This is a genomic window from Blastococcus xanthinilyticus (assembly GCF_008124835.1).
Lineage (GTDB): Bacteria > Actinomycetota > Actinomycetes > Mycobacteriales > Geodermatophilaceae > Blastococcus > Blastococcus xanthinilyticus.
Map to the genome: position 1 here is coordinate 57,233 of NZ_VNHW01000009.1, position 172,332 is coordinate 229,564.

At 75.1% G+C, this 172,332-nt stretch carries 166 protein-coding genes, 3 tRNA genes, 2 pseudogenes and 2 riboswitches; of the genes and pseudogenes, 88 read left to right on the forward strand and 83 right to left on the reverse strand.

Going from position 1 to position 172,332, the window contains the following annotated elements:
* Window positions 1-699: 699 nt before the first annotated feature.
* The 6 genes from dnaN (at window position 700) to BD833_RS14390 (ending at window position 7,429) form a co-directional block, all read left to right on the forward strand.
* The gene (gene dnaN / locus BD833_RS14365; protein WP_166533829.1) at window positions 700-1,857 is read left to right on the forward strand and encodes a DNA polymerase III subunit beta; all 1,158 of its coding nucleotides are present in this window, start codon (window positions 700-702) and stop codon (window positions 1,855-1,857) included.
* A gap of 92 nt (window positions 1,858-1,949) precedes the next feature.
* Window positions 1,950-2,882 (forward strand): phosphogluconate dehydrogenase (NAD(+)-dependent, decarboxylating), encoded by a 933-nt coding sequence (gene gnd, locus BD833_RS14370; RefSeq protein WP_243737672.1) that lies wholly within the window; start codon window positions 1,950-1,952, stop codon window positions 2,880-2,882.
* Between the two features lie 21 nt (window positions 2,883-2,903).
* Window positions 2,904-4,112 (forward strand): DNA replication/repair protein RecF, encoded by a 1,209-nt coding sequence (gene recF, locus BD833_RS14375; RefSeq protein ID WP_166533831.1) that lies wholly within the window; start codon window positions 2,904-2,906, stop codon window positions 4,110-4,112.
* The gene (locus BD833_RS14380) at window positions 4,109-4,609 is read left to right on the forward strand and encodes a DciA family protein (protein WP_166533832.1); all 501 of its coding nucleotides are present in this window, start codon (window positions 4,109-4,111) and stop codon (window positions 4,607-4,609) included. Before recF ends, BD833_RS14380 begins: the two co-directional genes overlap by 4 nt.
* A gap of 79 nt (window positions 4,610-4,688) precedes the next feature.
* Window positions 4,689-5,669 carry a hypothetical protein gene (locus BD833_RS14385; protein ID WP_166533833.1) on the forward strand — a complete coding sequence of 327 codons (981 nt, stop codon included), beginning with the start codon at window positions 4,689-4,691 and terminating at the stop codon, window positions 5,667-5,669.
* On the forward strand, window positions 5,666-7,429 hold the full coding sequence (locus tag BD833_RS14390) for an ABC transporter ATP-binding protein (protein ID WP_166533834.1): 1,764 nt from the start codon (window positions 5,666-5,668) through the stop codon (window positions 7,427-7,429). The genes BD833_RS14385 and BD833_RS14390 overlap by 4 nt, the downstream gene beginning before the upstream one ends.
* A 99-nt stretch (window positions 7,430-7,528) precedes the next feature.
* On the opposite strand, the gene BD833_RS14395 is transcribed toward BD833_RS14390, so the two are convergent.
* Window positions 7,529-9,016, reverse strand: coding sequence for an SDR family oxidoreductase (locus BD833_RS14395; RefSeq protein WP_166533835.1), 1,488 nt, complete (start codon window positions 9,014-9,016; stop codon window positions 7,529-7,531).
* A 132-nt stretch (window positions 9,017-9,148) separates the two neighbouring features.
* Between BD833_RS14395 and BD833_RS14400 the strand changes: the two genes are divergently transcribed.
* The 7 genes from BD833_RS14400 (at window position 9,149) to BD833_RS14430 (ending at window position 16,906) form a co-directional block, all read left to right on the forward strand.
* A complete protein-coding gene (locus BD833_RS14400) occupies window positions 9,149-10,573 on the forward strand; it encodes an APC family permease (RefSeq protein WP_166533836.1) in 1,425 nt (474 codons plus the stop codon).
* Between the two features lie 286 nt (window positions 10,574-10,859).
* A complete protein-coding gene (gene gyrB / locus BD833_RS14405) occupies window positions 10,860-12,896 on the forward strand; it encodes a DNA topoisomerase (ATP-hydrolyzing) subunit B (RefSeq protein WP_166533837.1) in 2,037 nt (678 codons plus the stop codon).
* Between the two features lie 121 nt (window positions 12,897-13,017).
* Window positions 13,018-15,486, forward strand: a complete 2,469-nt coding sequence (gyrA, locus tag BD833_RS14410; protein WP_166533838.1) for a DNA gyrase subunit A — start codon at window positions 13,018-13,020, stop codon at window positions 15,484-15,486.
* A gap of 110 nt (window positions 15,487-15,596) precedes the next feature.
* Window positions 15,597-16,337, forward strand: a complete 741-nt coding sequence (locus tag BD833_RS14415; RefSeq protein WP_166533839.1) for a DUF3566 domain-containing protein — start codon at window positions 15,597-15,599, stop codon at window positions 16,335-16,337.
* A 179-nt stretch (window positions 16,338-16,516) separates the two neighbouring features.
* Window positions 16,517-16,590: transfer RNA gene (locus tag BD833_RS14420), tRNA-Ile, on the forward strand.
* 80 nt (window positions 16,591-16,670) lie between these two features.
* Window positions 16,671-16,811: a DLW-39 family protein gene (locus BD833_RS14425; protein WP_166533840.1), complete on the forward strand. Its 141-nt coding sequence runs from the start codon at window positions 16,671-16,673 to the stop codon at window positions 16,809-16,811.
* A gap of 22 nt (window positions 16,812-16,833) precedes the next feature.
* Window positions 16,834-16,906, forward strand: a tRNA-Ala gene (locus BD833_RS14430).
* Between the two features lie 62 nt (window positions 16,907-16,968).
* Here BD833_RS14430 and BD833_RS14435 read toward each other — a convergent pair.
* Together BD833_RS14435 and BD833_RS14440 are read right to left on the reverse strand one after the other, a co-directional pair.
* On the reverse strand, window positions 16,969-18,234 hold the full coding sequence (locus BD833_RS14435) for an MFS transporter (protein ID WP_166533841.1): 1,266 nt from the start codon (window positions 18,232-18,234) through the stop codon (window positions 16,969-16,971).
* Complete coding sequence (locus BD833_RS14440; RefSeq protein ID WP_166533842.1) at window positions 18,231-19,289, reverse strand: MerR family transcriptional regulator; 1,059 nt, start codon at window positions 19,287-19,289, stop codon at window positions 18,231-18,233. Before BD833_RS14440 ends, BD833_RS14435 begins: the two co-directional genes overlap by 4 nt.
* A 130-nt stretch (window positions 19,290-19,419) precedes the next feature.
* Here BD833_RS14440 and BD833_RS14445 point away from each other — a divergent pair, with 130 nt between their 5' ends.
* Complete coding sequence (locus BD833_RS14445; RefSeq protein ID WP_166533843.1) at window positions 19,420-19,953, forward strand: peptidylprolyl isomerase; 534 nt, start codon at window positions 19,420-19,422, stop codon at window positions 19,951-19,953.
* A gap of 58 nt (window positions 19,954-20,011) precedes the next feature.
* On the opposite strand, the gene BD833_RS23015 is transcribed toward BD833_RS14445, so the two are convergent.
* A complete protein-coding gene (locus BD833_RS23015) occupies window positions 20,012-20,224 on the reverse strand; it encodes a hypothetical protein (RefSeq protein WP_243737673.1) in 213 nt (70 codons plus the stop codon).
* On the opposite strand from BD833_RS23015, the gene BD833_RS14450 reads away from it, so the two are divergent.
* Window positions 20,199-20,843: a rhomboid family intramembrane serine protease gene (locus BD833_RS14450; RefSeq protein WP_243737674.1), complete on the forward strand. Its 645-nt coding sequence runs from the start codon at window positions 20,199-20,201 to the stop codon at window positions 20,841-20,843. The genes BD833_RS23015 and BD833_RS14450 overlap by 26 nt on opposite strands.
* A gap of 22 nt (window positions 20,844-20,865) precedes the next feature.
* Here BD833_RS14450 and BD833_RS14455 read toward each other — a convergent pair whose 3' ends face one another.
* On the reverse strand, window positions 20,866-21,291 hold the full coding sequence (locus tag BD833_RS14455; protein ID WP_243737675.1) for a PH domain-containing protein: 426 nt from the start codon (window positions 21,289-21,291) through the stop codon (window positions 20,866-20,868).
* 84 nt (window positions 21,292-21,375) lie between these two features.
* Here BD833_RS14455 and BD833_RS14460 point away from each other — a divergent pair, with 84 nt between their 5' ends.
* The gene (locus BD833_RS14460; RefSeq protein WP_166533845.1) at window positions 21,376-22,536 is read left to right on the forward strand and encodes a thiolase family protein; all 1,161 of its coding nucleotides are present in this window, start codon (window positions 21,376-21,378) and stop codon (window positions 22,534-22,536) included.
* 578 nt (window positions 22,537-23,114) lie between these two features.
* On the opposite strand, the gene crgA is transcribed toward BD833_RS14460, so the two are convergent.
* Window positions 23,115-23,387 carry a cell division protein CrgA gene (crgA, locus tag BD833_RS14465; RefSeq protein ID WP_166533846.1) on the reverse strand — a complete coding sequence of 91 codons (273 nt, stop codon included), beginning with the start codon at window positions 23,385-23,387 and terminating at the stop codon, window positions 23,115-23,117.
* A 132-nt stretch (window positions 23,388-23,519) separates the two neighbouring features.
* On the opposite strand from crgA, the gene BD833_RS14470 reads away from it, so the two are divergent.
* Both BD833_RS14470 and BD833_RS14475 read left to right on the forward strand, forming a co-directional pair.
* Window positions 23,520-24,269, forward strand: coding sequence for a DUF881 domain-containing protein (locus BD833_RS14470; RefSeq protein WP_166533847.1), 750 nt, complete (start codon window positions 23,520-23,522; stop codon window positions 24,267-24,269).
* A gap of 61 nt (window positions 24,270-24,330) precedes the next feature.
* Window positions 24,331-24,990 carry an aminodeoxychorismate/anthranilate synthase component II gene (locus BD833_RS14475; protein WP_166533848.1) on the forward strand — a complete coding sequence of 220 codons (660 nt, stop codon included), beginning with the start codon at window positions 24,331-24,333 and terminating at the stop codon, window positions 24,988-24,990.
* Window positions 24,991-25,056: 66 nt separating this feature from the next.
* On the opposite strand, the gene pknB is transcribed toward BD833_RS14475, so the two are convergent.
* From pknB to BD833_RS14510, 7 genes are all read right to left on the reverse strand, one after another.
* Entirely contained in the window at window positions 25,057-26,967 is a 1,911-nt protein-coding gene (pknB, locus tag BD833_RS14480; protein WP_166533849.1) for a Stk1 family PASTA domain-containing Ser/Thr kinase, read from the reverse strand.
* 142 nt (window positions 26,968-27,109) lie between these two features.
* The gene (locus BD833_RS14485) at window positions 27,110-28,909 is read right to left on the reverse strand and encodes a protein kinase domain-containing protein (RefSeq protein WP_166533850.1); all 1,800 of its coding nucleotides are present in this window, start codon (window positions 28,907-28,909) and stop codon (window positions 27,110-27,112) included.
* Window positions 28,909-30,351, reverse strand: coding sequence for a peptidoglycan D,D-transpeptidase FtsI family protein (locus tag BD833_RS14490; protein WP_166533851.1), 1,443 nt, complete (start codon window positions 30,349-30,351; stop codon window positions 28,909-28,911). Before BD833_RS14490 ends, BD833_RS14485 begins: the two co-directional genes overlap by 1 nt.
* Window positions 30,348-31,754: an FtsW/RodA/SpoVE family cell cycle protein gene (locus tag BD833_RS14495; protein WP_166533852.1), complete on the reverse strand. Its 1,407-nt coding sequence runs from the start codon at window positions 31,752-31,754 to the stop codon at window positions 30,348-30,350. Before BD833_RS14495 ends, BD833_RS14490 begins: the two co-directional genes overlap by 4 nt.
* Window positions 31,754-33,157 (reverse strand): PP2C family protein-serine/threonine phosphatase, encoded by a 1,404-nt coding sequence (locus tag BD833_RS14500; protein ID WP_166533853.1) that lies wholly within the window; start codon window positions 33,155-33,157, stop codon window positions 31,754-31,756. The genes BD833_RS14495 and BD833_RS14500 overlap by 1 nt, the downstream gene beginning before the upstream one ends.
* On the reverse strand, window positions 33,154-33,612 hold the full coding sequence (locus BD833_RS14505) for an FHA domain-containing protein FhaB/FipA (RefSeq protein ID WP_166533854.1): 459 nt from the start codon (window positions 33,610-33,612) through the stop codon (window positions 33,154-33,156). The genes BD833_RS14500 and BD833_RS14505 overlap by 4 nt, the downstream gene beginning before the upstream one ends.
* A gap of 85 nt (window positions 33,613-33,697) precedes the next feature.
* Window positions 33,698-34,516: an FhaA domain-containing protein gene (locus BD833_RS14510; RefSeq protein WP_166533855.1), complete on the reverse strand. Its 819-nt coding sequence runs from the start codon at window positions 34,514-34,516 to the stop codon at window positions 33,698-33,700.
* A 174-nt stretch (window positions 34,517-34,690) separates the two neighbouring features.
* On the opposite strand from BD833_RS14510, the gene BD833_RS14515 reads away from it, so the two are divergent.
* Window positions 34,691-34,776, forward strand: a tRNA-Leu gene (locus tag BD833_RS14515).
* A gap of 95 nt (window positions 34,777-34,871) precedes the next feature.
* Here BD833_RS14515 and BD833_RS14520 read toward each other — a convergent pair.
* The 4 genes from BD833_RS14520 to BD833_RS14535 form a co-directional block, all read right to left on the reverse strand.
* Window positions 34,872-35,249 (reverse strand): nuclear transport factor 2 family protein, encoded by a 378-nt coding sequence (locus tag BD833_RS14520; RefSeq protein ID WP_166533856.1) that lies wholly within the window; start codon window positions 35,247-35,249, stop codon window positions 34,872-34,874.
* 153 nt (window positions 35,250-35,402) lie between these two features.
* Complete coding sequence (locus BD833_RS14525) at window positions 35,403-35,855, reverse strand: hypothetical protein (protein WP_166533857.1); 453 nt, start codon at window positions 35,853-35,855, stop codon at window positions 35,403-35,405.
* A 199-nt stretch (window positions 35,856-36,054) separates the two neighbouring features.
* Window positions 36,055-36,498 carry a DUF1707 SHOCT-like domain-containing protein gene (locus BD833_RS14530; protein WP_166533858.1) on the reverse strand — a complete coding sequence of 148 codons (444 nt, stop codon included), beginning with the start codon at window positions 36,496-36,498 and terminating at the stop codon, window positions 36,055-36,057.
* A gap of 88 nt (window positions 36,499-36,586) precedes the next feature.
* Window positions 36,587-37,750: an acyl-CoA dehydrogenase family protein gene (locus BD833_RS14535; RefSeq protein ID WP_166533859.1), complete on the reverse strand. Its 1,164-nt coding sequence runs from the start codon at window positions 37,748-37,750 to the stop codon at window positions 36,587-36,589.
* Between the two features lie 62 nt (window positions 37,751-37,812).
* Here BD833_RS14535 and BD833_RS14540 point away from each other — a divergent pair, with 62 nt between their 5' ends.
* From BD833_RS14540 to BD833_RS14585, 10 genes are all read left to right on the forward strand, one after another.
* Window positions 37,813-38,289 (forward strand): GNAT family N-acetyltransferase, encoded by a 477-nt coding sequence (locus BD833_RS14540; protein ID WP_166533860.1) that lies wholly within the window; start codon window positions 37,813-37,815, stop codon window positions 38,287-38,289.
* A gap of 113 nt (window positions 38,290-38,402) precedes the next feature.
* Window positions 38,403-38,750: a hypothetical protein gene (locus BD833_RS14545; protein ID WP_166533861.1), complete on the forward strand. Its 348-nt coding sequence runs from the start codon at window positions 38,403-38,405 to the stop codon at window positions 38,748-38,750.
* 132 nt (window positions 38,751-38,882) lie between these two features.
* Window positions 38,883-39,533, forward strand: a complete 651-nt coding sequence (locus BD833_RS14550) for an RNA polymerase sigma factor (protein ID WP_243737676.1) — start codon at window positions 38,883-38,885, stop codon at window positions 39,531-39,533.
* Window positions 39,530-40,606 carry a hypothetical protein gene (locus tag BD833_RS23280; protein ID WP_166533862.1) on the forward strand — a complete coding sequence of 359 codons (1,077 nt, stop codon included), beginning with the start codon at window positions 39,530-39,532 and terminating at the stop codon, window positions 40,604-40,606. Before BD833_RS14550 ends, BD833_RS23280 begins: the two co-directional genes overlap by 4 nt.
* A 126-nt stretch (window positions 40,607-40,732) precedes the next feature.
* Window positions 40,733-40,921, forward strand: a complete 189-nt coding sequence (locus BD833_RS14560; protein WP_166533863.1) for a hypothetical protein — start codon at window positions 40,733-40,735, stop codon at window positions 40,919-40,921.
* A 99-nt stretch (window positions 40,922-41,020) separates the two neighbouring features.
* Complete coding sequence (locus BD833_RS14565; protein WP_166533864.1) at window positions 41,021-41,938, forward strand: aldose 1-epimerase family protein; 918 nt, start codon at window positions 41,021-41,023, stop codon at window positions 41,936-41,938.
* 1 nt (window position 41,939) lies between these two features.
* Window positions 41,940-42,671, forward strand: coding sequence for an MOSC domain-containing protein (locus BD833_RS14570; RefSeq protein ID WP_166533865.1), 732 nt, complete (start codon window positions 41,940-41,942; stop codon window positions 42,669-42,671).
* A gap of 3 nt (window positions 42,672-42,674) precedes the next feature.
* Window positions 42,675-42,890 (forward strand): RNA-binding S4 domain-containing protein, encoded by a 216-nt coding sequence (locus BD833_RS14575; protein WP_166533866.1) that lies wholly within the window; start codon window positions 42,675-42,677, stop codon window positions 42,888-42,890.
* Window positions 42,891-42,930: 40 nt separating this feature from the next.
* Window positions 42,931-44,127, forward strand: a complete 1,197-nt coding sequence (locus BD833_RS14580) for a pyridoxal phosphate-dependent aminotransferase (protein WP_166533867.1) — start codon at window positions 42,931-42,933, stop codon at window positions 44,125-44,127.
* Window positions 44,124-44,885: a nitrilase-related carbon-nitrogen hydrolase gene (locus BD833_RS14585; protein WP_166533868.1), complete on the forward strand. Its 762-nt coding sequence runs from the start codon at window positions 44,124-44,126 to the stop codon at window positions 44,883-44,885. The genes BD833_RS14580 and BD833_RS14585 overlap by 4 nt, the downstream gene beginning before the upstream one ends.
* A gap of 11 nt (window positions 44,886-44,896) precedes the next feature.
* Here the strand turns inward: BD833_RS14585 and BD833_RS14590 are convergent, their stop codons facing one another.
* Entirely contained in the window at window positions 44,897-45,832 is a 936-nt protein-coding gene (locus BD833_RS14590) for a PRC and DUF2382 domain-containing protein (protein ID WP_166533869.1), read from the reverse strand.
* Window positions 45,833-45,925: 93 nt separating this feature from the next.
* Window positions 45,926-46,918, reverse strand: coding sequence for an endonuclease/exonuclease/phosphatase family protein (locus BD833_RS14595; RefSeq protein ID WP_166533870.1), 993 nt, complete (start codon window positions 46,916-46,918; stop codon window positions 45,926-45,928).
* Window positions 46,919-46,981: 63 nt separating this feature from the next.
* On the opposite strand from BD833_RS14595, the gene BD833_RS14600 reads away from it, so the two are divergent.
* The 5 genes from BD833_RS14600 (at window position 46,982) to BD833_RS14620 (ending at window position 51,009) form a co-directional block, all read left to right on the forward strand.
* Window positions 46,982-47,608, forward strand: a complete 627-nt coding sequence (locus BD833_RS14600; RefSeq protein WP_166533871.1) for a CYTH domain-containing protein — start codon at window positions 46,982-46,984, stop codon at window positions 47,606-47,608.
* Window positions 47,609-47,749: 141 nt separating this feature from the next.
* Window positions 47,750-49,285, forward strand: a complete 1,536-nt coding sequence (locus BD833_RS23025; protein WP_243737677.1) for a metallophosphoesterase — start codon at window positions 47,750-47,752, stop codon at window positions 49,283-49,285.
* Window positions 49,286-49,383: 98 nt separating this feature from the next.
* Window positions 49,384-50,124, forward strand: a complete 741-nt coding sequence (locus BD833_RS14610) for a GntR family transcriptional regulator (protein ID WP_166533872.1) — start codon at window positions 49,384-49,386, stop codon at window positions 50,122-50,124.
* Between the two features lies 1 nt (window position 50,125).
* Window positions 50,126-50,596 (forward strand): SRPBCC family protein, encoded by a 471-nt coding sequence (locus tag BD833_RS14615; protein ID WP_166533873.1) that lies wholly within the window; start codon window positions 50,126-50,128, stop codon window positions 50,594-50,596.
* A gap of 137 nt (window positions 50,597-50,733) precedes the next feature.
* On the forward strand, window positions 50,734-51,009 hold the full coding sequence (locus BD833_RS14620; protein WP_208092675.1) for a GlsB/YeaQ/YmgE family stress response membrane protein: 276 nt from the start codon (window positions 50,734-50,736) through the stop codon (window positions 51,007-51,009).
* Window positions 51,010-51,030: 21 nt separating this feature from the next.
* Here BD833_RS14620 and BD833_RS14625 read toward each other — a convergent pair whose 3' ends face one another.
* Window positions 51,031-51,669, reverse strand: a complete 639-nt coding sequence (locus BD833_RS14625; protein ID WP_166533875.1) for an MBL fold metallo-hydrolase — start codon at window positions 51,667-51,669, stop codon at window positions 51,031-51,033.
* A 127-nt stretch (window positions 51,670-51,796) separates the two neighbouring features.
* On the opposite strand from BD833_RS14625, the gene BD833_RS14630 reads away from it, so the two are divergent.
* Window positions 51,797-52,015, forward strand: coding sequence for a hypothetical protein (locus BD833_RS14630; RefSeq protein WP_166533876.1), 219 nt, complete (start codon window positions 51,797-51,799; stop codon window positions 52,013-52,015).
* A gap of 77 nt (window positions 52,016-52,092) precedes the next feature.
* Here the strand turns inward: BD833_RS14630 and BD833_RS14635 are convergent, their stop codons facing one another.
* Window positions 52,093-52,878 carry an enoyl-CoA hydratase-related protein gene (locus BD833_RS14635; protein ID WP_166533877.1) on the reverse strand — a complete coding sequence of 262 codons (786 nt, stop codon included), beginning with the start codon at window positions 52,876-52,878 and terminating at the stop codon, window positions 52,093-52,095.
* 223 nt (window positions 52,879-53,101) lie between these two features.
* Between BD833_RS14635 and efeB the strand changes: the two genes are divergently transcribed.
* The 3 genes from efeB to BD833_RS14650 all read left to right on the forward strand — a co-directional run bounded on the left by efeB (window position 53,102) and on the right by BD833_RS14650 (window position 57,806).
* Window positions 53,102-54,415, forward strand: coding sequence for an iron uptake transporter deferrochelatase/peroxidase subunit (efeB, locus tag BD833_RS14640; RefSeq protein ID WP_166533878.1), 1,314 nt, complete (start codon window positions 53,102-53,104; stop codon window positions 54,413-54,415).
* Window positions 54,416-54,636: 221 nt separating this feature from the next.
* Entirely contained in the window at window positions 54,637-56,268 is a 1,632-nt protein-coding gene (locus tag BD833_RS14645; protein ID WP_243737678.1) for a protein kinase domain-containing protein, read from the forward strand.
* A complete protein-coding gene (locus BD833_RS14650; RefSeq protein ID WP_243737679.1) occupies window positions 56,265-57,806 on the forward strand; it encodes a protein kinase domain-containing protein in 1,542 nt (513 codons plus the stop codon). Before BD833_RS14645 ends, BD833_RS14650 begins: the two co-directional genes overlap by 4 nt.
* 30 nt (window positions 57,807-57,836) lie before the next feature.
* Here the strand turns inward: BD833_RS14650 and BD833_RS14655 are convergent, their stop codons facing one another.
* Entirely contained in the window at window positions 57,837-58,574 is a 738-nt protein-coding gene (locus BD833_RS14655) for a hypothetical protein (RefSeq protein WP_166533879.1), read from the reverse strand.
* A gap of 148 nt (window positions 58,575-58,722) precedes the next feature.
* On the opposite strand from BD833_RS14655, the gene BD833_RS14660 reads away from it, so the two are divergent.
* The 8 genes from BD833_RS14660 to BD833_RS14695 all read left to right on the forward strand — a co-directional run bounded on the left by BD833_RS14660 (window position 58,723) and on the right by BD833_RS14695 (window position 69,370).
* Window positions 58,723-60,000, forward strand: a complete 1,278-nt coding sequence (locus BD833_RS14660) for a competence/damage-inducible protein A (RefSeq protein WP_243737690.1) — start codon at window positions 58,723-58,725, stop codon at window positions 59,998-60,000.
* A 45-nt stretch (window positions 60,001-60,045) separates the two neighbouring features.
* Entirely contained in the window at window positions 60,046-60,435 is a 390-nt protein-coding gene (locus BD833_RS14665; RefSeq protein WP_166533881.1) for an SRPBCC family protein, read from the forward strand.
* A gap of 66 nt (window positions 60,436-60,501) precedes the next feature.
* Window positions 60,502-62,121 carry an acyl-CoA dehydrogenase family protein gene (locus BD833_RS14670; protein WP_166533882.1) on the forward strand — a complete coding sequence of 540 codons (1,620 nt, stop codon included), beginning with the start codon at window positions 60,502-60,504 and terminating at the stop codon, window positions 62,119-62,121.
* A gap of 118 nt (window positions 62,122-62,239) precedes the next feature.
* Window positions 62,240-64,354, forward strand: coding sequence for a putative bifunctional diguanylate cyclase/phosphodiesterase (locus tag BD833_RS14675; protein ID WP_243737680.1), 2,115 nt, complete (start codon window positions 62,240-62,242; stop codon window positions 64,352-64,354).
* 152 nt (window positions 64,355-64,506) lie between these two features.
* Window positions 64,507-65,199 (forward strand): NYN domain-containing protein, encoded by a 693-nt coding sequence (locus BD833_RS14680; protein ID WP_243737681.1) that lies wholly within the window; start codon window positions 64,507-64,509, stop codon window positions 65,197-65,199.
* A 174-nt stretch (window positions 65,200-65,373) separates the two neighbouring features.
* A complete protein-coding gene (locus BD833_RS14685) occupies window positions 65,374-66,012 on the forward strand; it encodes a flagellar brake protein (protein WP_166533885.1) in 639 nt (212 codons plus the stop codon).
* A 53-nt stretch (window positions 66,013-66,065) separates the two neighbouring features.
* Window positions 66,066-67,769, forward strand: coding sequence for a P-loop NTPase family protein (locus BD833_RS14690; protein WP_166533886.1), 1,704 nt, complete (start codon window positions 66,066-66,068; stop codon window positions 67,767-67,769).
* Window positions 67,766-69,370: a GTPase gene (locus BD833_RS14695; RefSeq protein WP_166533887.1), complete on the forward strand. Its 1,605-nt coding sequence runs from the start codon at window positions 67,766-67,768 to the stop codon at window positions 69,368-69,370. The genes BD833_RS14690 and BD833_RS14695 overlap by 4 nt, the downstream gene beginning before the upstream one ends.
* Before the next feature lie 11 nt (window positions 69,371-69,381).
* On the opposite strand, the gene BD833_RS14700 is transcribed toward BD833_RS14695, so the two are convergent.
* A complete protein-coding gene (locus BD833_RS14700) occupies window positions 69,382-69,891 on the reverse strand; it encodes an ATP-binding protein (protein WP_166533888.1) in 510 nt (169 codons plus the stop codon).
* Between the two features lie 128 nt (window positions 69,892-70,019).
* Here BD833_RS14700 and BD833_RS14705 point away from each other — a divergent pair, with 128 nt between their 5' ends.
* Window positions 70,020-70,712: a GAF and ANTAR domain-containing protein gene (locus tag BD833_RS14705; RefSeq protein WP_166533889.1), complete on the forward strand. Its 693-nt coding sequence runs from the start codon at window positions 70,020-70,022 to the stop codon at window positions 70,710-70,712.
* Here the strand turns inward: BD833_RS14705 and BD833_RS14710 are convergent.
* Window positions 70,709-71,653 (reverse strand): nucleoside hydrolase, encoded by a 945-nt coding sequence (locus BD833_RS14710; RefSeq protein ID WP_166533890.1) that lies wholly within the window; start codon window positions 71,651-71,653, stop codon window positions 70,709-70,711. The two genes, BD833_RS14705 and BD833_RS14710, sit on opposite strands and share 4 nt — an antisense overlap.
* Before the next feature lie 32 nt (window positions 71,654-71,685).
* Complete coding sequence (locus BD833_RS14715; RefSeq protein WP_208092676.1) at window positions 71,686-73,056, reverse strand: APC family permease; 1,371 nt, start codon at window positions 73,054-73,056, stop codon at window positions 71,686-71,688.
* 327 nt (window positions 73,057-73,383) lie between these two features.
* Here BD833_RS14715 and BD833_RS14720 point away from each other — a divergent pair, with 327 nt between their 5' ends.
* On the forward strand, window positions 73,384-74,379 hold the full coding sequence (locus tag BD833_RS14720) for a hypothetical protein (RefSeq protein ID WP_166533891.1): 996 nt from the start codon (window positions 73,384-73,386) through the stop codon (window positions 74,377-74,379).
* Between the two features lie 824 nt (window positions 74,380-75,203).
* Window positions 75,204-77,720, forward strand: a complete 2,517-nt coding sequence (locus BD833_RS14725; protein WP_166533892.1) for a SpoIIE family protein phosphatase — start codon at window positions 75,204-75,206, stop codon at window positions 77,718-77,720.
* A gap of 33 nt (window positions 77,721-77,753) precedes the next feature.
* Here the strand turns inward: BD833_RS14725 and BD833_RS14730 are convergent, their stop codons facing one another.
* From BD833_RS14730 to BD833_RS14775, 10 genes are all read right to left on the reverse strand, one after another.
* Window positions 77,754-78,176: an ATP-binding protein gene (locus tag BD833_RS14730; RefSeq protein WP_166533893.1), complete on the reverse strand. Its 423-nt coding sequence runs from the start codon at window positions 78,174-78,176 to the stop codon at window positions 77,754-77,756.
* Between the two features lie 110 nt (window positions 78,177-78,286).
* The gene (locus BD833_RS14735) at window positions 78,287-79,048 is read right to left on the reverse strand and encodes an energy-coupling factor transporter transmembrane component T family protein (RefSeq protein WP_166533894.1); all 762 of its coding nucleotides are present in this window, start codon (window positions 79,046-79,048) and stop codon (window positions 78,287-78,289) included.
* A 7-nt stretch (window positions 79,049-79,055) separates the two neighbouring features.
* A complete protein-coding gene (locus BD833_RS14740; RefSeq protein WP_243737682.1) occupies window positions 79,056-80,429 on the reverse strand; it encodes an ABC transporter ATP-binding protein in 1,374 nt (457 codons plus the stop codon).
* A gap of 101 nt (window positions 80,430-80,530) precedes the next feature.
* Window positions 80,531-81,166: an ECF transporter S component gene (locus tag BD833_RS14745; protein ID WP_166533895.1), complete on the reverse strand. Its 636-nt coding sequence runs from the start codon at window positions 81,164-81,166 to the stop codon at window positions 80,531-80,533.
* Window positions 81,165-81,270: riboswitch (TPP riboswitch) on the reverse strand. (Overlaps the previous gene by 2 nt.)
* A gap of 58 nt (window positions 81,271-81,328) precedes the next feature.
* Entirely contained in the window at window positions 81,329-81,934 is a 606-nt protein-coding gene (locus BD833_RS14750) for a thiamine phosphate synthase (protein ID WP_208092677.1), read from the reverse strand.
* On the reverse strand, window positions 81,931-82,764 hold the full coding sequence (locus BD833_RS14755) for a thiazole synthase (protein ID WP_481748698.1): 834 nt from the start codon (window positions 82,762-82,764) through the stop codon (window positions 81,931-81,933). Before BD833_RS14755 ends, BD833_RS14750 begins: the two co-directional genes overlap by 4 nt.
* A gap of 2 nt (window positions 82,765-82,766) precedes the next feature.
* Window positions 82,767-82,973 (reverse strand): sulfur carrier protein ThiS, encoded by a 207-nt coding sequence (gene thiS, locus BD833_RS14760; RefSeq protein WP_243737683.1) that lies wholly within the window; start codon window positions 82,971-82,973, stop codon window positions 82,767-82,769.
* The gene (gene thiO / locus BD833_RS14765) at window positions 82,970-84,112 is read right to left on the reverse strand and encodes a glycine oxidase ThiO (protein WP_166533897.1); all 1,143 of its coding nucleotides are present in this window, start codon (window positions 84,110-84,112) and stop codon (window positions 82,970-82,972) included. Before thiO ends, thiS begins: the two co-directional genes overlap by 4 nt.
* Window positions 84,109-84,765 carry a thiamine phosphate synthase gene (gene thiE, locus BD833_RS14770; RefSeq protein WP_166533898.1) on the reverse strand — a complete coding sequence of 219 codons (657 nt, stop codon included), beginning with the start codon at window positions 84,763-84,765 and terminating at the stop codon, window positions 84,109-84,111. The genes thiO and thiE overlap by 4 nt, the downstream gene beginning before the upstream one ends.
* Window positions 84,762-86,114 (reverse strand): purine-cytosine permease family protein, encoded by a 1,353-nt coding sequence (locus BD833_RS14775; protein WP_166533899.1) that lies wholly within the window; start codon window positions 86,112-86,114, stop codon window positions 84,762-84,764. The genes thiE and BD833_RS14775 overlap by 4 nt, the downstream gene beginning before the upstream one ends.
* Window positions 86,104-86,215: riboswitch (TPP riboswitch) on the reverse strand. Its footprint overlaps the gene before it by 11 nt.
* 46 nt (window positions 86,216-86,261) lie before the next feature.
* Between BD833_RS14775 and BD833_RS14780 the strand changes: the two genes are divergently transcribed.
* Window positions 86,262-86,855 carry a TenA family protein gene (locus BD833_RS14780; RefSeq protein WP_166533900.1) on the forward strand — a complete coding sequence of 198 codons (594 nt, stop codon included), beginning with the start codon at window positions 86,262-86,264 and terminating at the stop codon, window positions 86,853-86,855.
* Window positions 86,852-87,469 carry a TenA family protein gene (locus BD833_RS14785; RefSeq protein ID WP_166533901.1) on the forward strand — a complete coding sequence of 206 codons (618 nt, stop codon included), beginning with the start codon at window positions 86,852-86,854 and terminating at the stop codon, window positions 87,467-87,469. The genes BD833_RS14780 and BD833_RS14785 overlap by 4 nt, the downstream gene beginning before the upstream one ends.
* 24 nt (window positions 87,470-87,493) lie before the next feature.
* On the opposite strand, the gene BD833_RS14790 is transcribed toward BD833_RS14785, so the two are convergent.
* Both BD833_RS14790 and BD833_RS14795 read right to left on the reverse strand, forming a co-directional pair.
* Window positions 87,494-88,789: an Nramp family divalent metal transporter gene (locus BD833_RS14790; RefSeq protein WP_208092678.1), complete on the reverse strand. Its 1,296-nt coding sequence runs from the start codon at window positions 88,787-88,789 to the stop codon at window positions 87,494-87,496.
* A 96-nt stretch (window positions 88,790-88,885) separates the two neighbouring features.
* A complete protein-coding gene (locus tag BD833_RS14795) occupies window positions 88,886-89,641 on the reverse strand; it encodes a Mut7-C RNAse domain-containing protein (protein ID WP_166533902.1) in 756 nt (251 codons plus the stop codon).
* Between the two features lie 111 nt (window positions 89,642-89,752).
* Between BD833_RS14795 and BD833_RS14800 the strand changes: the two genes are divergently transcribed.
* Together BD833_RS14800 and BD833_RS14805 are read left to right on the forward strand one after the other, a co-directional pair.
* Window positions 89,753-90,556 carry an SDR family NAD(P)-dependent oxidoreductase gene (locus tag BD833_RS14800; RefSeq protein WP_166533903.1) on the forward strand — a complete coding sequence of 268 codons (804 nt, stop codon included), beginning with the start codon at window positions 89,753-89,755 and terminating at the stop codon, window positions 90,554-90,556.
* Window positions 90,557-90,577: 21 nt separating this feature from the next.
* Window positions 90,578-91,126, forward strand: coding sequence for a GNAT family N-acetyltransferase (locus tag BD833_RS14805; RefSeq protein WP_166533904.1), 549 nt, complete (start codon window positions 90,578-90,580; stop codon window positions 91,124-91,126).
* Between the two features lie 3 nt (window positions 91,127-91,129).
* On the opposite strand, the gene BD833_RS14810 is transcribed toward BD833_RS14805, so the two are convergent.
* The 5 genes from BD833_RS14810 to BD833_RS14830 all read right to left on the reverse strand — a co-directional run bounded on the left by BD833_RS14810 (window position 91,130) and on the right by BD833_RS14830 (window position 94,241).
* A complete protein-coding gene (locus tag BD833_RS14810) occupies window positions 91,130-91,816 on the reverse strand; it encodes an alpha/beta hydrolase (RefSeq protein WP_166533905.1) in 687 nt (228 codons plus the stop codon).
* Entirely contained in the window at window positions 91,813-92,022 is a 210-nt protein-coding gene (locus BD833_RS14815) for a hypothetical protein (protein WP_166533906.1), read from the reverse strand. The genes BD833_RS14810 and BD833_RS14815 overlap by 4 nt, the downstream gene beginning before the upstream one ends.
* Before the next feature lie 106 nt (window positions 92,023-92,128).
* Window positions 92,129-93,145, reverse strand: coding sequence for an NADP-dependent oxidoreductase (locus BD833_RS14820; protein WP_208092679.1), 1,017 nt, complete (start codon window positions 93,143-93,145; stop codon window positions 92,129-92,131).
* A gap of 65 nt (window positions 93,146-93,210) precedes the next feature.
* Window positions 93,211-93,588, reverse strand: coding sequence for an ArsR/SmtB family transcription factor (locus BD833_RS14825; protein WP_166533907.1), 378 nt, complete (start codon window positions 93,586-93,588; stop codon window positions 93,211-93,213).
* Entirely contained in the window at window positions 93,585-94,241 is a 657-nt protein-coding gene (locus BD833_RS14830; RefSeq protein ID WP_166533908.1) for an SRPBCC family protein, read from the reverse strand. The genes BD833_RS14825 and BD833_RS14830 overlap by 4 nt, the downstream gene beginning before the upstream one ends.
* A 162-nt stretch (window positions 94,242-94,403) precedes the next feature.
* Between BD833_RS14830 and BD833_RS14835 the strand changes: the two genes are divergently transcribed.
* The 5 genes from BD833_RS14835 to BD833_RS14855 all read left to right on the forward strand — a co-directional run bounded on the left by BD833_RS14835 (window position 94,404) and on the right by BD833_RS14855 (window position 99,909).
* A complete protein-coding gene (locus BD833_RS14835) occupies window positions 94,404-95,306 on the forward strand; it encodes a haloalkane dehalogenase (protein WP_166533909.1) in 903 nt (300 codons plus the stop codon).
* Window positions 95,303-96,427 carry a class I SAM-dependent methyltransferase gene (locus BD833_RS14840; RefSeq protein WP_166533910.1) on the forward strand — a complete coding sequence of 375 codons (1,125 nt, stop codon included), beginning with the start codon at window positions 95,303-95,305 and terminating at the stop codon, window positions 96,425-96,427. The genes BD833_RS14835 and BD833_RS14840 overlap by 4 nt, the downstream gene beginning before the upstream one ends.
* 117 nt (window positions 96,428-96,544) lie before the next feature.
* Window positions 96,545-98,128 carry a methyl-accepting chemotaxis protein gene (locus BD833_RS14845; protein ID WP_166533911.1) on the forward strand — a complete coding sequence of 528 codons (1,584 nt, stop codon included), beginning with the start codon at window positions 96,545-96,547 and terminating at the stop codon, window positions 98,126-98,128.
* 235 nt (window positions 98,129-98,363) lie between these two features.
* Window positions 98,364-99,359, forward strand: a complete 996-nt coding sequence (locus BD833_RS14850; RefSeq protein ID WP_166533912.1) for a sensor histidine kinase — start codon at window positions 98,364-98,366, stop codon at window positions 99,357-99,359.
* Window positions 99,360-99,405: 46 nt separating this feature from the next.
* Window positions 99,406-99,909 carry a MarR family winged helix-turn-helix transcriptional regulator gene (locus BD833_RS14855; RefSeq protein ID WP_166533913.1) on the forward strand — a complete coding sequence of 168 codons (504 nt, stop codon included), beginning with the start codon at window positions 99,406-99,408 and terminating at the stop codon, window positions 99,907-99,909.
* Window positions 99,910-99,947: 38 nt separating this feature from the next.
* On the opposite strand, the gene BD833_RS14860 is transcribed toward BD833_RS14855, so the two are convergent.
* The 3 genes from BD833_RS14860 to BD833_RS14870 form a co-directional block, all read right to left on the reverse strand.
* Window positions 99,948-101,798, reverse strand: a complete 1,851-nt coding sequence (locus BD833_RS14860) for a diguanylate cyclase domain-containing protein (RefSeq protein WP_166533914.1) — start codon at window positions 101,796-101,798, stop codon at window positions 99,948-99,950.
* 74 nt (window positions 101,799-101,872) lie between these two features.
* A complete protein-coding gene (locus tag BD833_RS14865; RefSeq protein ID WP_166533915.1) occupies window positions 101,873-102,886 on the reverse strand; it encodes an ATP-dependent DNA ligase in 1,014 nt (337 codons plus the stop codon).
* Window positions 102,887-102,939: 53 nt separating this feature from the next.
* Window positions 102,940-103,545, reverse strand: a complete 606-nt coding sequence (locus BD833_RS14870; protein ID WP_243737684.1) for an NUDIX domain-containing protein — start codon at window positions 103,543-103,545, stop codon at window positions 102,940-102,942.
* Window positions 103,546-103,607: 62 nt separating this feature from the next.
* Here BD833_RS14870 and BD833_RS14875 point away from each other — a divergent pair, with 62 nt between their 5' ends.
* Entirely contained in the window at window positions 103,608-104,108 is a 501-nt protein-coding gene (locus tag BD833_RS14875; RefSeq protein ID WP_166533917.1) for a DnaJ family domain-containing protein, read from the forward strand.
* A 7-nt stretch (window positions 104,109-104,115) separates the two neighbouring features.
* Here BD833_RS14875 and BD833_RS23285 read toward each other — a convergent pair whose 3' ends face one another.
* Window positions 104,116-104,250: a hypothetical protein gene (locus tag BD833_RS23285; RefSeq protein ID WP_279536021.1), complete on the reverse strand. Its 135-nt coding sequence runs from the start codon at window positions 104,248-104,250 to the stop codon at window positions 104,116-104,118.
* Complete coding sequence (locus BD833_RS14880; RefSeq protein ID WP_166533918.1) at window positions 104,243-104,671, reverse strand: hypothetical protein; 429 nt, start codon at window positions 104,669-104,671, stop codon at window positions 104,243-104,245. The genes BD833_RS23285 and BD833_RS14880 overlap by 8 nt, the downstream gene beginning before the upstream one ends.
* A gap of 88 nt (window positions 104,672-104,759) precedes the next feature.
* On the opposite strand from BD833_RS14880, the gene BD833_RS14885 reads away from it, so the two are divergent.
* Both BD833_RS14885 and BD833_RS14890 read left to right on the forward strand, forming a co-directional pair.
* The gene (locus BD833_RS14885) at window positions 104,760-105,587 is read left to right on the forward strand and encodes a helix-turn-helix domain-containing protein (RefSeq protein WP_243737685.1); all 828 of its coding nucleotides are present in this window, start codon (window positions 104,760-104,762) and stop codon (window positions 105,585-105,587) included.
* Between the two features lie 30 nt (window positions 105,588-105,617).
* Window positions 105,618-105,794, forward strand: a complete 177-nt coding sequence (locus tag BD833_RS14890; protein ID WP_166533920.1) for a hypothetical protein — start codon at window positions 105,618-105,620, stop codon at window positions 105,792-105,794.
* A 373-nt stretch (window positions 105,795-106,167) separates the two neighbouring features.
* Here BD833_RS14890 and BD833_RS14895 read toward each other — a convergent pair whose 3' ends face one another.
* The 4 genes from BD833_RS14895 to BD833_RS14910 all read right to left on the reverse strand — a co-directional run bounded on the left by BD833_RS14895 (window position 106,168) and on the right by BD833_RS14910 (window position 110,993).
* On the reverse strand, window positions 106,168-106,632 hold the full coding sequence (locus tag BD833_RS14895) for a hypothetical protein (RefSeq protein WP_166533921.1): 465 nt from the start codon (window positions 106,630-106,632) through the stop codon (window positions 106,168-106,170).
* Between the two features lie 63 nt (window positions 106,633-106,695).
* Complete coding sequence (locus tag BD833_RS14900; protein WP_166533922.1) at window positions 106,696-108,579, reverse strand: hydantoinase B/oxoprolinase family protein; 1,884 nt, start codon at window positions 108,577-108,579, stop codon at window positions 106,696-106,698.
* Window positions 108,576-110,648: a hydantoinase/oxoprolinase family protein gene (locus BD833_RS14905; RefSeq protein ID WP_166533923.1), complete on the reverse strand. Its 2,073-nt coding sequence runs from the start codon at window positions 110,646-110,648 to the stop codon at window positions 108,576-108,578. Before BD833_RS14905 ends, BD833_RS14900 begins: the two co-directional genes overlap by 4 nt.
* Window positions 110,649-110,825: 177 nt before the next feature.
* Window positions 110,826-110,993: a hypothetical protein gene (locus BD833_RS14910; RefSeq protein WP_166533924.1), complete on the reverse strand. Its 168-nt coding sequence runs from the start codon at window positions 110,991-110,993 to the stop codon at window positions 110,826-110,828.
* 464 nt (window positions 110,994-111,457) lie between these two features.
* Here BD833_RS14910 and BD833_RS22775 point away from each other — a divergent pair.
* A pseudogene (locus BD833_RS22775) lies at window positions 111,458-112,024 on the forward strand (peroxiredoxin family protein); the annotation flags it as partial.
* Here BD833_RS22775 and BD833_RS14920 read toward each other — a convergent pair.
* Window positions 112,025-112,594: a DUF421 domain-containing protein gene (locus tag BD833_RS14920; protein WP_166533925.1), complete on the reverse strand. Its 570-nt coding sequence runs from the start codon at window positions 112,592-112,594 to the stop codon at window positions 112,025-112,027.
* Between the two features lie 174 nt (window positions 112,595-112,768).
* Window positions 112,769-113,185, reverse strand: a complete 417-nt coding sequence (locus BD833_RS14925) for a MarR family winged helix-turn-helix transcriptional regulator (RefSeq protein WP_208092681.1) — start codon at window positions 113,183-113,185, stop codon at window positions 112,769-112,771.
* 194 nt (window positions 113,186-113,379) lie between these two features.
* On the opposite strand from BD833_RS14925, the gene BD833_RS14930 reads away from it, so the two are divergent.
* From BD833_RS14930 to BD833_RS14940, 3 genes are all read left to right on the forward strand, one after another.
* Window positions 113,380-115,110, forward strand: a complete 1,731-nt coding sequence (locus BD833_RS14930; protein WP_279536022.1) for an ABC transporter ATP-binding protein — start codon at window positions 113,380-113,382, stop codon at window positions 115,108-115,110.
* A gap of 174 nt (window positions 115,111-115,284) precedes the next feature.
* Window positions 115,285-116,364: an alkene reductase gene (locus tag BD833_RS14935; protein ID WP_166533927.1), complete on the forward strand. Its 1,080-nt coding sequence runs from the start codon at window positions 115,285-115,287 to the stop codon at window positions 116,362-116,364.
* 210 nt (window positions 116,365-116,574) lie between these two features.
* Entirely contained in the window at window positions 116,575-117,477 is a 903-nt protein-coding gene (locus tag BD833_RS14940; protein WP_243737686.1) for a GGDEF domain-containing protein, read from the forward strand.
* Window positions 117,478-117,483: 6 nt separating this feature from the next.
* Here the strand turns inward: BD833_RS14940 and BD833_RS14945 are convergent, their stop codons facing one another.
* Window positions 117,484-118,710, reverse strand: coding sequence for an EAL domain-containing protein (locus BD833_RS14945; protein ID WP_166533928.1), 1,227 nt, complete (start codon window positions 118,708-118,710; stop codon window positions 117,484-117,486).
* Window positions 118,711-118,872: 162 nt separating this feature from the next.
* Between BD833_RS14945 and BD833_RS14950 the strand changes: the two genes are divergently transcribed.
* Window positions 118,873-119,493: a dihydrofolate reductase family protein gene (locus tag BD833_RS14950; RefSeq protein WP_166533929.1), complete on the forward strand. Its 621-nt coding sequence runs from the start codon at window positions 118,873-118,875 to the stop codon at window positions 119,491-119,493.
* A 21-nt stretch (window positions 119,494-119,514) separates the two neighbouring features.
* On the opposite strand, the gene BD833_RS14955 is transcribed toward BD833_RS14950, so the two are convergent.
* Window positions 119,515-120,006 carry a hypothetical protein gene (locus BD833_RS14955; protein ID WP_166533930.1) on the reverse strand — a complete coding sequence of 164 codons (492 nt, stop codon included), beginning with the start codon at window positions 120,004-120,006 and terminating at the stop codon, window positions 119,515-119,517.
* Between the two features lie 48 nt (window positions 120,007-120,054).
* Window positions 120,055-120,696, reverse strand: a complete 642-nt coding sequence (locus BD833_RS14960; RefSeq protein WP_166533931.1) for an NAD(P)-dependent oxidoreductase — start codon at window positions 120,694-120,696, stop codon at window positions 120,055-120,057.
* 257 nt (window positions 120,697-120,953) lie between these two features.
* Here BD833_RS14960 and BD833_RS14965 point away from each other — a divergent pair, with 257 nt between their 5' ends.
* Window positions 120,954-122,087 (forward strand): serine hydrolase domain-containing protein, encoded by a 1,134-nt coding sequence (locus tag BD833_RS14965; protein ID WP_166533932.1) that lies wholly within the window; start codon window positions 120,954-120,956, stop codon window positions 122,085-122,087.
* The gene (locus BD833_RS14970) at window positions 122,087-122,638 is read left to right on the forward strand and encodes a hypothetical protein (RefSeq protein WP_166533933.1); all 552 of its coding nucleotides are present in this window, start codon (window positions 122,087-122,089) and stop codon (window positions 122,636-122,638) included. Before BD833_RS14965 ends, BD833_RS14970 begins: the two co-directional genes overlap by 1 nt.
* A gap of 4 nt (window positions 122,639-122,642) precedes the next feature.
* Here BD833_RS14970 and BD833_RS14975 read toward each other — a convergent pair whose 3' ends face one another.
* The 3 genes from BD833_RS14975 to BD833_RS14985 all read right to left on the reverse strand — a co-directional run bounded on the left by BD833_RS14975 (window position 122,643) and on the right by BD833_RS14985 (window position 124,870).
* A complete protein-coding gene (locus BD833_RS14975) occupies window positions 122,643-123,311 on the reverse strand; it encodes a maleylpyruvate isomerase family mycothiol-dependent enzyme (protein ID WP_208092682.1) in 669 nt (222 codons plus the stop codon).
* Window positions 123,312-123,372: 61 nt separating this feature from the next.
* Window positions 123,373-124,305 (reverse strand): oxidoreductase, encoded by a 933-nt coding sequence (locus tag BD833_RS14980; RefSeq protein WP_166533934.1) that lies wholly within the window; start codon window positions 124,303-124,305, stop codon window positions 123,373-123,375.
* Between the two features lie 97 nt (window positions 124,306-124,402).
* On the reverse strand, window positions 124,403-124,870 hold the full coding sequence (locus tag BD833_RS14985; RefSeq protein ID WP_166533935.1) for a winged helix-turn-helix transcriptional regulator: 468 nt from the start codon (window positions 124,868-124,870) through the stop codon (window positions 124,403-124,405).
* A gap of 117 nt (window positions 124,871-124,987) precedes the next feature.
* On the opposite strand from BD833_RS14985, the gene BD833_RS14990 reads away from it, so the two are divergent.
* Complete coding sequence (locus BD833_RS14990) at window positions 124,988-125,734, forward strand: thioesterase family protein (RefSeq protein WP_166533936.1); 747 nt, start codon at window positions 124,988-124,990, stop codon at window positions 125,732-125,734.
* 16 nt (window positions 125,735-125,750) lie between these two features.
* On the opposite strand, the gene BD833_RS14995 is transcribed toward BD833_RS14990, so the two are convergent.
* Complete coding sequence (locus tag BD833_RS14995; protein WP_166533937.1) at window positions 125,751-127,952, reverse strand: MMPL family transporter; 2,202 nt, start codon at window positions 127,950-127,952, stop codon at window positions 125,751-125,753.
* Between the two features lie 130 nt (window positions 127,953-128,082).
* Between BD833_RS14995 and BD833_RS15000 the strand changes: the two genes are divergently transcribed.
* Window positions 128,083-128,709, forward strand: coding sequence for a TetR/AcrR family transcriptional regulator (locus BD833_RS15000; RefSeq protein WP_243737687.1), 627 nt, complete (start codon window positions 128,083-128,085; stop codon window positions 128,707-128,709).
* Here BD833_RS15000 and BD833_RS15005 read toward each other — a convergent pair.
* The 5 genes from BD833_RS15005 to BD833_RS15025 form a co-directional block, all read right to left on the reverse strand.
* Window positions 128,682-129,329, reverse strand: coding sequence for a response regulator (locus BD833_RS15005; protein ID WP_166533939.1), 648 nt, complete (start codon window positions 129,327-129,329; stop codon window positions 128,682-128,684). The genes BD833_RS15000 and BD833_RS15005 overlap by 28 nt on opposite strands.
* Window positions 129,326-130,564: a sensor histidine kinase gene (locus BD833_RS15010; protein ID WP_166533940.1), complete on the reverse strand. Its 1,239-nt coding sequence runs from the start codon at window positions 130,562-130,564 to the stop codon at window positions 129,326-129,328. Before BD833_RS15010 ends, BD833_RS15005 begins: the two co-directional genes overlap by 4 nt.
* Window positions 130,565-130,590: 26 nt before the next feature.
* Window positions 130,591-131,799: a hypothetical protein gene (locus BD833_RS15015; protein ID WP_166533941.1), complete on the reverse strand. Its 1,209-nt coding sequence runs from the start codon at window positions 131,797-131,799 to the stop codon at window positions 130,591-130,593.
* Window positions 131,800-131,911: 112 nt separating this feature from the next.
* Window positions 131,912-132,574 carry a response regulator transcription factor gene (locus tag BD833_RS15020; RefSeq protein ID WP_166533942.1) on the reverse strand — a complete coding sequence of 221 codons (663 nt, stop codon included), beginning with the start codon at window positions 132,572-132,574 and terminating at the stop codon, window positions 131,912-131,914.
* Entirely contained in the window at window positions 132,571-133,701 is a 1,131-nt protein-coding gene (locus tag BD833_RS15025; RefSeq protein WP_166533943.1) for a sensor histidine kinase, read from the reverse strand. The genes BD833_RS15020 and BD833_RS15025 overlap by 4 nt, the downstream gene beginning before the upstream one ends.
* 183 nt (window positions 133,702-133,884) lie before the next feature.
* Between BD833_RS15025 and BD833_RS15030 the strand changes: the two genes are divergently transcribed.
* Both BD833_RS15030 and BD833_RS15035 read left to right on the forward strand, forming a co-directional pair.
* Window positions 133,885-134,760 (forward strand): ABC transporter ATP-binding protein, encoded by an 876-nt coding sequence (locus BD833_RS15030; RefSeq protein WP_166533944.1) that lies wholly within the window; start codon window positions 133,885-133,887, stop codon window positions 134,758-134,760.
* Window positions 134,761-134,789: 29 nt separating this feature from the next.
* Window positions 134,790-135,551, forward strand: a complete 762-nt coding sequence (locus BD833_RS15035) for a hypothetical protein (RefSeq protein WP_166533945.1) — start codon at window positions 134,790-134,792, stop codon at window positions 135,549-135,551.
* A gap of 70 nt (window positions 135,552-135,621) precedes the next feature.
* Here the strand turns inward: BD833_RS15035 and BD833_RS15040 are convergent, their stop codons facing one another.
* The gene (locus BD833_RS15040) at window positions 135,622-136,260 is read right to left on the reverse strand and encodes a TetR/AcrR family transcriptional regulator (protein ID WP_166533946.1); all 639 of its coding nucleotides are present in this window, start codon (window positions 136,258-136,260) and stop codon (window positions 135,622-135,624) included.
* A gap of 80 nt (window positions 136,261-136,340) precedes the next feature.
* Here BD833_RS15040 and BD833_RS15045 point away from each other — a divergent pair, with 80 nt between their 5' ends.
* On the forward strand, window positions 136,341-136,748 hold the full coding sequence (locus BD833_RS15045; protein WP_166533947.1) for a RidA family protein: 408 nt from the start codon (window positions 136,341-136,343) through the stop codon (window positions 136,746-136,748).
* 92 nt (window positions 136,749-136,840) lie between these two features.
* Here BD833_RS15045 and BD833_RS15050 read toward each other — a convergent pair.
* Window positions 136,841-137,731: pseudogene (locus tag BD833_RS15050) on the reverse strand (DMT family transporter); the annotation flags it as partial.
* A 36-nt stretch (window positions 137,732-137,767) separates the two neighbouring features.
* Between BD833_RS15050 and pdxR the strand changes: the two are divergent.
* Window positions 137,768-139,195, forward strand: a complete 1,428-nt coding sequence (pdxR, locus tag BD833_RS15055) for a MocR-like pyridoxine biosynthesis transcription factor PdxR (RefSeq protein WP_166533948.1) — start codon at window positions 137,768-137,770, stop codon at window positions 139,193-139,195.
* A gap of 19 nt (window positions 139,196-139,214) precedes the next feature.
* Here the strand turns inward: pdxR and BD833_RS15060 are convergent, their stop codons facing one another.
* Together BD833_RS15060 and BD833_RS15065 are read right to left on the reverse strand one after the other, a co-directional pair.
* Window positions 139,215-140,045, reverse strand: a complete 831-nt coding sequence (locus BD833_RS15060) for an SDR family oxidoreductase (protein ID WP_166533949.1) — start codon at window positions 140,043-140,045, stop codon at window positions 139,215-139,217.
* 99 nt (window positions 140,046-140,144) lie between these two features.
* Window positions 140,145-141,173: an aldo/keto reductase gene (locus tag BD833_RS15065; RefSeq protein WP_166533950.1), complete on the reverse strand. Its 1,029-nt coding sequence runs from the start codon at window positions 141,171-141,173 to the stop codon at window positions 140,145-140,147.
* A 111-nt stretch (window positions 141,174-141,284) separates the two neighbouring features.
* Here BD833_RS15065 and BD833_RS15070 point away from each other — a divergent pair, with 111 nt between their 5' ends.
* Both BD833_RS15070 and BD833_RS15075 read left to right on the forward strand, forming a co-directional pair.
* Entirely contained in the window at window positions 141,285-141,836 is a 552-nt protein-coding gene (locus tag BD833_RS15070) for a TetR/AcrR family transcriptional regulator (RefSeq protein ID WP_166533951.1), read from the forward strand.
* A gap of 123 nt (window positions 141,837-141,959) precedes the next feature.
* Window positions 141,960-142,688 (forward strand): SDR family oxidoreductase, encoded by a 729-nt coding sequence (locus tag BD833_RS15075; RefSeq protein WP_208092692.1) that lies wholly within the window; start codon window positions 141,960-141,962, stop codon window positions 142,686-142,688.
* 57 nt (window positions 142,689-142,745) lie between these two features.
* Here BD833_RS15075 and BD833_RS15080 read toward each other — a convergent pair whose 3' ends face one another.
* The 5 genes from BD833_RS15080 to BD833_RS15100 all read right to left on the reverse strand — a co-directional run bounded on the left by BD833_RS15080 (window position 142,746) and on the right by BD833_RS15100 (window position 149,065).
* The gene (locus BD833_RS15080; RefSeq protein WP_166533953.1) at window positions 142,746-143,420 is read right to left on the reverse strand and encodes an SRPBCC family protein; all 675 of its coding nucleotides are present in this window, start codon (window positions 143,418-143,420) and stop codon (window positions 142,746-142,748) included.
* Complete coding sequence (cutA, locus tag BD833_RS15085; protein WP_166533954.1) at window positions 143,417-145,837, reverse strand: aerobic carbon-monoxide dehydrogenase large subunit; 2,421 nt, start codon at window positions 145,835-145,837, stop codon at window positions 143,417-143,419. Before cutA ends, BD833_RS15080 begins: the two co-directional genes overlap by 4 nt.
* Before the next feature lie 121 nt (window positions 145,838-145,958).
* Window positions 145,959-146,465, reverse strand: a complete 507-nt coding sequence (locus tag BD833_RS15090) for a (2Fe-2S)-binding protein (RefSeq protein WP_166533955.1) — start codon at window positions 146,463-146,465, stop codon at window positions 145,959-145,961.
* 73 nt (window positions 146,466-146,538) lie between these two features.
* Entirely contained in the window at window positions 146,539-147,414 is an 876-nt protein-coding gene (locus BD833_RS15095; protein ID WP_166533956.1) for an FAD binding domain-containing protein, read from the reverse strand.
* A 175-nt stretch (window positions 147,415-147,589) separates the two neighbouring features.
* The gene (locus BD833_RS15100) at window positions 147,590-149,065 is read right to left on the reverse strand and encodes a uracil-xanthine permease family protein (RefSeq protein ID WP_166533957.1); all 1,476 of its coding nucleotides are present in this window, start codon (window positions 149,063-149,065) and stop codon (window positions 147,590-147,592) included.
* Window positions 149,066-149,246: 181 nt separating this feature from the next.
* On the opposite strand from BD833_RS15100, the gene BD833_RS15105 reads away from it, so the two are divergent.
* From BD833_RS15105 to BD833_RS15115, 3 genes are all read left to right on the forward strand, one after another.
* Entirely contained in the window at window positions 149,247-150,752 is a 1,506-nt protein-coding gene (locus tag BD833_RS15105; RefSeq protein WP_166533958.1) for an FdrA family protein, read from the forward strand.
* Between the two features lie 73 nt (window positions 150,753-150,825).
* Window positions 150,826-152,244: a YlbE family protein gene (locus BD833_RS15110; protein WP_166533959.1), complete on the forward strand. Its 1,419-nt coding sequence runs from the start codon at window positions 150,826-150,828 to the stop codon at window positions 152,242-152,244.
* A gap of 118 nt (window positions 152,245-152,362) precedes the next feature.
* Complete coding sequence (locus BD833_RS15115) at window positions 152,363-152,629, forward strand: hypothetical protein (RefSeq protein ID WP_166533960.1); 267 nt, start codon at window positions 152,363-152,365, stop codon at window positions 152,627-152,629.
* A 95-nt stretch (window positions 152,630-152,724) separates the two neighbouring features.
* On the opposite strand, the gene BD833_RS15120 is transcribed toward BD833_RS15115, so the two are convergent.
* Window positions 152,725-153,429, reverse strand: a complete 705-nt coding sequence (locus tag BD833_RS15120; protein WP_166533961.1) for a DUF998 domain-containing protein — start codon at window positions 153,427-153,429, stop codon at window positions 152,725-152,727.
* A gap of 84 nt (window positions 153,430-153,513) precedes the next feature.
* Here BD833_RS15120 and BD833_RS15125 point away from each other — a divergent pair, with 84 nt between their 5' ends.
* Entirely contained in the window at window positions 153,514-154,191 is a 678-nt protein-coding gene (locus BD833_RS15125) for a TetR/AcrR family transcriptional regulator (RefSeq protein WP_208092683.1), read from the forward strand.
* Window positions 154,192-154,209: 18 nt separating this feature from the next.
* On the opposite strand, the gene BD833_RS15130 is transcribed toward BD833_RS15125, so the two are convergent.
* Window positions 154,210-154,965 carry a DUF2470 domain-containing protein gene (locus BD833_RS15130; RefSeq protein WP_166533962.1) on the reverse strand — a complete coding sequence of 252 codons (756 nt, stop codon included), beginning with the start codon at window positions 154,963-154,965 and terminating at the stop codon, window positions 154,210-154,212.
* 63 nt (window positions 154,966-155,028) lie between these two features.
* On the opposite strand from BD833_RS15130, the gene rpsD reads away from it, so the two are divergent.
* From rpsD to BD833_RS15145, 3 genes are read left to right on the forward strand one after another with little or no spacing between them, the layout of a single operon-like run.
* Complete coding sequence (gene rpsD / locus BD833_RS15135) at window positions 155,029-155,631, forward strand: 30S ribosomal protein S4 (RefSeq protein ID WP_166533963.1); 603 nt, start codon at window positions 155,029-155,031, stop codon at window positions 155,629-155,631.
* 26 nt (window positions 155,632-155,657) lie between these two features.
* On the forward strand, window positions 155,658-156,212 hold the full coding sequence (locus BD833_RS15140) for an RNA 2'-phosphotransferase (protein WP_243737688.1): 555 nt from the start codon (window positions 155,658-155,660) through the stop codon (window positions 156,210-156,212).
* An 18-nt stretch (window positions 156,213-156,230) separates the two neighbouring features.
* Window positions 156,231-158,033 (forward strand): SpoIIE family protein phosphatase, encoded by a 1,803-nt coding sequence (locus BD833_RS15145; protein ID WP_166533964.1) that lies wholly within the window; start codon window positions 156,231-156,233, stop codon window positions 158,031-158,033.
* A gap of 15 nt (window positions 158,034-158,048) precedes the next feature.
* On the opposite strand, the gene BD833_RS15150 is transcribed toward BD833_RS15145, so the two are convergent.
* The 3 genes from BD833_RS15150 to BD833_RS15160 form a co-directional block, all read right to left on the reverse strand.
* A complete protein-coding gene (locus tag BD833_RS15150; protein WP_166533965.1) occupies window positions 158,049-159,023 on the reverse strand; it encodes a tripartite tricarboxylate transporter substrate binding protein in 975 nt (324 codons plus the stop codon).
* Window positions 159,024-159,121: 98 nt separating this feature from the next.
* On the reverse strand, window positions 159,122-160,180 hold the full coding sequence (locus tag BD833_RS15155; RefSeq protein WP_166533966.1) for a PP2C family protein-serine/threonine phosphatase: 1,059 nt from the start codon (window positions 160,178-160,180) through the stop codon (window positions 159,122-159,124).
* A 122-nt stretch (window positions 160,181-160,302) separates the two neighbouring features.
* Complete coding sequence (locus BD833_RS15160; RefSeq protein ID WP_166533967.1) at window positions 160,303-161,445, reverse strand: Cache 3/Cache 2 fusion domain-containing protein; 1,143 nt, start codon at window positions 161,443-161,445, stop codon at window positions 160,303-160,305.
* 448 nt (window positions 161,446-161,893) lie between these two features.
* Here BD833_RS15160 and BD833_RS15165 point away from each other — a divergent pair, with 448 nt between their 5' ends.
* A complete protein-coding gene (locus BD833_RS15165; protein WP_166533968.1) occupies window positions 161,894-162,280 on the forward strand; it encodes a hypothetical protein in 387 nt (128 codons plus the stop codon).
* Window positions 162,281-162,344: 64 nt separating this feature from the next.
* Window positions 162,345-164,042 carry a signal peptidase I gene (locus BD833_RS15170; protein WP_166533969.1) on the forward strand — a complete coding sequence of 566 codons (1,698 nt, stop codon included), beginning with the start codon at window positions 162,345-162,347 and terminating at the stop codon, window positions 164,040-164,042.
* 76 nt (window positions 164,043-164,118) lie between these two features.
* Here the strand turns inward: BD833_RS15170 and bar are convergent, their stop codons facing one another.
* From bar to BD833_RS15185, 3 genes are read right to left on the reverse strand one after another with little or no spacing between them, the layout of a single operon-like run.
* Window positions 164,119-165,222, reverse strand: a complete 1,104-nt coding sequence (gene bar / locus BD833_RS15175) for a barbiturase (RefSeq protein ID WP_166533970.1) — start codon at window positions 165,220-165,222, stop codon at window positions 164,119-164,121.
* 16 nt (window positions 165,223-165,238) lie between these two features.
* Window positions 165,239-166,189 carry a carbamate kinase gene (locus BD833_RS15180; protein WP_166533971.1) on the reverse strand — a complete coding sequence of 317 codons (951 nt, stop codon included), beginning with the start codon at window positions 166,187-166,189 and terminating at the stop codon, window positions 165,239-165,241.
* 51 nt (window positions 166,190-166,240) lie between these two features.
* Window positions 166,241-166,774, reverse strand: a complete 534-nt coding sequence (locus BD833_RS15185) for a GNAT family N-acetyltransferase (RefSeq protein WP_166533972.1) — start codon at window positions 166,772-166,774, stop codon at window positions 166,241-166,243.
* 105 nt (window positions 166,775-166,879) lie between these two features.
* On the opposite strand from BD833_RS15185, the gene BD833_RS15190 reads away from it, so the two are divergent.
* Complete coding sequence (locus BD833_RS15190; protein ID WP_166533973.1) at window positions 166,880-168,064, forward strand: benzoate/H(+) symporter BenE family transporter; 1,185 nt, start codon at window positions 166,880-166,882, stop codon at window positions 168,062-168,064.
* Between the two features lie 12 nt (window positions 168,065-168,076).
* Here BD833_RS15190 and BD833_RS15195 read toward each other — a convergent pair whose 3' ends face one another.
* Window positions 168,077-168,922, reverse strand: coding sequence for a histidinol-phosphatase HisJ family protein (locus tag BD833_RS15195; protein WP_166533974.1), 846 nt, complete (start codon window positions 168,920-168,922; stop codon window positions 168,077-168,079).
* 79 nt (window positions 168,923-169,001) lie between these two features.
* On the opposite strand from BD833_RS15195, the gene BD833_RS15200 reads away from it, so the two are divergent.
* Both BD833_RS15200 and BD833_RS15205 read left to right on the forward strand, forming a co-directional pair.
* Window positions 169,002-171,218 (forward strand): RecQ family ATP-dependent DNA helicase, encoded by a 2,217-nt coding sequence (locus tag BD833_RS15200; protein ID WP_166533975.1) that lies wholly within the window; start codon window positions 169,002-169,004, stop codon window positions 171,216-171,218.
* 131 nt (window positions 171,219-171,349) lie between these two features.
* Window positions 171,350-171,976, forward strand: coding sequence for an alpha-ketoglutarate-dependent dioxygenase AlkB (locus BD833_RS15205; RefSeq protein ID WP_166533976.1), 627 nt, complete (start codon window positions 171,350-171,352; stop codon window positions 171,974-171,976).
* Window positions 171,977-172,332: the final 356 nt, after the last annotated feature.

Sequence of the window (172,332 nt, forward strand, 5' to 3'; positions counted from 1 at the left end):
ATCGCACCGGACGTCGACAGATCGAGAAGTTGTCCCCAAGGATGTGCACAGGTTGGGGGAAAGTCGGCCGATCGGGGTCCGCGGATCGTGGCCCCGGCCGCTCCACCGCCGCGCCGGCCGGCGGCGCCACGGGCCGTCACCGCCCGCTGACCTGCGGGAATGCCGCCCGGAACGGTTCCGCCGGGCTGCGGGGCTCGAATGCCCTCGGCGACGCCTCCCCAGGGGCTGGGGACGACCCGGGGAGACGCAGGGGACAGGGGGTGGACCACCGGGCGCACCGGTGCACAGCCGTCGATCTGTCCACGTGTCGACAACAGGAAGACGCTGACCACCCACAACGGGCCAACACCCCCGTTCGCGTGCTGACCTGCGAAAAGGGCCTCGATCCCCAGGTTCCACACGTGTGATGACGAGGATGAGGGAGTTCTCTCGAGAAATTCTTGAACCACACTCTGGGTGGGGACGCTCCGCTCCGAGGGCCTCAGGAAGGCCCCGGAAAGGCCATCCGGGACACGAGCGCCCAGCGGGGAAGCGGTAGGCCATCGAGGGACGGGGTTTCCCCAGAAGGCACCGCACCAGGCACGATGAGCACCGCGGCGCAGCCCTCGCGCTCTGCCGCACGACGAACGACGAGCTCCTCGCCCGTGCCGGTCACCCCGGTGCCGATCGGGCGCGGACCGAACATGGGTGGGTCGAGAGATGAAGTTCCGGGTGGCACGTGAGGTGCTCGCCGACGCCGTCGCCTGGACGGCCCGCAGCCTCCCGCCGCGGCCGTCGGTACCGGTCCTGGCCGGCATCCTGCTCGAGGCCGACGGGAGCCAGCTGTCGGTCTCCGGGTTCGACTACGAGGTGTCCGCGCGCGCCGAGGTCGACGTCCAGACCACCGAGAACGGCCGGGTACTGGTGCCGGGTCGGCTGCTGGCCGAGATCACCCGGGCGCTGCCCCCGCACCCGGTGGAGCTCATCGCCGAGGGGCCGCGGCTGGCCATCGCCTGCGGCAACGCGCGGTTCAGCCTCCCCACCCTGCCGGTCGAGGACTACCCGTCCCTGCCCTCGATGCCCTCGGCCGCGGGGATCGTCGACAGCGACGTCTTCGCCGAGGCGGTCGCGCAGGTCGCCGTCGCCGCGGGGCGGGACGACACCCTCCCGATGCTGACCGGGGTCCGGCTGGAGATCGAGGACGACCAGATCACCCTCGCCGCCACCGACCGCTACCGCCTCGCCGTCCGGGAGTTCTCGTGGCGGCCGGAGACCTCCGGGCTGTCGGCGGCCGTGCTCGTGCCGGCCCGCACCCTCGCGGAGGCGGCCAAGACGCTGACCAGCGGGCCGGAGATCACCCTCTCGCTCTCCTCCGGCAGCTCCGGCGAGGGCATCCTGGGGCTCTCCGGCAAGGACCGGCAGACCACGACGCGGCTGCTCGACGCGGAGTTCGTCAAGTACCGCGCGATCATGCCCAACGAGTCGCTCGCCAACGCCACGCTGCCGGTCGGGCTGTTCACCGACGCCGCCAAGCGGGTCGCGCTCGTCGCCGAGCGGGGGACGCCGCTGCGCTGCGAGTTCACCCCCGGCCAGGTCACGCTCCGGGCCGGCGGCAGCGACGACGAGGGCCAGGCGGAGGAGCGCTGCGACGTCGACTTCGACGGCGACCCGCTGACCATCGGCTTCAACCCGACGTTCCTGCTGGACGGGCTGGCCGCGGTGCACACCGACCGGGCCCGGATGGACTTCACCAGCCCGCTGAAGCCGGCCGTCCTCTCCGGGGTGGACGAGCCGTCGACCGACGACGAGAAGCCGGCTCCGGCCACCCGTCCGGGGAGCTACCGGTACCTGATCATGCCGGTGCGGCTGCCGGGCTGACCGAGGACGACGTCCCGGGCGCGAGAGTGCCGGGGGGCGAGCAGGATGAGTACGACACGACGACCACGACACGACGACGGAGAGGCGGGAACGTGCAGCTGGGGCTGATCGGTCTGGGCAAGATGGGTGGCAACATGGCGGAGCGGGTGCGCCGCGCCGGCCACGAGGTCATCGGGTACGACCGCGCCCCGGGCAAGCGCGACGTCGACAGCCTGCCGGCGCTGGTGGAGGCACTCAGCGCCCCCCGCGTCGTGTGGGTCATGGTCCCCGCCGGCGACCCGACCAAGGCGACGGTGAAGGAGCTGGCCGAGCTGCTCAGCCCCGGTGACGTCATCGTCGACGGCGGCAACTCCAAGTACACCGACGACCAGGTGCACGACGTGCTGTGCCGCGAGAAGGGCATCGGCTACGTCGACGCCGGCGTCTCCGGCGGGGTGTGGGGCCTGGAGAACGGCTACGCGCTCATGGTCGGCGGCACCAAGGAGGACGTCGCCAAGGTGCAGCCGGTCTTCGACGCGCTCAAGCCGCCGGCCCCGGTCGACGAGTCCGGCCAGGAGATGCCCGGTGCGGGGTTCGTGCACGCCGGGCCCGTGGGCGCCGGGCACTTCAGCAAGATGGTCCACAACGGCATCGAGTACGCCCTGATGCAGGCCTACGGCGAGGGCTACGAGCTGCTCACCGCCGTCGACCTGGTCGAGGACGTGCCCGGCGTCATCGCCTCCTGGACCCAGGGCACCGTCATCCGCTCCTGGCTGCTCGACCTGCTGGTCCGGGCGCTGGAGGAGGACCCCCAGCTGGAGGCGATCACCGGCTACGCCGAGGACTCCGGCGAGGGCCGGTGGACCGTGGAGCAGGCGATCGAGAACGCCGTCCCCATGCCCACGATCGCCGCCTCCCTCTTCGCCCGGTTCTCCTCGCGGCAGGACGACTCGCCGACCATGAAGGCGGTCGCGGCACTGCGCAACCAGTTCGGCGGGCACTCGGTGCGCGCCGTCCAGGCGCAGGAGGCCGAGCGCCCCGCGTGAACGCGTCGGCGAGGGCGTGAGGTGTACCTGAGGCACCTGCAGGTCGGGGACTTCCGGAGCTGGGAGCGGGCCGACCTGGCGCTGCCCCCGGGGCCGACGGTGTTCGTCGGCCGCAACGGCGAGGGGAAGACCAACCTGGTCGAGGCGGTGGGCTACCTCGCGACCATGAGCAGCCACCGGGTCTCCGGGGACGCCCCGCTGGTGCGGCACGGCGCCGGGCAGGCCGTGGTGCGGGCCGCCCTGCGGCGGGGTGACCGGGAGCTGCTGGTCGAGATCGAGATCAACCCGGGGAAGGCCAACCGGGTACGGGTCAACCGGGCGCCCCTGCCTCGGCCCCGGGAGCTGCTCGGCCTGGTGCGCACCGTGCTGTTCGCGCCGGAGGACCTCTCCCTGGTCCGGGGCGACCCGACCGAGCGGCGGCGTTTCCTCGACGAGCTGCTGGCGACCCGTACGCCCCGGCTGGCCGGGGTGCGCAGCGACTACGACCGGGTCCTCAAGCAGCGCAACGCGCTGCTGAAGACCGCCCGGCTCGCCCGCGGCAAGGCGATGGAGACCCTGGACGTCTGGGACGGGCACCTCACCGACCTCGGTGGGCAGGTGCTGGCCGCGCGGCTGCGGCTGATCGCCGACCTGGCCCCGCACGTCGCGGAGTCCTACGCCGGGGTGGCCGGCGAGGGCGCCGACGTCGCGGGCCTGGGCTACAGCTCGACCGTGCCGCTGGCCGGGGACGGCGCCGCCCTGCCGCCGGACGCGCCGCTCCCGGGCGTCGAGGAGCTCACCGCAGCCATGGCCGGGCGGATCGCCGAGCGCCGGGGCGACGAGCTGGACCGCGGCATGACGCTGGTCGGGCCGCACCGCGACGACCTCGTGCTGCACCTGGGGTCGGCGCCGGCGAAGGGGTTCGCCAGCCACGGCGAGTCCTGGTCGCTCGCGCTGGCCCTGAAGCTGGCCACCTTCGCGCTGCTGCGGGCCGAGGGCGAGGACCCGGTGCTCGTCCTGGACGACGTCTTCGCCACCCTCGACGCCCAGCGCCGCTCGGCACTGGCCGCGGTCGCCCGGTCGGCCGAGCAGACGCTGATCACCGCCGCGGTCATCGACGACGTCCCGGCCGAGCTGCGGCTGACCCGGGTGGAGGTCGGTGAGGGCGTAGCGCTCGTGGTCAAGGAATCGGTGGCCGGGGAGTCGGTGGCCGGGGACGCGGTGCCGGCCGGCACGGGCGGCCAGCCGTGAGCGACGAGCGCCCGCCGCGGCCCAGCGACATCGCCCGCGCCGCGCTGGAGGCGGCCCGTGCCGCCTCGGCCGCCCGGCCGCGGCCCACCCGCCGCCGGATCGCCGGCCCGCGGCGTGCCTGGAGCGGCCCGCGCCCGGGCGCCGACGACCCGCAGCTCCTCGGCCGGCTGGTCGACTCGCTGGTCAGCCAGGAGGACTGGTCGGAGCGCACCAAGGTCGGATCGGTGTTCGGCCGCTGGTCGGTCCTCGTCGGTCCCGACATCGCGGCGCACTGCCGGCCGGAGACGCTCACCGACGGCGAGCTGCTCGTCGTCGCCGAGTCCACGGCGTGGGCCACCCAGCTGCGCCTGCTCGCCCCGACCATTCTCGGCAAGCTGCACGCCCAGGTCGGCGGGGACGTCGTGAAGCGGTTGCGCGTTATCGGACCGACGGCCCCCAGCTGGAAGAAGGGTCCGCGCTCGGTGCGCGGACGGGGGCCCCGCGACACCTACGGATGAGGGCAGACCTACGGATGAGGCCAGACCCACGGATGAGGCGACGTCCCGCGAGGGCACGGCGCCGGGAGGAGGGGCAGCGATGAGCGGCCCACGGGAACCGGACGGCTTCGACGACGGGCGGGAGGACGGCGCCGGCTGGCGCGAACCCCCGCACCTGGGCGGCGACGCCTCCGGCGAGGACGTCGACCGCCCGAACTTCGCCGACCGCAGGAAGCAGCCGCGGGACGACGCCCCGGTGCCGGGGCAACCCTGGCAGCCCCCGGGCTGGGACCTGCCGCCGGCCGAGGGGCAGCGCCCGGTGCCCCCGGCCGCCGGTGGCGCGGTGCCCCCGGCTCCGGACGGCGCGGCACCCGGGAGCCGGTCGCCCGAGGACGCTGCGCCGCCGGCGCAGGACGTCCCGCCGGCCGCTCCGGGCCCGCTCCGGGGCGGTGGGCTCTTCGGCCGGCGCCGCCGGCAGCCGACCGTGGCCGAGCGGGTGTTCGCCTACGAGGGCGACGCCGTGGGCGCGCAGGGCTGGGCACTGCAGCAGGGCTGGACGGTGTCCGACGGCACCGCGCCGGAGGACGCCGCCCTGGCCGACCTGATCGCCGGCTCGCCGGTGCGCGCGACCAAGGACCACCGGGCGGCCAACGTGCTCCGCGGCCGCGCCGGCTCGCTCGAGGTCGTCGCCTTCGACGTCGTCTACGCGTCGGGCCGGTACCTGGTCCCGGAGTACGCCATCACCGCCGTGCCGATGCTCGGCGGCGTCCCCGGCTTCCGGCTGAGCCCGTCGCGGTTCTGGCGGCACGGGACCGGCGGCCTGCTGCCGATGCCCAGCGGCGACGAGGCGTTCGACGCCCGCTGGCTGCTGCTGGCCGCCGAGGACAGCCCCCAGCTGCGCCGGCTGGTCCAGGACCCGACCGTGCACGGCCTCCTGCTCGGCAGCGACGACGGCGACGAGTTCTGGTCCGGTGCCGGCCACGTGGCGGCGGTCCGGCCCGACGGGCACCGGCCGCAGCTGCTCGAGCACCACGGGCGGCTGCTGACCGCCATCGCCGGGGCGTTGATGGCCGGCGCGTGACCGCTCCCGCGATCTCCGGACCGGAGGCGGCCCCGACCGGGGTCGGCGTCCGGCACCTGCTCCCGCTGCTGAGCCCGCACCGGCGTCCCCTGCTGCTCGCCGGAGGGCTGTCGCTGGTGGCCGCGGCCGGCGCGCTGGCCCAGCCGGCACTGGTCGCCCGGGTGATCGACGTCGTCGGCTCCGGGCAGCCGCTGCTGCCCGCGGTCGCGCTCCTCGTGGTGGTGCTCGTGGCCGCCTCGGCGGTGGGCGCCTTCCAGCAGTTCCTGCTGCAGCGCACCGCCGAGGGCGTCGTGCTCACCACCCGGCAGACGCTCACCGACCGGCTGCTCCGCCTGCCGGTGGCCGAGTACGACCGGCGCCGCACCGGTGACCTGATGTCGCGGGTCGGCGCGGACACCACGCTGCTGCGGGCGACGGTCACCTCCGGCGTCGTCGACGTGGTCGGCTCGGTCGTCGTCGGCGTGGGTGCCCTGATCGCGATGGCGCTGGTCGACGTCTGGCTGCTGCTCGTGACCGTGGGCGCCGTCGCCGTGGGCGTGACCACCGCGGTCCTGGCGTCGCGGGGCGTGCGCCGGCTCTCCCAGCGGGCGCAGGAGGAGGTCGGCGCGATGTCGGCCGCCGTCGAGCGGGCGCTCTCGGCGGTGCGCACCATCCGGGCCAGCGGGGCGACGGAGCGGGAGGTCGCGGCGGTGGGCGCCAGTGCCGAGCGCGCGTACGCGGCCGGCGTGCAGGTGGCCCGGCTTGAGGCGCTCGTGTCGCCGGCCGGGTCGATCGCCGTCCAGGGGGCGTTCCTCGCCGTGCTGGGCGTCGGCGGGTACCGGGTGGCCGAGGGCACGATCAGCGTGGCCGAGCTGGTCGCCTTCATCCTCTACCTGTTCCTGCTGGTCATGCCCCTGGGTCAGGCGATCTCCGCCTGGACCCAGCTGCAGACGGGGCTGGGGGCGCTCACCCGCATCCAGGAGGTGCTCGGCCTGGAGCCCGAGCACGAGGACCGTCCCGAGCGCCCCGGCACCGGCGGATCCAGCGCCGGCGCCCCGCTGCTGGAGCTGGACGGGGTCTCGTTCCGGTACCCCGACGGGACGCCGGTGCTGAACGCCGTCTCGCTGCGGGTGGCCGCGGGCAGCCGGGTGGCGCTGGTGGGCCCCTCCGGTGCGGGCAAGTCCACCGTCCTCGCGCTGATCGAGGGCTTCTACCCGGTGGACTCCGGCGTGATCCGCTGGGCGGGCACCGACGTCCGGGAGCTCCCGCGCGCCGGGCTGCGGGCCCGGCTGGGCTACGTGGAGCAGGAGGCCCCGGTGCTGGCGGGCACGGTGCGGGAGAACCTGCTCCTCACCCGGCCCGGCGCGACCGACGACGAGCTGTGGGCCGTGCTGGCCGACGTCGGCCTCACCGAGGTGGTGCGCCGCTCACCGCTCGGGCTGGACGTGCTGGTCGGCGACGAGGGCGTGCTGCTCTCCGGCGGGGAACGCCAGCGGCTGGCCATCGCCCGCTCCCTGCTCGCCCGCCCGGACCTGCTCCTGCTCGACGAGCCGACGGCCAGCCTCGACGCCCGCAACGAGAGCCTGCTGCGCGACACGCTCGCCGCGGCCGGGGCGGACCGGGCGCTGCTGGTCGTCGCGCACCGGCTGTCCACCGTCCTGGACAGCGACGAGATCGTGGTGCTCGACCAAGGCCGGGTCGTGGGCCGGGGCACGCACCACGAGCTGCTGGACAGCAGCCCGCTGTACCGGGAGCTGGCGTCGGCGCAGCTGCTCGTCTGACCGCGGCCCCCGCTGATGATCAGGTGACCTGATCGTTCCGGGTCCTGGCTCACCGTCGGTGCTGAGCCAGGACCACCGGAGGTGAGCCAGGACGGCGGGTCACGCCTTCCGCTCAGCCGCCCGCGCCATGCCCGTCACCATGCCGCCGAACACGATCCCGTGGAACGCGGCCACCGCCCACCAGTAGAGGTGCCCGAACAGGCCCCTCGGCGCGAAGGTCGCCCGCTGGCGGAGCAGGGAGCCGCCGGTCACCCGGTCGTGTTCCACGTGGAACTCCAGCCAGGCCAGCCCGGGCAGCCGCATCTCCGCCCGGAGCCGGAGCAGCCGGCCGCGGTCGAGCTCCTCGACCCGCCAGAAGTCCAGGGCGTCGCCGACGTACAGCCGGTCGGGGTCCCGCCGTCCCCGGCGCAGGCCCACGCCACCGACCGCGCGGTCCAGCCAGCCGCGGATCCGCCAGGCGAGCGGCCAGGAGTACCAGCCGCGCTCGCCGCCGATCCCCTCGACGACCTGCCACATCGCCTCGGGCGGCGCCGCGGTCGGCTGGATGCGGTCGTCGACGTAGAGGCTGCCGCCGGCCCACCCCGGATCGGTGGGCAGCGGGTCCGACGGGGCGCCGGGGACGGACGCCGAGGCCCAGCGGGTGGTGACCGCCGCGTCGCGGACCCGCTGGACGGCCAGCCGCACGGCCTCGTCGAAGCCGAGCAGCCCCTCCGGCGGGTCGGGCACGTAGCGGGCGATGTCGTGCTCCCCGCAGACGACGGTGTTGCGCAGCGACTCCACCAGCGGGCGGGCGATGCCGGCGGGCACCGGCGTGATCAGGCCGACCCAGTGGCTGGACAGCGACGGGGTGAAGATCGGGACGGGCAGGATCCGGCGCCGCGGCAGGTCGGCCACCCGGGCGTACCGCTGCATCATCTCGGCGTAGTCCATGACGTCCGGCCCGCCGATGTCGAAGCAGCGGTGGACGTCGGCCGGCAGCTGGGCGCAGGCCACCAGGTAGCGCAGCACGTCGCGGATCGCGATCGGCTGGATCCGACTGTGCACCCAGCGCGGGGTGACCATCACCGGCAGCCGCTCGGTCAGGTACCGCAGCATCTCGAACGAGGCCGACCCGGAGCCGAGCACCACCGCGGCCCGCAGCACGACCGTCGGGACGCCGGAGCCCAGCAGGATCCGCGCCACCTCGGCCCGGGAGCGCAGGTGCGGGGAGAGCTCCTCGTCGTCGGGTGCCAGTCCGCCGAGGTGGACCAGCCGGCCGACGCCGGCCGCCCGCACGGCCCCGGCCATCACCCGTGCCGTGCGGCGGTCGGTCTCGGCGAACTCGGGGCCGGTGCCGAGGGCGTGGATCAGGTAGTACGCGACGTCGACCCCGGCGCAGGCCCGCTCGACGGCGTGCGCGTCGCCGGCGTCCCCGCGCACCACCTCGACCTCGGCGGCCCACGGGTGGTCGCGCAGCCGCTCCGGCGAGCGGCTCAGGACGCGGACCCGGTGCCCGGCGGCCAGCAGCTCGGGCACCAGCCGCCCGCCGACGTAGCCGGTCGCGCCCGTGACGAGGCAGGTCCGGGGCGCAGCGGGGGAGTCGGCCATGGGCCCAGTGTCCGGCGGGGATGCCCGAGGTGCTCGAGTCGCGGACCGGCGTACCCGGGGCCAGCATCATGCGCAGCCAGGGCAGCGCAGCCGACGGCACCCCGGACAGCCCCGATCCAGTGGAGGCCCGAGATGGCCCGTGCAGCAGCCGCCCCAGGAGAGACCGCCGGTGGCCAGCCGGCCCTCAAGCGGGTCATGGGGCCGGGCCTGCTGCTCCTGTTCATCGTCGGCGACATCCTCGGCACCGGGATCTACGCGCTCACCGGGCAGGTGGCCGCGCAGGTCGGCGGCGTGGTGTGGCTGCCGTTCCTGGTCGCCTTCCTCGTCGCGCTGGTGACCGCGTTCAGCTACCTGGAGCTGGTCACCAAGTACCCGCAGGCCGCCGGCGCCGCGCTCTACACGCACAAGGCCTTCGGCATCCACTTCCTCACGTTCGTCGTCGCCTTCGCCGTGATGAGCTCCGGCATCACGTCGGCGTCCACCGCCGCCCGGGCCTTCAGCGCCAACGCGGCCGAGGTGCTCGGGCTCGGCTTCTCCGACGGCATCGGCATCACGCTCATCGGGCTCGGGTTCATGACCCTCGTGGCCGCGGTCAACCACCGCGGCGTCGGGGAGAGCGTCAAGGCCAACGTGGTGCTCACCTGCGTGGAGCTGACCGGCCTGCTCATCGTCATCGGGGTCGGCGTGTGGGCCCTCGGCGTCGGCGAGGGCGACTTCTCCCGGGTCACCGAGTTCGACACCGGCGAGCGCTCGGTCCTCGGCGGGGTCATCGCGGCGACCGGCCTGGCGTTCTTCGCGATGGTCGGCTTCGAGGACTCGGTGAACATGGCCGAGGAGTGCAAGGAGCCGCGGCGGATCTTCCCCAAGGTGCTGCTCGCCGGGCTCCTCGCCACGGGCGTCATCTACGTGCTGGTGTCGATCTCCGCGATCGCGCTCGTCCCGGCCGATGCGCTGAGCGAGGGCGACACCCCGCTGCTGCAGGTGGTGGAGGCGGGCGCCCCCGGGTTTCCGATCGGCCTCTTCGGCGTCATCACCATGTTCGCCGTCGCGAACTCCGCCCTCATCAACATGCTGATGGCCAGCCGGCTGGTCTACGGCCTGGGCCGCCTGCGCGTCCTCCCGCCGCTCCTTGCCCGGGTGCACCCGCAGCGCCGGACCCCGACGACGGCGATCCTGTTCACCACCGCGCTGGCCTTCGGGCTGATCACGTTCGTCGGCGCGGTGCCGGCGCTCGGCGGGACGACGGCGCTGCTCCTGCTCATCGTGTTCACCGTCGTCAACGTCGCCGTCCTCGTCCTGCGCAAGGACCGGGTGGAGGAGGACCACTTCCGCACCCCGACCGTGCTGCCGGTGGTCGGCGCACTGGCGTGCGGCTTCCTCGCGACCCCGTTCGCCGGCCGGCCGGCCGAGCAGTACCGGATCGCCGGGGTGCTCCTCGTGATCGGGGTCATCCTCTGGGGCGTCACGGTGCTGGTGAACCGGCGCACCGGTGCCGACGTCCCCGACTTCGACCCCGAGGACCTCACCGGGGACGCCCCGAGCGGGCCGCGGAACTGACGCGGCGCCCCTGCGGCCGACCCCCGCGGGCGCCGGCCGGGGCGACGACCGCCCCACGGCGCCGACGACGGCGTGTCGGCCCGGGGGGCAGGAGCGATGGTGGCGGGGCTCCCGGAAGAGGCGCAGACACGACGTCAGGGCGTGGACGGCGCTGTTCCTGTCGGACCTCGCGGTATCGTGGGAGGCGAAAACCGTCAGCAACCGGCTGAGCGCCCTTCTGCGCCCTTCCGCCCCCTCCTCCTTGTCGGGGGCGAGGGTCGCCGGTTGCTCGAGAGGAAGGCCCCACGTGGTCGCAGCACCCCAGACCGAGAACTCCTACTCGGGCAGTTCCATCACCGTCCTCGAAGGGCTCGAGGCGGTCCGGAAGCGGCCCGGTATGTACATCGGGTCGACCGGCGAGCGCGGGCTGCACCACATGGTGTGGGAGGTCGTGGACAACGCCGTCGACGAGGCGCTGGCCGGCTACTGCGACACCGTCCGGGTCACCCTGCTGGCCGACGGCGGGGTCCGGGTCGAGGACAACGGCCGTGGCATCCCGGTCGACATGCACCCGGTGGAGAAGCGGCCCACCGTCGAGGTGATCATGACCGTCCTGCACGCGGGCGGGAAGTTCGACGGGAAGAGCTACGGCGTCTCCGGTGGTCTGCACGGCGTCGGCGTCACCGTCGTCAACGCGCTGTCCACGCGGCTGGACGTCCAGGTCTGGACGCGCGGGACCGAGTGGCAGCAGAGCTACGCGTACGCCAAGCCGGGCCCGCTGCAGGAGATCGGCCCCACCAAGAAGCGCGGCTCCGCGATCACCTTCTGGGCCGACGGCGAGATCTTCGAGACGACGCACTACTCGTTCGACACGATCAACCGCCGCCTGCAGGAGATGGCCTTCCTCAACAAGGGCCTGACGATCGTCCTGCGCGACGAGCGCCCGGGTAAGAGCAAGAGCGAGACCGGCATGGCCGAGGAGCTCTCGGTGGCCGAGGCCGCCCCCGACGCCGGCGCCGAGGACGAGGCGTTCGAGCCCACCGAGGTCACCTACAAGTACGACGCCGGCCTCATCGACTACGTGGCGCACATCAACGCGAAGAAGTCGCCGATCCACAAGTCGGTCGTGAGCTTCTCCGCGGAGGGCACCGGCAAGAACGACATGGCGATGTCGGTCGACGTGGCCATGCAGTGGTCCGAGGCCTACTCGGAGTCGGTCTACACGTTCGCCAACATCATCAACACGCACGAGGGCGGCACCCACGAGGAGGGCTTCCGCGCCGCGCTGACCTCGATCGTGAACCGGTACGCCGAGGAGAAGAAGCTCTTCAAGGGCAAGGACGAGAAGCTCACCGGCGAGGACATCCGCGAGGGCCTGGCCGCGATCGTCTCGGTGAAGCTGGGCGACCCGCAGTTCGAGGGCCAGACGAAGACCAAGCTCGGCAACACCGAGGTCAAGGGCTTCGTCCAGCGGGTCTGCAACGAGCAGATCGGGCACTGGTTCGAGTCGAACCCGACCGAGGCCAAGATGATCATCAACAAGGCCTCGTCGGCCGCGCGGGCCCGCCGCGCTGCCCAGGACGCGCGCAAGCTGGCCCGCAAGAGCCTGCTCAGCAACAACTCGCTGCCGGGCAAGCTGGCCGACTGCCGCTCCACCGACCCGCGCTCCTCGGAGATCTACATCGTCGAGGGTGACTCCGCCGGCGGATCGGCCAAGTCCGGCCGCGACTCGATGTTCCAGGCGATCCTGCCGATCCGCGGCAAGATCATCAACGTCGAGAAGGCGCGCATCGACCGGGTCCTCAAGAACAACGAGGTCCAGTCGATGATCACCGCCTTCGGCACCGGCATCCACGACGAGTTCGACCTGAGCAAGCTGCGGTACCACAAGATCGTGCTGATGGCCGACGCCGACGTCGACGGCCAGCACATCCGCACCCTGTTGCTGACCCTGCTGTTCCGCTTCATGCGGCCGCTGGTCGAGGCCGGCCACGTCTACCTGGCCCAGCCGCCGCTGTACAAGATCAAGTGGGGCGGCAAGAACGCCGACGACTACGTCTACACCGACCGGGAGCTCCAGGCCCTCCTCAAGGCTCGTGCCGAGGAAGGCCGCAAGCTGCCCAAGGACGACGCGATCCAGCGCTTCAAGGGCCTCGGCGAGATGAACGCCAAGGAGCTGTGGGAGACCACCATGGACCCGGAGACCCGGGTCCTGCTCCAGGTCACCCTCGAGGACGCCGCCACCGCCGACGAGCTGTTCAGCGTGCTCATGGGCGAGGACGTCGAGGCACGCCGCAGCTTCATCACCCGCAACGCCAAGGACGTCCGCTTCCTCGACGTGTAGCCGGTCCCCCGTCCCGGGGCCCACCCGCTCCCGTACCCGGGGGTGGGCCCCGGACGGGGCCAGTACTCGTCGACTTGGCCTTTTGTCCACCCCTGTGCACCGACCTGTGGAGACCTGAACCGTGACGGAGACCCCACCCCGCGACCGCGTCGAACCGGTCGACCTCCAGCAGGAGATGCAGCGCAGCTACATCGACTACGCGATGAGCGTCATCGTGGGCCGTGCGCTGCCGGAGGTCCGCGACGGCCTCAAGCCGGTGCACCGCCGCGTGCTCTACGCGATGTACGACCAGGGCTTCCGCCCCGACCGCGGCTACGTGAAGTGCGCCCGCGTCGTCGGTGAGGTGATGGGTAACTACCACCCGCACGGCGACAGCTCGATCTACGACGCCCTCGTCCGGCTCGCCCAGCCGTGGTCGATGCGCTACCCGCTGGTCGACGGCCAGGGCAACTTCGGCTCGCCGGGCAACGACCCGGCCGCGGCCATGCGGTACACCGAGGCCCGGCTGACCCCGCTGGCCATGGAGATGCTGGCGAACATCGACGAGGAGACCGTCGACTTCCAGCCGAACTACGACGGCAAGAACCAGGAGCCCCTGGTCCTGCCCGGGCGCATCCCGAACCTGCTGATCAACGGCTCGGCCGGCATCGCCGTCGGCATGGCCACGAACATGCCGCCGCACAACCTGCGCGAGGTCGCGGCCGCCGTCTTCTGGATGCTCGACCACCCCGACGCGGAGGCCGAGGAGGCCCTCACCGCGTGCATGGAGCGGATCAAGGGCCCGGACTTCCCCACCTACGGCCTGATCGTCGGCCGCGACGGCATCGAGGACGCCTACCGCACCGGTCGCGGGTCGGTGCGCATGCGCGCCGTCGTCACCGTCGAGGAGGACGCCCGCGGCCGGGTCCAGCTGGTCTGCACCGAGCTGCCCTACCAGGTCAACCCGGACAACCTCGCCGAGTCGATCGCCGAGGCGGTGAAGGAGGGCCGGCTGCAGGGCATCAGCGAGATCGCCGACGAGTCCAGCGACCGCGTCGGCCGCCGGCTGGTCTTCACGCTCCGCCGTGACGCCGTCGCAAAGGTCGTGCTGAACAACCTCTACAAGCACACCCAGCTGCAGACCACCTTCGGCTGCAACATGCTCTCCATCGTCGACGGCGTCCCCCGGACGCTGCGGCTGGACGAGCTCGTGCGCGAGTACGTGAACCACCAGATCGAGGTCATCCAGCGGCGCACCCGGTACCGGCTGCGCAAGGCCGAGGAGCGCGCGCACATCCTGCGCGGCTACGCCAAGGCGCTCGACCAGCTGGACGCGGTCATCACGCTCATCCGCAACAGCGAGTCCGCCGACGCCGCGCGCACCGGGCTCATGGAGCTGCTGGACGTCGACGAGATCCAGGCGACGGCGATCCTGGACATGCAGCTGCGCCGGCTGGCCGCCCTGGAGCGGCAGCGGATCATCGACCAGCTGGCCGAGATCGAGCGGGAGATCGCCGAGCTGGAGGCGATCCTCGCCTCGCCCGAGCGGCAGCGGCAGATCATCCACGACGAGCTCGCCGAGATCGTGGAGAAGTACGGCGACGACCGGCGGACCCAGTTCGTCGCGCACGACGGCGACGTCTCCATGGAGGACCTCATCGCCGAGGAGGAGGTCGTCGTCACCATCACCCGCACCGGGTACGCCAAGCGGACGAAGAGCGACCTCTACCGGTCGCAGCGCCGCGGCGGCAAGGGCGTGATGGGTGCGGCCCTGAAGCAGGACGACATCGTCGACCACTTCTTCGTGGGCTCCACGCACGACTGGATCCTGTTCTTCACGAACAAGGGCCGGGTGTACCGGGCCAAGGCCTACGAGCTCCCGGAGGCCAACCGCACCGCCCGCGGGGCGCACGTGGCCAACATCCTGGCGTTCCAGCCGGACGAGAAGATCGCCCAGGTCATGCAGATCAAGGACTACGGGGTCGCCCCGTTCCTGGTCCTGGCGACGGCGAAGGGCCAGGTGAAGAAGACCCGGCTGACCGACTTCGACTCGCCCCGCCAGGGCGGCGTCATCGCGATCAACCTTCGCGAGGGCGACGAGCTGGTCGGCGCGGCGCTGATCGACAGCACGTCGGACCTGCTCCTGGTGACCCGCAAGGCGATGTCGATCCGGTTCACCGCCGACGACGGCGCGCTGCGGCCGATGGGCCGGGCCACCGAGGGCGTGCGGGGCATCTCGCTGTCCGAGGACGACCGGTTGCTGTCGATGATGGTCGTCCAGGAGGGCGTCGACGTCCTCGTCGCCACCGAGCGCGGCTTCGCCAAGCGCACCGGCATCGAGAACTACCCGAACCAGGGCCGGGGCGGCAAGGGCGTGCTCACGGCCGACCCGAAGGCGCGCAAGGGGGCCCTCGTCGGCGCCCTGGCGGTGGAGCTCGGCGACGAGCTCTACGCGATCACCTCCGGCGGCGGCGTCATCCGGACGCCGGTCAACGGGGTGCGCCACAACAAGGACCGCGCCACCATGGGTGTCAAGCTCATGAACTTGCCGGAAGACGTCAGCATCGTGGCGATCGCCCGTACGACGGACAACGACGAGCCTGCGGCCTAGGGTGAGTAGTTAGTCACGCACGCGACCGCGGTCCCGTGCCGCCCCGATCGGGGTGGCACGGGGCCGGGCACCGAGACAGCGGCACCGCCGCCGGGGAACGGGAGACAGGCATGAGCGACCGGACGCACGGTTCGGTGCGCACCGACTCCCGGGCCGGCGACGGCGCCCCGGGGGACGGCGCCGGCACCGGGAACGGCGTCTCCGCGACGCAGTCGATCCCCACGACGGGCAGCCAGCGGGCCCAGGGTCCGGCGTCCGGCGCGGTGCCCGTCGTCCCGCAGCCGCTGTCGGACAGCGGTGCCTCCCCGGCCGGGGGAGCCCCGGCGGCCCAGCCCGCCGGCGGTACGGCCGCCGGCCAGGCGGGTGCCCCGGAGACCGGCGAGTCCGCGCCGGTGGTGGGTCCCACGAACGGCCCCATCGGCACCGGTGACGGTGCCGCCGGACCGGCCGCGCCCAAGGCCGGCCGTGGCCGGCAGTCCGGCCGCGGACCCCGGCGGGCCCGGCTGCAGCTGCGGCACATCGACACCTGGTCGGCGCTGAAGATCTCGCTGGTCCTGTCGATCGCCCTGTTCTTCATCTGGATGGTGGCCGTCGGGCTGCTGTACATGGTGCTGGGCGGGCTGGGCGTCTTCGATGCCATCAACGACCTCGTCGGCCAGATCGGCAGCGCCTCCGGGTCCGATGAGGGCGGCGACGTGCTCACCGCCGGCGTGGTGTTCGGCGGGGCCGCCGTCATCGGCGCGATCAACGTCGTCCTGCTCACCGCGCTGTGCACGGTGGGGACGTTCATCTACAACCTCTGCTCCGACCTGGTCGGCGGCCTCGAGGTCACCCTCTCCGAGCGCGACTGAGGCTGTGTGATCTGTCGTCCTCCGGACGACACCGCGGCCACGTGCCGTCCCCCTGGGGCGGCGAGCGCGTCCGTCGCGCCTGCGCGGGACCCTCCGGGCTCCACTCGGCGCGACCCTGCAGAGGACGGGACCCCCTCGCCGGCCCGGAGTCGGGGGCACGTATGCTGTTCGAGGTTCACGGGCCTGTAGCTCAGGCGGTTAGAGCGCATCCCTGATAAGGATGAGGCCGGAGGTTCAAGTCCTCCCAGGCCCACCCGTGTACCGGAACCCCGGTTCCGCGTTCCTCCGGTCGTCGCCTCCGCGGCGGGCGAAGCGCTCGAGGAGGTTCTCCACGTGCTGAAGAAGCTGGCGCTCGCCGCCGTCGCGGCCGGTGCCCTGGCCGCGGTCCGCAAGCGGTCCTCCGGCCGCACCGAGGCCGACCTGTGGCACGAGGCCACCAGCGGGCCCGGGGCGGTCAGCACGCCGACCCGCTGAACTCCCGGCCTCCGGGCCACCCGGGGACGTAGCTCAATTGGCAGAGCACCGCCTTTGCAAGGCGGGGGTTAGGGGTTCGATTCCCCTCGTCTCCACCCACGGTCGCTGACCGAAGGTCCCGCCCGGGCCGACCGGTGGCCGCTGCGCAGCGCACGGGTCACCGCCGCTGCGGCCGTGCCCGGACCCGTTCCCGCTCCGGGGGCTGCGGACCTCCCCCCGATGACCACGCCTCAGACGTCGCCTCAGACGTCGCCTCAGACGTCGCCTCAGACGTCGCCGGCGCGGCGGGAAGCGGCAGCGCGGCGGCCGCGGCGAGCAGCGCGGCCAGCACCAGCAGGGACGTCCGGAGCCCTGCGGCCGCCGCGAGCAGGCCGAGCGCCGGCAGCGCCACGAGCACCGCCAGGTTCTGGGCGAAGCCGAGCAGGGCCTGGAAGCGCGCGAGCATGCCCTCCGGTGTGGCCCGGACCAGCAGGGGCATCGCCGTCGTCGTCCACACGGCCGTGCCAACCCCGAGCAGGACGAGGGCGAGCGCGCCCAGGGCGGCCGACCGGGTGACGGCGAGCAGCGCGATCCCGAGGGCCCCGACGCCCGGCCCGACCGTGCGGGCCCGGGCGCCGACAGCGCCGTACCGCGCGACGAGGGCGGTGACGACGAACGTCCCCACCGTCCAGCACCCCACGACGGCACCCGCCGCCGGCGCCGACCAGCCCCGGTCCCGCCCGGCCAGGGGCACCGCCAGCGTCACCACCGGCAGGACAGCGGCGCCGAGCAGGGTGACGGCGACCAGCAGTGGTGCCACGCCCGTCCGCCGGGCGGCCCGCAGCGCGCTGACCGTGCCCCGGAGCAGCGTCTCGGAGGAGCGCAGCACCTCCGCCCGTGGTGGTCGCACGCGCAGCAGGACGACGAGCACGAGGACGTACGTCAGGAGGTCCACCGCGGTCGTCAGCGGCAGTCCACCCCAGCCCAGGAGGAGCCCGCCGAGCGCCGGGCCGCCGGTGCGGGCCGCCTGCAGCAGCAGGCTCACCGAGGCCAGCGCCCGGGCGAGCTCGGCATCGGTCGCGAACAGGCGCGGGAACGCGCCGTCGGCCGGACGGCGCAGCGCGGCAGCCGTGCCCGACGCGGCCGCGAGCACGCCCAGTCCCAGCAGCGACGGGCCGTGCAGGGCGTGCGCGAGGAACGCCAGCAGCACCAGGACCATCGCGGCGTCGCAGGCCATCATCGTGCGGCGGATGCCCCAGCGGTCCGCGACGGCTCCGCCCAGCAGGACGAGGACGCACAGCGGTACCGACTGCACGGTCAGCACCAGGCTCGCCGCCCCGGGGCTGTACGCCGCCGCGCTCCAGCCGACGGCGAAGTACGTGATCGAGTCGCCGAGCGTCGAGGCGGCAGCGGCCAGGGACCACACCCGGAAGCCGCGCCTCATGGCCGCTCGAGCGTCGGCATGACGAGCGCCTCGAAACCGGGCTGGTCCGGCGACGTGAGCACCGCCGGGCGGTCGGCGGCGGAGATGTCCACCTGCACCTTCCGGCCGACGCAGGACCCGAGTGCCCGGAGCAGCAGCGAGCTCCGGAACCCCACCTCGAGCCCGGCGCCGGCGACGACCGCGGGCACCTCCACGTCGCCCACCCGGAACCGCTCCCCGTACCGCAGGAGCACCACCGCCCGGTGCGCCCGCGTCACGGCCCGCACGAGGGACTCCGCCGGGACGAGCACCGTCGAACCCGGCGGGTCCAGCGCGTCCAGGACGAGGCGGTACGACGGGTAGGGGCGCGGGTCGCCGGCGATCTCCAGCGCGTCGGCTCCCGTGGCCACGGTGAGGCCCTCGCCGGCCCGGAGGACCAGGTCGACCTCGCGGGACCGCTCGAGGCGGTCCACCAGGTCGTCGACCGTCGGGAGGCCCAGCACGACCCGCGCCTCGCCGTCCCCCTCCGCCCGTACGCCCAGGACGCGGCGCGCCAGCCAGTGCCGGTTCGTCGCCACGACGTCGAGCAGGCCGTCCCGGGCGTCCAGCAGCACGGCGGCCAGCGGCGAGGCGGCCGCCGTGTCCGCGGCGGTGCGTACCTGCTGCAGCGCGGCGGCGAGGACCGGTCCGCTCGCGCGCAGGCGCACGGCCGGCTGGGGCCGCTGTCGTTCGAGCCGGGTCAGCACCTCGCCCAGCGCCTCCCGGGTGCGCAGCGCCTCCTGCTCACGACCGGCGGCGAGCCCGGCCAGCACGTCGCGGGCCTGCTCCGCGTCGCCGTCGAGCACCAGGCGCATCTGCTCGATCGGGACGCCGACGCCGCGCATCATCGCGATCAGCCGACCCCGCTGCTCGAGGGCCGGGGTGTAGTAGCGGTACCCGGTCGACGCGTCGGTCCGGGCCGGCACCAGCAGCCCGCACTCGTCGTAGTGGCGCAGCGCGCTCGTCGGCAGCCCGACCGCCCGCGCGAAGCTCCCGATCGTCAGCAGATCGAGATCCAGATGCCCCTCCGCGTCCACGCGTGCAGCCTGATCCTTCAGGCCGCTGGAAGGTCAAGCACACCCGGCTCCCTGCGCCGCTGCCCCACGGGAGCGCCGGCTCCCGCGGCCCCGCGCCCGCACCGCCGCGCGGGGTGGGAGAGTGGAGGCCGTGACTGAATCGACTCCCGCCCGCCGCGCGGTCCTGCACACCAACCACGGCGACATCACCGTGGACCTGTTCCCCGACCACGCGCCGAAGACGGTGGCCAACTTCGCCGACCTGGCCGAGGGCCGCCGCGAGTGGACCCACCCCGCCACCCGCGAGAAGACCACCGACAAGCTCTACGACGGCACGGTCTTCCACCGCATCATCGACGGCTTCATGATCCAGGGCGGCGACCCGCTCGGTCAGGGCATCGGTGGCCCGGGCTACCAGTTCGGCGACGAGATCCACCCCGACCTGGCCTTCACCAAGCCGTACCTGCTGGCCATGGCCAACGCCGGGCCGGGCACCAACGGCTCGCAGTTCTTCATCACCGTGGCCCCCACCAGCTGGCTGACCGGCAAGCACACCATCTTCGGTGAGGTCGCCGACCAGCCCAGCCGCGACGTGGTCGACCGGATCGGCAAGGTCTCCACCGGCCGCAACGACCGCCCGGTCGAGGACGTGGTGATCGAGTCCGTCGAGGTGCAGCGCAGCTGACCACCGGACCTGACGGCGGGGGTGCCGGCGCGCAGCCGGCCCCCCCGCCCGCGACCTGCTACCGGCACCCCGACCGGCCCACGGGGATCTCCTGCACCCGGTGCGGGCGGCCGATCTGCGCGGAGTGCATGATCCCGGCCTCCGTCGGGTTCCAGTGCCCCGAGTGCGTCCAGCAGGGCGCCGCCTCGGTGCGCGCGCCCAGGCGTCCCTCAGGGGTGCGGTCCGCGGCGTCCCGCTGGGGTGCGGTGACGCTGACCCTGATCTCGGTCAACGTGGTCATGTTCCTGGTGACCGCGGTGTCGGCGGGGCTGGTCGGCAACGACCCGTTGGACAACTACCGGTCCCCGGTGTTCGTCGACCTCGCGCAGTACCCGCTCGCGGTGGAGATCGGCGAGCCGTGGCGGCTGCTCACCGCCGCCTTCCTCCACATCGGGCTGCTGCACCTGGTGCTCAACATGCTGGCGCTGCTGGTCTTCGGCTCCGAGCTGGAACGCCAGCTGGGGCGGGTGCGCTACCTGAGCCTCTACCTGGTGTCCGCGCTCGGTGGGTCCACGGCGATCCAGCTGTTCGGCGATCCGCTCCGCCCCGTCGCCGGTGCGTCCACGGCGATCTACGGGCTCCTCGGCGGCCTCGGCGTGCTGATGCTGGTCCGCCGCCAGGACATCCGGGGCATCCTCGTGCTGCTGGCCATCAACGTGTTCATCAGCTTCCTCCCCGGGGTCTCGCTGCTGGGGCACCTCGGCGGCCTGGTGACCGGCGCCGCCGTCGCGGGGGTCCTGGTCGCCACCCGTCGCCGGAAGGCGGTGCAGCTCGCCGGGATCGGCGCGCTGGCCGCGGTGCTCCTCGTCCTCGCGCTGGGCGTCTCCACGCTCGCGGTGGCCGGCGTCTAGACCGCCCGGCGGCAACGGAGCTCTAGACCGCTCCGCGGCCGTGGGCCTCCAGCGCCCGCGCGACCGCCTCCGGATCGGCCCCGAGGTCCCACCGGCCGAGGACGACGAGCACGCCGTCGTCGTCCTCGGCGCGGGGCCACGTCTCCAGCTCCAGCGTGCGGATGGTGGTGCCCCACCGCCGGGCGGTGCGGACGCGCACCCGGAGCACACCCCAGGGGAGCAGCCGCCGGCCGGTGAGCGTGCGCACCTCGACGCCGTCGGCCCCGGCGGCCAGCCGCGGCCGCAGCACCGCCTCGCGGGCGGCCATGGCCAGCATCAGCAGGGCGGCCCCGCCGACCAGCACGCGGCCCGCCGGGTCGAGCAGCACCGCCACCGCGGCGAGCGCCAGGCCGGCCAGCGCGAGGGCGGCCGGGACGAGCACGGGCGGCGACCACTGCACGGTGCCCACCCTGCCAGCTGTGGCGCGGAACATACGATCGCGGAGGGGTGGCCGGTGTGGTGTGCCCCACCGTCGTCGACGAGGAGTGGGTCCATGCGTGATGCCGTCATCTGTGCCGCCGTCCGTACACCGGTGGGCAAGCGAGGGGGAGGGCTCTCCGGCGTGCACGCCGTCGACCTCTCCGCGCACGTGCTGGGGGCGCTCGCCGAGCGTTCGGGCATCGACCCGGCCGTCGTCGAGGACGTCTTCTGGGGCTGCGTGAGCCAGGTGGGCGAGCAGACCTTCAACATCGGCCGCAACGCCCCGCTGGCGGCGGGCTGGCCGGAGTCGGTGCCCGGCACCACGATCGACCGGCAGTGCGGCTCCTCGCAGCAGGCCGTCGCCTTCGCGGCCGCCACGGTGATCAGCGGCCAGGCCGACGTCGTGGTCGCCGGCGGGGTGGAGTCGATGAGCCGGGTGCCGATGGGATCGGCCCGTGGCGACGGCTCGGCGGGCAGGCCGCTCGGCCCGCGCTTCATGGCGCGTTACGACGGGGTCTTCCCCAACCAGGGCGTCGGCGCCGAGATGATCGCCGAGCGCTGGGGCCTCTCCCGCACCCAGCTCGACGAGTTCGCGCTCAGCTCCCACGAGCGGGCCGCCAAGGCGCAGGCCGACGGCGCCTTCGACGAGGAGATCGCCCCGGTCACCCTCGACGACGGCACGGTGATCAGCGCGGACGAGGGGATCCGTCCCGGCGGCACGCTGGAGAAGCTGGCCTCGCTGAAGACCCCCTTCAAGGAGGACGGCGTCATCAGCGCCGGCAACGCCAGCCAGATCTCCGACGGCTCCGCCGCGCTGCTGGTGACCACCAGCGAGAAGGCCCGGGAGCTCGGGCTGCGGCCGATCGTCCGCATCCACACGACGGTGATGGCCGGCGACGACCCGGTCATCATGCTGACCGCGCCGATCCCGGCGACGCAGAAGGTGCTCGCCCGCTCCGGGCTGTCGGTCGACGACATCGGCGTCTTCGAGGTCAACGAGGCGTTCGCGCCGGTTCCCCTGGCGTGGATGGCCGACCTCGGTGCCGACGCCGCGCGGGTGAACCCGCTGGGCGGGGCCATCGCGCTGGGCCACCCGCTGGGCGGGTCCGGCGCCCGCATCATGACCACGCTGGTCCACCACATGCAGGCCACCGGCACCCGCTACGGGCTGCAGACGATGTGCGAGGGCGGCGGCACCGCGAACGCGACCATCCTCGAGCTCGTCGACGCCTGACCGTCCGACTCGACAGCCCCCGGCCGCCCGACGGCCGGGGGCTGTCGTCGTCCCAGGGGTTGTCGTCGTCGAGGTCGTCGTCGTCCCGGGTTGGGGACGGCGTCGGCGTTCAGTGCCGGGCTGCTCGCCCAGGGTGAGCGGACAGGTCCGTCCACATCGCCGTCGCGGGAGGTGTATCCGCAGGTCAGGCGGGGTAAGGCGGGGGTCGGTCACCGGCTCCGGGGCACGGACATGTCGACTCGTCCACAGCTGGGTACACAGCTGGGGACAGACTCACACAGCTGTAGTTACGGCGATGGACGCCCTGTCACACGAGTCCCATCCGCGGGAAAACCGCAGGTCAGCCGCGCACCGGCCACCGCGGCCCCTCCACATCCGGTGGACAACCCTGGGGGTCCGCCGCCATGTCGACCTGTGGACGCCGGTCAGCGGCTGTGCACAGTCGCGGGGTTCCCGTCCCCGCCGGCTGCCGGCCGCGGCGGGTGCGCACCGGTTCCCGGGCGGGGGACGACGGAGGCCCCCGTCCCCTGAGGGGACGAGGGCCTCGCGCGGAACCGTGCGGACGCGGTGCTGCCGGGCTACCGCCAGCGCATCGACATGATCAGCCCGGCCACCATGGCGCCGAAGCCGATCGCGAAGTTCCCGGCCCCCAGCGACACCATGAACGGGATCTGCTCGCCGGCGACGTAGTAGACGACGATCCACAGCAGACCGAAGAGCATCAGCGCCACCATCACCGGCGCGTACCACCGGGGGCTGGGCTGCAGCGCCTTGGCCTGCGAACTGCGGGCGCGGTCGGCGTCGACCGGCGGTGTGTACACCGACTTCTTGCGCACCTTCGACTTGGGCACGTGCGTACTCCCTCCCGGGGCCGGGCTCGTCCTCCCCGCCCGAACTGCCACCAAGCCTAAACTCGACGGCGACGAGGTCGATGGCGCCTCACCCGAGCGGGCGCCGGTCGTGGCGCCGGAGGAGAGGTGCGCGTGCCCCGATCGCTGTGGACGGGCCGCCGTCCCTCGCCCTGGAGCGCCCTGGTGCCGGTCGTCGCCGTCGCGGCGGGGCTGCTGTTCGCCACCTCCGGGCGCACCGCGCAGGGCAGCGACCTGCGGGCCGGTGAGATCACCCAGCTCTCCCAGCTGATCGAGGAGCGCGACGCCGCCGTCGCCCGGCAGGAGCGCCAGCTGGCCGGTCTGCAGGGCGACGTCCAGTCCCTCACCGACGAGGCCGCCAAGCGGGACAGCGCCGTCGCGACGGCCCGGGAGCTCGGCGCCACCGGCGGGTTCGCCGCCGGCCTGATCCCGGTGACCGGCGCCGGTGTGGTCATCACCCTCGACGACGCCCCCCAGCGCCCCGACGGCAGCCTCCCGGGCGGTGCCCGGGCCGATGACCTCGTCATCCACCAGAGCGACGTCCAGGCGGTCGTGAACGCCCTCTGGGCGGCCGGCGCGGACGGGGTGTCGGTCATGGACCAGCGGCTCATCTCCACCAGCGCGGTGCGCTGCGTGGGGAACACCCTCCTGCTGCAGGGCCGGACGTACTCGCCGCCGTTCGTCGTGTCGGCCGTCGTCGACGCCGCGGCGGTCGAGGCGGAGCTGGACGGCTCCCCCCAGGTGCGGGTCTTCCAGCAGGCGGTGGACTCCTACGGGCTGACGTTCGAGGTGCGCGAGCGGCCCGAGGTGGCGGTGCCCGCCTACGATGGCGGCCTCACCCTGCAGTACGCGGTCGCCGGCTGAGCCGGCGGCAGCGGGCGCGGGGCCGACCGGTGCGCCGCCCAGCGAGGAGTTCCCGACCGCGATGACCGCTCCCGACCGTCCGGTCCTCGTCGTCGACAACTTCGACAGCTTCGTCTACAACCTCGTCCAGTACCTGGGTCAGCTGGGCGTCCGGTGCGTGGTGCGCCGGAACGACGCCGTCGACGTCGACGAGCTCGCCGACCTCGACGTCGCCGGGGTGCTGCTCTCCCCCGGCCCCGGCACCCCCGCCGGCGCCGGCGTGACGGTCCCGATGGTCCGGGCGGCCGCCGGGCAGGGCACCCCCGTGCTCGGGGTCTGCCTGGGCCACCAGGCGATCGCCGAGGCCTTCGGGGCCGAGGTGGTCCGGGCCCCCGAGCTGCTGCACGGCAAGACCAGCCAGGTCGTGCACGACGGCCAGGGCGTCCTCGCCGGCCTGCCCTCGCCGTTCACCGCGACGCGGTACCACTCCCTCGCCGTCGATCCGGCCACGGTGCCCGACGAGCTCGAGGTCACCGGGCACACCCCCTCCGGCCTGGTCATGGCGCTGCGGCACCGCGAGCTGCCGATCGAGGGCGTGCAGTTCCACCCCGAGTCGGTGCTCACCGAGGGCGGCCACCAGATGCTGGCGACCTGGCTCGCGGAGTGCGGGCTGGCCCCCGACGAGTCGGTGCTCGCTGCCGCGTCGGCCACCGCGGCGCGGCTCTCCTCCGCCACGGCCTGACCTCCCCCGCGGACGACGAAGGGCTCCTCCCGCGGCGGGAGGAGCCCTTCGTCGTCCGGGCGACCGTCAGTCGGCGTCAGGCGCCTGCGGGTTCAGGATGACGGCGATCGTGGTGGTCGGCGGCTGCGGTGTGCCGGCCGCCGGCTCGGTGCTGACGACCTGCCCCGGGCCGACGCCCGGGTCGAGCACGTCGCTGTCGCTGAACTGGATGTTGGTGAATCCGACGGCCCGCAGGTTGGCCTCCGCGGCCTCGCGGCTCTGCCCGCGCAGGTTGGGCACGGTGAGCTGGGCGACGCCCCCGGAGACCTGCAGGACGATGCGGGAACCGGCGGAGGCCGGGCTCGCCGGGGTGGGCGTGGTGCTGACGACCGTGCCCTCCGGCGCGTCGGAGTCGATCTCCTCGACGGTGATCTGGGCCTCGGTGAAACCGGCGTCGGTGAGCGTCGCGATCGCCTCGGCCTGCGGGCGGCCGGTCACGTCGGGCATCGCGATGGTGCCCGTGGACAGCCCGAGCTCGACCGTGCCGTCCACCGCGACGGACTCCCCAGACGCGGGGGAGACCGAGACCACGGTGCCCTCGTCCTGCAGGGAGTCCTCCTCCCGGGTGTCGACGCTGCCGGTGAAGCCGGCCCGCGTCAGGGCCTCGCGTGCCTGCTGCTCGGTGAAGTTGACCAGGCTCGGGACGGTGATCGCGTCGGGAGCGACGCCGACGACCAGGCCCACGGAGGTGCCCCCGTCGACCAGGACACCGCCGGCCGGGGTGGTCTGGAGCACCGTCCCCTGCTCGGCGGGGTTGGTGGTCGGCTGATCGGTGGTGTCGCCGACCTCCAGCCCCGCGTCGGTGATGGCCTGCTCGGCCTCGGCGACCGGCTGGCCCACCACGGCGGGCACCTCCACCTGCTGCGCGGCGACCGGATCGTCGTCGGCGTTCATCGCGATCGCGGCCGCGATGACGCCGCCCAGCAGGAGCACGGCGAGCACGCTGACGATGGCGATGATCCGCCGCTTGCGCTTCCGGGCCTGCTCGTCGTCCCAGTCGTCGTCCGAGCCGTAACCGCTGGAGCCGTAGCCGCCGACCGGCGCGCCGATGATCGCCGTCTTCTCGGCGTCGCCCATGACCGGCGTCGCCTCGACCCGCTGCCCGGCCAGCGCCCGCAGCAGGTCGTTGCGCATGTCGGCGGCGGACTGGTACCGGTTGGCCGGGTTCTTGCTCATCGCCTTGAGCAGGATGGCGTCGAGCTCCGGCGGCACGTCGGGGTTGATGGACGACGGCAGCCGCGGGTCCTCGCGGACGTGCTGGTAGGCGACCGACACGGGGGAGTCCCCGGTGAACGGGGGCGCGCCGGTGACCAGCTCGTACAGCAGGCAGCCCAGGGAGTAGACGTCGGAGCGGGCGTCGACGCTCTCGCCGCGAGCCTGCTCGGGGGAGAGGTACTGGGCGGTCCCTATCACGGCGGCGGTGGAGGTCATCGTGGCCGCGGAGTCGGAGACCGCGCGGGCGATGCCGAAGTCCATGACCTTGACCGTGCCCTGCGGCGTGATCATGACGTTCCCGGGCTTCACGTCCCGGTGCACGATGCCGTTGCGGTGGCTGAAGTCCAGCGCTCCGCAGATGTCGGCGGCCAGGCTCATGGCCCGCTCGATCGGCAGCCGGCCCTCGCGACGCAGCACGTCGCGCAGCGTCTCGCCCTCGACGTACTCCATGACGATGTACGGGGTGGCGCCGGTGGGCGTGCGGTCCTCGCCGGTGTCGTAGACCGCCACGATCGCGGGGTGGTTCAGCGACGCCGAGGCCTGGGCCTCGCGGCGGAAGCGCACCTGGAACGACGGGTCGCGGGCCAGGTCGTGGCGGAGGACCTTGACCGCGACCTCGCGGCCCAGCCGCAGGTCGCGTCCGTGGTGCACCTCGGCCATGCCGCCGCGGCCCAGGACCCCGCCGATCTCGTAGCGCTCACCGAGCACCTGCGGCGTGGTCATCGACGGTCCTCTCGGGCGGTTCGGTGCAGCGTCCGCGGGCCGGTGCCACGCGGTGTCGCGGCGGAGGTCGCCGCGGACGGGAAGCCGTCGGCGAGCGTAACCGCCGTGGCGGCCGGAAGCGGGGATCCGGAGACCAGTGGCCTCACTGGCTGTCACCTGCCCCTGCCGCTGCGTCGACCGGATCGGTGCGGGCCTGTCCGTTGACGACCGGGGGTTCGGACTCCGTCGTCGTGCTGGTCGACGGCGTGGTGGTCGTCGACGTGGTGGTCGGCGACGTGGTCGTCGTCCTCGTGGTCGTCGTCCTCGTGGTCGAGGCCGTTGGCTTCGGCGCGGTGGTGCCCCCCTGGTTGCCCGGGGTCTCCTCCACCTCCGGCTCGTCCTCGTCCTCGGTCTCCGACGGCGTCGTCGTCTCCGACGGGGTGCTGCTCTCGCTGGTGGGCGGGGTGGTCGGCGTCGGCTCCTCCTGCTCGTCCTCCGGCTGCCAGCCGTCGACGGCGACGAAGAGGGTCACCTCGGTCTCCGCGGTCGCCAGCTCGCCGGACGGGTCGATCGCGGCGACCGCGTTCTCCTCCAGCGCCCGGCCGAGGTCGGCGAGGGTGGCCTCGTCGGCCTCCTCCCGCCGGACGAGCACGACGCCCGCCTCGTTCAGCTCGGCCTCGACCGTGTCGGCGTCCCGGCCGACGAACACCGCCGGGTCCAGCAGGATCCCGGCCGTCTCGCTGGTGCTGGTGGTGGGATCGCTCGTGGGGGTCGCCGCGGAGCGGTCCTGCCCCGCGCCGTCCTGGGTCAGCAGGACGTAGGTGACCCCGGCGATCACCAGCAGGAGGACCACGGCGGCCAGCGGCCAGGCCCAGCGGCGGCCGGACCCCGGCGGCTCGTCGCCGCGGGTCCAGTCGTCTTCGCGACCCGGCGGCGCGGCCAGCGGCGGCATCGGGCGGCCCCCGGTCGCGGGGGACACCGCGGGCATCCCGGCAGCGGGGGTGGCGAACACCTGGGTGTGCCCGTCGGTGGACACGTTCCCGTCCGCGCCGACGTGCACGATCTGGGTCGGCGCGGTGGCGGGCGCGACGACGGCCACACCGCCGGCCCCGGCGCCCGCGACCTGCCCGCCGTCGGCGACCCGGCGGACCGCCTCGGCGAACGCGCCGCCGTCGGGGAAGCGGTCGGACGGGTCCTTGGCGAGGGCCCGGTCGATCAGCAGCCGCACCGTCGGGGGGATGTCGCCGGGCAGCGGAGGCGGGGGCCGGTTGATGTGCGCGAGCGCGATCGCCACCTGCGAGGCGCCGTCGAAGGGGCGCACGCCGGCGAGGCACTCGAAGCCGACGACCCCCAGCGAGTACACGTCGGAGGCGGCGTTGACCTCCAGGCCCTGGGCCTGCTCGGGGGAGAGGTACTGGGCGGTGCCCACGACCATGCCGGTCTTGGTCAGTGGGGCGGCGTCCCGGGCCTGGGCGATGCCGAAGTCGGTCAGCTTCACCACGCCGTCGGGACGGACGATCAGGTTGCCCGGCTTGATGTCCCGGTGCACCACACCGGCGCGGTGGGCCGCGGAGAGCCCGTCCGCCGCCTGGCCCAGCACGTGCAGCGTCCAGTCGACCGGCAGCCGGCCCTCCTCGTGCAGGATCGTCACCAGGGGCTGCCCCTCGACGAACTCCATCACCAGGAACGCCATCGTCTGCACGCCGCTGTCGTCGGTCGTCTCGCCGTAGTCGTAGACCGACGCGATGTTCGGGTGCGACAGCGCCGCGGTGTGCCGCGCCTCGTTGCGGAAGCGCGCCAGGAAGCTCGGGTCGTTGGTGTACTCGGTCTTGAGCACCTTGGCCGCGACGATCCGGTCCAGGACCTGGTCGCGGGCCTTCCACACCTCGCCCATGCCGCCGGTGGCGATCGGCGCGGTGATCTCGTACCGGCCGGCCAGGAGGCTCCCGATGCCCAGCGCCATCAGCCCCGCCCCTCGAAGTAGGCCGCCATCACGTCGCGGGCGATCGGGGCGGAGAGGTCGCCGCCCGTGCTGCCGCCGTTGACCACGAGGACGGCGACGGCGATCTCCGGCTCCTCGGCCGGGGCGAAGCCCATGAACCAGTTGTGGTCGGGGACGCCCGGCCGGACCTGGGCGGTGCCGGTCTTGCCGGCCACCTCGATGCCCGGGAGCCGGGCGGCGCGGCCGGATCCGCGCTCCACGACGCTGACCATCATCTCGGTGAGCCCTTCTGCGACCTCGGCCGAGATGGGCTCGCGCAGGACCTCCGGCTCGGTCTCCTCGAGCACCGACAGGTCCGGCGCGCGCAGCTCGTCGATCAGGTAGGGCGCCATCTGGACGCCGTCGTTGGCCACCGTGGCGGCGACGAGGGCGGCCTGCAGGACGGTCATCCGGACGTCGCGCTGGCCGATCGAGGTCTGCGCGAGCGCGGCCTCGCTCTCGATCGTGCCGACCCCGCTCGGAACGACGTCGAGGGGGATCTCCATGCCCTCGTCGTCCAGGCCGAAGGCCTCGGCCATGTCGCGGACCGCGTCCTCGCCGAGGTCGATCCCGAGCTGCCCGAACGCGGTGTTGCAGGAGATGGTCAGCGCGTCGATCAGCGGCTGTTCCTGGTCGGGGTCGCAGCTGGAGCCGTTGAAGTTCGGCAGCGTCGCCGTCGACTGGGGCAGCTGGAGCAGGTCGACCGCGGGCACCACCGTCTCGGGCGTGTAGCCGTCCGCCAGCGCGGCGGCGGAGACGATCACCTTGAACAGCGAGCCGACCTGGTAGTTCTCCGAGATCGCCCGGTTCAGCCGCGGATCGGGGTCCTGCCCGGTGATTCCGTCCATGTTCGCCCGGATGCCCGCCGGGTCGTGGCCGGAGACGAGGCCGGGGTCGTACGTCGGGGTGCTCGCCAGGCCGAGGATCGCGCCGGTCTGCGGGTCCAGCGCGACGACGGCACCGGTCAGGCCCTCGAGACCGGCCATCGCGGCGGCCTGGACCGCCGGGTCCAGGGTCAGCACGACGTCGCCGCCGGCCGGGTCGCGGCCGGTGAACAGGTCGGCGATGCGGCGGACGAACAGCCGGTCGTCCTCCCCGGAGAGGACGTCGTCCATGACGTCCTCCAGGTAGGTGTTGCCGTACACCAGGGAGTGGTAGCCGGTGACCGGCGCGTAGAGCGGGCCCTGCGGATAGGTCCGCAGGTAGGTGAGGCGGCCGTCCGTGGGCACGGACAGGGCGACCTCGGTGCCGTCGACGATGATCGAGCCGCGTTCCCGGTCGTAGGTCTCGGCCAGCACCCGGGTGTTGCGGGAATCCCCCCGGAGCGAGTCCGAGCGGATCACCTGGATGACGTTCACGTTGATGATCAGCAGCGTGAAGAGCACCAGCACGCTGATGGCGACGCGGCGCAGCGGGGCGTTCACGGCACCACCACCTCCGTCGGGGCGTCGCCGAGCCGGATCGGCGCCGCGTGCTGCGCGGCCGGGCGGCGCGCGGCGTCGCTGATCCGCACGAGCAGCGCCACCAGCACGAAGTTGGCGACCAGCGACGAGCCGCCGTAGGCCAGGAACGGCGTGGTGAGACCGGTGAGCGGCAGCAGGCCGGTGACGCCGCCGAGGACGACGAAGACCTGCCAGGCGATGGCGAAGGCCAGGCCCGCGGCCAGCAGCTTGCCGAACGAGTCGCGGACGACGAGGGAGGTGCGCAGCCCGCGCTCGACCAGGATCAGGTAGACCACGATCACCGCGACCAGGCCGAAGAGCCCGAGCTCCTCACCCACGGCGGCGGCGATGAAGTCGCTCTTCGCGACCGGCACCTGGTCGGGGCGGCCGCCACCGAGGCCGGCGCCGAACAGCCCACCGGTGCCCAGGCCGAAGAGCGACTGCATCAGCTGGTAGCCGGCGCCGTCGTAGTACTCGGAGGGGTCCAGCCAGGTGTTCACGCGGGCCTGCACGTGGCCGAAGATCTGGTAGGCGATCATGGCGCCGCCGGCGAACAGCGCCAGGCCGATGAACAGCCAGCTGGCCCGCTCGGTGGCGACGTAGAGCATCACCACGAAGATGCCGAACAGCAGCAGCGAGCTGCCCAGGTCGCGCTCGAACACCAGCACGAGGATGGACAGGATCCAGGCCAGCAGCACCGGGCCCAGGTCGCGGCCCCGGGGGAGCTCCAGGCCGGCGACCTTCTTGCTGGCCAGCGCCAGCACGTCGCGCTTGTCGACCAGGTAGGCGGCGAAGAAGACGACCAGGCAGATCTTGGCGAACTCGCCCGGCTGGATGGAGAAACCGGCGACCCGGATCCAGATCTTTGCGCCGTTCACCTCGGAGATCGAGGCGGGCAGCACGGCCGGGAGGGCGAGCAGCACGATGCCCAGCAGGGCGAGGGTGTAGGCGAACCGGGAGAGCGTCCGGTGGTCCCGGACCACGACCAGGACGGCGACGAACAGCGCCACGCCGAGCGTCGCCCAGACCAGCTGCACCGGGGCGTCCTCGCGCGAGGCGGTGTCGCCGGACACCTCGGCAGCCAGGTCCAGCCGGTGGATGACCGTGAGGCCCAGGCCGACGAGCAGGGCGACGGCCGGCAGGAGCAGCGGGTCGGCGTAGGAGGCGAACCGGCGGACGACCAGGTGCGCCACCACCCACAGCGCGGTGATCCACACGCTGAACGTGGCCATCTCCGGGCGGAGCGCGCCGGTGACGGTGAGGTCGACGATGGCCTGGGCGGCCACGGTGATCAGCACGGCGAAGGCGAGCAGGGCGGCCTCGGTGCCGCGGCGGGTCGGCGTGCCGGCCGCGGCGGCGCGGGGATCGGTGACGGGCCCGGCCATCAGTCGACCTCCCGGCAGTTCTCCCCCGGTTCGGCCGACGACGTCGTCCGGGGCGCCGCCGAGGTCACCGGCTCGTCGGTGGCCGTGCCCTCCGGCGCCGCCGGGTCACCGGGCGCGGGCTGCTCGGCGGCGGTCGGGGCGGCCGCCGGCGGGGTGCCCGTGGCATCGCCGGGAGCGCGCTCGGGGGAGGGGCACAGCGGCAGCCGCTGGTCGCGGAGCGCCTCGAGGATCCGGTCGGCGTCGCCGGCGTCGTCGGCGGTGATGCTGCCGACGACCCGGCTCCGGGCGGCCGGCGTCAGGTCGGCCAGGGCGAGGTCGGTGCCCCGGTCGAGGCGGTAGAGGTCCAGGCCGAGGAGCGAGACGTCCAGCCCCCGGAAGACGGCGACCTGCTGGTCGTCGCCGGAGCCGTTGACCCCGACGAACCAGTGGTCGAGCGCCCACACGTACATGCCGATCGCCCCTGCCACCAGCACGGTGAGAAGGGCCCCCGCCACCAGGAGGATGCGTCGCGGGCGGCGGCGGGCGGAGGGGCCGCCGCCCGTCGGCAGTGTGAGCGGCGGAGGAGCCGGGGGCCCCTGGTCGGCCAGGGCGGCCCGGCCCGCGGCGGAGCGCGGGTCGACCTCCCGCTGACCGATGTTGTCACCGGCCGCACCGTCGACGACGGGGTCGAACCGGCCGTTGCTGCCGGTGTCCTCCAGCACGTCGGCGACGATGACCGTGATGTTGTCCGGCCCGCCGCTGCGCAGCGCGAGCTCGACCAGCCGGTCGGCGGTGGCCTCCGGATCCGGGTCCTTGAGCGCCTCGGCCAGGGTCTCCTCGCTGACGACGCCCGACAGCCCGTCGGAGCACAGCAGGTACCGGTCGCCTGGGCGCGCCTCGCGCATCGAGAGGTCGGGCTCGACCTCCTGCCCGTTGAGCGCGCGCAGCAGCAGCGACCGCTGCGGGTGGGTGTTGGCCTCCTCCGGCGTGATCCGGCCGTCGTCGATCAGCGTCTGCACGAACGTGTCGTCGTGGGTGATCTGGGTGAACTCGCCGTCCCGCAGCAGGTACGCGCGGGAGTCGCCGACGTGGCAGAGCGCCAGCCGGCCGCCGGCGAAGAGGATCGCCGTGAGCGTGGTGCCCATGCCCTCGAGCTGGGGGGACTCGCGGATCACCTCGCGGAGGTGCTCGCTGCCCTCGAAGACCGCCGCCCCCAGCGCCTGCAGCATGTCGCCGGAGGGCGTGTCGTCGTCGAGGTGCTCGAGGGCGGCGATGACCACCTTGCTCGCGACGTCACCGGCGGCGTGGCCGCCCATGCCGTCGGCCACGGCCAGCAACCGGGGCCCGGCGTACACCGAGTCCTGGTTGTTGCCGCGGATGAGGCCGCGGTCGGAGCGCGCGGCGTAGCGCAGAACCAGGGTCACGAACGCAGCTCCAGTGCGGTCTGGCCGATGCGGATCGGCTGGCCGGGGGCGACCAGCAGCGGGCCCTGCACGCGCTGCTGGTCCAGGTAGGTCCCGTTCGTGGAACCGAGGTCCTCGACGTACCACTGGCCGCCCCGGTTGGTCAGGCGGGCGTGCCGGGAGCTCGCGAAGTCGTCGGTGAGGACGAGCGTCGAGTCGTCGGCCCGGCCGACCAGGATCGGCTGGTCACCGAGGGTGATCTTGGTGCCGGTCAGCGGGCCGGCGGTCACGACGAGGGACTTGGGGCCCTTCTGGCCGCGCTTCTTCGGCGTCGCCGACCGCGGCGGGACCGAGGCCACGCGGCCGGGGCGGCCGCCGAACAGGTCGGCCCGCACCACGCGGAAGGCGGCGAAGATGAACAGCCAGAGCAGCAGCAGGAAGCCGAAGCGGAAGATCTGCACTACCAGTTCGGTCATGCGACCACCGCCGGAGCGGTGGACGTGCCGGTACCGCGGCGGAGCCCGGTGCGGATCCCGTCGTGCTGCGTGCGCGGGGCCCCGGTCACGCCCCGTCCTGCCGGTAGACCAGGACCGAGTGGCCGATGCGGATCACGTCGCCGTCGCTGAGCGGCTGACGGGTGACGCGGCGACCGTTCACCAGCGTGCCGTTGGTGGACCCGAGGTCCTCCACGGTGGCGACGTCACCGTCGAGGACGACGTCGACGTGCTTGCGGCTGACGCCGGTGTCCGGCAGCCGGATGTCGGCCTCGGTGCCCCGGCCGATCACGTTGCGCCCGGTGGACAGCTCGTGCCGCGTGCCCGGGCCGTCGACCACCAGCACGTGGGTGTGCGCGGCGCGGGAGCCGGCGCGGCCGACGACCGAGGGGTTCTGCTTCCCGGTGTCGGTGGCCATGCGGCCGCGCAACGGCGGCAGCGGGGGCAGCGGCGGGTGGCCGCCGACCGGCGCCGAGGCCAGCGGGGGGACCTCGGCGCGCAGCCCGGGACGGGCCGGGTCGGCGACCTCGGAGCTCACCTCGAAGACGCCGGTGGTCAGCTCGTCGTCGAGCTCGAGCGTGACGGTGACCTTGTCGAAGACCTGGTAGCCCTCGTCCTCGATGTGCTCGGTGACCATGTCGGCCAGCTCGCCGGCGAGCTGGTCGGACCACTGGCCGAGGTGCTCGTAGTCGGTCTCGCCGAGGCGGACGACGTAGACGTTGGGTGCGAGGACCCGGCCCTCACCGAGGACGGCGCGCTGCTCGTCGGCCTCGCGTTGGAGGGCCGTGGCGATCTCGGCCGGGTGCACCTTGCCCTTGAAGAGCCGGGCGAAGGCCAGGCCGACCATGCCCTCGAGCCGGCGCTCGAAGCGCTGCAGAACACCCACAGTCGCTCCTCTGCGCTCGCCGGACGTGTCTCTCTGCCACCCGTGATCGTAGCCGGGCCGGGCGGGCCTGACCGCCCAGGAAGCCGCGACGCCCCGACACGGCTTCCCGCGACGCCCGGCGGGCGACCCCCGCTCCGGGGTGCGGCACGTGGCTGCTACTGTCTTCCCTCGCCAGGGCAAGTGGCGGAATGGCAGACGCGCACGGTTCAGGTCCGTGTGTCCGAAAGGACGTGGGGGTTCAACTCCCCCCTTGCCCACCAGGCAGACGACGAGCGCCGGTTCCCCTCGGGGGCCGGCGCTCGTCGCATCTGGGGCGTCGCCGGCCCCCGGGGCCGGCGCCCGTCGCACCAGGTGGTCAGGCCGACCCGCTCGTCCCCTGCACGAAGGCGGCGGAGTCGTAGTAGGTGCGGACGGCGCTCAGCCGGTCTTCGTCGCCCTCGATGACGGTCACGCCCCGGTAGGTGAAGGGCTTCCCGCTGCGCAGCGTGCCGGTCGACGTCCACTCCAGCGCCGCGCTGCTCTCCCCGATGATGGAGTGGGTGAACGACGTCTCCAAGTCGCCGAAGACGTTGCGGTAGTCCTCCCAGAAGACCTTCGCGCCGTCCTTGCCCGACGTCTCGTGGTGCTCGTCGAGCTTGACCAGCTGGGCGTCCTCGCCGGTGATCTCGAGCATCGGCCCGACGTCGCGGTCGCTGTCGAGCGTGTGCAGTGCCGCGGTGAAGCGCTCGGTCATCGACTGCACGATTCCTCCAGGGGGCGGTCGGTGCGGCGGCGCGCGCCGCGGGGCGGACCTCGTCGCACCCCGTCGCGCCCTACCCCATCGCGCACCGCCCACCAGTCGGCCGCCGCGCGCCGCGCTCAGCCGGGGATGCGCCGACGCGCGCGATCAGGTGGGGACGTCGGCGCCGGTCTCGGCGACGAGGTGGGTGACGGGGACGTCGCAGCCCTTGCGCAGCCGCGACGGCAGGTCGCGCCGGAGCCACTGGGATCGCCCTCGGGGCAGGGTGGAGACCACGATCTCGTCGGCGCGGAAGTGGCCGAGGGCGTCACGGACCGCCTGCAGCGGATCGGCGTCGCCCACCTCGCCGTCGACGCCGGCCCCGAGGGTGCGCAGGTGCTCCAGCGCCCGGTCGAGGCGTTGCCGGGCCAGCGCGTAGGCGCGGTCGGTCGCCGAGGGCGCGGCCGCATGGGCTCCCGCCCCCTCGACGTCGTCGTGCACCGGGGTGGCGGGTGCGACGAGGAGGAACTCGTGCGGTCCGGCGGCCAGCCGCTCCTGGACGGCCCGGTCGAGCGTGTCGGTGCGGAGGGTCTGGTTGGCGACGATCAGGCAACGGCGCATGGCCTGTGCTCCCGGTCGGTGGGGCCCTGCGGACGGCCACAGTGTGGGGTGCGTCGTCGCGCGCGGCCACCCCGACCGCCGGCCGGCATCGGTGTCCCCCGTCGCTGCGCCCGGTGGTCGCCATCCGGCTCGTGACGACCACCGACGGTGAGCAGCTCAGGGAGTCCCGGACCCGCTGCGGCCGTGGTCGTCCGGGCGGTCACCTGCCCGGCCGCTGGCCCGCCCGAGCCCCGAGCCGGCCCATCAGCAGCATCCCGCCCCAGGGGACGATCACCCAGAACGGCCAGAAGTAGAGCAGCTCCTGGGCGGCCAGCGAGGTCGCCGCCCAGATGAACAGGACGATCAGCGCGGTGCTGGACCACGATCCCCAGGCCGGCCAGCCGTGCCGGCCGTGCAGGCCGTGTGCCGCCCACGCGGGCACCGGCGCGGCGGTGGCCGCCGGCGGGGGCGCCGGCGCGCTGATCGTGCGCGGCAGGTCGGCGGTCAGCTCGGTCAGCTCGCCGAAGGTGCGGGCGGCGTAGGCCCGGGCCAGCCGTTCGTCGTACTCGGCGACGGTCAGCCGGCCCTCGGACATGGCCTCCCCCAGCGTGGCGGCGACGGCGGCGCGGTCCTGGTCGGCTGCGCGGAGGTGGGACTCGGGCATGGCGTGCTCCTCGCTCGGGGGCCCAAGTCTGTTCCGGCGGTATGCCCGAGGGCTACTGACAGCTGTCACGGGTTCCACGTGGAACCCGTCAGCCGGCGGGCGGCACGACCTCCGAGGTGAGGTGCCGGCCGATGACCATCCGCTGGATCTGGTTGGTGCCCTCGAAGATCTGCATGACCTTGGCCTCCCGCATGTAGCGCTCGGCCGGGTGGTCGCGGGTGTAGCCCGCCCCGCCGAGCACCTGGACGGCGTCGGTGGTGACCTTCATGGCGGCGTCGGTGGCCACCAGCTTGGCGATGCTCGCCTGTCGGGAGAACGGTTTGCCGGCGTCCTTGCGACGGGCGGCCACCAGGTAGGTGGCGCGGGCGGACTCGACGGCCGCGGCCATGTCGGCCAGCAGGAACGCCACGCCCTGGTGCTCGGCGATCGGGCGGCCGAACGCCGACCGCTCCACCGCGTAGGCGACGGCGACGTCGAGGGCCGACTGCGCCAGCCCGACCGCGACGGCGCTGACGCCCAGCCGCCCGGAGTCCAGCGCCCCGAGCGCGATCGCCATGCCGCGGCCGGGCTCCCCGACCAGCCGGTCGGCGGGGACCGGCACGTCGTCCAGCCGGATCGCCGCCGTCGTGGAGCCGGTCAGCCCCATCTTCTCCTCGGGCTTCGCGGCGCTGAAGCCGGGCAGGTCGGGGGTGAGGTGGAAGCAGGAGATCGCGCGGTCGCCGTCGACCGGGGTGCGCAGGAACGTCGAGTAGAAGTCGGCGTGCCCGCCGTGGGTGACCCACGCCTTCTCCCCGCGGGCCAGCCAGCCGTCGTCGGACGGGGTGGCGCTCGCCCGCATCGCGGCGACGTCGGAGCCGGCGTGCGCCTCGGACAGGGAGTAGGCGCCGAGCAGCGTGCCGCCGACCATCTCGGGCAGCAGGTCGCGGCGCTGGGCCTCGGTGCCGAAGTTCGCGACGGGGGAGCAGGCCAGGGTGTGCACGCTGATGCCGAGCGCCACGGTGGCCCACCGGGCGGCGAGCTCCTCGAGCACCTGCAGGTAGACGGCGTAGGGCTGACCGCCGCCGCCGATCTCCTCGGGGAAGGGCAGCCCCATCAGCCCGGCGTCGCCCAGGAGGCGGAAGACCTCCCGCGGGAACCGTTCGGCGCGCTCGTGCTCCGCGGCCTTCGGCGCCAGCTCGGCGTCGGCGATCTCGCGGGTGAGGGCCAGCAGGTCCTCGGCCTCGCGGCTGGGCAGTTCACGGTCGACCGGCACGGTGCTCCTTCGTCGGTGGGCTGCCTCCTGACGCTACCGCCGGCGGGCCGCGCCCTCCTGCCATGATCGCGCCCGTGATCATCGAGGGGGCCGGCTGGGACGATCCGGACGTCCGGCGGCTCACGGCCGACCAGCAGACCGAGATCCGCGCCCGCTACGGCGGCAAGGAGGAGCCGGGCCGGCCGCCGACGGCCGCCGACGTGAGCGTGGTCCTCGTGGCCCGCGGCGATGACGGGGCCGCGGTGGGCTGCGGTGCCCTCCGCGAGCTGGGCGACGGCGCCGCCGAGGTCAAGCGCATGTACGTGGTGCCGGCGGCGCGGGGGCGCGGGGTGTCGAAGGCGGTGCTCGCCGGTCTCGAGACCGCCGCCCGCGACCGGGGCTGGACGACGCTGCGGCTGGAGACGGGCCCCCTCCAGCCCGAGGCGGCCGGGCTGTACGCCGGCGCGGGCTACCGCGAGATCGGCCCGTTCGGGGCCTACCTCGACGACCCCGACGCGACCGGCTCGCTGTTCTTCGAGAAGGCGGTCGGCGCCGGCTGAGCGGTTCGGGTCCGGCGTGGAGCCGGGTGCGGGCCCCGATGTGTGAGGGTGGGCGCGACGTCACCGCTCGCGGCCGTACCGGTACGGATCGGCCGCACCCCGAAGGGACCCCCATGCGCATCCGGAAGCTCGCCCTCGTGGCGGCCGCCGCCACCCTCCCGCTCGGCCTCACCGCGTGCGGTGGCGGCGCGAGCGTCGATGACTTCTGCGAGCAGTTCGAGTCCATCGACCAGATCGCCGAGGAGGACGCCGACCAGGCGAAGGGCGAGCTCGAGGAGCTGGCCGACGTCGTCCCCGAGGAGGCCGGGGACGACGTGCAGGAGGCCGTGGACCTGCTGGCCGAGGACTTCCCGGCGGACGGGGACATCGAGGGCGCCATCGCGAGCGGTGACCTGACGGAGGAGTTCCTCACCGCCGCCCAGGCGGTCGAGAGCTACGGCAGCGAGAACTGCGCGGAGTGATCTCCGGCCGCGTCCCCGGCGTCCGGTGCCCGGGACGCGGCCGCTCCCGTCCGGCGGCGTGAACCCGATCCGTCGCATCGGACATGAAGGGGTGTGACGACTTCACCCCTCGCGGCCGGATCATCACCTGCCGTGACTCCGACGGCGCTGCACCGGTCCGCCGGTCCGCCCGCCGAACCCCCACGGCTGCGCGCCCTCCCCGACGCCCTGCCGGGCGACGCGGAGCTGATCGCCCGGTCGCTCGACGACCCGGCGCAGTTCGCGCCGCTGTTCGACCGGCACGCGGCCACCGTGCACCGCTACCTGGGCCGCCGGGTCGGTGAGCTCGCCGACGACCTGCTCAGCGAGACCTTCCTCATCGCGTTCCGCCGGCGGGCGGCCTACCGGCCCGAGCACGTCGAGGTGCGGCCCTGGCTGCTCGGCATCGCCACCAACGTGGTGCACGGGCACGTCCGCACCGAGCAGCGCCGGTACAAGGCGCTGGCCCGGGCCGCCGCCGAGCCCGAGCGCCCCGGGGACGACCCGGGCGAGGCCGGCGACCGGCTGGACGCGCAGGCGATGCGCGGCCCGCTCGCCGCGGCGCTCGCCGGGCTGAAGCCCCGCGACCGCGACGCCCTGCTGCTCCTGGCCTGGGGGCAGCTGGGGTACGAGGAGATCGCCGCCGTCCTCGACGTCCCCGTCGGCACGGTGCGCTCCCGGCTGCACCGGGCCCGCCGCCAGACCCGCGCCGCGCTCGGCGGCGTCTCCCCGTTCGACCCGACCTCCGAGGAGGGGGACCGATGAACGACCTCACGCTGCTCCGCGACGCCGGACCAGACGCCCCGGCGCTGTCCGCCGCCACCCGCTCGGCCGCCCGCGCGGCGCTGCTGGCGGAGATCGACGGACCGGCCCCCCGGCGGCGCCGGGTCCCCGGCCGGAAGGCCACCCTCCGCATCGGGCTGGCCGCCGTCACCGCGGCAGCTGCCTGGGCCGCCGCCGTCGTCGTCACCGGAGCGGACGGGCCCGGCCCGGTGCCCACCGGCACCGGCGGCATGACCCTGGTGGCGGTCGAGGAGATCACCTTCCCGCTCTCCCTCGACCCCGTGCCGGCCGGCATGACGCCGAGCTTCACGGGCGCCGCCGGCAGCGACGAGGCCGTCGCCGGTTACTCGTTCCCCGACGGGACCGGCTTCTCCGTCCACCTCGCCCCCGAGGAGCCGGCCTGGGCCTTCCAGCAGCACGAGGCGGCGGACGTCACCGGGACGGGGACCACGACGGTCGCCGGCGTCGAGGCGCGCTACGTCGTCGGCTCGACCGACCGGCTGTGCACGATCGTCAACGAGTGCTTCGAGGACCTCCCCTTCGCCCAGCTCGTCTGGGAGCGGGCGCCCGGTGAGTGGGTGTACCTGGCGGGCGAGAAGGTCCACGGTGACCTGGCCGCGCTGGTCGCGGTGGGCGAGTCGCTCGTCGACCGTCCGCAGCCGATCAACCTCCAGGTCGGTCTGGCCCCGGCCGGCTGGTCGGTCGTCGACTGGCACGAGAGCAGCGGAGCCATCGGGGTGGCCGCCGACGACGACCCGACCCAGGTCCTCGGGGTGCAGTGCATGGCGGAGGCCCGGCCCGGCTCGGGGATGGACAACGGGTCGGCCGAGCAGCGGATCGACTCGGTCACCGCGATCGACCCACCCGTCGACACCGAGATCGACGGCGCACCCGCGAGGATCGTCCACGCCCACGACCACATGGACGAGGCGAACCGCTTCTGGCTGGTCGCGTGGGAGCTGCCCGACGGCACCCTGTGCACCGTCCACGCGCCCCAGGGCTTCGCCCAGGACGACGTGCTCGCCATCGCGGCGGGGGTCACCTACACGCCCTGACCCGGTGGGCCGCACCGGGCGCCCGATCACCGGGCCCGGGTGCGGTCCACCGCGCCGCCGGGGGACCCCCCTTCGAGGGAGATCGCGGCCCGCCCGGGATTGCCCGGGCGGGCTGCGGTCATCTGCTTGGTGTCACCAACCAATCATGCGCAGTCAGGTTGCCCACCATGCAGAGGCAGCACGGAGGAGATCGCCGGCACGGCGACCGCCACGGCCGGCACCGCGGCCACGGTGACCGCCGACGCCAGCCGGTTGCTGCAGGAGCTCGCCGGCCAGCTGGAGGAGCAGGTCGCCCTCTTCCGCACCCGCGCCTGACCCGCGGGATCGGCGCACACGTCGCCATCGGACCGCGATGACCACGAGCGCGCCGGTCTCGGCAGGTGGACCGGCGCGGGCATGTGGTGAGCTGAGCGCATGCCCGATCCCTGGCCGGACGCCGGCCGCACCGAGGTGGAACTGACCGCCGGCGATGCCCGGCTGGCCGTCGACCTGCGCGGCGGCACGCTGCGCCGGCTGACCGTCGGCGACCGGGAGGTGCTGGACGGGTACGCCGCCGGCACGGTCGAGCCCGGCTGGCGCGGCGCGGTCCTGGTGCCCTGGCCGAACCGGATCCGCTCCGGGCAGTGGTCGTGGCAGCGCACCGACCTGCAGCTCGACGTCCAGTCGCCGGCGGAGCCGCACGCCATCCACGGCCTCGTGGCCTGGCAGCCGTGGACCGTGCTCGCCGAAGGGGACGGATCCGTCACGGTCGGGACGACGGTCGAGCCGCACCCCGGCTACCCCTTCCGCCTCGCGGTCGCCGTCGACCACGCGCTCGACGCCGGCCGGCTCAGGAGCACGCTGCGGGTGCGGAACACCGGGGTGCAGCCGGCGCCGTTCGGTGCCGGCTTCCACCCCTACCTCTCCGTCGGCGCCACCGCCGACGGCGGCATCGGCGAGGCCGAGCTGGACCTGCCGGGCCGCACCGAGCTGGTGCTGGACGGCGGGATGCCCACCGGGGAGCGGCGGCCCTTCGACGGCGCCGTCGGCCGGATCGGCGACCGCGCGCTGGACACCCCGCTGACCGATCTGGAGCGGGACGCCGAGGGCTGGGCACACGTGCGGCTGCGCGGCGCCAGCGGCGAACTGGTGCTCTCCGCCGACGCCGCCTGGCCCTGGCTGCAGGTCTACACCGGCGACACCCTCCCCGCCGGGCAGTGGCGGCGCAGCCTCGCCGTCGAGCCGATGACCTGCCCGCCCAACGCGCTCGCCGACGGCGTCGACCTGCTGGTGCTCGAGCCGGGCCAGGAGTGGTCGGGCAGCTGGTCGCTGGCCTGGGACCGGGCGGCCTGACGTGCGGGTGCTGGAGCTGTGGCGCTACCCGGTGAAGTCGCTGCAGGGGGAGCGGGTGATGCAGGCGGGGCTGGGCCCGCTCGGCCTCGACGGCGACCGTCGCTGGGCGCTGTTCGACCGGGACACCGGGCTGGGCCTCACCGCGCGGCGGCTGCCCGACCTGCTGTTCGGCGCCGCTCGGCTGCGGCCCGACGGTGGTGTGGAGGTCGTCCTCCCCGACGGCACGGTGACCTCGGACGACGAGGTCATCTCCGGCTGGCTCGGCCGGCGGGTGGAGCTCCGGGTGGCGCCGGAGGACGACGCCGACGCCCCCGTCTACGAGTCCGCGGTGGACGCCGACGAGCCTGACCCCACCGAGTGGCGGCAGTGGGAGGGTGCGCCCGGGCCGTACCACGACAGCCCGCGGATCCGGCTCTCGCTGGTCTCCACCGGCACCCTCGGCACCTGGGACCGCCGTCGCTTCCGGGCCAACGTCGTCCTCGACGGCGAGGGGGAGGACGCGTTGCGCGGCACGGAGGCCGACCTGGGCGGGGCGCGACTGCGCTTCGGCGCCGGCATTCCGCGGTGCGTGATGACCACCCGGCCGCAGCCCGGCGGCATCGCCCGCGACACCTCGGTGCTGAAGACCGTCCACCGCGAGCGGGACGGCCTGCTCGCGGTGCGCGCCGCGGTCCTCACGGCCGGGACGGTCCGGGTCGGCGACGCGCTGGTCCCGGACGGCGGGGGAGACTGAGCCGTGCGCACCATCGACCTCCGCCCCGGCGAGGACAGCATCCGGCTCGGTCAGCTGCTCAAGCTCGTCGACGCCGTCCCCACCGGCGCGCAGGTGAAGGACGTCCTGCTCGCGGGTTCGGTGACGGTCAACGGCGAGCCGGAGGAGCGCCGCGGCCGCCAGCTCCGGTCGGGCGACGTCGTGGCGGTCGAGGGGCACGAGGACGTCCGGATCCGGTGACCCGGAGCGGTTCCACGTGGAACCGCGCGGAAGGAGCAGCATGACCGCACCGCTGGCGTCCCGCCTCCGCGGCTTCGGCACGACGGTGTTCGCCGAGATGAGCGCGCTGGCCGTCGCCACCGGATCGATCAACCTGGGCCAGGGCTTCCCCGACTACCCGGGCCCGCCCGAGGTGCTGGACGTCGCCCGCGCCGCCATCGGCACGGGGGCCGACCAGTACCCGCCGGGCCCCGGTATCCCGGAGCTGCGGGCCGCCGTCGCCGAGCACCGGCAGCGGTTCACCGGTCAGGCCTACGACCCGGACACCGAGGTGCTCGTCACCGCCGGCGCCACCGAGGCCCTCGCCGCGGCGATGCTGGCGCTGCTGGAGCCCGGCGACGAGGTGGTGCTGTTCGAGCCGATCTACGACAGCTACAGCGCGTCGGTCGCCATGGCCGGCGGGGTGGTCCGCCCCGTGCCGCTGCACCCACCGGCGGCGTCGTCCCCCACCTCCCCGGCGGCTCCGTGGACCTTCGACGAGGCCGAGCTGCGGGCCGCGGTCACCCCGCGCACCCGGCTGCTGCTGGTCAACTCCCCGCACAACCCCACCGGCACGGTGCTCACCGACGACGAGCTCGCCGTCCTCGCCGAGCTGGCGACCACCCGCGACCTCACGGTGATCACCGACGAGGTCTACGAGCACCTGGTCTTCGACGGGGCGCGGCACCGCTCGCTCGCCACGCTGCCGGGCATGCGGGAGCGCACGCTGGTGGTCTCCAGCGCCGGCAAGACGTTCAACGTCACCGGCTGGAAGATCGGCTGGGTCTGCGGGCCCGCGCCGCTGGTGACCGCCGTCCGGACGGCCAAGCAGTTCCTCACCTACGTCAACGGCGGCCCGCTCCAGCCCGCCGTCGCCGCCGGGCTGGGCCTGCCCGACGCGTGGTTCGCCGGGATCGCCCGCGACCTGCAGCGCCGGCGCGACGTCCTGGTCTCCGGCCTGCGGGACGCCGGGCTGCCGGTGATCGCCCCGCGGGCCACCTACTTCGCCACCGTCGACGTCCGCGGGGTGCAGCCCGACGGCGACGGCCTGGCCTTCTGCCGCGCGCTCCCGGAACGGGTCGGCGTGGTCGCCGTCCCCACCGTGGTCTTCTACACGCCGGAGCACGCCGCCCTGGGGCGGCACCTGGTGCGGTTCGCGTTCTGCAAGAGCGATGCGGTGCTCGGCGAGGCGGTCGAGCGGTTGAGGAGGCTGGGATGAGGGTCGCGGCGGTGCAGCACGACATCGTGTGGGAGGACCGGGAGGCCAACTTCGCCCGGCTCGCGCCGCAGGTGGCCCGGGCCGCCGGGGCGGGCGCCGACCTGGTGCTGCTCACCGAGACCTTCTCCACCGGCTTCTCCATGACGCCGGGGATCGGTGAGCCCGAGGGCGGCCCCTCGGCGCAGTTCCTGGCCGGGCAGGCCGCCGAGCACGGGGTCTGGGTGGGCGGGAGCTGCCCGGAGATCGCGCCGGACGGCCCACTCCCCTACAACTCCTTCGTGCTGGCCGGGCCCGACGGCTCGACCCACCGCTACCGCAAGCTGCACCCGTTCACCCACGGCGGCGAGCACGAGCGGTTCCGGGCCGGCGCCGGCCCGCTGACCGTGGAGATCAGCGGGCTCCGGATCACGCCGTTCGTCTGCTACGACCTGCGCTTCGCCGACGTCTTCTGGCGGGCGGCGCCGGAGACCGACCTCTACGTGGTGGTGGCCAACTGGCCGGCGGCCCGCCGGCTGCACTGGCAGACGCTGCTGCAGGCCCGGGCCATCGAGAACCAGGCCTACGTCGTGGGCTGCAACCGGGTCGGCACCGCCGGCGACGGCACCGAGCACGCCGGTGACAGCCGCGTCGTCAGCCCGATGGGGGAGCTGCTGGCGACCGGGGCGGGCGTCGAGACCCTGGTGCTGGCGGAGGTCGACGCCGCGGAGGTGGCGGCCACCCGCGACCGGCTGCGGTTCCTCCCCGACCGGCGCGGCTGACCGGCTCCTGCTCAGCCGCGGGGCGAGTCCTCTTCGAGCACGATCCGCTCCCGCTGCACCCGCTCGGTGACCGTCTCCTGGTCCTGCACGAGGTCGGTGCGCAGCCGCACCCGCTCCACCGGCACGACCTCCAGGCTGATGACCGGCCGCTCGCTGTGCAGCACGATGTCCTCGGGCAGGCCGGCCGCGGCGGTGGGGGCGTTCCCGTGGGGGACCAGCGACTCGCCGCCGACCGCTCCGCTGTCGTCGTCGGCGCCCAGCGGGATCTCCTCCAGCCGGATCTCCTCGCGCCGGATGGGCACCGTCACCTCGACGTTCTCGGTGACCACGTACTTGACCAGGCGGACCCGGGTGGCGGCGACCTGCTCGGTGCCCACCCGCAGCCGCTCCTCGCTGCGGGTCATGGCGCCGTCGGCGGACGCGTTCGTCGAGGTGTCCATGGCTGTGTCCGTGGCTGTGTCCGTGGGCGTGTCCCTGGCCGTGTCCCTGGCCGTGTCCGTGGTGCCGGCCGCGGGCGGCGGCGGGACGGCCGGTACCGCCACCGTGTCCGTGGGACCGGCCTGCGGTACGACCGCGTCTCGGTCGGTCTCGCGGTGCTGGTCGGTCTCGCGGTGCTGGTCGGTCTCGCGGTGCCGGCCGCCCTCGAGGCCGTAGTGGCGGCGCAGCTCGGCCTCCTCGCCCGGGTCGAGGTGGTTGCCGTTCATCGAGGGCGCGTTCTTGACCGCCTCTGCGCTCACCGGCAGGCGCAGCGTGCCGTCGTCCCAGACCGCCTCGCGCGCCGGCACGACCGAGTGGCGGGTGCCGAACAGCCCGGTGGTGACGGCGACCCAGGTGGGCTCACCGGTCCGGTCGTCGACGAAGAAGTGTTCGACGGTGCCCAGCTTGTCCCCGCCGTCGCCGTAGGCGGTGCTGCCGATGGCGGCGGTCACCTCGCGCTCGCTCAACATGGTCGGCTCCCCTCCGTGCGGTGCACGCCGGTGCGCGCCGCATGCCAGGGGCTGCCCAGCGGAGCGGCCCGGCGAACATCGGTCGTGCCGATCTCAGCCGGCGGCGCCGCCGGGCGGGAGCACCAGGTCGACCACGAGCGCCCGGTGGTCGCTGCCGCGCACCGGTACCGGTACGCAACCGGCCACGGCCAGCCGCGGGTCGACGAGGACGTGGTCGAGGGTGAGCCAGGGGAACCGCAGCCGCAGCGGCCGCCACGTCCACGCGAGCCCGCGGCCGGCGGCCCGCGCGGCGTCGACGTAGCCGCGGCGCAGGACGTCGCGGAAGGCGGCGTGGTCGGCGGTGGCGTTGAAGTCACCGGCGAGCACCCGCAGGACCTCCGGCGCGGGGGAGGGGAGCGCAGCGAGGTCGGCCGCCCAGCCCCGGACCGCGGCCGGGGAGGTGGCCGGCGGCCGGGTGTGCACCGCGGTGATCTCCAGACGGGGGCCGTCGGCGCGGTCGAGCCGCACCGTGGGCTGCTCGAACCCGCCGGCGACCGATCCGTGCGGGGTCAGCGGCAGCCGGCTCCACACCGCGCCGGACGCGGACACCACGGCGCCGGGCCGGGCCGGGATGACGTGGGCGTGCGGCAGGGCGCGGAGGAGCCCGGCCCCGGTCAGCCGCCGTTCCGCGTCGGGCGTCAGCTCCTGCACCACCAGGACGTCGACGTCGTGCCGGATGACGAGGTCGACGACCGGCTCGGCGGGCACCAGCCCTCGCCGCAGGCTCACCGTGGCGATCCGGACGCGCGTGCTCCCACCGGCGGGTCCGGGCGCTCTCCCGGCCCGGTCCGCGAGCACGACCGTGCCCAGCCAGGCGCCGGAGGCGAGGGCCAGCGCGACCCCGGCGCGGGACCTGGTGCGGACGGCGGCCGCCAGCGGCAGCAGCGCGGTGGCGGCGGCGTACGGGGTGAAGGCCAGGGCCGGCACCAGCGGGAAGCCGCGTTCCCGCCCGGTGCCGCGGATCAGGGCCCACACCGCCCAGGGGAGCGCCGCCGCCACCGTCACCGCCGAGGCCGCCCGTCGCCGGTCCCGCGACGTCGGAGGCATGGCGGTCAACGTAGCCAGCAGGCCCCGGCCCCGCCGGGCGGAGGGGTCGCCTACGGTCGGGCGGTGGTCCACGAGCAGCTGGAGATCGAGCGGAAGTTCGACGTCGACCCCGGGTTCGTCCCGCCCGCGCTCGGCGGTGTGCCGGGTGTCGCCGCCGCCGGTCCGCCGCGGGTCCACGACCTGGAGGCGGTCTACCACGACACCGCCGATCTGCGGCTGGCGCGCGGGCGGGTCACCCTCCGCCGGCGCACCGGGGGGCCGGACGCGGGCTGGCACCTGAAGCTGCCGGCCGGCGCGGCCCGCCGGGAGGTGCACCTGCCGCTGGACCGGGGCACCGACGTGGCCCCCGCCGAGCTGCTGGAGCTGGCCGCCGGGCTGCTGGAGGGTGCCCCGACCGGCCCGGTGGTGACGCTGCGGACCCGGCGGGTGGTCGTCGAGCTGCGGGACGGCGCGGGCCGGGTGCTGGCCGAGGTCGCCGACGACACGGTCACGGCGACGCTGCCCCCGACCGCTTCCGGGGTGGCGCCCGAGGTGCGGTCCTGGCGGGAGCTCGAGGTGGAGCTGGTCGACGGCGAGGAGCCGCTGCTGGCCGCCGTCGGCGAGGTCCTGGTCGCGGCCGGGGCGCGTCCGTCGCCGCGCGCTTCCAAACTGGCGTTCGCGCTCTCGGCCAGGCTGGCGGACGAGGGCTGACCCGGTCCGGGAACGACCGGCAGTGGTCGGTCGTCCTCCCTCTGGGCCGGGCGCATCCGCCCGCCCGCACGTCCGACATCCAGGAGGCCCCCCCTGTCCGTCGTCGGCCTCCTGGGCTTCGGCACCGTCGTCCTGCTGGCCGTGGGGCTGCTGCACGGCTACCTGTGGTTCCGCCTGGTGCGGGCCACCACGGAGCCGGGCCGGGCCCGCCGCCGGCTGACCGCGCTGACGGTGCTGCTGGCCGTCCTGCCGGTCGCGGCCGTGGTCACCCGCGGGGTGCTGCCGCTCGAGGCCGCCACCCCGCTCAGCTGGATCGGCTTCATCTGGCTGGGCGTCGCCCTCTACGCGTTCCTGGCCCTGCTCGCGCTCGAGCCCGTGCGGCTGATCGGCAACGCCCTGATCCGTAGACAGGCCCGCTCTGTCCTCCCGAGTGGGCCCCGGAGGGGTCCGCGCAGGGACGACGCAGCGGCTCAGGGCGACGGGGGAACGGCACCTGGCCGCGGTGCGGTCCGGGAGGACCGCAGTGTCATAGCTCCGCGCAGGGACGACGAAGCGGCTCAGCTCGACGGGGGAACGGCACCTGACCGCGGTGCGGTCCGGGAGGACCGCGATGTGATCGTCCCGAGTGGGGCCCGGAGGGTCCCGCGCAGGGACGACGCAGCGGCTCAGGGCGACGGGGGAACGGCTCCTGGTGGCGGTGCGGTCCGGGAGGACCGCGATGTGATCGTCCCGAGTGGGGCCCGGAGGGCTCCGCGCAGGGACGACGAAGCGGCTCCGCTGGAACCGGGCACGGCACCTGGCCGCGGTGCGGTCCGGCAGGACCGCAATGTTCTGGCCCGGCGCCGGTTCCTGGCCCGCGGGCTCGCGGTGACGGCCGGGGCGGTGGCGCTCGGCACCGCCGGCACGGGCGCGTACTTCGCGAACAGCAGCCCGGTGGTGCGCCGGGTGCCGGTGACGCTGCGCGGGCTGGATCCGGCGCTGGACGGGCTGCGGATCGTCACCTTCGCCGACGGTCACCTGTCGGCCACCTATGGCGGCCGGCGGTTCGAGCGGGTGGTCGAGCTGGTCAACGAGCAGCGCCCCGACGTCGTGGCGATCGTGGGCGACCTGGTGGACGGGGGCGTGGACGAGCTCCGGGAGGAGGTCGCGCCGCTCGCCGACCTGGTCAGCGAGCAGGGTGTCTTCTTCGTCACCGGCAACCACGAGTACTTCGTCGACACCCAGGCCTGGATGCGGCACCTGCCGACCCTCGGCGTGGACGTGCTGCGCAACGAGCGGGTGGCCATCCGCCGCGGTGGCGCGTCGTTCGACCTCGCGGGCATCGACGACCGGACGGCGGCCGCCTCGGGGTTGCCCGGGCACGGGGCCGACCTGGAGGCCGCGCTGGACGGCCGCGACGACGCGACGCCGGTGGTTCTGCTCGCGCACCAGCCGGCGCAGGTGGAGCAGGCGGCCGCGGCGGGGGTGGGCCTGCAGCTGTCCGGGCACACCCACGGCGGGCAGCTGTGGCCCTTCGACTACGCCGTACGCCTGGACCAGCCCGCCGTCGAGGGGCTCTCCCGGCACGGCGACACCCAGCTGTACGTGACGTCGGGGGCCGGCTACTGGGGCCCGCCGATGCGGATCGGGGCGCGGCCTGAGGTCACGGTCGTGGAGCTCCGGGCACCGCGCAGCTGACCGGATCGGGCCGGGGGGAGCCCGCACCGGGTGACCCGGAGTGTGACGTCCCATACGACATGACGACCAGACGTCTGTTCGGGCAGTACCTTTGACGCGTGGCCAGCCCCGTTGCCGGACCGAAGTACCTCTCGGTCCGCGAACACCTCCGGCGGCGGGTGGCCGCGCTCCCCGAGCACACGCTGCTCCCGCCCGAGCCGGTGCTCTGCGCCGAGTACGGCGTCAGCCGGATCACCCTGCGGCGCGCGGTCGACGGACTGGTCGCCGACGGTCACCTGGTCCGGGAGCAGGGCCGGGGCACCTACGTGACCCGGCCGGCCATCCGGCACGAGTACCGCGAGAGCTTCGTGCACCGGATCGCCGGCTTCAACTCGGTGATGTCCGAGCACGGCGCCACCGTGGGGACGACGGTGCTCACCCAGCGGGTGGTGCCGGTCCCCGCCGCGGTCGCGCCCGAGCTGCAGCTGGACTCGGCGTCCGACGTGGTGGAGCTCGTCCGCCTGCGCAGCGTCGACGGGGCGCCGAACCATGTCGCGCACAGCTTCCTGCCCGCGCACTTCTTCCCCGGCGCGGCGAAGGAAGACTTCCGGCAGGGCTCCCTGTACGACTACCTGCGCCGTGAGTACGGCGCCGACCTCGCGCACGGGCGGATCGTCGTCGACGTCGGCACCGCCGCCCCCGACGAGGCCGACCTCCTGCAGGTGGTCGCCGGGTCACCCCTGCTGGTGGTGCGGACCACCGTCCGCGACCGGGCCGGGCTGCCGCTGGTGCACAGCTTCTCCCGGCTGCGGCCGGACGTCAGCCAGGTGGAGTTCGAGGTCTCGGTCGGGGGGCGCTGAGGTGACCACCGCGAGCGGGACGTGCGAGGTGCCGGAGGCGCGGGCGCTGGTCTGGCGCGCGCTGGCGGTGCTCGAGCCGTACTGCGCGGTCTGCGACGTCTCCTACGTCGTCGACCGGGGGGCCGGCCGGCCCGGCGTGGGGACGACGTTCGTCTGCGCGCCCGGGCAGCTCGACGGGGGTGTGCCGCGGGCCGGTGCCCCGCGCGGGGAGATCCTCGACTGGGACGAGCCGCGGCTGGTCGTCTCCCGGCTGGACCTCACCCCGGAGAGCTGGACGACGCGGATCGAGCTCGCCGACGCCCCGGGCGGCGGAACCCGGGTGTCGATCACCCTCACCCACGAACCCACGGGCGGGAACCGGGTGGTCCGTCGGCTGCAGCGCGCCTCCATGCAGCGGCTGGTCCAGCGGACCGTCGACGCGGAGTTACGGAAGGTGCCGGCTCACGTGGCGCGGGTCACCAATACCTCCTGAACTGCGCAGTCGCCACCCTGATCGGGGGAATGACGCATCACCGTAACGCGGGCGGGTACAGCACCTCGTCGTGCACCGGCTGCGCACCCGACACCGAGCCGGGACCGCGCGAGCCGGGCTGAATCGAGGAGATGACCATGGAAATCATCGGACTGCTCATCGCGGGCCTCATCATCGGCCTGCTCGGCAAGTTCGTCGCCCCCGGCGACAAGGACAACATCCCCATCTGGCTCACCGTGCTCTGCGGCATCGGCGGTGTGCTGATCGGGTACTACGTGAGCGGCGCGCTGGGCGTCGGCGACACCGGCGGCATCGACTGGATCCGGTGGATCATCTCCATCGTCCTGGCGGCCGTGCTCGTGATCGCGGCCTCCACGCTGACGGGTCGCAACAACCGCTCCGTCCGGCGCTGATCCCGCTGGCCGCCGGGGGACTCAGAGCTCGACCGAGTCCCCCGGCGCCAGCCGGCTGACGGGGGTCGGGGTCCCCGGACCCCGCTCCCCGAGCAGCCCGCCGACGACGCCGAGACCGGTGTCGTTGAGCAGCCCGTCGTGCACGACGAACGCCTGGTCGGCGTGGACCGCCCGCAGGTAGTCGATGACCTCGGCGGTGGCCGACCACGGCGCGTGCATCGGCACCAGCAGGTTCGGCACCGGCACCTCGGGCACCGTGAAGGCGTCGCCGGGGTGGAAGACCAGCCCGTCGACGAGGAAGCCGACGTTGGCCACCCGTGGCAGTTCCGGGTGGATCTCGGCGTGCAGCTCGCCGTGCACCTGGACGTCGAACCCGGCGATCGTCAGCGCGTCGCCGGCGCCGACCACGTGCACCCGGTCGCCCGCGCCCTCGAGGTGCGCCGCCACCGACCGGTTGGTCCACACCTCCAGGCCGGGGGTGCTGTCCAGGGCGGCGCGCAACCGGTCGGGCACGAAGTGGTCCGGGTGCTCGTGGGTCACGAGCACGGCCGTGGCTCCGGAGAGGGCGGCCGGATCGGTGAAGGCGCCGGGGTCGACGACCAGGCGCCGGTCGCCCTCGGCGAGGACGACGCAGGCGTGTCCGTGCTTGGTCAGCTCCATGCCCGGCATCCTGCACCCGGCCGTCCCGCTGCGCAGCGGCCCCCCTCGCGGGCGTCCCTCCCCCGTCGGGGGGAGGACCGGCCGGGCATCCGTAACGGTCGCCGGCCGACGTGCCGACGACCTCCGCATGATGCTGCAGACCATCGTGTTCGCCGCCGCGCGCAGCCGGGCTCACGGCCCCACCGCCGCGCTCTGGCACGCCGTGGAGCTGCACCGGCCGGCCGCCGAGGTCGACGGTGCGTGCGAGCTCACCCTCTGCGGTGCGCTGGCCCGGGTCTCCCCGGAGCAGCAGTGGCCGGTGGCGGCGTTCGACGTCTGCCCGGCCTGCGTCCCGCTCGCCCGCTGACCCCCTGACGCCCTGCTGCCGGCCGGACCGGACCGCCGACGGCAGGTGCACCCGTCCCGGCCCGTGCCGGGCAGCCCTCAGCGACCCGTGAACCGCGGCGCGCGCTTGGCGAGGAAGGCCTCGACCGCCTCCCGGTGGTCGGCGGTCTGCCCGAGCTCGGCCTGGAGCCGGCCCTCGAGCGCCAGCGTCTCCTCGAGCGGGTCGGTGGCCGCCGTCGCCAGTACCGTCTTGACCGCCCGGTAGGCGGCGGTCGGGCCGGCGGCCAGGCGCAGCGCCAGCTCCCGCGCGGCGGGCAGCACCTCCTCGGGCGCGACCACCCGGTGCACCAGCCCCCACTGCTCGGCGGTCTCGGCCAGGAAGGGCTCGGGCAGCAGGAGCAGCTGGGTGGCCCGGGAACCCCCCACGCTGTGCACCAGCCGGGCCGCCAGCGCCGAGTCGCTGGACAGCCCGATCCCGGTGAACGCGGTGGTGAACTTCGCGCCGGCCGCGGCCACCCGCAGGTCGCCGGCGAGGGCGATGCCCAGCCCCGCGCCCGCGCAGGCGCCGTTGATCCCCACGACGAGCGGCACCCGCAGGCCGGCCAGCGCCAGCACCAGCGGGTTGTACTCGCGCTCGACGACCGACAGCGGGGCATCCGCCGCGTCCCCGCCGCCCTGCAGCTTCGCCAGGTGCTCGTCGAGGTCCTGCCCGACGCAGAACGCCCGGCCCGTGCCGGTCAGCAGCACCGCGCGCACCGACTCGTCGGCCGCCACGGCCTCCACCGCGGCGAGCAGGTCACGGCGCAGCGCCGAGGACAGCGCCGGGCGGAGCAGGGTGAGGGTCGCGACGCCGTCGGCGTCCTCCCGGGTCACGGTGTCGGACATCCTGGGCCCCGCCTTCCGGCTCGTTCGCGTGCCGCCGTCGTGCGGCGCCGTCGCGGTCACCTTGCCAGGCCCGGGCGGAGGCAGGGATCACCCGCCTCCGGGCCGGAGGCCGTCGTTACGCTCGGGTGGTCGACCGGCCGGGGACCAGCCCCTGCGCGAGGCGACCGGCGCGGGCCTCCGCGGATCCGGATCCCGGCGGTCGTCGTCGATCGATGAGGGAGCGATGCGCGAGTCCGCCGTGCCGGAGCAGCACCCGGGGGGGTTGTCCCGCCGTCGGCTGTTCGGCCTCGTGGGCGCCGGCACGGCCGGTGCCCTGGTCGCCGGTGGCGTCGGCGGCGCCATCGGCCGGGCCACCGCCGCCGACGCGCCGGGTGTGGAGGCCGCGGCAACGGACGCGGCAACGGACGCGGTGCCGTTTCCCGGTGCCCATCAGGCGGGCATCGTCACCCCCGCCCAGGATCGGCTGCACTTCGTCGCCTTCGACGTGACCACCGGCGACCGGGACGAGCTGGTCGAGCTGCTGCGGGCCTGGACGGCCGCCGCCCGGCGGATGACCGCGGGCCGGGACGCCGGTCCGGTGGGCGCCGTCGACGGCGACCCCGACGCCGCGCCGGACGACACCGGGGAGGCGATCGGCCTCCCGGCGTCGCGCCTGACGCTCACCATCGGTTTCGGGCCGACGCTCTTCCGGACCGCGGACGGCGTCGACCGCTTCGGTCTCGAGGAGCGGCGCCCGGCGGCGCTGACCGAGCTCCCCGCGTTCCCCGGTGACGAGCTGGACCCGGCGATCAGCGGCGGGGACCTCTGCATCCAGGCCTGCGCCGACGATCCGCAGGTCGCCGTGCACGCCGTCCGGAACCTGATCCGGCTCGGCACCGGGGTGGTCCGCGTCCGGTGGTCCCAGCTGGGCTTCGGGCGGACGACGTCCACCAGTACCGCGCAGGCCACGCCGCGGAACCTCTTCGGCTTCAAGGACGGGACGAACAACCTCAAGGCCGAGAACGGCGCCGCGCTGGACCGGTTCGTGTGGGTCGGCCACGAGGACGGCGGGGGCGACTGGCTGGCCGGCGGCTCGTACCTGGTGACCCGCCGGATCCGGATGCTGGTCGAGACCTGGGACGCCTCCTCCCTCGACGAGCAGCAGCGGACCATCGGCCGGGCGAAGGGCAGCGGGGCGCCCCTGGGGCAGCGCGCGGAGTTCGACCCGGTGGACATGACGGCCCAGGGCGAGGGCGGGCCCGCCGTCCCCGAGACCTCGCACGTCTTCCTCTCCCACCCGACCAACGCCGGGACGGCGCTCCTGCGCCGCGGCTACAGCTTCGTCGACGGCTCCGACGGGCTCGGCCGGCTGGACGCCGGGCTGTTCTTCATCGCCTACCAGCGCGATCCGGGGACCGGATTCGTGCAGGTGCAGGAGAACCTGCGGGGGGACGCGATGAACGAGTACATCCGGCACACCTCGTCGGCGGTGTTCGCCTGCCCGCCCGGCGTGCAGGGCGAGGACGACTGGTGGGGGCGCGCGCTCTTCTCGGCGTGAGCAGGGCGGTGGCCCTCCGGACACGGGGCGCAGTCGGCGCGCCGGGGGCGGGTCGGGCCGGCGGTCACCCGTCCGGCTGACGTGCCGCGTTCGGCCACGATGGATCGGCCCGCCATGTGTAGGCGGTGGTACCAGTGGACAAGGAGAGCCGGGGAGCGGTGCGCCCCGGACGGGAACGGATCGGCCCGATGGCCCGGGCCGGGCAGACGGGAGATACCTCCGTGGTGGAGCCAGGGCGCACGTGCCTGGGACGCCGCTACGAGCTGGCCCGGCTGATCGCCGCGGGTGGCATGGGCCAGGTCTGGCGGGCGACCGACCGTGCCCTGCACCGGCAGGTCGCCGTCAAGGTGCTGCGCAGCGAGTACACCGGCGACCCGACCTTCGTGGCCCGGTTCCGGGCGGAGGCCCAGCACGCCGCCGCGCTCAGCCACCCGCACATCGCGGCCGTCTACGACTACGGCGAGGAGACGGCCGCCGACGGCTCGGGGGAGACCCTCGCCTACCTGGTGATGGAGCTGGTCGAGGGGGAGCCGCTGTCGGCGCTCCTGCAGCGCGAGGGCGCGCTGGGCGCCACGACCACGCTGTCGCTGCTGCGCCAGACCGCCTCGGCGCTGGCCGAGGCGCACCGGGCCGGGATGGTCCACCGGGACGTCAAGCCCGGGAACATCCTGGTGCGCCCCGACGGCACGGTGAAGATCACCGACTTCGGCATCGCCTGGTCGGCGCGCAGCGTCGCCCTCACCCGCACCGGCCAGGTCATCGGCACCCCCCAGTACCTCTCCCCCGAGCAGGCGGAGGGCCGGCACGCCACCCCGGCCAGCGACGTCTACGCGCTCGGGCTGATCGGCTACGAGTGCCTCACCGGCCATCCCGCCTTCGAGGGCGACAACGCGGTGACCATCGCGCTCAAGCAGGTGCGGCAGGACCCCGATCCGCTGCCGGCCGAGCTGCCCCCGGGCGTCCGGACGCTCATCGGGCGCGCGCTGCTCAAGGACCCGGCCGCGCGGATCCAGGACGGGGCCGGCTTCGCCGCGGCGGTCGCCGACGTCGAGGCCGGCCGGGAGCTCCCGCAGAGCACGGTGCTGAGCGACGCGGTGCGGCCGCCCCGCCGCCGCGGTGGCGGGTCCCGCCGCGGGCGTCGGGCGGTCGCCGGGCCGGCCACCCGGCCGGGGACGGCCGGCCCGCCGGCGGCCCGGCGGCGGGGCCGGCTCGCCGTCGTCCTCATGCCGCTGCTGGCGCTGCTGGCCGGTGCCGGCATCACCGCCGGGCTGCTGCAGTCGCTGATCGAGGAGACGCCCCGGTCCACGGCCATCGCCGCCGAGGAGCGCACCGCCGGCAGCATCGTGCTGGCGGAGGAGGACTACGTGGGGCTGCCCGTCGGGGAGGTCGCCGAGCGGCTGGCCGGGCTGGGCCTCACCGTCACCGTCCGCGCCGAGGAGCGCGAGGACGTCGTCCCCGACCAGGTCACCGGCATCGAGCCGGCCGGCCGGCCGCTGGCCGCGGGGGCCCGGGTGCTGGTCCGCTACGCCACGGCCCCCCAGCAGGAGGAGCGGTCGCGCGGCCCGGCGGTCACCGGCGCGGGCGTGACCCCGGCGGCGCCGCCGTCGAGCACCCGGCCCACCGAGCCGGCGCCCCCGACGTCCACGTCCACCTCGACGCCGACGTCGTCGGAGCCGGAGACCCCGACGTCGACGCTGCCCGCCTCGCCGACCGGCAGCGAGACGCCCACGACCGAGACGCCCTCGGAGACGTCGGCCCCGACCTCGACCAGCACCTCGACGCCTCCGTCGTCCTCCCCGACCACGACCCCGAGCACGCCGACGTCGTCGACGACGACGTCCCCGCTGCCGTGAGCGGGCGTCCCCCGGCCGCCACGAGGTTGCTCGACGGCCGGTACGAGCTGCTCTCGCTGCTCGCCACGGGCGGCATGGGCCAGGTGTGGCGGGCCCGCGACGTCGTGCTGCAGCGGCCGGTGGCGGCGAAGGTGCTGCGCAGCGAGTACACCGGCGACCCGACCTTCCTCGCCCGCTTCCGGGCCGAGGCGCAGCACACCGCGCTGCTCCCCCACCGCAACATCGCCGCGGTGTTCGACTACGGGGAGACCGCGGCCGACGACGGCGAGCGGCTCGCGTACCTCGTCATGGAGCTGGTCGAGGGGGAGTCGCTGGCCCAGCTGCTGGCCCGGGAGGGGCGGCTCGACGCCGACCGCACCCTCGACGTGCTGCGCCAGGCGGCCGACGGCCTGGCCGCCGCGCACGCCGCCGGCCTGGTGCACCGGGACGTGAAGCCGGGGAACGTGCTGGTCGGCTCCGACGGCACGGTGAAGCTCACGGACTTCGGGATCGCCTGGTCGGCGGCCAGCGCCCCGCTCACCCAGACCGGCCAGGTGGTCGGCACCGCCCACTACCTGTCCCCCGAGCAGGCGGCTGGGAACAAGGCGGGCCCGGCGAGCGACGTCTACGCCCTCGGGATGATCGGCTACGAGTGCCTGGCCGGGCACCGCGCCTTCGACGGCGAGAACTCGGTGCAGATCGCGCTGCGCCAGCTGCGCGACGTGCCGGCCCCGCTGCCGGCCGACGTCCCGGAGCAGCTGCGCACGCTGGTCGACCGGGCGCTGCTGAAGGACCCGGCCGAGCGGTTCGCCGACGGGGCGGCCTTCCGGGACGCCGTCGACGACGTCCGCGCCGGGCGGCCGCTGACGCCGGTCCCGGCGGGGAGCACCACCCGGCCGCTGCCGCACCGCCTGCCGCACCGCCCGGCGCGGCGGCTGGTGGGACCGCTGGCCGCCCTGCTGGTGGGCGCCGGCCTCGGGGTGGCGGCGCTCCAGGTGTGGGGCGGGTCGCCGGCCGATCCGGGCACTCCCACGTCGGAGTCCCCGGATGCGGTCGTGCTCGTGGCGGGGGACTACCTGGGCCGGCCGGTGGCGCAGGTGGAGGGCGAGCTGGCCGCCGCCGGGCTCGGCGTGGACCTGGTCGCCCGCGAGACCACGACGGCGTCCGCCGACTCGGTCCTGGCGGTGTCCCCCGTCGGATCGGTGCCCCGTGGCTCGGTCGTCACCGTCACGTACGCCGTCGTCCCGCCCGCGCCGCAGCCCGACCCCTCACGCACCCCGGATCCCACGCCCTCCCCGGACCCCGTGCCTTCTCCCGTACAGGTCACCCAGCCGGCCCAGGAAGCCCCGCCCGCCCCCACCGGGGGTGGGGACAGCGAGGACTCCGTGGACGACGACGGCGAGGACTCCGGTGGCGACGACGACTCCGGGGGCGACGACGGCGAGGACTCCCCGGGCCGGAGCGAGGCCGCCGGAGGCGGTCCGGGCAACGGCAACGGAGTGGGGAACGGGTCGGGCAACGGGCGCGGGAACGGCCGGGGCGCCGGACGGTCGGGGTAGCCCGCGGCCCAGCCGATCAGCCGCGGGTGGTCAGTCGTCCCGGCTCGCGGCGAGCCACACCGCGCCGCCGAGCGCGGCCAGTGCGGCGGTGTGCAGGAAGCCGCGGTCGCTGTCGGCGTTCGGGAGCACGACGAGGACCCAGAAGACCGCCAGGCCGGTGAGCCCCCCGGCGGCGATGCGCCAGCCGGTCCGCGGCGCCGGACGCCGGCCCGCGGGCAGCAGCGACGAGGAGGCGGCCAGGCCCAGCAGGACGCAGCCGGTGGCGAACAGCGACCACAGCGGCAGCGCCGACCAGAACGACACGGTGCCGAACTCGAGCACCAGCCCGAACTGCAGCAGGACCAGGGAGAGCAGGACCAGCCCGGCCGGGACGAGGGCGCCGCGGTCGCGCGGCGCGGTGGCCGCGGCGGGGTCGTCGCCGGCCCCGGTCTCCTCCGGCGACGGGCCGGCGCCCGGGGTCGCGGGATCGGGGAACCCGGGGATGAAGCCGACCGGCCCGGTGGGCTGGGCCGCGGAGGCGGGGCCGGCCTGCGGGGCGGCGGTGCCCGGCTGCGCCGCGGTGCCCGGCTGCGCAGGGGGAGCGCTCTTGGTCGCGGCGGTGGCGCCCTTCGGCGCCGCGCCAGGGGGCGGGACGGGTGCTGACGGCGGCGGGAGCTGCTGGATCGTCGTCCGCGCCGAGGCCGGTGGCGTCACCGGGAGCTCGGCCGTCGCGGGCTGCGCGGGGTCGGCGTCCGGAGTGGGCGGCTTCGGGTCGGACGGCGTGCTCACGGGGCCTCCTGGCGGGCGCCGGGGCTGCGCCCCGGTCGGGTTGTTCCCCCCGCACGCTAGCGGCGGCGCGGTCGATGGTCGGGGTGCCACCCGGTGGGAGGTCCGGCCTGCTCCCCGGAACCGCCGCGCCTAGGGTCGGGTCGTGGTCATGCGCGCGGGCATCGTCGTCACCGGGACCGAGGTGCTCACCGGGCGGGTGCCCGATCGCAACGGTCCCTGGCTGGCCGAGGAGCTGCGGCGCCTGGGGGTCGACGTCGGGTACGTCGTGGTCGTCGGCGACCGCCCCGGCGACGTCACGTCGGCGCTGTCCTTCCTCGCGTCCACGGGGGTCGACCTCCTCCTGACCACCGGCGGGCTGGGGCCCACCGCCGACGACCTGACCGCGCAGGTGGTGGCCGACTTCCAGGGGCGTCCGATCGCGGTGGACCCCGAGCTGGAGCAGCGGGTGGCGCGGATCGTCGAGCGGCTGATGGCCCGGCGCGGCTGGCGGGCCGACGCCGACGCCACCGCCGCCGGTGTGCGCAAGCAGGCCATGGTGCCCCGCGGCGCCACGGTGCTCGAGCCGGTCGGCACCGCGCCGGGGCTGGTGGTCCCGCCCGCGGAGGAGCGCACCGGCCCGCCGGTGGTCGTCCTCCCCGGCCCCCCGGGAGAGCTGCGCGGCATGTGGCCGGCGGCGGTGGCCGCCGCGCCGGTCCGCGCCGTCCTCGCGGGCGCGCCCGAGCTGCGGCAGGAGACCCTCCGGATGTGGGGGACGCTCGAGGCGCAGCTGGCCGCCACGCTGCGCGAGCTGGAGCCGGAGCGGACCGGCCTGGAGATCACCACCTGCCTCCGCGAGGGGGAGCTGGAGATCGTCACCCGGTTCCCCGCCGGCGGGCAGCCGGCCTACGACCGGTTCGCCGCCGAGCTGGCCGGGCGCTACGCCGGCACCGTGTTCTCCACCGGACCGACCCTCGACGACCTCGTCGGGGAGGCGCTCGCCGCGCGCGGGCTCACCGTGGCCACCGCCGAGTCGTGCACCGGGGGGCTGCTGGCCGCCCGGCTGACCGAGCGGGCGGGGGCGTCGGCGACGGTGCTGGGCGGGATCGCCGCCTACGCGAACAGCGCGAAGGAGCAGCTGCTGGGCGTGCCGGCGGGCCTGCTCGCCGAGCACGGCGCGGTCAGCCCCGAGGTCGCCCGCGCCCTGGCCGAGGGGGCCCGGACGCGGTTCGGCGCGGACGTCGGCGTCGGGATCACCGGGGTGGCCGGACCCGGTGGGGGCAGCGCGGAGAAGCCGGTGGGCACGGTGCACCTGTGCGTCGTCGGCGCCGGGACCGAGCTGACCCGGGCGCTGGCGCTGCCCGGCTCGCGGTCGGCGGTGCGGAACCGGTCCGTCACGATGGCGATGCACCTGCTGCGCGAGCTGCTGCTGGGTGGCCCGCCCGCCTGAACCCCGCAGGTGTTCGCCGTGCCGGTCGCGGGCACCTCCCGGCCCGTGACCACGCTCACCGTGCACGCGACCGGACCCGCTCCGCCCGACGAGGTCTGGGAGCGCTACGCCGTCCCCGCCCGCTGGCCGGAGTGGTCGCCGCAGATCACGGGTGTGGAGCTGCCGGTCGACCGGCTGGCGGCAGGAGTCTCCGGCCGGGTGCGCGGCCCGCTGGGACTGGCGGTACCCGTCACCGTCGAGCACGTCGACGAGGCCGCCCGCCGGTGGTCGTGGCGCGTGGCGGTCGGCCCGCTGCGCCTGTCGCTGCTGCACTGGGTGTCCGACGGGCCGCACGGCGGGACGACCACCGGACTGCGGCTCTCCGGGCCCGCGCCGCTCGTCCTCGCCTACGCTCCGCCGGCGCGCCTCGCACTGGGCCGCCTCGTGCGCCGCTGACCGCTTCCCGGCGTCGGCCCGCCGGGGAACGGTGGCCCCGGCCACGCGCCGGATTACCGTGCGGGCATGACCGCCACCCACGAGGTCACCAACCAGGTGCCGCCGCTGACCGGGCACGACCCGATCGCCGGCGACGCGGCGCTGTCCGAGGCCTGCCTCCGGCACGCCGACGCCGCGACGCTGGGCTCGCTGGCGGGCCTGGGCCGGCTGGCCGGCAGCGAGCAGGCGCGGGAGTGGGGCCGGCTGGCGAACGAGAACCCGCCGAAGCTGCGCACGCACGACCGGTACGGCCACCGGATCGACGAGGTCGAGTTCCACCCCGCCTGGCACGAGCTCATGCGGGTGGCCATGGAGCACGGGCTCGGCGGGGCGCCGTGGGCCGACCCGTCCCCGCACGCCCACGTCCGGCGCGCCGTCGGCTACCTCGGCTGGACGCAGGTCGAGATGGGGCACGGCTGCCCCGTCACCATGACCTACGCCGTCGTCCCCGCATTGCGCCGGGCACCGGCGGTCGCCGCCCGCTACGAGGCCGGGCTCACCGCGCGCGCCTACGAGTTCGGGCTCACCGACCCCACGGCCAAGCGCGGTCTCGTCGCCGGCATGGGAATGACCGAGAAGCAGGGTGGCTCCGACGTCCGGGCCAACACCACGCGGGCGGTCGCCCGGGCCGACGGCAGCCACGGGCTCACCGGGCACAAGTGGTTCACCTCCGCGCCGATGAGCGACCTGTTCCTGGTGCTCGCCCAGCTGGAGGAGGGGGTGTCGTGCTTCGCGGTGCCGCGCGTCTTCCCCGACGGCAGCCGCAACGTCTTCCGCCTGCAGCGGCTCAAGGACAAGCTCGGTGACCGGTCCAACGCCTCCAGCGAGGTGGAGTTCGACGGCACCACCGGCTGGCTGGTGGGCGAGCCCGGCCGGGGCGTGCCGGCGATCATCGAGATGGTCAACATGACCCGGCTGGACTGCGTGCTGGGCTCCGCGGCCACCGTCCGGGCCGCGCTCACCCAGGCGATCCACCATGCACGCCACCGCTCCGCCTTCGGCGCCCGCCTCGCCGACCAGCCGCTCATGCAGAACGTGCTGGCCGACCTCGCCGTCGAGAGCGAGGCCGCCACCGCGCTCGCGGTCCGGCTGGCCGCGGCCGTGGACGGCGGCGAGGCGGCGTTCCTGCGGCTGGCGGGTGCGGCGGCCAAGTACTGGGTGTGCAAGCGGACGCCGGGAGCGGTGGCCGAGGCGATGGAGGTCCTGGGCGGCAACGGCTACGTCGAGGAGTCGGGCCTGCCCCGGCTGTACCGGCAGGCGCCGCTGAACTCCATCTGGGAGGGCTCGGGCAACGTCATCGCCCTCGACGTCCTCCGGGCGCTGGAGCGCTCGGGCGAGTCGCTGGCCGCCGTCACCGCCGAGATCGAGCTCGCCCGCGGCGCCGACCCGCGGTTCGACGACGCCGTGAAGCGGCTGTCGGCGGAGCTCGGGAACCGGGACGGGCTGCCGTTCCGGGCCCGGCGGATCGCCGGGCTGGTCGCCCTCTGCCTCCAGGGTTCGCTGCTGCTCCGGTACGCCCCGCCGGCCGTGGCCGACGCCTTCTGCGCCTCCCGCCTGGGGAGCGACGCGGGCACGGTGCTCGGCACGCTGCCGGCCGGCGCCGCCGCCGGGGAGATCGTCACGCGGGCCGGCATCGCCCTGCCCTGAGGACGCGTGGGCTACTACCCTCAGGGACGGTCCACGTGCTGCCCGTCGAACTTCCGGGGTGGTGGGTGCCCGGCGTCCGTGGATGCGGACGGACGACGACTGGACGAGAGCGGGCAGCGTGCACTCTGGCGACGACCGGCCCTCCGGGGTCCGGGCGGACCCGTTGAGCGGTGTCCCCGACGCCGTCTACCGGCTGGACGACCAGGGGCGCTTCGCCTACCTCAACGAGGCTGCCGAACGGCTCCTGGGGCACCGCGCCGACGAGCTGCTCGGCCGGGACGCCCGCGAAGCCTTCCCGGGACTGCGCGGCTCGCTCGCCGAGGAGCAGTACCGACAAGTGCTCGAGGACGGCCGCTCGCGCGAGTTCCACTTCTTCTACGAACCGTCGTCCCGCTGGTACGAGGTGCGGGTGTTCGCCGACCCCGCGGGCGCGGCCGTGCTCTTCCGGGACATCGACACCCGCCGGCGCAGCGACGACGACCGCGACACCCAGCTCCGCGAGCTGGCCGCCGTGCTCGAGGCGCTGCCCTCGCCCACGGTCCTCGTCGGGCCGGACGGGCGGATCCTGTCGACGAACGGCGCCTGGGACCGCAACGGCCGGCGGCTGCTGCCGGACGGGATCTGGCCCGGGCGGCCGGGTGAGGACTACCTGGCGAGCATGATCCGCAGCCTGGAACCCGCTGCGCACGACGATCTGGCCACCGGTCTCCGGTCGCTGCTCACTGATGCCGCGAACTCCGACGGCCGCTCCTTCGGGCTCGACTACGCCTCCACGACGCGGGAGGGGAAGCTCTGGTTCCACCTGCAGGCCACCCGGGTCGACGCGGCGGGCCGCGTGGTCGTCACCCACACCGACATCACCGACCAGGTGCGGGCCCGCGACGAGCTGCTCTGGAAGGTCCGGCACGACGACCTCACCGGGCTGCCCAACCGCGCGCGGTTGCTGGAGCTGACCACCGAGGCACTGGGCGCCGACCACCTCGAAGGTGTCGCACTCCTGGTCCTGGACCTGGACGCGTTCAAGACGGTCAACGACTCCCTGGGGCACCAGGTCGGTGACGAGCTGCTGCGGCTCGTGGGCGGCCGGCTCTCCGAGCAGCTGCGCCCGGGCGACACCGTGGCGCGGCTGGGCGCCGACCAGTTCGTCGTCCTCGCCCACGGCTGCGACGCCTCGGAGGCCGCCACCCTGGCGTTCCGCCTCCAGACGGCGTTCGCCCGGCCCTTCACCGCCGGCGAGATCTCGGTGCCGCTGAGCGCCAGCATCGGGGTGGCCGTCGCCCGCTCCGAGGTCCGCGACGCCCACCACCTGCTCAGCGACGCCGACGCGGCCATGTTCGCGGCCAAGAGTTCCGGGCGGGACCGCGTCCACCTGTTCTCACCGGCCCTGCGCGAGGCGGCCCGCTGGCGGCTGGAGGTCGCCACCCGGCTGCGCGGCGACGCGATCGACCAGCTGGTCGTGCACTACCAGCCCGTCGTCCGGCTGGACACCGGCGAGGTGGACGGGGTGGAGGCGCTGGTGCGCTGGCAGCACCCCGAGCGCGGCCTGCTCGCCCCCGACACCTTCCTCTCCGTGGCCGAGGAGACCGGCCAGATCATCCCGATCACCCGCTGGCTGCTGCGGGAGACGACCCGGAAGGCCGCCGAGTGGGCGGACCGGGGCATGGACCTGCGCATGTCGGTCAACGTCAGCGCGCGGCACTTCTCCGCCGAGACCCTGGTGCGGGACGTGCGGGTGGCCCTCCAGCACTCCGGGCTGCCGGCCGACCAGCTGGTCCTGGAGCTGACCGAGACAAGCGTGGCCGAGGACCCCACCCGCGCCGAGGACCAGTTGGCCGTACTCCGCCGGCTGGGGGTCCGGGTGGCGATCGACGACTTCGGCACCGGCTGGTCCTCGCTGGCGCAGCTGTTCTCGCTGCCCATCGGCACGCTGAAGATCGACCGCTCGCTGCTGGCCGCCGCGGAGCGGGTGGCCGCCGGGGACACCGGCGCGGTGCTGGCCGCGATCGTCGGCCTGACCCGCACGCTGGGCATCCGCTCGGTGGCCGAGGGGATCGAGACCCCCGAGCACCTGCGGATGGTGCGCGCCGCGGGGTGCGACCTCGCGCAGGGCTGGCTGCTGGGCCACCCGATGCCGGCCGACCGGGTCCCCACCTGGCTGGAGGAGGTCCGCCGCGCCGGGGGCGACGTCTGCGCGATGGCGGCCGCCGGGCAGGTCGTCCCCTCCGCCCGGTGATCGTCCGCCGACGCGCGCGGCGGGCCACCTCCCCGGCCGGCCCACCGCCGCCCGCCGCCCCGGACCCGGGTGCCGCCGCCGTCCCCTACCCCGGCGCTCCGGGCGCACCGCCCCCGGCGACGGCCGCTGTCGGCGCCGGGCACACTGTGCCCGTGCTGGACATTCCCGAGGCCCCGGCCGAGCAGGGCGGCGAGCCGGAGCGCGCCGCCGACGACGGCCGGTCGCGTCCGCCGCTGGACCTGCTGATCTGGGACGCCCCGAACATCGACATGACCCTGTCGACGGTCATCGGCGCCCGGCCCACGGCCGCGTCCCGGCCCCGGTTCGACGCGATCGCGGCCTGGTTCGTCGAGGGCGCCGGCGATCCCGGTGCCTCCGACGTCGAGGCCTGCGTATTCGCCAACATCCCGCCGCAGCCGGGGTCGCTGCAGCGCTGGGTCGAGGCGCTCCGGGGGTTCGGCTACTCGGTGTTCGCGCGGCCGAAGCAGCAGCCCGACGACGACATCGACCAGGACATGCTCGACCACATCGCCGTCCGGCAGCACAGCCACCGGCTGCGGCGGCTGGTCGTCTTCTCCGGCGACGGGCGCAACTTCGCCGAGCCGCTCGAGGAGCTGGTCCGGCAGGGCACCGAGGTCGTCGTCGTCGCCTTCAGCGAGGTGGCCGGGTACGCCATCGGCTCGGACCTGCTCCAGTTCATCGACATCGAGGACGTGCCCGGCGCGTTCACCGAGCCGCTCGACCGGGTCCGTCTCGACGCGCTCCCGCCGGACGGCGCCTGGCTGCGGCCGACCCGCAGCCTGCGCGAGTTCGTCGCCGGCTTCACCGCCCGCCGCGCCGGCTGAGCAGGTCCCCGTCCCGGCTCCGGGACGGGGTACCGGCACGTCGCGAGCACGGCGTGGCGCCCCGGCGCGTCGCCGGACCGGGACGCGGCCGGCCGGGGGAGGGCGGCTACGGTTCCCGCGCGGGTGCGGCGACCGGACCGGCCGCCCGCCCGAGGTCCTGAGCGGAGAGGTTCCATGAGCAGCGTTCCCGGCGTCGACCACCCGGCGGAGCAGACCGAGGCGGAGGTGCGGCTGGCCGGCAGCAACGTCGCCGTCAGCGCCCGGGTCGAGGTGGTGCACGAGGGCGTCATCTCCGTCCGGCCCTCGGCGGGGGAGTACGTCGCGGACACCGTCGTGCAGCCCGGGGACCCTGTCGAGGTCTTCTGGAAGGGCGACGACGGCTATCGCGCGCTGCCGGCCGACGTGCTCGACGTCCAGCAGGGCGCGGTCGTGCGCTGGCGGCTGACCGTCACCGGCCCCGCCGAGCACAGCCAGCGGCGGGCCGCCGTCCGCGGCCAGGTCACCGTCCCGGTGCAGGCCACGTACGGCGGCGTGGACCTCGAGGGGAAGACCCTGGACGTCAGCGAGGCCGGCATCCGCGCGCAGTTCGAGGGCTTCGGCCTGGCGCCGGAGGCGGGCACGACGCTGGCCCTGACGATCGCCTTCGAGGACGGCCCGCTGCGCACCCGGGCCGAGGTCATCCGGCTGCAGACCAGGGCCACCCGCTGGATCATGAGCATCCGGTTCGTCGACATCCCCGAACGCGAGCAGGACCGGGTCCGCCGGCGGGTGTTCCAGGCCCTCCGCGAGGAGCGCGCCCGGCTCGCCGACTGACCCGACCGCGAACCGGCGGGTAGCCGACCGCGTCGCGGGGCAGAGCAGCAGGCGTGAGCCCGCCCCCGACCCGCCTGCCCGACGCGCTGACGCTCCTCCGCGACGGGCTGGCCGCCGCCCCCCTCGGGCTGGCCACCCCCGGCCGGGATCCCGCCGTCCGCGCCGCCCGGGGGGTCGTCGACCAGATCGACGACTACCTGCTGCCCCGGCTGCGCGACCTGGACGCGCCCCTGCTCACCGTCATCGGCGGCTCGACCGGCGCCGGCAAGTCCACCCTGGTCAACAGCCTGGTCGGCGCCCCGGTCACCACCGCGGGCGTGCTCCGGCCGACGACCCGCGCCCCGGTGCTGGTCTGCTCGCGGGCCGACGCGGCGAGCTTCGCCGGCGAGCGGGTGCTGCCGGGCCTCGCCCGGGTCACCGGCGGCGACGGCGGCCCGGGGACGGTGCAGCTCGTCGTCCGGGACGACGTCCCGGCGGGGCTGGCCCTGCTCGACGCACCGGACGTCGACTCGGTGGTCGCGTCCAACCGCGACCTGGCCGGGCAGCTGCTGGCCGCGGCGGACCTGTGGGTCTTCGTGACGACGGCGGCCCGCTACGCCGACGCCGTCCCGTGGGACCTGCTGCGCACGGCGCAGGAGCGGGGGACGGCGCTGGCCGTCGTCCTGGACCGCGTGCCGCCGGAGGCGTCGGCGGAGGTCGCCGCGGACCTGGCCGGCATGCTCGAGCGCGCGGGGCTGGCGTCGGCCCGCCTGTTCGTCGTCGAGGAACGCCCGCTCGCCGACGGCCGGCTGCCCGACGACCAGGTGGCGCCGCTGCGCGGCTGGCTGCACGGGCTGGCCGCCGACCAGGAGCAGCGCGCGGCCGTCGTCCGGCAGACCCTGGAGGGGGCGCTGGACAGCCTTGCGCAGCGCACCGGCGCGGTGGTGGGCGCGGTCGAGGAGCAGCTCACCGTGGCCGGGGCCCTGCGGGACGCCGCGGCCGCCGCCTACGACGGGGCCCGGGACGGCGTGGACGAGGGCATCCGCAGCGGCAGCCTGCTGCGCGGGGAGGTGCTGGCGCGCTGGCAGGAGTTCGTCGGCACCGGCGAGTGGATGCGGTCGCTCCAGCAGCGGGTCGGCCGGGCGCGGGACCGGCTGGCCGCCGCCCTGACCGGCCGGCCGGCCCCGGCGGAGAGCCTGCGGGGGGCGCTGGAGAGCAGCGTGGAGCACCTGCTGCGCGCCGAGGCGGACCGGGCGGCCGAGCGGACCGTCACCGCCTGGCGCGCACTCCCGGCCGGGCCCCCGCTGCTCGCCGGGGAGGAGCGGGAGCTGGCGCGGGTGTCGGCGGACTTCCCGGAGGCGGCGGCGGCGCAGGTGCGGGACTGGCAGGGCGCGGTGCTCGAGCTGGTCCGCGAGGAGGGCGCGGACAAGCGCTCGAAGGCGCGACTGCTGTCCTGGGGGGTCAGCGGGACCGGCGCGGTGGTGATGGTGGCGGTCTTCGCGCAGACCGGCGGCCTGCTCGGGGGCGAGGTGGCCGTGGCCGGGGGCACGACCGCCATCGGCCAACGGGTCCTCGAGGCGGTGTTCGGGGACGCCGCGGTGCGCGCGCTGGCGGAGCGTGCCCGCGCGGACCTCCGCGAGCGGGCCGACGGCCTGCTGGCCTACGAGCAGGACCGCTTCGACGCGCGGGTGGCCGCGGTGGCCCCCGGCCCGGCGGCCGCCGACGAGCTGCGCGCGGCGACCGCGGCGCTCGCCGGGGCCCGGCGGGCGGGCGCATGAGGGGCGCGGACCGGAGCCTGGCGGACCGGCTGGGTGCGCTGCGGGAGGCCGTGGAGGTGGCCGAGGGGCGGCTGGACGCCCCCGAGGTGGGCCGGGCGCGGGCCGTGCTGGCCAAGGCCGGGGCCCGCGAGGCCCTCGGCGACGCGACGGTCGTGGCGCTGGCGGGAGCCACCGGCAGCGGCAAGTCCACGCTGTTCAACGCGCTGTCCGGCAGCGAGGTGAGCACCCCCGGCGTCCGCCGGCCGACCACCGGCGTCGCGCACGCCACCGTCTGGGGCGGCCCCGACGACGGGGCTGACCGGCTGCTGGACTGGCTGGAGGTGCCCCGCCGGCACCGGCGGGAGCCCGAGCCGGCCCTGGACGGGCTGGTGCTGCTGGACCTCCCCGACCACGACAGCGTCCGCCTGGAGCACCGGCTCGAGGTGGACCGGCTGGTGGGGCTGGTCGACGTCCTGGTGTGGGTGCTGGACCCGCAGAAGTACGCCGACGCCGCCGTCCACGAGCGCTACCTCGCCCCGCTGGCCGGTCACGCCGGCGTGCTGCTCGTCGTGCTCAACCAGGTCGACCGGCTCGATCCGCAGGCGGTCCGCGCCTGCCTGGAGGACCTGCGCGGACTGCTGGACCGGGAGGGGCTGGCGGCCACGCCCCTGCTGGCCGTCTCGGCCCGGACCGGCGCCGGGCTGGCGGAGCTCCGCGGCGAGCTGGCCCGCCGCGTGGGGGCCCGGCGGGCGGCGACCGAGCGGCTGGTCGCCGACGTGCGCGGCAGCGCCGCGGCTCTCGCCGTGCACTGCCCGGAGCCGACGGCCGGGCGCAACCGGAAGTGGGGGCGGTCGGCGGCCGGCGCGGAGACCACCGACGAGCTCGCCGACGCCCTGGCCGAGGCCGCCGGGGTGCCCACCGTCACCGCCGCGGTCGAGCGCTCCACCCGCCGGGCGGGCACCGGCCGCACCGGCTGGCCGCTGCTGCGCTGGACGCGCCGGCTGCGCTCCGACCCGCTGGGCCGGCTGCACCTGGGCGACGACCGGGCCCGGACCTCGCTGCCGGCGACCGGCGCGGTGGAACGGGCCCGGATGGCCACCGCGGTGCGCGAGGCCCGGGACGCGGCGGGGGAGGAGCTGGCGCCGGGGTGGCGGGAGGAGCTCCGGCGGACCGCGGAGGTGTCGGAGGACCGGCTCGCCGACGCGCTGGACCGGGCGGTGGCCGGCACCGACCTGGGGCCGGAGCGGGTGCCCCTGTGGCAGCGGGCGGCCGGCGGGCTGCAGTGGCTGCTGCTGGCCACCGCCCTGGTCGGGGCGCTGTGGCTGCTCGCCCTGGTCGGACTGGGCTTCCTCCAGCTCGACGACGTCCTGCCGGTCCCCCGCGTGGAGGGGCTGCCCCTGCCCACGCTGCTGCTGGCCGGCGGGCTGCTGGCGGGGCTGCTGCTGGCCCTGGTGTGCCGGCCGCTCGTGGCGCTGCGCGCGCGGCGCCGGGCCCGGACGGCCGACCGGCGGCTGCGGGCCGCCGTGCGGGGGGTGGCGCAGGAGGAGCTGCTGGCGCCCATGGCGGAGGTGCGGGACGACGCCGCCCGGTTCTGCGCCGCCGTCACCACCGCCGCGCGGTGACGCCGGTCCGTTCAGTCGCGGGAGATGCCGGGTGAGCGCTGCTCGGGGAGCCGGTCGCGGAACGGCTCGACCGGCTCCCGGCCGGTCGGCAGCAGCGCCCAGACGTGCTTGCGGCCGGGCCGGCCCTCCCAGCCGTAGGCGGTGGACAACTGGGCCACCAGGTGCAGCCCCATGCCGCCGAGGGCCGGGTCGCGGTCGACGGCGGGCACCGGCGGGCTGTCCGGCGCCTCGTCGCTGAGGTCCAGCAGCCAGCCGGCTGGTCCGGCCACCACCAGGGCACGGACGTCACCGCCGCCGTGCCGCAGCGCGTTCGAGGCCAGCTCCTCGAAGACCAGGAGCAGGCCGTCGCGGGCGTCCTCGGTCGAGGCCGAGGAGACCGACGGGTGCGCGATGCGGGCCCGGAGATCGGTGCGCACCCGGGAGACGACGTGCATGGCCTCCAGCTGCCAATGCCAGACGTCGCCGGGAACCGAGGGGACGGGCGCGCTCGGCCACGCGTCGGGGGCCAGCTCGTCGGCCATCGCTTCCTCTCGCGTCTGCTGCGCGGGCGGTACCGGGTGGTCCCGGCCGCTGCCCCATCCTGGCCGATGCGCAACCGCGGCGCAGCGGGGGGCGGGTCCGGGCACGCCGAGCAGGCACAATCTGTGACATGGAGCAGCTGCTGCGCGACCTGAGCCGCGTCACCCTGGTGGACCGGGAGCTGACCGACGTGCTCACCGAGGTCACGCGCATCGCCGCGCGGGGCATCCCGGGGGCCGAGGCGTCGTCCATCACGCTGATCCGCAACGAGCGGCCGTTCACGGCGGCCCACCACGGCCAGATGGCCCTGGACGCCGACGAGCTGCAGTACGCCCACGGCGGCGGGCCCTGCGTGGACGCCGGCCGCGGCGGTGTGCTCCTGCGCGTCGACGACATGCACGTCGAGCAGCGCTGGCCCGACTACGTGGCGCACCTCGTGCAGGAGACGCCGGTGCGCAGCTCGCTGTCCATCCCGCTCCCGTACCAGGGCTCCTCGATCGGCGCGCTGAACAACTACTCGACGCAGGTGGCGGCCTTCGACAGCCCGGAGTCGCTGCGCGCGGGGCTGGAGATCGCCGAGGTCGTCGCGGTCGCCGTCGCGAACGCCGATGCGCACTGGCTGGTGGTCGAGCAGGCCCGCAACATGGGGTTGGCCATGGAGTCGCGCGCGGTGATCGAGCAGGCCAAGGGGGTGCTCATGGCGCAGCAGCACGTCGACGCCGACCAGGCGTTCGAGATCCTCCGGCAGGCGTCGCAGCGCTACAACCGCAAGCTGCGGGACATCGCGGCCGGCATCGTCGAGGGCACGCAGGTCCGTCGCTAGCCGTCCAGCCGGGCCAGCCGGGAGACGAGGAACTCGACGGCGGCGTCGCTGTCGACGGTCTCCGCCACCTCCACGGCGGTGGCGGAGGAGGAGACCGACCGGCGGTCGACCAGGGTCTGCCCCCGGCCGGCGCCGAGGGTGGTGTCGACGACGACGTCGCGCCGCACGGTGCCGAGGGTGCCCGGCGCGATCGCCTCGGTGAGCGCCAGCGCGTCGTGCACGACCACCCCGGCGACCCCGTAGGCGTCGCGGGCGTGGTCGACGTACTGCTGCAGGATCGCCGCGGCGGTGCGCCCGACGGGCCCGGCGGCGGCGAACCGGGCGATGCCCGTCTCGGTCAGCACCGTGGGCAGGGTGACGTCCAGCCCCACCAGGACGGTGGGGACGGCGGAGCCGAGCACCGCCCGGGCGGCCTCGGGGTCGGACCAGATGTTGAACTCGGCCGCAGCGGTCACGTTGCCCCCGCGGGAGGCGGACCCGCCCATCACCACCAGGCGGCCGATGCGGTCGGCGGCCGCCGGGTACACGGCCAGCAGCAGCGCGATGTTGGTGAGCGGCCCGATGGCGGCCACGGTGACCGGGACGGGCGAGGCGAGCAGGGTCTCGGCCAGGGCGACCACGGCCGGGCGGGGATCCGCCGCCGCCGGGGACGGCGGGAGCTCCACCCCGCCCAGCCCGGCCAGGCCGTGGACGTGCCCGGCCCGCTCCGGCTGCGGGTGGACCAGCGACGCCCGGGCCCCGGCGGCGACCGGGACGTCGGAGCGGCCGGCCAGGTGCAGCACCCGCAGGGCGTTCTCGGTGACCTGGTCCAGCTCCACGTTGCCGTGGACCGTGGTGACCAGCCGCAGCTCCACCTCCGGGCTGGCCAGGGCCAGCAGGACGGCGAGGGCGTCGTCGATGCCGGGGTCGGTGTCGATCACCAGCGGGATGCGGTCGGGCACCGGCGCATCCTGCCAGCCGGCGCTGCGCGGGCTCAGGCCGCCGGGGAGGTCCCGGCGTCCGCGGACTCCCCGGAGGACCACCACGGCGCGCGGGCCAGCAGGTAGAGGACGACCCCCACCGCGAGCTCCGCGCCGGCGAGCAGCCAGGTGCGGCCCTCCTGCTGCCACAGGAGGAGCAGGCAGGAGGCGATCGCGAGCACCGGCACGACCGCCGGGGCCTGGAAGTGCTCCTGCTCGACCCGGTCGCGGCGCAGCACCAGCACGGCGATGTTGGTGCTGAGGAAGACCAGCAGGAGGAGCAGCACGACGGCGTTGGCCAGCGCGCCCAGGTCACCGACGAGCGTGAGGCCCATGGCGACGGCGGTGGTCAGCACGATCGCCACCCACGGCGTGCGGCGGCCGGGGAGCACCCGCCCCAGCGGGCGGGGGAGCAGCCGCTGCTCGGCCATGCCGAACACCAGCCGGCTGGCCATGATCATCGTGAGCAGGGCGCCGTTGGCCACCGCCACCAGCGCGACCAGGCTGAACAGCTCGTCGGGGATGCCGGCGTCGGCGGCCTGGACCACGGCCAGCAGCGGACCGGACGAGCCGGCCAGCTCGTCCGGCGCGAGCACCACGGAGGCCGCCAGGCCGACCAGCAGGTACACCACGCCGGCGACCAGGAGGGCGCCGAACAGCGCGCGGGGGTAGACCCGGCGGACGTCGCGCACCTCCTCCGCGACGTTGGCCGACACCTCGAACCCGACGAAGGAGTAGTAGGCGACCAGGGCCGCCGCCAGGACGCCGGAGGCCACCGACACCCCGGCCGGGAACTCCAGCACCCGGCCCGCGTCGCCGTCGCCCCGGCCGAGGACGACGGCGCCGAGGACGACCACCAGGACCAGCCCGGAGACCTCCACCACCGTCATGACCACGTTCGCCCGGACCGACTCCTGGATCCCCCGGGCGTTGAGCAGCCCGACGAGCAGCAGGAAGACCAGCGCGGCGGGGACGGCGGGCACGTCGAGGAAGACGCCGAGGTAGTCGCCGGCGAACGCGAGCGACAGCCCGGCGGCACTGGTGACCCCGGCCGCGAGCATGCAGAAGCCGACGAGGAAGGAGATCAGCGGGCTGCCGTAGGCGCGCTCGGCGAAGACGGCGGAGCCGCCCGCCCGCGGGTACTTGGTGACCAGCTCGGCGTAGGACGCCGCGGTGAGCAGCGCCAGCCCCAGGGCGACCAGCAGCGGCACCCAGACGGCCCCGCCGACCTCGCCGGCGATCACCCCGATCAGCGCGTAGATCCCCGCGCCCAGCACGTCGCCGAGGATGAACAGGAACAGCAGCCGGCCGCTGATCGCGCGCCGCAGCCGGGTGGGTTCGGTCGCGGCGGGCTCGGTGCCGGCGGCGGTTCCATGATCACTCACCGGCAGAGTCTGGGCAGGGGCCCGCCGGTCCGGCAATTCGGCGGGTGCCCCGACCGGGCGAGACGCCCGACACGCCAGCCCCGCCGGGGCCCGTCCGAGGTGACCGACCGCCGGATCGGCCGTCCCCACGCTCGCGCAGGCGTGGGCTGTCGACAAGGGCACGGCCCGGAGGGCGGGTCACCGGCCGGTGCGGGAGGACCCCGCAACGGTTCGGTCACGCGGCTCCGGGAGGGGGTCGCAGGAGCGCCTCGCCGGCCCTCGGGATCCCTACCTTTCTCCTTGTCCGCGGCACCTTCCCCAGTCGCGGACACGACTTCGGGAGGCGACATGAGCAGCAGCCAGCGGGCCGTCCGGCAGCCCGTCGCCGACCCCTCCGGGCGCCAGGCGGCCGGCACGCTGGCCGGGCTGATCGACGTCCTCGACCGCGCCGACGGTGCCCCCGCGCGCCGGCGTCCCGTGCACCGGAACGGCGCCCGTCCCGGGCCGCTGCGCTCGGTGCAGCCGGCGCCCTCGGCCCGCGCCGCGCGGGTGGCCGCGGCGCCGGTCCTGACGCCGCGCGTGGTGGTCGTGCCCGACCGCGTGCGCCGGCCCCTCGGCGGACTGCGCGGCATCGCCCGGCGCATGGCGCTGTGGGGCGCGGGCGACCAGGGCGAGCACCTCGCCTGGCGCACCCCCGAGCCGCCCGCGCCGGTGCGCGGCGCCCGCCGCGCCGCCGTGCGGTCCTTCGGCCACCGGATGGCGCTGTGGGGTGCCGGCGCGCACGGCGAGCACCTCGCCTGGCGCGCCTCCGCCGCCCCGGCGCCGGCCCGTCCGGCGCTGCGCGACCTCGACCCTCCCGTGGTGCTGCGCGAGCTGCCCAGCACCCCCTCGATCCAGCCCGTGGCGCCTTCCCCCGCCGCGGCGCTCCTTCCCGCGGGACCGGCCTCGTCGCCGGGGTCGCGGACCGGTACGGCCGCATCGAACGCGACCGCCCGCCCCTCCCACCCGAGTTCCACGGAACCCCTGGTCCGGCCGCTGCCCCGCGTGGGCACGCGTCCGCCGCGGGACTGGCCGTCCTCGGGTCGGTACGGGGCGCGGTCCACGCCGCCGTCCCTCCCGGTCCGCCCCTCCGGCCCGACGAGCCGCCTCCCCGGGGTGCCGGCACCGCGATCCCCACGGGGCAGCGGTGGAGCCGGGGCCCGGGGTGACCCGGCCGGCTACCCGGTCAGGGGCTCGCCCCTCCCGCCGCGACGAACCGGGCCCGCGATCGGCTCCGACCCCGGAGCCTTCCGTCCGCGGGCACCCTCGTCGCACCCCCGCCCGGCGCCGCCCGCGCCGAGCTGAACCGCAGCGCGACCACGGCAGCCAGCCGCGGCACGCCGTTCCTCCGCTCTCCTGTCGAGCACGCCGGCACCGGCCACCTCCCTTCCCCGGGTGGCCGGGACCGTCGACCCGGCTCCTGAGCACCTCCTCCCCCGGCCGACCTCGGCCGCACCTGGCCCACCTCCGACGGTGCCCCTCCGGGCGCCCGCAGACCGTTCCGCTCGACCGATCCGGCCTCGTCCCCCCGCACGGCTCCCGCACCGCCGGGAGCGCGCGGACCCTCCTGGGAGGCACGGATCGCCGGCGGCCGGACTGCCCGGCGCCCGCGAACCGTCGCGGTGGAGCACAGGACCCTGCCGGTGCCCGGCGGCGCGCCCCCCGCGTCCGCCCGGGTCTCTGACCGCAGGCTCCTGGCCGGGCCCGCGGCACGGGAGCGCCCCCGGTCACCGACCGGCGCGGAGGACGTGCCCGGGAACCTGGTCCGGCGATCCGCCCGGCGCTCCGGGACTCCGCGGGGGACGGTGCGCCCCGCGAGGCACGGAAACGCGCTCGGTGGACGGAGGAACACCCGTCCTCGCACCTCCCGCCGCACGGCGGGCGCCCGCCGGAGCGCGGGCCGGGACCAGCCACCGGTCCCGGTCCCCCGGCCGGGCGCCCGCCCCGGCCCCCGAGCTCCCGCACCCTGACGGGCCACCCCTGCCCCCCGGGCTCCGCCCCGGCCGCCACCCCCTGCACTCCGTGCCGGGACGCGCACGTCGGGTCCGCTGGTGTGGAACCCTTTGACGCGACCGCCCGGCACCGAACCGCCGGCGGCGTACCGCAGGCCTGGGGGAGGGGACGCCGCCGTGACCTCCGCCGACACCTCCGTCGGGTCGCCGTCGGCCGCCCGCCTCGAGACGGCGCGCCGGCTGGTCGCCGAGGCGATGGGGTCGCGCAGCCTCCAGCGCCTCACCGACCTCGCCGCGAGGCTGCTCGACTGCGAGGTCGCCCAGGTCTCGCTGCTCGGTGAGGTGCAGACGGCCGTGGCCGGCAGCGGCCTGCCGCCGGGCGGCATCGGCATGCAGCGGCCGCTGGACGACTCGCTGTGCGCGATCGCCGTCAGCACGGACGGCCCGCTGGTCGTGGCCGACGCCGTGCGCGACGGCCGGGTGCGCGACCGGGCGCCGGTCCGCTCGGGGAGGATCGGCGCCTACCTGGGCATCCCGCTGCGGGTGGACGGCGGCGAGCCGATCGGCGCCCTGTGCGTCTACGGGTCCCGGCCGCGGAGCTGGAGCGACCAGGAGGTCGCGCTGCTGCGCCAGATCGCCGACTCGGTCAGCACCGAGCTGCAGCTGATGTCGCTCACGGCGGAGTACGAGGCGCACCGGCTGCGCACCGAGCTGGCCATCGACGCCGCCGGCATCGGCAGCTTCGACTGGAACCTGGTCACCGGGCGGCTGCTCTGGGACGACCGGATGCTGACCCTGCTGGGCTACGAGCGGGCCGACTTCGACGAGTCCATCGGGTCGTTCGTGACGCGGGTGCACCCGGATGACCGGGAGCGCACGCAGGAGGCGCTGCAGAGCGCGATCGAGACGGTCGGGGAGTACGAGGCGGAGTTCCGCGTCGTCCTGCCCTCCGGGGAGACCCGCTGGATCCGGGGCCGCGGCCGGGCGGTCGCTGACGACCGCGGGACGGCGGTGCGGCTGCTGGGCGCAGGATACGACACCACCCCGCAGCGCCAGGAAGACGTGCGGATCGCCCGGCTGCTGGAGGCGATGAAGGCGGCGTTCTTCTCGCTGGACCGGGACTGGCGGTTCTCCTACGTCAACGCGGAGGCCGAGCGGGTGCTCGGCGCCGCCCGTGAGCAGCTGATCGGGGGTGTCGTCTGGGAGCTGTTCCCGGCCGCCGTCGGCAGCGACTTCGAGCGCTACTACCGGGCGGCGGTCGCCACCGGTGACCAGCAGATGTTCGAGGCGTACTACCCGCCGCCGCTGGACGCCTGGTTCGAGGTGCGGGCCTGGCCCACCCCGGACGGGCTGTCGGTCTCCTTCCTCGACGTCACCGAACGCCGGGCCGCCGAGGAGCAGGCGCGGCGGAGCACCGCCCGGCTCGGCCTCGTGGCGGACACCACCACCGCCGTGTCCGCCCCGCTGGACGGCGGCCGGCACGAGGAGGAGGCCCTGCAGCGGGTCGCCGAGCTGCTGGTGCCCGAGCTCGGTGACTGGGTGATCATCAGCCGCGCCGACCCCGAGGGACGGCTCCGGTACGTCGCCGGCTGGCACCGCGACCCGGCGCTGCGCGACGTGGTCACCCGCTACGCGCGCACCCGGCTGGCCGCGCTCCCGCCCGACGCCCCGGTGCTGCGGGCGATCGCCTCCGGCGAGGCGCTCGTCGTCCCCGACGTCGGGGCCACGGTCGGCGCGACGCTGCCGCCGGGTGAGGTGAGCGAGGCGTTCTGGGCGCTGCGCCCGCAGTCGGCGCTGACCCTGCCGCTCGCCGCCCGCGGCCGGACCCTCGGCGCGCTCAGCATCTACCGGTCTGCCGATCGCCCGCAGTTGGACGACGAGGACGCCTCGGTGGCCCGGGACGTCGCCGGCCGGGTGGCGCTGGCGCTGGACAACGCCCGGCTCTACGACCAGCAGCGGCGGCTGGCCGAGGGGCTGCAGCGCAGCCTGCTCACCGCCCCGCCGCAGCACGACTCCTCCGAGATCGTGGTGCGCTACCACCCCGCGATGGCCGTCGCGGAGGTCGGCGGCGACTGGTACGACGCCTTCCTCCAGCCGTCGGGCGCCGCGATGCTGGTCATCGGCGACGTCGTGGGCCACGACACCGAGGCGGCGGCCGCCATGGGGCAGCTCCGCGGGATGCTGCGGGGGATCGCCTACCGCGAGGGCATCGGCCCGGCCGGGGTGCTCACCGACCTGGACGCCGCCATCCAGGGGCTGCGGATGGGCACGCTGGCCACCGCCGCCATCGTTCGCCTCGAGCAGACCGACGCCGAGCGCGCCGCTGGGCGCACCCGGCTGCGCTGGTCGAACGCCGGGCACCCCCCGCCGCTGGTGCTCCACCCCGACGGCAGCGTGGAGGAGCTGGCCGGGGAACGCGCCGAGCTCATGCTCGGCGTGGACGCGGGCACCAGCCGCTCGGAGTCGGTGGTCACGGTGCTGCCCGGCAGCACCGTCCTGCTCTACACCGACGGGCTGGTCGAGGGCCGCGACCTCTCGCTCGACGAGGGCATGGCGCGGCTCCGGGCCGCGCTGGGCGAGCTGTCGGGGGAGTCGCTGCCGGACCTGTGCGACGCGGTCATCGAGCGGCTGCGCCCCGAGGGCCTGCAGGACGACGTCGCGCTGGTGGCGCTGCGGCTGCACCCGCAGCACTGACCCGCCGCACCGACCGGAGGCGGGGGCCGGGATTCAGCGGGGGAGCAGCGCCCAGACGTGCTTGGCCCCGCCGTCGACGTACCAGCCGTGCTGCGCGGCGAGCTCCGCGATCAGGTACAGGCCGAGCCCGCCGAGGCTCGGGTCGCGACCGACCGCCGGCGCCGGGGGCGTGTGCGCGGCGTCGTCGGAGACGTCGATGAGGTAGGCCGAGCCGGTGCCGCGGAGCGCCGCGCGCACCCGCCCGCCGCCGTGCCGCAGCGCGTTGGATGCCATCTCGTCCAGCGCCAGCACGAGCCGGTCGAGGAGGTCGGCGGTGGCGGTGCCGGTGAGCTCGGCCCGCACCTGCGCGCGCACGGCGGGCAGCTCCGCGACGTCGGCCAGGCGCCAGGAGAGCAGGACCTCCGCCGCGGGCGGGGATGCCGACGGCCAGATGCTGCCGGCCGCCTGCCCAGTCACGCGGGTGCCCCTCCTCGGTCCAACGGCCGGCGGATCGCGTGCAGGCCGAACAACCTCGTATCGGCCGTGGAGGGAGCCGCCAAACATGATGTAGCGCAGATCACTCTGCGTCACCCCACGAAGACTGGCGACCACGCTCCGCTGACCACGCTCAGGCCCACCGCGAGCGCGCAGACCGCTGCTGTGACGACGACGAACCACGCATCGCGCCGGCGCAGCCGCGACCCCCGCGCGTTGGAGCGCGGGACGCCGGAGTCGAAACCGCGGGCGTCCATGGCGGTGGCGAGCCGGGAACCACGGCGGACGGCGCCGACCAGCAGCGTGAACGCCACCCCCGCCAGCAACCGCACGCGGGCCACCGGGTTGCGCCCGGCCTCCACCCCGCGGGTCCGGCGGGCCAGGCGGACCGCCTCGAACTCGGCCACCAGGAGCGGGGCCAGCCGGAGCGCGGCCAGGGCTCCGTAGGCGAAGCGGGTGGACACCCGCCAGTGGATGGTCAGCGCGTCGGCCAGCCGCACCGGATCGGTGGCGGCGACCAGCAGCACCCCGGGCAGGGCGAGCGCGATCACCCGCAGCGCCAGCCCCACGCCGGTGAGCGGATCGGCGTCCCGCGCGAGCAGCACGTTGACCACCCCGACCGAGGCGGCCCCCAGCAGCAGCGGCCAGGTGCGGCGCCACAGCTCCCGGAGATCGGTCAGGCCGGCGGCGGGCAGCAGGCACAGCTCGGCGGCGAGGACGACGGCCGGGGTGACGACGTCGAGGCTGGTGAGCAGCACCAGCGTGACGATGCCGATGGCGGTCAGCTGCGCCACCGGGTTGATCCGGGACAGCGGCACGTCGGCGACCGGGCCGAGGGACAGCGGGACGCTCATCCCGCCCTCACAGCGCGAGCTCGGCGTCGGCCAGGGCGCCGACCAGGTCGGCGTCGTGGGTGACCGCCACGACCGCGCACCCGCGGGCCCGCTGCTCGGCCAGCAGCGTCACCACCTCCCGCCAGGTGGCGGCGTCCTGGCCGAAGGTGGGCTCGTCGAGCACCAGCACCCGTGGCGAGGTGGCCAGCACGGTCGCCACCGAGAGCCGGCGCTGCTGCCCACCGGACAGGGTGTAGGGGTTGGCCTCGGCGAACGGGGTGAGCCCCAGCCGCTCGAGCAGCTCCTCGGCGGTCGCCCGCGCGGCAGCTGCGCCGGAGCCGGAGCGCAGCGGCCCGAGGGCCAGCTCGTCCCGCAGCCGGCCGGTGAGGAACTGCTGCTCGGGGTGCTGGAAGACGGTGCCGATGCGGGTGACCAGCTCGCCGGCCCGCCAGCGGACCGGTGCCCGCCCGCCACCCCGCACCCCGGCGGCCAGCTCCGCCGCCGCGACCACCTGGCCGGTGGTCGGCGCCCGCAGGCCGGCGAGCAGCAGGGCGAGGGTCGACTTGCCCCGCCCGTTGCCGCCGGTGACGGCCAGGGCGGTGCCGCCGCGCACGGTGGCGTCCACCGGCCGCAGCGCCGGCTCCGGGGCGCCGCGGTAGGTGAAGCCGGCCGCCTCGGCGGTGAGCAGGACCGGCCCCCCGGCCGCCGGGGGCAGCTCGAGCCCCGCCGCCCGGGACGGCGGGCGCCATCCGGCCGGCTGCTCGACGAGGCCGTCGGGGCCGAGCTCGACCACCCGGTCGACCAGCGGCAGCCATGGTCCGGCGTCGTGGTCGACGACGAGGACGGTGGTCCGCCGGTCGGCGGTGGCCCGGGCCACCGCCGACCGGACGAGGGCCGCCCCGTCGGGGTCGAGCTGGGCGGTCGGCTCGTCGAGGAGCAGCAGCCCCGGCCGTCGGGCGAGGGCGCCGGCGAGCACCAGCCGCTGCTTCTCCCCGCCGGAGAGCGCCTGCGTCGGCCGGTCCCGGCCGTAGCCGAAGCCGACCGCCCGCAGCGCCTCGTCCACCCGCGGCCAGATCTCCTCGGCGGGCAGGCCGGCGTTCTCCAGGCCGAAGGCGACGTCGTCTCCGGCCCGGGTCATGACCAGCTGGCTGTCCGGGTCCTGGGCCAGCATCCCCAGGCGCCCCCGCGCGGCGGCGGGCGGAATGCCGTCGACGGTGAGCTCGCCGGTCTGCTCGGCCGACTCCGGGTCGAGGATCCCCGCCAGCGCGGCCAGCAGCGTCGACTTGCCCGCGCCCGAGGCGCCGGTGAGCAGCACCCGCTCACCCGGCTCGACCACCAGGTCCACGCCGGCCAGCGCCCACGCCCGCCGCGAGGCGTGCCGGATCCCGAGGCCACGGGCCACGACCCGGGACGGGCTCCCCTTCCCCGAAGGTCGGGCTCTGCTCCCCCCTGTGGGCAGAGCCCGACTCTCCGGAGAACCTCTCCTGAGCACCTCGCGCCGGGTCAGACGCGGGTGCGGCCCGCGGCGAACGCGCTGAGCGCTCCGGTGCGGGCCAGCGCGCGCACGAGCAGCAGGCCGACGACCCCGGCGAGCAGCACGCTGGAGAGCACCGTGGCGACGACGTAGGGCAGCGTGAACACCCAGAACGGGTAGTCGGCGGACACCGGGTAGTAGAGGCTCAGGTCGAGGATCGACGTCGACAACCCGGCGGTGATCGCGGCCAGGATCGCGGTGCCCCAGCCGAAGCTGCGGTAGCGGGTGAGCAGGAACCCGAGCTCCGCGCCGAGCCCCTGCACCAGGCCGTACCAGACGATGATCAGGCCGTAGGGCGATCCGAGCAGCAGGCTCACCGCCGCGGCGATGGTCGAGGCGAACGTGGCCGCTCCCGGCTTGCGCACCAGCAGCCCGGCGACCACCCCGGGCATCAGGTACACGCCGTTGAGCAGCCCCTTGATCGGCGGGAAGAAGTCCAGCGGGGTGCTCGCCACCTCGCTGAACAGGTTCCACGCCCAGAAGACGGCGCCGAAGGCGACGCCCAGGACGGCGGTGACGATGATGTCGACGGTGCGCCAGCGGACGGGACCGGGCTGCTGCTCGGTGGTTCCGGCGGACGACGGATGGACGGCCGGTCGGGCCATGTCTCTTCCTCCAGGCTCCCTGCGCCGGCATGACCCGGATCAGGTTCGAGGGTCTGCGGGATGATCCGCACTCTCAGCGCCGAAGCGCTCCCCTGCTGCGTGTTCGGTTGTCGTGGCCGAGCCTACGACCGTTCCGCCTGCGCCGGCGGAGGGGGTGACCGTTCACGCAGCGCCCGTCCTGAGCGCCGCCAGGTAGGCGCGGACCGCGTCGGGCTCGCGCATGACCGGGCCCATCACGGCCACGCCCCGGGCCCCGGCCCTCAGGCAGTCCGGCACGTCGTCCGGCCCGACGCCGCCGAGCGCGTAGACCGGTGGGGCGCCGGGGACCAGGGCGGCGAGCCCCGCCGGCCCCAGTGCGGGGCCGTAGCCGGGTTTGGACGCGGTCAGGAAGACCGGCGAGACGAAGACGTGGTCGCAGCCCTCCTCCGCGGCCCGCGCGACCTCGGCCGCGGAATGGCAGGACCGACCGACCACGGCCGGGCGGATGTCGGGAAAGGGGTCGTCCGCCGCCAGGTGCACGGCGGGGGTGCCCTCACTGCCGCGCGCCCCGGCCCACACCAGAACCCCGCCCACCGGCGCGAGCACGGCCCGCAGGTCGGTGGCGATCGCGGACCGCTCGGGCAGCGGCAGGTCCTTCTCCCGCAGGACGACCGCGCGCGCCCCGGCCGCCACGGCCGTGCCCACCGTGTCGGCGAGGTCCCCGCGGCACTGCGTGCGGTCGGTCAGCACCAGCAGCCGGGGGAGCGGCCCCGGCCCGGGGCGGGTCACAGGTCGGGGAGCCCCTGCATCGGGGTCGAGGCCTCGGCGTGCCAGCGGCGGGGGATGCGCCCGGCCCCGGCGGCCAGCCGCCCGGCCTCGACGGCCTGCCGCATGGCCAGCGCCATCCGCTCGGGATCCCGGGCACGGGTCACCGCGGAGGCCAGCAGCACGCCGTCGCACCCGAGCTCCATGGCCAGCGCCGCGTCCGACGCGGTGCCGATCCCTGCGTCCAGCAGGACGGGTACGGACACGGCATCGCGCAGTAGCGCGATGTTGTGCGGGTTGCGGATTCCGAGCCCGCTGCCGATGGGGGAGCCCAGCGGCATGACGGCGGCGCAGCCCGCATCGGCCAGCCGGCGCCCGAGGATCGGGTCGTCGGAGGTGTAGGCGAGCACACGGAAGCCGTCGGCGACGAGTTGCTCGGCGGCGTCGAGCAGTTCCACGCCGTCGGGCAGCAGGGTGTGCTCGTCCCCGATGACCTCGAGCTTCACCCAGTCCGTGCCGAAGGCCTCCCGGGCGAGCCGGGCGGTCAGCACCGCCTCGCGCGCCGTGTGGCAGCCGGCGGTGTTGGGCAGTAGCCGCACCCCGCAGCGGTCGAGCACCTCGGACATCGCTCCGCTGGAGGAGGCCTCCACCCGGCGCAGCGCCACGGTGACCAGCTGGGTGCCCGACGCCCGGATCGCCCGTTCCAGGCTCTCCAGGCTGGGCGCACCACCGGTCCCGAGCAGCAGTCGCGAGGTGAACGTCTCCCCGGCCAGCTCGAAGGGGTCGGTGGCCTCCTCCCGGGCCAGGGCGGGGGCCAGGTCGGACGTGCGCGGGGTCGGCTCGGTACTCGGCACGGTCATCCTCCTGCGGTCGGGGCGAGCACCTCGAGGGCGTCGCCGGGCGAGAGCCGGGCCTGTGCCCAGCCGCTGCGCGGGACGACGTCGCCGTTGAGGGCGACCGCGACGCGGTCGTGCCCGCCGCTGCGCTCGGCGACGACGTCGGCCACGGTCGTGTCGTCGGCGACGTCGGCGGTGGTGCCGTTGACGGTCACCTGCATGGTCATCGGCTCCCGGACGGATCGGTGGGTGGGTGGTCGGTCGGAAAGCGGTCGGCGGTGAACGGGGCGGCGAGCTCCGGCAGCTGACCGCGGGACAGGTAGTCCGCGAGGATCTCGCCGGTCACCGGGGCGAGCAGCACGCCGTTCCGGTGGTGGCCGGTGGCCAGCGCCAGCCCGGGCAGCCCCGAGGGCCCGAGCAGCGGCGCGTTGTCCGCGGTGCCGGGCCGCCAGCGGGCCAGCGTCTCGACCAGTTCCAGCTCGCCCACCTCCGGCACGACGTCGATGGCGTCGTGCAGCAGCTCGTGGACGCCGCCGGCGGTGACCGTGGCATCGAAGCCCCGGTCCTCGACCGTCGCTCCGACGACCAACCGGTCGCCGGCGTAGGGGACGAGGTAGACCTGCCGTCCGCGGACGAGGGCGCGCACGGTGCCCCGGAGCAGGTCGGCCGCTCCCGCCAGCCGGAGGATCTGACCCTTGACCGGGCGTACCGGCAGCGGTGGGACACCGGGCAGGCCGGCGCTGTGGGCGCCGAGCGCGAGGACCACCGCGTCGGCCGCCAGCACCTCCCCCGACGGAAGCAGCAGGCCGGCGGCCCGGCCACCCTCCACGTGCACGCCGGCGACGCGCCGCTCCACCAGCCGCACCCCCGCCGCGCGAGCCGCGGCCAGCAGGCCGGCGTGCAGTGACCGCCCGTCGACGGATTGGTCCCCGGGCACCAGCAGGCCACCCCGCACCCGCGGAGTGAGCGATGGTTCCCGGCGGCGGGTGGCCCGGGGCGTCAGCCTGTCCGCGGCCAGGCCCAGTTCGCGCTGGAAGGCGTGCAGTGCGTCGAGGGCGCGCATGTCGTCGTCGTCGAAGCCGACCACCAGCGTGCCGGCGGTGCGCAGCCCGACCGGAACGCCGCCGGCGGCCTCCACGTCGGCGGCGAAGGCGGGCCAGCGCTCCAGCGAGGCCAGGCACAGCTGCAGCAGGGCCTCCTCGCCGTAGCCGGCCTCGGTGACCGGTGCCAGCATGCCGGCGGCGGCGTGGGAGGCGCCGGTGCCCGGGGCGTCGTCGACGACGGTGACGGTCAGCCCCCGCTGCGCTGCCCGCCAGGCCACCGACAGGCCGATCAGGCCGCCGCCGGCGACCGCCACGGCGGTCACGGGCCGGAGCCCGGCGGCCCGGTCCGCGCGCCGGCCATGGCGAGCGCACGGAGCAGTTCCGTGGTCGCGGCGCCCGGATCCGGCGCGGCGGAGACCGCGCCCACCACCGCCACGCCGGCCGCGCCGGCGACGACCAGGTCGGCGACCCGCTCGGCGGTGACCCCGCCGATGGCGATCACCGGGACGTCCACGGCCTCCGCGACGGCGCGGATGCCCTCCGGGCCCAGGGCGTCGGGCAGCCCGGCCTTCGTCGTCGTCGGCCACGACGGGCCCACGCCCAGGTAGTCCGCGCCCTCGGCCACGAGCTGCCGAGCCCGCTCCGGATCGCGCGCCGTGCCGCCGATCAGGTGCCCCGGACCGGCGACCCGGCGGGCCGCCGCGACCGGCAGGTCGGTGGCGCCCAGGTGGGTGCCCGCGGCGCCGACGGCGAGCGCGACGTCCACCCGGTCGTTGACCAGGCAGGTGACGCCGGCGGGGGCGCAGAGCGCCAGCACCTCGGTGGCGAAGTCGTACAGCACCCGGTCGGTGCAGTCCTTCGCCCGTACCTGGACGACCGGGGCGCCGGCGGCGACCGCGGCGGCCACCGCCACGAGGGCCGCGCGGCCGCCGCGGGCGTCGGTCAGGACGTGCAGGCCGCCCAGCCGGCGGGTCACGCGGCCGCTCCGCGGCGGTGCCGGACGACGCCGGGCGCGGTGACCACCAGGGTGAGGACCGCGGCCACCGCGAGGCTGACCAGCGAGGCCGACCACCCGTTGGCCGGGTCGATGCCCAGGTCGGCCTGCCGCTCGGTCCACCACGTCGTCCAGGCCGCACCCGGCCCGGCGAAGAAGGTGGGCAGCGTCAGCTGGTAGGCCACGAAGCCGGCCGCCCAGGGCAGCAACAGCGCCGGGCGGGCACGCGCGGTGTCGGACACGTCCCACGCTCCCCGCGGCAGCAGGTGGTAAGCGATGAGGAAGACCCCGATGAGCGGGACGAACACCGCACCGATCAGGAAGAGGAACGGCTCGTAGGCGGCGAGATCGAAGGCGAGGGCCAGGGTCGTGGCCACCACGCCGACGCCCAGGGCCAGCACGCGGCGGTCGAGCCGGGCGACCACGTTCTGCGCCGAGACCGCGGTCGAGTAGACGTTGGCGAACGCCTCGTCGACCTCCACCACGAGCAGCACCAGGACGGCGACCAGCCCGAGCGGGACGGCGAGCATGGCATCGATGACGTCGAGGCCGCCGCGGCCGTAGGCGGCCAGTGCGATCACCCCGAGGCTGAACATGGCCACGGTCGCCAGGCCGTAGCCGGACGCCGTCCCGACGAAGGCGGTCCGCCCGCGTCGGACGTGCCGGGTGTAGTCGGCCGCCAGCGGGAACCACGAGATCGGCAGCGCGATGACGATGTCGGCCGCCGTCCAGAAGGACGTCGCGCCGCCCTCGGTGACCGGGGGGAGCGGCTCGGACAGCACCTGGACGAAGAGGTAGCCGATGGCGGCGAGCGCCGCCCAGACGGCGTAGCGCGCGAGCACCCGCACGACACCGAGCGGGCGCAGCGCCATGAGGGTGGCGAAGGCCCCGGCGGCGAGCGCGAACGGCCAGCGCGGTGCGTCGAGGGCGCGGGCGGCGGCCTCGGCGATGATCAGGATCTCGAAGGCGGCCCAGCCGACGCACTGGACGAGGTTGAAACCGGTGGGCAGGAAGGAGGTCCGCCGGCCCAGCAGGCCGCGGAGCAGCACCATCGCCGGCACGCCCTCGCGGGCACCGGCGGCGGCACCCAGCCCGAGCAGCACCGAGCCGATGACGGCGCCGACGACGATGGCGCCGATCGTGTGCCACAGCGGCCGGTCGGCGAGGACGACGAAGGTGGCCGCCACCGGCAGCAGCAGGCTGACGCCCAGGCTGGCCCAGAGGCCGAAGGTCTCGCGCAGGCCGAGCGTCCGCGGCGGGGGCCCGGCGAGGGTGATCGGCGCGTCGCCGTCGACGGCGGTCGCGGAGTGCACGGGGTCGGTCGAGCGCATGGTCGCTCCCTACGCCGGCATTACCCGGTCAGGTTCGAGCGGTCGGCGGCGCGTCAGCCGCCCTCTCAGCCCGGTCGATCCGAGCTCCCGCATCACGGTCGGGGCCGTGACGCTGCCACCCTAGGCCGTCTCCTACAGTCGGCGCCCATGTGGGTCGCCGAGCTGCCCGTCCGCCATGCACGGGCCTGGGAACGGGCCACGCGGCACCCCTTCCTCGCCGCCGTGCGGGACGGCACGATCGCGCCGTCGGCGTTCGACACCTGGCTGGTGCAGGACGCCCGCTTCGTCGCCGACCTGCTGCGCTTCCAGGCGCGCCTGATCCCCCGGGCGCCCCGGCGGGCGCAGGAGGTGCTGGCCCGCGGCGCGCTGGCACTGGTCCAGGAACTGGACTGGTTCGAGGAGCAGGCCGTCGGCCGGGGGCTGGATCTCTCCGCGCCGGCGCTCCCGGCCACCACCGCCTACGCGGAGCTGCTGGAGCGGCTCGACGGCGCCGACGTCCAGGCCGCGCTGACCGCCGTGTGGACGATCGAGCGCACCTACCTCGACGCGTGGTCGGCGGCACTCCCGGGCGCACCGGCCTATCGCGAGTTCGTCGAGCACTGGACCGGTCCGGACTTCGGCAGCTACGTGCGGAGCCTGGCCGCGGCGGCCGACGCCTCCGGTGGGGGCGACGACGCCGTCTTCCGCGAGGTCGTCAGCGCGGAGATCGGGTTCTGGGACATGGCGGTGACGGCGGGGTGACCCTGTCCCACGATCTCTGGACTGCCGAGACCGGTCTCGCGACCGCGGCGCTGGAGCACCCCTTCGTGCAGGGCATCGCCGACGGCACGCTGCCGCGGGAGCGGTTCGCCGGATACGTGGCCCAGGACGCGTTCTTCCTCGAGTCCTTCGCCCGGGCCTACGCACTGGGGGTGGCGCACAGCGCCGACCGGACGTCCCTGGACGCCTTCGCCGACCTGCTCGCCGGCGTGCGGGAGGAGTTGCGCCTGCACGCCGGGTACGCGGACCGGTGGGGGATCGACCTGGCCGCCGTCGAGCCCTGGCCTGCCACGTCGGCGTACACGGACTTCCTGCTGGCGACGGCGTCCCTCGGCGGGGCGGCGCTCACCTGTGCCGCGATGACGCCGTGCATGCGGCTCTACGCCCACCTCGGGCAGTCGCTGGCCGGCCGGGCGGTCGGCCCCTACGAGGAGTGGGTGCGCACCTACGCCGACCCCGGGTTCGAGGAGCTCGCCGCCACCCTGGAACGGCTGCTGGACGACGTCGCGGACGACACCCCGGCGCTGCGGGCCGCCTACCGCCGGGCGATGGAGCTCGAGGTCGGCTTCTTCGACGCCGCCTGGCTGAACGCCTGACGCACCGGCGCCGACCCGGCCGGATCAGCCGAAGGCCAGGCCGATCAGCAGGTGGGCGTTGAGCCCGATGATCAGGACGGCGACCAGGCAGCCGGCGACGGTGGTGGTGCGGCGGTTCACCCAGCCGCCCATCAGGTCGCGACGGCTGGTCAGCCACAGCAGCGGCACGAGGGCGAACGGGATGCCGAAGGAGAGCACGACCTGCGACCAGACCAGGGCGGTCGTCGGGTCCCCGCCCAGCACCAGCACGGCCAGGGCCGGGGCCAGGGTGATCAGCCGGCGGGTGAGCACCGGGATGTGCCGCTTGAGGAACCCGGCCATGACGACCTGCCCGGCGTGCGTGCCCACCGAGGAGGAGGCGAAGCCGGAGGCCAGCAGGGCGAGGGCGAAGGCGAGGGCCGCGCCGGTGCCCAGCTGGTCGCCGAGCCCGGCGTGCACGCCCTCGAGGCTGTCGACGCCGCTGTCGCTGGTGAACAGCTGCGCGGCGATGACCAGCATCGCGGCGTTGACCAGCCCGGCCAGGCCCATGGCCACCACGATGTCGATGCGCTGCGCCCGCAGCAGCCGGCCCCGGCCCTCCCGGGTGCGGCCCGCGGTGACGGAGTCGCCGTAGCGGCCGGGGGTGAGGGCCGAGTGCACGTAGATCACGTGCGGCATCACCGTGGCGCCCAGGATCCCGGTGGCCAGCACGATGCTCTCGGCGCCCTCGAAGGAGGGCACCATGCCGTCGGCGAGCCCGCCCGGGTCGACGCCGGCGCCGAGCAGCGTGTAGCCGAACCCGATCCCGATGACCAGCAGCAGGCCGGCGATGACCCGCTCGAACGGGCGGTACCCGCGGGACTGCGCGGCGAGCAGGATGAACGCGACGACGGCGGTGATGACGCCGCCGATCGGCAGCGGCACCCCGAACAGCAGGTACAGCGCCACCGCGCCGCCGACGATCTCGGCCAGGTCGGTGGCGATCGCCACCGCCTCGGCCTGCAGCCACAGCGCCCGGGTGACCGGCTTGGGCATGGTCTCGCGGCAGAGCGTGGCCAGGTCGCGCCCGGTGGCCAGCCCGAGCTTGGCGGTCAGCGACTGGATCAGCATCGCCATGAGGTTCGCCGCGACGATGACCCAGAGCAGCGTGTAGCCGAAGGCGGCGCCGCCGGAGAAGTTGGTCGCGAAGTTGCCGGGGTCGACGTAGGCGACGGCGGCGACGAAGGCCGGACCGAGCATCGACCACAGCCGGCGGCGGCCCGGGGCCGGGCGCACGGGGCGCTGCGCGGGGGAGCGGAGCGTCGTCGGCAGGACGGCGGCCTCGGTCTTCGACAGGTACACGTGGGCCTCGCAGGCGGTTCTCGGTGGGCGGTCGCTCCTGTCCTGCCCGCCCGGGGTGTCACGCCGGGGCCGACCCGTGGCCCGCGGGGGCCAAGGTCAGCCTCGCCTTCCTGCAGCCGACCGCGCGGCGGCCACCAGGGCGTCGATGCGGCCGGCGTGCGCGCCGCGCCAGTACACCTGGCCGCAGGAGACGCACCGGGAGAACTCGGCGTGGCTGCGGAGGGTGCCCGGCTCGAGCAACGGGGCCACCTCCGCTGTCGGCACCGGCCGCACGACGCCACCGCAGGCCGGGCACCGGGTCAGCGGCGCGAGCTCGGGAGCGAACCGGTCGAGGACGTCGGTGAGCTGGTCGTCGGTCCCCGCACCGCGGACCAGCGCGCCGCGGGCCAGGGCCCGGCGCATGAGCAGGCCCCGGTCCTGGGTGAGCAGCACCCGGTCCTCCTCGTCGGCCCGGGTGACCAGGTCGGCGTCCTCCGCCCGGTTCGACCAGGCCGCGTCCAGCCCGAGCAGCCGCAACCGGCGGGCCAGCGTGCCCAGGCCGACGTCCAGCAGGTACCCGCCGTCCGGGGCGGGCTCCGGCCGGGCCACCTCCTCGAGCGCCACCGTGCTGCCGGGTCGTGCGCGGGCGGTCAGGGGCGCCGGCTGTCCGTCCAGCCGTACCGCCCCGATCTCGGTCGGCGGCACGCCGGCCGCCCGCACCAGGTGGCCGAGCGTGGCGTCCGGGTCGAACCGGAGACGCCGCATCCCGTCGGCCCGGTCCCGCGGAGGGAGCAGGAAGCGCAGCGCCGGGGGGAGGGCGACGGTCACCGCCCCGGGGACGTCCGGCGCCGGAACGTCCCGCGGAGCACCCATGCCACCGCCCTACCCAGCGGGCCGCGATCGGGCACCCGTGCCGGGAGGGGTGAGACGGGCGCGTTCTGGGCACGGACCGGTCCGTCCGCCACCCCTGCCCCTGGAGGTCTCGTGTCCGAATCCGCGCCCCGCCCGCTCGCCCTCGTCACCGGTGCCTCCAGCGGCATCGGGTTCGAGCTGGCCAAGCAGTTCGCTGAGCACGGCTTCGACCTCGTCGTCGCCGCGGAGGACGCCGAGCTGGAGACGGCGACCGCGCAGCTGCGGGCCGCCGGCGCCGCCGTCTCGCCGGTGCGGGCCGACCTGACCCGCCGCGAGGACGTGGAGAAGCTCGTCGCCGCCGTGCGGGGCTCCGGCCGGCCGCTGGCCGCGGCCGCGCTGAACGCGGGCGTCGGGGTCGCCGGCCGGTTCGCCGAGACCGACCTCGAGGCCGAGATCGGCATGGTGGAGCTCAACTGCGTCTCGACGCTGCACCTGGCCAAGCGCGTGGTGCAGGACATGGTGGCCCAGGGGGAGGGACGGATCCTGTTCACCTCGTCGGTGGCCTCGCAGGCGCCCGAGCCGTTCCAGGCCGTCTACTCCGCGACGAAGGCGTTCGTCCAGTTCCTCGCCCTCGGCATCCGGGAGGAGCTGGCCGGCACCGGCGTCACGGTGACCGCGCTGCTGCCCGGCCCCACCGACACCGAGTTCTTCGACCGCGCCGACGCCACCGACACCAAGCTCGGCGCGAGCGACAGCAAGGACGACCCCGCGCAGGTGGCGAAGCAGGGCTTCGAGGGCCTGATGAAGGGCGAGACCTCGGTCTTCGCCGGCTCGGTCACCAGCAAGCTCATGGGCCGGCTCTCGGCGCTCATGCCCGACGCCATCGCCGGCAAGACCCACAAGCCCATGACGGCGCCGGGGTCCGCCGGGAAGTGACCGGTCGGGCACGATGCCGGGATGGAGACGCCGGAGCTGGACGCGGCGCCCCTGCTGCTGCGGCCCTGGGGGGACGAGGACGCCGACGCCGTCCTCGCCGGCCAGACGCAGGACCCGGCCTCGCTCCTGTGGGCCGGCGGTAGCGACCTCCGCAGCCGGGACGACGCCGTCGCGCGGATCGACCGGATGCGGAACGGGGACGACCGCGCGTCCTGGGCCGTGGTGGACGGCGCGACGGCGGCGCTGCTCGGCTCGGTGAGCGTGTACTCGATCGATCCGCAGCGGGGGACCGCGGAGGTGGGCTACTGGACCGCCTCCGGCGCCCGGGGGCGCGGCCTGGCCCCGCGGGCGGTGGACGCCGCCTGCCGCTGGGTGTTCGGTGCGCTCGCGGTCGACCGCATCCAGCTCTTCCACGCGGTCGAGAACACCGCCTCGGGGCGGGTCGCGGAGAAGGCGGGCTTCACGTTTGAGGGGCGGTTGCGCCGGTCGCACCGCTACGGCGACGGGGTCAAGCACGACGAGCTGCTCTGGGCCCGGCTCGCCGACGACCCGGTGCCGCGGCTCGGCTGAGCCTCAGAGGGGGACGCTCAGCCCCTCCGGCGCCGGCCGGTCCAGCGCCGCGGCGAGGTCGGGCCGCACCGGGGCCAGGCCGGCACCGGCCAGCACGACGTCGCGCACGAAGGTGTGCCACCGGTGGGCCGAGCGGAGCATCCCGTGCCCGCCGGCGATGGTGAAGCGGGCCACCCGCGCACCGGCCCGCTGCGCCCGGACGGCGTAGTCCGCGGACAGCTGCGCGGGCACCCACCGGTCGCCGCTGCCGTGCAGGATCGCGACAGTGCGCCCGCGCAGGTGGTCCACCGGCTCCCCCGGCGGTGTCCAGGGGGCCAGCGCGCACACCGCCGCGACGCCGTCGTGCCCGCCCGCGCGCAGCACCGCCCGGCCGCCCATGGAGTGCCCGACCAGCACGACCGGCAGCTCGCCGTGCTCGGCCCGGATCCGGTCCAGGGCCCAGCGGACGTCGGCGTAGGCGTCCGCGGCCGCGCCGTTCCACCCGGCCACCCGGTAGCGGAGCAGGCAGGTGGTGAGGCCGCGGTCGGCGGCCGAGGTGGACACGAACGTCTCGATGGCCCGCATCCGCACCAGCGACAGGGCCCGCTCCTTGGGCGGATCGAGGCTGGCCACCGTCCCGCCGTGGCAGAACAGCGCCACCGCCCGCGGCGTCCCGGCGGCGGGCCGGGTCTCCAGGACCGGCTCGGTCACCCGCGGCGCCCCCGCCGCCCACCCCGCAGGGTGTCCCGGGCGCGGTCGCCGAGGTCGCCGGCCTTGAGCAGGGCGCCGCTGACGGCCGACGGCCCGCGGCGGCGCTCCAGCGCCCGTCCCAGCCGGCGCAGCACTCCGGTGGCCAGGGGGACGACGACGGTCAGGATCAGCCACATGCGCAGCCGGCGGGTGAAGAAGAGCCACATGCGGCCTCATCTGCCCGGGAAACGCGGCCGGGAACCGCTGGGTCGTGATCATCACGCACCGGCGGCGCCTGCAACGCTGCTCGGAGCAGCCATCAGTGCGCGCTGATCACTCCTGCGCCAAGCGGACGACCATCTTCCCGGTGTTGCCGCCGCGGAGGAGGTCGAGGAACGCCGGCACCGCGTCGTCGAGCCCCTCGCGCACCGTCTCCCGGACGACGAGCTGCCCGGACGTCAGCAGCGGGGGCACCTGCTCGATGAACTCCCCGCGCAGGTCGGCGTGGTCGCCGACGATGAACCCGCGGAGGCTCAGCTTCTTGCTCACCATCAGGAACATGTTGCGCGGGCCGGGGACCGGCTCGGTGGCGTTGTACCCGGAGATCGCGCCGCACAGCGCCGCCCGGCCGAACTCCTTGAACGCGCCGATGGCCGCCTCGAGGTGCTCGCCGCCGACGTTGTCGAAGTAGACGTCGATCCCGTCGGGCGCGGCGGCCGTCAGCAGGTCGGCGACCGGGCCGTCGTGGTAGTCGAACGCACGGGTGAAGCCGACCTCCTCGGTCAGCCAGCGCACCTTCTCCGGCGTCCCGGCGCTGCCGACGACCGCCGAGGCGCCCTTCAGCCGGGCGAACTGCCCGACCAGGCTGCCCACGGCGCCCGCGGCGCCGGAGACGAAGACGGCGTCGCCGGCCCGGAACTCCGCCAGCCGGAACAGCCCCACCCAGGCGGTGAGACCCGGCATCCCGAGCACGCCCAGGTGGTAGCTCGGGGGGATGCCGGGGAGCTCGGGCAGCACGCGGACGTGCGCCGCGTCGAGCACGGCGACGTCGCGCCAGGCCGCGTCGGCGAGCACCAGCGCGCCTTCGGGCACGTCGGGGGAGCGGGAGGCGATCACCCGGCCGACCGCACCGCCCTTCATCGTCTCGCCGATCTCCCAGCGGGCGGCGTAGGACTTCCCGGCGTTCATCCGCCCGCGCATGTACGGGTCGACGCTCATCACGAGCATCCGGACGACGATCTGCCCGTCGGCCGGGTCGGGCCGCTCCAGCTCGACCAGGCGGAAGTCGTCGGGGGTCGGCTCGCCGTGCGGGCGGGCCGCCAGCTGCCACTCTCGGGTCCGGATCGGCATGCCGCCCATCCTGCCGGGCGGCGGGACGACCGCGCCGCCCGGCCGGTCGTGGCCGGCCGCGGGGGTCAGGCCGAGCGGCCGTCGCGCTCCGCGGCGCCCGGTGCGGTGCGGCGCGCGCGCTCGCCGCGGGCCACCTCGGTGGCCAGTGCGTCGAGCGGCTGGGCGAAGGATGCCAGCGGGTCGGTGAGATGGGTCAGCCACGCCAGCGCGGCCGCCAGCCCCGCCTCGTCGAGGGAGTAGAGCCGGCGGGTGCCCTCGGCGCGCACCGCGACCAGGCCCGCCTCCCGCAGCACCCGCAGGTGCTGCGACACGGCGGGCTGGGAGATCGGCGCCGCGGCCTGCAGGGCCGTGACGAGGGCGCCGGCCGGCTGCTCCCCGCCGGCCAGCAGCTCCAGGACCTGCCGGCGGGTGCGGTCGCCGAGCGCTTCGAAGATGCCGTTCACCCGCCGGCCGGAGCCTCCTGGGGCGGCACGGTGTAGAAGGACACCGTGCGGGCGGCGGCCTCGCGCGCCGGGCCGGCCTCGTCGCCGTCGGCCACCGCCGCGTCGGCCCACCCGGCGGCCGCGTGGCGCACGAACTCCACGCCCTCGGGGCTCACCGCGAACGTCTCGGCGATCGCCGGGTCCACCGCCCCCCCGCTGTCGAGGTGCAGCCCGAGCCCCATGAGGGCGAGGTCCCACCCCACGCCGACCGCGCCCGGGCCGAACTGCGCCCAGAAGTCGGGGTCGACCACGGCCTCGTGCACCAGCTCGAGGGTGGTGCCGTCACCCTCGGGGGTCAGCCGGATCTCCAGCCAGGACACCTGGTCCCCGAACTCCCAGGTCACCGCGAACGACTCCGGCTCGGTGCAGCGCTCGACGACGCCGCCGGCGTTGCCCTGGGTCTGGTAGCGGCCGCCCTCGCGCAGCTCCCCGGTCACCGGGAGGAACCAGCGCGGCAGGCGGTCGGGGTCGGTGAGCGCGCTCCACAGGTCGGTGCGGGCGCCGCGGTAGGTGCGGCGCGCGACGGCGATCCGCGTGGGCGCGCCGTCGCGCGAGCCGGTGCGCACCTCGCGGGTCACCAGGCCCGCCGTGGTCACGGGGTCGATGGTCGTCATGACCGGTCCTTTCATAGGTAGCAACTTATAGAGCCACGCTAGCCGGGCCGGCCGGTCGGCACAAGAGCCGGTCACGCCCGCCCACCTCGGTGCCGCGGCGCGTCGTCGAGCGCAGCCGTCGGCCGGGTTGGTGCGTCGTCGCCCGGCTGGTTTGCTGGGGCCATGGAGATCCTCCGGACACCCGACGAGCGGTTCGTCGACCTGCCCGACTTCCCGTACGAGCCCCGGTACGTCGAGCTCGCCGGGGGTCTGCGGGTGGCCTGCGTCGAGGAGGGGCCGCAGGACGGCGAGACGGTCCTGCTGCTGCACGGCGAGCCGTCCTGGTCGTTCCTGTACCGCCGGATGATCCCGGTCCTGGTCGACGCCGGCCTGCGCGTCGTCGCTCCCGACCTCGTCGGCTTCGGCCGCTCCGACAAGCCGGCCGCGCGGGAGGACTACAGCTACGCCGGGCACGTCGGGTGGATGCGGGAGGCGCTGTTCGACCGGCTGGACCTGCGCGACGTCACCCTCGTCTGCCAGGACTGGGGTGGGCTGATCGGGCTGCGGCTGGTCGCCGAGAACGCGGACCGGTTCGCCCGGGTCGTCGTCGCCAACACCGGGCTGCCCACCGGCGACCAGAAGATGAGCGACGCCTTCCTGGCCTGGCAGCGCTTCTCGCAGGAGAGCCCGGAGTTCCAGATCGGCCGGATCGTCGGCAACGGGACGGTCGGCGGGCTGGCCCCCGAGGTGGTCGCCGCCTACGACGCCCCCTTCCCCGACGACCGGTACACCGCGGGCGCCCGGGTCTTCCCCGCCCTGGTCCCCACCTCGCCCGACGACCCGGCCGCCGCCGCCAACCGCGCGGCGTGGCAGGAGCTGTCCCGCTGGGAGAAGCCGTTCCTGACGGCGTTCTCCGACGGGGACCCGATCACCGGCGGCGGCGAGCGGGTCTTCCAGAAGCTGGTCCCGGGCGCGCAGGGCATGCCGCACACGACCCTGCCCGGGGGCGGGCACTTCCTGCAGGAGGACGTCGGCCCCGAGCTGGCCCGCGTCGTCGTCGACCTGATCACCGCCACCCCCCGGTGACGGCCGCCGACGAGCTCTTCGCCCGGCTCGGGCGCGCCCCCGACGTCGAGGCGCCGGAGCTGGTCGCCGTCGACGCGACCGACCGGCTGCTGCTGGACGAGGCGGCCGCCTCCCTGGCCCTCTGCGGACCCGGCGAGGTCGCCGTCGTCGACGACGCCTTCGGCGCGCTCACCCTCGGCGCGGTGGCCCTGCACGGGGCCTCCGACGTCCGGGTGGCCCAGGACCTGCTGGTCGGCGAGCGGGCGCTGGCCCGCAACGCCGAGCGCACCGGCCTGACCGGCACCTACCGCACGCTGCCGCTGGCGGAGGTCGCGGCGGGCGCGCGGGTGGTGCTGGTGCAGGCCCCCAAGTCGCTGGACGGCCTGCGCGAGATCGCCGAGTCGGTGGCGGCCGTGGCCGCCCCCGACGTCACGGTGCTCGTCGGCGGCCGCGTGAAGCACATGACGCACACGATGAACGACGTGCTGGGCGACTCCTTCGCCGACGTCTCGGCCACGCTGGCCCGGCAGAAGTCGCGGGTGCTCGTCGCGCGCGGGCCGAAGCCCGGATCGTCGTCGTTCCCCCGTCGCCAGGAGCACCCCGACCTCGGTCTGACCGTCTGCGCGCACGGCGCGGCGTTCGCCGGGACGAAGATCGACCTCGGCACCCGGGCCCTGCTGGGCAGCCTGGACCAGATGGCCCCCGACGCCGCCACGGCGCTGGACCTGGGCTGCGGCACGGGCGTGCTGGCCGTCCTCCTGGCCCGGGCGCGCCCGTCGCTGGAGGTGGTCGCCGCCGACCAGTCGGCGGCGGCGGTGGCCTCGGCCCGGGCGACGGCGGAGACCAACGGTGTCGTCGACCGGATCCGGGTGGTCCGGGACGACGCGGCGGACTCCCTCCCCGGCGCGAGCCTCGATCTCGTCGTCTGCAATCCGCCGTTCCACGTCGGCGCCGCGGTCGTGACCACGGCGGCCGACCGGCTCTTCGCGGCGGCCCGCCGCGTGCTGCGTCCCGGCGGTGAGCTGTGGACCGTCTACAACTCGGCGTTGCACTACAAACCGCAGCTCAACCGGGTAGTGGGTCCCACCAGGCTCGCCCGCCAGGACCCGAAGTTCACCGTCACCGTCTCCACGCGCCGCTGACCGCCACCCCTGGGAACGTGGCCGAGGTCACGATCTGCACCGGGGTGTCCGCTCGGCTTGATCGTGCGGGCCTCCCGTCGAGGACTCGGGGGACGGGATGCCGAACGAGGAGGACACATGGCAGGGCGACTGGGCCGCGCGAAGGTGAGCACGCGCCTGCTGCTGCTGGTGCTCGCCGCGGTGATCGGGATGGCGACGATCGCCGTGATGGGTGCGCTGCAGGCGCGCTCCACGATCGAGGAAGAGCAGCGCAGCCAGGCGAAGGTGGCCGTGGAGTCCGCCCTGGGCGTCATCGCCCACTACGGGGAGCTCGAGTCCGCCGGGACGATGACCCGCGAGGCGGCGCAGGCGGCGGCCGCCGCCGCGATCCGGGAGATGCGGTACTCCGGCGAGGAGTACTTCTGGATCAACGACATGGCCCCGACCATGGTCATGCACCCGATCAAGCCCGAGCTCGACGGCACGGACCTCTCGGCCAACGCGGACCCCAACGGCAAGAAGCTCTTCGTCGAGTTCGTGGAGACCGTGGAGGCCCAGGGCAGCGGCTACGTCGACTACCTCTGGCCCAAGCCCGGTGAGGAGGAGCCGCAGCCCAAGGTCTCCTACGTGACCGGCTACGAGCCGTGGGGCTGGGTCGTCGGCTCCGGTCTGTACGTCGCCGACCTCGACGGCGCCTTCCGGGCGGAGCTGGTGACGATGGCGCTGTGGGCGGCACCGCTCATCCTGGGCATCGTCGTGCTCTCGCTGCTGATCTCCCGCAGCATCAACCGGCCGCTGCGCGAGATGACCGAGGTCCTGCGCACCGGCGACCTGCAGCGCCGGCTCGACGAGGGCGCCGGCCGTACGGAGCTCGACCAGCTCGCCGGCGCGGTGAACACCACGCTGTGCCGGGTGTCGGGCGTGGTGGCCGACGTCGGGGACGCCTCGCGGATGCTGGAGGACGCCGCGCGCACCCTGTCGTCGACGAGCGAGTGCATCGCCGGCACGGCCGAGCGCTCGCAGGGCCAGGCCGAGAGCGTCACCACCGCCGCCCGCGAGGTCAGCAGCGGGATCGAGGCGGTGGCGGCCGGCGCCGAGCAGATGGGCGCCTCCATCCGGGAGATCGCGCACAACGCGGCCGAGGCCGCCCGGATCGCGGGCAGCGCCGTGACGGCGGCGGAGTCCACCTCGGTCACCATCGGCCGGCTCGGTGAGTCCAGCGCGGAGATCGGCAACGTCGTCAAGGTGATCACCAGCATCGCCGAGCAGACCAACCTGCTCGCGCTCAACGCCACGATCGAGGCCGCGCGGGCCGGTGAGGCCGGCAAGGGCTTCGCCGTCGTCGCGAACGAGGTCAAGGAGCTGGCGCAGGAGACGGCGAAGGCGACCGAGGACATCGCCCGCCGGGTCGAGGCGATCCAGACGGACACGGGCAGCGCGGTGCAGGCGATCGGCGGGGTCACCACGATCATCGCCGAGATCAACGACTACCAGACGACGATCGCCTCGGCGGTGGAGGAGCAGACCGCCACCACCAACGAGATGAGCCGGGCCATCGCCGACGCCGCGCAGAGCGGCCGGTCGATCGCGGGCACGGTGGCCGAGGTGGCCACCGGCGCGCAGGAGACCTCGGCGGGCGTCGCGGACATGCAGTCGGCCGCGGACGACCTGGTGCGGATGTCGGCGGAGCTGCAGAAGGTGGCCGGCACCTTCGAGCAGTGAGGCCCCGGTGGCGGGAAGCCCCGCCGCCACCGGTCCCCGGTCCACCGGAACCGCCCCCCGGCGGCGGGAATCGCGCCGAAGGCGGAGGATGCACGTGAAACATCCGTTGCGCCGCCCCATGGGGTGACGTGCCGCCGATCACGCTGACCGCACGGGCGAACGCTGCCGATGGTGTCGCAGAATGTTCAACCAGTCGGCCGGGAGAGCTCCGGCCCGGAGAGGCGCAGGGGGCTTCATGGCTCGGGTGGTGGAGCAGGGGTCGGTTCCGGCCCGCTCCCGCTCGGCCTGCCCCGACGGGCTCCGGAGCCACCGGGCGGCGGTGATCGGCTCCGACGACGAACTGCTGGCCGGCGTCCTCCCCTACGCGGAGGAGGGCCTGCGCCGTGGTGACCTCGTCGTCCTGTCGTGCCCGCCGGAGACCGCCGAGCTGATCGGCGGGGCGCTCGGGGAGCGGGCCCGGGCGGTGGAGTCCGACCCCCGGCTGTGCCTGCTGGGCTCCAACGTCCCCGACTCCATCACCGCCACCGGGGAGCTGGTGGAACGGGCGGGCGGAGCCGGCTCGGGCGCGTTGCGGGTCGTCGGCCAGGTGCAGTTCGGGGCCGAGGCGCGGAACTGGCGCGAGGGCCTCCGCTACGAGTCGGCCGTCAACGACCTGCTCGTCGCCCAGCCGGTGGCCGCCCTGTGCCTGTTCGACCGCCGTGTGCTGCCCGCCGAGGTGGTGGCCGGTGCCGCCGCCACGCACCCCGAGCTGCAGTCCGGGAGCCGGTCGTACCCCAGCCCCGCCTACCAGGACCCCGTCGAGTTCGTCCGCACGCTGCCGCTGCCGCGCGAGGCGATCGAGGACGGCGCTCCGCGGTTCGCCGTCGACGCGTCTCCGTCCCTGGTGGCCCTGCGGCACGCCCTGCGGGCCGCCCTCGCCGCCTGCGTGCCGGACGAGAACCAGTCCGCCGATCTGCAGTTCGCGGTCAGCGAGATCGCGGCCAACGCCTTCCGCCACGGCGCGCCCCCCATCTCGGCCCGGCTGTGGGCCGACCCGGAGCGGGTCGTGTGCACCGTCACCGACCGGGGCCGCGGCTTCGACGAGCCGTTCGCCGGCTTCCGCCCGGCCCACGGCGAGGACCTCAGCCGCGGCGGCATGGGGCTGTGGCTGGCCCGGAAGCTGTGGGACCACGTCGATCTGCTCCCCGCGGGGCCCGGCCTGACCGTCCGGCTCAGTACCCGGCTCCGCTGACGCGGACCGGGCGGCCGGCGTGGCACCGGCCACTACGGTGAGCGACGTGGAGGACGCCGTCGACCTGATCCTGCGGCAGTGGGCTCGGGAACGGCCGGACCTCGACTGCTCCCCGATGGGCGTCATCGGGCGGATCACCCAGCTCCAGCGGGAGGTCCACCTGGCGCAGCGCGCCACCTTCGCCCGCTACGGCCTCGACGCGCCGTCGTTCGACGTCCTGGCCGCGCTGCGCCGGGCGGGGGAGCCCTACCAGCTGACGCCGACCGCCCTCATGCGCACGGCGCTGGTCACGTCGGGGGCCATCACCCAGCGGCTGGACCGGCTGGAGGAGCGCGGCCTGATCACCCGCGAGCGCAGCGTGTCCGACGGGCGGGCGGTGGTGGTCACGCTCACGGCCGCCGGCCGGGCGGCCCTCGACGCGGCGCTCCCCGACCACCTGGAGACCGAGCGGCGGCTCCTCGACGCGCTCCCGGCCGACGACCGGGAGCAGCTGGCGGCGCTGCTGCGCCGGCTGCTGGTCGGCCTGGGCCGGGTGCCGCAGCAGCCCTGACGCCCGCGCGCCGGCACGCCCTCGCCGCCGGGGCCGCCTCAGCGCAGCGCGGTGCCCGCGGCGCCGAGCAGGGCGCAGGAGTCCTTGCCCGCCCGCTTGGCGGCGTACATCGCGGTGTCGGCCCGGTGCAGCAGCTGCCCGGCGGTGCAGCCGGGCTCGGCCAGCGCGCCGCCGATGCTGGCGGTCACGGTGACCGGCCGGCCGGCCAGCTCCACCGGCACGCGGAACGCGGCGAGCAGCCGGTCGGCCACCTCGTGCAGCCGGGCGTCGTCGGCCTCGGGCAGCAGCAGCGCGAACTCGTCGCCGCCGAGCCGTGCCACCACGTCGTCGGCCCGCACGTCGGCGGAGAGCCGGGCGGCGACGGTGCGCAGCAGCTCGTCGCCCGCGGCATGGCCGAGGGTGTCGTTGACCGTCTTGAAGTCGTCGAGGTCGACGAAGAGCACCGCGGGCGGCGCCGCGGCGTCGACCGTGGCGGTCGCCCCGGCCAGCCGTTCGTTGAAGGCGGTGCGGTTGAGCAGCCCGGTCAGGGGGTCGGTGGTCGCCTGCCGGCGCAGCTCGTCCTCGAAGAGCTTCCGGTCGGTGACCTCCCGCAGGTTGACCACCCAGCCGTCGAGGCCCACCTCGTCCACGCGGGCGCTGATCCGCGCCTCGACCCAGCGGCTGCCACCGGCGCTCTGCTCCACCCGGATGTCGGTGTCGATGAACCCGGTGGCCGAGCTCCGGGCCTCGCCGGCGGCGACGACCGCGGCGCGCAGCCGGGCCTGGTCGCGGGGGTCGGCGAGCTCGATGGCCGATCGGCCGACGTACTCGCTCCCGGGGCGCCCGAGCAGGGACTCCGCCGCGGGGCTCATGTAGGAGATGGTCCCGGAGCGGTCGATGATCGCGATGACGTCGGCGGCGTTGGCCAGCAGCAGCTGCATGCGCGACTCGCTCGCGGCCAGCGCCGCGCGGGCGCGCTCGCGCTCCTGGTTCAGCGCGGTCAGCCGGCCGAGCGCCAGCCCGGTGAGCACGGCGCTGCCGGCGCCCAGGACGTAGCCCACGCCGCCGTGTCCGAAGCTCCACAGCACCAGGAGCGCGGGGCTGATCAGCAGCGCGGCGCCCAGTCCGAGGACGCGGCCGGAGGCGGCGTCCTGGTCGGAGTCCGGCCGGCGGCCCAGGGTCACCACGGAGGGGTGCCGCGCGGCCAGGGTGATGGCCGCCACGGCGAGCAGCGGCAGCGGGTCCAGCAGCGGCGACTCCCGCATCGGCCCGACCAGGAGGCGGCCGCTGTACCCGATCACGGTGAGGAGCGCGGCGACGAGCAGGGCCGTGGAGCTCACCGAGCGGCGGCCCTGGGACATGGCCAGGGGCACGCAGACGATGAGCAGGACCACCGTGATCAGCGGGACGCCGACGCCGATCTCGACGTGCTCGGCGAGGTTGGAGTGCTCGTCCCCGCGGACGGCGAGCACGGCGAGCCCCGCGGCCAGCAGGAGCGTGGCGGTGTCCGCCCAGGCCGCCCAGTTCCGGGAGCGCTGGCCGCGGCGCAGGATGCCCAGCGCGCCGACGACGAGGGCCGCGTAGGCGGCGAGGTCGAGCCCGGACTCCAGCGGGGTGAAGACGCCGGGCGCGACGCCGGCCTGCGCGGGCACCTCCGCCACGCAGCTCGCGGCGAAGCAGGCCAGGCAGGTGGCCAGCGCCCGCCAGGCGAGGACCTGGGGCGTCCGGTGGCGGCGGAGCGCCGTGGCGGTCCCGGCGAGGCCCAGGAGGAACACCACGATCTCGGCCGCCGGCCGCCACGGGCCCAGCGGGACGACGCTCGTCACGGCGACGGCCACCAGCACGACCAGGCCCGCGTGCCACCAGGCGGCGCGGGCGCCGGCCGGGGGCGGCGTCGTGGACAGGATCACGACGTCCCATCGGCCTGAGGCACCTGCCGGTCGAGCCGGGCTCACCCCGTCGGGGGAGGCGGGTGCACCGGCTCCTAGGGGAGCGGTGGCAGGTCGTCGGCGCGCAGGTCGGGCCGGGTGCGCACGAAGCGGAGCGGATGGCGGAAGACCCCGGCCTGCAGGGCGGCGTCGGCGCTGACCTCGACGACGGTGGTCGGCTCCACCCGGGTCAGCGGCACCGACAGCCGGCCGCCCCCGAACCGGCCGGTGCCGATGCGGTCGGGCCACGGGTGGTCCGCTCCGGCCGGGCGGAGCGCGCCGGCCAGCTCGGCGGCCTGCCGCGGGGAGAGCGGGCCGGTCCGGCCGACGACGACCAGCTCGCCGTCGCGGTACCGGCCGGCGACCAGTTGGCTGGGCCGGTCCAGCGCGCCGATGACCCCGCCGGCCAGCACCTCGGTGGTCTCCCAGCTCTTCACCTTGAGCCACTCCCGCCGGCCGGGGGCGTACCGGGTGGCCGCCCCCTTTGCGACCAGCCCCTCGACCCCGGCGGCGCGGAAGTCGTCGAACCACTGGCGCGCCTCGGCGGGATCGGCGGTCATCGGGGAGAGCTGCATGGGCGGTGCCCAGCGGGCGGCGAGCTCCTCGAGCGCGGCCCGGCGCCGGGCCAGGGTGCGCCCGCGCAGGTCCTCCCCGCCGGCGGCGAGCAGGTCGAAGGCGACGTAGGAGGCGGGGGCTGCGGCGACCTGCCCGGCGATCCGGCCGGCCGCGGGGACCATGCGGCGCTGCAGCAGGCCGAAGTCCAGCCGGTCGCCGTTCCAGATGACGACCTCCCCGTCGACGACCGTCCCGGCCGGCAGCTGGGCGAGCGCGGCGGCGGCGACGTCGGGGAAGCGGTCGGTGAGGTCCCGGCCCTGCTTGGACCACAGGCGGGTGGAGCTGCGCTCGCGGACGACCACCAGCCGGTAGCCGTCCCACTTGGGCTCGTAGCGGCAGCCGCCGGCCAGCGCGCCCGGAGCGGGGATCGCCCGGACCGGCTTGGCCAGCTCCACCGCGACGGGTCCGGCCAGCTCGGGCGGCAGGGCGGGCAGACCCGGGGCGGACAACGGCACGGCGTCCACCCTGTGGGGTCGCGGTTCCGGCCGCAGCTCCGTGAGCTGCCGCTTCACCCCTTCGTGGCAGGTCGCCACGCTCCGCTGTGACCCGGGTGGGCGGCACGACCGGGCGGCGACGTCAACTCCCCGCCCGGGCGACGGCCACGCCCCGGCTCAGGCCGGGCGAGCAGGTGCAGCGCGTAGGCCGCCAGCGACGGACCGTCGGAGAACCGGCCGTCGCCGATCATCGTCCGCAGCTCGGTGGCCGGGACGAACGCGGTGACCATGTCGGCCTCGGTGGCCTCCCGGGCGGTCGGCCCGGGGGTGAGGTCCGTGGCCAGCCAGACGTCGAACTCCTGGGTGGACAGGCCGGGGGCCAGGTCGAGGTGGCCCAGGTGCTCCAGCGTGCCCGCCCGCAGCCCGGTCTCCTCGGCGAGCTCGGCCCGCGCCAGCTCCTCGGCGGACCCGCTGCCCCCGTCGGGCCAGGTGCCCTGCGGGAACTCCCAGGTCCGGCGGCCGACCGGGTGGCGGAACTGCTCGACCAACCAGAACCCGTCGCGCTCGGCGGCCAGGACGACGGCGAAGTGCGGCTTCTCGATGACGGCGTAGACCCCCGCCGATCCGTCGTCCCGCACCACCGCGTCCTCCCGCAGCCGCAGCCACGGATTGCGGTACACCTCTCGGCTCCCCGTCGTCCGCACGGTGGCGAGCCTGGCACAGACGTGGACCATGGACGGTGATGACCGAGCGAAAGCCGCCGGGGGTCTCCTTCGAGACGTGGGTGGACACCCAGATCGCGCGAGCCCGGGAGCGCGGCGACTTCGACCGCCTCGACGGCGCGGGGAAGCCGATCGCCGACCTGGACCGCGAGGTGACCGCCTACGACTGGGCGGTGGCCAAGGCGCGCCGCGAGGGCATCGAAACCGCGGAGATGCTGCCGCCGGGCCTCGCGCTGCGGCGGGAGCGCGACGTGCTGCCCGAGCGCGCGGCGCGGCTGGGCGCCGAGGCCGCTGTCCGGGCGCTGGCCGAGGACTACAACGCCCGCGTCCAGGCCTTCTGGCGCACCCCGCAGCCCAGCCGCTGGGCGCCGGTCCCCGGGCTGGCCGACGTGGAGGCCCTCGTGGCCGCGTGGCAGGCGGCCCGCCCGCCGGAGCCGCCGCCGGCACCCCCGGTGGCGGTGGTGCCGCGGCGGCGGCCCTGGTGGCGGCCCTGGCCGCGGCGCCGGTCCGGCGGCGCCTGAGGCCGGCTCAGTCGTCGTCGGCCGCGGCGGCCTCCTGCTCGTGCGCGGCGAGCTCGCGGGTGGCCATGCCGCCGGTCCCGCCCTCGTCGTGCTGCCCGGGACGGAGGTTCGGCTCGTCGGTCTCCCGCTGCGGCTCACCCATGGGCCCGAGCCTGCCGCGCGCCGCGCAGACCGGCGACCTGGAGCCCGGCGAAGCCGGCCACGACGGCGGCCTGCAGCACCAGCCACACCGCCCCGACCGTGCTGGGGGAGCCCAGGCCGGTGAGCACGGCGGCGAGGCTGCCGACGACCCACAGGACGTTGGCGCCGACGACGACCTCGGCCGCCGGCGCGCTGATCGGCCGCCGGGCGGCCACGAGCCACACGGCGACGGCGTAGCCGGCGAGGAACGCCCCGACCCCGCGGAGGAGGCCGGCGGGCAGGCCCAGCAGCCCGTCGAGCAGCGGGGCGGCGAGCAGGTAGGCCGCGGCGTTCGCGCCCGTGACGAGCGCGTCGAGCCGGAGGACGGGGCGGAGCAGCCCGCCGGTGCGGAGGAATGGGAGAGCGGTGCGGGTGGTGGTCATGGCCGTCACCGTGGCCCGGCCCGGGAGGCGCGTCGATTACCTCGCAGGTAAGCGACAGGCGCACCCGATCGCCGTTAGCGTCGCCGCCGTGACCAGCGCCTCCACCTCCGACCGGACCGTCGGTGAGCTCCTGCGGGGCTGGCGGCAGCGCCGCCGGCTCAGCCAGCTGGAACTGGCCGGGGGTGCGGGGGTCTCTGCCCGGCACCTGAGCTTCCTCGAGACGGGGCGCGCCCGCCCCAGCCGCGACATGGTGCTGCACCTGGCCGAGCAGCTGGACGTGCCGCTGCGGGAGCGCAACGAGCTGCTGACCGCGGCCGGTTTCGCGCCCGCCTACGCGCGGCGCGGCCTGGACGAGCCGGACATGCGCACGGTCCGCGCCGCCCTCGACCTGGTGCTGGCGGCGTACGAGCCCTTCCCGGCGGTGGTCGTCGACCGCGCGTGGGACCTCGTGGCGGCCAACCGGGCGGTCCCGGTCCTGACGGCCGGGGTGGCGCCGCACCTGCTCGAGCCACCGGCCAACGTGCTGCGGCTGAGCCTGCACCCGGACGGGATGGCGCCGCGCATCCTCGACCTCCCCCAGTGGCGCCGGCACGTGCTGCACCGGCTGGCGCGCGAGGCCGACCTGACCGGCGACCCGGGTCTCGGTGCGCTGCACCGCGAGCTGCTCGCGCTGCCCGGCGGCCTGGCCCGCACGCCGCCGCCGAACGGCATCGCCGTCCCGCTGCGGGTGCGTTCGGGGGACGCGGTGCTGAGCTTCCTGAGCACGGTGACCACCTTCGGCACCGCCGTCGACCTCACCGCCGCGGAGCTGAGCATCGAGGCGTTCCTGCCCGCCGACGCGGCGACCGGCGAGGCCGTGCGGGCCGCGGTGTGCGCCGGCAGCGAACGCGCGCCTGCCTCCCCGCCGACGGGGTAGGTGAGGCAGCACCCATCCCGAGGAGGTCCCATGACCGAGGTGCCCGGCACCGACCGAGAGCAGGCCCGCCAGAACGTGGAGGAGGAGACACCGCTCGTTCCCGACGACGTCGAGGACGCGGGCGACGACGCCCGCCCGACGGGGGACGAGGGCGTGACCGGCGACGACGCAAAGCCGGGGACGGGCAGCACCGACCCCGTCACCTGATCCGCGGACAGTTGTGCTCTGAGTCGTACTGGCACTCGGAGCACAACTGTCCCGGGACGAGGATCAGCGGACGTCGAACTCGTCGAAGGCCGCGCCGCCGGACAGCGTGGCGTAGCCGGGCCCGCGGTCGAAGAACGGCTCCTCGCCGGTCCGGGCGCCCGGCAGTTCCGCGCGCAGCGCCTCGGTGGCCGCCTCGTCGTCCGTCCCGTCCGCGGCTCGCCCGCCGCTCCGGCACCTGTCCCACGCACGGTCGGACTCTGCCCGCCACGGTGGGCAGAGTCCGACTGTGCGCGGTGACCCTCCGGCACCCCGGCCTGAGTTCGGCAGCAAGGTGGGATGTTCTGCGCACGTCTCGTGCGCGGAGAGGCCCGACCTACGAGGCCGGGTCGAGCAGGCGGTCGAACACCGCCCCGGTGCCCTGGGCTTGCACGTACTTGTCCACCACGTCGATGAGGGCGTCCTTCGTCGACCACTGGTGGGGGCGGTACAGCCCGAGAGCGGTGTTGAGTGCGACGTCTCCCGCGTACACCACGGCGAACACGGCGCTGACGGCCTTCTGCCCGCGCAACCCCCGCGCGGCGGCGATCCCGTAGGCCGCGCCCCACATCGCTCCGAGCGCGAAGTGCGTGGCCCAGTTCAGCCGTCGCCGTCCCGCGGGGGAACGAGTCTGCATCGGGGTCACCTTCTCGGCGAAGTTCGCGGGCGCGTAGCTCTCCTCGCGCTCGGTGAGCGGCATCTCGACCAGCGTCTGGAAGGCCGTCATGACGACGGTCCCGCCGATGCCCGCGACGATGCCGCGCCCCACCATGTCCCCGGTCGTCGCCTGCTCGGTCCGCATGGCGTGGGCCCGTACCCGGATGGCCGGCCTCGACACCGGGGGCTCGTGGGGCCGGGGTGGCTCCTAGGGTGCGGCGTGGACCAGGTCGAACTCGTTGAAGGCCGCGCCGCCGGACAGCGTGGCGTAACCGGGGCCGCGGTCGAAGAACGGCTCCTCGCCGGTCCGGGCGCCCCGCAGCTCGGCGCGCAGCGCCTCGGTGGCCGCCTCGTCGGCCGTCCCGTCCGCGCGGAGGACCACGCCGTAGTCCGCCCGTGCGCCCTCGACCGACACCTTGCGCCAGGCGATGTCGCGCAGCACCTCCTCGACCGGCCGGTCGAGGGGATCGCCCCAGCCACCGCCGCCCGTCGTGCGGATGCGGACGACGGTGCCGGCCGTCAGCGGCTCGGCATCGGCGAGCGCGTCCACGTCGTGCTCGTCCGGCCCGCCCGGGTCGACGGTGATCTGGAACGGCTGGCCGGCCTTGCCGCCCTTGACGCCCCAGCAGGCGAGGATCGAGCGGTCGGCGATCGACATGAAGTGCGCGTCGCGCAGCACCCGGATGTGCTTCTCGTAGCCGCAGCCGCCGCGGTAGCGCCCCGGGCCGCCGGAGTCCATGGCCAGCCCGAGCCGCTCCACCCGGAGCGGGAACCGCGACTCGGTGAACTCCGTGGGCAGGTTCCGCGAATCGGGGACGACGTGGATGGTGTCCTCGCCGTCGGCGTAGTAGCGGCCGCCCGAGCCGCCGCCGAGTACCTCGCGCATGAGGTAGGGCTGCCCGTCGGCATCGGTGCCGTAGACGCCGGTGTAGCGGATCGTCTCCTGGTCGGCGGGCATCCGGCCGCCGGTGGCCTTCGCGAGCACCCCGGCCAGGACCCCGAGCAGCCGCAGGATGACGAAGGTCCGGGCGTTGGTGGGCGCCGGGAAGATCGGGGTGAGCAGGGTGCCCTTCTCGGGGAAGCGCATCTCGATCAGCGGGACGACGCCCTCGTTGACGTCGAGCTGGGCCATCCGCTCCGGTGACGCGGCCAGGTTGCGCAGGATCGGCGCGAGCCACTTCTTGAGGAAGTTGCCGTCGGCGTAGTCACCGCAGTGGTTGATCGGGCCCTTCGCCTGCGGGCCGGTGCCGGTGAAGTCGATGACCAGCGGGATCTCCCGCGAGGAGTCCATGGTCAGCGTGATCCGCTGGCGGTGCAGCTGCGGCTCCTCGACGCCGTCGTGCTCGGCGTAGTCCTCCCAGACGTAGGTGCCGTCCGGGATCTGGCTCAGGATCTCCCGCCGGTAGACCTCGGTGGAGCTGGCCAGGATCGCGTCGAAGCAGGCCTCCACCGCGGCCACGCCGTACCGGTCGAACAGCTCACCCAGCCGCCGGGCGCCGGCGAGGCAGGCCGAGCACTCGGCGTCGAGGTCGGCGGCGAGCGAATCGGGCATCCGCGAGTTGCGGGTCATGATCTTCAGCGCGCTCTCGTTGGGCACGCCGCGGTCCCAGAGCCTGATCGGGGGGACCATCAGGCCCTCCTCGTACACGCTCGTGGCCGCCGACGGCATGGAGCCCGGCACCGCGCCGCCGATGTCGTCGTGGTGGCCGAACGCCTGGACGAAGGCCACGACGCGCTGCGCGCCGTCCACCTGCGCGAAGACCGGCACGGTGACGCAGAGGTCGGGCAGGTGGCCGATCCCGCCCTCGGAGAGGTAGACGTCGTTGTGGAAGTAGACGTCGCCGGGGTTCATCGAGCCGATCGGGTAGTCCCGCACGACCGGGTGCACCAGGGCCGAGTACGAGCGGCCGGTGAGCTTGCGCAGCTGCCGGTCGTGGATGCCGGCGCGGAAGTCGTGCGCGTCGCGGATCATCGGCGAGCGCGACGTCCGGCCGATGGAGGTCTCGACCTCCTTCTCGATCGCGGCGAGCGTGCCGGCGACGATCTCGACGAGGACCGGGTCGGCGGGAGCGGTGCCGTCGGAAAGGCTCATCGGCCGGTCTCCTTCGTGAGCAGCAGGTTCCCGTGGGCGTCGACGGTCGCGGCGAAGCCCGGGTGCACCGGCACGGTCGAGCCGAACTCCTCGACGACCGCCGGCCCGGGCACCACGTCGCCGGGGGCGAGACGGGTGCGGTCGTAGGTGGGCGTCTCGACCCAGTCGTCGAAGAAGACGGGGCGCGAGCCCGTGACGGCCCGGTCCGTCCCGCCCTCGCCGGGCTCCAGCTCGACCAGGTCGGGCCGCCGGATCGGGCCGATGCCGCTGACCCGCAGGTTCACCCACTCCACGGCCTGGCGGGGGTCGTCGGCGAAGTCGTAGCCGTACAGCTGGCGGTGCGCGGCGTGGAAGGCCTGGGCGACCTCCTCGGCGGCCGCGCGGTCGAGCTCGCCGTCGCCCACCGGGACGCGCACCTCGAACGCCTGGCCCACGTAGCGCAGGTCCGCCGTCCGCTGCATGCGCTGCTGCTCGCGGCCGAAGCCCTCGCCGTCGAGGGCGGCCCGCGCCCGGGCCTCCAGGTCGGCGAACACCGACTGCACGCGGGCCAGGTCCAGATCGAGGTGCCTGGCGACGACGGTCTGCACGTAGTCGTTGCGGACGTCGACGGTGAGCAGCCCGAACGCGCTGACGTTGCCCGGGTTGGGCGGCACCAGGGTGCGCGGCAGGCCGAGGACGTCCATCAGCCGGCAGGCCAGCAGCGAGCCCGAACCGCCGAACGTGGTGAGCGTGAAGTCGCGGACGTCGAGGCCCTTGGCGACGGTCACCTGGCGCAGGGCGTTGGCCTGGTTCCAGGCCGAGATCTCCAGGATGCCGGTGGCGGTGCGCTCCAGGGACAGGTCGAGCTCCGCCCCGAGCCGCTCCAGCCCGGCGCGGGCGGCGCCCACCGACAGCGGGATCTCCCCGCCCAGCAGGTGTGGGGGGATCCGGCCGAGGACGACGTGCGCGTCGGTGACGGTCGGCTGGTCGCCGCCGTCCGGATAGCAGATCGGGCCCGGGTCGGCGCCGGCCGACTGCGGGCCGACCTTGAGGGTGCCCTCGGGCGAGAGCCAGGCGATCGAGCCGCCGCCCGCGCCGACGGTGACGACGTCGATCATCGGGATCTTGCTGGGGTAGTCGCCGACCGAGCCCTCGGTGGTGAGCGCGGGCTCGCCGTCGATGACCACGGTGACGTCGGTCGAGGTGCCGCCGCCGTCGCAGGTGAGCACCCGGTCGAAGCCGGCGGTCCCGGCGATCAGCGCCGCGCCCAGGGCTCCGGCGGCCGGCCCGGAGAGCATCGTGGTGATCGGCTGGTGCACGACCTCCTCGGCCGACAGCACGCCGCCGTTGCTCTTCATCACGTAGAACGGCACGCCGGGCGCGAGCTCGTCCAGCCGGGTGCGGATGGTGGTGACGTACGCGCCGACCCGGGGCTTCACCGCCGCGTCGACCAGCGTGGTGACCGAGCGCTCGTACTCGCGGTACTCGCGCAGCACCTGGGAGCTGATGCTGACCACGGCGCCGGGGTGCTCCTCGCGGATCACCTCGAGCATCCGGCGCTCGTGGGCGTCGTCGGCGTAGGCGTGCAGGAAGCAGACGCCGATCGTCGAGATGCCGGCGTCGGCGAAGAAGCGGGCGGCGGCGCGGGCGTCGTCCTCGTCGAAGGGGCGCACCTCGGCGCCGGTGGGGTCGAGCCGGCCCCGCACGGTGCGAACCAGGTCGGCCGGCACGATCCGCGGCGGCTTGACCCAGAAGTAGCTGTTGCCGTAGCCGTCGGGCACCGACTGCCGGGCGATCTCGAGCACCGACTCGTAGCCCTCGGTGGTGATGAACCCGATGCGGTCGAGCTTGCCCTCGAGCAGCTGGTTGGTCGCGACCGTCGTGCCGTGGCTGACCGCGGTCACCGCCTCGCCGGTCAGCCCCAAGAGGTCGAGCACCTTGCGGACGCCGGTGAGGAAGCCCTCGGCCGGGTCGGCGGGGGTGGAGGGGGTCTTGGTCGTCGTCGTGCGACCGGTCTCCTCGTCCACGGCGACGACGTCGGTGAACGTCCCACCGGTGTCGATGCCGATCCGGACCCGGCGCGCACTCATGGCAGAAACCTTAGTGCTGAGATACCCGAGCGGAAAGGGGCTCGCGTCAGGCGTTCGCCCGGAGCCGCGCAGCGCGGGCGGCGATGACCCGGACTCTTCCCGCCGGACAGCACGCCGGCGGGTGGCGCCCCGCGCGGAGCGGTCGGGCTCCGGCGGAGCGACCGCCCCGCAGGAGCGTCAGGCGCCGCGGTTGAGCTCGGCGATGAGGCGGTCCATCGTCCGGCGACGGACGGGCGCGTCGTGGTCGCCGGCCGAGCCGTGCGGGGTCACGAGCCCGACGAGGCGGCGGACGAGGCCGGCGGACTGGCTGTGGGAGGAGGTCGGGCGGGAGATGAAGCTGGTCACGGTCGTGCCTCTTCTGTATGGATGACGCATCTGTTGCGCCATCCATACAACGCCCGTCCGGTGGCCGGGCTTGACCATTTCCCCTGTGATTCCTGGCACGTCGGCCGCGGAGTCGGAGGAAGTTGTGTCGGCGAGGAGTCCGAATGTGACGGCCGGCACGCGTAGGTGCAGGTCCACGCCGTGTAGGTGCGGGGAGCTCGGCCGATGCGGAAATGAGGGCACATCGCGTCTCGGCGCCCTTTCCGGGAAAGGTGCGAAATGGTCGCTCGGTAAATTCCGACGGCCGTCACGTCCGAAACCCGTGGCGAGCGGCGCCGACAGCCGGGGCGCTCCGCCGCGCGCCCTCGGCCGGCGGTCCCTACCGTGGGGTCATGGACACCGCCGATCTGCTCGCACTGCGGTCCGACGACCGGGCGGCCCTCCTCCTCGTCGGCCTCCGCGGGGACTGGTAGCCCTACTGCTGCGCCCAGGCGGTCCGCCTGGCCCGGTCCCTGCCCCGACTCGCTGCCGCCGGAACCGAGGTCGTGCTCGCCTCGGTCGACCCGCCGGAGGTCCAGCTCGCCTTCGACCGCACCTGGCACGTGCCCTACCGCTGGGTGAGCGATCCGGACGGCTCCCGGCTGGCGAAGCCGCTGGGTGCCTGGGACTCCGACGCGTCGATCTTCCGGCCGGTCGTCCTCGCCGTGGCCCCGGACGGGAGCGAGGCGTTCCGGGAGCTGTCCCGCGACTTCACCGACCGGCCCGACGACGAGCCGGTGCTCGCCGCGGTGGAGGCGCTGGAGCTGCCCGCGCTAGCGGAGCCGGCGGCCTGGGCGCCCGAGGGGATCGAGCCCCGGCCCTCGAAGCGCGCGTTCACGCCCGCGTCGTTCATCCCCTACTTCCGCGCCATCAAGTTCAACACCATGGCGCTGGCCGAGCGGATGCGGGACGAGGGGGACCGCCACGAGGTCCGCACCGAGAACGCGATGGCCAGCTCGTTCCTCGACGCGTTCGACGGGTGGCGGGCCGAGCACCCGCCGGAGCAGCAGTAGTCAGCTCGGCGCCTGCCGGGCGGCGTCGTGCTCCTCCACCGCCGCGTGGAGGCGCTCGGCCCCGGGGACGTCGGCGAAGAGCCAGGGGTCCAGCGGCTCGGACTGCCGGATCACGCTGACCGCCCCGGTCCGCTCCAGGACGACGCAGCGCACCTCTGCCAGGTCGCGGATGCCGGCCTGCCGCAGCTTCTGGCGCAGCTCGTCCTCCGCGACGTGCGCGGCGCGCATGTTCTCCCGCAGCGGGGTGTCCCCGGCCATGAGCAGCACCGGGTTCCGGTTCATCAGCCGGTCCAGCACACGGGTCTGCCGCAGCCGGCCGAGCACGGCCTGCGTCGCGAACAGCGTGACCACGGCGAGGGCGCCGGTGGCCAGCGTCGGGTCGAGCAGCAGGGACGTGCGGCCGATCACCGAGCCGAGCGCGATGGCGCAGCCCAGGTCGAAGCTCGACATGGTGGCCAGGCTGCGCTGGCCCACCAGCCGGACGCAGACCACCAGGAGCAGGTACATGGCCACGGTGGTCAGGACGACGAGCCCGGCCGTTCCCGCGTCGATCCCCAGCTGATCCATCATCGGGCCTCCCCGGACGGCGGACGGGTCGGCCCATTCTCACCGGCTCGCCCCGTCCCGGGACGACGGGCAGCCGGTGGGCCCCGGCGCGCCCGGACCGGACGGACGCCGCGCGGCCGGTCCACCGTCCGGTCGTGCGGGAGGAGCCGCGGGGGAGGGGTGGGCCGGGGACGCCCGTCAGTCGGCGAGCGCGCGCAGGATCCTTGCGAGCGCGGCCCGGTCCTCGGGGCCCAGGCGGGCGAAGAGCTCGGCGGAGTCCGCGGCCCGGGCGCGGTCGACCTCCGCGCGCACCCGCCGGCCCTCGTCGGTGGCCCGCAGCAGCACCGCCCGCCGGTCGCCGGGGTCGGGAGTCCGCTCGACCAGGCCGCGCTCCTGCAGGCCGTCGGCGACCTCGGTGGCCGAGCGCGCCGCGATGTGCAGCGACTCGGCCAGGTCGGAGAGCCGGACGCCGTCCCGCTCGCAGACCACCCGGAGGGCGCGGGTCTGGTGCGGGGAGAGGTCCCACGGCGCCAGCGCGTCCCGCCAGCGGCGGCGCTGGGTGCGGGCCACCCGCATGAACAGGTCGCCGAGCTCGCCGGGGCCGTCGTCGGTCACGGGGGGAAGGGTAGCGAAGGTCGTCGTGTTGCCTCAAGGTGAGGTAACCTCAGCATCGACCGGGAGGTGGCGACATCAGCGACATGGTGATGGGTGGGGGCCGAGGTGGCCCCGGCGGCGGGGGCGGCTCCGGGCGTCGGCCCGATCCGGCCGACCGCGCTCAGCTGGAGCGCTCCCCGGTCCGCTGGAGCCGGGTGGCCGCGCTGTTCGGCCCCTACCGGTGGCAGCTCGGGGTGGTGGTCGCGCTGATCGTGGCGTCCTCGGCCGTCGCTCTGGCCACCCCGTTCCTGATCAAGCTGGTCATCGACGAGGCGATCCCCGCGCAGGACGTGCCGCTGCTGCTCTGGGCGGTCGGCGGCATGCTCGCCGTCACCGTGGTGACGGCGGTGTTCGGCGTTGCCCAGACCTGGCTGTCCACCACCGTCGGGCAGCGGGTCATGCACGGCCTGCGGACGGCGGTGTTCAGCCACCTGCAGCGGCAGTCGCTCGGCTTCTTCACCCGCACCAAGGGCGGGGAGGTGCAGTCCCGGCTGATGAACGACATCGGCAGCATGCAGTCGGTGGTCACCTCGACCGCGACCACCTTCGCCTCCAGCGCCACCACGGTCATCGGCACCGCGGTGGCCATGGCGGTGCTCAGCTGGCGGCTGTCCCTGCTCTCCCTGGTCGTGCTGCCCCCGGCCGTCTGGCTCACCCGCCGGGTCGCCCGCATGCGCCGGGCCATCACCGCCCAGCGCCAGCGGCACCTCGCCGACCTGCACTCCCAGGTGGAGGAGGGGCTCAGCGTCAGCGGCGTGCTGCTCGGCAAGACCCTCGGCGCCGGCCCCGCCCAGTCGCAGCGCTTCGCCGGCACCTCGGAGTTCCTGGTCGACCTGGAGGTGCGCTCGCAGCTGGCCGGCCGCTGGCGCATGGCGACCATGAGCATCGTGTTCGCCGGCATCCCGGCGCTGATCTACCTCGCCGCGGGGCTGCCGGCGACCTCCGGGGGCATGACCATCGGCACCCTGGTCGCCTTCACCACCCTGCAGGGCGCGCTGTTCCGGCCGCTGATGCAGCTGCTGGACATCGGCGTCTCGCTGACCGCCTCGATGGCCCTGTTCAGCCGGGTGTTCGAGTACCTCGACCTGCCCGTCGACATCGACGACCCGGCCGACCCGGTCCCGCTCGACCCGGCCGCCGTCCGCGGCGAGGTGCGGTTCGACCACGTCGGCTTCCGCTACCCCGACGGCGTCCGCGACGCGCTCGCCGAGGTCGACCTCACCGTTCCCGCCGGCTCGTCGCTCGCGCTGGTCGGCGAGACCGGCTCCGGCAAGAGCACGCTGGCCTCGCTGGTGGCGCGGCTGAACGACCCGACCACCGGCCGGGTGCTGATCGACGGGGTCGACGTCCGCCGGGTGACGCTGGCCGATCTCGCCCGCGTCGTCGGCGTCGTCTCGCAGGAGACCTACCTGCTGCACGGCACGGTGCGGGAGAACCTGCTGCACGCCCGGCCGGACGCGACCGACGAGGAGATCGTCGACGCCGCCCGCCGGGCGCAGGTGCACGCGGTCATCACCGCGCTGCCCGACGGCTACGGGACGGTCGTCGGCGCCCGCGGGCACCGGTTCTCCGGCGGGGAGAAGCAGCGGCTCGCCATCGCCCGGACGCTGCTGCGCGATCCCCGGGTGCTGGTGCTCGACGAGGCGACCAGCGCGCTGGACAACGAGACCGAGCGGGCGGTGCAGGCGGCGCTGGACGAGGCCAGCCGCGGCCGGACGACGATCACCATCGCGCACCGGCTCTCCACCGTGCGCGACGCCGACCGCATCGTCGTCCTCGACTCCGGGCGGGTCGCCGAGCAGGGCACGCACGAGGAGCTGATGGCGCGGGAGGGCCGGTACGCCCGGCTGGCGGGCATCGCCCAGCGGGACGCCGTCCTCGCCTGAGCCGCCGTCGGACCGCCGTCCGCCGTCCGGCCCGCCGTTCGTGCACGGACCGCTCCGTCCGACGCCGGGACGGGGGCGTTCGTGCACGAAACGGTCCATCCGGCCGCGCGTGATGAACGCCCCAAGATCGGTCGATCCGGAATCCGGTCGCCGGGCAGGGCGGTTGCGCCCGGCATGGACCTGTTCTCCCCCGTGCGGCTGGGCGACCTCGAGCTCGCCAACCGCGTCGTCATGGCCCCGCTCACCCGCATGCGCTCCGGCCGCGCCGGCATCCCGCGCGACATCGTCGTCGAGCACTACGAGCAGCGCGCCGGTGTCGGCCTGGTCGTCACCGAGGGCACCTTCCCCAACGAGGAGTCCCGCGCGTTCGCCGGCCAGCCCGGCATCGTCACCGACGAGCAGGCCGAGGGGTGGCGTCGGGTCGCCGACGCGGTCCACGCCCGCGGCGGGCGGATCGTCATGCAGGTCATGCACGGCGGCCGGGTCTCGCACCCCGAGCTGACCGGCACCCGGGTGGTCGCCCCCAGCGCCCTGCCGATCCGCGGCGAGGTGCACGTCGGCGGTGGCGTGAAGCAGCCGTTCCCGGTGCCGCACGCCCTCACCACCGACGAGGCGCGAGCCACCCTCGCCGACTTCGTCGCCGCGTCGGAGCGGGCCGTCGCGGCCGGCCTGGACGGCGTCGAGCTGCACGGCGCCAACGGTTACCTGCTGCACGAGTTCCTCTCGCCGGCGTCCAACCAGCGGGACGACGTCTACGGCGGCAGCCCGGAGAACCGGGCCCGCTTCGTCGTCGAGGTGGCCACCGCCGTGGCCGAGGCCGTCGGCCCGGGCCGGGTCGGCCTACGGATCTCGCCGGAGCACAACATCCAGGACGCCCTCGAGACCGACCGCGAGGACGTGCTGGCCACCTACGGCGCGCTGATGGACGGGCTGCGGCCCCTCGGCCTGGCCTACCTGAGCGTGTTGCACGTGGAACCGGGCGGCGACCTGGTGCAGGAGCTGCGCCGGCGCTTCGGCGGGCCGCTCATCGCCAACAGCGGCTTCGGCACGGTCACCACCCGCGAGGAGGCCCTCCGGCTGATCGACGACGCGCACGCCGAGGCCGTCGCCGTGGGCCGTCCGGTGCTCGCCAACCCGGACCTGGTGGCGCGGTGGCGGGGGGAGCACCCCGAGAACCAGCCCGACCCGGCGACGTTCTACGCCTCGGGCCCCGAGGGGTACACCGACTACCCGTTCCTCGCCGCCGCCCGCTGAGCTCGCGGGGCCGCCCGGGCGTCCGCCCGGGCGGCCCCGGGATGCGCCACGACCGTGTTTCGCCTGGTCACCGGGCATGCATGGGCAGGATTTGGCCGAGATCAGGTTAGGCAACGGGGGCTGACGGGGCAGGTCACAGAGGTTCCGGGGGCTCCCGTACCGTGCGCCACCGATACTGAACCGTTCCGTCTGCCGCCTCCGGGAGTGCCAGTGACTGTGCAGGGAGCCTCGTCGCCACGGCCCCGCACGTCCGCGCAGGATCCGGTCGACCTCGCGCACACGTTCGTCCAGGTGGTCGACGCCCTGCTCTGCATCGTCGACGGCGACGGCCGCATCCTGCTGGGCAATCCGGCGCTGCAGCGGTTCACCGGCCTGGACGAGGACCAGCTGATGGGCCGGCGGTTCTGGGACGTCTGGGTGGTCGCCGACGACATCCCGCAGGCTCGGGAGGCCGTCCGCGCCGCGGTGGCCAGCGGTCAGGCCTACGCGCTGGAGGCCGACTGGGTCGACGGCCGGGGGGAGCTGCACCGGGTCGCGCTCCGCAACACCATCCTGCTGGACGACGACGGCCGGCCCTACGCCATCGCCTGCGTCGGCATCGACGTCACCGCCGACCGCGCCCGCGAGGCACGGCTGCGGCACCAGACCCGCACCGACCTGCTCACCGGCGTGGCCAACCGGGGCGCGCTGTTCGACGCGCTGCGCGCGCGGCTCGACGGGTCCGGGTGCGGCCTGCTCTTCTGCGACCTCGACGACTTCAAGACGGTCAACGACCACTACGGGCACGGCATGGGCGACCAGCTGCTGGCCGAGGCCGCCACCCGCCTCGTGGAGGTCGCCGGACCCGACCACATGGTGGCCCGGTTCGGCGGCGACGAGTTCGTGGTCCTCTGCCCGGCCGGGGACGAGCACGAGCTGGCCGCGCTCTCCGCGCGCGTCGTCACCCGCCTCGGCATGCCCTTCCCCGGGCCGGAGGGGCCGCTGTCCATCGGCGTCAGCGTGGGAGCCGCCGTCGGCCGGTCGGGGGAGAGCGCCGACGCGGTCATCGCCCGGGCCGACCGGGCGATGTACGGCGCGAAGAGCACCCAGCGCCGCCGGGCGCCGCGCGACTGACCCAGGTCAGACGACCGCGGTCGCGTCGGCGTCCCGCCGGGGCCCGGGGATGCGGGCGGCCGCCGTGTCGGCCAGGGCCTCGGGAGGTCCCGGGCGGCCGTAGAACCAGCCCTGGCCGGAGTCGACGCCCAGGCCCCGCAGCGCGGCGTGCTCCTCGGCCGTCTCAACGCCCTCCGCGACCACCTCGACCCCGCAGCCGTGGGCGAACTCGGCGAGGGAGGCGACCAGCTTGGTGAGCACCGGGTCGGCGTGCAGGCCGGTGACGATGCTGCGGTCGATCTTGATGACGTCGGGCGCGGTGACGACGATGTGCCGCAGCGAGGAGAACCCGGCGCCGACGTCGTCGATCGCCAGCCGCAGGCCGGCGGCGCGCAGCGGGTCGAGCACGGCGGCCAGCGCCGCGTAGTCCTCGACCCGGTCGTGCTCGGAGAGCTCGAGGAGGACCCGCGGCAGGGGCAGCCGGGCGAGCAGGGCGGTGCACCCGGGGGTCAGCAGCGTCGCGGGGGAGACGTTCATGGCCACGTACCCGTCGACGCGGTCGAGCAGCGCCGCGGCCCGCTCGAGGGCGAGCAGCTCCAGCCGGTGGCCCTCGCCGATGCTGTGCGCCTCGGCGAAGCAGGCGTCGGGCGGCATGTCCCAGCCCGCGGGGAACCGGCTGAGCGCCTCGGCGCCCACGCGCTGCCCGGTCGCCAGGGTCACGACCGGCTGGAGGACGACGGCCGGCCCGCCGGCGGCGATCAGCGGATCCAGCCGGCCGGCGATCTCCTCCCGCCGTTCCTGGGAGCGCACCTCGGGCTCGATGATCACCGCGGCGGCCGACGCCAGCACGTCCATCAGCGCCTTGTCGCGGGTGGTCAGGTCCTTGTCGGAGGTCAGCCCGGCGGCGCAGAAGGTGCCGTACAGCGTGCCGTCGCTGAGCCGCACCGGCACCGAGACGTAGCTGCGCAGCCGCGGCATGCGCGCGGCCGGCAGCTCCATCGCCGCCGGGAAGCGCGTGAGGTCGGGGATCACCTGCGGCAGCTTCCGGTCGAGGATCGCCTGGCAGAGGGTCACCTCCTGGCGCTGCTGGTAGCCCTCCTGGAAGAGGAACGGCACCGAGGTGTCGACCACCTCCAGGTGCTGGGTCGTGCCGTCCAGCCGGCTCAGGAACGCGACGCTGAGCCGCAGCGACTTCCGCGCGGTCTGCAGCAGGTCGGCGATCTGCTGCTCGGCCGGCGTGCGACCTCTGCCCACGTGTCCCTCCTCCGACGTGCCGTCCCGGCGGTCATCGGCACGTCCGGGCCGGCGCCGCAGCGGCTGTCCCCCGGCCGGATGACCCGCCGGGGACCGATGAGAAGCGCCCCGGCCCGGCGTCTGACCCCTCGACACCGCACTTCCACCTCGGAGGAGAACCCCATGCGCGCGCTCGTCGTCACCACGTTCGTCACCATGGACGGGGTCATGCAGGCCCCCGGCGGGCCGAAGGAGGACACCTCGGACGGCTTCCGCTGGGGCGGCTGGCTCGTGCCCTTCTTCGACGAGGACATGGGCGGCCAGATGGAGGCCTGGTTCGCCCCCGCCGAGGACTTCCTGCTCGGCCGCGGCACCTACGAGATCTTCGCCGCGCACTGGCCGAAGGTCCCCACGGAGGGCGATCCGGTCGGGACCGCCCTCAACACGAAGACCAAGCACATCGCCTCGCGCACGCTGACCTCGGTGGAGTGGGAGACCGCCCGCCTGCTGGAGGGCGACGTGCCCACCGCCGTCCGCGCGCTCAAGGGGCGCGACGGCGGGGAGCTCCAGGTGCACGGCTCCGCCGGGCTGGTCCAGACCCTGCTGCGCGAGGACCTCGTCGACGTGCTCCGGCTGATCACCTTCCCGGTGACCGTGGCCGGGGGCAAGCGGCTGTTCGGCGAGGGGGCGACGCCGCGGACCTGGCGGCTGGAATCGTCGGCGGTCAGCTCCACCGGCGCCGTGATGGCCGAGTACCGGCGGGCCGGGGAGCTCACGACCGGCGACTTCACGCTGCCGGACTGAGGGCGCGACCACCGGCGGGGCTCAGGGCCAGCGCTCGGCCGGCGTGCTCCTCCCCAACCCGGTGGGCACCGGGACGGCGAACCCGTCGGGATGCTCGTCGGTCCACCGGCGGGGGTCGGCGAGCAGGGCACGGGCCGCGTCCGGCGCGATCAGCGGCAGGTCGGCGGCGTCGTAGTCGAAGTCGACGACCGGGTCGGCCAGATCGGCGGGCTCGGCGTCCTGGTGCACCTCGATGAGCCCGGCGTCGAACCACCGCAGGAGCTGCGCCGAGCACGCCTGGGGGTCGAGTTCACCCCAGGCGGCGGGGTCGTCGATGAAGTCGCCGTCGGTGATGCCGGTGAGCCACGCGTCGTCGTGCACGGCCTGGTACATGGCGGTGCGGATGACGTCGTCCGCACCGCGCTGGTCGGCGGCGGGGTCGGGGACCACCCGTCGCCGACGCCTCCCGGGCGTGACCATCCCCGGGATCTCGGGCTCCTCGTCCCCGCGGTTCTTCCTCAGCCAGCCGAACACCGGCGCCACCTCCTGGGCGGCCATCCTGCCGGGCGGCCGCCCGGGCGGTCAGTAGCCGACGGTGAAGCGTGCCCGAAGGTGGGTCGGCTGCTCGATCTCGTCGACCAGGGCGCGGGCGAAGTCGGCGCCGCTGATGAAGGAGCCGCCGTCGGCGTCGGTGAGGAGCACGTCCCCACCCACCCGGTAGCTGCCGAGGGCCTCGCCCGGGGCGTAGGCGCCGAAGCCGGCGGGCGGGCTGACGTAGAACCAGTCGAGGCCGCCGGTGGCCCGCAGGTCGTCCAGCGCGCCCGCCATCTCCACGCTCTCCGGGCGGTACTCGGCCGGGAACTCCGCGGTGTCGTAGAGCAGCGGGCCGCCCTCGGCCACGTGCAGCGAGCCCGCCCCGCCGACGACACCCAGGCGGACACCGGCCTGCTCGGCCTCGGCCGCCAGCGCGGCGATGCCGTCGCGGACCGACCCGGCCATGTCGCCGCGCGGCGCGACGGTGACGACCACGACGTCGGACGCTGCCAGCACGGCTGCGCGGGCTCCGGCGTCCAGTAGCGAGCCCTGGACGTACCGCGCGCCGTCGACCCGCTGGTCGGGGAGCGTGCGGCTGACGGAGGTCGCCTCGTGGTCGCGCCGCACCGCCTCCGCGACGAGCGCGCCGCCCGCGTAGCCCGTTCCGCCGAACACACCGATCCGTGCCATGTCCCTGCCTCCGCTCGCTCGATCCCGTCTGCGTAGCCGAACCGGAGGAGGTGGTTGAGCATTCCACTATCACGGACCAGGAGTCGGTCGCGCGCCTTCGGGGAACGGGCCCCCTGCCGCCGTCCGCGGCCGACGCCTTCCCCGGACCCGCAGCCCGGGCCCGGGTCGTCGCGGGGCCCCTCGGTCCCGCCCGGGGGTGTGTCCGTGGTCTCATCGGGCAGGGGCGGCCGGCGGGCCGCGACGACGAGGGAGGGTCCATGGCCGAGGTCCACGGCAGCTGCGACGAACGCTTCGCGGGGGTGCGGGAGGCGCTGGCGCGGCAGCTGGACGGCGAGGAGCTCGGCGCGTCGGTCGCCGTCGACCTGGACGGCGACACCGTCGTGGACCTGTGGGGCGGCTACCGGGACGAGGCGCGCACCCGGCCGTGGTCGGAGCACACCGTCGTCAACGTCTGGTCGACGACCAAGTGCGTGCTCTCCCTGGCCGCGCTGATGCTCGTGGACCGGGGCGAGCTCGACCTCGACGCCCCGGTGGGCGACTACTGGCCCGAGTTCTGCGCCAAGGGCAAGAAGGGCGTGCTGGTGCGCCACCTGCTGTCGCACACCTCCGGGGTCTCCGGCTGGGAGCAGCCGTTCTCCATCCGCGACATGTACGACTGGACGTCGGCCACCGAGCGGCTGGCCCAGCAGAAGCCGTGGTGGGAGCCGGGCACGGCGTCGGGCTACCACGCGAACAACCAGGGGCACCTGGTCGGCGAGGTGATCCGCCGGGTCACCGGCACGACGTTCAAGAAGTTCGTCGCCGACCGGATCGCCGACCCGCTGGGCGCGGACTTCCAGATCGGTGCCCGCGAGTCGGAGGTCTCCCGCATCGCCCCGGTCGTCGCCCCACCCCGCCCCGACGTCGACCCCCGCACGCTGGACCCGGAGTCGGTGAGCGTGAAGACCTTCACCGGGCCGACGGCGTCGGCGAAGGCGGCGAACTCCCCGGAGTGGCGGGCGGCGGACCTCGGCGCCCTGAACGGGCACTCGAACGCCCGCGGCGTGATGCGGGTGCTGCGGACGCTGTCGCTGGGCGGCGAGGCCGGCGGGGTGCGGCTGCTGTCGCCGGAGACCGTCGAGCAGGTCTTCGACGTGCAGGCCGACGGGGTCGACCTGGTGCTGGGCGCGCCGTTCCGGTGGGGGACGGGCTTCTGCCTGGGCTCGCCGACGGTGCCCTACGTGCCGGAGGGGCGCACCTTCTTCTGGGGCGGCTGGGGTGGCTCGCTGGTGGTCATGGACCTCGACCGCCGGCTGACGATCAGCTACATGATGAACCGGATGGGCAGCGGGCTGATCGGCTCGCCGCGCAGCGAGGCCTACGTGCGCGCGGTGTACGAGGCGTTGCGCTGATGGAGCTCGACGACGTCCTGCCGCGGCCCGAGCACGTCACCCGGCAGGCGCGGTTCGTCGCCGCGCCGCCGGCGGTGGTGTGGGAGGCGCTGCACGACGTCCGGCTGTCGGTGCTGCCGGTGACGCTGGCGCTGAGCGCCGTCCGGTTCCTCCCGGTGGTGCTGTCCGGCCGGGGGGTGGGTCAGCTGCACGACCGGCCGTTCCTCGATGCGCTGCCGGTGCCGCTGCTGGCGTCGGACCCGCCGTCGGCGGTGGTCTTCGGTGGCGCGCTGCAGGCCTGGCGGCCGACCGGTGGGGACGACGGCCCGGCCCTGGACGCCGAGCAGTTCCGCCGGTTCACCCAGCGCGGCTGGGTCATGGCCGCGATGGACTTCCGGCTGACCCCGCGCGGCAACGGGACGGAGCTCTCCTCGGAGACACGGGTGATGTCGACCGACGCGGAGACCCGGCGCCGCTTCGACCGCTACTGGCGGCTGGTGCGACCGGGCAGCTCGGCGATCCGCTGGGAGGTGCTCACCGCGGTGGAGCTCCGCGCCACCGGCCGGCTCTGAGCGGTCAAAGGGGCGCCGGCTCCGACTGTCGCAGCCGGGCCGCGACCTCCCCCAGCGCCGGCCCGCTGAGCCCGTCGAGCCCCGCCGCTCGGCCCGTGGCGAGCAGCAGCAGGTCGCCGGTCGCCCCCCACGCCGCGGGGCCGCCCGTGCCGGCCGACCAGTCCGCGTCGGTGGCGACCAGCCGGAGCCCGGTGAACCGTTTGTCCGGGCGGCCGTAGAAGCCGTTCGCCCACACGTGCTCCAGCGCCGGCAGCGCGCGCTCGGGCCGCATCTCCCGGTGCCGCCCCAGCGGGCGGGCGATGTCCTGCCCGTGGACGAGGATGTCGGTCAGCGGGTCCAGCGGTCCGCTGAGCGGCACCCGGTGGTCGACCGCGGCGGTGGCCCGGAGCAGCGCGACCAGCTCGGCCGGGGAGTGCTCGGCCGACAGCTCCCGCGCCCACTCCGCCTCCGCCCGGTCGAGGCTGCCCCGGGCGAGGACGACGTGGGCGAGCGTCGCCCGCAGGGTCTGCCGGTGCGCCAGCGTGAGGTGGGCGAGTACGTCGTGCACGGTCCACTCCGTGCAGAGCGACCGCACCTGCCAGTCGGAGTCGTCGAGGGTCTCGAGGAAGTCGCACAGGTCGTGACGCTCGGCGGCGACGTCGGCGAGCATCCCGACCCGGGGTCGTCTGGGCATGGTGGTCCTCCGGTACGCGGTGTCGGAGGAGGAGACCGGCGGGACGCGCGGAACTGAGCGGTCAGCGCGCGGCGGCGACGTCGAGCAGGACGTCGGTCTCGCGCTGGGAGACCGCCCACAGCTCGTCGATCCGGCGCTGCAGGTCCCACCGCCGCAGCAGCGGGCGCCGGACGGCGGGGCCGCTGGAGCCGTACCGCGGCGCGTAGAGCTCCCCGCCCCGGGCGTGCGGATCGGTGGCGGCGCGCAGCTGCGGGCGGGCGCCCTCGTTCGGCGTCATGCCGTTGCGCTGGGCCAGCACCTCGGAGATCGCGCCCAGCCACCCCGCCCCGCCCTCGCGGACCGTGCGCGCCTGCAGGTCGGTGTTCGACAGCCCGGGGTGCGCCAGCAGGCTGGCCGCCGCGACGCCGACACGGTCGAACCGCTGCTGCAGGCCGAGGCCGAAGTGGTAGTTGGCCCACTTGGCGCGGGCGTAGGCGCGCCAGGGCCCGTAGCCGCGGGTCAGGTGCGGGTCGGCCGGGTGCACCGGGCCGCCGGCGAACCGGGCCACGGAGGTGACGGTGACGACGCGGGCGGCCTCGGCGCGCAGCAGGGCCGGCAGCAGGTGCGCGGTGAGCGCGAAGTGGCCGAGGTGGTCGACGCCGAACTGCTGCTCGAAGCCGTCGTCGGTGCTCCGCCGCGGCATCGCCATCAGCCCGGCGTTGTTCAGCAGCAGGTCGACGCGCTCGTGGGCGGCCTGGATCGCCTCCGCCGCCCGGGCCACCGAGGCCAGCGACCCGAGGTCGAGCGGCACGATCTCCGTCGACGCGTCCGGGTTGCGCTCGTGGATGCGGGCCTCCGCCGCGCGCGCCTTGTCCTGGTCGCGGGCGGCGAGCACGACGTGCGCCCCGGCGCGGGCCAGCTCGTGCGCGCTGACCAGCCCGAGCCCGCCGTTCCCGCCGGTGATCACCGCGACGCGGCCGGTCTGGTCCGGGATGTCCTGCGGGGTCCACGCCATGGCGGCCAGTCTGGGGGGCGCGTCGTCGTCCCGCCCCGGCGGCTGTGCACGAACGGGTGCCTCGCACCCCGGGAGGCACCCGTTCGTGCACATCCGGTCAGCGCGGCAGCGGACCGTGCCCCGGCTGGCTCCCGTCGGGCACGTGCCGCTCGATCCCCCGGCCGACCCGCTCGCCGCACACGTCGCAGACCCACGAGGCGGAGATGCGGTGCCCGGAGTGGTGCAGCTCGACGGGTGGGGTGTCGGCGACGTGGCGGTCGCCCCACTGCATGAGCGCCTGCAGCACGGGGAGGAGGTCGCGCCCGGCCCGCGTGAGGTGGTAGTCCGACCGCGGCGGGTTCTGGCTGTACTCCCGCCGCTCCAGGACGCCGGCGTCGACGAGTTCGCCCAGCCGGGCGGCCAGCCGCTCCCGGGGCGCGCCGGTGCCCCGCAGGATCTCGCTGAACCGGTGTGCCCCCAGCGACACCTCGCGGACGACGAGCAGCGCCCACCGGTCGCCGACGACGTCGAGCGCGCCGGCGATGGAGCAGCGGCGCCCCGGGAGGTCGTCGAGTCGAGTCGTCATGCCTCCAGGTTCGCATACCGAACCGACTCGGGTACGGTCCCGACCAGTCGGTTCGGATGTCGAACCACCAACCGGACGGGAGCCGCCCGTGCGCGCTCCCGCCGAACAGGGGACGCCATGACCCTCGCCACCGGACGCCGGCTGGTCTTCGACCCCAGCTGGCGGTCGTTCACCCACACGCAGGGCGGCCTGCTCGTCGGGCACCTGCTCGACGCCGCCGCCGACCTGGCCGGGGCTCCGCCGCGCGCGGTGACCGCACACCTGCTCGGCGGGGTCGCCGCCGCGACCGAGGTCGTGGTGAGCGCGACCGCCGACCGGGCCGGGCGCACCGGGAGCGTCCGCAGCGAGCTGCGCCAGGACGGCGAGCTGCGCGCGGTCGCCCAGACCCTCACCCTGGCCCGCCCGGTGTCCCCGGGCATCGAGCACTGGGCGCCGGTGGAGCTGCCGCGGGTCGGCGACGGCGTCCCGTTCGAGCTGCCGCGGGAGTACGTGCCGGTCGCCGAGCACACCGAGATCCGGGCGCTCGGTGCCGCCCGCCCGCTCGCCGGGGGTGCCGAGCCGCGGCTGCACGCGTGGGTGCGCATCCGGGGCGCGGAGCTGGCGCCGCTGGTGCAGCTCGGGGTGCTGCTCGACGCGCTCCCGCCGTCGCTGTTCGCCGTCCGGACGCTGCCGGCCACCATGCCGACGGTCGAGCTCACCGCGCACCTGGCCGGCCCGGTGCCGGAGACCGGCGCGTGGGTGCGGGTCGACCAGCGCACGACCTGGGCCGACGCCGACATCGCGGTGGACGAGGTCGAGCTCCGGGCCGCGGACGGCTCGCTGGTGGCGCGGGGCCGGCAGACCCGGCGACTGCCGCCCAGCTGAGGCACCTGCGGCTGCGTCAGCTCCGGACGGGGACCGGCTCCTCCACCGGGCGGACCGGCTCGCGCTGCTCGAGCGCGGCGCCCTCGATGTCCACGTCGGGCAGCGCCCGGTCCAGCCAGCGCGGCAGCCACCAGGCGGCCCTGCCCAGCAGGGTCATGACCGCCGGCACCAGCGCCATCCGGACGACGAACGCGTCGACCAGGACGCCGAACGCCAGCGCGAAGCCGATGCTCTTGATGGTCGCGTCGTGGCCGAGGATGAACCCGCCGAACACCGAGCCCATGATCAGCGCGGCCGCTGTCACCACGCGGGCGCCGTGCCGGAAGCCGCCGATCACGGCGTCGGTCGGCTCGGCCCCGTGCACGTGCTCCTCCCGCATCCGGCTGACGAGGAACACCTCGTAGTCCATCGCGAGCCCGAACAGCAGGCCGATGAGCAGGATCGGCAGGAAGCTCAGCACCGGCCCGGTCTGCTCGACACCGAGCAGGTCGGCCAGCCAGCCCCACTGGAACACCGCGACCAGGGCGCCGAACGTGGCGGCCAGGCTGAGCAGGAAGCCCAGCGTCGCCTTGACCGGCACCAGGATCGACCGGAACGCGAGCATCAGCAGCAGGAACGCCAGGCCGACGACGACGGCGAGGAACACCGGCAGCGCGTCGGTGAGCTTCTCGGACACGTCGATGCCCAGGGCGGTGTTGCCGGTGACCGCCAGCTCCGAGCCGGTCTCCTCGGTCAGCCCGGGGCGCAGGTCGCGGATGTCGCCGACCAGCTCCTCGGTGGCGGCCGCGGTCGGCCCCTCGGCCGGGACGACGGTCAGGATGGCGGTGTCGCCGGCCTGGTTCGGGATCGGGGGTGCGACCGCGGCGACGCCGTCCAGCTCGCCGACGGCGGCGGCGGTCGCGGCGAACGCGGCCGGGGCGTCGCCGGCGTCCGTGGCGTCGATCAGCACGGTGAGCGGGCCGTTGAAGCCGGGGCCGAAGCCCTCGGCGAGCAGGTCGTAGGCCTGCCGCTGGGTGGTCTCCTCGCCCAGGTCGCCCTCCGAGGGCAGGCCGAGCCGCAGGTCCAGCGCCGGCACGGCGACGATGCCGAGCCCCACCACGGTGGCGAGCAGGACGGCGACCGGGCGGCGGGTCACGGTGCGCGCCCAGCGGGTGCCCGCGGAGTCCCGGCCCGCCAGCTCGGCCTGCCGGCGGCGCAGCCCGGGCACCGCCCAGCGGTCGAACCGGTCGCCGGCGAAGCCGAGCAGCGCGGGGACCAGGGTGAGCGCGACCAGGACGGCGACGCCCACCATGCCGGCGGCGACCAGGCCCATGGTCGTGAGGAACGGGATGCCGACGACGGTCAGCCCGGCGAGGGCGATCATCACCGTGAGGCCGGCGAAGACGACGGCGCTGCCCGCGGTGCCGACGGCCCGGCCGGCGGACTCCCGCGCCGGCATGCCGGTGGCCAGCTGCTCCTTGTGCCGGATGCTGATGAACAGCGCGTAGTCGATGCCGACGGCCAGGCCGATCATCAGGCCGAGCGTCGGGGTGGTGCTGGTCAGGTCGACGACGGCGGACAGCGCGAGCACGCCGGCCATCCCGGCGCCGACGCCGATCAGCGCGGTGAGCAGGGGCAGCCCGGCGGCCAGCAGCGACCCGAAGGTGATCGCGAGGACGACGAGCGCGACGAGGACGCCGATCGCCTCGGCGGCGCTCTGCCCCGGGATCGCCTGGGTGGCCTCGCCGCCGAGCTCGACCCGCAGCCCGGCGTCCTCCGCCCCGTCGGCGACGTCGAGGAGCTCGGCGCGGGCGGCGTCGGTGATCTCGTCGACCTGCACGCCGTAGCTGACGGTGGCGTAGGCGACCGAGCCGTCGGGGGAGACGGCCTGGGTCTGGAACGGGTCGGCGACCGCGGCGACCTGCTCCGCCTCGGCCGCCGCGGCGACGGCCTGCTGGATCGCCTCGGTGAGCTCGGGATCGGTGACCGCGGCGCCCTCGGGGGCGGCGAACACGATGCGGGCGGTGGCGCCGCCGGCCGCGCCGCCGGGAAAGCGCTCCTGGAGCGTCTCCAGCGCGGTGACCGACTCGACGCCGGGGATGGTGAGCTGCGCGTCGGCGTCGCGGCTGAAGGCGCCGGCCAGTCCGCCGAGGACGACCAGCGCCAGCACCCAGGAGATCAGGACGGTCCAGCGGCGGGAGAAGGCCCAGCGTCCGAGACGGTGGAGGAGGACGGCCACGAGTGCGCTCCGGGGGTCGAGGGCGTGCCGGCGACGCTGAGCCGCCTAGCCGATCGGCAAGCATGCTACTAGCCGATCGGCTAGGTGGGAGATGAGGCGCGTCACGTCGGTCGCTGGCTACGCTGTGCCGGTGACGAGCGCGGGAACCGCAGGTAGCGGCCGGTCGGCCGGCGCGCAGCGGGTGCTGGACGCCGCGCTCGAGCTGTTCAGCGAGCACGGCTTCGAGGGCACCAGCCTGCAGGACATCGCCGACCGGCTGGGCGTCACGAAGGCCGCCGTCTACTACCACTTCCACACCAAGGACGAGCTCCTGCTGGCGCTGGTGGAGCCGGCCTTCGACGAGCTGCTGGCGTTGGCGGACTCCGGTCTGCAGGCCCGCCGGCGCGGTGGCCTGGACGTCGCCGGCTACGTGGACTACCTGCTGCGCCACCGCCGGGTGGCCGCGTACCTGACTCGCGACCCGACGGCGATGAGCCGGCCCGGGCTCGTGGAGAAGGGCACCCGGATGCGCGAGCAGGTCGAGGCGATGCTGCTCGGTGGCGACGGCGACGACCTGGGGAACCTCTGGGGCGCGGCGACTCTGCAGGCGCTCGCCGGGGCCCTGCTCGCCGCGCCGCCGGATGCGTCGGAGGAGTGGCTGCGCGAGGAGCTGACCGAGCTGGGCGCGCACCTGCGCGCCGGCTACCGGAAGGCCGCCCGCCGCCGCGGCGGGAGCGGGACGGTGCAGCCTCAGACCGGCATGAAGCCGGACCGGTAGGCGAGGACGACCGCCTGGGTGCGGTCCCGCGCCCCGGTCTTGGCCAGGACGGCGGCCACGTGGCTGCGCACGGTCTCGACGCCGACGACCAGCCGGTCGGCCATCTCGGCGTTGCTCAGCCCGGCCGCCATCAGCCGGAGGACCTCCTGCTCGCGCGGAGTCAGGCGGTCCAGCCCGGGGTCGCCGGTGGACCCCGTCGACCGCGCGTGGCGGCGGGCGAGCTCCCGGACGGCGTCGGGGAACAGCAGCGACTCCCCGCGGGCCACCGTCCGGATGCCGTGCAGCACCTCCTCGGGCGACGACCGCTTGAGCAGGAACCCGTCGGCGCCGGCCGCGAGCGCCTCGAACACGTGGTCGTCGTTGGCGAACGTGGTGAGCACCAGCACCCGGGCCGCCGAACCCGCGCGGACCAGCGCCCGGGTGGCCGCGATGCCGTCCACCCGCGGCATCCGCACATCCATGAGGACGACGTCCGGGGAGGTGCGCCCGACCAGGTCGAGGACCCCGGTGCCGTCGCCCGCCTCCCCGACGACCGCCATGTCCGGCTCGCTCCCGACGACCGCGGCCAGCCCCCGGCGGATCAGCGGCTCGTCGTCGACGAGCGCCACCCGCAGCGTCATCGCGCTCCTCCGCGCGCGTGCACCGGCAGCTGCACCTGGAGCCGCCAGCAGCCGTCGTCCCCGGGGCCCGACTCCAGCCGGCCGCGCAGGTCCCGGACGCGCTCGCCGACGCCGACGAGCCCCCGGCCGCCCCGGTCCTCGGCCGGCAGAGCGCCCGGGACGGTGTTCACCAGGCGCAGCCGCAGCTCGTCGTCCCCGGCTCGCACCTCGAGCCGGCACGCTGCCCGCGGCGCGTGGCGGATCACGTTGGTCAGCCCCTCCTGCACGATCCGGTAGGCCTCCCGGGAGACGAGGGCCGGCAGCCCGGGCAGGTCACCGGTGACGTCGGCCGACACCTGCGCACCGGCCCCGCGGGCGTCGGCGAGCAGTCGCTCCAGGTCGCGGAGGTCGGGTGCCGGGGCGACGTCGTCCGGGGTTCCCTCGTCCTCGCGGAGCAGCCCGAGCACGTGGTCGAGGTCGACCATGGCCCGCCGGGCGGCGTCCTCGGTGGCGCGGATCGCCTGCTCGGCGGCCGCCGGGTCCCGGACCAGCAGCCGGCGGGCGGCCCCCGCCTGCACGCTGGCCAGGCTCAGCGCGTGCCCGACGCTGTCGTGCAGCTCGCGGGCCAACCGGTCGCGGCCGGCGAGCAGCGACACCGACGCCTCCGCCGCGGCCAGCCGCTCGGCGGCCGGATCGGCGAGCAGTCGCGGGGCGAGCGCGGCCATGGCCCGCCCCAGCAGCTCTCCGCCGGCGAGGCAGAGCAGCGCGATCCCGGCGGCCAGGGCCAGCCTGGCCGGCGGGGCCTCGGGCGGGGTCAGGCCCGGGAGGAGCGACCCACCCAGCTCGCTCGGGCCCGCCGCGACGACCGCGGCGGTCGGCACGCCGATGATCAGCAGCGCCCCGGCGAGGGCGCCGGTGGCGACGTGCAGCACGAGCAGGACGGCGCTGCGTCCGCGCTGGGCGCTGGTCGTGGCCGGACCCGGGCGCTCCTGCGGGCGCCCGGTGAGCAGCCCCGCGACGGCCGCGCCCTCGATGGAGCGGACCTCGGCCAGCGTCCCGATCGCGGCGACCGGCGCGGCGAGGACCAGGCCCGCGAGCAGGACGAGGAGCACGACCGGCATCCCGGTGGCCCAGAGCACGGAGACCGGCCAGGCGAGGACGACGCCGACGGCCAGGCCGATCGCACCGCCCAGCAGGAGGTAGATCCACCGGTGCAGCGAGCGCCGGATCGCCGGGGTCGCCGTCCCTCGCTGCACCGGTGCATCCTCGCAGCGGACGGCGCTCACGGGCGCACCGACAGCGCCGGCTCCCCCTGGCCGCAGGTGGAGCAGGCCCCGCGGCGCCGGTAGGCGTACGCGGTCACGGCCGCGGCGAGGGCCAGGCCCCACGGCAGGGTGGGGAAGATCAGCAGCAGGGCCGCCTGCATCCCGTCGCCCGCGGTCAGGCCTTCGAACCCGGCGAGGACGACGCCGGGGCTGGCGGCCAGCAGCACGGCGGCGACCAGGCCGCCGGCGACGACCGGCACGCGGACCGGCACCGGCCGCCCGCGCAGCCCGGGGACCCAGCCCGGCCACACCTCGCCCCAGGGGCGGATGAGCCCGACCGTCAGCACGGCGCCCCCGAGGGCGGCGAGGCCGAGCCCGAGGCCGAACAGCCGCGTCGCGGTCCCGAGCTCGGCGCCCCCGGGGAGGCCCAGCGGCCACGGGGTCAGCCAGGTCGCCCGGAGGAATGCGTAGGGCAGCGGGCCGGCCACGGCGGTCCACGTCGCGATCCGCCCCCAGCGCAGCGCGTTCGCCGGCTCGGTCCAGCGGGCGGCGGGGCGGCCGCAGGCCGCGCAGCGCCCGGCCACCGAGCGGCGCAGGAGGACGGCAGCCGCCCCCCACAGGACGGCGCCGGAGAGGACCAGCCCCAGGTGCGCCGGCACCAGGGCGTTGGCGGCGAAGCCGCCCGCGAGCTCCGACCCCAACCGCGAGAGGGCCTCCCACCGCAGCAGGCCGGAGACCACGCCGGCGACGAGCACCGCACCGACGCCCAGCAGCGCAAGGCGGGCCCGGCGGTCGCGGAGCGAACCGACCACGAGGACGGCGACGAACGCGGCGGGGCCGACGATGGCGCACAGGTAACCGAGCAGCGACAGCACGCCCAGATCGGCCGAGACCGCGCCCAGGAGCACCGCCTCGACGGCCATCACGAGGGGCAACCCGGGGATCCCCCGCCGCCGGCGGGCTGCGATGGCGAGCACCAGGCCGGTGGCGGCCAGGCCGAGCACCGTCCAGGTGGTCACCGCGCCCGGGAGCAGGGCGACCAGCCCGAACCGGCCGTCGTCGTCGAACCGGGGCCGGCTGCCGGGATCGAGCAGCCAGCGCAGGGCGAACGCGAGGTGCAGGGCGCTCCAGGCGGCCGCGGCCAGCAGGATGCGGTCGAGCAGTGCGCTGGAACGGAACGGCCCGGCCCGGCGAACCGGTGGGTGGTGGTCGTGGGCGACGGTCACGGGAACCTCCGGGGGCGACCCCGGGCCTCTCCCGGGTGCGTTCCCAGACTCGTGAGCCGGCGTCGTCCGCTGCTCCCCCGCGCGGGGGATCCGCCTCCGCCGGGCGGGTGGCTCAGCCCTCCAGCAGGCCGGCCTCGTGGGCGAGGATCGCCGCCTGGGTGCGGTTGACCAGGTCGAGCTTGGTGAGCAGCCGGGAGACGTAGGTCTTCACCGTCGCCTCGCTGACGAACAGCCGCCTCGCCAGCTCGGCGTTGGGCTCGCCGGTGCCCAGCAGCGCCAGCACCTCGCGCTCCCGGTCGGAGAGGTCGGCGATGCGGCGCAACGCCTCCGCCTTGCGCGGAGCGGCCTTCTTGTCCACGTAGGACTCGATGATCGCGGCGGTCACGGCGGGGGAGAGGGTCGCCGTCCCGTCGGCCACCGCCCGCACCGCGGCGGCGATCTCCCGCGGCGGGGTGTCCTTGAGCAGGAAGCCCCCGGCGCCGGCGGCCAGCGCGGCGTGCACGTACTCGTCGACGTGGAAGGTGGTGAGGACGGCGACCTGGGGCGGGTGCGGCAGCGCCAGGATCTGCCGGGTGGCGGCCAGGCCGTCCATGACCGGCATGCGGACGTCGATCAGGACGACGTCGGGCCGCAGCTCCGCGGCTGCCCGCACGCCGTCGGCCCCGTTGCCCGCCTCGCCGACCACCTCGAAGCCGCCGGCGCTCTCCAGGACGGTCCGCAGGCCGAAGCGCACGAGCTCCTCGTCGTCGACCAGCAGCACCCGCACGCCGCTCATACCGGCAGCACCGCCTCGACGAAGAAACCGCCGTCCAGCCGTGACCCGGCCGTGAACCGGCCGCCGAGGGTGCGCACCCGCTCAGCCAACCCCACCAGGCCGTACCCGCCACCGGACGCGCCCGCGGGATCGCCGACCGGGGCGCCGTTGAGCACCCGCACGGTCAGGTCCTCCCCGGCCCGCTCGAGGGTGATCGTCACCGGAGCGCCCGGCGCGTGCTTGCCGGCGTTGGTGAGCGCCTCCTGCACGATCCGGTAGGTCGCGCGTCCCACGGCCGGGTCGACGGGGGCGAGCTCGCCGCGCAGCTCGACCTGCATCCCGGCCCGCTGGGCCTCCTCGACCAGCCGCGGGACGTCGTCCAGACCGGGCTGCGGGCCCAGCGGGGCGTCGTCGTCCACCTCGTTCCCGCGCAGCACACCGACCATCTGGCGCAGCTCGTCGAGGGCCTGCCGGCCGGCGTCCTGCACGTTTCCGGCCAGGAGGGCGACGCGGTCGGCGTCCCGCGCGGCCATCTCGATGGCGCCGGCCTGCAGCACCATGAGGCTCACCCGGTGCCCGACGACGTCGTGCATCTCGCGGGCGATGCGGGTCCGCTCGGTGAGGACGGCGTCGCGCGCCAGCAGCTCCCGCTCGGTCTCGGCCTTCTCCGCCCGGTCGCGGAGCGCCACCACCAGCTCCTCGCGGGCCCGTACCCAGGCCCCGATCACCCCGGGGAGCAGCAGCAGCAGCGCGGCGGCCGCGAGCAGGACGGCCATCTCCAGCAGCGACTGCGGTGCCCAGGGCCGGACCACCGCGATCATCCCGACGACGGCGGCCGCGATCCGCTGCCGCCCGCGGCCCTCGTAGCGCCCGACCGCGTAGGCGGAGATGATCAGCGCCGCGTTCAGCGCGGGGGAGATCGCCGCACCGAGCGCGCTGACGAGGAAGACGGCCAGCGGTGCCCGGCGGCGGCGGAGGAGCAGCAGGCCGGCGAGCAGCACGGCCACGACCGTGAGGATCTCCGGCGGGAGCGGCCCGGCGTCCTCGGCCGAGACGGCGATCGACCCGAGCGACAGCAGGGCCAGCACGACCTCCAGGACGACGCCGCGACGGCGCAGCCCCGGCCACAGTCGCTCCCGCAGCCTCATGCGTCGGAGCGTAGGTGGGCGGGCCCGGCCGGCGGGTCGCCCGGGAGGGGATCACCCGGATCGACTTTCGGATGACGGGACCGCGCCGTCCGGTGACCGCGATCGAGGCTCCCGGCCGACGCGGTGACCTGCGCCTTCGCGGCAGATTCCTCTCCAGCAACGGACGACTCCCCGGAGGTTCCCATGATCACGGTCAGCGGACTGACCAAGCAGTACGGCGGACGGACCGTCGTCGACGACGTCTCCTTCACCCTCGAGCCCGGCACGGTGACCGGCTTCCTCGGCCCCAACGGCGCGGGCAAGACGACGACGATGCGGATGATGACCGGCCTGGTGCCGGCCACCTCCGGTTCGGCGACCGTCGACGGGCGGCGCTACGCCGACCTGCCCAACCCGGGCGCGGTCATGGGCACGCTGCTCGACGCCGCCGCCGTCCACCCCGGGCGCACCGGGCGGGCGCACCTGCGGCTGCTCGCCTCGGCGATCGGCGTGCCGGCGACGCGGGTCGAGGAGGTCCTGTCGCTGGTGGGGCTGGCCGACGCGGCCGGGCGCCGGATCGGCGGCTACTCGCTGGGCATGCGCCAGCGCCTCGGCATCGCCGGCGCGCTGCTGGCCGACCCGCCGGTGCTGATGTTCGACGAGCCGGCCAACGGCCTGGACCCGGAGGGCATCCGGTGGATGCGCGACCTGCTGCGCGGGCACGCGGCCCGCGGCGGCACGGTGCTGCTCTCCTCCCACCTGCTCGGCGAGGTCGAGCACACGGTCCACCGGCTGCTGGTGATCGGGCAGGGGCGGATCGTCGCCGACGGCCCGGTGAGCACGCTGCTCGGCGGCGACGGCGTCGCCGTGCGCGCCGTCGACCCGCGGGCCCTGGCGGCCGCGCTCGAGGCGGCGGGGTTCCACGTGCAACACGGGGACGACGACGTGCTGACGGTGACGGGCGCCCAGCCCGCGGACGTCGGCGCGGTGGCCGCCGCGGGTGGTCACGTCCTGCTCGACCTGCGCCCGGTGCAGCGCGGCCTCGAGGACCTCTTCTTCCAGCTCACGGCCGCGTCGTGACCGCGACCACCTCTCGAAAGGGCACTGCCATGACCGACGTCCTGTCCCTCGCCGCTCCACGCACCGACGTCCCGGTGCGCCGGACCGCTCCGTCACTGCCGGCGCTGGTCGGCCTGGAGATGCGCAAGTCGCTGTCCACCCGGTCGGGGAAGTCGCTGGCCGCCGCCGCCGTGCTCGCGGGCCCGGCCGGCATGGCGCTGCTCGGCCTGGCCGGCGACCAGTTCCCGCACTACGCCGGGCCGCTGGCCGTGGTCGGGGTGATGACCGGCCTGCTGCTGCTCGCGCTGGGGGTGCTCTCGACCGGCGGTGAGTGGACGCACCGGACGGCGCAGACGACGTTCCTGCTGGTGCCGCACCGTGGGCGGGTGCTGGCCGCCAAGGCGGGCGCGGTGGCCGTGCTCGGGGTGCTGCTCGCAGGCGCCGCGGCCGCGCTGTCCATGCTCGTGCTGCTGGGCATCGCGCCGCCCGACGTGTCGTGGGACGGCGCGGTGCGGGCGCTGGTGGCCGTGCTGGGTGCGGGCGCGGCGTTCGCCGTGGCCGGCGCCGGGGTGGGTGCGGCGACGGGCAACACGGCCGCCGCGCTGACCGGGCTGTACCTGCTGATCCTCGGCGCGATGCAGATCGTGCGGCTCTGGAACCACACCGTGGCGGTGTGGGTCGACCCGGTCGACGCGACCCTCGAGCTGGGCATGGGAACAGAGCTGACCCGGCCGATCGTGGTGCTGGCCGGCTGGGTGGTCGTCGCCTCGGTGGCCGGTTGGGTGCTGACCCGGCGCCGCCAGGTGGGCTGACCGGGGCAGCAGGGCCCCTCCCCGCCAGGGGAGGGGCCCTGCCGTCGTCCGGAGGCGGCCCTCCGGTCGGTCAGGCGATCGGGGTCCGCTCGTCGTCCGGGGCCGGCCGGTGCCACCCCCGCTCGACGGACGCGCGGCACCGCTGGGGGTCGTCCCCGCAGGCGGTGAGCAGCGCCGTGAGCAGCACGGGGCCGTGGTCTAGGGCCGCGCGGGGCAGTGGGCCGGTGGCGACCAGCGACACGAGCCCGTGGCCGACGACCCAGCTCTGGACGGCCAGCTCGAGGGGGTCGACGTCGGCGCGGACGCGTCCGGCGTCCCGGCTCCGCCCGGCGGCCCGGACCAGGTGCTCGAGGCCGGCGTCGGCCGCGGGGAGGTCCTCCAGGTCGACGCTGGCATCGAACATGACCCGGTAGAGGTCGGGATGGGTGAGGGCGCTGTCCAGGTAGGCCGCGGCCAGGGCCGCGAGGTCCTGCACCGGGTCCTCGGACAGCGCGACCGTCCGGAGCCGCGCGCCCAGCCGGGTGAAGCCCTCCTGGCGGAGCGCCCGCCACAGGCCGTCCATGCCGCCGAAGTGGGTGTACACGGCCATCGTGGAGACGCCGGTGCCGGCGACCAACGAGCGCAGGGTGATCGGCTCCCGCTCCCGGAGCATGACCGCGGCGCGCTCGATCAGCTGGGTGCGGACCGCCGGGTCCTTGGGGCGGGGCACGGGGTTACGTTACATGGCATAGCACTGCTATGTTTCATCTCGCCCGGGGTGCCCGGGTCACCCACGAACGAGGAGCCAGCATGGCCGTCACCCTGGTCAACCCCGCAGCGCTGCCGACGTCGGAGATGTACTCCCAGGTCGCGGTGGCGACCGGTTCGAGGCTGGTCTTCGTCGCCGGCCAGGTCGCCGTCGACGCGACGGGGGAGAAGGTCGGTGTGGGCGACTTCGCGGCGCAGGTCGAGCAGGCGTTCCTCAACGTCGGCACCGCCCTGGCCGAGGCCGGCGCCACCTTCGCCGACGTCGCCAAGATGACCGTCTACGTCGTCGACTGGTCGCAGGACTTGCTGCCCGCCTTCATCGACGGGGTGGGGCGGGCGTCGGCGAAGCTCGGCGCCGGCTCGGCGGCTCCGGCGTCGATGATCGGGGTGTCGGTGCTGTTCGACCCCGACTTCCTGGTCGAGATCGAGGTCACCGCGGTCCTGGACTGATCCGCCGCGGCACGGGGGCGGGGCCCGGCCCGGTGCGGGCGGGCCCCGCCGGGTGTCCCGGTCCCGGCCGCGCCCAGCCCCACGGCGAGCCCCGCCGCGACCACCCCGATGCCGAGCCACACGAGCGGCCCCGGCGCCGCGCCGCCCATGGCGACGCCCACCGCCGCCGCGGCGACCGGGGCAACCCCGGTGAGCAGTCCGGCCCGCGCGCTCCCCAGCCGGCCGACGGCGGAGTACCAGAGGACGAAGGCGACGGCGGTCATCCCGACGGCCAGGTAGCCGGTGGCGGCCAGCTGCGTGCCGGACAGCCGGAGCGCCGCGGCCGGCCCCTCGCCCGCGACGCCGAGGACGCCGAGGACGACGGCCGCGAGCCAGGTGGTGTGCACCGAGACGCCCCACGCGCCGTGCCGGGCGAGCAGCGGCAGGGCGAGCAGCGTGAACCCGGCCTCGCAGAGCAGGACGACGACCGCCCAGGCCAGCCCCTCGGCGTCGCTGCGGCCGAGCCCCTGCACCAGCGCGGCACCCACGGTGACGACGGCGGCGGCAGCCAGCACCCGGCCGCGCGGCCGTCGGCCCTCCAGCAGCGGGCCGATGACGGCGAGCAGCACCGGCACGGAGGCGACGGCGACGCCGATCACCGCCGGCTCGGCGTGCTCCGAGCCGCGGACCAGCGCCACGTTGAACAGCACCATCCCGGTGGCGACGATCCCGAGCAGCCAGGCCCACTCGGCACCCCGCGGCCGCACGATCCGCCGCCCGGCCGCACGGGCGAAGCCGGCCAGGAGCAGGCAGGCGAGGGCGTAGCGCAGCGACTGCGCGGTGAACAACGGCGCGTCGGTGAGGACGGCGGAGATGGCGACGCTGCTCCCGACGAAGCCCATCGCCACCGTTCCGGCGAGGACCGCGGGAGCGGCGGGCTGCCCGACGGGCGCGGCATCGACGAGGGCGGCCATGGCTGCCATGCTCGGACGCTGTTGGCCCATCCAGTAGGGCCAATCGAGGCGGAGTGGAGTGGACCAATGCCCGGCGCCGACTTCCTGCAGCTCGACCCGGCGGGTGCGCCGGCGCGCGGGGTGACCGACTGGCTGACGTCGGCGGTGCGGGCCGCGGTGCTGGACGGCCGGCTGGCGGCGGGGGACCGGCTGCCGCCGACCCGGACGCTCGCCGCCGACCTGCGGATCGCCCGCGGGGTGGTGGTCGAGGCCTACCAGCGGCTGGTCGACGAGGGCCTGGTCGAGGGGCGGACCGGCCGGGGCACGGTGGTGCTGCCGACGTCGTCCCCCGAGCCGCCGCCCGGGCCGGCCGCGACGGCGACCGCGGATCCGGAGCGGCTGCCGCAGCCGACGAACCGGCCGGCCGCCGAGGGCGAGATCGACCTCTCGCCGGGGGTGCCCGACCTGGCCGCGTTCCCCCGGGCGGCGTGGCTGCGGGCCGAGCGGGCGGTGCTGCGGGACGCGTCGGCGGCCGACCTGGGTTACGGCGACCCGCGGGGGAGCGCGCGGCTGCGGCGTGAGCTGGCCGGCTGGCTGGGGCGCACCCGCGGGCTGCGCACGGAGCCCGACCGGGTCCTCGTCGTCGCCGGGGTGGCGCAGGCGCTGGCGCTGGTCGCCCAGACGCTGCGGTCGCGCGGGGCGGAGGCGATCGGGGTGGAGGACCCGGGCTCGCGCGGCGCCCGGCAGGAGCTCGTGCACTGGGGGCTGCGGCCGGTCGGGGTGCCGGTGGACGACGACGGGCTGGTGGTCTCCGCCCTGCCGCCGGTGCCCGCGGTGATGGTGACGCCGGCCCACCAGTACCCGACCGGCGTGGTGCTCTCCCCGGACCGGCGCCGGGAGCTGCTCGCGTGGGCCCGCGACGGCGGGCTGGTGATCGAGGACGACTACGACGCCGAGCACCGCTACGACCGGGCGCCGGTGCCCGCGCTGCAGCCGTCGGCGCCGGAGCACGTGGCGCACACCGGGAGCACGTCGAAGACGCTGGCGCCCGGCATGCGGCTGGGCTGGCTGGTGGCGCCGGCGCACCTGGACGCCGACCTGGTGACGGCGAAGCACGCCAGCGACCTGGGCAGCCCGGCGCTGCCGCAGCTGGTGCTCGCGGAGCTGCTGGCCTCGGGGGAGTACGACCGGCACCTGCGCCTGGTGCGCGGCCGCCAGCGGGCCCGCCGCGACGCGCTGCTGGCGGCCTTGGCGCGGCACCTGCCCGGGGCGCGGGTGGCCGGGGTCGCGGCCGGGCTGCACCTGCTGGTGACGTTCCCCGGGCTGGACGCGGACGACGTCGCGCTGGCCGGGGCGGTGCGAGAGGCCGGCGTCGTCGTCCACCCGCTGTCGTGGCACCGGCTGACCCCCGGGGATCCGGGCCTGGTGCTCGGCTACGCCGCCACCTCGCCCGACCGCCTGCACGCCGCGGTCGAGCGGATGGCGGCCGCGCTGGGGCAGGGCCCGCTCCGGTGAAGGCGAGCCCTGCCCTGTATCAGCGCCTGCCGCCGTGGGCCGCCTTGGACAGCGGCTCCCAGGCGCGCCACTCGGCCAGCCGGGAGTCGTAGTCGCGGGTGGCGATCGCCAGCGGGCCGTCGCCGAGGAAGATCCGCAGCGGCGGGTTCTTGGCGTCGACCAGCTGCAGCACGGCCTCGCGGGTGGCGAGGGGGTCGCCCGGGTTGCCGGCGCGGGCCTTGCGGGCCTCGGCGGCCTGCACGCGGAAGTCGTCGTAGGCGGGGTTCGGGGTGGCGTGCCTGGCCGAGGAACCGGACCAGTCGGTGGAGTAGGCGCCGGGCTCGATGATCGTCACGTTGATGCCGAAGTCGGCGACCTCCGCGGCGAGCGACTGGCTGAAGCCCTCGAGCGCCCACTTCGAGGCGTTGTAGATGCCGATGTTCGGGAACGCGCTGATCCCGCCGATGCTGCTGACCTGCAGGATGTGGCCGGAGCCCTGGGCGCGCAGGTAGGGCAGCGCGGCCTGGGTGACGAACAGGGCACCGAACACGTTGGTGTCGAACTGGGCGCGGGCCTCGGCCTCGCTGATCTCCTCGACCATGCCGAACTGCCCGTAGCCGGCGTTGTTGACCACGACGTCGAGGGCGCCGAAGTGCTCGTGCGCCTGCTGGACGGCGGCGACGACGGCGTCGCGGTCGTCGACGTCGAGGCGGATCGGCAGCACCTTGTCGCCGAACTGCTGGACCAGGTCGGCGAGGCCGGCGGTGTCGCGGGCGGTCGCGGCGACGGTGTCGCCGCGCTCCAGCGCCGCGATCGACCACTCGCGGCCGAAGCCGCGGGATGCGCCGGTGATGAACCAGGTCTTGGGCATGCGGGTCTCCTTCGTCGGGCGTCCGCCGTCGTCAGCACCGCGCTTCCCCGCCGTGTTCCGTGCCGCCGGGCGCTCCCGCGGGAACGCCCGGCGGGCGGGTCACCGGCGGCGGGCGGAGGCGCTGAGCGCGGGAGAGGTCCACATGTTGTCGCCGACGTTGATCGTGTGGCCGGGCGGGACGATGGCGTCGATGCGGTCCAGCACGTCGTCGGAGAGCTGGACGCCGTCGGCGGTCAGGTAGGACTCGAGGTGCTCCATGGTCCGCGGGCCGACGATCGCCGACGTCACCGCCGGGTGCCGGACGACGAACGCGATCGCGAGCTGCACGAGCGTCAGGCCGGCCTCCTCGGCGAGCGCGGCGAGGGCGTCGGCGGCGTCCAGCTTCGCCGCGTTGGCCGGGTTGCCTGCGTCGTAGACACCGGGGAAGCGCTGCGCCCGGCCGATCGAGCCGGGTCCGCTGACCTCCTGGCCCTTGCGGTACTTGCCCGACAGCCATCCGCCGGCCAGCGGGCTGTAGCTGAGCACGCCCATCCCGTAGCGCTGGCAGGTGGGCAGCACGTCGGCCTCGACGGCGCGGGTGAGCAGCGAATAGGGCGGCTGCTCGGTGCGGAAGCGCTCGCGTCCCCGGCGCTCGGCGGCCCACTGCGCCTCGACGATCTCCGAGGCGGGGACGGTGGAGGCGCCGAAGGCGCGGATCTTGCCGGCGTGCACGAGGTCGGACAGCGCGCCGAGGGTCTCGTCGATGTCGGTGGCCGGATCGAGCCGGTGCACCTGGTAGAGGTCGATCCGGTCGGTGCCCAGCCGGCGCAGCGAGTTCTCGACCGCCTGGGTGATCCAGCGCCGCGAGGTGCCGCGCTGGTTGGGGTCCTGCCCGAACGGCAGTCCCACCTTCGTGGCGAGGACGACGTCGTCCCGCCGGCCTGCCAGGGCCTTGCCGACGATCGCCTCGGACTCACCGCCCGAGTAGACGTCGGCGGTGTCGATGAAGGTGATCCCGGCGTCGAGGGCGCGGTGGACGATGCGCACCGCGTCGTCGTGGTCGGGGTTGCCGAGCGCGCCGAACATCATCGCGCCCAGGCACAGCTGGCTGACCGAGACGCCGCTGCGTCCCAGGGGTCGGTAGTCCACGGTGGATCTCCTCGTGTGCCGCGGCTCGGCCGCGACGGGCTAGGCTCGGGTCGCCAGAAACGGACAACCTCTCCGCTACCGTAACGGATACCCTCTCCACTTAGGAAGTGCATGCCTGCGACGTCCCCCGTGCAGCGCGCCGACGCGGCCCGCAACCGGGAGCGCATCCTCGCCGCCGCCCGAGCCGGCTTCGCCGAGCCCGGCACCCCGCTGTCGATGGCCGAGATCGCGCGGCGGGCAGGGGTCGGGATGGCGACCCTCTACCGCAACTTCCCCGGCCGGCAGGACCTGCTGGAGGCGCTGTACACCGACCAGGTCGACGCCGTCTGCGCCGCGGCGGCCGAGGTCGAGGGCTCGCCCGGGAACGCGCTGATCGCCTGGGTGCACCGCTTCGCGGCCTTCTTCGCCAGCAAGCACCAGATCGCCGCCGAGCTGCTCGCGCAGGCCGAGGGGCCGGGCCCGGTGCTGGACCGCAGCCGGGAGCGGGTGCTCGCCGCCGGCCGGCCATTGCTTGCCGCCGCGCAGGAGGCCGGCGAGGTCCGCGGCGACCTGACGCTGGAGCAGGTGCTCGACATGGTCATCGCGGTCTCCGCGATCCACGGCGACCCGGAGTACTCCCGCCCCATCCTGCAGACCGCCCTGGACGGCCTGCGGCGAGGCTGAGCGCTCCCGCGCCGGCGAACACTGTCGGCGCGCGAGTAGGGCTCTGCCCACCGGCGGGGGCAGAGACCGACGTGTCGCCGACCGCAGCTGCCGTCGGCCGGGTGCCAGGATCTGGCCGTGGCGATGATCCTGGTGACCGGGGCGACCGGCACGCTCGGCGTCCCCACGGTCGACCGCCTCGCGGCCGCCGGGCACGACGTCCGAGCGCTGAGTCGGCGCAGCGGACCCGGACTGGTGACCGGCGATCTGCTCACCGGCGAGGGGATCGACGCGGCGGTGAACGGCGTGGACACGGTGGTGCACCTGGCGACCGGACTCCGCCGCAAGGACGTCGTCATCGCACGGACCCTGCTCGACGCCTCGCGTCGGGCCGGGGTCGAGCACCTGCTGCTCATCTCGATCGTCGGGATCGACCACATCCCGCTGGGCTACTACCGGGACAAGGTCGAGATCGAGCGGCTGGTCGCCGACTCGGGGGTTCCCCACACGATCCTGCGGGCCACCCAGTTCCACACGCTCGTGGACCAGCTGTTCACGGTGCAGCGGCGGCTGCCGGTCCTCCTCGCCCCGTCCTTCCGCGTGCAGCCCATCGCGCCGTCGGAGGTCGCCGACCGGCTCGTCGAGCTGGCGTCCTCCGCACCGGCCGGGCGCGTGCCGGACATCGGCGGCCCCGCCGTCCGCCCGCTCCCGGAGCTGGCCCAGGTGTGGGCGACGGCGCGCGGCATCCGGCGCCGGGTGGTGCCTGCGCGCCTGCCGGGCCGGGTGTTCGCCGGCTACCGGGCGGGGCACGACCTCGTGCCCGGCCCGCCGTACGGCCGCGTCACGTTCGAGGAGTACCTGGCCGCGCGGTAGGCGCCGGAGAAGCGGACCCGGCGGACGAGGCGCGGAGACAGCGGGCACGGCGACGCATCAGCGGTGGTGACGGCCCAAGCGGTAGCCGACCAGGACGCCGATCAGGGTCAGCACGGCGCCGCCGACGGCGCCGAGCGCCAGGGTCTGCACGTCGCCGGACGTTCCCGCGGGAACGCCCGCGCGACCGGCGAACGCCGTTGGGGCGGCAGTCGGGCTCTGCTCACCAGGTGAAGCAGAGTCCGACGTGGCGCTGACCGCAGCTGCCGTCGGCAGGGCCTCGGCGGGAGCGGCGACACCGGTAAGCTCGTCGTCGATCGCCCGGAAGAACTGGCCGGCCATCCGCTTGGCGACACCGGTGATCATCCGCTGGCCCACGCCGGCCACCGGGCCGCCGATCACGGCGTCGGCGGAGTAGGTCAGGGTGGTCCGGCCGTCCTCGGCCGGCGACAGGTGGATGGTCACCTTCGCCCGGGCGTTGCCCGGTGCACCGGCGCCGGAGGCGTGCATCACGTACGACGCCGGCCGCTGTTGGTCCGACAGCCGCACCTCGCCCGCGTACGTCCCGCGGATCGCGCCGACGCCCACGGAGACCTTCATCGTGTACTCGTCGTCCCCGACCTGCTGGAGCGTCTCGCAGCCCGGGATCGTGCGCGCCAGCACGGCCGGGTCGGTGAGCACCGACCACACCTTCTCCGGGTCGCCCGAGAGAACCGCTGAGCCGTCGAGGTTCACGCCATCGCTCCTGCCTCGCGACGGGCTGCCGTCGCGGTCCGTTCCGACGAGGGGTCGCGCACCAGGTCGTACAGCTCGGTCGGCGAGATCGGCATCGAGGCGATCCGCCGGCCCACCGCGTCCTCGATCGCCGAGGCGATCGCCGCCGTCCCCGGGATCACGCCGGCCTCGCCGGCGCCCTTGATGCCCAGCGGGTTCAGCGGCGACGGCGTCTGCTGGTGGTCGATGTCGATGTTGGGCACCTCGGAGGCGTACGGCATCAGGAAGTCCATGAACGAGGCGTTCTGCAGCTGTCCGTCGGCGTCGTAGGCCATCCGCTCGTACAGCGCCCCGCCCACGCCCTGCGCCACGCCGCCGTGCACCTGGCCCTCGACGATCATCGGGTTCACCACGTTGCCGCAGTCGTGCACCACGGCGTACTTGACGACGTCGATCTCCCACGTCGCCGGGTCGATCTCCACGATCGCCGCGTGCGCGCCCGAGGCGAACGTCGACCGGATCGGCGAGTAGTAGTCCCGGTGCTCCAGCCCCGGCGCATCGCCCACGGCCACCGGCGGCTTGTCGTCGTCCCCGGCCTTGGCGAACTGGGTCGCCTGCTTCGCCGCCTCGTCGAAGGCGTACCGCAGCGGGTTGGACAGCACGGCCACCGTGCGCAGCGGGATCGACGTCCCCGGCACGCCTTTCACCTGCACCAGCCCGGCGTCGATCTCCAGGTCCTCCGGCGCCGCCTCGAGCACGTCGGCCGCGATCCGCAGCGCCTTCTCCCGTACGCCACGGGCGGCCAGCGCGATCGCGTTGCCGCTCATCACCGCGGCGCGGGAGGCGAAGGTGCCGACGGCGTAGCCGAACCGCCGGGTGTCGCCGGTGGTCACCTCGACGTCCTCGATCGGGACGCCGAGCTCCGACGCCACGATCTGCGCGAACGCCGTCTCGTGCCCCTGTCCCTGCGAGGTCAGCCCGGTCGACACCAGCACCTTGCCGCTGCCCAGCACCTGTACGTGCCCGCCCTCGTACGGGCCGGGGCCGGTGCCCTCCACGTACAGCGCCATCCCGACGCCGAGCAGCTTCCCGCGCTCAGCGGCGTCGGCCCGCAAATGCTCGGCCTCCGACCAGCCGACCAGCGTCCGCAGCTTGTCCAGCAGCCCCGGGTAGTCGCCCGAGTCGTAGATGACCGGCCGGCCGTCCTGGAACGTCAGGCGGTGGTCGTAGGGGAACTGGTCGGCCTGGATCAGGTTCCGCTCCCGGACGACGGCCCGGTCCAGCCCGAGGTCGTCGGCGATGCGGTCCATCGTCCGCTCCATCGCGTAGCAGCCCTGCGGCCGCCCGGCACCCCGGTATGGCGTCACGATCACGGTGTTGGTGAACACCGACTCCACGACCACCCGGTACACCGGCAGCGCGTACGGCCCGACCAGCTGGGTGGCCGTCACGATCGGCACGATGATCCCGTAGGGCGTGTAGGCGCCGTTGTCGTGCCAGATGTGCACGTCGAGCGCGGTGATCCGGCCGTCGTCGTCGTACCCGACGGTGATCTCCTGCCGCTGCTGGCGCTCGTGCGCCGAGCCGATGAAGTGCTCGCGCCGGTCCTCGGCCCACTTCACCTCGCGACCGAGGTTGATGGCCGCGAGAGGCACCAGCAGCTCCTCGGGCCACGGGTGCACGATCTTCACGCCGAACCCGCCGCCCACGTCCGGCGCGATCACCTCGACCTTGTCCAGGCTGAGCTTCAGCTTCGCCGCGATCGCCGCGCGCACCGACGTCGACGCCTGGGTGCTCGTGTAGACCCGCAGCGAGGAGTCGTCGGCGTCCCACTTCGCGTGCACGCCCTTGCCCTCCATCGGCATGCAGGCGCTGCGCTCGATGTACTGGGTGAAGCTGAGCGTGCGGGGCGCGGCGGCCAGCGCCGGCTCGACGTCACCGGTCTCCTGGTGGTGCCGGGCCGCGACGTTGTCGGGGATCTCCTCGTGTACCGCGTGCTCGGCCGCGCGGGCGGCGTCCACGCCGACGACGACCGGCAGCTCCTCGTAGCTGACGACGATGCGGTCGCAGGCGTCCTCGGCCACGTACCGGTCGGTCGCCACCACCATGACCACCGGCTCGCCGACGTGGTTCACCTCGCCGTTCGCGAGCGGGAAGCCGGTACGCGGGGCGTGCAGCTGCGGGTGCGGGATGAGCACCGGCAGCGGCTCGGCCATCGGGCCGGTGAGGTCCTCGTAGGTGTAGATGGCCACCAGACCCTCGACGTCGAGCGCCTCGTCGACGTCGATGTCGGTGATGCGGGCGTGCGCGTGCGGGCTGCGCACGAACGCCGCGGCCAGCGCGGTGTGCCCGATGTCGTCGAGGTAGCGACCCTTGCCGGTGATCAGCCGCTGGTCCTCGCGCCGGCGGACCGGCTCGCCGAAGAGCTTCGTCGTCACCGTCGCCCGCCTCCCTCGACCGTTCCTGCACAGATGGGGGTGACCGGACCCCGCGAGCCAACCGTTCGTGCACGAACGGCGGCCATCGCTGCTGCGGCGACCAGCGGCGCGACGGCGACCATCACGCGTCCCGCATCGCGGCGGCCGCGTGGTGCACGGCCTTCTTGATGTTGGCGTAGCCGGTGCACCGGCAGAGGTTCCCGCCGACCATGTCGTCGACGTCCTCTTCGGTGAGCTCCACCGAGTTGTCCCGCTCCTCGAGCCCGGCGGCGATCGTCATGAGGAAGCCCGGCGTGCAGAACCCGCACTGCAGCGCGTGGCACTCGCGGAAGGCCTCCTGCACCGGGTGCAGCACCTGCCCGCCCTGGTGGTCCTCGCGGGCCAGCCCCTCGACGGTGCGCACCTCCGAACCGTCCACCTGGACGGCGAGCATCAGGCACGAGCGCACCGGGTCGCCGTCGACGATCACCGTGCACGCCCCGCAGACGCCGTGCTCGCAGCCGACGTGCGTGCCGGTCAGCCCCAGGTCGTGCCGCAGCGCGTCGGACAGCAGCCGGCGCACCGGCACGGTGGCTTCACGTGGAACACCGTTCACGGTGACGGTGATCGTCCGCTCGGTATCGGTCACGCGGCCCTCCCAGTGCTCATGGCTCGGCTCCGCACTCGCTCCGCTCCTCGCTCGCTGGCGCTCGCTGCGATGCTCACTCGCGCGTCGCTCCCGCGACGGCCTCCGCGGCGGCGGAAGCCAGCGTGCGTTCGGTCAGCACCCCCACCAGCAGCCGCCGGTAGTCGGCGCTGGCGTGGATGTCGGTGTCCGGGTCGACCAGCGTGCGCGCCAGCTCCCCTGCGGCGGCCCAGTCGGCCTGCTCCACCGGTGCGCCGGCGACGGCGTCGGTCAGGTCGTGCACCTCGGGGGTCAGGCCCACCGAGACGTAGGACGCGCGGGCCGACTCGACCCGGCGGTCGCCGTCCAGCGTGACGACGACGCCCGCGCCGCACACCGCGTAGTCGCCCTTGCGCCGGGCGATCTCGGCGAACGCGGTGCCCGACCGCTGCGGCAGCGCGGGGAAGAAGGCGGAGGTGACGACGGCGCCGCCGGGGATCGAGGTCTCCAGCGGGCCCACGAAGAAGTCCCGCCAGCCGAGGACCTCGGTGCCCGCCGCCGACGCCACCGTCACCGTGCCGTCGGTGAGCGCGAGGACCGACGTCATCTCGCCGGACGGGTCGGCGTGCGCGATCGAGCCGACGGTGGTGCCGCGGTTCCGGATGGCCGGGTGCGCGACGTTCGCGGTGGCCCGCGCGAGCAGCGGCTGCACCCGCGCGGCGCCCTCGTCGGCCAGCAGCGTGCTGTGCCGCACCAGCGCCCCGACCCGCACGCCGGTGTCGTCCACCTCGATCGCGTCGAGCCCCGGCACCCGGTTGATGTCCACCAGCACGGCGGGCGCGGCCAGGCGCATGGACAGCAGCGGCAGCAGCGACTGGCCCCCGGCGAGCACCTTGGCGCCGTCCTCCGACAGCAGCGCCAGCGCCTCGTCGAGCGCACGCGGGTCGGCGTAGCGGAACGGTGCGGGCTTCACCGGCTGCGGTCACCTCCGTACGAGTGCGAGTCGTCACTCTGTCACCGGCGCCGGGGGGACGTAAGTGCCTCAGCGCTAAAACTTCGTTGCGCTCGTGTTCCCGCCGGACCCACGCCGCCCCCGGCGATCCGGAGCGACCGGATGCCGGGGGCGGCGGGAGTAGCGGGTGTGGCGGTTACCGGTCGTGCTGGTCGGAGCCCGGCGTGCGGCCGCCCAGCACACCCGGCCGGCCGACCTCGTCGACCGACGACGGGTCGGGGCTGACCTGCATGCCCGGCTCGTGGCCGAACGTGCTGCCGGCGGCGGGGTGGGTGCCCTCGCGCAGCAGCGCCTCCTTCATCTCGGCCGGGGCCAGCGCCCGCGCCACGTGCCAGGCGATGACGGCGACGATCGAGCCCAGCGCGATGCCGTTGAGCACGTACTCGTCGGTGAAGGTGAGGGTCACGTTGCCGATGCCGATGATGATCCCGGCCGCGAGCGGCACCAGGTTGATCGGGTTGGCGAAGTCGACCCGGTTCTCCTTCCAGATCTTGGCGCCGAGCAGGCCGATCATCCCGTAGAGGACGACGGTGATCCCGCCGAGCACCCCGCCCGGGACGATGTTGATCAGCGCGCCGAACTTGGGCACCAGGCCGAGCAGGATCGCCACGATCGCGGCCACGTAGTACGCCGCCGTCGAGTAGACGCGGGTGGCGGCCATGACGCCGATGTTCTCGGCGTAGGTCGTCGTGGGGGAGCCGCCGACCGAGGTGGCGACGACGGTCGCGATGCCGTCGGCCGCGACGGCGCGGCCCATGTAGGGGTCGAGGTCCCGCTTGGTCATCTCGGCGACGGCCTTCACGTGCCCGGCGTTCTCCGCGACCAGGGCGATGACCGCGGGGATGACCAGGAGGCTGAAGTTCAGCGAGAAGGACGGCGCGGTGAAGTCGGGGAAGCCGAACCAGTCGGCGTCGCCCACGGAGTCGAAGTCGATCCGGTCCCGGGTGCTGACGGCACCGGTGCCGTCGACCGAGGTGATCGGGCCCGCGGTGGCGTCGAGCAGGACCGACAGCAGGTAGCCGAAGACCAGGCCGAGCAGGATCGAGATGCGGGCGAGGAAACCGCGCAGCGCGAGGGAGGCGACGATGACGAACGCCATCGTGGCCAGCGCCACCCACTGGTCCTGCGGCCAGTAGACCCCGGCGGCGACCGGGGCGAGGTTGAAACCGATCAGCATGACCACCGCGCCGGTGACGGCCGGCGGCAGTACCTTGTTGATCACGCCCAGGCCCGCGAAGTGGATCAGCACACCGACCAGGGCGAGTACGACGCCGGCGACCAGCAGTGCGCCGACGACGTCGCTGGAGTCACCGCCGTTGGTCCGGATCGCGGCCACGCCGCCGACGAAGGCGGCGCTGGTGCCGAGGTAGCTCGGCACCCGGTTCTTCACGATCAGCAGGAAGATGATCGTCGCGACGCCGCTCATCATGATGGCGAGATTGGGGTCCAGCCCCATGATGATCGGGAAGACGAAGGTCGCCCCGAACATGGCGACGACGTGCTGTGCGCCGATCCCCACCGTGCGCGGCCAGGACAGGCGTTCGTCGGGGGCGACGGCCTCTCCCAGCGGGGGCGTCCTGCCGTCCCCGTAGAGCTTCCACCCGAACGACATGAGTGCCTCCTCGACGTGCACGTCCGACTCGATCCGGTGGACGGTCGACGGGCGTCGTCCCCACCGCGAGGCGCCACTGTGTCACCGCGCCAAGGCTGGCGGAAGTACCTCAGTGCTAAATCGTTGTTGCAGTGAGATGCCGATACTTCACCGCTGAGAGATCGGTCGGTACGGTCCGGCAATGAGCTCTTCAGCGCCTGCCGGCGGAGACGCGGCGGTCTCGGTGCAGCTGCGGTCCGGGGTCTACGCCGACTCGGTCAAGCTGATGCAGGTGAGCCGCCGGATCGGCGCCCGCGACGGCGTCTCCGCCGTCCTGGTCGCCATGGCCACGCCGCTGAACCTCGAGCTCGCCGAGGGCATGGGCCTGGCCCCCGACGGCGGCGCGTCGCCCGAGCAGCTGCTGATCGCCGTCCGCGCCGAGGACGACGACGCCCTGGCCGCCGCGCTCGCCGACGTCGACGCGGCGCTGGCCGAGCGGGAGCGCTCCACCGGCTCGGCCGACGCCATCCCGCACCGCACCATCGGCGCGGGCCTGGACGAGCTCGCCCACGACGCGCCCGCGCTGGCGATCGTCAGCGTGCCCGGCGCCTACGCCGCCGCGGAGGCGGCCGACGCGATCGCCGCCGGCCGCAGCGTGCTGGTCTTCTCCGACGGCGTGCCGGTCGAGCAGGAGGTCGCGCTCAAGCGGGCCGCGCACGAGGCCGGCGTCCTGGTCATGGGCCCCGACTGCGGCACCGCGATCGTCTCCGGCGTCGCGCTCGGCTTCGCCAACGTCGTCCGCCCCGGGCCGGTCGGGCTGGTCGCGGCCAGCGGCACCGGCGCGCAGCAGGTCTCCTGCCTGCTCGACATGGCCGGCGTCGGCGTCTCGCACGTCCTCGGCGTCGGCGGGCGCGACCTCTCCGAGGCGGTCGGTGGCCTGGCCACCCTCGACGCGCTCGCCGCTCTGGACACCGACCCCGCCACCGAGCGGGTGCTGGTGGTCTCCAAGCCCCCCGCGCCGGCGGTGGTCGCCGCCGTCGAGGAGTTCGCCGCCGGGCTGTCGGTGCCGGTCCGCTCCGCGACGCTCTCGGCGGAGACCCCCGACCTGACCGCCGCCGTCGAGGCGCTGCTGGCCGACCTGGGCCGCGACGTCCCGGAGTGGCCGTCCCGCCCCGGGCCGGCGGAGCAGGCCGCACCCGGCGCCGTCCTCAAGGGGCTCTACTCCGGCGGCACGCTGGCCGACGAGGCGATGCTCCTCGCCTCGCCCGCGCTCGGGGGCATCCGGTCCAACACCCCCCTGGAGCCGGACCTTCATCTCGGGACGGACCTGTCCGCCTCCGGCCACCTCGTCATCGACTTCGGGGACGACGCCCTGACCGTGGGCCGCGCGCACCCGATGATCGACCCGACGCTGCGGCTGGAGGCCATCGCCGGCGTCGCCGCCTCCGACGAGGCCGCCGTCCTGCTGCTGGACGTCGTCCTCGGGTACGGCGCCGACCCCGACCCCGCCGGTGCGCTCGTCCCCGCGCTGCAGGCGGCCCGCGCGCGGAAGTCCCTGCCCGTCGTCGTCGCCCTGATCGGCACGGAGGGGGATCCGCAGGCCTGGTCCCGGCAGGCCGACGCCCTCGCCGCCGCCGGCGCCGCCGTCTTCGCCTCCAACGCCGCGGCGACGCGGTACGCCCTCGACCTGCTGGGAGCCTCTACATGAGCGAGCTTGCGAGCTCATCCATGGACACAGCGAGCCGGCTCATGCGGCCGACGAGCGCCAGCGAGGAGGACGCATGAGCCTCGGGAACCTGCTCTCCGGGCCGCCGGCGATCGTCGCCGCCGGCGTCGACGTCTTCTCCGAGGCGCTGCGCGCCCAGGGAGCGGACGTGCACGACGTCGACTGGCGCCCGCCGGGCTTCGGCGACCCGGCCGACCTCGCCGCGCTCGCCCTCGACGCCCGCCGTGCTGCGGCCAACCGGACCGCCGTCGAGCGGCTGCTCGCCGCCGGGTCGGTGCTGGTCGACGTCCGGCCGGCCCGCGAGGTCATCGGCCTGACCGACCGGGTGCTGCTGCACTCCGGCCCGCCGCTGACCTGGGAGGCCGCCTCCGGTCCGATGCGCGGCGCGCTGGTCGGCGCCTGCCTCTTCGAGGGCTGGGCGGCCGACGTGGAGGAGGCCGAGATCCTGCTCTCCACCGGCGCGGTCGCCCTCGACCCCTGCCACCACCACCGCACGGTGGGCCCGATGGCCGGCGTCACCAGCCCGTCGATGTGGATGTGGTGCCTGGAGGACCCGGTCACCGGCGGTCAGGCCTTCTGCAACCTCAACGAGGGCCTGGGCAAGGTGCTGCGGATGGGCGCCTTCAACGAGGAGGTGCAGACCCGGCTGCGGTGGATGCGCGACGTCCTCGGCCCGGTGCTGTCGACGGCGGTGCGCGGCTCGATCGACGCCGGCAACGACCCGCTCGACGTCAAGGGCGTGCTCGCCCAGATGCTGCAGATGGGCGACGAGGGGCACAACCGCAACCGCGCCGGGTCGCTCATGGCACTGCGCGAGCTCTCGCCGGCGATCGTCGCCAGCGGTGCCCCGTCGTCCGACATCGCTGACGTGCTGCGCTTCATCGGCGGCAACGAGCACTTCTTCCTCAACCTCGGCATGCCGACGGCGAAGCTCGCCCTCGACGCCGCCCGGAACGTCCCCGGCTCGACGATGCTCACCGTGATGTCGCGCAACGGCACCGAGTTCGGCATCCAGACCGCCGGCACCGGCGACCGCTGGTTCACCGGGCCGGCGAACACGCCGGTCGGCCTGTTCCTGGGCGACTTCGGCCCGGACGACGCCAACCCCGACATCGGCGACTCCGCGATCATGGAGACCTACGGCGTGGGCGGCTTCGCCATGGCCGCGGCCCCGGCGATCGTCCGCTTCGTCGGCGGCACCGTGCCTGACGCGCTGGCCACGACCGAGCGCATGTACCAGCTGACGCTCACCGAGAACCCCGCCATGGCCATCCCGATCATGGGTTTCCGCGGCTCACCGACCGGCATCGACGTGCTGAAGGTCGCCCGCACCGGCTGGTTGCCGCAGATCAACACCGGCATGGCCGGGCGGATCGCCGGCACCGGGCAGGTCGGCGCCGGGCTGGTCCAGCCGCCGCAGCAGTGCTTCGAGCAGGCGCTCGCCGCCCTGGCCGAGGAGGCCCGCACCGCCTGACCCGCCGAGATCGGCGATCTCGCCCTGTTTCACGCACCTGATGCGGGCGAGATCGCCGATCTCGCCTGATCCGCCGCGGCCAGGGGTAGGTGCTCGGCCCGACGCCGAGGAGGCACCCATGGCCCGCTGCGAGGTCTGCGGCAACGATTACCGGCTGAGCTTCGAGGTGCACGCCGCGGGAGCGGTGCACACCTTCGACAGCTTCGAGTGCGCGATCCACGCGATGGCGCCCGTCTGCGAGCACTGCGGCGTGAAGGTGGTCGGCCATGGCGTCGAGGCCGACGGCGTCTTCTTCTGCTGCGCGTCCTGCGCCCGCATGCACGGCGAGCCGGAGAGCGCCGCGCAGCTGGTCGACCACGCCGGTCGCGCGCCGGACGAGCGCTGAGCGGGTTCGGCCGGCCTCGCGAGACCGGTGAGATCTGCGAACTCGTGGCCGTCAGCGGCTGATGGCCACGAGTTCGCAGACGTCGCTGCCGGCGCTCAGTCCCGCGGACGCGTCGGGTGCGGCGTGCGGCGGTAGAGGTGCACCGACACCGCGGCGATCCACGCCCACCCGGTGACGACTCCGGTCCACAGCCCCCCGACGGCGAGGGTGGAGGTCGAGCCGCTCGCCACACCCATGAACCCGGCCAGGACGACGGCGCCGCTGATGGCCGACGCCCATGCCCACCCGGTGCGCGACTCGCGGGAGAACCGCCGGGCGAGGACCGCCGTCGCCGCCACGAGGCAGGCGAAGCCGAGCCCACCGGAGGCGAGGTGGAGGACGCCGCTGAGCGTCGTCTCCGCCGGGGCGCCGGCCGGCGTCCCGACGGGGAAGCCGTCCATCGGGTCGGCCACGAAGATCCCACCCAGGACGAGCCCCGCGCCGTACCCGGCCAGCAGCCCGCCACCCCACGACGCTCCGGGGCCGCCCCGCAGCGCCCGGCGTACGCCGATCGCCGCGGCGACGGTCATCAGTCCGGTCACCACCAGCGTCGTGACGTGGATCCAGCCGAGGGAGCCGTTCGCGAGCAGGCTCAGGCTGTGCCGGCTGAACTCGAATCCGTCCCGTGAGAGTCCGTGCACCACTCCGGACGTCAGGTACACGGCCCCCGCGAGCGGGCCGTAGCCCAGGAGCGAGCGGGTGACGGCGGACGGCCGGTCGCAGTAGTCGTCCGCGGGTGCGGCGGTGGTGGCGGTGGTCATGGCTGCCTTCCTCTCGCTCTCTTACACTCACGGTACTCAGACGAAACTGGCGGGTGTAACTCATCGGGGAGGTGTCACGGAATCGTGTCCGGCACCGGCGGGGAGATCGTCGTCCGCATCACGACGGGGGACGGGGACCTCGATCCGCGCATCCTTCGGACGCGTGCCGCCGTCGTGCAGGCGGCGACCGCACTCTTCCTCGAGAACGGCTACGTGGACACCAGCCTGGACGACGTCGCCGCCCGGGCCGGGGTGTCGAAGAAGACGATCTACAACAACTTCGGCGACAAGGAGCGGCTGTTCACCGAGATCGTCCTCGGCGTCACGGCGACGGCGGAGGAGTTCGCCGCCGGGCTCACGTCGTCGTTCGGCGACGGGAGGGACATCGCAGAGATGCTGCACGGCCTCGCGAGACGGCACCTGGACTCGGTGACCAGCCCGGCGGTCGTCCGTCTGCGTCGGCTCATCAGCGCCGAGTCGCGCCGCTTCCCCGATCTGGCCCGCGAGTACTACCGCAGGGCCCCGGTCCGCGTGATCGCTGCCTTCTCCGCCGCCTTCGCCGATCTCGCCGCGCGGGGTTCGCTGCAGCTGACCGACAGCGCCCGCGCGGCCGAGCACTTCGCGTTCCTCGTCGTCGGTCCCGTGCTGGACCGCATCATGTTCGAGGGTGCCGCCGCCGTGCCCGGCGCTGACGAACGGGACGCGATCGCGCGCGCGGCCGTCTCGACGTTCCTGGCCGCCTACGGAGCCCGCCCCGCGTGACAGCCCGCCGGGGCGCTGTCAGGCGGGGCCGCAGGTGAGCAGGTGCTCGACCGCCTCACCGAAGCCGGCCGGACCGTCGAGCGGGGACTCGAACGGCACCCGCAGGTCGTAGCAGCCGTGGCGGCTCTGCACCCGGAAGCGGACGCCGAACCGGTCCAGGCCCAGCAGCCGGACGTCGTCGTGCCGGCCGGCCCAGCGCTGCACCCGCCCGACCAGCCGGTCCAGCGGTGCCCGCTGCTGGGCCACGAGCTCGCCCTCGGCGCCGCTCACGACGTCGGGCCGGGCGGCACGGAAGGCGTCGGGGTCGACGTCGACGGAGGTGCCGGCCTCCTCGAGCCCCACCTCGGCGAGGTCCAGCCGCACCAGGACGGTCCCCAGCCCCACCTCGAACAGGGCCTCGGCCGGGCAGGACTCGGCGAAGGCCAGCACCTGCGCCGGGACCTCCGGCTCCGGGACGGGCGTCAGCCACCCGGTCAGCTGGACCATCGCGCGCACCGGGTGGCGCAGCGGGAACGGCGCCCGGTCGGTGATGGTCAGCATCGCCGGGACGTCGCCCAGCGGGGAGTCGCGCAGCGCCGTCTGCACGCCGCCGCCGGCCGGGACGACGAGCAGGACGTCGCCGTCGCCGGTGGTGGCGACCGCGGACACCTGGCAGGCGCCGAGCCCGGCGACGTGCAGCGCGGCCGCGGGCCGGAGGGCGACCGTGCGGGCTCGCTCGGCGGCCGGGGGCTGCCGGTCGACGGCCGCGGGGGAGGAGGGCGAACCGGCCGTCATGGACCACCTCGGAGTGTTCGTAGGTGCGTTGTAAGGTGAGCCTAACCAAACCGGAGGTCCTAAGTGAACACGCCCCGTCCCAAGGTCCGGCTCAGCCGCGCGCTGGGCATCCCGCTCACCCCGAAGTGCGTCCAGTACTTCGAGCGCCGCCCGTACCCGCCCGGCGAGCACGGCCGCAAGCGCCGCAAGGACAGCGACTACTCCACCCGGCTCAAGGAGAAGCAGCGGCTGCGCGCCCAGTACGACATCAGCGAGACCCAGCTGCGCGCCGCCTTCGACCGCGCCCGGCGCTCGGGCGGCAAGACCGGCGAGGCGCTGATCCAGGACCTCGAGTCGCGGCTGGACGCCACCGTCCTGCGGGCCGGCTTCGCCCGCACCATCTACCAGGCCCGCCAGTTCGTCACCCACCAGCACGTGCTGGTCAACGGCAAGCGCGTCGACCGCCCGTCCTACCGGCTCAAGCCCGGCGACTTCATCGAGGTCGCCGAGAAGTCGAAGAAGAAGGAGCCCTTCCTCGTCGCCGCCTCCGGGGCGCACGCCGAGGCGCCGAGGTACCTCGAGGTGCGGCTGGCCGACCTGGTGGCCCGCGTCGAGCGGACGCCCGGCCGCGACGAGGTCCCGGTCGTCTGCGAGGAGCAGCTGGTCGTGGAGTACTACTCCCGCTGAGCCGGCAGAGGCCGACACTGGGCGGTGTGGACGTCGTCCGGACCAGCAAGCGGCTGTCGTTCGTGCTCCGGCACCGCCCGGACAGCATCGGCCTCGCGCTCGACGTCGCGGGATGGGCCGACGTCCACGAGCTGCTGGCGGCGCTGGGCCTGACCCGCGAACAGCTCGAGCGCGTGGTCGCCGCGAACGACAAGCGGCGGTTCGAGCTCGACGGCGACCGGATCCGCGCCAGCCAGGGCCACAGCGTCGCCGTCGACCTGGGGTACGCACCCGAGCACCCCCCGGCCGAGCTGTTCCACGGCACGGTCGAGCGCTTCCTGCCCGCGATCCTGGCCGAGGGGCTGCGCCCGGGGCGCCGGCACGCGGTCCACCTCAGCCCGGACGCCGCCACCGCGCGCACCGTGGGCGCCCGGCGTGGCCGGCCGGTCGTGCTCCGGGTGGCCGCGGCCCGGCTCGCCGCGGACGGCGGGCGGTTCACCCGCTCGGCGAACGGCGTCTGGCTCGTGGATGGGGTGCCACCCGGCTATCTCGCCCGGGACGGCGACGCCACGGTGGCCCGTGACTCACCCGCCGGCAGGTGAGATGATCGCGCACAACACGTGTGGTCACCGGCGGCGGGTGGCACGCACTCGCGGTGGGGGGCGGCACTGGACGGACGGCTGGCCGAGCTGGTCCCGGGCGGCCCCCGGACGCAGCTGCAGCGCATGGTGCTCGGGCACGACTGGTCCGCGACCCCGCTGGGGCCCGAGAGCGAGTGGTCGGCCACCCTGCGGTCGGCCGTCAGCACCTGCCTGAACTCGCGGTTCCCCACCCTGCTCATGTGGGGCCCGCAGCTGGTGATGGTCTACAACGACGGCTACGCACCCATGCTCGGCGGGCGGCACCCGTCCGCGCTCGGCCGGCCGGCACCGGAGGTGTGGGCCGACATCTGGCCGGCCCTGGAGTCGATGGTCGCGGAGGTCATGGCCGGCCGGGCGACGTACTCCGAGGACCTGCTGCTGGTCATGACCCGGCACGGCTTCGAGGAGGAGACCTACTTCTCCTTCTCCTTCAGCCCGGTCGTCGAGCCCGGCGGAAAGGTCGCGGGCCTGCTCGACACCGTCGTCGAGACGACGCACCGGGTCCTGGCCGCGCGACGGATGGCGCTGCTGCAGCAGCTGGGCAGCCTGCCCCGGGCGGTGCACGGCAGCGCGTCCCAGGCGGCGGCCGAGGCCCTCCGCGTGCTCGCCGCCGCCCGGAGCGACTGCCCGTTCGGGCTGGTCTACCTCGCCGAGCCCGAGGACGCCGGTCCCGCGCGGGAGGCCCGGCTGGTCGCGACGCACGGGCTGGCCGAGGGCGCCGACGTGGCCGGCAGCATCCTCCCCGAGCTGGTCGCCACGGCCATGGCCACCGGGCAGCCGCAGACGCTCACCGGCTTCGACGAGGTGCTGCCGGGCCTCTCCCGCACCGGCGCGAACGCGGCCGGGGAGTCCGACGTGCACACCGCGGTCGTGCTGCCGCTCACCTCCGCCGGGCTCAGCACCCCGGTCGGTGCGCTGGTGGTGGGCGCCAGCCCGCACCTGCGGCTGGACGAGGAGTACCGGGTCTTCCTGGCCCTGGCCGCCGGGCAGGTCGCCGCGGCCGTCACCGACGCCCGGGCCGTCGAGCTCGAACGCCGCCGGGCCGACGAGCGGGCCGAGCTCGACCGGACCCGGGCCCAGTTCTTCACCGAGGTCGCCGTCACCTTCCAGCGTGCCGTCCTGGGGCCGACCGTGCTGCCCGAGGGCTTCGCCGTGCACTACGAGCCCGCCACCGGGACCCTCGAGGTGGGCGGCGACTGGTACGACGTGGTCGACCTGCCCAACGGCTGCTACGGCGTCGTCGTGGGGGACGTCGTCGGCACGGGACTGGCCGCCGCCGCGGTCATGGGTCAGCTGCGCAGCGCGGGGCGGGCGCTGCTCCTGGAGAGCTCGGCCCCGGCCCACGTGCTGGGCGCACTGGACCGGTTCGCCGCGCTCATCCCGGGTGCCGCGGTCAGCACCGTGTTCTGCGCCGTCATCGACCCGGCCTCGGGCAGCGTCCGCTACAGCAGCGCCGGCCACGTCCCCGGGATCGTCGTCGACGCGGAGGGCCGGTCGTCCTTCCTCGAGGGCGCCTCCTCGCTTCCCCTCGCCGTCCTGGCCGACCTGCGGCGCCCCGAGGCCGAGCTGGTGCTGCCGGTGGGCTCGACGCTGCTGCTCTACACCGACGGCCTGGTCGAGCGGCGCGACGAGGCGCTGGACGAGGGGATGGCCCGGGCCGCGCAGGCGCTGGCCGCGGGCCGGGCCCTCCCCCCGCTCGAGCTGGCCGCCGCCCTCACCGGCCGGCTGCTCGACGACGCCCCGGACGACGACGTCGCCTTCCTGCTCTACCGGCGGGCCTGACCGGCCCGCGCGGCCTCAGCCCCCGACGACGTCGCGGAAGGTCTCCTCGGTCTCGGTGAACAGCTCGCCGAGGCCCTCGCTGCCGATGAACTCCTCCGGCACGTAGCGCTCGTCGAGGGTCTCCACCACGGACGGCTCCTCCGCCGCGCTCTGCAGCGTCTCCTCGAGGGTGGCGATCACGTCCTCAGGTGTGCCCGCCGGCGCGAGCACGCCGAAGGTCGTGGTGCTCTGGACCAGCTCGGGGTAGCCCTCCTCGACGAAGGTGGGGGCGTCGACGTAGGGGAGCGGCTCCTCGCTGCCGACGGCCAGCACCCGCAGGTCCCCGGCCTCGATGGCCGGGAGCATGTCCTGGCTGAGATTGACGAAGCCGGCGCTGACGTTCTCGCCGAGCAGCGCCGTCTGCACCTCCGAGTTGCCCTCGAAGGGCACCACGGTGAGCGGCACGTCGTAGAGCTGGGTGATCCGCCGGGTCTCCGCCGCGTGGGTGTTGGTGGCGCCCGGGGTGCCGACCGTGATCTCGCCCGGGTTCGAGCGGGCCGCCTCGAACAGCGCCTCCACGTCCTCGTACGGCGAGTCGGCCGGCACCACGATGCCCGACGGCACGCGGGTGACCACCCCGACCGGCGCGAGGTCCTCGCGGGTGTAGCCGACGTCGTTGGTCAGGTAGTTGAGGACCGCCGTGGGCAGCGCGGTCATGGACAGCGTGTAGCCGTCGGCCTCGCTGGCGATCAGCTGCTGGTACGCGGTGGCGCCCGAGGCCCCCGGGAGGTTCTCCACGACGACGGACTGCCCGAGCTCCTCCTCCATGTGCTTCGCCAGCGCCCGCGCGGCGATGTCCGTCGGCCCGCCCGCGGTGTAGGGCACCAGCAGCCGGATGCTCTCCGTGGGGAACTCCTCCGCGGCGGCGCCCCCGCCACCTCCGGAGTCCTCGCCGCAGGCGGTGAGCAGGCAGGCGGCGAACAGGGCGGCGAGCAGGCGCGGGGATCTCATGGGGCTCCTGACGTGGGGACGGCGGCGTCCGTGCCGGGCGGTGGCCCCATGGTGGGGCATACCAGCCGCCCCGGCCGGTCGAGACGGGCCCGGACCGGTCAGGAGGGCAGCCGGACCGCCAGCAGCGCGATGTCGTCGTCCCCACGGGTGCCCAGGGCGCCGAGCAGCCCGTCGCACAGCCGGTCCAGGGGCTGCTCCGCGCGCTCCCGCAGGGCCTGCACCAGCCAGGCGGTGCCGTCGTCGAGCGTCATGCCGCGCCGCTCGACCAGGCCGTCGGTGTAGAGCAGCAGCGTGTCCCCGGGGCACAGGAGGATCTCGTGGTCGTGCCGCTCCGGGCCGTCCGCCGACGCGCCGAGCAGGAGATCCGGCCGGCGCGCGAGCACCTCCGCGGTGCCGTCGGCGCGCAGCACCACCGGCGGCGGGTGGCCGGCGTTGGACCAGCGCAGCGGCACGCCTCCGCCGTCCGGGCCGAGCGGGTCGACCGTGGCGACGGCGGCGGTCACCAGCGTGTCCATCCCCAGTCGGGAGCGGACGTCGTCCAGGGCGCTGAGCAGGCTCGCCGGCCGGGCGTGCCCCGATCGGGCCAGCGCGCGCAGCATCCCGCGGGTCTGCGCCATGGTGGCGGCGGCGGGGGCGTCGTGGCCGGCGACGTCGCCGATGACGAGCATGGTCCGGCCGTCGGCCAGCGGGAAGGCGTCGTACCAGTCACCACCGACCTGGGCCTCGCGCGCGCCGGGCAGGTACCGCACGGTCGTCTCCAGCCCGTCCACCCGTGGCGCGTCGCCCAGCAGCGCTCGCTGCAGCGTCTCGCTGATGCGGACCACCGCGCGGGTGGCGGCCGCGTCCGCGCTCAGCCGGGCGACCTGGGCCTCGCGCCGCAGTCGCCGGTCGCAGGTGGCCACCGCGAGGACCGTGCACAGGGCCACGGCGAGGAGCCGGAAGCTCTGGGCCACCGCCGTCCCGGCGGTGTACTGCTGCTCGTGCACGCCGAGCACCGTCGCGACGACGAACGCCGCCGCCCCGTAGGCGATGGTCGCCCGCCGGCCCAGTGCCGTCGCGGCCACGAGGGGCGCGACGGCGGAGAGCCCCAGGACGACGTTCCCCCGGCCGCTGCCCGCCGTCGCCAGCACGACGAGGAGCAGGACGACGGCAGGCATGACGGCGTTGATCCGCCCCGACCGGTCCACCGCAGTCCCCCTCGTCCGGTATCCGCCGAGCCGCTGCGTCGGGACGCTCCCAACCTAGTCGACACGGGACGTGGATCGGAGAAGCGCGCTGATCAGGCGGCCGATCCGGGCATCGAATCCATCGGCAGGCCGACGTAGAGCACGCCGATCAGCTCCGGCCCGTCGTGCAGGCCGGTGTACGCGGTGAAGTAGGGGCGGCCGGCCACGGTGGCCTCACCCGTGAAGGTCTCGCCGGCGAGGACGGCGGCGAGCACCGGGTTGGGCCGGCCGTCGGCGTCGGTCCGGGCGATGTAGGTGCCGACGTTGCGGCGTCCGGCCGGGTCGAGCACGGTGGTCGCGACGCGGACCATGCTGCCGGCGTCGTCCAGGCGCTGGAACAGCGTGCAGCTGCCCCCGGCCTGCCGCACGACCTCGTCGACGAGCGCCGACGGGCGCCGCGGGTCGTCGCTGCGCTCCAGCGGCTGGTCCCCGATCAGCAGGTCGGGCAGCGTGGCGGTGTGTGTGGCGCCGGTGACCTGGTCGCGCACGGTCAGCGTCGTCCGGTGCTCCCCGAGCCGGGCGCCGCCGAGCTCGGCGAGCAGCTGCTCGGCCACGGAGAGCGCCCGGCGGACGTAGACCACGCGCTGGCTCCGGGCCAGCTGGCCGACCGCCTCGGTGATGCGGGCCGAACCGCTCGCGGCGCGGTCCACGTTCTCCACGACCCGCTCGGTGGCCGCCCGCTGCTGCTCGACGGCCGCGGCGATGGCGTCCTGGGCGCCGGCGATGGAGGTCAGCGTCCCGGTGATCCGCTGCACCACCTCGACGGCCTGCTGGGTCTCCTTCTGCACCGACGTGATCTGCGCGTCGATGTCCCGCGCGGCCTGGGCGGTGCGGTCGGCCAGCTCCTTGACCTCGTCGGCGACGACAGCGAAGCCGCGGCCGAGGTCGCCCGCGCGGGCCGCCTCGACGGAGGCGTTGAGCGCGAGGAACCGGCTCTGCTGGCTGATCGCGCCGATCAGCCGCACGAACTCGGTGATGGCCGCGCTGGCGGTCTGCAGGGCGGTGATCCGCTCGTCGACGGCGTGCGCGTCCTCCACCGCCTCCTCGGCGATCGCCGACGCCCGGCTCGTGCTGGTGGAGATGTCGCCGATGGCACTGCGCAGCTCGGCGAGGGAGGCGGCGGCCTCGGCGGAGGTGTCGGAGACCTCCCGCGACGCCTGGGCGAGCACGCCCGCCTGCTGGGCGGCGGCCTCCATGCTGGTGTCCCGGTCAGGTGCGCGCCGGAGCCGTGGCGCCGCACCGTGGGCGGGGGCCGCGGACGGCAGGGGAGCCGGTGCGGGCGGGCGGACCTCCCGCGACGTCGACCGGCGCACGAATCACTCCTCTCCGGGGCCCGCTCGCCGCTGCGGACGCCGGAGGGCCCGGGTCCCGGCGGGGGTTCCGGAACACCGTAGGGCGGCTTCTCCGCAGCTGGAGCGGGCGCGCCGACAACCCCCCTGAGAAAGCGTGCCACCGCACCGGGAAAAGCCATTCGGTGACCGCTCCGGAATTGTCGATTGAGCGACTCCAGTTTCTTTTGGGACAGGAGTTAAGGGTGTGCAGGCTCGTGCCGAGAACTGGGGTGTCACTGCACAGGCGCACGCCGATGACTCGGATGACCAGCATCCGGGCGGGCTGAGCCGCTGAGAGAAAAGGACCCAGGCAATGCGCATGTCGCGCGTTCTGCTCGCCGGTGTCGCGGTTGCCGGCGTCGCCGCCACCACCTCCGCCTTCACCAGCAACAACACCATCACCGTGGACAACAACGTCGCCGGCTACGTCGCGACGAACGTCAGCGGTGCCGCCGTCACCAACATCGCCTACGCCGCCAACGCCGCCGACCAGAGCCGGTTGGACAAGGTCACCTTCACCACCAGCAACGACATCACGGCCGCGAGCGCCGTCCTGACGATGCGCCTGGCGGGTGCCACGGCCTCCGGCCAGGCCAACACCTGCTCGGTCGTGGGGGCGACGACGATCGAGTGCACCTTCACCAGCGCGCTCCTGTTCTCCGCCTTCGACGGGCTGGCGCTGACGGTCACCTCGAACTAGTCGTTCCGCACCGGGCGGGGCGGCCCTCGAGGTCGCCCCGCCCGCACCCCCGACAAGGGCCTCCATGCCAGCTGCAACCAGAGTCGCCAGCACCAGCGCCGTCGTCGCGCTGGTGCTGGCGACCGTGTGGTTGTTCTGGCCCGCTGGGCTGGGTGGCGGGACGACGTACGTCACGACGCACGGCACCAGCATGGAGCCGGAGTTCAACTCCGGAGACCTCGTCGTCCTGAGCCGGGCCGATCGGTACGCCGTCGGCGACGTCGTCGCCTATCGCAGCGAATCGTTGGACAGCGTCGTCATGCACCGGATCGTGTCGGGCGATGCCCGCGGCTTCGTGACCCAGGGCGACAACAACGACTGGCTCGACGAGGACCGGCCCACCGCGGAGGAGATCTTCGGCCGGCAGTTCCTGCACCTCCCGCAGGGCGGCACGGCGCTGGGCGCGCTGGCCTCGCCGTGGTCCCTCGGCCTCGTCGCCGCGGCCGCCTCCCTCCTGGTTGGCTCCACCCGCCGGGTCCACGGCCGGCACAGTCCGAGGCGCCGGCGCCGCCCGGCGCTCCGCCGGCCGTCGTTCTCCGCGCCTGCCCTGGCGCTGCCGCGGTTCTCCGCTCCCGCCCTGCCGCGGGTCGGTGCCCCGGCGCTGCCGATGGTGGCCCGCGCCCGCGCCCGCCAGGTCGCGCTGGGCGCCGGGGCGGTCGCGCTGGTGGCCGCCGTCGGCGCCGGCGTCCTGGTCCTGCTGCCGGCGACCGAGCAGGTGACCGAGACGCTGCAGGTCACCCAGGAGGGCACCTTCACCTACGCCGGGTCGGCCGAACGCGGCACCACGTACCCGACGGGCGCCGTGGCCACCGGGGACACCGTGTGGACCAAGCTCGCCACCGGCCTGACCGTGTCCTACACCGACACCGTCGTCGCCCCCGACGTCGCCGACCTGCGGGGCGCGCTGCGGCTCGACGTCTCCATCCGCGCCGCGGACGGCTGGAGCACCTACCTCAGCAGCGGCCCCGTCGTCCCCCTCGACGGCGGAACCGCGACGGCGACGGTCGCCGTGGACCCCGCGCAGGCCTCCGCCGTCCTCGCTCGGCACCACGACGAGGTCGGGATGTCCGGCAGCGGCGCGACGCTCACGATCACCCCGACGGTCGCGCTCACCGGCACCGTCCGGGGCGTGGCCTTCGAGGCGGAGAACCCACCCGGGCTCGACTTCGTCCTCGACCCGACCTCGCTGCGGCTGACGGGGGAGCCGGAGTCCGTCCTGGCCACCACCGGTCAGACGCCGGTGAGCGTCGAGGAGGTCGCCCCCCGGTCGTTCGACGTGCTGGCCGTCTCCGTGCCGATCGGGGTGGCCCGGGTCGCCGCCGTCGTCGTCCTGGCGCTGGCGCTGGTCGTCGCCGCGGCGGGCGCCTGGATCGGCCAGGTCGGCCGGGGCGACGTCGCCGACGGGTTCCTGCTCCGGCACGCCGACCGGATCGTGCCGGTCGCCACCCTCGCCGAGGGCGCCACGGTCATCGACGTCGCCGACGCCGAGGCGCTGCACCGGGTCGCCGAGCGGTTCGACACCGTCGTCCTGCACCACGCCGGTCCGGACGAGGACGTCTTCGCCGTGCGCGACGTCGACGCCACCTACCGGTTCGTGGTCCCCGGCACGCCGGGCCGCCGCGGCCGGCCGCCGGTGCCGGCGGCGGCACGGGCGCCGCTGCCCGAGGAGCCGGCCGCCGCCGACCTCACCACCCCGCTCGGGCTGCGCGGCCGCTTCGCCTGAGCCGGCGACGAGATCGGGGAAGGTGCGGTCCGGGACGTCGTCCGGACCGCACCTTCCCCGAAGCCGTTCCGGCCGGCTACGCCTTGACGATCGCGGCGACCGGGCCGCCGCCCGACGGGCCCTGGTGCACCGCGGCCACCGACACGAAGACCGCGGGGTCGCCGGTCACCGAGGCGGTCACGCCGCCGACGCAGGCCTTGATCTGCCGGTGCCAGGAGACGTCGGAGTCGTCCAGCATCGCGTTGCGCCGGCCGCGCACCTTCCCGTCGGGCGAGGCCTCGCACTTGAGGAAGACGTTGACCAGCCGGTCGCCGAGGTCGGTGTGGTGCGGTCGCTCGGGCAGCTCGAGGCCGGCGTCGCGGATCGCGTTCCAGATGCCGTCCTGGTCCAGGGCGTCCTTCATCACCGAGTGCCCGACCCGGTAGGAGCCGCCGTGGCCGCGGGCGTTGCCGACGACGACGATCTGCGCCCGGTCCAGCTCCACGCCCGACGAGCAGGAGGCGACGGCGCTGTAGAGCGAGAGGTCACGCATGATCTGCTCCTCCGACGGCATCTCGATCTCGCCGAGCGCCACGGCGATGCCCAGCGCGGTCGTGCCGTTGGAGATGTCCATGGAGCCGTGCGGCTCCTCGAGGATGGTCGTCCGCCCGCGCTCGTGGGCGTCGCGGATGGTGTCGATGGTCAGCAGCGGCGTCTTCGTCTGCACGTAGTGGACGTCGGCCGGGTCGGTGATGCCCGCGGCCGCCATCGCCTTCTTCACGCCCTCGGCGACCTTCTTCACCATCGCGACGCGCCCGATGTCCTCCGGCAGCAGGACGTCGCTCATCGCGTAGCCCACGGTCAGACGCGGCTCGTCGGTCTTCTCGACGGCGTCCTCGGGCAGCGTGGCGAAGACCGTGGCGTGGGGGCTGATGACGCCGTCGGTGCCACCGGACCACACGATCGGGACGTCCCCGACCTCCTCCTTGCTGCGCGAGCCCTTCTCCAGCAGCACCTCGCGGAACGCGCGGTCGGCGATGATCCGGGTGTAGTCGTTGATCCCGCCGTTGCCCTCCGTCTTGCCGATGACCGCGACGACCCGGTCGGCCTCCATCACGCCGTCGTCGATGAGCCTGGCCAGCTCGGAGGCGTCGCTGACGGTGTGCAGCGGGACCTTGCGGACCTCGATCGGTGCGGGCACGGCGGTTCCTCTCCGTTCAGGGGGTGATGACGGTGCCGACGTCGTCGCTGCGGACGGCGTCGGCGATGTGCTCGAGGGTGGTGACGACGGCGCGGCTGCCGCCGTCGGCCACGAAGCGGAGGGCGGCCTGGACCTTGGGGCCCATCGATCCCCGGCCGAACTGGCCCTCGGCGGCCAGGGCCCGCAGCTCGGCGGCGTCCACCCGGCCCAGCGGCCGCTGCCGCGGGGTGCCGAAGTCGACCATCACGTTCGGCACGTCGGTGGCGATGACCAGGGTGTCGGCCTCGACGTCGCGGGCCAGGACGGCGGCGGTGAGGTCCTTGTCGATGACCGCCTCGACGCCGCGCAGCCCTGACGCGCCGGCGTCGTCGACGACCGGGATCCCCCCGCCGCCGGCGCAGACGACGACGAACCCGGCCCGGGCGAGCGCGTGGATTGCCGGTGAGTCGACGACCGCGATCGGCTCGGGCGAGGCGACGACGCGGCGCCAGCCCTTCTCGCCGCGGTCCTCCCAGGTCTGGCCGAGCGTGACGAACCGGTCCGCCTGCTCGCGCGGGAGGTAGCGGCCCACGGGCTTGGACGGCTCGGCGAAACCGGGGTCGTCCGGGTCGACCAGGGTGCGGGTGACCAGCGCGGCCGTGCGCTGGGGCAGGCCGCGGGCGGCCAGGGCGGCATCCAGCTCGTCGGCGACGGTGAAGCCGATGGTCGCCTGGGTCTGGGCGACGTTCCAGTCCAGCGGCACCGGCGGCACCTCGTGCGCGGCCAGCTCGTTCTTGACCAGCAGGTTGCCCACCTGCGGCCCGTTGCCGTGGGTGAGGACGACCTCGACGCCGGCGGCGACCACCTCGGCGATGTGCCCGGCGGCCTCGCGGATGGCGTTCTGCTGCGCCTCCGGGGTCGCCGACCCGTCCGGCCCGGTCATCGCGTTGCCGCCCAGGGCGATCACGACACGGCGGGCGGAGGTCACCCCGCCGACCCTAGCCCCCACTTCCTTAGCGGTGAAGTACCCAGCGGGCGATCACACGGGCTCGGCCGGCTCGTCGTCGTACGGGCCGAGCGCCCGCTGCGCCCACAGGACGTCGCGCCAGCGCCCGTGCTTGAACCCGATCCGCCGGTAGGTGCCGATCGGCTCGAAGCCCAGGGCGGTGTGCAGCCTGACGCTCGGCTCGTTGGGCAGCGTCATCCCGGCGACGGCGGTGCGGAACCCCCGCTCGGCGAGCCGCCGGAACAGCTCCTCGTAGAGCGCCCGCCCGCCGCCGCGCCGGTGCCGAGCACCGTCGAGGTAGACGCTGACCTCGCACGACCACCGGTAGGCCGCCCGCTCCTTGTACGGACCCCCGTAGGCGTACCCGAGCACGACGCCGTCCTCCTCGAGCACCAGCCAGGCGTGCCGGCGCTGCGCCGCCGCGATCCGGCCGGCCATCTGCTCGGGTGCCGGGGGGTCGGTCTCGAAGGTGATCGCCGTGCCGGTGACGTACGGGGCGTAGATCGCCGCGCAGGCGGCGGCGTCGCCAGGGACGGCGTCGCGGACGAACGGATCGGGGGCACCCATGATCAGCAACGTAACCGGGACGGCGGGCCGGGCGCGGTGACCTCGACCACCCCCTGCCACGTCGTCGCCGCCGGTCCCCCGCCCGCTCGGCTAGCGTCCCCCGCCGTGCCCGCAGCCCCGTCGTCGACGACCGTCGCCGGCCTGGTCACCGCGCTCGTCGGGTTCCTGAGCTCCTTCGCGGTGGTGCTCACCGGCCTGCGCGCGGTCGGCGCGACGCCGGGCCAGGCGGCGTCGGGTCTCGTGGTCCTGTCGCTCACGATGGGCCTGGCCACCGTGCTGCTGGCCCAGCGGACGCGGATGCCGGTCACCGTGGCCTGGTCCACCCCCGGCGCCGCGCTGCTCGCTACCGCCTCGGCGCCGTCCTGGCCGGTGGCGGTGGCAGCGTTCGTGCTGGTCGGCGCGCTGGTCCTGCTCACCGCCGGCTGGCCCCGGCTGGGGACCGCCATCGGGGCCATCCCGCCGGTGCTGGCCCAGGCGATGCTGGCCGGCGTCCTCGTCCCGCTGTGCCTCCAGCCGGTCCGGGCGGCGCTGGAGATCCCCTGGCTGGTGGTGCCGGTGGTCGCCGTCTGGGCGGTGCTGCTGCGCTTCTCCCCGCGCTGGGCCGTGCCCGCCGCCTTCGCGGTGACCCTCGGCATCATCGGGTGGCCGGCCTGGCGCGGAGGCGGCGTCGAGCCGTCCGCACTGGTGCCGGCGCTGGTGTGGACGACCCCCGACTTCGGCTCTCCCGCGGTGATCGGGCTCGCGCTGCCGCTGTTCCTGGTCACCATGGCCTCCCAGAACGTGCCGGGCATGGCCGTCCTCGCATCCTTCGGCTACCGGGCACCCTGGCGATCGGCCATGGCGGTCACCGGCGCCGGGACGGTGCTCGGAGCCCCCTTCGGCGGGCACGCGATCAACCTGGCCGCGATCAGCGCGGCGCTGGCGGCCGGCCCGGAGGCGGACGCCGATCCGGGCCGCCGCTACCTCGCCGCCCGCACCGCCGGCCTGGCCTACGTCGGGTTCGCGCTGGTCTCCGCCGCGATCACGGCCCTCGTCGTGACGGCTCCGGCCGGGTTCGTCGCCGCGGCCGCCGGCCTGGCCCTCTGGCCGGTGCTCGCCTCGTCCCTGAGCGCGGCGCTGGAGCGGCCGGAGGACCGGATCCCGGTCGTCGCCACCTTCCTCGTGGCGATCAGCGGGATCACCGTGGGCGGCATCGGGTCGGCGTTCTGGTCGCTGGTCGTGGGACTGGCCTTCTGGGCCTGGTACCGACCGCGCCCGGCCGTGGGTCGCGGTACCGCCGGCCCGGGGTGACCGGATGCCGCCTCAGCGGCGCCAGAAGTCGAAGCGGTCCCGGCCGGGCCGGAACCCGGCCGCCTCGGCCACCGCCACCGCGAGGTCGAACTTCTGCCCGACCGCGGTCGGGGCGTGCGCGTCGCTGCCGAAGCTGACCGCCTCGCCGCCCGCCTCGTGGAACCAGCGGACCTGGTCGGCCGAGGCCAGCGGGCTGCTGGTGTTGATCTCCAGCGCCCGGCCGCTGCCGGCCAGCGCGCGGAACACCGCCCGGTACTCCTCCTCGTAGTCCTTCTCCACGTACCGGTGCGTCCCGCCGGGCCAGTACCGCCGCGGGAAGTCCACGTGCGCCAGCACCTGGAAGACGTCGCTGCTCTCGATCATGTCCACGAGCTCGCCGAGGTAGCGGCGCATGGTCCCCTCGGCGTCGTCCCACAGCAGCTGGCCGACGCCGTAGAGGAGGCCGTCCTTCGACAGCGAGTGCAGCGAGCCGAGGACCCGGTCCACCGGTGCGTCGCGCAGGTAGGCCGCGACGCTGGCCGAGAACAGGTGCGGCTCGCCGGTCTCGACCCCCGACCAGATGCGGAGCTCGGGGAACCGGTCGCGCACCTCGGCGAGCTCGGCGAAGTAGCCGGCGACGTCGATCTCGGCGTGCCGGGACGCGTGGCGCTCGACCAGGCCCTCGTCGGTCGCGCGGTCCTCCGGGTCCCAGACGGTGAAGTCCAGGTGCTCGGTGAAGGCGATGGCCGGCAGCCCCTGGGCGATCGCCCGCTCGCAGGCCTTGCGCATGGTCGAGGAGTCGGGGGTGTCCCACGACCAGTGGGTGTGCACGTGGTTGTCGGCCGGCAGCTGCCCCTGGTGTGCCCGTTCCTGTGCCATCGCCTGTGGATTCTCCACCGTCGTCCCCAGGCCGCGCGCGGCCACCCGTTCCGTCGCCCCCGGTGCCTACTGTCGGGGCATGACCACCGCCGCGCCGCCGTCCTCGATCGCCGACGAGGCCCTGGAGATCCTCCGGGAGCTCACCGGCCGGCCCGACGCCGTCTTCCGCGAGGGGCAGGACGCCGCCGTCGCCGCGCTCGTCGAGCGTTCCCAGCGGGCGCTGGTCGTGCAGCGCACCGGCTGGGGGAAGTCGGCGGTCTACTTCGTCTCCACCGCGCTGCTGCGCCGTCGCGGCGCGGGCCCGACGCTGCTCGTGTCGCCGCTGCTGGCGCTGATGCGCGACCAGGTGGCGGCCGCGGCCCGCGCCGGCATCCGCGCGGTGGAGATCTCCAGCGCCAACATGACCGAGTGGGACGACATCGCCGCCCGCCTGGCCGCCGACGACGTCGACGTCCTGCTCGTCTCGCCCGAGCGGCTCACCAACCCGCGGTTCCGCGAGGAGCAGCTGCCCGGGCTGGTCGCCCGCTGCGGGCTGGTCGTGGTCGACGAGGCGCACTGCGTCTCCGACTGGGGGCACGACTTCCGCCCCGACTACCGCCGCATCCGCGACCTGCTGGGCACGCTCCCGCAGGGCACCCCGGTCCTGGCCACGACGGCGACGGCCAACGAGCGGGTGGTGGCCGACGTCGCCGAGCAGCTGGGCGCCGGGGGTGTGGAGGTCACCACCGTGCGGGGGCCGCTGTCCCGCGACTCGCTGCGGCTGGGGGTGCTGCGGCTGCCGAGCGACCGGGCGCGCCTGGCCTGGCTCGCCACGCACCTGGCCGACCTGCCGGGCAGCGGCATCGTCTACACGCTCACCGTCGCGGCGGCGGAGGAGACGGCGAACCTGCTCCGCGACGCCGGCCACGAGGTGCGGGCCTACACCGGCCGGCTGGACGACGCCGACCGCAAGGACGCCGAGGAGGCGCTGCGGCAGAACCGGGTGAAGGCCCTGGTCGCCACCTCCGCGCTGGGCATGGGTTTCGACAAGCCCGACCTCGGCTTCGTCGTGCACCTCGGCGCGCCGTCCTCGCCGGTCAGCTACTACCAGCAGGTCGGCCGTGCCGGCCGCGCCGTCGAGCACGCCGACGTGCTGCTGCTCCCCGGCCCGGAGGACATCGCCATCTGGCAGTGGTTCGCCACCTCCTCGATGCCGCGGGAGGACCACGCCGCCGCCGTGCTCACGGCGATGGCCGACGGCAAGGCGTGGTCGGTGGCCCGGCTGGAGACGGTCGCCGACGTCCGCCGTTCCCGGCTGGAGCTGCTGCTCAAGGTGCTCGCCGTGGACGGCGCGGTGGAGCGGGTGCAGGGCGGCTGGCGCTCCACCGGGCAGCCCTGGGTCTACGACGCCGACCGCTACGCCCGCGTCACCCGCACCCGGGAGGCCGAGCAGCGGTCGATGCTGACCTACGCCAAGCCGGTCGACGAGGCCGAGTGCCGCATGGCCTTCCTGCAGTCCGCGCTGGACGACCCCACCGCCGCTCCGTGCGGCCGGTGCGACGTCTGCGCCGGGCCCTGGTACGCCACCGACGTGCCGGAGGCCGCGGCCGAGGCGGCCTCGGCCGCGCTGGACCGCCCCGGGGTCGAGCTGGCGCCGCGGGCGATGTGGCCGACCGGCGCCGACCGGCTGGGTGTCGACGTGAAGGGCAAGATCGCGCCGTCGGAGCAGCTGGAGAACGGCCGCGCCGTCGCCCGGCTCACCGACCTGGGCTGGGGCCAGCGGCTCCGCTCCCTGCTCGGCGACGACGGCGTCGGCGGCGTGGTGGAGCTCGAGGCGCCGAGCATCGAGGAGGACCCGGACGCCGCGTTCGACGTACCGGTGCGCCGCTCGGTCTCCGACGTCGCACCGGACGAAGAGCTGCTGCGCGCCTGCGGCCGGGTCCTCGCCGCCTGGGACTGGAAGGAGCGCCCGGCAGCCGTGGTCGCCATGCCCTCCCGGCGGCGGCCGCAGCTGGTCGGTGGGATCGCCCAGGGCCTGGCCCGCATGGGGCGGCTGCCCTACCTGGGGGAGCTCTCTCTGGCGCACGGCGGGCCGACCGGCCAGCCCGGTGGCAACAGCGCCTTCCGGCTGGCCGCGGTCTGGGACCGCATCGTCGTCGGGCCGGAGCTCCGGGCACGGCTGGCGGAGGTCACCGGGCCGGTGCTGCTCGTGGACGACCTCGCCGACTCCCGCTGGACCATGACCGTGGCCGGGCGGGAGCTCCGGCGGGCCGGTGCCCCGGCGGTCCTGCCGTTCGCCCTGGCGCTGTCCGCGTAGGAGCGGGGCGCTCCCCGCCCCGGAGGACGCCGCTGTCGGCCGAGGAGCGAAGCTCCCCGAGGGCGCGGTCGCGGGAGGGCGCCGTCCACAGCTTTTCGCACACCTGTGCGAAACCGCGGTAGCGTCTGGGCATGACGCTGGCGCACCAGCCCTCGATGTGGGACCTCGCCGAGGAGGCCACGCTCGGCTCGCTGGGCGCCGTCGTCCGGCACGACCTGGGCCGCGGCGCCTGGGTCGACCACCTGCCCGGCTGGGTGGCCGGCTCCGACGAGGTGCTGGAGGTGCTGCTCGGCGACATCGGCTGGCGGGAGGACCGCCGCCAGATGTACGAGCGGGAGGTCGCCGTCCCGCGGCTGCTCCGCTGGTACTCGGGCCGCGACGAGCTCCCCCATCCCCTCCTCACCGACGCGCGGTCCGCGCTCAACCGCCACTACGGCCCCGAGCTCGGCGAGGAGTTCGTGTCCGCAGGCATGTGTCTGTACCGCGACGGGCGGGACAGCGTGGCGTGGCACGGCGACCGGATCGGCCGCGGCCGGTCCACCGACACGATGGTCGCGATCGTCTCCTTCGGCTCCCCGCGGCCGCTGATGCTCCGGCCCGTGGACGGCGGGCAGTCGCTGCGCTTCCCCCTGGGCCACGGCGACCTGGTCGTCATGGGTGGTTCCTGCCAGCGCACCTGGGAGCACTGCATCCCCAAGACGACCAGGCCGGTCGGGCCTCGGGTGAGCGTCCAGTTCCGTCCTCGCGGCGTCGCCTGAGGAAGGCTCGGCCGTCCTCACACGTCTCGCAGGGCCGGCGCGGGCCTCCTGACGGGCGGCCGCTCCGGCCCCGCTGGACCCCCCTGCAGACCCCCTCCGAGGGCGTGTATGGTTCTCCCTGCACCGAGCGAGAACGGACCGGGCCGCGAGGCCCGGGAAACCGCCGGACGAACCCCCGAGGTTCACCGATGCGGAGCCCGGTGTACAGTGGAGAAACCGCCTCGAACAAAGGCCAAGAAATTGGCCGGCAGTCGTGCGCGCCCGCTCCTTGAGAACTCAACAGCGTGCCGAAAGTCAGTGCCAAGTAATACCCCGTGTCATGGCTCGTGCAGTCGTGGCAGGGATTCCTTTGGTTG

Bases quoted from the DNA above. Each gene is read 5' to 3' on its own strand.
- BD833_RS14700 (WP_166533888.1), bottom strand. From the start codon at position 69,891: ATGGCCGACGAGCTGGCCCCCGACGCGTGGCCGAGCGCGCCCGTCCCC.
- BD833_RS14830 (WP_166533908.1), bottom strand. From the start codon at position 94,241: ATGACGACCATCGACCCCGTGACCACGGCGGGCCTGGTGACCCGCGAG.
- BD833_RS14890 (WP_166533920.1), top strand. From the start codon at position 105,618: ATGACCGAGGTGCCCGGCACCGACCGAGAGCAGGCCCGCCAGAACGTG.
- BD833_RS14845 (WP_166533911.1), top strand. From the start codon at position 96,545: ATGGCAGGGCGACTGGGCCGCGCGAAGGTGAGCACGCGCCTGCTGCTG.
- thiS (WP_243737683.1), bottom strand. From the start codon at position 82,973: ATGACCATGCAGGTGACCGTCAACGGCACCACCGCCGACGTCGCCGAC.
- BD833_RS14545 (WP_166533861.1), top strand. From the start codon at position 38,403: ATGCGCATCCGGAAGCTCGCCCTCGTGGCGGCCGCCGCCACCCTCCCG.
- BD833_RS15060 (WP_166533949.1), bottom strand. From the start codon at position 140,045: ATGCCCAAGACCTGGTTCATCACCGGCGCATCCCGCGGCTTCGGCCGC.
- pknB (WP_166533849.1), bottom strand. From the start codon at position 26,967: ATGACCACGCCGCAGGTGCTCGGTGAGCGCTACGAGATCGGCGGGGTC.
- BD833_RS14850 (WP_166533912.1), top strand. From the start codon at position 98,364: ATGGCTCGGGTGGTGGAGCAGGGGTCGGTTCCGGCCCGCTCCCGCTCG.
- BD833_RS14400 (WP_166533836.1), top strand. From the start codon at position 9,149: ATGGCCCGTGCAGCAGCCGCCCCAGGAGAGACCGCCGGTGGCCAGCCG.
- BD833_RS14660 (WP_243737690.1), top strand. From the start codon at position 58,723: ATGCGCGCGGGCATCGTCGTCACCGGGACCGAGGTGCTCACCGGGCGG.
- BD833_RS23285 (WP_279536021.1), bottom strand. From the start codon at position 104,250: ATGGGTGAGCCGCAGCGGGAGACCGACGAGCCGAACCTCCGTCCCGGG.
- BD833_RS14990 (WP_166533936.1), top strand. From the start codon at position 124,988: ATGACCCTCGCCACCGGACGCCGGCTGGTCTTCGACCCCAGCTGGCGG.
- BD833_RS14745 (WP_166533895.1), bottom strand. From the start codon at position 81,166: ATGGCCCGACCGGCCGTCCATCCGTCGTCCGCCGGAACCACCGAGCAG.
- BD833_RS14795 (WP_166533902.1), bottom strand. From the start codon at position 89,641: ATGGGTGCTCCGCGGGACGTTCCGGCGCCGGACGTCCCCGGGGCGGTG.
- BD833_RS14985 (WP_166533935.1), bottom strand. From the start codon at position 124,870: ATGACGACTCGACTCGACGACCTCCCGGGGCGCCGCTGCTCCATCGCC.
- BD833_RS15160 (WP_166533967.1), bottom strand. From the start codon at position 161,445: ATGGAGGCCGCCGCCCAGCAGGCGGGCGTGCTCGCCCAGGCGTCGCGG.
- BD833_RS14975 (WP_208092682.1), bottom strand. From the start codon at position 123,311: ATGCCCAGACGACCCCGGGTCGGGATGCTCGCCGACGTCGCCGCCGAG.
- BD833_RS14960 (WP_166533931.1), bottom strand. From the start codon at position 120,696: ATGGCACGGATCGGTGTGTTCGGCGGAACGGGCTACGCGGGCGGCGCG.
- BD833_RS14525 (WP_166533857.1), bottom strand. From the start codon at position 35,855: ATGCGCCGTTGCCTGATCGTCGCCAACCAGACCCTCCGCACCGACACG.
- BD833_RS14395 (WP_166533835.1), bottom strand. From the start codon at position 9,016: ATGGCCGACTCCCCCGCTGCGCCCCGGACCTGCCTCGTCACGGGCGCG.
- BD833_RS15120 (WP_166533961.1), bottom strand. From the start codon at position 153,429: ATGACCACCGCCACCACCGCCGCACCCGCGGACGACTACTGCGACCGG.
- BD833_RS14835 (WP_166533909.1), top strand. From the start codon at position 94,404: ATGGAGATCCTCCGGACACCCGACGAGCGGTTCGTCGACCTGCCCGAC.
- BD833_RS15115 (WP_166533960.1), top strand. From the start codon at position 152,363: ATGGCCCGCTGCGAGGTCTGCGGCAACGATTACCGGCTGAGCTTCGAG.
- BD833_RS14635 (WP_166533877.1), bottom strand. From the start codon at position 52,878: ATGTCCGACACCGTGACCCGGGAGGACGCCGACGGCGTCGCGACCCTC.
- BD833_RS14705 (WP_166533889.1), top strand. From the start codon at position 70,020: ATGGAGCAGCTGCTGCGCGACCTGAGCCGCGTCACCCTGGTGGACCGG.
- BD833_RS15035 (WP_166533945.1), top strand. From the start codon at position 134,790: ATGACCGACGTCCTGTCCCTCGCCGCTCCACGCACCGACGTCCCGGTG.
- BD833_RS14495 (WP_166533852.1), bottom strand. From the start codon at position 31,754: ATGGCCGGGCCCGTCACCGATCCCCGCGCCGCCGCGGCCGGCACGCCG.
- BD833_RS14980 (WP_166533934.1), bottom strand. From the start codon at position 124,305: ATGGCGTGGACCCCGCAGGACATCCCGGACCAGACCGGCCGCGTCGCG.
- BD833_RS15030 (WP_166533944.1), top strand. From the start codon at position 133,885: ATGATCACGGTCAGCGGACTGACCAAGCAGTACGGCGGACGGACCGTC.
- BD833_RS14435 (WP_166533841.1), bottom strand. From the start codon at position 18,234: ATGAGGCGCGGCTTCCGGGTGTGGTCCCTGGCCGCTGCCGCCTCGACG.
- BD833_RS14415 (WP_166533839.1), top strand. From the start codon at position 15,597: ATGAGCGACCGGACGCACGGTTCGGTGCGCACCGACTCCCGGGCCGGC.
- BD833_RS14820 (WP_208092679.1), bottom strand. From the start codon at position 93,145: ATGCCGATCCGGACCCGAGAGTGGCAGCTGGCGGCCCGCCCGCACGGC.
- BD833_RS15195 (WP_166533974.1), bottom strand. From the start codon at position 168,922: ATGGCACAGGAACGGGCACACCAGGGGCAGCTGCCGGCCGACAACCAC.
- pdxR (WP_166533948.1), top strand. From the start codon at position 137,768: ATGCCCGGCGCCGACTTCCTGCAGCTCGACCCGGCGGGTGCGCCGGCG.
- BD833_RS14695 (WP_166533887.1), top strand. From the start codon at position 67,766: ATGAGGGGCGCGGACCGGAGCCTGGCGGACCGGCTGGGTGCGCTGCGG.
- BD833_RS15155 (WP_166533966.1), bottom strand. From the start codon at position 160,180: ATGCCTGCCGTCGTCCTGCTCCTCGTCGTGCTGGCGACGGCGGGCAGC.
- BD833_RS14895 (WP_166533921.1), bottom strand. From the start codon at position 106,632: ATGCGGACCGAGCAGGCGACGACCGGGGACATGGTGGGGCGCGGCATC.
- BD833_RS14530 (WP_166533858.1), bottom strand. From the start codon at position 36,498: ATGCCCGAGTCCCACCTCCGCGCAGCCGACCAGGACCGCGCCGCCGTC.
- BD833_RS14385 (WP_166533833.1), top strand. From the start codon at position 4,689: ATGAGCGGCCCACGGGAACCGGACGGCTTCGACGACGGGCGGGAGGAC.
- BD833_RS15005 (WP_166533939.1), bottom strand. From the start codon at position 129,329: ATGACGCTGCGGGTGGCGCTCGTCGACGACGAGCCGCTGATCCGCCGG.
- BD833_RS15170 (WP_166533969.1), top strand. From the start codon at position 162,345: ATGCCAGCTGCAACCAGAGTCGCCAGCACCAGCGCCGTCGTCGCGCTG.
- BD833_RS14900 (WP_166533922.1), bottom strand. From the start codon at position 108,579: ATGAGCCTTTCCGACGGCACCGCTCCCGCCGACCCGGTCCTCGTCGAG.
- BD833_RS15185 (WP_166533972.1), bottom strand. From the start codon at position 166,774: ATGGGTGCCCCCGATCCGTTCGTCCGCGACGCCGTCCCTGGCGACGCC.
- BD833_RS15105 (WP_166533958.1), top strand. From the start codon at position 149,247: ATGAGCTCTTCAGCGCCTGCCGGCGGAGACGCGGCGGTCTCGGTGCAG.
- BD833_RS14460 (WP_166533845.1), top strand. From the start codon at position 21,376: ATGCGTGATGCCGTCATCTGTGCCGCCGTCCGTACACCGGTGGGCAAG.
- BD833_RS14970 (WP_166533933.1), top strand. From the start codon at position 122,087: ATGGAGCTCGACGACGTCCTGCCGCGGCCCGAGCACGTCACCCGGCAG.
- BD833_RS15165 (WP_166533968.1), top strand. From the start codon at position 161,894: ATGCGCATGTCGCGCGTTCTGCTCGCCGGTGTCGCGGTTGCCGGCGTC.
- BD833_RS23280 (WP_166533862.1), top strand. From the start codon at position 39,530: ATGAACGACCTCACGCTGCTCCGCGACGCCGGACCAGACGCCCCGGCG.
- BD833_RS14505 (WP_166533854.1), bottom strand. From the start codon at position 33,612: ATGACCGAACTGGTAGTGCAGATCTTCCGCTTCGGCTTCCTGCTGCTG.
- BD833_RS14950 (WP_166533929.1), top strand. From the start codon at position 118,873: ATGCGCGCGCTCGTCGTCACCACGTTCGTCACCATGGACGGGGTCATG.
- efeB (WP_166533878.1), top strand. From the start codon at position 53,102: ATGCGCGAGTCCGCCGTGCCGGAGCAGCACCCGGGGGGGTTGTCCCGC.
- BD833_RS14630 (WP_166533876.1), top strand. From the start codon at position 51,797: ATGATGCTGCAGACCATCGTGTTCGCCGCCGCGCGCAGCCGGGCTCAC.
- BD833_RS15110 (WP_166533959.1), top strand. From the start codon at position 150,826: ATGAGCCTCGGGAACCTGCTCTCCGGGCCGCCGGCGATCGTCGCCGCC.
- BD833_RS14920 (WP_166533925.1), bottom strand. From the start codon at position 112,594: ATGATGGATCAGCTGGGGATCGACGCGGGAACGGCCGGGCTCGTCGTC.
- BD833_RS14880 (WP_166533918.1), bottom strand. From the start codon at position 104,671: ATGACCACCACCCGCACCGCTCTCCCATTCCTCCGCACCGGCGGGCTG.
- BD833_RS14620 (WP_208092675.1), top strand. From the start codon at position 50,734: ATGGAAATCATCGGACTGCTCATCGCGGGCCTCATCATCGGCCTGCTC.
- BD833_RS14905 (WP_166533923.1), bottom strand. From the start codon at position 110,648: ATGAGTGCGCGCCGGGTCCGGATCGGCATCGACACCGGTGGGACGTTC.
- BD833_RS15205 (WP_166533976.1), top strand. From the start codon at position 171,350: ATGACGCTGGCGCACCAGCCCTCGATGTGGGACCTCGCCGAGGAGGCC.
- BD833_RS15100 (WP_166533957.1), bottom strand. From the start codon at position 149,065: ATGTCGTTCGGGTGGAAGCTCTACGGGGACGGCAGGACGCCCCCGCTG.
- BD833_RS14685 (WP_166533885.1), top strand. From the start codon at position 65,374: ATGAGCAGCGTTCCCGGCGTCGACCACCCGGCGGAGCAGACCGAGGCG.
- BD833_RS14720 (WP_166533891.1), top strand. From the start codon at position 73,384: ATGAGCAGCAGCCAGCGGGCCGTCCGGCAGCCCGTCGCCGACCCCTCC.
- BD833_RS15020 (WP_166533942.1), bottom strand. From the start codon at position 132,574: ATGAGCGGCGTGCGGGTGCTGCTGGTCGACGACGAGGAGCTCGTGCGC.
- BD833_RS14540 (WP_166533860.1), top strand. From the start codon at position 37,813: ATGATCGCGCCCGTGATCATCGAGGGGGCCGGCTGGGACGATCCGGAC.
- BD833_RS14805 (WP_166533904.1), top strand. From the start codon at position 90,578: ATGGAGACGCCGGAGCTGGACGCGGCGCCCCTGCTGCTGCGGCCCTGG.
- BD833_RS14625 (WP_166533875.1), bottom strand. From the start codon at position 51,669: ATGGAGCTGACCAAGCACGGACACGCCTGCGTCGTCCTCGCCGAGGGC.
- BD833_RS14965 (WP_166533932.1), top strand. From the start codon at position 120,954: ATGGCCGAGGTCCACGGCAGCTGCGACGAACGCTTCGCGGGGGTGCGG.
- BD833_RS14585 (WP_166533868.1), top strand. From the start codon at position 44,124: ATGAGGGTCGCGGCGGTGCAGCACGACATCGTGTGGGAGGACCGGGAG.
- BD833_RS14780 (WP_166533900.1), top strand. From the start codon at position 86,262: ATGTGGGTCGCCGAGCTGCCCGTCCGCCATGCACGGGCCTGGGAACGG.
- BD833_RS14875 (WP_166533917.1), top strand. From the start codon at position 103,608: ATGACCGAGCGAAAGCCGCCGGGGGTCTCCTTCGAGACGTGGGTGGAC.
- BD833_RS14485 (WP_166533850.1), bottom strand. From the start codon at position 28,909: ATGGCGCTGGGCATCGGGAGCCTCCTGGCCGGCCGGTACGAGATCACC.
- BD833_RS15200 (WP_166533975.1), top strand. From the start codon at position 169,002: ATGACCACCGCCGCGCCGCCGTCCTCGATCGCCGACGAGGCCCTGGAG.
- BD833_RS15070 (WP_166533951.1), top strand. From the start codon at position 141,285: ATGCCTGCGACGTCCCCCGTGCAGCGCGCCGACGCGGCCCGCAACCGG.
- BD833_RS14935 (WP_166533927.1), top strand. From the start codon at position 115,285: ATGGACCTGTTCTCCCCCGTGCGGCTGGGCGACCTCGAGCTCGCCAAC.
- BD833_RS14520 (WP_166533856.1), bottom strand. From the start codon at position 35,249: ATGACCGAGCGCTTCACCGCGGCACTGCACACGCTCGACAGCGACCGC.
- BD833_RS14580 (WP_166533867.1), top strand. From the start codon at position 42,931: ATGACCGCACCGCTGGCGTCCCGCCTCCGCGGCTTCGGCACGACGGTG.
- BD833_RS15045 (WP_166533947.1), top strand. From the start codon at position 136,341: ATGGCCGTCACCCTGGTCAACCCCGCAGCGCTGCCGACGTCGGAGATG.
- BD833_RS14565 (WP_166533864.1), top strand. From the start codon at position 41,021: ATGCCCGATCCCTGGCCGGACGCCGGCCGCACCGAGGTGGAACTGACC.
- BD833_RS15130 (WP_166533962.1), bottom strand. From the start codon at position 154,965: ATGACGGCCGGTTCGCCCTCCTCCCCCGCGGCCGTCGACCGGCAGCCC.
- dnaN (WP_166533829.1), top strand. From the start codon at position 700: ATGAAGTTCCGGGTGGCACGTGAGGTGCTCGCCGACGCCGTCGCCTGG.
- BD833_RS14590 (WP_166533869.1), bottom strand. From the start codon at position 45,832: ATGTTGAGCGAGCGCGAGGTGACCGCCGCCATCGGCAGCACCGCCTAC.
- BD833_RS15075 (WP_208092692.1), top strand. From the start codon at position 141,960: ATGATCCTGGTGACCGGGGCGACCGGCACGCTCGGCGTCCCCACGGTC.
- BD833_RS15150 (WP_166533965.1), bottom strand. From the start codon at position 159,023: ATGAGATCCCCGCGCCTGCTCGCCGCCCTGTTCGCCGCCTGCCTGCTC.
- BD833_RS14815 (WP_166533906.1), bottom strand. From the start codon at position 92,022: ATGTGGCTCTTCTTCACCCGCCGGCTGCGCATGTGGCTGATCCTGACC.
- BD833_RS14595 (WP_166533870.1), bottom strand. From the start codon at position 46,918: ATGCCTCCGACGTCGCGGGACCGGCGACGGGCGGCCTCGGCGGTGACG.
- BD833_RS14670 (WP_166533882.1), top strand. From the start codon at position 60,502: ATGACCGCCACCCACGAGGTCACCAACCAGGTGCCGCCGCTGACCGGG.
- BD833_RS14735 (WP_166533894.1), bottom strand. From the start codon at position 79,048: ATGAGCGTCCCGCTGTCCCTCGGCCCGGTCGCCGACGTGCCGCTGTCC.
- BD833_RS15025 (WP_166533943.1), bottom strand. From the start codon at position 133,701: ATGAGGCTGCGGGAGCGACTGTGGCCGGGGCTGCGCCGTCGCGGCGTC.
- BD833_RS14775 (WP_166533899.1), bottom strand. From the start codon at position 86,114: ATGCGCTCGACCGACCCCGTGCACTCCGCGACCGCCGTCGACGGCGAC.
- BD833_RS14475 (WP_166533848.1), top strand. From the start codon at position 24,331: ATGACCGCTCCCGACCGTCCGGTCCTCGTCGTCGACAACTTCGACAGC.